Annotated in this window: 197 protein-coding genes and 1 riboswitch (1 of these 198 cut by a window edge); of the genes, 118 read left to right on the plus strand and 79 right to left on the minus strand. The window is 66.5% G+C overall.

Features of this window, described 5'->3' with window-relative positions; genetic code table 11:
- From dnaA to HUT07_RS00095, 19 genes are all read left to right on the plus strand, one after another.
- The coding region (gene dnaA, locus HUT07_RS00005) for a chromosomal replication initiator protein DnaA (RefSeq protein ID WP_176019166.1) at positions 1 to 1,332 on the plus strand (1,332 nt) is incomplete at its 5' end.
- Positions 1,333 to 1,368: 36 nt separating this feature from the next.
- The gene (locus tag HUT07_RS00010) at positions 1,369 to 1,593 is read left to right on the plus strand and encodes a hypothetical protein (protein ID WP_176019167.1); all 225 of its coding nucleotides are present in this window, start codon (positions 1,369 to 1,371) and stop codon (positions 1,591 to 1,593) included.
- A gap of 14 nt (positions 1,594 to 1,607) precedes the next feature.
- Entirely contained in the window at positions 1,608 to 2,708 is a 1,101-nt protein-coding gene (dnaN, locus tag HUT07_RS00015; protein WP_005411731.1) for a DNA polymerase III subunit beta, read from the plus strand.
- Positions 2,709 to 3,629: 921 nt separating this feature from the next.
- Complete coding sequence (gene recF, locus HUT07_RS00020; RefSeq protein WP_176019168.1) at positions 3,630 to 4,724, plus strand: DNA replication/repair protein RecF; 1,095 nt, start codon at positions 3,630 to 3,632, stop codon at positions 4,722 to 4,724.
- 112 nt (positions 4,725 to 4,836) lie between these two features.
- Entirely contained in the window at positions 4,837 to 7,296 is a 2,460-nt protein-coding gene (gyrB, locus tag HUT07_RS00025; RefSeq protein WP_176019169.1) for a DNA topoisomerase (ATP-hydrolyzing) subunit B, read from the plus strand.
- Between the two features lie 67 nt (positions 7,297 to 7,363).
- Positions 7,364 to 8,209, plus strand: a complete 846-nt coding sequence (locus HUT07_RS00030) for a CPBP family intramembrane glutamic endopeptidase (protein ID WP_176019170.1) — start codon at positions 7,364 to 7,366, stop codon at positions 8,207 to 8,209.
- 71 nt (positions 8,210 to 8,280) lie between these two features.
- Complete coding sequence (locus HUT07_RS00035) at positions 8,281 to 9,087, plus strand: M48 family metallopeptidase (protein ID WP_176019171.1); 807 nt, start codon at positions 8,281 to 8,283, stop codon at positions 9,085 to 9,087.
- 131 nt (positions 9,088 to 9,218) lie between these two features.
- A complete protein-coding gene (locus HUT07_RS00040) occupies positions 9,219 to 10,406 on the plus strand; it encodes a tetratricopeptide repeat protein (protein ID WP_176019172.1) in 1,188 nt (395 codons plus the stop codon).
- A gap of 254 nt (positions 10,407 to 10,660) precedes the next feature.
- Complete coding sequence (locus HUT07_RS00045; protein WP_176022442.1) at positions 10,661 to 11,218, plus strand: energy transducer TonB; 558 nt, start codon at positions 10,661 to 10,663, stop codon at positions 11,216 to 11,218.
- Positions 11,219 to 11,313: 95 nt separating this feature from the next.
- Positions 11,314 to 12,075 carry a TonB-system energizer ExbB gene (gene exbB / locus HUT07_RS00050; RefSeq protein ID WP_004132614.1) on the plus strand — a complete coding sequence of 254 codons (762 nt, stop codon included), beginning with the start codon at positions 11,314 to 11,316 and terminating at the stop codon, positions 12,073 to 12,075.
- Positions 12,076 to 12,132: 57 nt separating this feature from the next.
- A complete protein-coding gene (locus HUT07_RS00055; RefSeq protein ID WP_012509603.1) occupies positions 12,133 to 12,558 on the plus strand; it encodes a biopolymer transporter ExbD in 426 nt (141 codons plus the stop codon).
- Positions 12,559 to 12,561: 3 nt separating this feature from the next.
- A complete protein-coding gene (locus HUT07_RS00060) occupies positions 12,562 to 12,972 on the plus strand; it encodes a biopolymer transporter ExbD (protein WP_176019173.1) in 411 nt (136 codons plus the stop codon).
- Between the two features lie 161 nt (positions 12,973 to 13,133).
- On the plus strand, positions 13,134 to 14,594 hold the full coding sequence (cls, locus tag HUT07_RS00065; protein WP_176019174.1) for a cardiolipin synthase: 1,461 nt from the start codon (positions 13,134 to 13,136) through the stop codon (positions 14,592 to 14,594).
- Positions 14,595 to 14,634: 40 nt separating this feature from the next.
- The gene (locus HUT07_RS00070; RefSeq protein WP_176019175.1) at positions 14,635 to 14,895 is read left to right on the plus strand and encodes a hypothetical protein; all 261 of its coding nucleotides are present in this window, start codon (positions 14,635 to 14,637) and stop codon (positions 14,893 to 14,895) included.
- A gap of 9 nt (positions 14,896 to 14,904) precedes the next feature.
- Positions 14,905 to 15,648, plus strand: a complete 744-nt coding sequence (locus tag HUT07_RS00075; protein ID WP_176019176.1) for a pyridoxine 5'-phosphate synthase — start codon at positions 14,905 to 14,907, stop codon at positions 15,646 to 15,648.
- A gap of 80 nt (positions 15,649 to 15,728) precedes the next feature.
- The gene (locus tag HUT07_RS00080; protein WP_176019177.1) at positions 15,729 to 16,820 is read left to right on the plus strand and encodes a PA0069 family radical SAM protein; all 1,092 of its coding nucleotides are present in this window, start codon (positions 15,729 to 15,731) and stop codon (positions 16,818 to 16,820) included.
- A 144-nt stretch (positions 16,821 to 16,964) separates the two neighbouring features.
- On the plus strand, positions 16,965 to 20,177 hold the full coding sequence (locus HUT07_RS00085) for a DUF6531 domain-containing protein (RefSeq protein ID WP_254898783.1): 3,213 nt from the start codon (positions 16,965 to 16,967) through the stop codon (positions 20,175 to 20,177).
- Between the two features lie 194 nt (positions 20,178 to 20,371).
- Entirely contained in the window at positions 20,372 to 22,570 is a 2,199-nt protein-coding gene (locus HUT07_RS00090) for an RHS repeat-associated core domain-containing protein (RefSeq protein WP_176019178.1), read from the plus strand.
- Between the two features lie 7 nt (positions 22,571 to 22,577).
- Positions 22,578 to 23,000, plus strand: coding sequence for a hypothetical protein (locus HUT07_RS00095; RefSeq protein WP_164144998.1), 423 nt, complete (start codon positions 22,578 to 22,580; stop codon positions 22,998 to 23,000).
- 47 nt (positions 23,001 to 23,047) lie between these two features.
- Here HUT07_RS00095 and HUT07_RS00100 read toward each other — a convergent pair whose 3' ends face one another.
- The 3 genes from HUT07_RS00100 to HUT07_RS00110 all read right to left on the minus strand — a co-directional run bounded on the left by HUT07_RS00100 (position 23,048) and on the right by HUT07_RS00110 (position 26,421).
- Positions 23,048 to 23,758 carry a 2OG-Fe(II) oxygenase gene (locus HUT07_RS00100; protein WP_176019179.1) on the minus strand — a complete coding sequence of 237 codons (711 nt, stop codon included), beginning with the start codon at positions 23,756 to 23,758 and terminating at the stop codon, positions 23,048 to 23,050.
- Between the two features lie 108 nt (positions 23,759 to 23,866).
- Positions 23,867 to 24,883, minus strand: a complete 1,017-nt coding sequence (locus HUT07_RS00105) for a class 1 fructose-bisphosphatase (protein WP_176019180.1) — start codon at positions 24,881 to 24,883, stop codon at positions 23,867 to 23,869.
- 335 nt (positions 24,884 to 25,218) lie between these two features.
- The gene (locus HUT07_RS00110) at positions 25,219 to 26,421 is read right to left on the minus strand and encodes an amino acid aminotransferase (RefSeq protein ID WP_176019181.1); all 1,203 of its coding nucleotides are present in this window, start codon (positions 26,419 to 26,421) and stop codon (positions 25,219 to 25,221) included.
- Positions 26,422 to 26,591: 170 nt separating this feature from the next.
- Here HUT07_RS00110 and HUT07_RS00115 point away from each other — a divergent pair, with 170 nt between their 5' ends.
- On the plus strand, positions 26,592 to 28,706 hold the full coding sequence (locus HUT07_RS00115) for a TonB-dependent receptor (RefSeq protein WP_176019182.1): 2,115 nt from the start codon (positions 26,592 to 26,594) through the stop codon (positions 28,704 to 28,706).
- A 97-nt stretch (positions 28,707 to 28,803) separates the two neighbouring features.
- Here HUT07_RS00115 and HUT07_RS00120 read toward each other — a convergent pair whose 3' ends face one another.
- Entirely contained in the window at positions 28,804 to 29,130 is a 327-nt protein-coding gene (locus HUT07_RS00120) for a hypothetical protein (protein ID WP_176019183.1), read from the minus strand.
- Positions 29,131 to 29,271: 141 nt separating this feature from the next.
- Between HUT07_RS00120 and HUT07_RS00125 the strand changes: the two genes are divergently transcribed.
- From HUT07_RS00125 to ligD, 3 genes are all read left to right on the plus strand, one after another.
- On the plus strand, positions 29,272 to 29,670 hold the full coding sequence (locus HUT07_RS00125) for a hypothetical protein (protein ID WP_176019184.1): 399 nt from the start codon (positions 29,272 to 29,274) through the stop codon (positions 29,668 to 29,670).
- A 147-nt stretch (positions 29,671 to 29,817) separates the two neighbouring features.
- Complete coding sequence (locus tag HUT07_RS00130; protein ID WP_176019185.1) at positions 29,818 to 30,747, plus strand: Ku protein; 930 nt, start codon at positions 29,818 to 29,820, stop codon at positions 30,745 to 30,747.
- 3 nt (positions 30,748 to 30,750) lie between these two features.
- A complete protein-coding gene (gene ligD, locus HUT07_RS00135; protein ID WP_176019186.1) occupies positions 30,751 to 33,228 on the plus strand; it encodes a DNA ligase D in 2,478 nt (825 codons plus the stop codon).
- A gap of 71 nt (positions 33,229 to 33,299) precedes the next feature.
- Here the strand turns inward: ligD and HUT07_RS00140 are convergent, their stop codons facing one another.
- The 3 genes from HUT07_RS00140 to adh all read right to left on the minus strand — a co-directional run bounded on the left by HUT07_RS00140 (position 33,300) and on the right by adh (position 36,426).
- Positions 33,300 to 33,689 (minus strand): hypothetical protein, encoded by a 390-nt coding sequence (locus HUT07_RS00140; RefSeq protein ID WP_176019187.1) that lies wholly within the window; start codon positions 33,687 to 33,689, stop codon positions 33,300 to 33,302.
- Between the two features lie 104 nt (positions 33,690 to 33,793).
- The gene (adhP, locus tag HUT07_RS00145) at positions 33,794 to 34,822 is read right to left on the minus strand and encodes an alcohol dehydrogenase AdhP (protein ID WP_176019188.1); all 1,029 of its coding nucleotides are present in this window, start codon (positions 34,820 to 34,822) and stop codon (positions 33,794 to 33,796) included.
- A gap of 74 nt (positions 34,823 to 34,896) precedes the next feature.
- Positions 34,897 to 36,426, minus strand: a complete 1,530-nt coding sequence (gene adh, locus HUT07_RS00150) for an aldehyde dehydrogenase (RefSeq protein ID WP_176019189.1) — start codon at positions 36,424 to 36,426, stop codon at positions 34,897 to 34,899.
- A gap of 222 nt (positions 36,427 to 36,648) precedes the next feature.
- On the opposite strand from adh, the gene HUT07_RS00155 reads away from it, so the two are divergent.
- Entirely contained in the window at positions 36,649 to 38,499 is a 1,851-nt protein-coding gene (locus tag HUT07_RS00155) for a sigma-54-dependent Fis family transcriptional regulator (protein WP_254898784.1), read from the plus strand.
- Positions 38,500 to 38,547: 48 nt separating this feature from the next.
- Here the strand turns inward: HUT07_RS00155 and eda are convergent, their stop codons facing one another.
- Positions 38,548 to 39,186 carry a bifunctional 4-hydroxy-2-oxoglutarate aldolase/2-dehydro-3-deoxy-phosphogluconate aldolase gene (gene eda / locus HUT07_RS00160; RefSeq protein WP_176019191.1) on the minus strand — a complete coding sequence of 213 codons (639 nt, stop codon included), beginning with the start codon at positions 39,184 to 39,186 and terminating at the stop codon, positions 38,548 to 38,550.
- Positions 39,173 to 40,192: a sugar kinase gene (locus HUT07_RS00165; RefSeq protein ID WP_176019192.1), complete on the minus strand. Its 1,020-nt coding sequence runs from the start codon at positions 40,190 to 40,192 to the stop codon at positions 39,173 to 39,175. The genes eda and HUT07_RS00165 overlap by 14 nt, the downstream gene beginning before the upstream one ends.
- A gap of 285 nt (positions 40,193 to 40,477) precedes the next feature.
- Here HUT07_RS00165 and HUT07_RS00170 point away from each other — a divergent pair, with 285 nt between their 5' ends.
- Together HUT07_RS00170 and HUT07_RS00175 are read left to right on the plus strand one after the other, a co-directional pair.
- Positions 40,478 to 43,240 (plus strand): TonB-dependent receptor, encoded by a 2,763-nt coding sequence (locus HUT07_RS00170; RefSeq protein WP_176019193.1) that lies wholly within the window; start codon positions 40,478 to 40,480, stop codon positions 43,238 to 43,240.
- A gap of 136 nt (positions 43,241 to 43,376) precedes the next feature.
- Positions 43,377 to 47,180 (plus strand): LamG-like jellyroll fold domain-containing protein, encoded by a 3,804-nt coding sequence (locus HUT07_RS00175; protein ID WP_176019194.1) that lies wholly within the window; start codon positions 43,377 to 43,379, stop codon positions 47,178 to 47,180.
- A 52-nt stretch (positions 47,181 to 47,232) separates the two neighbouring features.
- On the opposite strand, the gene HUT07_RS00180 is transcribed toward HUT07_RS00175, so the two are convergent.
- The 3 genes from HUT07_RS00180 to HUT07_RS00190 form a co-directional block, all read right to left on the minus strand.
- On the minus strand, positions 47,233 to 47,820 hold the full coding sequence (locus tag HUT07_RS00180; protein ID WP_176019195.1) for a cysteine dioxygenase family protein: 588 nt from the start codon (positions 47,818 to 47,820) through the stop codon (positions 47,233 to 47,235).
- Positions 47,821 to 47,871: 51 nt separating this feature from the next.
- Positions 47,872 to 49,392 (minus strand): carboxylesterase family protein, encoded by a 1,521-nt coding sequence (locus tag HUT07_RS00185; protein WP_254898908.1) that lies wholly within the window; start codon positions 49,390 to 49,392, stop codon positions 47,872 to 47,874.
- A gap of 98 nt (positions 49,393 to 49,490) precedes the next feature.
- Entirely contained in the window at positions 49,491 to 50,474 is a 984-nt protein-coding gene (locus tag HUT07_RS00190; RefSeq protein WP_254898785.1) for an alpha/beta hydrolase, read from the minus strand.
- A gap of 174 nt (positions 50,475 to 50,648) precedes the next feature.
- Here HUT07_RS00190 and HUT07_RS00195 point away from each other — a divergent pair, with 174 nt between their 5' ends.
- From HUT07_RS00195 to HUT07_RS00235, 9 genes are all read left to right on the plus strand, one after another.
- Positions 50,649 to 51,458 carry a 2-keto-4-pentenoate hydratase gene (locus HUT07_RS00195; protein ID WP_176022445.1) on the plus strand — a complete coding sequence of 270 codons (810 nt, stop codon included), beginning with the start codon at positions 50,649 to 50,651 and terminating at the stop codon, positions 51,456 to 51,458.
- A gap of 39 nt (positions 51,459 to 51,497) precedes the next feature.
- A complete protein-coding gene (locus HUT07_RS00200; RefSeq protein WP_176019197.1) occupies positions 51,498 to 52,502 on the plus strand; it encodes a TRAP transporter substrate-binding protein in 1,005 nt (334 codons plus the stop codon).
- Between the two features lie 10 nt (positions 52,503 to 52,512).
- Positions 52,513 to 53,049 (plus strand): TRAP transporter small permease, encoded by a 537-nt coding sequence (locus HUT07_RS00205; RefSeq protein WP_176019198.1) that lies wholly within the window; start codon positions 52,513 to 52,515, stop codon positions 53,047 to 53,049.
- A 3-nt stretch (positions 53,050 to 53,052) separates the two neighbouring features.
- Positions 53,053 to 54,339, plus strand: coding sequence for a TRAP transporter large permease (locus HUT07_RS00210; RefSeq protein WP_176019199.1), 1,287 nt, complete (start codon positions 53,053 to 53,055; stop codon positions 54,337 to 54,339).
- Between the two features lie 14 nt (positions 54,340 to 54,353).
- Entirely contained in the window at positions 54,354 to 55,943 is a 1,590-nt protein-coding gene (locus tag HUT07_RS00215; RefSeq protein ID WP_176019200.1) for a family 43 glycosylhydrolase, read from the plus strand.
- A 38-nt stretch (positions 55,944 to 55,981) separates the two neighbouring features.
- The gene (locus HUT07_RS00220) at positions 55,982 to 57,040 is read left to right on the plus strand and encodes a LacI family DNA-binding transcriptional regulator (RefSeq protein ID WP_025875485.1); all 1,059 of its coding nucleotides are present in this window, start codon (positions 55,982 to 55,984) and stop codon (positions 57,038 to 57,040) included.
- Positions 57,041 to 57,243: 203 nt separating this feature from the next.
- On the plus strand, positions 57,244 to 58,092 hold the full coding sequence (kduI, locus tag HUT07_RS00225; protein WP_176019201.1) for a 5-dehydro-4-deoxy-D-glucuronate isomerase: 849 nt from the start codon (positions 57,244 to 57,246) through the stop codon (positions 58,090 to 58,092).
- A 53-nt stretch (positions 58,093 to 58,145) separates the two neighbouring features.
- Complete coding sequence (gene kduD / locus HUT07_RS00230; protein ID WP_176019202.1) at positions 58,146 to 58,901, plus strand: 2-dehydro-3-deoxy-D-gluconate 5-dehydrogenase KduD; 756 nt, start codon at positions 58,146 to 58,148, stop codon at positions 58,899 to 58,901.
- 92 nt (positions 58,902 to 58,993) lie between these two features.
- Positions 58,994 to 60,091, plus strand: a complete 1,098-nt coding sequence (locus HUT07_RS00235; protein WP_176019203.1) for a GDSL-type esterase/lipase family protein — start codon at positions 58,994 to 58,996, stop codon at positions 60,089 to 60,091.
- Positions 60,092 to 60,170: 79 nt separating this feature from the next.
- Here HUT07_RS00235 and HUT07_RS00240 read toward each other — a convergent pair whose 3' ends face one another.
- Positions 60,171 to 60,821 (minus strand): DUF4375 domain-containing protein, encoded by a 651-nt coding sequence (locus HUT07_RS00240; protein ID WP_176019204.1) that lies wholly within the window; start codon positions 60,819 to 60,821, stop codon positions 60,171 to 60,173.
- A 31-nt stretch (positions 60,822 to 60,852) separates the two neighbouring features.
- Entirely contained in the window at positions 60,853 to 61,746 is an 894-nt protein-coding gene (gene phhA / locus HUT07_RS00245; protein ID WP_176019205.1) for a phenylalanine 4-monooxygenase, read from the minus strand.
- 125 nt (positions 61,747 to 61,871) lie between these two features.
- On the opposite strand from phhA, the gene HUT07_RS00250 reads away from it, so the two are divergent.
- Positions 61,872 to 62,354 (plus strand): Lrp/AsnC family transcriptional regulator, encoded by a 483-nt coding sequence (locus HUT07_RS00250; RefSeq protein ID WP_176019206.1) that lies wholly within the window; start codon positions 61,872 to 61,874, stop codon positions 62,352 to 62,354.
- A gap of 104 nt (positions 62,355 to 62,458) precedes the next feature.
- Positions 62,459 to 64,465, plus strand: a complete 2,007-nt coding sequence (locus tag HUT07_RS00255; protein ID WP_176019207.1) for a hypothetical protein — start codon at positions 62,459 to 62,461, stop codon at positions 64,463 to 64,465.
- Between the two features lie 35 nt (positions 64,466 to 64,500).
- Here HUT07_RS00255 and HUT07_RS00260 read toward each other — a convergent pair whose 3' ends face one another.
- Together HUT07_RS00260 and HUT07_RS00265 are read right to left on the minus strand one after the other, a co-directional pair.
- Positions 64,501 to 65,493 (minus strand): patatin-like phospholipase family protein, encoded by a 993-nt coding sequence (locus tag HUT07_RS00260; protein ID WP_176019208.1) that lies wholly within the window; start codon positions 65,491 to 65,493, stop codon positions 64,501 to 64,503.
- A 211-nt stretch (positions 65,494 to 65,704) separates the two neighbouring features.
- Positions 65,705 to 66,709: a TIGR00266 family protein gene (locus HUT07_RS00265; protein ID WP_176019209.1), complete on the minus strand. Its 1,005-nt coding sequence runs from the start codon at positions 66,707 to 66,709 to the stop codon at positions 65,705 to 65,707.
- A 159-nt stretch (positions 66,710 to 66,868) separates the two neighbouring features.
- On the opposite strand from HUT07_RS00265, the gene HUT07_RS00270 reads away from it, so the two are divergent.
- On the plus strand, positions 66,869 to 69,139 hold the full coding sequence (locus HUT07_RS00270; RefSeq protein WP_176019210.1) for a TonB-dependent receptor: 2,271 nt from the start codon (positions 66,869 to 66,871) through the stop codon (positions 69,137 to 69,139).
- Between the two features lie 130 nt (positions 69,140 to 69,269).
- Here the strand turns inward: HUT07_RS00270 and HUT07_RS00275 are convergent, their stop codons facing one another.
- Positions 69,270 to 70,109, minus strand: coding sequence for a phosphatase PAP2 family protein (locus tag HUT07_RS00275; protein ID WP_176019211.1), 840 nt, complete (start codon positions 70,107 to 70,109; stop codon positions 69,270 to 69,272).
- Between the two features lie 233 nt (positions 70,110 to 70,342).
- On the opposite strand from HUT07_RS00275, the gene HUT07_RS00280 reads away from it, so the two are divergent.
- Both HUT07_RS00280 and HUT07_RS00285 read left to right on the plus strand, forming a co-directional pair.
- On the plus strand, positions 70,343 to 71,221 hold the full coding sequence (locus tag HUT07_RS00280) for a hypothetical protein (protein ID WP_176019212.1): 879 nt from the start codon (positions 70,343 to 70,345) through the stop codon (positions 71,219 to 71,221).
- An 11-nt stretch (positions 71,222 to 71,232) separates the two neighbouring features.
- Entirely contained in the window at positions 71,233 to 72,432 is a 1,200-nt protein-coding gene (locus HUT07_RS00285; RefSeq protein WP_176019213.1) for a DUF4785 domain-containing protein, read from the plus strand.
- 129 nt (positions 72,433 to 72,561) lie between these two features.
- On the opposite strand, the gene HUT07_RS00290 is transcribed toward HUT07_RS00285, so the two are convergent.
- Positions 72,562 to 73,320, minus strand: coding sequence for an ATP-binding cassette domain-containing protein (locus HUT07_RS00290; protein WP_254898909.1), 759 nt, complete (start codon positions 73,318 to 73,320; stop codon positions 72,562 to 72,564).
- A gap of 215 nt (positions 73,321 to 73,535) precedes the next feature.
- On the opposite strand from HUT07_RS00290, the gene HUT07_RS00295 reads away from it, so the two are divergent.
- The 6 genes from HUT07_RS00295 (at position 73,536) to HUT07_RS00320 (ending at position 80,674) form a co-directional block, all read left to right on the plus strand.
- Positions 73,536 to 74,738, plus strand: coding sequence for a fatty acid desaturase (locus tag HUT07_RS00295; RefSeq protein ID WP_176019215.1), 1,203 nt, complete (start codon positions 73,536 to 73,538; stop codon positions 74,736 to 74,738).
- The gene (locus HUT07_RS00300) at positions 74,735 to 75,070 is read left to right on the plus strand and encodes an EF-hand domain-containing protein (RefSeq protein WP_176019216.1); all 336 of its coding nucleotides are present in this window, start codon (positions 74,735 to 74,737) and stop codon (positions 75,068 to 75,070) included. The genes HUT07_RS00295 and HUT07_RS00300 overlap by 4 nt, the downstream gene beginning before the upstream one ends.
- Positions 75,071 to 75,089: 19 nt before the next feature.
- The gene (gene mutM, locus HUT07_RS00305; protein WP_176019217.1) at positions 75,090 to 75,902 is read left to right on the plus strand and encodes a bifunctional DNA-formamidopyrimidine glycosylase/DNA-(apurinic or apyrimidinic site) lyase; all 813 of its coding nucleotides are present in this window, start codon (positions 75,090 to 75,092) and stop codon (positions 75,900 to 75,902) included.
- Between the two features lie 68 nt (positions 75,903 to 75,970).
- Positions 75,971 to 76,537 carry an ECF-type sigma factor gene (locus HUT07_RS00310; protein WP_025875449.1) on the plus strand — a complete coding sequence of 189 codons (567 nt, stop codon included), beginning with the start codon at positions 75,971 to 75,973 and terminating at the stop codon, positions 76,535 to 76,537.
- An 18-nt stretch (positions 76,538 to 76,555) separates the two neighbouring features.
- Positions 76,556 to 79,021 carry a serine/threonine-protein kinase gene (locus HUT07_RS00315; protein WP_176019218.1) on the plus strand — a complete coding sequence of 822 codons (2,466 nt, stop codon included), beginning with the start codon at positions 76,556 to 76,558 and terminating at the stop codon, positions 79,019 to 79,021.
- Positions 79,022 to 79,069: 48 nt separating this feature from the next.
- Entirely contained in the window at positions 79,070 to 80,674 is a 1,605-nt protein-coding gene (locus HUT07_RS00320; RefSeq protein ID WP_176019219.1) for a glucan biosynthesis protein D, read from the plus strand.
- A 37-nt stretch (positions 80,675 to 80,711) separates the two neighbouring features.
- Here the strand turns inward: HUT07_RS00320 and HUT07_RS00325 are convergent, their stop codons facing one another.
- Both HUT07_RS00325 and HUT07_RS00330 read right to left on the minus strand, forming a co-directional pair.
- Complete coding sequence (locus HUT07_RS00325) at positions 80,712 to 81,416, minus strand: sel1 repeat family protein (RefSeq protein ID WP_176019220.1); 705 nt, start codon at positions 81,414 to 81,416, stop codon at positions 80,712 to 80,714.
- 98 nt (positions 81,417 to 81,514) lie between these two features.
- Positions 81,515 to 82,135 carry a thymidine kinase gene (locus HUT07_RS00330; RefSeq protein ID WP_176019221.1) on the minus strand — a complete coding sequence of 207 codons (621 nt, stop codon included), beginning with the start codon at positions 82,133 to 82,135 and terminating at the stop codon, positions 81,515 to 81,517.
- Positions 82,136 to 82,236: 101 nt separating this feature from the next.
- Between HUT07_RS00330 and HUT07_RS00335 the strand changes: the two genes are divergently transcribed.
- The 5 genes from HUT07_RS00335 (at position 82,237) to HUT07_RS00355 (ending at position 87,246) form a co-directional block, all read left to right on the plus strand.
- On the plus strand, positions 82,237 to 84,213 hold the full coding sequence (locus HUT07_RS00335) for a UvrD-helicase domain-containing protein (RefSeq protein WP_176019222.1): 1,977 nt from the start codon (positions 82,237 to 82,239) through the stop codon (positions 84,211 to 84,213).
- 107 nt (positions 84,214 to 84,320) lie between these two features.
- A complete protein-coding gene (locus tag HUT07_RS00340) occupies positions 84,321 to 85,058 on the plus strand; it encodes a DUF3592 domain-containing protein (RefSeq protein WP_176019223.1) in 738 nt (245 codons plus the stop codon).
- A 20-nt stretch (positions 85,059 to 85,078) separates the two neighbouring features.
- Positions 85,079 to 85,564 carry a DUF3592 domain-containing protein gene (locus HUT07_RS00345; RefSeq protein ID WP_106551157.1) on the plus strand — a complete coding sequence of 162 codons (486 nt, stop codon included), beginning with the start codon at positions 85,079 to 85,081 and terminating at the stop codon, positions 85,562 to 85,564.
- Positions 85,565 to 85,655: 91 nt separating this feature from the next.
- Positions 85,656 to 86,192, plus strand: a complete 537-nt coding sequence (locus HUT07_RS00350) for a GNAT family N-acetyltransferase (RefSeq protein WP_176019224.1) — start codon at positions 85,656 to 85,658, stop codon at positions 86,190 to 86,192.
- A gap of 46 nt (positions 86,193 to 86,238) precedes the next feature.
- Positions 86,239 to 87,246 (plus strand): DUF4272 domain-containing protein, encoded by a 1,008-nt coding sequence (locus HUT07_RS00355; protein ID WP_176019225.1) that lies wholly within the window; start codon positions 86,239 to 86,241, stop codon positions 87,244 to 87,246.
- 42 nt (positions 87,247 to 87,288) lie between these two features.
- Here HUT07_RS00355 and HUT07_RS00360 read toward each other — a convergent pair whose 3' ends face one another.
- On the minus strand, positions 87,289 to 87,945 hold the full coding sequence (locus HUT07_RS00360) for a DUF480 domain-containing protein (RefSeq protein WP_176019226.1): 657 nt from the start codon (positions 87,943 to 87,945) through the stop codon (positions 87,289 to 87,291).
- 100 nt (positions 87,946 to 88,045) lie between these two features.
- On the opposite strand from HUT07_RS00360, the gene HUT07_RS00365 reads away from it, so the two are divergent.
- The 5 genes from HUT07_RS00365 to HUT07_RS00385 all read left to right on the plus strand — a co-directional run bounded on the left by HUT07_RS00365 (position 88,046) and on the right by HUT07_RS00385 (position 94,151).
- Positions 88,046 to 88,966: a 5'-nucleotidase, lipoprotein e(P4) family gene (locus tag HUT07_RS00365; RefSeq protein WP_176019227.1), complete on the plus strand. Its 921-nt coding sequence runs from the start codon at positions 88,046 to 88,048 to the stop codon at positions 88,964 to 88,966.
- Positions 88,963 to 89,688: an orotidine-5'-phosphate decarboxylase gene (gene pyrF, locus HUT07_RS00370; protein ID WP_176019228.1), complete on the plus strand. Its 726-nt coding sequence runs from the start codon at positions 88,963 to 88,965 to the stop codon at positions 89,686 to 89,688. The genes HUT07_RS00365 and pyrF overlap by 4 nt, the downstream gene beginning before the upstream one ends.
- 520 nt (positions 89,689 to 90,208) lie before the next feature.
- Complete coding sequence (locus tag HUT07_RS00375) at positions 90,209 to 91,162, plus strand: hypothetical protein (RefSeq protein WP_176019229.1); 954 nt, start codon at positions 90,209 to 90,211, stop codon at positions 91,160 to 91,162.
- Positions 91,162 to 93,798 (plus strand): glycerol-3-phosphate 1-O-acyltransferase PlsB, encoded by a 2,637-nt coding sequence (gene plsB, locus HUT07_RS00380; protein WP_176019230.1) that lies wholly within the window; start codon positions 91,162 to 91,164, stop codon positions 93,796 to 93,798. The genes HUT07_RS00375 and plsB overlap by 1 nt, the downstream gene beginning before the upstream one ends.
- Positions 93,795 to 94,151 (plus strand): hypothetical protein, encoded by a 357-nt coding sequence (locus HUT07_RS00385; protein ID WP_176019231.1) that lies wholly within the window; start codon positions 93,795 to 93,797, stop codon positions 94,149 to 94,151. The genes plsB and HUT07_RS00385 overlap by 4 nt, the downstream gene beginning before the upstream one ends.
- Before the next feature lie 133 nt (positions 94,152 to 94,284).
- Here the strand turns inward: HUT07_RS00385 and HUT07_RS00390 are convergent, their stop codons facing one another.
- Positions 94,285 to 94,488, minus strand: coding sequence for a YdcH family protein (locus HUT07_RS00390; protein ID WP_176019232.1), 204 nt, complete (start codon positions 94,486 to 94,488; stop codon positions 94,285 to 94,287).
- A gap of 90 nt (positions 94,489 to 94,578) precedes the next feature.
- Between HUT07_RS00390 and ttcA the strand changes: the two genes are divergently transcribed.
- Genes ttcA through HUT07_RS00405 form a run of 3 tightly spaced genes read left to right on the plus strand, consistent with a single transcriptional unit; the run spans position 94,579 to position 97,256 of the window.
- A complete protein-coding gene (gene ttcA / locus HUT07_RS00395) occupies positions 94,579 to 95,475 on the plus strand; it encodes a tRNA 2-thiocytidine(32) synthetase TtcA (RefSeq protein ID WP_176019233.1) in 897 nt (298 codons plus the stop codon).
- Between the two features lie 36 nt (positions 95,476 to 95,511).
- Positions 95,512 to 96,417: a recombination-associated protein RdgC gene (locus HUT07_RS00400; RefSeq protein ID WP_108266007.1), complete on the plus strand. Its 906-nt coding sequence runs from the start codon at positions 95,512 to 95,514 to the stop codon at positions 96,415 to 96,417.
- 59 nt (positions 96,418 to 96,476) lie between these two features.
- Positions 96,477 to 97,256 (plus strand): SprT family zinc-dependent metalloprotease, encoded by a 780-nt coding sequence (locus HUT07_RS00405; RefSeq protein ID WP_176019234.1) that lies wholly within the window; start codon positions 96,477 to 96,479, stop codon positions 97,254 to 97,256.
- A 406-nt stretch (positions 97,257 to 97,662) separates the two neighbouring features.
- Here the strand turns inward: HUT07_RS00405 and HUT07_RS00410 are convergent, their stop codons facing one another.
- Complete coding sequence (locus tag HUT07_RS00410) at positions 97,663 to 98,532, minus strand: methylglyoxal synthase (protein WP_176019235.1); 870 nt, start codon at positions 98,530 to 98,532, stop codon at positions 97,663 to 97,665.
- A gap of 154 nt (positions 98,533 to 98,686) precedes the next feature.
- Here HUT07_RS00410 and HUT07_RS00415 point away from each other — a divergent pair, with 154 nt between their 5' ends.
- Positions 98,687 to 101,119: a response regulator gene (locus HUT07_RS00415; RefSeq protein ID WP_254898910.1), complete on the plus strand. Its 2,433-nt coding sequence runs from the start codon at positions 98,687 to 98,689 to the stop codon at positions 101,117 to 101,119.
- On the opposite strand, the gene HUT07_RS00420 is transcribed toward HUT07_RS00415, so the two are convergent.
- The 3 genes from HUT07_RS00420 to HUT07_RS00430 all read right to left on the minus strand — a co-directional run bounded on the left by HUT07_RS00420 (position 101,105) and on the right by HUT07_RS00430 (position 107,780).
- On the minus strand, positions 101,105 to 102,550 hold the full coding sequence (locus HUT07_RS00420) for an FAD-dependent oxidoreductase (RefSeq protein WP_176019237.1): 1,446 nt from the start codon (positions 102,548 to 102,550) through the stop codon (positions 101,105 to 101,107). The two genes, HUT07_RS00415 and HUT07_RS00420, sit on opposite strands and share 15 nt — an antisense overlap.
- Before the next feature lie 28 nt (positions 102,551 to 102,578).
- Positions 102,579 to 107,033 (minus strand): glutamate synthase large subunit, encoded by a 4,455-nt coding sequence (gene gltB, locus HUT07_RS00425; protein WP_176019238.1) that lies wholly within the window; start codon positions 107,031 to 107,033, stop codon positions 102,579 to 102,581.
- A 357-nt stretch (positions 107,034 to 107,390) separates the two neighbouring features.
- Positions 107,391 to 107,780, minus strand: a complete 390-nt coding sequence (locus tag HUT07_RS00430; protein WP_176019239.1) for an I78 family peptidase inhibitor — start codon at positions 107,778 to 107,780, stop codon at positions 107,391 to 107,393.
- 116 nt (positions 107,781 to 107,896) lie between these two features.
- Here HUT07_RS00430 and HUT07_RS00435 point away from each other — a divergent pair, with 116 nt between their 5' ends.
- The gene (locus tag HUT07_RS00435) at positions 107,897 to 108,958 is read left to right on the plus strand and encodes a DNA topoisomerase IB (protein ID WP_176019240.1); all 1,062 of its coding nucleotides are present in this window, start codon (positions 107,897 to 107,899) and stop codon (positions 108,956 to 108,958) included.
- On the opposite strand, the gene HUT07_RS00440 is transcribed toward HUT07_RS00435, so the two are convergent.
- Positions 108,946 to 109,254 carry a hypothetical protein gene (locus HUT07_RS00440; RefSeq protein WP_176019241.1) on the minus strand — a complete coding sequence of 103 codons (309 nt, stop codon included), beginning with the start codon at positions 109,252 to 109,254 and terminating at the stop codon, positions 108,946 to 108,948. The two genes, HUT07_RS00435 and HUT07_RS00440, sit on opposite strands and share 13 nt — an antisense overlap.
- 217 nt (positions 109,255 to 109,471) lie before the next feature.
- Between HUT07_RS00440 and HUT07_RS00445 the strand changes: the two genes are divergently transcribed.
- Positions 109,472 to 110,599 carry an SDR family oxidoreductase gene (locus HUT07_RS00445; protein WP_176019242.1) on the plus strand — a complete coding sequence of 376 codons (1,128 nt, stop codon included), beginning with the start codon at positions 109,472 to 109,474 and terminating at the stop codon, positions 110,597 to 110,599.
- Here the strand turns inward: HUT07_RS00445 and HUT07_RS00450 are convergent.
- Positions 110,596 to 111,654, minus strand: a complete 1,059-nt coding sequence (locus HUT07_RS00450) for a serine hydrolase domain-containing protein (protein WP_176019243.1) — start codon at positions 111,652 to 111,654, stop codon at positions 110,596 to 110,598. The two genes, HUT07_RS00445 and HUT07_RS00450, sit on opposite strands and share 4 nt — an antisense overlap.
- A 229-nt stretch (positions 111,655 to 111,883) precedes the next feature.
- On the opposite strand from HUT07_RS00450, the gene HUT07_RS00455 reads away from it, so the two are divergent.
- Positions 111,884 to 112,270: a BlaI/MecI/CopY family transcriptional regulator gene (locus HUT07_RS00455; RefSeq protein WP_025876036.1), complete on the plus strand. Its 387-nt coding sequence runs from the start codon at positions 111,884 to 111,886 to the stop codon at positions 112,268 to 112,270.
- Positions 112,271 to 112,273: 3 nt separating this feature from the next.
- The gene (locus tag HUT07_RS00460) at positions 112,274 to 114,208 is read left to right on the plus strand and encodes a M56 family metallopeptidase (RefSeq protein ID WP_176019244.1); all 1,935 of its coding nucleotides are present in this window, start codon (positions 112,274 to 112,276) and stop codon (positions 114,206 to 114,208) included.
- A gap of 96 nt (positions 114,209 to 114,304) precedes the next feature.
- Here HUT07_RS00460 and HUT07_RS00465 read toward each other — a convergent pair whose 3' ends face one another.
- The 4 genes from HUT07_RS00465 to HUT07_RS00480 all read right to left on the minus strand — a co-directional run bounded on the left by HUT07_RS00465 (position 114,305) and on the right by HUT07_RS00480 (position 119,651).
- Positions 114,305 to 114,628, minus strand: a complete 324-nt coding sequence (locus HUT07_RS00465; RefSeq protein ID WP_176019245.1) for an I78 family peptidase inhibitor — start codon at positions 114,626 to 114,628, stop codon at positions 114,305 to 114,307.
- Between the two features lie 89 nt (positions 114,629 to 114,717).
- Positions 114,718 to 115,737, minus strand: a complete 1,020-nt coding sequence (locus HUT07_RS00470; protein ID WP_176019246.1) for a ribonuclease H-like domain-containing protein — start codon at positions 115,735 to 115,737, stop codon at positions 114,718 to 114,720.
- A complete protein-coding gene (locus HUT07_RS00475) occupies positions 115,734 to 118,223 on the minus strand; it encodes a DEAD/DEAH box helicase (protein WP_176019247.1) in 2,490 nt (829 codons plus the stop codon). Before HUT07_RS00475 ends, HUT07_RS00470 begins: the two co-directional genes overlap by 4 nt.
- A gap of 93 nt (positions 118,224 to 118,316) precedes the next feature.
- Positions 118,317 to 119,651 carry a hypothetical protein gene (locus tag HUT07_RS00480; protein WP_254898788.1) on the minus strand — a complete coding sequence of 445 codons (1,335 nt, stop codon included), beginning with the start codon at positions 119,649 to 119,651 and terminating at the stop codon, positions 118,317 to 118,319.
- Positions 119,652 to 119,659: 8 nt separating this feature from the next.
- Between HUT07_RS00480 and HUT07_RS00485 the strand changes: the two genes are divergently transcribed.
- Both HUT07_RS00485 and HUT07_RS00490 read left to right on the plus strand, forming a co-directional pair.
- The gene (locus HUT07_RS00485; RefSeq protein ID WP_176019248.1) at positions 119,660 to 120,178 is read left to right on the plus strand and encodes a hypothetical protein; all 519 of its coding nucleotides are present in this window, start codon (positions 119,660 to 119,662) and stop codon (positions 120,176 to 120,178) included.
- 39 nt (positions 120,179 to 120,217) lie between these two features.
- Positions 120,218 to 120,892, plus strand: coding sequence for a hypothetical protein (locus tag HUT07_RS00490; protein ID WP_176019249.1), 675 nt, complete (start codon positions 120,218 to 120,220; stop codon positions 120,890 to 120,892).
- A 107-nt stretch (positions 120,893 to 120,999) separates the two neighbouring features.
- Here the strand turns inward: HUT07_RS00490 and HUT07_RS00495 are convergent, their stop codons facing one another.
- The 9 genes from HUT07_RS00495 to HUT07_RS00535 are packed head-to-tail and all read right to left on the minus strand — an operon-like array spanning position 121,000 to position 133,339.
- Entirely contained in the window at positions 121,000 to 122,808 is a 1,809-nt protein-coding gene (locus HUT07_RS00495) for a hypothetical protein (RefSeq protein WP_176019250.1), read from the minus strand.
- The gene (locus HUT07_RS00500; RefSeq protein ID WP_176019251.1) at positions 122,805 to 124,964 is read right to left on the minus strand and encodes a hypothetical protein; all 2,160 of its coding nucleotides are present in this window, start codon (positions 124,962 to 124,964) and stop codon (positions 122,805 to 122,807) included. The genes HUT07_RS00495 and HUT07_RS00500 overlap by 4 nt, the downstream gene beginning before the upstream one ends.
- Entirely contained in the window at positions 124,961 to 126,082 is a 1,122-nt protein-coding gene (locus tag HUT07_RS00505; RefSeq protein ID WP_176019252.1) for a BatA domain-containing protein, read from the minus strand. The genes HUT07_RS00500 and HUT07_RS00505 overlap by 4 nt, the downstream gene beginning before the upstream one ends.
- Entirely contained in the window at positions 126,079 to 126,975 is an 897-nt protein-coding gene (locus HUT07_RS00510) for a DUF58 domain-containing protein (RefSeq protein ID WP_176019253.1), read from the minus strand. The genes HUT07_RS00505 and HUT07_RS00510 overlap by 4 nt, the downstream gene beginning before the upstream one ends.
- Before the next feature lie 7 nt (positions 126,976 to 126,982).
- Positions 126,983 to 127,966 (minus strand): MoxR family ATPase, encoded by a 984-nt coding sequence (locus HUT07_RS00515; RefSeq protein ID WP_176019254.1) that lies wholly within the window; start codon positions 127,964 to 127,966, stop codon positions 126,983 to 126,985.
- A 16-nt stretch (positions 127,967 to 127,982) separates the two neighbouring features.
- Complete coding sequence (locus tag HUT07_RS00520; RefSeq protein WP_005421001.1) at positions 127,983 to 128,690, minus strand: DUF4159 domain-containing protein; 708 nt, start codon at positions 128,688 to 128,690, stop codon at positions 127,983 to 127,985.
- Positions 128,690 to 130,024, minus strand: coding sequence for a TldD/PmbA family protein (locus tag HUT07_RS00525; RefSeq protein ID WP_176019255.1), 1,335 nt, complete (start codon positions 130,022 to 130,024; stop codon positions 128,690 to 128,692). Before HUT07_RS00525 ends, HUT07_RS00520 begins: the two co-directional genes overlap by 1 nt.
- Before the next feature lie 21 nt (positions 130,025 to 130,045).
- Positions 130,046 to 131,680 (minus strand): TldD/PmbA family protein, encoded by a 1,635-nt coding sequence (locus HUT07_RS00530; protein WP_176019256.1) that lies wholly within the window; start codon positions 131,678 to 131,680, stop codon positions 130,046 to 130,048.
- A 27-nt stretch (positions 131,681 to 131,707) separates the two neighbouring features.
- Entirely contained in the window at positions 131,708 to 133,339 is a 1,632-nt protein-coding gene (locus HUT07_RS00535) for a TldD/PmbA family protein (RefSeq protein WP_176019257.1), read from the minus strand.
- Between the two features lie 764 nt (positions 133,340 to 134,103).
- Here HUT07_RS00535 and HUT07_RS00540 point away from each other — a divergent pair.
- Positions 134,104 to 134,718, plus strand: a complete 615-nt coding sequence (locus HUT07_RS00540) for a DUF938 domain-containing protein (RefSeq protein WP_176019258.1) — start codon at positions 134,104 to 134,106, stop codon at positions 134,716 to 134,718.
- Here the strand turns inward: HUT07_RS00540 and HUT07_RS00545 are convergent, their stop codons facing one another.
- The 3 genes from HUT07_RS00545 to HUT07_RS00555 all read right to left on the minus strand — a co-directional run bounded on the left by HUT07_RS00545 (position 134,719) and on the right by HUT07_RS00555 (position 140,150).
- On the minus strand, positions 134,719 to 136,041 hold the full coding sequence (locus HUT07_RS00545) for a type II toxin-antitoxin system HipA family toxin (protein ID WP_176019259.1): 1,323 nt from the start codon (positions 136,039 to 136,041) through the stop codon (positions 134,719 to 134,721). It abuts the gene before it with no gap.
- 3 nt (positions 136,042 to 136,044) lie between these two features.
- Complete coding sequence (locus HUT07_RS00550) at positions 136,045 to 136,302, minus strand: helix-turn-helix transcriptional regulator (RefSeq protein ID WP_176019260.1); 258 nt, start codon at positions 136,300 to 136,302, stop codon at positions 136,045 to 136,047.
- A 161-nt stretch (positions 136,303 to 136,463) separates the two neighbouring features.
- Entirely contained in the window at positions 136,464 to 140,150 is a 3,687-nt protein-coding gene (locus tag HUT07_RS00555) for an indolepyruvate ferredoxin oxidoreductase family protein (RefSeq protein ID WP_176019261.1), read from the minus strand.
- Positions 140,151 to 140,319: 169 nt separating this feature from the next.
- Here HUT07_RS00555 and HUT07_RS00560 point away from each other — a divergent pair, with 169 nt between their 5' ends.
- A complete protein-coding gene (locus HUT07_RS00560) occupies positions 140,320 to 140,955 on the plus strand; it encodes a tetratricopeptide repeat protein (RefSeq protein ID WP_176019262.1) in 636 nt (211 codons plus the stop codon).
- 582 nt (positions 140,956 to 141,537) lie between these two features.
- Here HUT07_RS00560 and HUT07_RS00565 read toward each other — a convergent pair.
- On the minus strand, positions 141,538 to 143,022 hold the full coding sequence (locus HUT07_RS00565; protein WP_176019263.1) for an AAA family ATPase: 1,485 nt from the start codon (positions 143,020 to 143,022) through the stop codon (positions 141,538 to 141,540).
- A gap of 123 nt (positions 143,023 to 143,145) precedes the next feature.
- On the opposite strand from HUT07_RS00565, the gene HUT07_RS00570 reads away from it, so the two are divergent.
- The 9 genes from HUT07_RS00570 to HUT07_RS00610 all read left to right on the plus strand — a co-directional run bounded on the left by HUT07_RS00570 (position 143,146) and on the right by HUT07_RS00610 (position 152,126).
- Complete coding sequence (locus HUT07_RS00570) at positions 143,146 to 143,775, plus strand: ParA family protein (RefSeq protein WP_176019264.1); 630 nt, start codon at positions 143,146 to 143,148, stop codon at positions 143,773 to 143,775.
- Positions 143,776 to 143,812: 37 nt separating this feature from the next.
- Positions 143,813 to 144,289: a histidine phosphatase family protein gene (locus HUT07_RS00575; RefSeq protein ID WP_032977995.1), complete on the plus strand. Its 477-nt coding sequence runs from the start codon at positions 143,813 to 143,815 to the stop codon at positions 144,287 to 144,289.
- Between the two features lie 4 nt (positions 144,290 to 144,293).
- Positions 144,294 to 144,911, plus strand: a complete 618-nt coding sequence (locus HUT07_RS00580; protein WP_176019265.1) for a YceI family protein — start codon at positions 144,294 to 144,296, stop codon at positions 144,909 to 144,911.
- On the plus strand, positions 144,908 to 146,971 hold the full coding sequence (locus HUT07_RS00585) for a phospholipase D family protein (RefSeq protein WP_176019266.1): 2,064 nt from the start codon (positions 144,908 to 144,910) through the stop codon (positions 146,969 to 146,971). The genes HUT07_RS00580 and HUT07_RS00585 overlap by 4 nt, the downstream gene beginning before the upstream one ends.
- 10 nt (positions 146,972 to 146,981) lie before the next feature.
- Complete coding sequence (locus HUT07_RS00590; protein WP_176019267.1) at positions 146,982 to 147,416, plus strand: hotdog fold thioesterase; 435 nt, start codon at positions 146,982 to 146,984, stop codon at positions 147,414 to 147,416.
- Between the two features lie 119 nt (positions 147,417 to 147,535).
- A complete protein-coding gene (locus tag HUT07_RS00595; RefSeq protein WP_176019268.1) occupies positions 147,536 to 148,327 on the plus strand; it encodes a lysophospholipid acyltransferase family protein in 792 nt (263 codons plus the stop codon).
- Positions 148,328 to 148,334: 7 nt separating this feature from the next.
- Positions 148,335 to 149,369 (plus strand): alpha/beta fold hydrolase, encoded by a 1,035-nt coding sequence (locus HUT07_RS00600; protein ID WP_176022447.1) that lies wholly within the window; start codon positions 148,335 to 148,337, stop codon positions 149,367 to 149,369.
- Positions 149,370 to 149,425: 56 nt separating this feature from the next.
- Entirely contained in the window at positions 149,426 to 151,504 is a 2,079-nt protein-coding gene (locus HUT07_RS00605; protein WP_176019269.1) for a tetratricopeptide repeat protein, read from the plus strand.
- A 10-nt stretch (positions 151,505 to 151,514) separates the two neighbouring features.
- Positions 151,515 to 152,126, plus strand: coding sequence for a YbhB/YbcL family Raf kinase inhibitor-like protein (locus HUT07_RS00610; protein ID WP_176019270.1), 612 nt, complete (start codon positions 151,515 to 151,517; stop codon positions 152,124 to 152,126).
- Positions 152,127 to 152,249: 123 nt separating this feature from the next.
- Here the strand turns inward: HUT07_RS00610 and HUT07_RS00615 are convergent, their stop codons facing one another.
- The 3 genes from HUT07_RS00615 to HUT07_RS00625 form a co-directional block, all read right to left on the minus strand.
- Positions 152,250 to 152,714: an META domain-containing protein gene (locus HUT07_RS00615; protein WP_176019271.1), complete on the minus strand. Its 465-nt coding sequence runs from the start codon at positions 152,712 to 152,714 to the stop codon at positions 152,250 to 152,252.
- Positions 152,715 to 152,881: 167 nt separating this feature from the next.
- Complete coding sequence (locus tag HUT07_RS00620; protein ID WP_176019272.1) at positions 152,882 to 153,706, minus strand: META and DUF4377 domain-containing protein; 825 nt, start codon at positions 153,704 to 153,706, stop codon at positions 152,882 to 152,884.
- A gap of 73 nt (positions 153,707 to 153,779) precedes the next feature.
- Positions 153,780 to 154,574, minus strand: a complete 795-nt coding sequence (locus HUT07_RS00625; RefSeq protein ID WP_176019273.1) for an undecaprenyl-diphosphate phosphatase — start codon at positions 154,572 to 154,574, stop codon at positions 153,780 to 153,782.
- A 219-nt stretch (positions 154,575 to 154,793) separates the two neighbouring features.
- Between HUT07_RS00625 and glnA the strand changes: the two genes are divergently transcribed.
- The 4 genes from glnA (at position 154,794) to HUT07_RS00645 (ending at position 159,299) form a co-directional block, all read left to right on the plus strand.
- Positions 154,794 to 156,203, plus strand: coding sequence for a type I glutamate--ammonia ligase (gene glnA, locus HUT07_RS00630; protein WP_176019274.1), 1,410 nt, complete (start codon positions 154,794 to 154,796; stop codon positions 156,201 to 156,203).
- A 347-nt stretch (positions 156,204 to 156,550) separates the two neighbouring features.
- A complete protein-coding gene (locus HUT07_RS00635) occupies positions 156,551 to 156,889 on the plus strand; it encodes a P-II family nitrogen regulator (RefSeq protein ID WP_004134334.1) in 339 nt (112 codons plus the stop codon).
- 22 nt (positions 156,890 to 156,911) lie between these two features.
- Complete coding sequence (gene amt / locus HUT07_RS00640) at positions 156,912 to 158,342, plus strand: ammonium transporter (RefSeq protein WP_176019275.1); 1,431 nt, start codon at positions 156,912 to 156,914, stop codon at positions 158,340 to 158,342.
- A gap of 210 nt (positions 158,343 to 158,552) precedes the next feature.
- Positions 158,553 to 159,299 carry an N-acetylmuramoyl-L-alanine amidase gene (locus HUT07_RS00645; RefSeq protein WP_176019276.1) on the plus strand — a complete coding sequence of 249 codons (747 nt, stop codon included), beginning with the start codon at positions 158,553 to 158,555 and terminating at the stop codon, positions 159,297 to 159,299.
- A gap of 73 nt (positions 159,300 to 159,372) precedes the next feature.
- On the opposite strand, the gene HUT07_RS00650 is transcribed toward HUT07_RS00645, so the two are convergent.
- Positions 159,373 to 160,080: a LytTR family DNA-binding domain-containing protein gene (locus HUT07_RS00650; protein WP_176019277.1), complete on the minus strand. Its 708-nt coding sequence runs from the start codon at positions 160,078 to 160,080 to the stop codon at positions 159,373 to 159,375.
- Entirely contained in the window at positions 160,068 to 161,666 is a 1,599-nt protein-coding gene (locus HUT07_RS00655; RefSeq protein ID WP_254898789.1) for a sensor histidine kinase, read from the minus strand. The genes HUT07_RS00650 and HUT07_RS00655 overlap by 13 nt, the downstream gene beginning before the upstream one ends.
- 238 nt (positions 161,667 to 161,904) lie before the next feature.
- On the opposite strand from HUT07_RS00655, the gene HUT07_RS00660 reads away from it, so the two are divergent.
- The 4 genes from HUT07_RS00660 (at position 161,905) to HUT07_RS00675 (ending at position 167,188) form a co-directional block, all read left to right on the plus strand.
- Positions 161,905 to 163,413, plus strand: coding sequence for an alpha/beta hydrolase (locus HUT07_RS00660; protein WP_176019279.1), 1,509 nt, complete (start codon positions 161,905 to 161,907; stop codon positions 163,411 to 163,413).
- A 67-nt stretch (positions 163,414 to 163,480) separates the two neighbouring features.
- Positions 163,481 to 164,647 carry an MltA domain-containing protein gene (locus HUT07_RS00665; protein WP_176019280.1) on the plus strand — a complete coding sequence of 389 codons (1,167 nt, stop codon included), beginning with the start codon at positions 163,481 to 163,483 and terminating at the stop codon, positions 164,645 to 164,647.
- 97 nt (positions 164,648 to 164,744) lie between these two features.
- Positions 164,745 to 165,059 carry a hypothetical protein gene (locus HUT07_RS00670; RefSeq protein WP_176019281.1) on the plus strand — a complete coding sequence of 105 codons (315 nt, stop codon included), beginning with the start codon at positions 164,745 to 164,747 and terminating at the stop codon, positions 165,057 to 165,059.
- A gap of 83 nt (positions 165,060 to 165,142) precedes the next feature.
- On the plus strand, positions 165,143 to 167,188 hold the full coding sequence (locus HUT07_RS00675; RefSeq protein WP_176019282.1) for a TonB-dependent receptor: 2,046 nt from the start codon (positions 165,143 to 165,145) through the stop codon (positions 167,186 to 167,188).
- 44 nt (positions 167,189 to 167,232) lie between these two features.
- On the opposite strand, the gene HUT07_RS00680 is transcribed toward HUT07_RS00675, so the two are convergent.
- A complete protein-coding gene (locus tag HUT07_RS00680) occupies positions 167,233 to 167,529 on the minus strand; it encodes a HigA family addiction module antitoxin (protein ID WP_176019283.1) in 297 nt (98 codons plus the stop codon).
- Positions 167,530 to 167,542: 13 nt separating this feature from the next.
- The gene (locus tag HUT07_RS00685) at positions 167,543 to 167,824 is read right to left on the minus strand and encodes a type II toxin-antitoxin system RelE/ParE family toxin (protein ID WP_176019284.1); all 282 of its coding nucleotides are present in this window, start codon (positions 167,822 to 167,824) and stop codon (positions 167,543 to 167,545) included.
- A gap of 139 nt (positions 167,825 to 167,963) precedes the next feature.
- On the opposite strand from HUT07_RS00685, the gene HUT07_RS00690 reads away from it, so the two are divergent.
- The 4 genes from HUT07_RS00690 (at position 167,964) to HUT07_RS00705 (ending at position 171,783) form a co-directional block, all read left to right on the plus strand.
- A complete protein-coding gene (locus HUT07_RS00690; RefSeq protein WP_176019285.1) occupies positions 167,964 to 169,025 on the plus strand; it encodes an ATP-binding protein in 1,062 nt (353 codons plus the stop codon).
- A complete protein-coding gene (gene ntrC, locus HUT07_RS00695) occupies positions 169,018 to 170,466 on the plus strand; it encodes a nitrogen regulation protein NR(I) (protein WP_176019286.1) in 1,449 nt (482 codons plus the stop codon). Before HUT07_RS00690 ends, ntrC begins: the two co-directional genes overlap by 8 nt.
- A 93-nt stretch (positions 170,467 to 170,559) precedes the next feature.
- Positions 170,560 to 171,129: a superoxide dismutase family protein gene (locus HUT07_RS00700; RefSeq protein WP_176019287.1), complete on the plus strand. Its 570-nt coding sequence runs from the start codon at positions 170,560 to 170,562 to the stop codon at positions 171,127 to 171,129.
- Between the two features lie 33 nt (positions 171,130 to 171,162).
- On the plus strand, positions 171,163 to 171,783 hold the full coding sequence (locus HUT07_RS00705; protein ID WP_176019288.1) for a superoxide dismutase family protein: 621 nt from the start codon (positions 171,163 to 171,165) through the stop codon (positions 171,781 to 171,783).
- Positions 171,784 to 171,922: 139 nt separating this feature from the next.
- Here the strand turns inward: HUT07_RS00705 and HUT07_RS00710 are convergent, their stop codons facing one another.
- Positions 171,923 to 172,810 (minus strand): hypothetical protein, encoded by an 888-nt coding sequence (locus HUT07_RS00710; protein ID WP_176019289.1) that lies wholly within the window; start codon positions 172,808 to 172,810, stop codon positions 171,923 to 171,925.
- Between the two features lie 93 nt (positions 172,811 to 172,903).
- Between HUT07_RS00710 and HUT07_RS00715 the strand changes: the two genes are divergently transcribed.
- Positions 172,904 to 174,199: an acetyl-CoA C-acetyltransferase gene (locus HUT07_RS00715; protein ID WP_100461806.1), complete on the plus strand. Its 1,296-nt coding sequence runs from the start codon at positions 172,904 to 172,906 to the stop codon at positions 174,197 to 174,199.
- Positions 174,200 to 174,320: 121 nt separating this feature from the next.
- Here HUT07_RS00715 and HUT07_RS00720 read toward each other — a convergent pair whose 3' ends face one another.
- From HUT07_RS00720 to HUT07_RS00730, 3 genes are all read right to left on the minus strand, one after another.
- Positions 174,321 to 175,628, minus strand: a complete 1,308-nt coding sequence (locus tag HUT07_RS00720) for a heme biosynthesis HemY N-terminal domain-containing protein (protein WP_176019290.1) — start codon at positions 175,626 to 175,628, stop codon at positions 174,321 to 174,323.
- Positions 175,629 to 175,634: 6 nt separating this feature from the next.
- The gene (locus HUT07_RS00725) at positions 175,635 to 176,615 is read right to left on the minus strand and encodes a uroporphyrinogen-III C-methyltransferase (protein WP_176019291.1); all 981 of its coding nucleotides are present in this window, start codon (positions 176,613 to 176,615) and stop codon (positions 175,635 to 175,637) included.
- Positions 176,616 to 176,719: 104 nt separating this feature from the next.
- On the minus strand, positions 176,720 to 177,508 hold the full coding sequence (locus HUT07_RS00730) for a uroporphyrinogen-III synthase (protein WP_176019292.1): 789 nt from the start codon (positions 177,506 to 177,508) through the stop codon (positions 176,720 to 176,722).
- Between the two features lie 35 nt (positions 177,509 to 177,543).
- Between HUT07_RS00730 and HUT07_RS00735 the strand changes: the two genes are divergently transcribed.
- The 5 genes from HUT07_RS00735 (at position 177,544) to HUT07_RS00755 (ending at position 180,634) form a co-directional block, all read left to right on the plus strand.
- Positions 177,544 to 178,011, plus strand: coding sequence for a YiiD C-terminal domain-containing protein (locus HUT07_RS00735; RefSeq protein ID WP_176019293.1), 468 nt, complete (start codon positions 177,544 to 177,546; stop codon positions 178,009 to 178,011).
- 32 nt (positions 178,012 to 178,043) lie between these two features.
- Positions 178,044 to 178,475 carry a hypothetical protein gene (locus HUT07_RS00740; RefSeq protein WP_176019294.1) on the plus strand — a complete coding sequence of 144 codons (432 nt, stop codon included), beginning with the start codon at positions 178,044 to 178,046 and terminating at the stop codon, positions 178,473 to 178,475.
- 57 nt (positions 178,476 to 178,532) lie between these two features.
- Complete coding sequence (locus tag HUT07_RS00745) at positions 178,533 to 178,970, plus strand: rhodanese-like domain-containing protein (protein WP_025875933.1); 438 nt, start codon at positions 178,533 to 178,535, stop codon at positions 178,968 to 178,970.
- A 99-nt stretch (positions 178,971 to 179,069) separates the two neighbouring features.
- A complete protein-coding gene (gene secB / locus HUT07_RS00750) occupies positions 179,070 to 179,588 on the plus strand; it encodes a protein-export chaperone SecB (protein WP_176019295.1) in 519 nt (172 codons plus the stop codon).
- 20 nt (positions 179,589 to 179,608) lie between these two features.
- Positions 179,609 to 180,634 (plus strand): NAD(P)H-dependent glycerol-3-phosphate dehydrogenase, encoded by a 1,026-nt coding sequence (locus HUT07_RS00755; protein WP_176019296.1) that lies wholly within the window; start codon positions 179,609 to 179,611, stop codon positions 180,632 to 180,634.
- A 94-nt stretch (positions 180,635 to 180,728) separates the two neighbouring features.
- Here HUT07_RS00755 and HUT07_RS00760 read toward each other — a convergent pair whose 3' ends face one another.
- Positions 180,729 to 181,184, minus strand: a complete 456-nt coding sequence (locus HUT07_RS00760) for a nuclear transport factor 2 family protein (protein ID WP_254898790.1) — start codon at positions 181,182 to 181,184, stop codon at positions 180,729 to 180,731.
- Positions 181,185 to 181,330: 146 nt separating this feature from the next.
- Between HUT07_RS00760 and HUT07_RS00765 the strand changes: the two genes are divergently transcribed.
- Positions 181,331 to 182,011 (plus strand): hypothetical protein, encoded by a 681-nt coding sequence (locus HUT07_RS00765; protein WP_176019298.1) that lies wholly within the window; start codon positions 181,331 to 181,333, stop codon positions 182,009 to 182,011.
- A gap of 30 nt (positions 182,012 to 182,041) precedes the next feature.
- On the opposite strand, the gene HUT07_RS00770 is transcribed toward HUT07_RS00765, so the two are convergent.
- Positions 182,042 to 182,410: a hypothetical protein gene (locus HUT07_RS00770; protein WP_176019299.1), complete on the minus strand. Its 369-nt coding sequence runs from the start codon at positions 182,408 to 182,410 to the stop codon at positions 182,042 to 182,044.
- Between the two features lie 515 nt (positions 182,411 to 182,925).
- On the opposite strand from HUT07_RS00770, the gene HUT07_RS00775 reads away from it, so the two are divergent.
- The 3 genes from HUT07_RS00775 to HUT07_RS00785 all read left to right on the plus strand — a co-directional run bounded on the left by HUT07_RS00775 (position 182,926) and on the right by HUT07_RS00785 (position 185,528).
- Positions 182,926 to 183,267 carry a hypothetical protein gene (locus HUT07_RS00775; protein WP_254898792.1) on the plus strand — a complete coding sequence of 114 codons (342 nt, stop codon included), beginning with the start codon at positions 182,926 to 182,928 and terminating at the stop codon, positions 183,265 to 183,267.
- A gap of 102 nt (positions 183,268 to 183,369) precedes the next feature.
- Positions 183,370 to 184,119 carry an EAL domain-containing protein gene (locus HUT07_RS00780; RefSeq protein WP_217706651.1) on the plus strand — a complete coding sequence of 250 codons (750 nt, stop codon included), beginning with the start codon at positions 183,370 to 183,372 and terminating at the stop codon, positions 184,117 to 184,119.
- Positions 184,120 to 184,331: 212 nt separating this feature from the next.
- Positions 184,332 to 185,528 (plus strand): ATP-binding protein, encoded by a 1,197-nt coding sequence (locus HUT07_RS00785; protein WP_176019301.1) that lies wholly within the window; start codon positions 184,332 to 184,334, stop codon positions 185,526 to 185,528.
- A gap of 58 nt (positions 185,529 to 185,586) precedes the next feature.
- On the opposite strand, the gene HUT07_RS00790 is transcribed toward HUT07_RS00785, so the two are convergent.
- Both HUT07_RS00790 and HUT07_RS00795 read right to left on the minus strand, forming a co-directional pair.
- Positions 185,587 to 186,288, minus strand: a complete 702-nt coding sequence (locus tag HUT07_RS00790) for a hypothetical protein (RefSeq protein WP_176022449.1) — start codon at positions 186,286 to 186,288, stop codon at positions 185,587 to 185,589.
- 156 nt (positions 186,289 to 186,444) lie between these two features.
- Positions 186,445 to 186,717, minus strand: a complete 273-nt coding sequence (locus tag HUT07_RS00795) for a hypothetical protein (RefSeq protein WP_176019302.1) — start codon at positions 186,715 to 186,717, stop codon at positions 186,445 to 186,447.
- A gap of 524 nt (positions 186,718 to 187,241) precedes the next feature.
- Here HUT07_RS00795 and HUT07_RS00800 point away from each other — a divergent pair.
- From HUT07_RS00800 to HUT07_RS00810, 3 genes are all read left to right on the plus strand, one after another.
- Complete coding sequence (locus tag HUT07_RS00800; RefSeq protein WP_176022450.1) at positions 187,242 to 187,814, plus strand: Ax21 family protein; 573 nt, start codon at positions 187,242 to 187,244, stop codon at positions 187,812 to 187,814.
- A 116-nt stretch (positions 187,815 to 187,930) separates the two neighbouring features.
- Complete coding sequence (locus tag HUT07_RS00805) at positions 187,931 to 188,698, plus strand: helix-turn-helix domain-containing protein (RefSeq protein ID WP_176019303.1); 768 nt, start codon at positions 187,931 to 187,933, stop codon at positions 188,696 to 188,698.
- A 69-nt stretch (positions 188,699 to 188,767) separates the two neighbouring features.
- The gene (locus HUT07_RS00810; protein ID WP_176019304.1) at positions 188,768 to 189,136 is read left to right on the plus strand and encodes a VOC family protein; all 369 of its coding nucleotides are present in this window, start codon (positions 188,768 to 188,770) and stop codon (positions 189,134 to 189,136) included.
- A gap of 18 nt (positions 189,137 to 189,154) precedes the next feature.
- Here the strand turns inward: HUT07_RS00810 and HUT07_RS00815 are convergent, their stop codons facing one another.
- Positions 189,155 to 190,084 carry a DUF6624 domain-containing protein gene (locus tag HUT07_RS00815; protein WP_176019305.1) on the minus strand — a complete coding sequence of 310 codons (930 nt, stop codon included), beginning with the start codon at positions 190,082 to 190,084 and terminating at the stop codon, positions 189,155 to 189,157.
- 276 nt (positions 190,085 to 190,360) lie between these two features.
- On the opposite strand from HUT07_RS00815, the gene HUT07_RS00820 reads away from it, so the two are divergent.
- Positions 190,361 to 191,335 carry a Dyp-type peroxidase gene (locus HUT07_RS00820; RefSeq protein ID WP_176019306.1) on the plus strand — a complete coding sequence of 325 codons (975 nt, stop codon included), beginning with the start codon at positions 190,361 to 190,363 and terminating at the stop codon, positions 191,333 to 191,335.
- 166 nt (positions 191,336 to 191,501) lie between these two features.
- Positions 191,502 to 191,918: a TonB C-terminal domain-containing protein gene (locus HUT07_RS00825; protein ID WP_176022451.1), complete on the plus strand. Its 417-nt coding sequence runs from the start codon at positions 191,502 to 191,504 to the stop codon at positions 191,916 to 191,918.
- A 184-nt stretch (positions 191,919 to 192,102) separates the two neighbouring features.
- Here HUT07_RS00825 and pnuC read toward each other — a convergent pair whose 3' ends face one another.
- From pnuC to HUT07_RS00860, 7 genes are all read right to left on the minus strand, one after another.
- Entirely contained in the window at positions 192,103 to 192,684 is a 582-nt protein-coding gene (pnuC, locus tag HUT07_RS00830; protein ID WP_176019307.1) for a nicotinamide riboside transporter PnuC, read from the minus strand.
- A complete protein-coding gene (locus HUT07_RS00835; protein ID WP_176019308.1) occupies positions 192,681 to 194,858 on the minus strand; it encodes a TonB-dependent siderophore receptor in 2,178 nt (725 codons plus the stop codon). The genes pnuC and HUT07_RS00835 overlap by 4 nt, the downstream gene beginning before the upstream one ends.
- 70 nt (positions 194,859 to 194,928) lie before the next feature.
- Positions 194,929 to 195,024: riboswitch (TPP riboswitch) on the minus strand.
- Between the two features lie 143 nt (positions 195,025 to 195,167).
- Positions 195,168 to 196,295 carry a phosphotransferase gene (locus tag HUT07_RS00840; RefSeq protein ID WP_176019309.1) on the minus strand — a complete coding sequence of 376 codons (1,128 nt, stop codon included), beginning with the start codon at positions 196,293 to 196,295 and terminating at the stop codon, positions 195,168 to 195,170.
- Between the two features lie 129 nt (positions 196,296 to 196,424).
- Positions 196,425 to 196,826: a glycine zipper 2TM domain-containing protein gene (locus HUT07_RS00845; protein WP_176019310.1), complete on the minus strand. Its 402-nt coding sequence runs from the start codon at positions 196,824 to 196,826 to the stop codon at positions 196,425 to 196,427.
- Positions 196,827 to 197,069: 243 nt separating this feature from the next.
- Positions 197,070 to 199,094, minus strand: a complete 2,025-nt coding sequence (locus tag HUT07_RS00850) for a peptidoglycan-binding protein (protein ID WP_176019311.1) — start codon at positions 199,092 to 199,094, stop codon at positions 197,070 to 197,072.
- 107 nt (positions 199,095 to 199,201) lie between these two features.
- A complete protein-coding gene (locus HUT07_RS00855; protein WP_176019312.1) occupies positions 199,202 to 200,137 on the minus strand; it encodes a hypothetical protein in 936 nt (311 codons plus the stop codon).
- 205 nt (positions 200,138 to 200,342) lie between these two features.
- Complete coding sequence (locus HUT07_RS00860; RefSeq protein WP_176019313.1) at positions 200,343 to 200,981, minus strand: response regulator transcription factor; 639 nt, start codon at positions 200,979 to 200,981, stop codon at positions 200,343 to 200,345.
- A gap of 75 nt (positions 200,982 to 201,056) precedes the next feature.
- Between HUT07_RS00860 and HUT07_RS00865 the strand changes: the two genes are divergently transcribed.
- The gene (locus HUT07_RS00865) at positions 201,057 to 204,665 is read left to right on the plus strand and encodes a transporter substrate-binding domain-containing protein (protein ID WP_176019314.1); all 3,609 of its coding nucleotides are present in this window, start codon (positions 201,057 to 201,059) and stop codon (positions 204,663 to 204,665) included.
- On the opposite strand, the gene HUT07_RS00870 is transcribed toward HUT07_RS00865, so the two are convergent.
- Together HUT07_RS00870 and HUT07_RS00875 are read right to left on the minus strand one after the other, a co-directional pair.
- Complete coding sequence (locus HUT07_RS00870; protein WP_176019315.1) at positions 204,659 to 205,060, minus strand: c-type cytochrome; 402 nt, start codon at positions 205,058 to 205,060, stop codon at positions 204,659 to 204,661. The two genes, HUT07_RS00865 and HUT07_RS00870, sit on opposite strands and share 7 nt — an antisense overlap.
- Positions 205,061 to 205,125: 65 nt before the next feature.
- Complete coding sequence (locus HUT07_RS00875) at positions 205,126 to 206,802, minus strand: electron transfer flavoprotein-ubiquinone oxidoreductase (protein ID WP_176019316.1); 1,677 nt, start codon at positions 206,800 to 206,802, stop codon at positions 205,126 to 205,128.
- Positions 206,803 to 207,061: 259 nt separating this feature from the next.
- Between HUT07_RS00875 and HUT07_RS00880 the strand changes: the two genes are divergently transcribed.
- Positions 207,062 to 208,225 (plus strand): acyl-CoA dehydrogenase family protein, encoded by a 1,164-nt coding sequence (locus tag HUT07_RS00880; RefSeq protein WP_176019317.1) that lies wholly within the window; start codon positions 207,062 to 207,064, stop codon positions 208,223 to 208,225.
- A gap of 169 nt (positions 208,226 to 208,394) precedes the next feature.
- Here the strand turns inward: HUT07_RS00880 and HUT07_RS00885 are convergent, their stop codons facing one another.
- Positions 208,395 to 208,874, minus strand: coding sequence for a tRNA (cytidine(34)-2'-O)-methyltransferase (locus HUT07_RS00885; protein WP_176019318.1), 480 nt, complete (start codon positions 208,872 to 208,874; stop codon positions 208,395 to 208,397).
- A 69-nt stretch (positions 208,875 to 208,943) separates the two neighbouring features.
- Positions 208,944 to 209,420, minus strand: coding sequence for a hypothetical protein (locus HUT07_RS00890; RefSeq protein WP_176019319.1), 477 nt, complete (start codon positions 209,418 to 209,420; stop codon positions 208,944 to 208,946).
- A gap of 403 nt (positions 209,421 to 209,823) precedes the next feature.
- Between HUT07_RS00890 and HUT07_RS00895 the strand changes: the two genes are divergently transcribed.
- The 4 genes from HUT07_RS00895 to HUT07_RS00910 all read left to right on the plus strand — a co-directional run bounded on the left by HUT07_RS00895 (position 209,824) and on the right by HUT07_RS00910 (position 215,269).
- Complete coding sequence (locus HUT07_RS00895; protein WP_176019320.1) at positions 209,824 to 212,673, plus strand: pitrilysin family protein; 2,850 nt, start codon at positions 209,824 to 209,826, stop codon at positions 212,671 to 212,673.
- A gap of 140 nt (positions 212,674 to 212,813) precedes the next feature.
- The gene (locus HUT07_RS00900) at positions 212,814 to 213,131 is read left to right on the plus strand and encodes a DUF4156 domain-containing protein (RefSeq protein ID WP_025875855.1); all 318 of its coding nucleotides are present in this window, start codon (positions 212,814 to 212,816) and stop codon (positions 213,129 to 213,131) included.
- 102 nt (positions 213,132 to 213,233) lie between these two features.
- Entirely contained in the window at positions 213,234 to 214,250 is a 1,017-nt protein-coding gene (locus HUT07_RS00905) for a 3-oxoacyl-ACP synthase III (protein WP_176019321.1), read from the plus strand.
- A 128-nt stretch (positions 214,251 to 214,378) separates the two neighbouring features.
- Entirely contained in the window at positions 214,379 to 215,269 is an 891-nt protein-coding gene (locus HUT07_RS00910; RefSeq protein WP_176019322.1) for an alpha/beta fold hydrolase, read from the plus strand.
- Between the two features lie 76 nt (positions 215,270 to 215,345).
- On the opposite strand, the gene HUT07_RS00915 is transcribed toward HUT07_RS00910, so the two are convergent.
- Positions 215,346 to 215,771: a YkgJ family cysteine cluster protein gene (locus tag HUT07_RS00915; RefSeq protein WP_004135417.1), complete on the minus strand. Its 426-nt coding sequence runs from the start codon at positions 215,769 to 215,771 to the stop codon at positions 215,346 to 215,348.
- A 102-nt stretch (positions 215,772 to 215,873) separates the two neighbouring features.
- Between HUT07_RS00915 and oleC the strand changes: the two genes are divergently transcribed.
- The 3 genes from oleC (at position 215,874) to HUT07_RS00930 (ending at position 218,792) form a co-directional block, all read left to right on the plus strand.
- A complete protein-coding gene (gene oleC, locus HUT07_RS00920; protein ID WP_176019323.1) occupies positions 215,874 to 217,532 on the plus strand; it encodes an olefin beta-lactone synthetase in 1,659 nt (552 codons plus the stop codon).
- The gene (gene oleD, locus HUT07_RS00925; RefSeq protein WP_176019324.1) at positions 217,529 to 218,515 is read left to right on the plus strand and encodes a 2-alkyl-3-oxoalkanoate reductase; all 987 of its coding nucleotides are present in this window, start codon (positions 217,529 to 217,531) and stop codon (positions 218,513 to 218,515) included. The genes oleC and oleD overlap by 4 nt, the downstream gene beginning before the upstream one ends.
- Before the next feature lie 121 nt (positions 218,516 to 218,636).
- Positions 218,637 to 218,792, plus strand: coding sequence for a DUF1328 domain-containing protein (locus HUT07_RS00930; RefSeq protein ID WP_025875842.1), 156 nt, complete (start codon positions 218,637 to 218,639; stop codon positions 218,790 to 218,792).
- An 84-nt stretch (positions 218,793 to 218,876) separates the two neighbouring features.
- On the opposite strand, the gene ddlA is transcribed toward HUT07_RS00930, so the two are convergent.
- A complete protein-coding gene (gene ddlA / locus HUT07_RS00935) occupies positions 218,877 to 219,974 on the minus strand; it encodes a D-alanine--D-alanine ligase (RefSeq protein ID WP_176019325.1) in 1,098 nt (365 codons plus the stop codon).
- Positions 219,975 to 220,382: 408 nt separating this feature from the next.
- Here ddlA and HUT07_RS00940 point away from each other — a divergent pair, with 408 nt between their 5' ends.
- Together HUT07_RS00940 and ubiB are read left to right on the plus strand one after the other, a co-directional pair.
- A complete protein-coding gene (locus HUT07_RS00940) occupies positions 220,383 to 221,018 on the plus strand; it encodes an SCP2 sterol-binding domain-containing protein (RefSeq protein WP_176019326.1) in 636 nt (211 codons plus the stop codon).
- Positions 221,015 to 222,670, plus strand: a complete 1,656-nt coding sequence (ubiB, locus tag HUT07_RS00945; RefSeq protein WP_176019327.1) for a ubiquinone biosynthesis regulatory protein kinase UbiB — start codon at positions 221,015 to 221,017, stop codon at positions 222,668 to 222,670. Before HUT07_RS00940 ends, ubiB begins: the two co-directional genes overlap by 4 nt.
- 50 nt (positions 222,671 to 222,720) lie before the next feature.
- Here the strand turns inward: ubiB and HUT07_RS00950 are convergent, their stop codons facing one another.
- The 4 genes from HUT07_RS00950 to HUT07_RS00965 are packed head-to-tail and all read right to left on the minus strand — an operon-like array spanning position 222,721 to position 225,854.
- Complete coding sequence (locus HUT07_RS00950; RefSeq protein WP_176019328.1) at positions 222,721 to 223,506, minus strand: YaiO family outer membrane beta-barrel protein; 786 nt, start codon at positions 223,504 to 223,506, stop codon at positions 222,721 to 222,723.
- Positions 223,507 to 223,511: 5 nt separating this feature from the next.
- Entirely contained in the window at positions 223,512 to 224,117 is a 606-nt protein-coding gene (locus HUT07_RS00955; RefSeq protein WP_176019329.1) for an acetyltransferase, read from the minus strand.
- Positions 224,104 to 225,243 carry a glycosyltransferase family 2 protein gene (locus HUT07_RS00960; RefSeq protein WP_176019330.1) on the minus strand — a complete coding sequence of 380 codons (1,140 nt, stop codon included), beginning with the start codon at positions 225,241 to 225,243 and terminating at the stop codon, positions 224,104 to 224,106. Before HUT07_RS00960 ends, HUT07_RS00955 begins: the two co-directional genes overlap by 14 nt.
- The gene (locus tag HUT07_RS00965; protein ID WP_176019331.1) at positions 225,243 to 225,854 is read right to left on the minus strand and encodes a PIG-L deacetylase family protein; all 612 of its coding nucleotides are present in this window, start codon (positions 225,852 to 225,854) and stop codon (positions 225,243 to 225,245) included. Before HUT07_RS00965 ends, HUT07_RS00960 begins: the two co-directional genes overlap by 1 nt.
- 308 nt (positions 225,855 to 226,162) lie before the next feature.
- On the opposite strand from HUT07_RS00965, the gene HUT07_RS00970 reads away from it, so the two are divergent.
- Positions 226,163 to 226,744, plus strand: coding sequence for a class I SAM-dependent methyltransferase (locus HUT07_RS00970; protein WP_176022452.1), 582 nt, complete (start codon positions 226,163 to 226,165; stop codon positions 226,742 to 226,744).
- Between the two features lie 71 nt (positions 226,745 to 226,815).
- Positions 226,816 to 227,556 carry a pseudouridine synthase gene (locus tag HUT07_RS00975; RefSeq protein ID WP_176019332.1) on the plus strand — a complete coding sequence of 247 codons (741 nt, stop codon included), beginning with the start codon at positions 226,816 to 226,818 and terminating at the stop codon, positions 227,554 to 227,556.
- Positions 227,557 to 227,662: 106 nt separating this feature from the next.
- On the opposite strand, the gene HUT07_RS00980 is transcribed toward HUT07_RS00975, so the two are convergent.
- On the minus strand, positions 227,663 to 228,181 hold the full coding sequence (locus HUT07_RS00980) for a DUF2059 domain-containing protein (RefSeq protein WP_176019333.1): 519 nt from the start codon (positions 228,179 to 228,181) through the stop codon (positions 227,663 to 227,665).
- Positions 228,182 to 228,315: 134 nt separating this feature from the next.
- Here HUT07_RS00980 and arfB point away from each other — a divergent pair, with 134 nt between their 5' ends.
- A protein-coding gene (gene arfB, locus HUT07_RS00985; protein ID WP_176019334.1) for an alternative ribosome rescue aminoacyl-tRNA hydrolase ArfB crosses the window boundary here: on the plus strand, positions 228,316 to 228,649 show its 5' portion. It continues 98 nt past the right edge of the window; only the first 334 of its 432 coding nucleotides appear in the window; its start codon is at positions 228,316 to 228,318; its stop codon lies off the right edge, out of view.

The raw sequence follows: 228,649 nt of genomic DNA on the forward strand, positions 1-228,649 counted from the left end.
ATGGATGCCTGGTCACGTAGTCTCGAACGGCTCGAGGCGGAGTTCCCGCCCGAGGATGTTCACACCTGGTTGAAGCCGCTGCAGGCCGATCTGCGCGCTGACAGCCTGGTGCTGTATGCACCGAATGCCTTCATTGTCGATCAGGTGCGCGAACTGTACCTGCCGCGGATCCGCGAGCTGGTCACCCACTTTGCTGGTTTCGGCGACGTTTTTCTTGAAATCGGCTCGCGCCCGCGTCCCGTGGACGCGCAGATCGCGCCGGTTTCCAGCCCTTCGGCGCAAGCGCCCGTGCAACCGCAGGTGCCGTTCGCCGGCAATCTGGACAACCACTACACCTTCGCCAACTTCGTCGAGGGCCGCAGCAACCAGCTGGGCCTGGCGGCGGCATTCCAGGCCGCGCAGAAGCCGGGCGATCGCGCGCACAATCCGCTGCTGTTGTACGGGGGCACCGGCCTGGGCAAAACCCACCTGATGTTCGCCGCCGGCAACGCAATGCGTCAGGCCAATCCGGGCGCGAAAGTGCTGTACCTGCGTTCGGAACAGTTCTTCAGCGCCATGATCCGGGCCTTGCAGGAAAAGACCATGGATCAGTTCAAGCGCCAGTTCCAGCAGGTGGACGCGCTGCTGATCGATGACATCCAGTTCTTCGCCGGCAAGGACCGCACCCAGGAAGAGTTCTTCCACACCTTCAACGCGTTGTTCGATGGCAAGCAGCAGATCATCCTGACCTGCGACCGCTATCCGCGCGAAGTCGAAGGCCTGGAAGCGCGCCTGAAGTCGCGGCTTGCCTGGGGCCTGTCGGTCGCGATCGAGCCGCCGGACTTCGAGACCCGCGCTGCGATCGTGCTGGCCAAGGCCCGCGAGCGTGGTGCCGAGATTCCCGATGACGTTGCGTTCCTGATTGCCAAGAAGATGCGCTCCAATGTGCGCGACCTCGAGGGCGCGCTGAATACCCTGACCGCCCGCGCCAATTTCACTGGCCGTGCGATCACCACCGAATTCGCCCAGGAAACCCTGCGCGACCTGCTGCGCGCCCAGCAGCAGGCGATCAGCATTCCCAACATCCAGAAAACCGTTGCCGACTACTACGGGCTGCAGATCAAGGATCTGCTGTCCAAGCGCCGGACGCGGTCACTGGCCCGTCCGCGCCAGGTTGCCATGGCGCTGACCAAGGAGCTGACCGAACACAGCCTGCCCGAAATCGGCGACGCCTTTGCCGGTCGCGATCACACCACGGTGCTGCATGCCTGCCGGCAGATCCGCACCCTGATGGAAGCCGACGGCAAGCTCCGCGAGGACTGGGACAAGCTGATCCGGAAGCTGAGCGAATGATGCACGTACGCCGATAAGGCGTCACCGCATAAAACGGTGCAGAATCCGGTAGCAAGCGCGGGACAGGGTGTGGATAAAAATGCCGTTGAATTTGGCGGAAGATTTATCCACAGCTTTCCCCACCCCTTGGGGGCTGGTAATGCAGAGGGTTTCGAAGCCTTAAACCCTTTTGTTTACAAAGACTTAGCTGTGTTTTCCAGCGATTCTGGCTCTACCAGCACCACCAAGCTTTTGATTTATTCCACATTTTTTAAAGCATAGGGGCACGGAACCACATGCGTTTCACACTGCAGCGCGAAGCCTTTCTCAAGCCGTTGGCACAGGTCGTCAACGTGGTCGAACGCCGCCAGACCCTTCCGGTTCTGGCCAATTTCCTGGTACAGGTGCAGAACGGCCAGCTGTCGCTGACCGGTACCGACCTGGAAGTGGAGATGGTGTCGCGGATCGCGGTTGAAGATGCCCAGGACGGCGAAACCACCATCCCCGCCCGCAAGCTGTTCGAGATCATCCGCGCCCTGCCTGACGGCAGCCGGATCACCGTCTCGCAGACCGGTGACAAGATCACCGTGCAGGCAGGACGAAGCCGCTTCACCTTGGCCACCCTGCCCTCCAACGACTTCCCGTCGGTGGACGAAGTGGAAGCCACCGAGCGCGTTGCGATCGGCGAAGCCACCCTGAAGGAACTGATCGAGCGCACGGCGTTCGCAATGGCCCAGCAGGACGTGCGCTATTACCTCAACGGCCTGCTGTTCGATCTGCGCGGCGATGCGCTGCGCACTGTCGCTACCGACGGTCATCGCCTGGCACTGTGCGAGACCGATCTGGCCAAGCCCAGCGGTTCCAAGCGCCAGATCATCGTGCCGCGCAAGGGCGTGACCGAGCTGCAGCGTCTGCTGGAAAGCGGCGATCGCGAGATCGAGCTGGAAGTCGGCCGCAGCCACGTTCGCGTGAAGCGCGACGATGTCACCTTCACCTCGAAGCTGATCGACGGTCGCTTCCCGGATTACGAGGCAGTGATTCCGATTGGTGCCGACCGCGAGGTGAAGGTTGACCGCGAAGCACTGCGCGCGTCGCTGCAGCGTGCCGCGATCCTGTCCAACGAGAAGTACCGCGGCATCCGCGTGGAAGTCTCGCCGGGCAACCTGAAGATCAGCGCGCACAACCCGGAGCAGGAAGAAGCCCAGGAAGAGATCGAAGCCGACACCACGGTCAGCGACCTGGCCATCGGCTTCAACGTGAACTACCTGCTGGATGCCCTCTCCGCGCTGCGCGACGAGGAAGTGATCATCCAGCTTCGCGATTCCAACTCCTCGGCGCTGGTGCGTGAATCGAGCAGCGAGAAGTCGCGTCATGTGGTGATGCCGTTGCGTCTCTGACGCTTCGCCGTTCCACGTGGAACACATGGACGCCCGGGGTTCTCCCGGGCGTTTTTTTTTTGTTCCACGTGGAGCATTGCGGCAGCTGTTCGGCTTCTGTCCCTTGGTGGGCGAATCTGGTCTCAGTCCTCGACCTCACCAATGAAGCATTGGACTCGGCATGCGTTGAAGTCGAGTGGCAACTCTCGGATGGACGCTGATCGGAGTTCAGAGGAGGTGAGCAGACAGCGAGCTCCGTCCGCTCCTTCCCTGCTCCTGCTGACAGCACTGTCCACAGCTCTCGTTCGCGGACTTGGCGGTCTTCCCTAGCTTCTAAATCTGGGTATAAATCAAAAGCTTGGTGGTGATGGTAGGCCCAGATTTTATGTAAAAGTAGGCTATGTTTTTGATCTTTAAGGGTTTTATGGGTCTGAAACCCTCTGTATATAGGGCATCAGGGCTGGGTGGGAACCTGTGGATAGATTTTCAAGCGAGCAAAACCCCCTTTTTTATCCACAGTTCGCCCACACCTTGTGTATAAGTCATACAGACCTGCTGTGGATGGCGTGGAACGGCGGCTTTGAATTTCTTGAAATCTGTGGAACCTGGCAGGGACTCTGCCCGCAGATTTCAAGGAATTTTCAGGCAAGTGCATACGAGATCGGTGTTGAGTCAGGCCCGCAGCCAGGAGACCGGCCGTGGATCTGGTGAAATCCACGTCCTTCGATCCCGCCAGCAAGCTGGATTGGAGCGTCATGGGCCTGCCGTTGCCCATCACCTGGTGGCCTGCAGGCTCCCCTCCACGTGGAACGTTCGTTCTCCAGGTCCGCCCCCTGTCGATGACGGTCCCGGTAGCCGGCACCATGGCTGGCTTGACCAATGCAGTAAGCTGGGTGATTCCCCGCCCCTCTACCGCCACGTGCGGATGGTCTGTCGCATCCCATGCAGATTCGTCGTCTTGCCCTTCACCAGTTGCGTCGTTTCGATGCCGTGGAGCTGTCGCCCCAGCCAGGGGTGAATCTGCTGACGGGTGACAATGGCGCCGGCAAGACCAGCGTCCTTGAAGCGCTGCACTTGATGGCCTACGGGCGGAGTTTCCGCGGTCGGGTACGCGATGGTCTGGTGCGTCAGGGCCACGAAGCGCTGGATGTCTTCGTGGAATGGGACGAGCAGCGCGGTGATCTGCCCGCGCAGCGACGGAAAGCGGGCCTGCGGCACAGCGGGCAGGAGTGGAAAGGACGTCTGGATGGCGAAGACGTCGCCCAACTTGGAAACCTGTGTGCCGCGCTGGCGGTGGTTACCTTTGAACCGGGCAGCCATGCCTTGGTGAGTGGTGGCGGCGAACCGCGTCGGCGGTTTCTCGATTGGGGCCTGTTCCACGTGGAACCAGACTTCCTTTCCCTGTGGCGACGCTATTCTCGGGCGTTGAAGCAGCGCAATGCATTGCTCAAGCAGGGCGGGCCGTCGCGGATGCTCGATACATGGGATCACGAGCTGGCTGAGGCAGGAGAGCCGCTCACCAGTCGTCGGCAGCACTACCTGGAGCGGCTTCAGTCCCGCACGATCGCATTGGCCGAGACATTGGCTCCGCAACTAGGGATAGTTGGCCTGAATCTGAGTCCCGGTTGGCGCCGGCACGAGGTTCCGCTGGCGGATGCGCTTCTGCTGGCGCGCGATCGAGACCGTCAGGCGGGTTACACCTCGCTTGGGCCGCACCGGGCAGACTGGAGTGTGGCGTTCCACAGCATTCCAGGTCGCGATGCGCTGTCACGCGGGCAGGCCAAGCTCACCGCCCTCGCCTGCCTGCTGGCCCAAGCGGAGGATTACGCGGAGCAGCGTGGCGAATGGCCTGTCATCGCGCTCGATGATCTGGCCTCGGAGCTGGATCGTACCCACCAGGCCCGGGTGCTGCACCGCCTGTTGGCCGCGCCTGCGCAGATATTCATCACCGCAACAGAGACGCCCGCTGCACTGGAGACGCTGAGCGACATCACCCGGTTCCACGTGGAACATGCACAGATCGTGGCTGTGCCATAGTGGGCACGGCAAGGCCGCTCAGCCCCGGCTGGTATAATTCAGGCTGCTATCCCTTCATTCTCGGCACATCGCTCAAAGCGGTGTCCGACCTGCGGAGCCTACGGCAAGCGCAATGACCGACGAACAGAACACCCCGGCAAACAACGGCAACTACGACGCCAACAGCATTACGGCCCTGGAAGGCCTGGAGGCTGTCCGCAAGCGCCCAGGCATGTACATCGGCGATGTCCATGACGGCACCGGCCTGCATCACATGGTGTTCGAGGTCGTCGACAACTCGATCGACGAAGCCCTCGCCGGCCATGCCGACCATGTATCGGTGACGATTCATGCCGACGGCTCGGTGTCGGTGTCGGACAACGGCCGCGGCATCCCCACCGGCAAGCACGAGCAGATGAGCGCCAAGCTCGGCCGCGAAGTGTCGGCCGCAGAGGTGGTCATGACCGTGCTGCACGCCGGCGGCAAGTTCGACGACAACAGCTACAAGGTGTCCGGTGGTCTGCATGGCGTGGGCGTCAGCGTGGTCAACGCGTTGTCGCAGAAGCTGCTGGTGGACGTGTTCCAGAATGGCTTCCATTACCAGCAGGAGTTCAGCGATGGCGCCGCGGTCACTGCGCTGAAGCAGCTGGGAACCACCACCAAGCGCGGTACCACCGTGCGCTTCTGGCCGTCGGTGGTGGCGTTCCACAACAACGTGGAATTCCACTACGACATCCTGGCCCGTCGTCTGCGCGAACTGTCGTTCCTCAATTCCGGCGTCAAGATCGTGCTGGCCGATGAGCGCGGCGAAGGCCGCCGCGACGATTTCCACTATGAAGGCGGCATCCGCAGCTTCGTGGAGCATCTGGCCCAGCTGAAGACCCCGTTGCACCCGAACGTCATCTCGGTCACCGGCGAACACAACAACATCGTGGTGGACGTGGCGCTGCAGTGGACCGACTCCTACCAGGAGACGATGTACTGCTTCACCAACAACATCCCGCAGAAGGATGGCGGTACCCACCTGGCCGGTTTCCGCGGCGCCCTCACTCGCGTGCTCAACAACTACATCGAGCAGAACGGCATCGCCAAGCAGGCCAAGATCAACCTGACCGGCGATGACATGCGCGAAGGCATGATCGCGGTACTGTCGGTGAAGGTGCCTGATCCCAGCTTCTCCAGCCAGACCAAGGAAAAGCTGGTCAGCTCCGACGTGCGTCCGGCCGTGGAAAACGCCTTCGGTGCGCGTCTGGAAGAGTTCCTGCAGGAAAACCCGAACGAAGCCAAGGCCATCGCTGGCAAGATCGTCGACGCTGCCCGTGCCCGCGAAGCCGCGCGCAAGGCGCGCGACCTGACCCGCCGCAAGGGCGCGCTGGATATCGCCGGCCTGCCGGGCAAGCTGGCCGACTGCCAGGAAAAGGATCCGGCGCTGTCCGAACTGTTCATCGTCGAGGGTGACTCGGCAGGTGGTTCGGCCAAGCAGGGCCGTAACCGCAAGAACCAGGCCGTGCTGCCGCTGCGCGGCAAGATCCTCAACGTGGAACGTGCACGCTTCGACCGCATGCTGGCGTCCGACCAGGTGGGTACGCTGATCACCGCGCTGGGCACCGGCATCGGTCGCGACGAGTACAACCCGGACAAGCTGCGTTACCACAAGATCATCATCATGACCGACGCCGACGTCGACGGCGCGCACATCCGCACCCTGCTGCTGACGTTCTTCTACCGTCAGATGCCGGAGCTGATCGAGCGCGGTTATGTCTATATCGGCCTGCCGCCGCTTTACAAGATCAAGCAGGGCAAGCAGGAGCTGTACCTGAAGGATGATCCGGCGCTGGACAGCTATCTGGCCAGCAGCGCGGTGGAAAACGCGGGGCTGGTACCTGCCGGCGGCGAGCCGCCGATCGACGGTGTGGCGCTGGAAAAGCTGCTGCTTGCCTACGCTGCCGCGCAGGACACGATCAACCGCAATACCCACCGTTACGACCGCAACCTGCTCGAAGCGCTGGTCGATTTCATGCCGCTGGAGCTGGAAAGCCTGCGCAATGCGGGTCCTGGCGAGGGCCTGGATGCGCTGGCCAAGCACCTCAACCAGGGCAACCTCGGCAGCGCTCGTTTCACCCTTGAGCTGCAGGAACCCAACGAGCAGCGACCGGCTGCGGTGCTGGTCACGCGCAGCCACATGGGCGAACAGCACATCCAGGTGCTGCCGCTGTCCGCACTTGAAGGCGGCGAGCTGCGCGGGATCCACCAGGCGGCGCAGCTGCTGCACGGTCTGGTCCGCGACGGCGCCGTCATCAGCCGTGGTGCCAAGTCGATCGAGATCGAATCGTTCGCGCAGGCCCGCAACTGGCTGCTGGACGAAGCCAAGCGCGGTCGTCAGATCCAGCGATTCAAGGGCCTGGGCGAAATGAATCCGGAACAGCTGTGGGATACCACCGTGAATCCCGATACCCGTCGCCTGCTGCAGGTGCGGATCGAAGATGCGGTCGCTGCCGACCAGATCTTCAGCACCCTGATGGGTGATGTGGTCGAGCCGCGCCGTGACTTCATCGAAGACAACGCGCTGAAGGTCGCCAACCTGGATATCTGACACAATCGGATCGTGGCCGGCGCGCGGGGAGGCGCGCCGGCTTTTGTCCCTTGATCGCAGGTAATCGATGTCCGCTTCCGCCCCGGTTTCCGCTCCGCCGCCGGTCCCGCCGGCAACCGCCGCCCCCCGTACCTCCTCACCGCTGGCAGGTTTTTTCATTGATCTCGGGATCGCTGCCGTCACCCTGTTCGGTTTGAGCCTGGTGAGTGGTCTGATCTGGGGGCTCTATCGCGGCATCGTGGTGGGTTATGCCAACGCCAAATCCAGCGGCGGCACGCCTGATACGGCAGCGGTTGCCCAGCAGCTCGGCCAACCCGGTGCGCTCGGGCAGATCCTGATGGCACTGGTCGCTACCGGCGGCGCAGCGCTGCTGGTGTATTTCTGGCGCCGCCCTGCCAACGCTGCCGAACGCCAGCGCTCGCGGGATGCACTGCGTCGCCCCTCCACCTGGGGGTGGACCCTGCTGGTTGCCAGCGCGATCGTGATCGGCAGCAACGGCATCGCCTTCGTGGCCAAGCAGATGGGCATCGAGCCGGTGCCGACAAACCTCGAACTGATGCAGAACGCGGTTGCCCGTTTTCCGCTGTTCCTGACGTTGTTTGCCGTGGTGCTTGCACCCGCCTACGAAGAACTGCTGTTCCGCCGGGTCCTGTTCGGACGCCTGTGGCAGGCCGGACGGCCGTGGCTGGGGATGATCCTGAGCAGCCTGGCCTTCGCGCTCATCCATGAAATTCCCGGTACGAGCGCCAATGGCCCGGCCGAGATCGCCCAGCTGTGGCTGGTTTACGGCGGCATGGGTGCTGCATTCTGCTGGCTGTACCGCCGCACCGGAACCTTGTGGGCGGCGATCGCCGCACATGCGCTGAACAATGCCGTGGCGCTTGCGGCTCTGGTGTTTTTCGGGGCAACGTAAGAGGCTGTCCGCTTGACGAAAGATTAAGCAGACCCGTTACACACTGGGCTTCTGAACACGGGGGTGGGTCCATGAAACAACTGCTGCTGGCCATCGTCATCACCACTCTGGTCAGCGCCTGCGCGACCACCACGTCACCCACCGGCCGTCGGCAGATGGTGGGCGGGGTGTCGCAGGCACAGCTGGACCAGCTGGGTGCGCAGGCGTTCGCCGAAACCAAGCAGAAAGAGAAGATCAGTAGCGATGGCCGCCAGAATGGCTACGTGCAATGCGTGGTCAATGCGCTCGTTGCACAGTTGCCGCCACAGTACCGTGGCGTACGGTGGGAGACGGCTGTGTTCGTCGACAAGGAACCGAACGCTTTCGCCCTGCCCGGCGGCAAGGTCGGGGTCAACACCGGCATCTTCAGCGTGGCCAGGAACCAGGATCAGCTGGCTGCCGTGATCGGCCATGAAATCGGCCATGTCATCGCCCGCCATCATGAGGAGCGCATCACCCGGCAGATGGGCGCGCAGACCGGATTGGCGGTGTTGGGGGCGCTGGCCGGCGCCTACGGCGGCGAAGGCGCGGCCAGCACGGTCAACCAACTGGGCGGGATGGGGGCGCAGACCGCGTTCCTGTTGCCCGGCTCACGTACCCAGGAGAGCGAGGCTGACGTGATCGGTCAACGGTTGATGGCCGAGGCCGGATTCAACCCTGCCCAAGCGGTCGATCTGTGGCAGAACATGATGGCCGCCAGTGGCGGTCGCAGCCCGCAATGGTTGTCCACCCATCCCGATCCGGCCAATCGGATCAGGGAGTTGCAGCGTGATGCACCGGCGCTCGGCCCCGTCTACCAGCAGGCCCAAGCGGCCGGACGCCGGCCAAAGTGTGGCTGAGTGCGCAGATTCATGCTGTATTGCAGCACATAAAACGATTTCTCACGCCATCTGTTTCTGATACGTTTGGCGGCTCAGATTTTTCTGACAGTCCGACTTTGCCGCTACCGGCGGTTCGATCGAGGTGAACGATGATTTTCCGTAACCACAAAGCTGTGCTTTCCGTCCTCATCGCCACTGCCCTGACCGGCGCCGTGGTCACCGACGCGTTCGCGCAGTCCTCGCGTTCGTCCGAGCGTGGCAACCGCGGCGGCAAGCAGGCCAAGGCCGAAGTGCTGTTCCCGAACGCGACCCGCCAGGAACCGGCAGCGAAGTCGTCGGCCAAGCTGGGCAGCAAGCTGCAGAAGATGATTGACAGCTACAACAAGGAAAAGTTCCCGGAGACCCGCACGCTGGCCGACGAGATCCTGGCCAACGAAGGCGCCAACGAGTACGACAAGTCGCTGGCCGCGCAGCTCGCCTCGCAGGCGGCCTACCAGACCGACGACACCGCCGCCGCCATCGCTTACCTGAAGCAGGTGCTGCAGTTCAACGGCCTGGACAACAACGGCCACTTCCAGTCGATGCTGATGCTGGGCCAGCTGCAGATCCAGGAAGACAAGACCGCTGAAGGCCTGGCGACCCTGGACAAGTACTTCGCCGAGAGCAAGTCGACCAAGCCGGAAGAGCTGATCATCAAGGGCCAGGCGCTGTACCAGCTGGAGCGCTACCAGGAAGCGATCCCGGTGCTGAAGCAGGCCATCGCCGGCGCTGCCGAGCCGAAGGACAACTGGAACCAGCTGCTGATGGCCGCACTGTCCGAAGCCGGCCAGACCGGTGAGGCCGTGCAGGCTGCCGAAGCACTGGCGGCCAAGAACCCGAATGACAAGAAAGCGCAGCTGAACCTGGCCAACATGTACATGCAGGCCGACCAGATGCCGAAGGCCGCCGCGGTGATGGACAAGCTGCGCAGCAGCGGCCAGCTCACCGAAGAGCGCGAGTACAAGCAGCTGTACTCGATCTATGCCAACACCGAGAACAAGGAAAAGGACGTCATCGCGGTCATCAACGAGGGGTTGCAGAAGGGCATCCTGAAGCCGGATTACCAGGTCTACCTGGCACTGGCCCAGTCCTACTACTACTCCGACCAGGTACCGCAGGCGATCGACGCGTGGCAGAAGGCCGCCCCGCTCTCCAAGGACGGTGAGACCTACCTGAATCTGGCACGCGTTTTGCACAGTGAAGGTCGTGTCCCGGAGGCCAAGCAGGCCGCCCAGCAGGCGCTGGCGAAGGGCGTGAAGAACCAGGCTGATGCCAAGAAAATCATCAACCTGAAGTAAGTAGGAATAACGCCTGAACGCCTGCTCAGTTGATGCGCAGGCGCTCAGGATTGGTATAAGCTTGGAGGTTCCTGCGGTGTCATGCACCGCTGATCAGGGATCCCGCCCCCGGGATTCCGGCCCCACTATTGAGCTCTTGGCGCATGACGGAACAACTAGTCGTTCACCGGTACGAACAACCCGATGACTCGGGGCTGAGCTGGCCTCGCATCGTCGGTATCGCGTTTGTAATCGCCCTGCATCTGGCGGCCTTCATGATGCTTCTGATTCCTGCCGTGGCTCCCAAGGCCGCGACGGAGAAGGAGCGCAACGTCATGGTGACCATCGTCGACGCACCGCCGCCGCCGCCGCCACCGCCGCCGCCGCCGCCGCCGCAGGACACCCCGCCGCCGCCGGTGAAGAATCTGTCGCCGCCGAAGCCGTCGCCCGTCCCGCCGCCGCCGCAGGCGCCGGTCGTCGACGTGCCGGAACCGCGCGCCAACGATATCGTCACCCCGCCGTCGCCGCCGTCGCCGCCGGCACCGCCGACCTCGATCGAGGCCAGCGTGGACATCTCGTCGAAGGCCATGAATCCGCCGCGCTACCCGCCGGCCGCCTTCCGCGCTGGTATCCAGGGCGAAGTGATCCTGATCATTGATGTCGATGCCCAGGGCAACGTCACCAATGTCACGGTGGAAAAGTCCAGCCGTAACCGCGATCTGGACCGTGCTGCGATGGAAGCTGCCCGGAAGTGGCGTTTCAACGCCGCCGAAGCTGGCGGTAAGAAGGCTGCTGGCCGCGTCCGCGTCCCGGTCAACTTTGCACTGAACTGATGTGGCCCGGGTGGCCGCCTGGCCACCCTCGCCCCTGGTTCGATTGTTTAGCTTAGCTACACCCTTTATCACCACACACAACAAAGGTAAGCGTCATGCTGCAGGAAATTTTCATCGCCGCTGCTGCCGGGGGCAATCCGTCCAACGCCCTGTCGCAGATGGGCTTCGAGCATCTGATCCACGAAATGACCACCAAGCCGGGTGATTTCGCGGTTTCCTGGGTCGTGCTGCTGACCCTGGTCGTCATGTCGGCCATGTCCTGGTACTGGACCGTCATCAACATCTTCCGTGCTACCCGCCTGAAGAGCGCCGCTGATCGCGTCGTCAGCCTGTTCTGGGATACCCCGAACGCGCAGGACGCCATCCGCGCAATGGAAGAGCAGCCGGCTTCGGAGCCGTTCTCGAAGATCGCACTGGACGCTGCCCAGGCTGCTGCGCACCACCAGCGTGCTGAAGGCGGCGCCACCGGTGGCGTGGGTGAGAACCTGAGCCGTTCGGAGTTCGTCGACCGCGCCCTGCGCCAGGCCGTGACCCGCGAAAGCAACAAGCTGCAGTCGGGCATGACCCTGCTGGCCACCGTCGGTGCAACCGCTCCGTTCGTCGGTCTGCTGGGTACCGTGTGGGGCATCTACGGCGCGCTGATCAAGATCGGTGCCACCGGCTCCGCTTCGATCGACGCCGTTGCCGGCCCGGTGGGTGAAGCACTGATCATGACCGCGATCGGTCTGTTCGTTGCTATCCCGGCCGTGTTCGCCTTCAACTTCTTCAGCAAGATCAACAGCGCGACCATCAGCAAGTTCGATACCTTCGCGCACGACCTGCACGACTTCTTCGCCACCGGTTCGCGCGTCCGCTAATTGCGACGCGCTGTACCCAGCGAGAACGTAGTCACCAAGATCTAGACGGAGCCCGTTATGGCTTTCAGTAGTGGTAACAGCGGCGGCCCCATGGCCGACATCAACGTTACGCCCCTCGTGGACGTGATGCTGGTGCTGCTGATCATCTTCATCATCACGGCGCCGCTGATGTCCCACAAGGTCAAGGTGGATCTGCCGGAGGCCAACCTGGTCCAGAAGCCGGACGACACCAACGACCGCAAGGGTCCCATCACCCTGGCAGTCAAGGAAGACGGTTCGATCTACTGGAACGACGAAGAGATCAACAAGCAGACTCTCGAGTCGCGCTTGGCGACCGCCGCCCAGCAGACCCCGCAGCCGCCGTTGAACCTGCGTGGTGACCGCACCACCAAGATGCGTGTCATCAACGAGATGACCAAGATCGCGCAGGAACAGGGCATGCTGGACGTCGGCTTCGTGGCGACCAAAGAGAAGGGGCAATAAGCCATGGCATTCAGTAGTGGTGGTGGCAAAGGCCCCATGGCAGACATCAACGTCACGCCCCTCGTGGACGTGATGCTGGTGCTGCTGATCATCTTCATCGTCACCGCGCCGATCATGACGTACCCGATCGCCGTGGACCTGCCGCAGCGCGTGCTCAACCCACCGCCGCAGCTGGTCGAACCGCCGCCGCCGATCGAGTTGAAGATCGACGCCAGCAACCAGGTCTCGTGGAACAACAGCCCGATCAACGCAAGCGAACTGCAGCAGCGGATGGAGCAGGAGGTCCAGCGTGACCCGACCAACCAGCCGGAACTGCGGATCGATGCAAGCCCGGATTCGGAGTACGACGTGATGGCCAAGGTTCTGGCCGCTGCGAAGAATGCTCAGATGAAGAAGATCGGCTTCGTGCAGTAGTAAATCGCTACACCGCAATACATCAGTCATGACGCGACTGCAGACGCCCCTGGAGACAGGGGCGTCTTTTTTGTGCGCGGTGGGGGTGCCTGCCGGGCTGCGCCCGCCGCTGTCGGGAACAAATGCCGCTGACCGGTGCGCGTCCCCGCTATGATCGGCGGATGCTCGCCCTCTTCGATTCCGTGCGCCATTGGCTTGATGGCATCGCCCACCTGGGAACGATCCTGGCCGTGGCCTACCTGCTGTACCTGCTGGCCCTGACCGGCTGGATCATGCTGCAGAAGCGCGAGCCGGTGGCCACGCTGAGCTGGATCCTGTCGCTGGCACTGTTGCCCTACCTCGGCCTCTTCATCTATTACCTGCTGGGGCCGCAGAAGGTGAAGCGGCAACGCCTGCGGCGCGGTCGCGCGCGCTCGGGCATGGAGCACTACAGCGATGTCTGCCCGCCCGATGCCGACTGCACCGAGCTGGCCAAGATCGCGCAGGCGACGACGGGACTGGCGCCAAGCACCGCCACCGAAGTGACCTGGCTGGTTGATGGCGCGACCACCTATGCCGCGCTGCTGGAAGCGGTGGCGCAGGCGCGTGACCACGTGCATCTGGAGTACTACATCTTCAATCCGGACCACGCCGGCACCGCGTTGCGCGACGCACTGGTGGAACGGGCCAGCGCCGGTGTGCAGGTACGACTGTTGCTGGACGCGGTAGGCTCGTCCGCCGTGCGCCAACGCTTCCTGCGACCGCTGCTCGATGCAGGCGCGGAAGTCGTCTGGTTCCATCCGCGGCAGCTGTTGAAGCCGTTCAAGCGCCCCTGGCTGAACCTGCGTACCCACCGCAAGCTGGTGATCATCGATGGCCGGCTGGCGTTCACCGGCGGCATCAACATCACCGACGACGAAGACGAAAGCCGCAACCCCAACGCCTACCGCGATCTGCACATGCGTCTACGCGGACACGTGGTGCGCAGCCTGCAGTTGGTGTTTGCCGAGGACTGGTTGTACGCCAGTGGCCAGGACCACTCGCGGTTCGATATCGCCCGGTTGTGGCCGAGCGACATGGCCCTGCGCGGCGACGGCGCGATCGACGCGCAGGTGCTGGTGTCCGGCCCGGATTCGGGCTGGGAGACCATCCACCGCCTGCACGTGGCCGCCATCCAGGAAGCACGTGAGCGGGTCTGGCTGGTAACCCCCTACTTCGTGCCCGGTGAGGCGGCGCGGATGGCGCTGACCTCGGCGGCGCTCGGCGGCCTGGACGTGCGCCTGCTGGTGCCGAAGATGAGTGATTCCTGGTTCGTCACCCAGGCCGCGCGCTCCTACTTCGACGAACTGTTGCACGCGGGCGTGAAGATCTACGAGTACGGGCCGCGCATGCTGCACACCAAGGCCTTCATCGCCGACGACGACGTCTGCATCGTCGGCAGCGCAAACTTCGACCACCGCAGCTTCCGCCTGAATTTCGAGCTGTCGATGATGATCAGCGACCGTGGCCGGGTAGCGGAGCTGTCTACGTTGCTGCAGTCCGAGTTCGAGCGTGCCAGCCGTGTACACGACCAGGCAGGACGCTCGCTGTGGCTGCATCGGCTGCCCGAAGCCTTCGCGCGATTGGCCTCGCCGCTGCTGTGAGGCAGCGCTACACTGCGGCGGTGGCCCGGGGAGACTGACAATGTACTGGCTGTACCTGCTGCTGGCGCTGGGCTGCTTCGCCTTTGCGCTGAAAACGCCGAACATGGGCGTGATGTCACTGGCCCTGCTGGGCGCCCTCGCCTTCCTGCTGGCGTGGGTGCGCGGTCGTTACGTCGCACGCTTTGGCGACCTTCAGCGTGATCCGGCGACACTGGTCGACAGCGATGAACTGCGGCGCCTGCGTGAGCACGCCAAGGTTCCCCCGGCCGACGGCAGCGAACCTCCCTCCCACTCCCCGTAGTCCCGTTCCATGACCCAGCTCAGCGTCAACGTCAACAAGATCGCCGTCCTGCGCAACTCGCGTGGCGGCGCCGAACCGGACGTGGTGCGTGCCGCCCAGGCCTGCCTGGATGCGGGCGCGCATGGCATTACCGTGCACCCCAGGCCGGACCGCCGCCACATCACCGCCGAGGACGTGCTGGCACTGTCGACGCTGACCCGCGCGCGTGGCGTCGAATTCAACATCGAAGGCAACCCGTTCGCGCCGCCGCGTGAGGGCTACCCCGGCCTGCTGCCACTGTGCGCGCAGACGCGCCCGGCACAGGTCACGCTGGTGCCCGATGGCGATGGCCAGATCACCTCCGACCATGGTTTCGACTTCGAGCGCGACGCACAACGATTGCGCCCGCTGGTGGCCGAACTGAAGGCGATGGGGTGCCGGGTAAGCCTGTTCGTGGATGCCGGCAACCCGCTGCTGGAACAGGCGGCCGAAGTCGGCGCCGACCGCATCGAGCTGTACACCGGCCCGTATGCCGAGGCCCATGCTGCCGGCGACGCCCGCGTCATGCTGGAGCTGTTCGCCACCGCTGCGCGGCGTGCACAGGCTGTCGGCCTGGGCGTGAACGCCGGGCATGACCTGTCGCAGGACAACCTGCGTGACTTCCTCGCCAATGTGCCGGAGGTGCTGGAAGTGTCGATTGGTCACGCGCTGATCGGCGAGGCGCTGTACGACGGTCTGGATGCCACGGTGAAGGGCTACCTGGCGCTGCTGTGAGGCTGCGCCGACGGGCATGACCGGGCGCTACCGATGTTGTTGTCGCAGCCATTGAGACGGCGCCGACGTAACCTGCTGCAATGGGTATTGCGATCAAGGGCCGAGGTTCCACGTCCCACCTGGCCGGGCGCTTCGAAAGCACCGTCAGCGAGGCGGTGGACGACGGCTGGGCGATGGACGAAAGCGAAGAGTTCCTCGCTCCGCGCCTGCGCACCGAAGTGCGCGCCGAGACCGCACGCAGCATCATCAGCCGCAACACCTCGCCGGACGTCGGCTTCAGCCAGTCGGTGAATCCGTATCGGGGCTGCGAGCACGGCTGCTCGTACTGCTTCGCACGCCCCTCTCACGCCTATCTGAACCTGTCGCCCGGGCTCGACTTCGAGACCAAGCTGTTTGCCAAGACCAACGCGCCGCAGCTGCTGCGCAAGGAACTGTCGAAGCCGGGCTACGTGCCGCAACCGATCGCGCTGGGCATCAACACCGACGCGTACCAGCCGATTGAACGCAAGTTCAAGCTGACCCGCCAGTTGATTGAAGTGATGCTGGAGACGAAGCATCCGTTCTCGCTGATCACCAAGAATGCGCTGGTCGAGCGCGACATCGATCTGCTCGCGCCGCTGGCGGCGGAGAACCTGGTCAGCGTGCATTTCTCGGTGACTTCGCTGGATCCGCACCTGTCGGCGAAACTGGAGCCGCGTGCCTCGGCACCACATGCGCGCCTGCGTGCGATGAAACGCCTGCATGAAGCGGGCATTCCCGTCGGTGTGATGGTGGCGCCGGTGATTCCCTGGATCAATGACAGCGAACTGGAAGCCGTGCTGGAGGCTGCGCATGATGCTGGCGCCAGCACCGCAGGCTACGTGCTGCTGCGCTTGCCGCTGGAAGTGGCACCGCTGTTCCGCGATTGGCTCGATACCCATCATCCGGATCGCGCCGCGCATGTGATGAGCACCATCCAGCAGCTGCGTGGCGGCAAGGATTACGACAGCCAGTTCGGCACGCGCATGCGTGGCCAGGGCGTCTATGCCGATCTGCTGAACAACCGTTTCAAGCTGGCGCGCAAGCGGCTGGGCTTCAATGCGCAGAACAGCCATTGGCCGAAGCTGGATTGCAGCCGGTTCGAGAAGCCGCTACCGCCGCGGAAGGATTCGCCGCAAGGGTCGTTGTTCTAGGAAGTTCCGAGGCGTACGGAGACGACACCGCACTGAGGCCCGTTGCAAAGCGTGAAAGAATCGTTACACCCGGCGAAAATGAACCTTATGTTAACGGTTCACGCGCTGTCTGGCCTGCAACGATTTCCAGGGAAATGGAAGAGCATGAAGCTCCTGAAGACACGTACGTCGCTGTCCCTTGTTCTGCTTGTTACCCCCTTGTCCCTGTTTGGTGCCGGCGCCAAGACGCCGCCGACGGATTTGGAGCGGATCACGGTCAAGCCGCCCGTCGAGGACTTTGAATACCCCCTGTGGTGGTCGATTGATGGAGGCATGCAAGGCGGCTTCGATGGCGGCATGGGCGGGGGCGGCGGTTCATTTCCGACCGAAACCGCGAAGGAGCAGCCGACCGATGACAAGGAGAAGGACTGCAATGGCCGTAAGGGCAATCCCGTCGTGCTCTACAGCGGCAACAAGGTTGAACCAGAACTTGATTTCGCCAGTCACGGTGAAATGGGCCTGTTTCTGCAGCGCAACTACAATCACTACTGGAGCGCAACCGGACTGTTCGGCAATCACTGGCTGAGCAACTTCGACTATTCGCTCGCATTCACCGATGCAAATCAGTTGGCGTGGGTGCAACGGCCCGACGGTCGCCGCATCAAGTACCTCAAGGATCCGACCAGCGGTCGCTGGTATGAGGACAAGGCCCAGCCCATCGCGTACCTTTCCGCGAACGGCGATGGCACGTTTACGCTTCGAAACGAAAAAAACGGTACGGAGACCTACAACGCTGAGGGCTATATCACCCGACTCAGCAATGAGCAGGGCGTGAGCTGGACGTTCTCCTATGCTGACCGCTATCTGCAGAAGGTGACCCACTCCTCGGGACGCAGCGTCAGCTTTGGCTGGGCCAATGGACAGGTTAGCCAGGTGACCGATCCGGCCGGCAACATCTATCGCTACACCTATACCCCCAACGTGTTCGGGAACGGACGTGGCCGGCTCGCCAGCACGTCGCTGCCAGGCACACCAGCAACGACGATCAGCTACCACTACGAAGATGCCCGCTTCCCGGGTGCCCTGACCGGCAAGTCCTTTGATGGCGTGCGCTATTCCACTTTTGCGTACGACGCGGAGCGGCGCGCCATCAGCACGGAGCACAATGGTGGCATTGAACGGTTCCGCTTCAGTTACGCCGTACGCAGCACCGAACCGGTGCTGCCGCCCCCCGCTCCGACTCGACCCGGGGGTCTCCGCGCCGATGAGGAGCGTGGATGGTGCGAACAGCGCACCGGAGGCACACGCATCTGCTATCAGCCGCGCTCACTGCCTGTTGGCTCGCTGCCGATGGAGAGCGCACTCGGTATGACGGCTGCCGCTGCGCCTAGCCTTACGCGGCCCGTCGATATTGATGTCACTGTGATCAACCCTCTTGGCCGTAGCACCACTTACACGTTCAAGGACGGAAAGATGGTATCGACCAAGGGTGATCCGTCGCCGAACTGCCCTGCCAGCTACAAGGAGCAGAGTTATGACGCCAGTGGATACCCGGATCTGTTCCATGACTTCCAGGACAATCTGACCAACTTCGACTACAGCGCTCAGGGTTACCTGTTGAAGCGGGTGGAAGCTGTCGGCAGCTCGGCCGAACGTACGACGTTGCAGGAGTGGGATACCACGCGGAACAGACTCCTCAAGACAACGGTAGTGGGTGACCTCGAGGTTGCCTACTCCTATGACGATCGCGGAAACGTGGCCAGCGCAACCGAGCGCAATCTGACGGCACGTGGCGTACCCAGCCAGACACGAGTGACCCGGAGCACGTATACCTATCACGCAAACGGATTGAAGGCCTCGATCAAGGTCGATGGACCGCTTGCGCAGGACGACGTCACCTCCGTCTTCAACAGCCAAGGCGATCTGACCAGCGTCACCAACGCACTCGGCCATACGATCAGCTATTCCAACTACAACGGATTGGGATTGCCTGGACGCATCGTCAATGCGAATGGTGGTGTGCGAGAGCTGACGTATGACGGCCGCGGCCGCGTTGTGTCCAACAGAACCAGTTCGGCAACCGGCTGGGCGACCACAGCCATTGGATACACTACTTCAGGTGACATCGCCTCGCTTACCCAGCCTGATGGCGTGACAGTGCGCTACGGCTACGATGCAGGGCGCCGCCTGACACAGGAAGTCCGTTCGATGGGAGACGGCAAGTGGGCATGGACCCGTCATAGCTACAACAACGCTTCCAATCGCACGCGCACCGAAGTTTCACAGACCGACTATCCGATGGATACGGTGGTGAGCGGAGTGATTGACGAAATCACCCATGATGCGCAGTGGAACTGGTTCGTCCGTGGCTGGGCCTGCTCCACTGGCTCGGCTGGGTCAATCCAGGTGGACGGTTACGCCGACGGCAACGTCTACCTGGGTAGCACTCAAGCGAACCTTGCCAGCGAGTCAGGTGTTGCTGCGGCCTGCCAAGCATCAGGGAGTGCCTATAGGTATCAGTTGCCGATATCGCTAGCCCAGAGGCAACAGTTGGGCGGTCGCAAGTTCTCCATCTACGGCCAATCTCCGCAGGGCCGCGGCCAGGACCGAGCGCTCGCGAACTCAGGCGTGTTTGCGATTCCAACGGCAAACATCGTTGGTGACATCGGCGGCGTGACCCAGGATGGCAACTGGAACTTCTTTATTGAAGGCTGGGCCTGCTCGATCGGCGTGGACGCTTCGATTGACGTCCACGTGTATGCAGGCAACACCGCATGGACGGGCGGCACATTCGTGGCCGGTGGCCGTGCAAATCTGGCAACGGATGGCAACGTGGCGAACGCGTGCCAGGCACGAGGTAATGCGTACTGGTTCAAAATTCCGCTGGATGCCAACGCACGATCGGCGCATGGCGGCAAAGCGTTGTACGTACATGGCCTCTCGCCTTGGGGCGGCGACCACCTGACCATCAATCGCTCGGGCACTTTCACTGTTCCAGCCGTTGTGCGGAGTGCGGAGTTCGTTTCCTTCAACGCCTATCCCACCAACATCACCAATGGAGGGCAAAGCACGTTGACCATACAGGTCCGCAACACAGGCAATGTCGTATGGGATGGAAACACCTACCTTGCATGGGGCCAGGACCAGCTGGATCAATCCCGAGCACTGGCCGGGCCGGTATCCCCTGGAGGGGTTGCATCGTTCAGCATTGACGTCGCGCCTTACCACGATGGCGTCGGCATCAGGAGCTTTGCATACATTGCCCAGATGGCCACCAGTGGTATCGCCTGGGGCCCCCGGCCCTACACCATGATCGCGGTAGAAAACGTGGATTGGTACTGCCCGCCAAACAGCACCACCTGCGAGGCGCCGATGTGATGACCACATTGACCCTACCCCTCATCGCATCGAATGCTGTTATGCACAGGGTGAACTACAGGTACGACGGGAGAACTGCGTCCGGTGGTACGGTCTGGGGCGCGGAAGCAAATGTCTTTCAGTCGGTCGAGAACAACAAGGGAAGTTGCGGTCGCATCGTCTGCGAACGCCCTCGGTAAGAAAGGACCAGCCATATGCCAGCACTGACGCTTGCCCTGATGGGGCTGAACGCTGTTGTCTCCGTCAACACATATGAGTACGACGAACTGGGTCGGGTGATCGTCGAGCGCGGCAACGGCGTACAGAACGTGCGCTATGCCTATGACGCGGAGGGACGCGTCACGCAGGTGACCGATTCGCAGAATCGCGTCACCCGTATGAGCTACGATCCGCGTGGACGCTTGATCAAATCAATCGACGCCGCCGGGGGCACGACCCAGATTGCCTACGATCTGGCAGATCGCCCGATCCGTGTGAGCGATCCCCGCAATCTCGTTACCACCTACGAATTCGATGGTTTCGGCCAGATGTGGAGACAGGTGAGTCCGGACACGGGAACGACCCAGCACCAGTACGATGCTGCAGGTCTGCGGACATCGACGGAGCGGGCCGATGGCAGTGTCGTCTCCTTTGGTTACGACGGTCTGGGGCGATTGACTTCTGCGAGCGCAGAAGGCCGAACAATGGGTTACAGCTACGATTGGTGCGGCAATGGTAAAGGTCAACTGTGCGGTACTTCAGGGCCCGGAACCGCCACCCATTTTGGCTATACACCGAACAGTGAGCTGCAGATACGACGTGACTTCACCGATCTGTCTGATCAGAAGACGGACTACAGCACAATCTATGGATACGACAGTATCAATCGCCTGAGCCAGATCACCTATCCCAACGGTGACAAGGCGACCTATACATATGGTTCCCAAGGAAAGCCAAGCTCGTTGTTGGCAACGGTCGACGGAACTCAGCGCTCGATCATTTCCCAAGCCAACTGGAAAGCAACGGGTGTCCGCGAATCGTTGGCATACGGTAATGGCCTCGTCAGAGGCTATAACCACGACCAAGAGGGGCGGCTTACCGCGATGTCGGTCTGGGGACCTAACAGCCAAAAAGTCAGCTATTTGGACTACCAATACAGCGGGGATGGTGAAATCAACGCCATCATCGATGCGGTCGATCCGAACATGACGCAGTTGATCGGCTACGACGCGTTGAGCCGTCTGACGCAGCTGACGCGCTTTGGTGTCACCAATCAGCTTTCCTACGATGCTGGCGGAAACCATGATCGCTACCAAGGGGGGAACCAGCTTACCCAGTACAGTATCGATCCAGGTAGCAACCGGGTGCTGGACTACACCAACCAGGATGGTAGCCGGCAGTACCAGTACGACGCGTTGGGAAATCGCATCAGTGAGACCGCGGGCAGTCGCATCAGTACCTACGAGTACGATGTCTTCAACCGCATGAGCCGCAGCAACATCGGAGGCGCAGCGACCGACTACGTGCTGAATGCCCAGGGACAGCGCGTGGCGAAGATCAACCTGAGTACGAACAGTCGATACTTCTACGCCGGCCAGAACCAGCTGATGACCGAGCTGAACAATGGCGTATGGACCAACTACTTCTGGTTCGAAGGTGAACTGGTTGGGCTCGCTCGCAGCGGGCAGCACAATTATGTGCATACCGATCATCTTGGTCGCCCGGAGTTCGTCACCAGCCCGAGCCAGCAGACCGTATGGAAGGCGTACAACTACGCCTACGGGCGTAGCGTCCAGAAGGATGAGATCGGAGGGTTGAACATTGGCTTCCCGGGCCAGTACTACGATGTGGAAAGCGGACTCTGGTACAACGGCTTCCGCGACTATGACGCGAGTATCGGACGATATGTGCAGAGTGATCCGATCGGGTTGGCGGGTGGGCTGAATACCTATGGCTATGTGGGTGGCAATCCCATCAACCGCACCGATCCCCTGGGGCTTCGTGCATTGCTTGATTGCGAGAAAGAAGCCTTGGCGCCGTATTACGGGGGATTGGTGGATATGGGTGATGTGGACTTCATCTCGAACGAACGGCTTGTTCCTAAGGGCTATTCAGCGATGACGCTTGGCAACAACATCTTTGTCAATCCGTCCGACGATATCCCGGGCTCCATCGAGACCATTGCACTGTTGGGGCACGAGCTAGCGCATACCTACCAGCAACAGGTCCTGGGACTGGGCTCGTTCCTGCTTAGATACAAGAATGATTACGAAACCGGAAGGATCATGAGGGGAGAGAATCACGATACCGCGTACAGGAACATCTCTTTCGAAAGGGATGCATACACCATGGGTAGCATGATCGAGCGTGAACTCAAAAAATCAGGAGTCAATCCCTGTGATTGTGTTAACTAGCAGGTGCATGTTCCTTGTCCTTCTATGCATCGCGTTCTCCGCGTGCGTGGCCACGCGAGATCCCGATGTCTCGGCATATTTGAAGTACAAGGCGGCCGATGCCGGCAACGGGAGTTTCACTTCACTTCCGGATGACGAGAAGACCAGGGTGTTCTTTGGCGCTATGAAGGTTCACCCCCCATCCCTTTCCATCGAAGACGAGTTGGCAAAGCAGGACCTGGCCTATCTCCTGGAGTTGAAGGCGGTCATTGAAGATCGGGGAGGTAGCTACGAGGCCTACTCGTTCATCGCCGCGATAGCGCAGAAGCAACGCAATGGCCAGCTGACCCAGCAGCAGGTCGATGCCATGCATCTGGACACGTTCTGCGTCCAGCGCGGGGATATGAACAATCTCTGTCGCAACCTGTTGATGGATTTGCCGGGGAGCTAGCCGGGCGGCGATCGCACGCTCGACGTCGACGATGCAGGTCGCGGCGATCAGCTGCCTCGGAATAATTGCTGCGCACTCTGGAACAGGATCCAGCTGGTGGCGATGAACTTGTCGCCGCCCTGCGGCCGGTTGCCACGATGCGTGTGGGTGAATGCCGTCGGTGCGATCAGCAGGCTGCCGGTGCGCGGCGCGATCTTGCGCCCCTGGAACAGGAACTCGGTTTCGCCTTCGTCGAAGTCGTCATTGAGATACAGCGTCCACAGCACATGCCGGTGCAGCGTGTCGGCCTGCGCGTCCTTCGGGTACAGCTCGCAGTGCCAGTACGGGTAGCCACCCTCGCCTGCCGCGTACCACTGCAGGTTGATCGCGCCCGGGCGCAGGCAGGTGCGCGCCAGATCCGCGAGCTGCTCCGGTGCCATGTCGGGAAAATCCTCGGCCGACAGACGCCGCGGCTGGCCGTTGCTGTCCTGGATCTGCAACATCAACGGCGCGATCAATGCCTGTGGATAACGGCGTAGATAAGTCTGCAGACCGGCAAAAACCGCCTGCTGCAGCTGCTGGTCCACATCCTGCCAACCCTCCAGGCCACTGATCCGCAGATCCTTGCTGTGCTTGAGTTCCGGGAACACACCGCTGCCCACTGCACCGGGTTTCAGGCCCTGGCTTGCACGCATGCGCGCGACGATTGCAGCGCACACGTCGCTGGGGACGGCGTTGTGGATGACCTCGATGAAATCGACAGGGCCCGACTGCTGCATGCGTGCATTCCTTGGACGGCAAGGACTTGATGGTGCCGTTTGCCGCCCCTGCTGTCACCCTGCGGTCATGTCATCGTTCTGCCATGACCGCTGTAGGGATGGCCGCTGTCAGACGCTCTTCGCGTCATGCTCCTGGTGATAACGCACGGCCTCGGCGACCTCTTCGCGCGAACCGAGGAACACCGGCACGCGCTGGTGCAGCTGGTCGGGTTGCAGGTCGATGATGCGTTCGCGACCGGTCCAGGCCGTACCGCCCGCCTGCTCCACCAGCAGGCCCATCGGGTTGGCTTCGTACATCAGGCGCAGCTTGCCGGCCTTGCCCGGTTCCTTCTTGTCCCACGGGTAGATGAAGATGCCGCCGCGGGTCAGGATGCGATGCACGTCGGCCACCATGCTGGCAATCCAGCGCATGTTGAAGTTCTTGCCGCGCGGGCCGTCCTTGCCGGCCAGCAGATCTTCGACATAGGCCTGCATCGGTGCTTCCCAGTGCCGCTGGTTGGACATGTTGATGGCGAACTCCTGGGTCGCCGCCGGGATCTGCATGTTCTCGGTGGTCAGCAGGAACTCACCGGTTTCGCGGTCGAGGGTGAAGGCGTGGGTACCGTGGCCGACAGTCAGCACCAGCTGCGTGCTGGGCCCGTAGATGCAGTAGCCGGCGGCGATCTGCTTGCTGCCCGGCTGCAGGAAGGCGTCATCGCCAGGCAGTTCGACGTTGGTCGGGCAACGCAGCACCGAGAAGATGGTGCCGACGGAGACGTTGACGTCGATGTTGGAGCTGCCATCGAGGGGATCGAACAGCAGCAGGAAATCGCCGCGTGGGTAGATGTCCGGCACCGGCTGGCTGTGGTCCATCTCCTCCGATGCGCAGGCGGCGAGGTGACCGCCCCAGGCGTTGGCTTCCAGCAGGATCTCGTTGCTGATGACATCCAGCTTCTTCTGCGCTTCGCCCTGCACGTTGCCGGTACCGGCTTCGCCGAGCACGCCACCGAGGGCGCCCTTGCTGACGGCGATGGAGATGCTGGTGCAGGCGCGGGCGACGACCGCGATCAGCTGGCGCAGGTCGGCGTTGATGCGGCCGGCGTGTTGCTGCTGGATCAGGAATCGGGTCAACGAGGTACGGGACATGGGCGGGCAGGTCTCGGCAACGGGAAAACGCCTATTGTCGCTGGTCTGACTTGCGCGTGGGTGAGCGGGGAAGGCGTAATCGTTTCCAGATGCGTTGCGCTGTGCGGCGCCTTCCTTTCGTAGAGGCGCGCGGGAGGGGGCGACAATGCAGGACACGCTGCAAGTACGTCCATGTAAGCTCGATGGCGCCATCCATGGCGCCAACGGTCCTGCATTGTCGCCCCCTCCCGCGCGCTTCAGGGTTGGCTGCGCGCGCGGAGGGTGTGGCAAGGCAGGAGCAAAAAACAAAGGCGCCTTTCGGCGCCTTTGTTTCCACAGCTTGCTGGAGCGGTCGATCAGCCCTTGGCGACGGTGGCCACGGCCTTGGCGACGTATTCCAGGTTGTTCTGGTTCAGCGCGGCCACGCAGATGCGGCCGGTGCCGACGGCGTAGATGCCGAACTCGTCACGCAGGCGCTCGACCTGTTCGCGGCTGAGGCCGGAGTACGAGAACATGCCCGCCTGCTCGTTGATGAAGCCGAACTGCGGGGCACCGGCGGCGGCCAGCTTCTCGACCAGGCCCTGGCGCAGGGCGTGGATGCGCTCGCGCATCTCGGTCAGTTCCTGCTCCCACATCGCGCGCAGGTCCGGGTTGGTCAGCACGCCGGCAACCAGTGCAGCACCGTGGGTGGACGGGCTGGAGTAGATCGTGCGGATCACGCGCTTGACCTGCGACTGCACGGCCTTGGCGTCAGCGGCGGTCGGCGCGACCATCGACAGCGCACCCACGCGCTCGCCATACAGCGAGAACGACTTGGAGTACGAGTTGGCGACGATGAAGCTGTCGATGCCGGCCTCGGCGATGATGCGCACCGCAGCGCCGTCCTGCTCGATGCCCTTGTCGAAGCCCTGGTAGGCCATGTCGATGAAGGGGAACAGCTGGCGGTCCTTCAGCAGCTGCGCGACCTGCTTCCACTGGCTGACGGTGAGGTCGGCGCCGGTGGGGTTGTGGCAGCAGGCGTGCAGCAGCACCACGGTGCCCGCTTCCAGCTTGCCCAGGTCGGCCAGCAGGCCGTCGAAGTTGACGCCATGGGTGGTCGGGTCGAAGTAGGTGTAGTCCACCACCTCGAAACCAGCGGCGCTGAACACCGCGCGGTGGTTTTCCCAGCTCGGGTTGCTCAGTGCGACGGTGGCGTGCGGCAGCAGCTTCTTCAGCACGTCGGCGCCGACGCGCAGCGCACCGCTGCCACCGACGGTCTGTGCGGTGGTGACGCGGCCAGCGGCCAGCAGCGGCGAATCCTTGCCGAACACCAGCTCACGGGTGGCCTGGGTGTACGCCGGCAGGCCATCGATCGGCAGGTAGCCGCGCGGTTTGGCTTCGTTGGCGAGCTGCTGCTCGATCTGCTTGACGGCGCGCAGCAGCGGAATGCGGCCGCTCTCGTCGTAGTAGATGCCCACACCCAGGTTGACCTTGGTCGGGCGGCTGTCGGCGTTGTACGCCTCGGTCAGGCCCAGGATCGGGTCGCCTGGGACCAGTTCCACGTTTGCAAAGAAGGACACGGCGGTACTCGTTCGGTAGACGGAAAGGGGGAGGAATTGCGCCACGCGGCTTGCGGCCTGTCGGCCGAAACCGACCCATCGTAACAAAGCCTGCCGGGGCTGGCCGCCGCCATCGTCATCGGCCTGCCCGTACCATGGCGTGCGTTACCGCCGATCCATCAACCTGAATCATGAATCCCGCCGCGCGACGTCGTTGCCTTCCCCTGTCCGCCCTGCTGCTATCGCCTTTGGCGGTGGGCGCCGCGCCCTCGCCGACGGTCCTGCCGACGGTGCAGGTGCAGGCCGCGCGGGTGCCTGGCGTGGATCCCTTCGCCCTGCCCGCCAGCCTGGATACGGTGTGGATCGATGCCGACCGTAGCGGCGCCAACGCGCAGCTGTCCGAGGCGCTGGGTGGGGTGCCGGGCCTGCTGGCCCGGGACCGGCAGAACTTCGCGCAGGACACCCAGCTGTCGATCCGTGGCTTCGGCGCACGCTCGACCTTCGGCGTGCGCGGGGTGCGGGTGCTGATTGATGGCGTACCGGCGACCATGCCCGATGGCCAGGGTCAGCTGTCGCACGCCAGCCTGCTCGGTGCGGAGCGCATCGAGGTGCTGCGGGGGCCGTTCTCGGCCCTGTACGGCAACTCGTCCGGTGGCGTGCTGCAGGTGTGGAGCGCACAGGGTCAAACCGGTGACCCCTGGCGGCTGCGGGTGAACGCGGGTGCCGACAACACGCTCAGCGTCGGTGCGCAGTTGCGCGGGGCGGGCAGGGGCATCGACTACAACGTGGCCGCCAACCATTTCAGCACCGACGGTTGGCGCGATCACAGCCGTGCACGTCGCGAATCGTTGAACGCGCGGCTGGGCACCGACCTCGCGGGCGGCCGCCTGGAACTGCTGCTCAACGCGCTGCACGCGCCGAACGCGCAGGACCCGCTGGGCCTGACCCGCGCGCAGGTAGCGGCCGACCCGCGTCAGGCCACGGCGTTGGCCGACCAGTACAACACCCGCAAATCAGTGCGCCAGCAGCAGGCCGGCCTGCGCTGGACCCGTGAAGCCGGTGCGCAGCGCTGGCAGCTGATGGGCTATGCCGGGCAGCGCGCGGTGAGCCAGTACCTGCCGATTCCGCCGGGACCGCAGGCCAACCCATTGCACGCCGGTGGCGTGATCGACCTGGATGGCGGCTACGGCGGGCTGGACGCGCGCTGGGGCTGGAACGGCGATCTGTGGGGCCGCCCGCTGGATCTGGTGGCGGGGGTGAATGCTGACCGCCAGCGCCAGCACCGCACTGGCTACGAGAACTTCATCGGCAGCACCGTGGGGGTACGCGGCCGCGTGCGCCGCGACCAGATCGACATCGTGCAGAACGTGGATCAGTTCGCCCAGGCGTGGTGGCAGTGGAGCCCGCGCTGGTCGTTGCTGGCCGGGGTGCGCCACAGCACGGTGCGCTTCGAATCGAATGATCGCTACATGGTCGGGCGCAACCCGGACGACAGTGGCCATCGCCGCTACCAGGCCACCACGCCGGTGGCCGGTGTCAGCGTCGAGGCAACCCCGCAGTGGCGCCTGCACGCGGCCCTGGGCCGTGGTTTTGAAACCCCGACCTTCAACGAGCTCGGCTACCGCGCTGATGGCCAGGCCAGGCTGGCGCTGGATCTGGCGGCTGCGCGCAGCCGCAGCCTGGAAGTGGGCAGCAAGTGGCATGCGCAGGATGGAAGGCAGCTCGATGTCAGCCTGTTCCGTGCAGATACCGACGATGAGCTGGCCGTTGCCAGCAACACCAATGGCCGCAGCACGTATCGCAACATCGGCAGCACCCGTCGCCAGGGTGTGGAGCTGCAGTACCGGCAGCCGCTGGCTGAGCAGCTGGAACTGCAGCTGGCCTGGACCTGGCTGCAGGCGCAGGTGCGCTCGCCCTACCTGGCCTGTGCGGCCAGCAACTGCGCAGTGCCCGACACCGTAGTTGCTGCCGGCAGCCGCCTGCCCGGCGTGCCCCGGCAGCAGGCGTATGCCCGCCTGCAGTGGTCGCCAGGGGACTGGCAGTGGGCGCTGGAAGCTGCCGCCAGCAGCGACGTGGTGGTGAACGACATCGCTACCGAGCGCGCACCGGGATACGCGCTGCTGAACCTGGAAGCCGGCCGCAGCTGGAGGCTGCAGGCCGGTGAACTGCGCGCCTTCGCGCGTATCGACAACGTGCTGGACCAGCGCTACATCGGCTCGGTGATCGTTAACGACGGTAATGGCCGGTTCTTTGAGCCCGGGCCGGACCGCCGCGCCAGCGTGGGGCTGCAGTGGTCATGGCGCTGAAGTGGTAGTGCCGGCCGCTGGCCGGCATCGCTCCGTGCAGGATCGCTGAGGTTGCCGGCCAGCGGCCGGCACTACCCGTCAAACGAAGGCCTTGCCGTCAATCCGGGGCCTTGGCCGGCACGAACGGCGAGGTCGGATCGCTGGCCGGGAAGGTTTCTTCCAGCGCCTCGTCCTGGTTGTCGCTGGCATGCTGCTTGCGCTCGCGTCGCTTCAGCGGGCTTTCCTGGCCACCCCGGTTGCGATCGCCACAGTCCTTGCGGTCCTGCGCGGCCTGCTCCGGCCGGCGTACGACGGGCAATGCGCCCTCGTCCGGCACCGACATGCCGGCGCCGCGGTCCTCGGCGTCGGCCAGATCATGCTTGCCGCGCTGCTCGCCCGGCTGGGGAGTGTGGTTCTCACGCAGGGGGTCACGGGTGCTGGTCATGGGGCATTCCTCCGGTAGGCCCCCACTACAGCGCGGACGAGGTAAAGCCGCTGCGAACCTGGCGTCATGAACATCTTTGTCACGACTGGATAACGGCAGCGCGCGTATTCCTGCCCACCCGCCCTGCTGCAGGAGCCGGCCATGCCCCGTCTTGAACGCCCCGCCCCATCCGTGTTCAACGCCCTGCTGGATCCGCTGGGCCAGCGCAGCGCGCAGCGCCGGACCCGCCGTCTCGAGGATCCGCAGGCGGTGGCGCAGGATTACCTGCAGTACATGCTGAGCGACTACGAAGAACGTCGCGCACAAGGGCACCGCAACTGGCGCGATCTGTGCCCGGTGTATGCCTTCGCGCTGACCACCCACGCCGCCGACTGGCCGCGTGGCGGCGGTGCCGATACCTGTGGCGAACTGGCCGAGCACTGGGAGCAGATGCGCGGACAGTCGCGCCTGAACTGGGCACAGGCGCAACCGGTGGTGGAAGATGCCTGGCGCGCGCTGGACCATATCCCGGCCGCTGCGGTGAGGACGCTGCTGCAGTAGTGCCGGCCGCTGGGCGGGATCTCCGGGTTCAGCACGCTGCCGGCCAGCGTGCCGGCACTACCCGCGCGGCGTGCACGTTGCCGACACGAGCGTTTCACGGTGGCCGGCTGAAGCTGGCCATCCCTGCTGAAACCCCAGGTGCGCATCATGGCCCGCCCGATCTGGACCGGCACACTTTCCTTCGGCCTGCTCAACGTACCGGTCTCGCTGATGTCCGGTGAACGCAAGGTCGACCTGCACTTCCGCATGCTGGATTCGCGCGACCGCAAGCCGATCCGCTTCGAGCGGGTCAACGCCGACACCGGCGAGGAAGTGCCGTGGAAGGACATCGTCAAAGCCTACGAGTACGACAAGGGCAGCTACGTCGTGCTGGAGGAAGACGATATCCGTTCGGCTGCGCCGGAGAGCCATGAAACGGTGGAGGTGGAGACCTTCGTCGACGCCACGCAGATCGATCCACGCTACTACGAAAAACCCTATCTGCTGGTGCCCGGGAAGAAGGCCGAGAAAGGCTACGTGCTGCTGCGGGAAACCCTGCGCAACACCGGCAAGGTCGGTATCGCACGGGTGGTGGTGCGCACGCGCGAGTACCTGTGCGCGGTGATGCCCAACGACGACGCACTGGTGCTGATGATCCTGCGCTATCCCCAGGAACTGGTTGAGCCTGACGACTACACGCTGCCCAGTGGAAAGCTCGCTGACTACCGCATCACCAGCAAGGAAACGGCGATGGCCGAGCAGCTGATCGAGTCGATGGCCGGTGACTGGGATCCTTCGCAGTACCACGATGAATTCCGCGAGCGCCTGCAGCAGGTGCTGAACAAGCGCATCAAGTCCAAGGGTGGCACCACCAAGGTGGAGGACGAGCCGGCACCGCGCGAGGACGCCAGCACCAACGTGGTGGACTTCATGGCATTGCTGCAGAAGAGCCTGGATGCCAACAAGCGCACGCCGGCGAAGAAGGTGGCCGTGCGCAAGGCATCGACCAGGAAGACAGCGGCGAAGAAGGCACCGGCAAAAAAGGCCCCTGCGAAGAAGGCTGCAAAGAAAACCGCCGCGCGACGCAAGGCAGGTTGAGCCATGTCGTTGCATCAGTACCGGCGCAAGCGTCGGCTGGGCGGAGGCAGCGGGCAGACCCCCGAGCCGGACGAAGTGCCCGCGCGGGGCAACCCGAAGCGGCGGCCGATCTTCGTGGTTCAACTGCACCACGCCAGCAGCCGACACTACGATTTCCGCCTGGAAATGGATGGCGTGTTGAAGAGCTGGGCGGTGCCGAAGGGGCCGTCGCTGCGGGTAGGCGAGAAGCGCCTGGCGGTGGAAGTGGAAGACCATCCGCTGTCCTATGCCGGCTTCGAAGGTGATATTCCGGAAGGACACTACGGCGCCGGCCACGTCGATGTGTTCGACCACGGCAGCTGGGCCTGCGAAGGTGATCCGCTGGAGGCACTGGCGGCTGGCAAGATCGACTTCGTGCTGCATGGACAGCGCCTGGCGGGTGGCTGGAAGCTGGTGCGCACGGCGATGAAGGGCCGCCAGGTGCAGTGGCTGCTGATCAAGCGCGACGACGAGCAGGCACGGGATGCTGAAGCGGATGATCTGCTGCATTCGCCAGCACCCAAATCTGCGAAGGCGCGCCGCGCCTCTGCGAAGAAGGCGGCGCCAGCGCCGCGTACCGCGCATCCACGCAAGGCTGATGCACGCTGGCATGCGCGTGCGCTGAAGCTGGATGGGGCGCGTGACAAGAGCTACCCGCGCCAGTTCAAACCCCAGCTCACCGATCATCGCGGCGCTGCGCCCGATGGTGAGCGTTGGCTGCACGAGATCAAGTGGGATGGCTACCGGCTGCTGGCGGACCTGCACGAGGGCGAGGTAAAGCTGCGCTCGCGCAATGGCCTGGACTGGACCGCGGATTTTCCCGAAGTGGTGCGGGCCGTACAGGCGCTACCGGTACGCGATGCACGCCTGGATGGGGAACTGGTGGTACTGGATGACAGCGGCCGCAGCGACTTCGCCGCGCTGCAGCGGGTGATCGACGGCAGCTCGAAACAACCGCTGCGCTACATCGTGTTCGATCTGCCGGGCGTGGCCGGCGTCGACATCAGCCGCGCGCCGCTGCTGGAACGCAAGGCACTGCTGAAGGAGCTGATCGGCGATACGCCGGGTACGCTGGCTTTCAGCGAGCACGTCATCGATCACGGCCCGGCGGTGTTCGAGGCCAGCGGCAAGGCGGGCTTCGAGGGCATCGTCAGCAAGCAGATCGATGCGCCCTACGTGAACGCCCGCGCGCGTAGCTGGGTGAAGGTGAAGCATGAGGACACCGATGAATTCCTGATCATCGGCCACACCGCGCCAAAGGGCTCGCGGGTGGGATTCGGTTCGCTGCTGCTGGCCACGCCGGACAAGGGCGGCCTGCGCTATGTCGGCCGGGTCGGTACCGGCTTCGACGACGAGAGCCTGCGCGCGCTGTCGGCCACGCTGGCGCCGCTGGCGGTGAAGGCAGCGGTGCTGGAGCTGCCGGCGCACGTGCCCTTCCGTGCGGCCAGCGTGCGCTGGGTGAAGCCGGTGACGGTGGCCGAGGTCGCGTTCCGTGGCTGGGGCAAGGAAGGATTGCTGCGCCAGGCCAGTTTCAAGCGACTGCGCAGTGACAAGCAGAAGGAGGACCTGGCGATGAGTGCAGCACCGGCCGATGACGGCGACGACGTTGCCATCACCCATCCCGAGCGCGTGGTGTTTGCGAAGAAGAAGCTCAGCAAGGGTGACGTCGCCGGCTACTACCGGCAGATGGCGCGCTGGATCCTGCCGGAAATCAGTGGACGGCCGCTTTCGCTGCTGCGCTGTCCCGATGGCGTGGGCAAGGCCTGTTTCTTCCAGAAGCACCACGGCCAAGGCCTGGGCGACGCCGTGCATGCAGTGCCGCTGCGGCAGAAGAGCGGGCGCGAGGACTACGTCTATATCGGTGACGAACGCGGGCTGCTGCAATTGGTGCAGATGAACACCCTGGAGCTGCATCCCTGGGGGGCGACGGTGGCCGATCCCGAGCATCCCGACCGGCTGGTGTTCGATCTTGATCCGGGTGAGGGCGTGAGCTGGGCCGACGTGAAGCGCGGCGCGCGTGATGTGCGCGATCGATTGCAGGAGACCGGGCTGCAGAGCTTCGTGCGGTTGTCGGGTGGCAAGGGCGTGCATGTGGTGGTGCCGCTGCTGCCGAAGGCGGACTGGGAGGACGCGAAAGCGTTCTGCGAGGCGTTCGCGCAGGCGATGGCCGAACAGGCGCCGGACCGCTACGTGGCGACGATGAGCAAGGCCAAGCGCAGCGGCGTGATCTTCATCGACTGGCTGCGCAATACACGCGGTGCGACCAGCGTGTGTTCGTGGTCGCTGCGTGCGCGCGAGAGCGCGGGCGTGGCGGTGCCGCTGCGCTGGGAAGAGCTGGCGCGTGTCGGCGCTGCCGATGCGTTTCCGATGGACAAGGCGTTGGCACGGGCGAAGCGATTGAAAGCGGATCCGTGGCAGGGCATCGAACGGGTGAAGCAGAAGCTGCCGACGCTGCAGCGGTAGTGCCGGCCGCTGGCCGGCAACTGCAGGATGGCCAAGGTTGCCGGCCAGCGGCCGGCACTACCCGTAGCCGGTCAGCGCGGATCGCGCGAGGCGCGGCGGCCGAACCACCAGCCGACCAGCAACTGCACCGGCAGCGAAACCAGCAGGCCGATGACGAACCACTGTGGGAAATCGCCCCCCATCCCCCACAGGCCATAGCCCGCGCCGAGCACCAGCAACGACCAGATCGAAGTGCCATGCGCGCGCGGCCAACACGGTGCGTAGTAGGTGGCAAAGGCGATGGCGGCGACACCGCCGAGCACGGTGAACGCCAGGTCCCAGCCGAGCTGCGCCTCACTTCCCGGTGTCATGCCCAGCAGCGAAGGCAACCAACCGGCAGTACTGCTGACCAGAGCCAGCGCGAGCAACGCGCCGATCAGGGCGAGCAACGAGAGAAAGAGGGTCTTGAGCGTGGCGGGCATGCGCGCATTGTACGGCGGCCAGGCCGCCCGGCGCTGCGGGCAGATCGGCATGGCCGCCGTGCCCGTGGGAGAGGGAAACGGGCACGGCAGCCATGCACAGGGGGTCAGGCAGCGAAGTCGATCACCACGCGGCCTTCGATGGTGCCGGCGTGCATGCGCGCGAACACCTCGTTGACGTTCTCCAGGCGGTCGGTGCTGACCGTCGCCGCAACCTTGCCTTCGGCGGCGAACTGCAGCGATTCCTGCAGGTCCAGGCGGGTGCCGACGATCGAACCGCGCACGGTGACGCCGTTGAGCACCATGCCGAAGATGTCCAGTGGGAAGTTGCCCGGTGGCAGACCGTTGAGCGAGACCGTGCCGCCGCGCCGCACCATCCCCAGCGCCTGTTCAAACGCCTTGGGCGAAACCGCGGTGACCAGTGCACCATGCGCACCGCCGATCTCCTTCTTCAGGAATGCGGCCGGATCGGTGGTGCGCGCGTTGACGGTGACCTGCGCGCCCAGGCGCCGTGCCAGCGCCAGCTTGGCGTCATCGACGTCCACCGCCGCCACGTTCAGGCCCATCGCGCGGGCGTACTGCACCGCCATGTGGCCGAGGCCGCCGATACCGGAAATGGCCACCCAGTCACCGGGCTTGGTGTCGGTGACCTTCAGGCCCTTGTACACGGTGACGCCGGCGCACAGCACCGGCGCGATCTCGACAAAGCCCACTTCCTTCGGAAGCAGGCCGACATAGTTGGCATCGGCCAGTGCGTACTCGGCGAAGCCGCCGTTGACCGAGTAGCCGGTATTGCGCTGCGTTTCGCACAGCGTTTCCCATCCACCCAGACAGTGTTCGCAATGGCCACACGCCGAGTACAACCAGGGGATGCCGACCCTGTCACCTTCCTTGATGTGCCCTACCCCGCCTCCCACGGCCACGACGTGCCCCACGCCCTCGTGGCCGGGGATGAACGGCGGGTTCGGTCTCACCGGCCAGTCGCCCTCGGCGGCGTGCAGGTCGGTGTGGCAGACGCCACAGGCCTCGATCTTGACCAGCACCTCGCCCGCCCCCGGGCGCGGTACCACGACTTCTTCGATGACCAGCGGCTTGCCGAACTCACGGACAACGGCGGCCTTCATGGTTCTATTCATGCGTGCTTCTCCGTAGTGCGCTTGCAGACAGGATGGCGCCGGCCCCATGCCCGCGCCTTGATCCCGATCAATCCTCAGAAGAAGCCGAGCTTCTTCGGTGCGTAGCTGACCAGCAGGTTCTTGGTCTGCTGGTAATGGTCGAGCATCATCCGGTGGTTCTCGCGGCCGATGCCCGACTGCTTGTAGCCGCCGAACGCGGCGTGTGCCGGGTAGGCGTGATAGCAGTTGGTCCATACCCGCCCGGCCTGGATCGCGCGGCCGACCCGGTACAGGCGCGCGGCATCGCGGCTCCAGACGCCGGCACCCAGCCCGTACAGCGTGTCGTTGGCGATCTGCAATGCTTCTTCCTCGGTCCTGAACGTGGTCACCGACACCACCGGCCCGAAGATCTCCTCCTGGAACACGCGCATGCCGTTGTGACCCTTGAAGATGGTGGGCTGCACATAGAAGCCGTCGGCCAGGTCACCACCCAGCGCGGCCTTGTCGCCACCGATCAGCACCTCGGCGCCTTCCTCGCGGCCGATGGCGATGTAGGAGAGGATCTTCTCCAGCTGTTCGCCGGATGCCTGCGCGCCCACCATGGTGTTCGGGTCCAGCGGATTGCCCTGCCGGATCGCTGCCACGCGTTCGAGCACGCGTTCCATGAAGCGTTCGTAGATCGATTCCTGCACCAACGCGCGCGACGGACAGGTGCAGACCTCGCCCTGGTTGAAGGCGAACATGACGAAGCCTTCCACGGCTTTGTCGAGGAAATCATCGTCTTCGGCCATCACGTCGGCGAAGAACAGGTTCGGCGATTTGCCGCCCAGTTCCAGCGTCACCGGGATCAGGTTCTGGCTGGCGTACTGCATGATCAGGCGGCCGGTGGAGGTCTCGCCGGTGAAGGCGATCTTGGCGATGCGCGGGCTGCTGGCCAGCGGCTTGCCCGCTTCCAGGCCGAAACCATTGACCACGTTGAGCACACCCGGCGGCAGCAGGTCACCGATCACTTCCATCAGCACCAGGATCGACGCTGGCGTCTGCTCGGCCGGCTTCAGTACCACGCAGTTGCCGGCGGCCAGTGCCGGTGCCAGCTTCCAGGCCGCCATCAGCAGCGGGAAGTTCCACGGGATGATCTGCCCGACCACGCCCAGCGGTTCGTGGAAATGGTAGGCCACGGTGTCGTCGTCGATCTGCGACAGGCTGCCTTCCTGCGCACGCAGGCAACCAGCGAAGTAGCGGAAGTGGTCGGCCATCAGCGGCACGTCGGCGTTGAGCGTCTCGCGGATCGGTTTGCCGTTGTCCCAGGTCTCGGCGTGGGCCAGCAGTTCCAGGTTCTGTTCGATGCGATCGGCGATGCGGTTGAGCAGCAATGCACGGTGTGCAGCCGATGTGCGGCCCCAGGCGTCCTTGGCGGCGTGCGCGGCATCGAGTGCGGCGTCGATGTCCTCGGCATTGGAGCGGGCGACCTCGGTAAATACCTGGCCGTTCACCGGCGAGATGTTGTCGAAGTACTGGCCGCTGCGCGGGGCGATCCATTCGCCACCGATGTAGTTGCCATAGCGCGGCTTGAACAGGGAACGCGGATCGGTGGCATGCGGGCGGGCGGACGGTACGGCGTTCATGGCGGCTCCTGTGGTGGGCATGGTGCCTGCACAGGCGCAAGGACGATGCCAACCCAGGCCTGCTGCGCTGCATCACGCCTTCATCGCCCGGCTGTCGGTCATGGTGTCGCGCAGGCTGCGGCAGTGCAGCAGGTGTGGCCGTTGCAGGCCGACGCGGGGTGTGCTGTTAATCGGGACAGGTCCCGCAACAACTGTCGCACTGTGCGACACAGGAGGCTGTCGGTGTCCCCGCTTGCTCCCGATCCCCGCCTGGGCAGTGCCCGGCGCAGTTTCTTCGAGCGTGGCGCTGCCCCGGTTGGCGCGGTGCCCGAGGCGATCCTGCATTCCTGGCAACGCTGCCAACGGCACGGCCTGCTGGTGGATGCGCAGCCGACCGCCGAACCGCTGACCGACCACCGCCTGCGCGAACTGCGCCAGCGCCGCGAGCGCCTGTGGCGACAGGCGCGCCCAGAGCTGGATGGATTGGCGGCGGAAATGACCCACAGCGGCAGCATCGTGCTGCTGACCGATGAAGACGGCTGGATCCTCGACGCCGAAGGCAGCACCGGTTTCCTCGACAAGGCCGGTCGTGTCGCGCTGATGCCGGGCATGCGCTGGGACGAAGGCACGGTCGGTACCAACGCGATCGGCACCGCGCTGGTGGACGGGCGCGCGCTGCAGGTGCGTGGCGGCGAACACTACTTCGCCCCGCACGGCATCCTCACCTGTTCGGCGGTGCCGATCCTCGATCCCTATGGGCAGTGCCTGGGTGTGCTCGACGTATCCGGTGATGCGCGGTTGCCGCACCTGCATGCACTGGCACTGGTGCGGCAGGCGGTTGCGCAGATCGAGCACCGCGGTTTCGCCGACGGCCTGTCCGACTGCGAGCTGCTGCGCCTGCATCATCAACCCGCGCTGCTAGGCAGTGCGCGCGAGGGCGTGCTCGGCTTCCGCGGCGGACGCTTGATCGCGGCCAATCGTGCCGGGCTGGCGCTGTTCGGGCTCGATCGGCAGGATATCGGCCGCACGCCGTACGAAGCTTTGTTCGAACAGCCGCTGTCGCGGCTGGCCGATGACGGCGTGCTGCTTGATCGCCAGGGTCGTCGTTTGTACGGCGTGCGCGAAGCACGCGCGTCGCGACGCAGTGTGGCCACGCCGGTGGCGACCGCGTCGTTGCCGGCGCGCGCGCAGGGGCCGCTGTTCGATATCGCGCAGCAACATCAGCTGGCCAATGCAGGACGTGTGCTGCAGGCCGGGTTGCCGGTGCTGCTGCAGGGCGAGACCGGCACCGGCAAGGAAGTCTTCGCGCGTGAACTGCACGCACGCAGCGTGCGTGCCGGAAAGCCCTTCGTCGCGGTGAACTGCGCGGCACTGCCGGAGGGCCTGATCGAAGCAGAGCTGTTCGGCTACGAGGATGGTGCCTTCACCGGTGCGCGCCGCCAGGGCAGCCCGGGCCTGCTGCGGCAGGCCGAGGGCGGCACGCTGTTCCTCGATGAGATCGGCGACATGCCGCTGGCGCTGCAACCGCGCCTGCTGCGCGTGCTGCAGGAGCGCGAGCTGTCACCGCTGGGCGGTGGCAAGCCGGTGAAACTCGATTTCGCGCTGGTCTGCGCCAGCCACTGCGAACTGCCGCAGGCGGTGGACGCAGGCCGCTTCCGTGCGGATCTGTATTACCGCATCGCCGACCACGTGGTGACCCTGGCACCGCTGCGGCAACATCCCGATCGCGGTGCAGTGGTGGATGCGCTGTGGCAGCAGCTGGGACACGGCCATGTGTTGTCTGCGCAGACGCGCGCGGCACTGGTGGCCCATGCCTGGCCCGGCAACCTGCGGCAGCTGAGTGCCTGCCTGCGCACGCTGGCAGCACTGGCTGAGCCCGGTCAGCCGGTGGATCCGCAGCTGCTGCCGGTGGACGTGCGTGCTGGCACGGTGGCCGCGCCAGCACTGCCTGCCAGCGGTGCGCTGGAGGAGATCGCCGAGGCGGCCATGCGCCAGGCGCTGGCCGAGTGCCAGGGCAACGTCAGCGCGGCCGCCAAGCGGCTGGGGATCAACCGCAGCACCCTGTACCGGCGCCTGGGTACGCCGCGTGGTTGAGGGAATCCGCTGGCGCCGGGTCTGTGCCCGGTACCAGCGGCCGAACGATCAACTGGCCAGCACCGCGGCCTCGCGCGCCAGGCGCTCGACGCTGTCCCAGTCGCGGGTCTGCATCAGCGCGGCGGTGGTCAGCCAGGAGCCGCCCACGCACAGCACGTTGGGCAGGTGCAGGAACTGGCTGGCAGTCTGCGCACTGATGCCACCGGTCGGGCAGAAGCGCACATCACCGAACGGGCCGTGCCACGCCGACAGCATCGCGGCACCGCCGGCCTGCACGGCGGGGAAGAACTTGAAGGTATCCAGGCCATGTTCCAGGCCGACGATCAGCTCCGAACCGGTGGCCACACCCGGCAGGTAGGGCAGATCGGCATCGCGTGCGGCAGCGTACAGCCGTGGCGTCGCCCCGGGCGACACCGCGAAGCGGCCACCGGCCTGCTTTACGGCCTGCATCTGTGCGGCATCGAGCACGGTGCCGGCGCCGATCACCGCATCCGGCACGGCTTCGACCATCGCCTTGATCGCTTCCAGCGCACGGGGCGTGCGCAGGGTCACCTCGATCACCGGCAGGCCACCACGGAACAGCGCCTGCGCGACCTGCACCGCATCGTCGATGTCATCGGGGGTGAACACCGGAATCACCGGTGCCAGTTTCAGTACCGCACGAACGCGTGGATCAGCGCCGGACATCGAATCTCTCCTCGCCCATCAGGGCCAACACATCAGCTTCGCTGACGGGATTGAAATCGCCGGGAATGGAGTGCTTCAGGCCCCCGGCGGCCAGGCCGAAGCGCACGGTGGCGTCGGCATCGAAGGCGGACAGGATGCCATGCAGGATGCCTGCCGCGAAGGCATCACCACCGCCGATGCGGTCGACGATGCCCTGCAGCTGGCGTACCGGCGCCTGTGCGCGGGTGCCATCGCGGCCAAGCAGCAATGCGCCCAGCGCATGGTGGTCCACGCTCAACGTCTGCCGTTGGGTGCAGGCCAGCCACTGCAGCTGCGGGAACGCTTCGAACGCCGCCGCTGCCGCCGCTTCCACGCGCGCGACCACGTCGGGCTGTTCGAAGCGCTGGCCGAGGATGACTTCGATATCGCGGTAATCGGCAAAGACGATGTCGGCCTGCGCGAACAGTTCATGCAGGATGGCCTGCGCATCGCCGCCCCAACGCTGCCACAGCTTCGGCCGGAAGTTGCCATCGAAAGACACGCGCACGCCCTGCGTACGGGCGGCACGCGCTGCGGCCAGCGTGGCCTGCGCCACGTCCGGGCCCAGCGCCGGGCTGACTCCCGACAGGTGCAGCCATTGCGCGCCCTGCAGCAGCGCCGGCCAGTCGTAGTCGGCGGCGGTGCTGTTGGCGAACGCGGAATCGGCACGGTCGTAGACCACTTCACTGGCCCGTTGCACTGCGCCGGTGGTCAGGAAATACAGGCCCATGCGGCCTTCGGCATCTTCGCGCACGCCGCGCGTATCGACGCCGTGCCGGCGCAGTTCGGCCAGCGCATGCGCACCGAGCGCGTTGCCGGCGACGGTGCTGACCATGGCCACGTCATGTCCAAAACGGGACAGCGAGACAGCCACGTTGGCCTCGGCGCCGCCGACGTGCACCTGCAGCTGCGGCGACTGCAGCAGCAGTTCGCGACCGGGCGCTCCCAAGCGCAGCAGCAATTCCCCGAAACACACGATACGACCCATTTCTGCTCCTTCACGCGTGCCGCCCGCATGTGACACTGGGCGGCGTGGTTGTGGACCACGCGTGGGGCGTGGATTTGGCTAGCGGTGTCATTTCAATCCCGCCCAGCCTTGCCCTAAGCCTACCAAACTGTTGGAAGCATTGTCCTGCAAGCGTCTTGGAGACATTTCAGATCTGTTGCGGTGCAAGATGCCGGATCGGGAACGTGCTGTTAACGTCCGGCCTGACCAGCGGTGTCATCACGCTGAAACAGCCGCGATACCAGACCTTTGGGAGAGGGGAAAGGCATGCATTCTCGGAACCATGAAAAAAAGACACCGGTTACCTTGCTCGCGTTGGCCGTAGCATTGGCCCTGGCAGGCAACGCCGGCGCGCAGCAGCAGAGCGCCAACCCGAACGCCACCGACCTGGACACGGTCACCGTCACCGGCTACCGCGCCAGCGTGGAGAAGGCGCTGGACATCAAGCGTGGCGAAGCCGGCGTGGTCGATGCCATCGTCGCCGAGGACATCGGCAAGTTCCCCGACCTGAACCTGGCCGAGTCGCTGCAGCGCATCCCGGGTGTAGTCATCACCCGCGAGGCCGGCGAAGGCCGCAACATCTCGGTGCGTGGCCTCGGCCCGGAATTCACCCGCGTGCGCATCAACGGCATGGAAGCGCTGACCACGGTCGGCGCCGGCGACCAGAGCGGCGGCACCAACCGCGGCCGTGGCTTCGACTTCAACGTGTTCGCCTCGGACCTGTTCTCGCAGCTGCTGGTGCGCAAGACCGCCTCGGCCGATGTAGAGGAAGGCTCGCTGGGCGCCACTGTCGATCTGCGCACCGCGCGTCCGTTCGACTACGACGGCTTCACCTTCGCCGCCAGCGGCCAGGCCAGCTACAACGCGATGGCCGAGAAGGCCGACCCGCGCATCGCCGCGCTGGTCTCCAACACCTTCGCCGAAGGCACCTTCGGCGCACTGCTGTCGGTGGCCTATTCCGAGCGCCAGGCGCTGGAAGAAGGTTCCAACACCGGCCGCTGGGCCAATGGCCCGAGCAACGGCAACTTCGCCGCGCCCTCGCCGTTTGCCGCCGCGCGTGGCGCCAACGTGTTCCATCCGCGCTTCCCGCGCTATGTGCAGATGGAACACGAACAGAAGCGGCTCGGCGTGACCGGTTCGCTGCAGTGGAAGCCGAACGACGCCACCGAAATCTCGCTGGATGCGCTGTACTCGAAGATCGATGCGACGCGCGACGAGCACTACATCGAAGCGATCTCCTTCAGCCGCGGCGCCAATGCGAGCGCACGCCTGTCGGGCAAGCCGACCACCATCGTCAGGAACGGCGAGATCCGCGACAACGCACTGCTCTACGGCGAATTCGACAACGTCGACATCCGCACCGAGAACCGCCACGACGAGTGGAGCACCGAGTTCAAGCAGATCGCGCTGAACGGCCAGCACCGCTTCGGCGATGACTTCACCCTGTCCGGCAAGCTCGGCATCTCGCGCTCCAAGCATGAGAACCCGGTGCAGACCACGGTCATCATGGACAAGTACGACGTCAAGGGTTACAGCTACGACTACCGCGGCGACAGCCGCGCGCCGGTGCTCAACTACGGCATCGACCCGACCAATCCCAACGGCTGGGAACTGGCCGAGATCCGCCTGCGCCCGCAGTACGTGGACAACGACTTCGACACCGGCCAGATCGACTTCAACTGGAACATCAGCCCCGGTTTCCGCCTGAAGGGCGGCGTGCTGGCCAAGGACTACACGTTCAAGACCGTCGAACTGCGCCGCGCCAGCGAGCTGGCCGTGCCCAACTTCGCCGGCGGCAGCAAGATCGTGCCGGCGGACCTGACCGAGCAGGCCGGGCTGAAGGGCATCAGCGGCAGTCCGTCGAACTGGGTCGTGCCGGACCTGGACGCGATCGCCGAACAGCTGGACATCTACAGCAACAGCGGTACCTTCGCCGTCGCCCCGCGCGCCAACAATGTGCGCAGCGTCGAAGAGAAGGACCGCGGCGGGTACCTGATGGGCGAGTTCTCCACCGAACTGGGCTCGCTGCCGCTGTCGGGCAACTTCGGCGTACGCTATGTGCGCACCAAGCAGTCGTCCACCGGCCAGTCGACGCTGGCCAACGGCACCGTCGAAACCACGGTCAGCCGCACCTACGACGACACCCTGCCCTCGTTCAACCTGGTGGCTGAAGTCACTCCGGACTTCCTGATCCGGCTGGGTGCGGCCAAAGTGATGAGCCGTCCGGGGCTGGGCAGCCTGACGCCTGGCGCGACGGTGGCGGTGGCCGGTGGCGCACGGACCATCTCGAGTGGCAACCCGGTGCTGGATCCGATCCGCGCAACCAATGTCGACCTCGGTTTCGAGTGGTACTTCGCCGAAGGCGCAATGGCGGGCATCGGTCTGTTCTACAAGGACATCGAGAGCTTCGTACAGACCACCCGCGAAGTGCGTCCGTACAGTGACAGCGGCCTGCCGGCCTCGCTGCTGGCCGGTACCGGCGCCTCGGCCAGCGATGACTTCACCTACAGCAGGCCGGTCAACACGCCGGGCGGTGAACTGCATGGCGTGGAAGCCAACTACACCCAGCCCTTCACTTTCCTGCCGGGCAAGTGGGCCAATCTGGGCGTGCAGTTGAACTACACCTGGGTGGAATCGAAGATCCAGTACATCAACTCGGCTGGGCAGCCGGTGATGAAGACCGACCTGACCGGCCTGTCGAAGTCGTCGTGGAATGCCACGCTCTTCTACGAAGGCGAGAAGTTCGCCGGGCGCATCTCGGCTACCAACCGCGATGACTACCTGACCCAGGCACCGGGCCAGGAGACCGGCTTCAACCTCGACGGTTACCACGGCATGACCGGGACCACGGTGTTCGATGCGTCCATCCGCTACAAGATCAGCGACCAGCTGGAACTGAGCCTGGAAGGCATCAACCTGACCAACGAGGCGTCCGACGAGTGGGTGTACTCGCCGCTGACCGGTCGCCTGCCGCTGCAGTACACCGAGACCGGCCGCCAGTACCTGCTGGGGCTGCGCTACAAGTTCTGAGCAACGCCGGCGACGTGCCACCCGGCATGCCGTCGTTCGCCACGACCGCTGCTGCGCCGCAAGGTGCCGTCGCGGCGTGGCCTTGCTACGGTCCGGCGGCCCTCGCCGGCCGTCGCCCGTTGAAAGGAAACGCCTGATGCCGCACCGCTCGACCCTGTCCCGCTGCCTGTTGCTGGTGGTGGCCCTGGTTGCTGGCCCCGCGATGGCCGCCACCGATGCACCCACGCTGCTGTTCCATGTCGATGCCGGCAAAGGCCTCGAGGCCGTGGTGGCGCAGGGTGAGGCGGTGCCGAACTTCCGCGACAAGGTCGACATCGTCGACGACGGAGCGCGCGGCAAGGCGATCCAGTGGCAGGACGACGGCGTGCTGGCCTGGGATGCACCCGGCAACATCCTCGCCCAGCGCGGCACCCTCGCCTTCGACTGGCGCGCGCGCTACGCGGTGGGCGAAGCACCGTTCGTGATTTTCCGCGTCGGCTATGCCGACCACAGCAGCTGGGACATGGCGTGGTTGCGCATCGACTGGAACGGGCACGGCTTCGATGCCTTCGTCACCGACGCCAACCTTGCCCGCACGCGCGTGTCGTTCCGCATGGACACGCCGCCACGCGCGGACCAGTGGCTGCACCTGGCCTTCGCCTGGGATGAAGACCAGGGCGTGCGCCTGTTCGTAGACGGCCGCGAGGTGGCGCGCGCTCAGGCGACCGGTGACTACGATGCAGCGTTGGACCAGCTCGGCCTGGCCGGACGGGTGATGGCGCCCTACCAGGTGCAGAGTCGCTACAACTTCCTGCGCGGCAGCGATTTCCAGCACATCCGCGTGTATGACCGCATGCTCGATGCCGCGGCCGTCAGCGCGCTCGCACGTGGCAAGGCCGTCACCAGCGCCGTTGCCAGCGCCAGCGATGACCGCGCCTGGCGCCATCGCTTTGGTTGGGACGGCGCAGCGCCACCGGCGTTGAGCGCCGCTGGCACGCGCATCCGCAAGATTGAATTCGCTGATACCCGTGACCTCAGAGCGTGGATGTGGAAGGCCACCGACGGCATCGCCGAGACCACCTGGCCCGGTGTCTACAATCGCTCGCGCCTGCCCGGCCGCAACGACTATTTCCAGTTGCCGGACTGGAACACCTACGTGGAAAGCGGCCAGCACCTGGACCTGACCGTGCCGGCCGGCGAGACCGTCAACCGCGTGGAGATCCGTGGCGCGGCGTTCGGCACGCTGGCCCATGGTCGCGATGCCGCGCACGCCACGCAGGTGCTGGCAACGCGTCCCCAAGGCGTGGTGCGCAGCGTCGATGACATTCCCGCGCAGAGCGGGGGCGTGCTGCGTTTCAGCAACGTTGAACAGGAAACGCCGATCCAGGAAATCTGGGCCTACAACGTGAGCGAGGGCGCCGAGCCCGATGGCACGGTCAAGCAAGCCTATGTCATCGATACCCAGGCGCTGCCGGACTACACCAACCTGGACACGCTGCGCCGCTACATCGACGGCCGCTACCCGCTGGCCGAACGCAGCACGGTGATGGCGCTGCCGAAGGGCGCAGGCTCGCGGCGTCGCAGCGCCGACACGCTGCCGGCCCAGCCGAAACCGATCGTGCACGTGCTGATTCCTTCCGGCGTGGGCGATGCGCCGGCCAACCAGCCGTTGATCCGCAGCTGGGCCTACAGCTGGGAAAACATGCATGACGGCCTGGATGGCGTGGCCATCGACATCCCCGCGCTGGACCTGCCGGCCACGCACGATGGGCTGATCCCGCTGAACATCCGCATCAAGGATCCGATCTGGCCGGCGCGCGACATGATCGATGTTTCCGTCTCGGTACAGCGCGGGCAGAAGCGCACGTTGTGGCTGGACCTGCGCGACCGCATCCTCACGCCCGACAGCCTGTGGTTGAGCATCGCCTCGGCCGCGCCCGGCTTCGACGCCAAGGCACTGGACGGTGCGCAGGTGCGTCTGGTGTTCAAGCCACGCGCCGATGCGATCAAGGAGCATGTGGCCGACCGCTTCAACCAGGTGCGCGACAACTGGGGCTTCCTGGTGGAGGAACACACCACCTCCAAGCGCCAGCGCCTGTACGCGCGCGTATACGCGGACCTGAGCGATCTGCTGCGGGTCGATCCGGACCACGAACTGGGCCGGTTGTACTGGAACTACATCAGCTACAACAGCCAGGGTCGACCGCCGTATACCGCGCCAGACGTGCCCAAAGGTGTGCCGGCGTGGGCGTTCCACCAGGTGCAGGATCTGGCCCAGGTACGGCAGTTCGTCGACTGGTGGATCGATCAGCGGCAGGTGGCCTACGGCGATTTCGGTGGCGGCATCTCCGACGATTCCGACCTGACCCAGCAATGGCCGGGGCTGGCCCTGATGGGTGTGCAGCCGGACCGCCTGAACGCCTCGCTGACGGCGTTGTCCGATGCGGTGTACCGCAATGGCATGTTCAGCAATGGCCTCAGCACCATCGAGACCGATGAGCTGCACGCCTACGAGGAAGGCATCAACACCAACAGCGCGATGCTGTACCTCAACTGGGGCGATCCGCTGACCCTGGAACGATTGATGGAAACGGTGAAGGCGTTCGACGAACGCATCATCCTGCGCAATCCACACGGCCATCTGCTGTTCTCCAGCAACTGGTTCGGTGGCAACAAGGTCTACCGCGAGCCGAACTGGCAGTGGCAGAAGCCGTACTCGTTCCCGGTGCTGCACCCGGCGTTCCTGCTGGGCCAGTACAACGCCGACCCGACCGGCCGGAAGCTGGTGATCGGCCTGGCCGATGGCTATCTGGCCCACGCCGGTACCGACGACAAGGGCCGCTTCATTCTGCCCAACGAGATCAACTGGGCGACGGGTGCGACCCGCGGCGGTGAGCTCAACAACGGCTCCGGCGGTGGCGACACCATGCACACGTTCTGGGCGGCATGGCGCTGGACCGGCGATGCGAAGTACCTGCAGGCGCTGGACTACCGCGTTGCGCGTGGGGGGCCGGGTGCGCTGGCCAACCTCGGCGAGAACTACGTGGAAGCACTGGGACGGCAGCAGGACTGGTACCCGCTGCTGACCGCCGAGGCCGACGCCGGCAAGACCGGCTTCGCCAGCCTGATGGCGTGGCAGGCCAGCGGCGATACGAAGTACATCGACGCGCTGCACGCCGATGGCCTGCAAGCCAAGGTGCAACGTGCGTACATGAACACCGAAGGCCATTGGTGGTCCGACCGGGTGGAAGCGCCCAGCGAGTTCCTGCAGCGTGCGCGGCTGGGTGGCATCGCCTTGAAGCGCAACCAGAGCTGGCCCGGCCACACGGTCAGCTGGTGCTTCGACCGCGACGGTGCCGCCGAGCAGGTTGCCCTGCTGGTGCACGCGCCCTCGCGCGAACGCTTCACCGTGACCAGCCATAACCTGGGCACGCGCACCATTGCGGCCGACATGACCGGCTGGAACGTGGCCAGTGGCACCTGGCGCATGCGCAGCGGTGTGGACGCCGATGGTGATGGCCGCATCGACGGCACCGCCGCCGAGCGCACCGTGCAGCTGGAAACCAGCGCCTCGGTGCCGATGCAGTTCCGCCCGGGCCGCACCGAGGTGTTCGAGTTCGAGCGCATGTCTGCGGGGACGCCGGTGGAAACACGCCCGGATCTGGGCGTGGGCCGTGGTGATGTGCGGATGGACGGGCGCCAGGTACACGTGACGGTGCACGGCCTTGGGCATGTGGCCAGCGGCGTGGGCGTGGCGGTGCTGGAAGATGCGCGCGGCCGCGAGATCGCACGCACCGAAGTACCGGCGATGGCCGCACCGACCGATCTGCTGCCGAAGACGACGGTGGTGTCGTTGCCGTTGCCGGCGGGCGATCACAGTGGCCTGCGCGTGCGCGTGGCGCTGGCCGATGGCGGCGAGGAAGTGACCCGGTTGAACAACGTGGCCGACGTGCCGCGTTGATGGGAAGCGGCGCCGCCGGGCATGGCCCGGCGCTACCTGGGGCCTGACGCGGTCAGGCCGCGTCGGTCTCCATCATCTTCACCCGGCGCTGGTACCAGCCATCGTCGAGCGGATCGAACACGGCACTGCGTTCCATCACGCCCTGGTACACATGCACCGACACCGCCACGTCGGTATCGCTGGCGTTGCGCAGCGTGTGGTACTCGTGCGGCGGGATCAGGCTGCCGGCGCTGCCGCGGTGTCCGTACAACGTGTCCTGCGCGGCGAAGCGGTGACGCTCGCCACGTTGTTCCAGCAACGCATATGGGGTCACGATCAGCTCGCCCTGCCAGACACCTTCCACACACCACATCGCATCGTGGTCATGCAGTGGCGTGCCCTGCCCCGGGCCCCAGCACATCGCGATCACGCTGTAGCCCAGGGTAGGGCTGCGGTGCAATTCGCGGCGTGCGTAATGGCCATCCACCGGACGGCGTACACAGGGTGGCAGCTCGATCAGCGGATCGACGATGGCCTCACGCAGCACGCGCTGCAGCGCATCGGTGATCGCCTGCGGATCAACGAGGCAGACGGCGCCGTCGATCCCTGCAATCAAGCGTTCGCGTCCGGCGAACGGCGGTGGCGTGAACATCGCTTCCATGAACCGACTCTAGCCGAGGCGGGTTAACAGAATGTTTGCATCGCGGTGTCATCACTGCGTGCCGCGCTGCACGAACGGCACTTTTGCATACAGCGCACGCTCTCCCGCGCGTGGATCGTCAACCATGCGGCTGCGCCGATCGAACAGCATCGTCTGTCGCTGTGGCAATGAATACGGGGCCCATTGCGACATTCCTGCGTGATTCGGGTCGCCGTTGCGCGCAAATGCAATCAGGGCATCGCTCATCGTCGCCGCCAGCATGTTGGCGTCTTCACCACCACCGGTGCGCGCACCGGGCAGGCCGGCGTTGTCGAACACCAGCGGAATATCCAGCGTGTGGAACGCACGAAGGCGTCCCTCTTCTACCGGTGATGGCCAATCAAGCTGGTAGGCCCAGGTCGGTGCGGCGCCGGTTGTCTGCCGGGCGCGTGCTTCCAGCTCTTCCACCGCACCGCGCCAGGAACGGCCGGCCGTGGTGGCGGCAAAGAACACTTCCGACGGCGTGTAGTGCGGATACAGGCGTCGATATTCTGCGATCACCACCGAAGGTAAAAGATCGACGAACTGCTGCTTCTCCAGTTGCGCTGGCAGGCTCCCCCAGGTCAGCGTGAAGTTGGCCGGGTCGTTGCCAAGAAACGCGCGCGTCTCATCGCGGGTGTTGCCGATCACCATCGGAATCGACACGGACTGCGCCGGTGCCTGTGGCCAGAACGGATGCACCGGCAGCACCACCTCATCCAGCACCGGGCCGAAGTACAGCGCGCTGCTTTCCACCCGTGAGGGATCGCGTGCATGCGTAGCGGCCAACAGGTCCGCCGCCGGCAGGCGCAGCAACGCCTGCAGGTCGTGCGCGCCCACCGCCTCCATGGCTATGGCCGTGCGTTGCGCCGCGGCGCGTGGTCCTGCTGCGGTCACCTGCTGCCCGCTCATCGTCCACGCACGCTGGAACAGGCCTTTGGCTGCAGGCATCGCCATCAGCGTGGCGATCTTGGCGCCGCCACCGGACTGCCCGAACACCGTGATGTTGCCGGCATCGCCGCCGAACGTCGCTGCGTGTTCGCGCACCCAGTGCAACGCCTGCACCAGATCAAGCTGACCGACGTTGCCGGAGGCCGCATAGCGCGGATCGCCCAGCGCGCCCAGGTACAGGTAGCCGAAGGTGTTCAGGCGATGATTGACGGTGACCACCACCACGTCGCCGCGCCGGCAGAGCGCACTGCCGTCGTACAGCGGGTCGCTGCCGGAGCCGTTGTTGAAGCCGCCGCCATGCAGGTACACCAGGATCGGCCGCTTGCCGCCGTCGCCCAGTGCTGGCGTCCAGACGTTGAGGAACAGGCAGTCTTCGCTGCCTGGACCGTCCGCCCCTGTCTGTGGCGCGGATGCGGCGTACTCCAGCGCATCGGCGATGCCACGCCAGCCCGTCTCGCGGCGCGGTGGCTGGAAACGGTAGGCCGCAGTGTCGGCGCCATAGCGCAGGCCACGGAACACGTGAACGCCGTGCTCGCGTTGGCCACGCACGCGGCCGCCGCGCAGGCGTGCCACCACCTGCGTGTCATCACGTGGTCCAGGCATTGCGGCTACAGGAAGTGCCGCGAGCGTGGCCGTGGCCAACGCCCAACGCGCGCTGTCGATCAGGAACCGGCGGCGCTGCAGGTTGGTTTTCCCTGCGTTCAAGGCGCGGCCTCCGTTGCCTGCAGCCAACGTTGTGCCAGCAGCGGCCACGCGGCCAGTGTCGAATCAGGTGGCATGCGCATGCCGAAGCCATGGTCGCCGTGTGCGAACAGATGCAGTTCGTGCTCGACGCCTGCCTTGGCCAGCGCCTGTGCCATCACCTCGCTGTTGTGCACGTTGACCACGCGGTCGTCGTTGGCATGGATCAGCAGCGTCGGCGGCATGCCTGCGCGTACGTGCTGCTGCATCGAATACTGCGCGGCCAGCGCCGCATCGGCCTGCTCGCCCAGCAGACGTCCGCGCGAACCGCTGTGTGCATGCGGGCCCATGTCGATCACCGGATACACCAGCACCGTGCGTGCGGGGCGCGCGCTGAGGCGGTCGATGGCATCGCGCGGCGGATAGACGGTCGTATCGAAGCCGGTCGCCAGCCGCGCGGCGACGTGGCCACCGGCGGAGAACCCCATCACCGACACGCCGTCGGCATCCAGCTTGCGTTTCACCGCCTGGTCGCGCACCACGCGCAGTGCGCGCTGCGCGTCTGCCAGCGCCGCCTGGCGGTCGCGGCCTGCCTGCGGAAGGCGGTAGCGCAGCACGAACAGGGTGTAGCCGGCACGGTCCACCCACTCCGGCACCAGCGCGCTGTCCTCCTTGTCGATCACCACGCGCTGGTAGCCGCCGCCGGGAATCACCAGCAGCGCGCGACCGTTGGCATGGGCCGGCGTGTGTACCAGCAGGTAGGGCGCATCGACCTGGTCGATGAAGCGATCGGGATGGGCAGGATCATGGCTGCGCTCGACCACGCGCGCCGGTCGCGCAGTGCCCGTCTCGCCGGGTACCTGCCCGGCAGGCCACAGCGGTACCTGCTCGCCAGCCAGTTCCATCCCCAGCCGTTCGCCTGCGCGCAGCGGCACATCAACCGCGAATACGGGGACGGCCAGCAGCAGGATGGTCAGCAACAACAGCACACGGGAAAAGCGCATGGCGGACAAGGCTCCGACGGGGTGTGACAGGGTGGCGGAGGTCACCGGAAAGCCCATGTGATGCACTGCGGCTTGCACGATGACACCGGTTTACCATATACACCTCCTGCAGACGCTGTCGATGGGCAGTGCAACAGCGCCAGAGGGAGACCGTTCTTGAGCAACGAACACGGCATTCATGGGCAGACACCGCCGCCGGACGATGCGGCCGCGATCGCCCACGCCTTCACCACCGCGCGCCGCGCCGGCCAGGCCCTGCCCGGCTTCCCGGGCCTTGTGCCGCATGATCTGGTGGCCGCCTACCAGGTGCAGGACCTGGCCATCGCCAGCTGGGATGACCACGTGGTGGGCTGGAAGGTCGGCTACATCGCCGCCGAGCGCCGCGATGCATCCGGCGACGACCGCCTGCTGGGCCCGGTTTTCTCACGTCAGCTGAAAAATGCTACCGGTGGAACAGTGGACATTCCGGTGTTCGTCGGCGGCTTCGGCGCGGTCGAGGCGGAGTACGTGCTGGAGCTGTTGGAGGACGCTCCGGCCGCGCAGCTGCACTGGTCCCCCGAGCAGGCTGAAGCGCTGCCTGCCCGCCTGTACATCGGCGTGGAAGTGGCCAGCAGCCCGCTGGCGACGATCAATGAGCTCGGCCCGCGCGTGGTGGTGTCCGACTTCGGCAACAACAACGGCCTGGTGCTCGGGCCGGAGGTCAGTGACTGGACGGCGCGCGACGAGACCGACCTGCGCGCCGAAACCCTGATCGAGGGCGAAGTGGTCGGCACCGGCGGAGCGACCCGCCTGCCCGGCGGGCTGCGTGCGGCGTATGCGTTCGCGCTGTCCCGTTCGGCGCTGCGCGGCCGGCCGTTGCGGCGGGGCGACCTGATCGCCACCGGTAACGCCACCGGCATCCATGACATCACCGTGGGGCAGACGGCGCTGGTGCGGTTTGCCGGCTTCGGCGAGATTGCCTGCAGGGCCGTGCCGGCCGGGTAACCGCCGCACGCTCCGGTGAACACGCGCGGGAGGGCGCAGATGATCACACGACGACACTTCCTGGCCGGTGGCGCTGCTGCGCTGGCCACCCCGATGCTCGCGGCCTGTGGCCGCGGGCCGGCCGACGCCATCGATGGTGGCCAGCTGCTGACCGCTACCGACGTGCACGTGGCTGACTACCCCACCGTGACGGCGGTGAAGTGGATCGGCGAAACGCTGCAGCGCGAAAGCAACGGTCGCCTGCGCCTGCGGCAATACCATTCCGGCCAACTCGGCCGCGAATCGGAAGCGATCGACATGGCCCGTTTCGGTGCCATCGACATCACCCGCGTGTATGCCGGTGCGCTGAACAACGCATTTCCGCTGACCCAGGCACTGTGCCTGCCGTACGTGTTCGAGTCGGTGGCGCACCAGCGCGCCGCACTCGATGGCGGCATTGCCGAGGCCGTGCTGCGGGGCTTCGAAAGCCGCGACCTGGTGGGCCTGGCGATCTACGATTCCGGCGCGCGCTGCTTCTACAACACCAAGCATCCCATCGTGCAGCCCCGCGATCTGCACGGGTTGAAACTGCGTGTGGCGTCATCGGACATCTTCATCCAGCTGATGCGCCTGCTCGGCGCCAACCCGACGCCGATGTCGCTGGGCGACACGTTCTCCGGCATGGAGACGCACATGATCGACGGCGCCGAGAACAACATGCGCAGCTTCCATTCCAGCCGCCACTTCGAGGCGGCGCACTACTGGTCGCAGAGCGATCACTCGTATGCGCCGGACGTGCTGCTGATGTCGCGTGCCAGCTTCGAGCGCCTGCAGCCGGCCGACCGCCAGCTGCTGCTGGAGACCGCACGCGCATCGGTGAAGGTAATGCGCGCGCAATGGGATGCGTCTGAAGATGCCGCGCGCCGTGCGGTGCTGGCCTCTGGCGTGAAAGCCAACGAGGTGGACCTTCCCGCGTTCCGCGCCGCCGCCCAGCCGCTGCTGCAGCAGTACCTGCGGCAACCCGAGCTGGCCGCGCTGGTCGCTCGCATCCGCGCTGCCGCCTGAGGACACTGTCATGACCGAGACGACGATTTCCGCCGTCGGCCCCGGCCAGCGCCTGCTGGACCGCATCGCCGACATCGCCATCCATTTCGCCGTGGCTGCACTGCTGGGCCTGGTGCTGGTGCAGGGCTGGCAGGTGTTCGCCCGCTATGTGATCAACGATTCGCCCAGCTGGACCGAGCCGGTGACCCTGCTGCTGCTGGCCACGGCGATGAGCCTTGGCGCAGCCTGCGGCGTGCACACCAACCGCCACTTCGGCTTCTTCCTGCTGCACGCCTACATGGGTGCCGGACTACGCCGGGCGGTGGATGTATTCACCCAGCTGGTGGTGGCCGTGCTGGGCGGCTTCATCGCCTTCTGGTCGGCCGACCTGCTGATCGATGGCATGGACATCAAGACCGCCGGCGCCAACCTGCCGCAAAGCATCAACTACCTGCCGCTGGCGGTGGGCGGGGCACTGATGCTGTTGTTCGCGCTTAACCGTGCGTGGAAGGCGCTGCAGGCAACGGCAGCCGATGCCGACGCCGTCGACGCTGAAGGAGATCGTTGATCCATGGGCATCACCATCCTGTTCTCTGTTTTCGCCGCGCTGCTGCTGCTGGGCGTGCCGGTGGCCTACGCATTGGCTGCCGCTGCGCTGGCCACCCTGCTCTACCTGGACATCCCCAGCATCGTGCTGGTCCAGCAGATCTCCGCTGGTACTGGTTCGGCCTCGCTGATCGCCATTCCACTGTTCATCTTCGCTGGCGAAATCATGATGCGCGGCGGCATCTCCGAACGCCTGATCGCCCTCGCGTCATCGCTGGTGGGGCGCATGCGTGGCGGCCTGGGCCAGGTCTCGATCCTGTCCTCGCTGTTCTTCGGCGGCGTGTCCGGCTCGGCCATCGCCGATGTCTCGGCCGTGGGTGGCACGATGATTCCGCAGATGGTCAAGCGTGGCTACGACCGCGATTTCGCGGTGAACGTCAGCATCACCGCCGCGCTGGTGGCGCTGCTGGTGCCGCCCTCGCACAACCTGATCCTGTTCTCGGCGGCTGCCGGTGGTGGCCTGTCGATTGCCGACCTGTTCGCCGCAGGCATCGTGCCGGCGCTGCTGATGACGCTGGCGCTGATGATCACCGGCTACGTGGTCGCGCGTCGTCGTGGCTATGGCGTTGAAGTGTTCCCGGGCTGGCGCGCGGTACTGCTGCGCATCGTCTCCGCCCTGCCCGGCCTGGGCCTGGTGGCACTGATCTTCGTCGGTATCCGCGCCGGCATCTTCACTGCGGTGGAAAGCGCGGCCATCGCCGTTGTCTACGCCCTGCTGGTCACCACCGTGCTGTACCGGCAGCTGCGCTGGCGCGAGTTCTTCGACACCGTCATCCATGCCGCGCGCAGCACCGGCGTGATCCTGTTCGTGATCGCCACCGCCGCCGTGTTCGGCTGGCTGCTGGCCTACCTGCAGGTGCCTGCAGCGGCGGTGGACTTCCTGCAGTCGTTCGCGCACAGCCAGTTCATGGTGCTGCTGATGATCGTGGTGATGCTGTTGCTGCTGGGCACATTCATGGACCTGGCACCGATGATCCTGATCTGCACGCCGATCTTCCTGCCGGTGGCCAAAGCCTATGGCATCGACCCGATCCACTTCGGCCTGGTGCTGGTGCTGACCGGTGGCCTTGGCCTGGTCACCCCACCGGTGGGCTCGGTGCTGTTCATCGGCACCGCCATTGGCAAGATCAGCGTCGGCCAGAGCATGCGCACGATCTGGCCGTTCTGGTTCGCCGCGCTGGGGGTGCTGCTGGTCGTGACTTTCTTCCCGTCGCTGTCGCTGTGGCTGCCCGCCGCACTGCGCGCCGGATGAGCGGAGGCGCTCCCATGACATCGATCCTGCACCGCGCCGCTGCAGCCGCCCTGCTCGGCCTGCTGCTGGCCGCGCTGCCCGCAGTGGCTGCCGATCCCGCGCCCGCGCAGTGGACGCGCGGCATCGAGCAGCAGCGTCAGGCTGACCTGGGCAATGGCACCTTCCTCAACCCGGTGCTGGCCGGCGACAGGCCTGATCCGTCGGTGCTGAAGGACGGCGACGACTACTATCTCACCCTGTCGTCGTTCGACGCCTACCCCGGCCTGCCGATCTGGCACTCGCGCGACCTGGTGAACTGGCAGCCGCTCGGTCATGCGATCACGCAGAACGTGGGTGCGATCTGGGCGCCGGACATCGTCAAACACCAGGGCCGCTACTTCATCTACTTCCCGGCGCGCACCGGTGAGCGCCGCAGCAACTTCGTGGTCTGGGCCGATGACATCACGGGCCCGTGGAGCGCGCCGATCGACATCGGCCTGGGCGGCTACATCGACCCCGGCCATGCCGTCGGTGAAGACGGCAAACGCTACCTGTTCCTCAGCGGCGGCGACTATGTGCAGCTGGCCGATGATGGCCTGAGCGTGGTGGGTACGCCGAAGCACGTGTACGACGGCTGGCGTTACCCGGAAAGCTGGGACGTGGAGGCCTACGCGCAGGAAGGGCCGAAGATCCACTTCCGCGACGGCTGGTACTACATGACCACCGCCGTGGGCGGCACCGCCGGCCCGCCGACCGGGCACATGGTGATCACCGCGCGCTCGCGCTCGATCCACGGCCCGTGGGTGAATGCGCCGAACAATCCGATCATGCGCACGCAGTCGGCCGCCGAACCGTGGTGGTCGCGCGGCCACGCCACGGTGATCGAAGGCACCGACGGCCGTTGGTGGATGATGTACCACGGCTACGAGAACGGCTTCTGGACGCTGGGCCGGCAGGCCCTGCTGGAACCGATCGAATGGACCGCCGATGGCTGGTTCGTGGCCAAGGGCGGTGATCTGGGACAGCCGCTGCGCAAGCCATCGGGCAGCGCGCTGACACCGCACGGGATGGCCCTGTCCGATGATTTCAACGGCCGCACGCTCGGCCCGCAGTGGGCATTCTTCAACCCGGCCGTTGATGAATACCGGCGCCTGCGCTTCAGTGGTGATGGCCTGGTGCTGCAGGGCAAGGGCAGCACGCCGCGCGATGCCTCACCGCTGACCACGATTGCTGGCGACCCGGCCTACCAGTTCGAGGTGCAGATGGAGATCGCCCCCGGTGCGGTCGGCGGCGCCCTGCTGTTCTACAGCGACCGCCTGTACGTGGGCGTGGGCAGCAATGGCGAGCAGTTCGTCATGCACCGCTACGGCGAGGAGCGCCCCACCCGGCTGGCGGCCAGCGCCAAGGGCGGCCGGCTCTGGCTGCGGGTGACCAACAACCGCCACATCGTCACCATTCACTCCAGTGTCGACGGCCAGACCTGGCAGAAGTATCCGGTTCAGATGGAAGTGTCCGGTTACCATCACAATGTGGCCGGCAAGTTCCTGGCACTGAAACCGGCCCTGTATGCGGCCGGCGACGGTGCGGTAACCTTCCGCAGCTTCCGCTATCGCGCGCTGGACTGAGCGCGCGCTGGAATCCCCAGGCTTATCGGGTTCACTACATGTCAGTGCGCAACAAGAACGATGCCGCTACGCCGGCATTGGCAAAGGGCAAGGCAGCCACGATCAACGACATCGCGCGACTGTCGGGTGTATCCAAGAAAACGGTTTCAAGGATCATCAACAACTCGCCGCTGGTGCGCAAGGACACGCGCGACAAGGTGGAAGCATTGATGCGCGAGGTCGGTTACACCCCCGACCCGCTGGCCCGTGGCCTGGCCTTCCGCCGCTCGTTCCTGATCGGCATGGTCTACGACAACCCCACCGCGCAGTACATCGTGGACATGCAGTACGGTGCGCTGGATGCGCTGCGTGGCTCCAGCTTCGAACTGGTGGTGCACCCCTGCGACAGTCGCAGTCCGGGTTACATCGACGGCGTGCGCCGCTTCGCCCAGCAGCAGAAGCTGCATGGGGTGATCCTGGTGCCGCGTGCGTCCGAAGACCAGGCACTGGCGGACATGCTGGATGAGATCGGCTGCCGCTTCACCCGCGTGGCGGCGCTGCCGCTGGATGAAACCTCGCAGATGGTGGTCACCCACGACCGCGACGGTGCTGCCGAAGCGGCCGACTATCTGCTTTCGCTGGGCCACCGCGATATTGCCCTGGTGACCGGCCCGAGTGCCTACCGCTCGGCGCACGAACGCACTGCTGGGTTCATCGAGGCGCTGTCGCAGCGTGGCATCGAGCTGCCGAAGGATCGCATCATCGAGGCGGGCTACACCTTCGAATCCGGTGTGGCCGCTGCCGAGAAACTGCTGCTGGGCAAGCGCCGGCCGACCGCCATCTTCACCGGCAACGATGAAATGGCGGCCGGTATCTACAAGGTCGCGCTGCGCGCCGGCATCAACATTCCGCGCCAGTTGTCGATCGTCGGCTACGACGACAGCCCGCTGGCCTCGCGCCTGTGGCCGTCGCTGACTTCGGTGCGCCGGCATACCCGTGACACCGGCCGCACCGCTGCGGCGATGCTGATCCAGCCCGAAGGCCAGCCCGCACTGCAGATCGCCAGCGTGCGCCCGCACCTGATCGTGCGCGATTCCTGCCAACCGCCCGAGGACTGATTCCGAAGGAATCAGTCCTGTAGGTCGGTGGGTCACGACCGTTGGTCGTGACACTTCGCCTGCCCCCCACCCGTCCCACCCCGCCGATGCCGTCTGACCGGTATCGTGCGGCGCAAAATGACACCGGTTTCCTGTCTAGCTAGAATCGACCGTGAACCGTGCCGGGGCCGAACCATCGGCCCGCCCCCTGCTCTGGAGAAGCCATGTACTGCAAGACCCATTACGCCACCCATCCCGATGCCATCAAGGGCGCCAGCAACGACCAGTTGCGCGAGCTGTACCTGCTCGATGGCCTGTTCAACGCCGATGCGGTGACCCTGAAATACACCCACTACGAGCGCTTCGTGCTGGGTGGCGCTGCGCCGGTCACCGGCCCGCTGGCCCTGCCCGCGCAGACCGAACCGGCTTCGGCCGCCGGCCATCCGTTCCTGGAGCGCCGCGAGCTGGGCATCATCAATGTCGGCAGCGGCACCGGTACGGTCACCGTCGATGGCACCGTGTACACGCTGGGGCCGAAGGATGGCCTGTACGCGGCGATGGGCAGCAAGGACGTCGTCTTCGCTTCGCAGGATGCCGCCAACCCGGCGCAGTTCTACCTGGCCTCGACCCCGGCCCATGCGCGTTTTGAAACCAAGCAGCTCTCGATCAAGGACGCGGTGGCACTGGATCGTGGCGCGCTGGAAACCAGCAACGAGCGCACCATCTACCAGTACATCGTGCCGGCTACCTGCCAGTCCTCACAGCTGCTGCTGGGCCTGACCGTGCTCAAGCCGGGCAGCGTGTGGAACACCATGCCGCCGCACCTGCACGACCGCCGCAGCGAGGTCTATTTCTACTTCGACCTGGGCGACAGCGACCGCGTCTACCACTTCATGGGTGAGCCGGACGCGCAGCGCCACATCGTGATCCAGAACAACGAAGCGGTGGTGTCGCCGCCGTGGTCGATCCACATGGGTGCCGGCACCAGCAACTACGCCTTCATCTGGGCGATGGGTGGCGAGAACCTGGACTACACCGACATGCACGTGCTCGACATCTGCCAGCTCAAGTAAGCACTGGCCACCTGCCCGCAACACGCACGCCTCTACCAAGGAACGCATACGCAATGACCAATCCCTTCAGCCTGGAAGGAAAAGTCGCTCTGGTAACCGGTGGCAATACCGGCCTGGGCCAGGGCATCGCGGTGGCACTGGCTGCCGCCGGCGCCGATGTCGCCGTGGCCGGCATCGCCCCGCCCACTGAAACCATCGCGAAGATCACCGCACTGGGCCGCCGCTGCCTGGCGGTGGAAGCCAACCTGATCAGCATCGAACCGGTCGAGCGTGTGGTGCGCGAAACCCTCGAAGGCCTCGGCAGGCTGGACATCCTGGTCAACAACGCCGGGCTGATCCGCCGCGCCGACGCAGTGGACTTCAGCGAGCAGGACTGGGACGACGTGATGAACGTGAACATCAAGTCGGCCTTCTTCATCTCGCAGGCTGCAGGCCGTCACTTCATCGAACAGGGCAGCGGCAAGATCATCAACATCGCCTCGATGCTGTCGTTCCAGGGGGGCGTGCGCGTGCCGTCGTACACCGCCAGCAAGAGTGGGATCGCCGGCATCACGCGTCTGCTGGCCAACGAATGGGCCGGCAAGGGTGTGAACATCAATGCCATTGCGCCGGGCTACATGGCCACCGACAACACCGCCGCGCTGCGCGCCGATGCAGACCGTAACAAGGCGATCCTCGAGCGGATTCCGGCCGGCCGCTGGGGCAACCCGGAAGACCTGGCCGGTGCGGCGGTGTTCCTGGCCTCGTCGGCGTCGGATTACATCAACGGCGCGGTGCTGCCGGTGGATGGGGGTTGGCTGGCGCGGTAACGCGGCAAGGCAATGAACGGTGGGTGCGGACCTTGGTTCGCACCGCTTTCCCACGGCAGCCGAGCATGGCTCGGCTCTACAAAGGGGCGGCCATGCGGAAGCTGTTGTTGCTGTTGCTGCTGTCATGCACCGCCGCGCACGGGGCGCCGGTGCGGGTGTTCATCGCCGGTGATTCCACCGCTGCCGAGTACGGGCCGGAACGCGCGCCACAGGCGGGCTGGGGCCAGATGCTGCAGAGCTACCTGGACCCGGCGCGCTTCGAAGTGCGCAACCATGCCAAAGGTGGACGCAGCACGCGCAGCTTCATCAACGAAGGGCACCTGGATGCGATTGCTGCTGAAATACGCCGTGGCGATGTGCTGTTGATCCAGTTCGGCCACAACGACGCCAAGTTTGAAGATCCCACGCGCTACACCGATCCGGACAGTGACTATCCACAGCTGCTGATGCGTTACGTGCAGGCCGCGCGTAACAAGGGCGCCACACCGGTGCTGGTCACGCCGGTGGCGCGGTTGCTGTACGACTTCGGCTCACTGCTGGATACCCACGCGCGTTACACGCTGGCGATGCAGCAGCTGGCCGCGCGCGAGCATGTTGCGCTGATCGACCTCAACGACCGCAGCACGCGCTGGATCCGCGCGCTGGGCGAGCAGGGTGCACGCCCGTACTTCCTGTTCGTGCCCGAGCAGAACAAGGCCGACGGCACTCATTTCAGCGTGGCCGGTGCCAATGCGGTGGCCTGCCTGGTGCTGCGCGAGGCGGTGCCGCTGCTGCCGGCGCTGCAACCGGCGCTGGTGCGTGACATCGACTGCGATGTGATGGGCGTAGGGCAGGGCGCCGATGCGCAGCGACCCTCGCAAGTGCTGCATGAAGGCACGGTTGCGCGCATGCAGCCCGGCCCGCATGGCGGCGCCGGGCCGACCACCGCGTATCCGTTCTTCGCCGACGCGACGGACCTGTCGTTCGTGCTGCGCAAGCGCGTGCTGCACAAGGGCGCGGGCATCGGCCTGCATCCGCAGCACAAGGATGAGATCTATTACATCGTGAGCGGGCAGGGCAGCTATGTGCTGGATGGAACGCAGTACGACGTGCGTGCGGGTCATGCGTTGTTGACGCGGGCAGGCAGTGCGCACGTGCTGCAACAGGTGGGCGAGGAGGATCTGGTGGTGCTGCTGGTGTATCCGCGGTGATCGAAACGCAGCCGAGCATGGGCTCGGCTCTACAGATCCGCGCCACCCTTGTAGAGCCGAGCCGATGCTCGGCTTGGTTTTACAGGGGTTCCGGCCCGAAGTGCTTCAGCCCCAACCTCGCCAGGTCTTCCGGGCGCTCGAAATAGGCTTCGTCGAAGGCGTGCAGGGCGGCCTGCTCGTCTTCGCTCATCGCACCGTACAGGTCGGTCAGTTCCTTGATTGCCGGGTCGTCTTCCAGCCGGTCCAGCAGCCCGCGCATGCCCGCCAGGATCGCGTGCGTCTGTGCTGCGCCCATCGCCTGCAATGCGCGCAGCGCCAGTTGGCAGGTGGGATCGCCCCAGTTGCACAGGAACTGCATGAAGCCGCCGTTGTTGATGTCCGCTTCCATCCGCCACAACGCGACCAGTTGCTGGTCTTCGTCGGACAGCGCATCCAACGACCATGCGGCGGCCTTCAAGCGCGCCAGCGCCGCCTCGTAACGGTCATCCCACACCTGGTTGGGGATATCGACCACGCCATCCTCGCGCGGCGCCAGCAGGGCCGGCCAGTTCACGCCCAGGCCATTGGCCGTCGCGACCCACTGCGCACGTTGTTCGGCCGTGGCTTCGAACAGGGCTGGCGCCCAGCGCAGCGGCTGGCGGGTCCGGCGGCCATCGGCCAGGGTCAGCAGGATGAAGTCGTCATCGAAGCTGACGTCGATGACACGCAGGGAAGCGAAAACGTTGGTCATGCGGGTCAGGATAGCGGGCCCGCATGTGGGCTCACACGTCGCCGCCGTCCGCCCAGCCTTCACCCGTACCGGCCTGGAACACGCGGTCGTCGGACTGCACGTCACCGGCAGGCAGATGCGCCTGGTCGGCCAGCGTGGCATAGATCGGGGTGAAGTCCGGCGATGTCGCCTGCATCAGCTGTTCGAAGCTGTCGATGACGAAGTAGGTCTTCTGGAAGGTGTCGATGCGGTAGCGCGTGCGCATGATCCGCTGCAGGTCGAAACCGATGCGGTTCGGTGCGGCCGACTCCAGCGAGTACAGCGATTCGCCCTTCGACGAGACGATGCCGGCACCGTAGATGCGCATGCCGTCGGGGGTATCGATCAGGCCGAATTCCACCGTGTACCAGTACAGGCGGGTCAGGTTCTGCAGCGCCTCCGGGCCGATCGCGTGCGCTTTGACGCCACCACGACCGTAGGCCTCCATGTAGTTGGCGAACACCGGGTTCATCAGCAGCGGCACGTGACCGAACAGGTCATGGAACAGGTCAGGTTCGGCGATGTAGTCGATCTGGTCAGGGCGACGGATCCACCAGGTCACCGGAAACCGACGGTTGGCCAGGTGGTCGAAGAAATCCAGTTCCGGCAGCAGCCCTTCAACGCCGACCAGCGTCCAGCCGGTGGCGGCGCCGAGCACCTCGTTGAGCTGGTCGAAGCGCGGGATCATGTGCGCGCTCATGCCCATCTCGTCCTGCGCATCCAGGAATTCCTGGCAGGCGCGGCCGACCAGCAGTTCGCGCTGGCGCTGGTACAGCGTGCTCCAGGTGGCGTGGTCGTCGGCGGTATAGGTGTCCCACGGCTGCTCGACGAGCGCGGTGGTGTACACCGGCACGTAGCCCTTGTCGGTCTGCTGGTGTTCGACGCGGCGGGGCTGGGCGAGGTCCATGGAAGACTCCTTGACGGGATACCCACGATGCTAGGGCAGGGCGCGCGCAACAGGGTTGCAAAAGTTGCGCGGATCAGCCCGCCTGGCGCAATATCATTGCGTACTCACCATGTTGCGGGGCAACAATGGCCGGAGAAGTCCAGTTCGATCGCACGGATATACGTCTGCTGGCTGAAATCCAGCGGGATGGTCGCGCCACCAACGCGGAGCTGGCCACACGGGTGAACCTGTCGCCGTCGGCCTGCCTGCGCCGCTTGCAGCGGCTGGAAAGCGAAGGCGTGATCGTCGGCTACGGCGCACGCCTGGAGCCGCGCCGGCTGGGGCTGGGGCTGCAGGCCTTCGTGCGTGTACAGCTGGAAAAACATGACCAGGCGGCGATCGGGCACTTTGTCGACAGCGTGCAGGCCTGGGATGAAGTGGTGGCCTGCCACGCCCTGACCGGTGACATGGACTACCTGTTGCATGTCTACGTGCGCGACCTGGAACATTTTTCGCGCTTCCTGCTGGACAAGCTGCTCAATGCCGGTGGCGTCGCCGACGCCAACTCCAGCTTCGTGCTGCGCACGGTCAAGGGATTCCAAGCGCTGCCGCTGTCGCAGCTGGAATGAACCGGCGGCCGCGTGATTTGACGGCGGCGGACGGGTAGCCGAGCATCGCTGCCTTGCGGCGCGTGCACGCGCAGGTGCCGCCGTGTTCTTCTTCGATTGCAGGCATGTCCGATACTCCACACCCGGTGCTTCACACCCTTTTCCTGCCGCTGCAGCGCAAGGCGCTTGCGCGTTTCATCGGCCATGGCACGGCACCGCAGACGGCCCTGGAACAGGCCGGCCTGATGGCCGCACTGCTGTGCCGCCAGCGCCTGCATTCGCCGGCGCAGGTCGAACGCCTGCTGCACGATGCCTGTGCGCTGTTCGCCGCCGACAGCAGCGCTGCGGTCACGCACCTCGCGGGGCAGGGCGGCGGCGCGCAACCGGAACTGGATGCCTGGTTGTCCGACCTTGCTGCAAACGGCGTGCTGCTGGCACCGGCGGAGATCGCCCAGGCCTTCCTCGCCAGCTCACCGCAGCACTACCCGGGATTGGCGCTGCAGCAGGCCTGCCAGGAGACCCTGAGCGAGCATTCCATTCGTTTTCCGGCGGCCTTTGGCAGCGAAGAGGACGACGCCGATGACACTGCCGAGGCTGCGCACGCCGATACGCACGCGGTCGAGCGCAACGGCCTGTACACCTCCGAACAGGCACGCGTGCTGCGCACGATCGCCGCCAATCCGGACGAGCTGATCGACCTCGACGGCTACGCCGGTACCGGCAAGGGACACCTGGTGCTGGCGCTGATGGATGCACGGCCGGGCCGCTATACCTACGTGGCACCCATGCGAGGGCAGGTGGAGGCGTTCCGTGCCCGCGTACGTGGCGAGACCGCCAAGCGGCTGCTGACCCAGATCGAGTTTGCCAACCTGCTTGCGCAGCACGCAGCCCGCAATGGCAGGACCGCCGGCTTCGTGGCGACCTACCGTATCAGTACCTTGTCGGCGCGCGAAATCGCGGCCCGCATCGGCCTGCAGGGTGTCGGCAGCAGAACGCCGGAACAGATGCTGAGGACCGCACTCGATGCCATCACCCTATGGTGTGCGTCGTCGGCCACCAGCCTGCAGCCCTGGCACTTCAAGCGCACGGTGCATTGGTCGATGATCAATGCCGAGCCCTACATTGCCGCTGCCGAGCATGTCTGGCGCTGCATGTTCGACAGTGCCACCCAGCGCGGCGGCTGCCTGAGCCTGACCACGGGCCACATTGGCAAGTGGTTGGCGCTGCGTGGCGTTGCCCCGCCAGTGGAAATGGGCATGCTGCTGATCGATGAAGCGCATGACCTCAGCCCGTCATGGCGGCAGCTGCTGGCCGCGCATGCGCCGGGCGTGGTCAGTCTGGGAGATCCGCACCAGCGCCTGAGCGGAAGCGTGCCACGCTGGAACGCGGCCAAGGTGGTGGAGATGCACCAGTCGGTGCGGCAGGGCAGCCAGGTCGATGGCCTGGTCAACCAGGCACTGGCGATGGACTACCTCGGGCGCGACAGCGGGCCGTTCATGGGTGCGACCGACCGCGCAACCGGCGTGCTGCACTATGCAGACTGGTCGCAGGTGCCCGACGGCGGCATCCGCATCTACGGTGACCTGCTGCGGTTGATGCAGGATGCGGCGCGGCTGCACGTACGTGGCGCGCGGCTGCACATCCATTCGTCCACGTATCGACTTCTGGACGCGGCCCTGCGCAAGCCGATCGAGGCGTGGAACAAGGTCCGCGAAGGCGGCTCCGTGCGCGATTGGGAACGCGTGGTCGAACAGTTTCAGGAGCGTGGAGAAGGCGCGCTGGCTGACCTGTTCAGTCGCAGCGACAGCCCGCAGACGATCATGCAGACGTTGCAGGCCCTGGTCCCCGCCGAGGAGAGCCAGCTGGTGCTGTGCCTGGCCGAACATGCGAAGAACCTGCAGTTTGAAGTGGTTTCGATGTCCGACTGCTGCTTCAGGGCGAAGCCGGCCGAGCGCTCGAAGCACAGTCCGGTGCGCGCCGCCTATGTCGCGATGACCCGCGCCAGTCGGCAGCTGTGGGTACCCGAAGGGGCGATGGAACACCTGCAGGCGAGCGCTGCCCAGCATGAATCGGCCAAGCAGGAACAGCAGCTCGAGCGCCAGCACGCCGCCGGCCATCGCCCACGGCGTTGACCATGGCGCCGCTCAGCGGCGGCGCCATGCAGCCCTCAGCACTTTTCCTTGCGGCCCATCAGCTTGCCCAGGCGCGAGGGTTCGTCGCACTTCGGCGCAGCCACCGGTGCCGGTGCCAATGCGGCGGCGCGGGCCTTCTGCATCTGTTGGATCTTGGCGCGGATCTGCGGCATCGCCGCCATCGCCGCCTTCTCGCCTTCCAGGATGGCGGTGCCGCGCTGGCTGAAGTCGGCAGCGCCGATGTCCAGCACCTTCGGTCGGATCACAATGTCCGCGCGTGCCAGTTCCTGCTCGCCCAGGCGCTGGCCCATGATCGAGATCGACTGGTTGACGATGCCGAGCATGCCGGTCGGGGCCTTGCCGCTGGCCTTGCTGGAGATGTCCACGGCGATCACGAATTCGGCACCGAGCTGGCGCGCAGCGTCCACCGGCACCGGGCTGACCACGCCGCCGTCGATGTAGTTGCGGCCACCGATCTTCACCGGCTCGAACACGCCGGGGATGCTGCTGGACGCGCGCACCGCCTGGCCGACGTTGCCGCGCACGAAGATCGAACGTTCGCCGGTTTCCAGCTGGGTGGCGACGGCGGCGAACGGCTTCTTCAGGCGCTCGGCCGGGCGGTTGGCCACCTGTTCGTTGACGTAGTCCTGCAGCTTCTGGCCCTGCACCAGGCCGCCGGAGAACAGGCGTACATCGCGGATGCTGGCTTCATCCAGCGCCACCGCCTTGCTCTGCATCTGGAAGGCATCCATGCCGCTGGCATACAGGGCGCCGACCACGCTGCCGGCACTGGTGCCGGACACCACCACCGGTTCGAAGCCATTGGCCTCGAGCATCTTGATCACGCCGATATGCGCAAAGCCCTTGGCCGCGCCGCCGCCGAGGGCGATGCCGATCTTCACCGGCTTGGCCTGCGGTACCACGGTGGGCTGTGCGGGCGGGGTGGGGCGGACCTCTTCACCACCGCAGCCGGCCAGCAGGCCGAACAGGGCGACGGACAGCAGCACACGGGGGCGGAACAGGCTCATCGGCAGTGCGCTCGCGGCGCCGGATACAGGAAAGGGCGCCAGCATACCGAAGGCGTGGCAGGCCGGGCAGGGTGGCTCTGCTCCCCATTCATGAAATCGCCCGGTAGATGCCAACCTCGGTCGGCGCTTGCGCAATCCAGTGCCGACCAAGGTCGGCATCTACCGATATCCTGCGGTCATGACCGGCGGCGACATCCAGCATCCGCCCCACTCAGCCGAGCAGCGAACTCTCGCCGCGGCTCTTGCCGCCGCCCTGTGGTGCGGCCATCCACATGCGCCCGGCCAGGCGCGAGAACGGCAGCGACTGCAGCCAGACCTTGCCTGGCCCGGTCAGGCTGGCCAGGAACACGCCTTCGCCACCGAACAGCACGCTTCGGATGCCTTTGACCCGGCGCACGTCCATGTCCACCGACGGGTGGTAGGCGACGATGCAGCCGGTATCGACGTCCAGGCGTTCGCCGGCGGCCAGCTCACGCTCGACCACGCAGCCGCCGGCATGGATGAACACCCAGCCGTCGCCTTCCAGCTTCTGCATGATGAAGCCCTCGCCGCCGAACAGGCCGGTCATGATCCTGCGCTGGAACTGCACGCCGATCTGCACGCCGCGCGCGCCGGCCAGGAAGCTGTCCTTCTGGCAGATCAGGCGCCCGCCGTGCTGGTCCAGCTTCATCGCCAGCACGGTGCCGGGGTAGGGCGCAGCGAAGGCGACCTTGCCGCGGCCGTGGCCGGTCTGCGTGTAGACGGTGGCAAACAGGCTTTCACCGGTCAGCACGCGCTTGCCGGCGGCCATCACCTTGTCCATGAAACCACTGCCCTGGCCGGCGCGTGCGCCGCCGCCGAGGACGGTGTCCATCTGCACCGAGGCGTCCTTGAACATGAGCGCGCCGGCCTCGGCCACCGCGCCTTCGCCGGGGTCCAGTTCGATTTCCACGAACTGCATTTCATGGCCGACGATGCGGAAGTCGATGCGGTCGGCACGGCTGCCGGTTGACGTTGTTGCGACGGCGGGCGTGACGGCGGGCATCGGCGGCGGAGCTGCCGTGGCGGCGCCGGCCTGCTGCAGGGCGACGATTTCGGACACCGCTGTCCACCCTGTCATGCCCTGGCACCAGGCCAGCGCGCGCGGATTGGCCTGTGCGAAGCGGCGCGCGGCCTCCTCATCAAACGGTCCGACACGGTCGGCCTGGCCGGGAGCATGGAAGTACCACTGGGTCATCGCAGCAGGTCCGTTGCGGGGGAAAACCCCGAGTCTAGCGGCAGCTTCCGGCGGCGCGCGAGGCGGCCATGAACGATCGGCATTTGCGGGGGAGGTGCTGTATTGCAACAATTATCTGGTAGCGCCGTTTTACCACCCCTCCAAACACAGCCTACCGCCATGTCTCCGACCCGTACTTCCCGTGGCCGCTCTCCGGTTGCGCGCCCGCTCGTTGTCGCTCTTTCCGCCCTGCTGCCGCTGGTAGCAGCCGCCCAGGAAACCCCCGCTGCCAAGGATCCGGTCGCCCTCGATGCGCTGCAGGTGACTGCACAGCGTCGCGTCGAGAACGCCAAGGACGTGCCGGTTGCGATCAGCGCGATCCAGGGCGAAAAGCTCGACGTGCTCGGTTCGGCGGGCGATGACATCCGTTTCCTTGCCGCGCGCGTGCCCAGCCTCAACATCGAATCGTCCTACGGCCGTGCCTTCCCGCGCTTCTACATCCGCGGCCTGGGCAACACCGATTTCGACCTCAATGCATCGCAGCCGGTCTCGCTGGTGTACGACGATGTGGTGCAGGAAAGCCCGCTGCTGAAGGGCTTCCCGCTGTTCGACCTGGCCGGTGTGGAAGTGCTGCGCGGTCCGCAGGGCACCCTGTTCGGGCGCAACACCCCGGCCGGCGTGGTCAAGTTCGATTCGGCGCGTCCGTCGCAGGATGCCGATGGTTACGTGCGCGTCGGCTACGGCAGCTACAACAGCTGGAACGTGCAGGGCGCCTATGGCGGCCCGCTGACCGACCGCTGGTCCGCACGCGTGTCGGCCATCTACCAGCGTCGTGACGACTGGGTCGACAACACCCACGCCGGTGCGCCCAACAGCGGTTTCGAAGGCTATGACGAAGCCGCCGGCCGCGTGCAGTTCCTGTACGAAGGCGATGATTTCGAAGCGCTGTTCAACCTGCACAAGCGCAAGCTCAACGGCACCGCACGCCTGTTCCGCGCCAACATCATCGAGAAGGGCGGCAATTCGCTGGTCGAGAACTTCGACCGCGACAAGGTGGCCAATGACGGCGTCAATTTCTCCGACCTGGAAACCTGGGGCGGCAGCGCGCGCCTGCAGTGGAACCTCGGTTCGGTGACCCTGCATTCGATCACCGGCTATGAGACCGCCGAATCGCTCAATCGCGGCGACATCGACGGTGGTTACGGCGCAGCATTCCTGGGCGCAGGCAACTCCGGCCCGGGCCTGATTCCGTTCTCGTCCGAATCCGCCGACGGCCTGCCGCACCACCGCCAGTGGACCCAGGAATTCCGCGTGGAATCCAACGAATGGGGTCGTTTCGACTGGCAGGCCGGCGTCTTCTATTTCGATGAAGACGTCACCATCAACAACTTCAACTACGACTCGCTGACCCCGGGCAACCCGCAGACCGGCCACGTCGTGCAGCAGCAGCGCAACAAGGCCTGGGCGGTGTTCGCGTCGGGCGACTTCGATGTCACCGACCGCTTCAAGCTGCGTGCCGGTGTGCGCTACACGCAGGACAAGAAGGACTTCAGCGCCAGCGTGCTGCAGGCCGTGCCGTTCGGTACCCCGGTCAGTGGCCCGTACCTGGCCAACACCGATGTCAACGACGTCAGCTGGGATGTCAGCGGCGTCTACAAGCTGACCGACAACGTCAATGCCTATGCACGCGTGGCCAAGGGCTTCCGTGCACCGTCGATCCAGGGTCGACTGGCGTTCGCGCCGGGCCTGTCGCAGGCCGATTCGGAGAAGGTGATCTCGTACGAAGCCGGCATCAAGGCTGACCTGTTCGAGCGTCGCGCGCGCCTGGGCTTCAGCGTGTTCCGCTACGACGTGGACGGCCAGCAGCTGATCGCCGTCGGCGGCACCAACAACACCGCCACCCTGCTCAACGCCGACAAGACCATCGGCCAGGGCGTCGAGCTGGACCTGGAAGCCTACCTGGCCGACAACGTCCTGCTGACCTTCGGCAGCAGCTACAACGACACCGAGATCAAGGACAAGAACCTGGCGGTGGCGATCTGTGGCGGTGGCTGCACCATCACTGACCCGACCACCATCATCAATGGTGGCACCTATGCGCTGGTCAACGGCAACCCGCTGCCGCAGGCGCCGAAGTGGATCCACAACGCGACCCTGCGCGTGGGCTTCCCGCTCAGCGATGGCAGTGAGCTGTATGCCTACACCGACTGGGCCTACCGCAGCGCGGTCAACTTCTTCATCTACGAGTCGCCGGAGTTCCGCGGCCGTAGTTCGCTGGAAGGCGGTCTGCGCCTGGGCTACAACTGGGATTACGGCCAGTACGACGTGGCCGTGTTCGGCCGCAACCTGACCAACCAGACCCGCGTGGTCGGTGCGATCGACTTCAACAACCTGACCGGCTTCCTCAACGAGCCGCGTACCTGGGGCGTGGAGTTCACCGCGAAGTTCTGATGCGGTGGCTGCGGTAATGCAATGAAGAAGGGCCGGCGCAATGCCGGCCCTTCTGTTTCCTGCTTCCTGTAGAGCCGAGCCTGCGCTCGGCTGCTCTGAGCTGAGCATGGCTCGGCTACAGACGCATGGCTTACAGCGCGCTCTGCGGGCGCACCTTCAGCACCGCGTTCTCGCTGGCGCAGTCGCGGCTGGAATGCAGGCCGGCCTTGCGCGCGGCAGCGATTTCCCTGCGTGCGGCCAGCAGATCCTTGTTGAACGCGGCGTTGTCGTGCAGGCGGGCGACGGCGGCCGCGCCCATGAAGCGGCCTTCGAGGATGTCGCTCTGCCAGTGCACGTTGCACACCAGGCGGCTCTCACCGTAGTTGCGGCCACGGGCCTGGATGGCATCGGCGCGGTCCGGTGCGATCTCCGACAGGATCAATGCCCATGCCCAGCCGATCGAGGTGTGGCCGGACGGGTAGGAACCGTTGCCGCGCAGCCCCTCCTCATCCTTGGGCGAGCAGGTTGGCTCGCCGTTGACCATGAACGGACGCGGGCGCTTGTAGGTGTTCTTGGCGGCCTTGGTGGCAGCACTGGCGTCGATGCGGCTGCGCTCCAGCAGGCGGTACAGGGCCGGGGTCTTCACTGCATCGACGTCGATGTCGGCGGCGCAGGAGAAGTGGTTGGCGCCTTCCGGGAAGCCGAGTTCGGCATCGACACCGGCCTGGACGAAGCGCGGGCTGCCGCGCAGCGCACGGGCTTCACGGCTGACCTGTTCGTCCAGCGCGAAGGCGGCCGAGCCGGCCGCCGGTGGTGCTGGTACCAGGTCGACGCTGGCCGGCACCGCGGTCTTGTCCAGGTAGCCCACGGCCTTGGTGGTGATGTTGGCTTCGACGGCGGTCGGCTTGCTGGCGGTGGCGGCACAGCCGGCCAGCGACAGCGCGATGGCCAGGCCGAGCAGTGGACGGGCAGGGGAGAGGATCGACGACATGGGCAGACTCGGGAAGGAAACTCGCCGGCCATGATCGCAGCCTCGATTGTCGGCCGCAGCGTCCATCGGTCATACGGCCAGACCCGGCATGGTCCGCCACTGGGCGATGAAAACCGTCATCAAGTGTCGGCAATCTCCTGAATCCGGGCGCAGCGCACGGACTTTCACGCGCTGCCGCCATGAGCATCAGCTCACAGCCGGGCCGGGGGGATCCGCTGAAAGGGAGAGAAGCGATGCGCAGCACCGCAACAGGAAGTACCGTCCTGGCCCTGGTTCTGGGGTTGGCGACTGCCCCGGCGCAGGCCGCCGACGTCTACGGCGTGGCCTTCGTACACGGCACCGGCGCGCAGACCAATGCCACCCAGGACTACTGGCAGCCGGCGATCATCGACACCGTCCGCCAGGGCCTGCCGAACAGCAGCAACTACGTGGTCATCAACTGCGACTTCACCCAGTACATGTGGAAGCCGGAAGCGGCCGGCTGCCTGGCCAGCCAGCTCACCGGCTTCATCGACAGCCGTGGCATCACCCAGCTGGTGGTGATCACCCATTCCAACGGCGGCAACGTGATGCGCTGGATCCTGTCCAACCCCACCTACGACAGCCGCTACCCGAAGATCATCAACCGGGTGCGCAAGGTCACGGCGCTGGCGCCCTCCTCGGCAGGCACGCCGCTGGCTGATGCCGTGCTCAACGGCAACACCTTCGAAACCTCTCTGGGCTGGCTGCTGGGCTACAAGAACGACGCCGTGCGCATGCAGCAGGTGGGACACATGGCCACCTACAACGCGCAGAACCTGTACGGCACCGCCGGCCGCCCGGCATTGCCCAAGCCGTTCCGCGCGGTGGTCGGCAGCGATGTCGAATCGGCGGTGTGGGACAGCAACAGCTACTGCGGTGGCTATGCCGCCAACGTCGGCCTGGAGTTCACCCAGAACTGGCTGTCGTCGTGCTCGGACGGTTTCCTGGAATGCAGCAGCCAGAAGGCGGCCGGCACCCTGTGGTTCACCGACAAGGCACGCACCCAGGGCGCCGAACCGCTCAGCCACAACCAGAGCCGCCGCGAGTGCTTCGGCCTCGGCAGCATCCTGCGCAACGACCTGACCCAGTGAGGGAGATGACCATGACGATCCATTCCACCCTGCTGGCTGCCGCGGTGCTGGCGGTCCTTTCCAGCGCATCGGCGCAGGCCGCGCAGCCGCTGCAGGTCGCCGCGGGCGACCAGATTCCTGCCGGCCTGGTTGCCGCACCGCTGCCGGCCGATGAAAGCGAGCACGCGCCGCTGGCCTTCGCCTGGGCGCTGGACCCGGCGCAGCCACTGCAGGCCCCCGGCCCGCAGGCCGCGATCAGCCGCAGCTACTGGCAGCAGGTCGATGGTGCCGAGCTGCAGCGCGGCCTGGAACTGCCGCTGAGCGCACCCGATGCGGTGATCCAGCTCAGCCCGGCGCCGGGCGCCCGCGCGCTGCCGGCCAGCGCGCTGCAGGTACGTGATCCGGCGGGGCGCAGCAGCGTCGCGCGCAGTGTCGATGCACGCCAACTGCAGGATGCGGGCATGCCGGTCAGCGATGGCAGCAGCATGCTGCGCACCGGTACCACCAGCGCAGCCGGTGCTTACCGTTTGCAGAGCGCACAGGCGCAGGGCCGCTACGTGGTGCAGGTGCTGGAGCCCAACAGTCCGCTGCGGTTGGAAGTGCAGGCCAGCCAGGCGCAGGTGCTGGCCGGTGGCACCGTGCAGCTGCAGGCGCGTCTACTGGAAGACGGTGCCAGCGTGGCGGCGTTGCGGGCACGGCGCGGCAGTCTCGGCGGTGAAGCGCTGCTGGTCGCACCCGATGGCCGCAGCTGGCCGCAGCGGCTGCTGCGCACCACCGATGGCAGCCTGCGCGCACAGGTGAGGATTCCGGCCGAGGCCAGCAACGCACAGGGACTGTGGGAGCTGCAGGTGTTCGCCCAGGCCGATGGCGTGCTGCGCGATGGCAAGGTCGCCTTCGCAGTGGCCAGGCCGACCGCCCGCTTCGTCGGCCAGGCCACGCCTGATCCGGCCAACCGCCAGGTCAGCCTGCCACTGCAGGTGGCCGCCGCCGGTCGCTACGAGGCGCGCGGCACGCTGTATGCCACCGCAGCCAACGGCCGGTTGCAGCCGGTGGCGCAGGCACACGCGGCGGCATGGTTCGATGGCCCGGGCCGCGGCGCGCTGGTGCTGCCCTTCGACCAGGCCGCGTTGCCTGCTGGCTTCGGCGCGCCCTATGAACTGCGCGACCTGCAGTTGCAGGACCAGAGCCGGATGGCACCGATCGAGTCGCGCGTGCTGGCGTTGCGGTTCTGAGGCAAGGTGTGGCGGGCCGGACTCCCGGCCCGCCACACCGTCTTCTGTAGAGCCGAACCTCTGCTCGGCTGCCGTTCCCGCGGCCAAGAGCAGCCGAGCATGGGCTTCGGCTCTACAGTGGCATGTCGATCATCCCGCGTACGCGGTCAGCCGCCCTTCCTGTTCCACCACCGTGATCGCGCCACCGAACACGGCAGACAAGGGTGCATCGCGCAGCAGCTCGGCGCGCGCACCATCGGCCAGCACGCGGCCGTCGCGCAGCAGCACCACCCGCTCGATCTCGGGAATCACTTCCTCGATGTGGTGGGTGACCAGCACCAGGGTGATGCCCTGCTGCGCAAGCACGCGCATGGTGGCGATCAACTGCTGGCGGGCCACCAGGTCCAGCCCGGTGGAGGGCTCATCCAGCAGCAGCGCCTGTGGCCGGTTGACCAGTGCGCGGGCGATCAGCACGCGGCGGGTTTCGCCTGCCGACAACTCGGCGTAGGCACGTTCGCGCAAGGCCGACGCGCCGGTCATCGCCAGGGTCTCGCCCACCCGGATGCGCATGTCGGTGGTGACCTCGCGGAAGGCCGGTACCACGTAACTGGCGAAGAACCCCGACAGCACCGCCTGCTCAACCGTCAGCCCCGGCATGTCGGCCAGGTTGCTGCTGAGGTCGCCGGTGACGATGCCCAGCTGCGAACGCAGCCGGTCGACCTGCCAGCGGTTCTGACCCAGCACCTTCACCGCCACCGTGCCGTCGGCCTGCGCCAGCGGGTACAGCTCGCGGGTGATCAGCTTGATGAAGGTGGACTTGCCACAGCCGTTGGGGCCGAGCAGGGCGGTGTGCTGGCCCTGCGCGATGCGCAGGCTCAGCGCGTGCAGGACCTTCACCTGGCCACGCATCACGCTGGCGCGGTCCAGTTCGATCAAGGGCGGCAGGTCCCCGGCGGACGGGGCAGGGTCTACGGCGCGCGTGCGCGGATCAAGGCTCGACAACACGGATCCCCAACTGTGAACGAAGCCACGGAATGGCGCTGCCAATCCCGTGGTGCGAGGTGCAGTTTGCAACGCAAGCGCCCATGATGTCTTCCATACCTGTGTCGCTCTGGAGAGCCGCCATGTCTGATGCCCTGATGTCCCTGCTGACCGGTGGCGTGCTGGGCCTGGGCTGGTGGCAGCTGGCCTTGGTGCTGCTGGTCTTCACCCAGCTCACGATCTTCTCGGTCACCCTCTATCTGCACCGCAGCCAGGCGCATCGGGGCGTGGACTTCCACCCGGTGGTCGCGCACTTCTTCCGCTTCTGGACCTGGCTGACCACGTCGATGATCACCAAGGAGTGGGTAGCGATCCACCGCAAGCACCACGCGAAAGTGGAAACCGAAGACGACCCGCACAGCCCGGTCACCCGTGGCATCGGCCAGGTGTTCTGGCGTGGTGTCGAGCTGTACCGCGAAGCGCGCGGCATGCGCGAGGACATCGAACAATACGGTCGCGGCACGCCGGATGACGCCATCGAGCGCCGCCTGTATACCCCGTATGCCACGTTCGGCCCGGTGCTGCTGTTTGCGGTCAACAGCGTGCTGTTCGGCCTGCCGGGCATCGCCTTGTGGGCGATCCAGATGGCGTGGATCCCGTTCTGGGCCGCTGGCGTGGTCAACGGCCTGGGCCACTGGTGGGGCTATCGCAACTACGAATCGGCCGACACCTCCACCAACCTGACGCCATGGGCGTTCTGGATTGGTGGTGAGGAACTGCACAACAACCACCATGCGTTCCCCAGCTCGGCGCGCTTTGCGATGCGGCGCTGGGAGTTCGACATCGGCTGGAGCGCGATCCGCCTGCTGCAGGCTTTGCGCCTGGCCAAGGTACTGCGGGTGGCCCCGGCCATGGACATACGCCCGAACATCGCCGTGCCCGACGCCGACACCCTGAAAGCCCTGTTGTCGCATCGCTTCCAGGCGATGACCGACTACCAGCGCAACGTGTTCATGCCGGCATTGCGCGAGGAAGCACGACACGCCGGTGCCAAGCTGCGCCGGTTGCTGCCGCGCAGGCTGCGTCGTGGCCTGGTCAACGACGGCCGCTGGTTGAAGCCGGACAGCCGCGCGCAGCTCAGCGAATGGGTCGCCCAGCGCCCGCGCATCGGCGTGCTGGTCGACTACCGCGCGCGCCTGGCAACGCTGCTGGAAGCGCGGGGCCACGATGCCGCCGAGCGCCTGCGCCAACTGCAGGCCTGGTGCCGCGAGGCCGAGGAAAGTGGCATCGCCGCACTGCAGGCCTATGCCGCGCGACTGAAGGGTTACACCCTGGTGGGCGGATGAGGGCTGTGCTGGCGGTACTGCTGCTGGTCGCATCGTGGGCGCCTGCCGTGCAGGCCCAGGTCAGCGATACCGCCAGCTACCTGCAGCGCATGGACAGCGACGGCGACGGCAAGGTCAGTGAAGCCGAGTACCTGCAATGGATGCTGTACGCCTTTGATCGCATGGACCGCAACGGCGATGGCGTGCTGAGCGCCGATGAACTGCCCGGCGGCAAGGGCAGGGCCATTACCCGCGATCAGCAGCGGCAGACGATCGTGCAGCGCTTCCATAAGCAGGACGCCAACGGCGATGGGTTCCTGGATGCGCGCGAACTGGCTGCACCACCGCGCTGAGCGGGCATAGAATCGTCCCATGCCTGAACTGCCCGAAGTAGAAACCACCCGCCGCGGCCTGGCGCCGCACCTGCAGGGGCGCCGCGTGCATGGGGTGATCCTGCGTCGTGCCGACCTGCGTTGGCCGATCCCGCCGGAGGTGGCCGAGCTGCTGCCCGGCCAGCGCATCGAAGACGTGCGCCGCCGCGCGAAGTACCTGCTGCTGGATACCGCCATCGGCAGCGCCGTGCTGCATCTGGGCATGTCCGGCAGCCTGCGCGTGCTGCCCGGCGACACCCCGCTGCGCGCCCACGACCATGTGGATATCAGTCTGGACAACGGCCGCCTGCTGCGCTTCAACGACCCGCGCCGCTTCGGCAGCCTGCTCTGGCAACCGGCCGGCGAGATCCATCCGTTGCTGCAGGGGCTGGGCCCGGAACCGCTGGATGAAGCCTTCGACGGCGACTATCTTTTTGCCCGCAGCCGCGGCCGCAGCGCGCCGGTGAAGACCTTCCTGATGGACCAGGCGGTGGTGGTCGGCGTGGGCAACATCTACGCGGCCGAAAGCCTGTTCAAGGCAGGGATCAGCCCGCTGCGCGAGGCCGGCAAGGTCTCGCGCGAGCGTTACCAGCGGCTGGCTACGGCGGTAAAGGAAACCCTGGACTACGCCATCACCCGGGGCGGCACCACCCTGCGCGATTTCATCAGTCCCGACGGCGCGCCCGGCTACTTCGAGCAGGAACTGCTGGTGTATGGCCGCGATGGCCTGCCGTGCCCGTCCTGCGGGCGGACACTGAAGCACGCGATGATCGGCCAGCGCGCCAGCGTCTGGTGCAGCCACTGCCAGCGCTGAGCGTCTTCATGCGCTGCACACGGGCAGCGCTATAGTCGCCACAACATCCGCTGCGGGGGACGTTGGCGATGGACGAAGGCCCGGATATCACCGTCTGGCTGGATGCCGCGCGCGGCGGGGATCGTGCCGCCCTCGACCGTGTGCTGACCACCCTGTACCAGGAACTGCACAGCATGGCCCGGCGGCAGCTCGCCGGGCAGCAGGGGCGCACCCTGGATGCGACCTCGCTGGTCCACGAGTCCTATCTGAAACTGCTGGGCAGCCGCGGTGCGGCACGCTTCGAGGACCGTGCGCACTTCTTCGCCTATGCGGCGTCGGCGATGCGCAGTGTGGTCGTCGATTACGCGCGCAACCGCTTGGCGCGCAAGCGCGGTGGCGACCTCAAGCGGGTGGCCGAGATTCCCGAAAACAGCAGCAGCGGCGTGCGCCTGGACGAGGATCTGCTGGCCCTCGATGTTGCGCTGGAACGCCTGCAGGCCGTCGATGCGCACCTGGCCAAGGTGGTGGAGCTGCGCTATTTCGCGGGCTTGTCCGAGCTGGAGATCGCCGAGCTGAGCCAGCGCTCGGAACGCAGCATCCGCCGTGACTGGCAGAAGGCGCGGCTGTTCCTGCTGGCCGCGATGCGCAGCGACTGAGTCGCCGCGACCCACATCATGGATACCGCCCGCTGGCAGCAACTGTCGTCCTGGCTGGATCAGCTGCTGGAGCTGGCGCCCGAGGCTCGCCAGCTGCGCCTGCAGCGGGTGAGCGCGCAGGACCCGACGCTGGGTCGCGAACTGGAACACCTGCTGCAGCAGGAGGCCGCCAGCCACGATTTCATGGCCCAGCCCTTGTGGACGGCCCCACCGCCGGGCCGCGCCGGAAGCGAGATCGGCCCTTATCGCCTGCTGCGGCCACTTGGTGAAGGCGGCATGGGCGAGGTCTGGCTGGCCGAACGCTGCGATGGCTTGTACCAGCGCCAGGTCGCACTGAAGCTGCTGCGCAGTGGCGTTGCCGACCCCGGCCTGCGCCAGCGCTTCGGCCGCGAGCGGCAGATCCTGGCCCGCCTGCAGCACCCGCATCTGGCACAACTGCTGGATGCCGGAGTGGACCGGCATGGACAGCCCTACCTGGCGCTTGACTACGTGGAAGGCGAGCCGATCAGTGACTACTGCCGGCGCCTGCAACCTCCGCTGGAAACGCGGCTGCAGCTGATGCTGCAGGTCTGCGCGGTGGTCAGCCACGCGCACGCGAACCTGGTGGTGCACCGTGATCTGAAGCCCTCCAACATCCTGGTACGCGCCGATGGCACGGTGAAACTGCTCGACTTCGGTATCGCCAAGCTGCTCGACCACGACGACTCGAACGCGGCTCATCCGGCCACCGAAATCCGCGCGTTCACCCTGCACTATGCCGCGCCGGAGCAGGTGCGTGGCGAGCCGGTGACAACCCTGACCGATGTCTATTCGCTGGGCGTGGTGCTGTTCGAGGTGGTCACCGGGCACAAGCCCTATCGCCTGCGCCGGCACAGCGATGCGGAATGGGAGCGCTCGATCCTGGAAGTGCAGGCACCGCGCGCCTCGGCGCTGCTGCAACGGTTGGTGGCCGAGCCGGGAGCGCCAAGACGGGCGCTGCAGCGGCAGGCGAAGCGGGTGCGGGGTGATCTGGACGTGCTGTTGGAAAAGGCTCTGCAGAAGGACCCGCAGCAGCGCTACAGCTCGGCCGAAGCCCTGGCCGGCGACCTGCGTCGCTACCTGCAGGGGCAGCCGATCCAGGCGCGACCGCCGGGCGTGGGTTACCGGGTGCGCAAGTACGTAGGCCGCCATCGCTGGGGCGTGGCCTTGGCAATGCTGTCGGTGCTGGCGCTGCTGCTGACCACGTCCATTGCGCTCTGGCAGGCGCGCCAGGCGCGGGTGGAAATGGCGCGCGCACAGGCCATGCAGGATTTCACCGTTGGCCTGTTCGACAAGGCGGCCAGCCAGCGCCACGGTCATTTCGACGTGCCGCAGCTGCTGGCCACCGGCCAGCAACGGGGCGAAGCGGAACTGGCCGACCAGCCGCTGGCGCTGGCCGAGCTGGAAGGGGTGATCGGCCGCCTGCGCATCGGCCTGGGCGATTATCAGCTGGCGCTGCAGACCCTGGACCAGCAACGTCGGCTGCTGCAGGAGGTGGGCGAGGTGCCGCCGGCGCTGCAGATCGAGGCGGTGACCCAGCGGGGGCGAGCGTTGCGCATGCTCGGCCGCGGGCGCGAGTGCCTGGCGCACCTGCAGCCGCTGCAACCGCTGGCGGCCAGCGAGGCAACGGCCATGCCGGCGGCCGTGGCCGAATTCCACAGCCAGCTCGGGCGGTGCCAGGCTCAGCTGGGGGACGCCGATGCGGCGCGCCGGTCGTTCCAGCAGGCGCTGGCGCTGCGCCATCAAGGGATGGTCGAGCGCTTCGGGCGTGCTGAATCGCTGGCCGATCTGGCCGCCCTGGACGCCACCGCCGGACGCCTGCCGGCCGCGCTGGCCGGGTACCGGCAGGCGCTGGCCCTGCTCGGCCAGCGCGTCGACGCCAGCAGCCCGCAGGTGATCAGCCTGCACCGCCAACTGGGCGATGTGCTGGCCCGGCAGGGCGACACGAAGGCGGCTGCGGCCGAGCTGGAGCTGGCCTGGCAGGCCGCACAGGATGCATGGGGGCCGCGCCACCCGGAGGCGCTGGTGGTACGCCGCGCACGCGCGCTGCTGGCCCTGCAGCGCGGCCAGCACGTGTTGGCTGGCCAGGAGCTGCGGCAGGTGCAGGCGCAGCTGCTCGGCGCGCTGGGCGCGGATCATCGTGAGATCGGCTACGGCGAGTTCGCCCTGGGCAAATGGGCCAGCGCCAGCGACGACCCCGCGGCAGCAGCGGCGCACTATGCCCGTGCGGCGGCGATCTGGCGCCAGCCCGACCACGTCGCCTTGCTGCCTCAGGCCCTGCTGGCACAGGGGCAGGCCCTGCAGGCGGCCGGCCAGACCGCACAGGCCCGCAGCGTGCTGGCCGAGGCGCGGCAGCTGCTGCTGGCCCAGCGCGGGCCACAGGCGCCGGACCTGCAGGAGCTTGACGCACGCATCGCGGCATTGGTGCTGGCTGAACAGCGCATCGATTCCACCGCTGCCCGTTAACGTTTGTCTGCCTATGATGGCCGACCTTCCCTTTGCTCCCGCGCTTGCATGCAACGACGCGACTTCATCCGCAATGCCTCCCTGGCCCTGGCCGCCTTCGGCCTGCCGTCACTGCCGGCCTGTGCGGCCAGCAAGAGCGGCCAGCTTGGGCTGCGCCGGCTTGGCCAGCCGCAGCCGTTCGATTTCGCCACCCTGAAGGGCCAGGCGCGCGCGCTGGCACAGGCGCCGTACCAGAGCCACAAGCGGGTGCTGCCGGGCAAGCTGGAAGCGCTGGACTGGGATCAGTACCAGTCGATCGGCTACCGCCAGGACCATGCCCTGTGGGCCGACCAGCCGGGAAAATTCCAGGCCAAGTTCTTCCATCTGGGCCTGTACTTCCATTCGCCGGTGCGCATGTACGACGTGGTCGACGGCAAGGCACAGGAGCTGGCGTACGACGGCGCCGCGTTCAACTACGGCAAGAGCGGGTTGAAGAACGGTGAGCTGCCGGCCGACCTCGGTTTTGCCGGGTTCCGGTTGAACACGCGCAAGGACACCGACCGCGATTTCGCCGCGTTCCTGGGGGCCAGCTACTTCCGCGCCGTCGGCAAGGAAGGCCAGTACGGCCAGTCCGCGCGTGGCCTGGCCATCGACACCGGCATGGGTAAGCCCGAGGAATTCCCGGACTTCATCGCCTATTACCTGGAACAGCCTGCGGCCGACTCGGACACGATCATCGTCTATGCGCTGCTGGATTCGCCCAGTGTATCCGGTGCCTACCGCTTTGCCGTCACCAACGGCGATGTGCTGTTGATGGACATCGACAGCGCGCTGTACCCGCGCAAGGCGATCGAGCGCCTGGGCATCGCGCCCTGCACCAGCATGTACCAGGTGGGTGAGAACGACCGACGCATGGGCTGGGACTGGCGCCCGGAGATCCACGATACCGATGGCCTGTCGCTATGGACCGGCGCTGGTGAATGGATCTGGCGGCCGCTGCTGAACCCGCGCAACCTGCGTTTCAACATGTTCGTGGATCGCAACCCGCGCGGCTTCGGCCTGCTGCAGCGTGACCGCAACTTCGACCACTACCAGGATGACGGCGTGTTCTACGAGAAGCGTCCGTGCCTGTGGGTGGAGCCGAAGGGTGACTGGGGCGAGGGCTCGGTGCAGCTGGTGGAGATTCCCACCGTTGATGAAACCTTCGACAACATCGTGGCCTTCTGGAACCCGAAGGAAAAGCCGCAGCCGGGCCAGGAACTGCTGGTCGGTTACCGGCTGTACTGGGGCGCACAGCCGCCGGCGCATACGCCGTTGGCGCACTGCGTGGCCAGCCGTACCGGCCTGGGCGGCATCATCGGCAAGAAGCGCGAGTACTTCAGCTGGCGTTTCGCGGTGGACTTCGAAGGCGGCGAACTGGCCAGCCTGATCGACAAGGCCGACGTTGAAGCGGTTGTTGAAACCAGCCGTGGCCGGGTGGAGATCGTCTCGGCGCGCCCGCTGCGCGAGATCAAGGGCTACCGGGCGATGTTCGACCTGGTGCCGCCGGAGGGCAGTACAGAGCAGATCGACATCCGCCTGTACCTGCGCAGTGGCGGCAAGACCCTGACCGAGACCTGGCTGTACCAGTACACCCCGCCGCCGGCGGGCGCGCCGGAGCGCACGCTGTACTGAAGTAGAGCGGTGCCGGCCAAGCGCCGGCACCCTTGATTCAGGGCTTGGCGTCGGTGGCGTGCGATTGCGTAGGTACACCCACTTCCACCGTGCCACGGCGGATCTTCATCCAGGTTTCGTCCTGCCAGCGCTCGTACTGCTTCGGATCCCAGTACTTGGGGTCATACAGGCGGTCGGCCTTGATGGTGCGTGAGATGCCGCCGTCCATGTACACGATGTCCACATTGTTGGACATCGAGCCTACGCGGCTGCCGGTCATCTCGCGTCGTCCCTTTCTCAGCACTTCGGCCATGCGCGGGCGCGCGACCTCGTCGCCATATTCGGCGCGCAGCGCGCTTGCCTGCGCCCGCGCGGCGTCGTGCTGTTCCAGCGGCAGGGTCGCCCAGTACTCGTTGCGCAGGTCCACGAACAGCGGGTAGCCACGTTCGGCGGCGACGTCCATCCACGCATAGGCCATGACCGGATCGCGTGGCTGTTCGACGCCATACCAGTACATCTCGCCCAGGTAGCCCTGCGCGGGCTTGTCGGCATAGCGTGCGGCCAGCCGGAAGTTGTCCATCGCGCCGTTGACATCGTTGCGGCGCAGGGCGTTGACGCCCCACTGCCGATACATCATGTCCGGATGGCTGTCCATGAAACCAGCACCGATCACGGCCGCGTCCTCTTCGCCGGATGGGCGCTCGGCCGCGGTGGCGAACAGGGGCAGGAACAACACGGGAAGCAACAGCAGGGCGGCGCGCATGACGGACATCCAGTTCGGCAGCAGGTAGTGCCGCAGCCTAGGTCCGACCACGCGGTCTTGTAAACCGCAGGACGTCATGGCCCGTGAAGGGCCATGCGCTACAACGGCAGCGGTGCCTGCGCCGGGTCGATACGGCCCTCGCCACGGGTGATCTTCTTGAACTCGGCGCGGCTGACCGACACGTAGCGTTCGTTGCCGCCGATCTCCACCTGCGGACCGTCCTGCACGGCATGGCCGTGTTCGTCCACGCGCACGGTCATGGTCGCCTTCTTGCCGCTGTGGCAGATCGTCTTGATCTCCTGCATCTCGTCGGCCCAGGCCAGCAGGTACTGGCTGCCCTCGAACAACTCGCCGCGGAAATCGGTGCGCAGGCCGTAACACAGCACCGGGATGCGCAGCTGGTCGACCACTTCGCTGAGCTGCCAGACCTGGCTGCGGCTGAGGAACTGCGCCTCGTCCACCAGCACGCAGCCGAGCCTGCCGCGGGCGTCCAGATCCGTGGCGATCAACTGCTGCAGGTCGGTGTCGCGGTCGAAGGCCACACCGTCGGCCTTCAGCCCGATCCGCGAGGCGACCACGCCGCGACCGGCACGGTCGTCCAGGCGCGGGGTCAGGATCGCCACCCGCATGCCGCGCTCACGGTAGTTGTGTGCGCTCTGCAACAGGGTGGTGGTCTTGCCGGCGTTCATCGCCGAATAGTAGAAATAGAGCTTGGCCATCGGCCGATTGTACGCCGCTGCCCCTGCCGGCCGAAGCCGTTCAGCAAGCCCGCCGGGCGGCGGCTGTGGCCGTCACCCGCGCCCGCTACAATCCCCTCCCAATGCACGGTCTCAATCCCCCCCAAGCTGCCGCCGTCCTCCACATCGAAGGCCCCCTGCTGGTGCTCGCCGGCGCCGGCAGTGGCAAGACACGCGTGATCGTGGAAAAGATCGCCCATCTGATCGGTTGCGGCCGCTACCCGGCCAAGCGCATCGCTGCGATCACCTTCACCAACAAGTCGGCCAAGGAAATGCGCGAGCGCGTGGCCAAGCGCCTGCGCGAGCAGGATGCCGACGAGGTGACCATCTGCACCTTCCATGCGCTGGGCCTGAAGTTCCTGCAGATCGAACATGCCGCCGTCGGCCTCAAGCGCGGATTCTCGATCTTCGATGCCGACGATGCCGCAGCGCAGATCAAGGACCTGATGTACGGCGCCAAGCCCGACGACATCGAGGACATGAAGAACCTGGTGTCGCGCGCCAAGAACGCCGGCCTGTCGCCGGAACAGGCGATGGCCGCTGCGCGCAGCAACCGCGAGAAGGAAGCCGCCGGCATCTACGAGCGCTACCAGTTGCGCCTGAGTGCTTTCAACGCAGTGGACTTCGACGACCTGATCCGCCTGCCGGTGCAGATCCTGGAAGAGAACCCGGACATCGCGCTGGCCTGGCGCGAGCGCATCGGCTACCTGCTGGTCGACGAATGCCAGGACACCAACGATGCGCAGTACCGCCTGCTCAAGCAACTGGCCGGTGACAAGGGCAACTTCACCTGCGTGGGTGATGACGACCAGTCGATCTACGCGTGGCGCGGCGCCAACCCGGAAAACCTGCAGCAGATGGGGCGCGATTACCCCGCACTGGAAATCATCAAGCTGGAGCAGAACTATCGCTGCTCCAACCGCGTGCTGCGCGCGGCCAACGCGCTGATCGCCAACAATCCGCACGAACACCTGAAGAAGCTGTGGAGCGATCAGGCTGATGGCGAGCGCATCCGCGTATGGGAGTGCCGCAACAGCGAACACGAGGCCGAAAAGGTTGCCGCCGAGATCGCGTTCGTGGCGCAGACGCGCAACGTGCCGTGGAGCGATTTCTGCATCCTGTTCCGCGGCAACTTCCAGTCGCGTCCGCTGGAAAAGGCGATGCAGCTGCTGCGCATCCCCTACCACCTGACCGGTGGCACGATGTTCCTGGAGCGCCAGGAAGTGAAGGACACGCTGGCGTGGCTGCGGTTGCTGGTGAACCCGGACGACGACACCGCATTCCTGCGTGCGGTGCAGTCGCCCAAGCGCGAGGTCGGCGCCGGCACGCTGGCCAAGCTGGCCGAACTGGCCCAGGAAAAGGACATGCCGATGGCGCAGGCGGCTGAGGCCATCGGCGCGCTGCAGCAGCTGCCACCGCGCGCGGCCAACAGCCTGGCGCGCTTCACCGACATCCTGCGTGACCTGCGCGCGCAGACGCGGCAGATCAGCTCCGGTGACATGATCCGCAAGGTCGCCAAGGAATCGGGCCTGCTCAGCGAACTGCGGCAGCAGGCCAAGGAAGAAGCCAGCTACCAGCGGCGTGCCAACAACATCGAAGAACTGGCGCAGTGGTTCGAGGGCGGCCCGCGTGGCGCCACCGCGGCCGATCTGGCCGGCCAGCTGGCGCTGTTGTCGCGCAGCGACAAGGACGAGGGTGGCAACCAGGTGCGGATGATGACCATGCACGCTTCCAAGGGCCTGGAATTTCCGTACGTGTTCATCGTTGGCTGCGAGGATGGCGTGCTCCCGCACCAGGTCAGCCTGGACGAGGGCAACCTGCAGGAAGAGCGGCGCCTGCTGTACGTGGGCATCACCCGCGCCAAGATCCAGCTGTGGATGAGCTACAGCAAGCTGACCCGCAAGTTCGGTGAGCATGTGCGGCTGAAACCGAGCCGGTTCTTCGAGGAGATACCGGCCGAGGAGATCCAGCGCGATGGCGCGGATCCGGTGGCCGATGCGGCGCGGAAGAAGGAGCGCGCGACGGCGGGGTTGGCGGCGATCGAGGCGCTGTTCGATTGAGGATCGAAAAGCCACTAAAGTGGTATTCCAATCCGTCCGATTGACGCTTCTGGCCTTGAGCCTGCATCGGGTTAAGGCCTAGTGTGAGCGCACCCGAAGTGCGCGCCGTGTCCTTCATCGTGTCCAACGACATCCCTCCTGTTCTCACCCGTACCTTCCTCGGGCTGGGCGTGGTCCTGCTTGTTTCAGCGCTTCTGGCCTACGTTGGTGCCAGGCGCTTCCTCGATGCGGCGGTCATTGCCGATGGCAGGATCACCCATGTGGCTGCCAGCGTTGATCGCGGTGGTTCGCGCACTTCAGGGGTGAAGTTCCTGTACTGGGTGGACTTCACTACCAGCAGCGGGCAAGTGATGCGGTTCTTCGCAGGTCGTACCAGCCGTCGTGCCTACATGACGGGCGATCATGTAGATGTGCTGTACCTGCCGGACCGCCCGGACAAGGCCCTGGTGCGTTCGCTCTCATCACCCTGGGGCCTGGGCGTCATACTGGGATTGGGCGGCGGCCTATTCCTGCTGGCGGTGGGACTTATGCACCTGCCGCAGGCGGCGAGGGCATGGCGGCGCAGGCAGCTCCTTCGCCACGGGACACGGGTGCAAGCCAAGGTCCGGGCGATCAAGCGCGATCGCGGAGTATTTTCGGGGGGAAGGCATCCGTTCGTCATCGTCTGCGCCTGGCGCGATCCTGAAACCACTCGATGGCATGTCTTCCACAGTGCGTATCTCTGGGCCGATCCTCGTGCACAGGTGAGTGGGCGTGAACTGGATGTCCATGTCATGCCGGGCAATCCGCGCTACTACCATGTCGATACCTCCTTCATTCGATCAGCGCCGGCACCTGCACGCTGATCGATCAACCCGGCAGCACCATGCCCACCCTCCTCAGATGTTTTTTGCTGTTTTTCTTTGCCGTGGGCCTGCTGATCCTTCTGGCCGCCGCCTGGCTGTTCGTGGACGTCCAGCGTTTCGCGCGCAAGGCCGTTTCCGTAACCGGAACGGTGGTGGCCGTCCAGGCAGAGGATGCCCGGTCGGAAATGGAGGGGATGCCCGCACGTGACATCACCCTGCATCGCCCGGTGGTGAGGTTCCAGACCGCACAGGGGCAGATGATTCAGTTCACCGCGTCCTTTGCTACCGGGGCACCACTGTACGTGGTCGGCGAACAGGTACAGGTGCTGTATCCCGGCGGCATGCCTTCCAAGGCTCGTATCCAGCACCCGGGATTGCGCTGGGGCGCACCGCTGCTGTTGGCGCTGATGGGCATGGGGTTCTGCCTGATCGCCGCATGCGTCCATCGCCTGTGCGTGCGCTACTGGCCGATCCTGTTCGGCCCGCGTGACGGGGCATGTGGCTAGGCTGAGCATCGTAGTGGCCCACTTGGCCTGAGCGTGCTGCACGGCGGGCGCTGGCGTTGCAGAATCGAGGTATTCCTTCCGGAGCCCACCCATGCATCCCATCGAAAGCGAACGCCTGCGGCTGCGCCGCCTGGAACCAGACCGGGATGCTGCGCCGATGCTGGCACTGCTCAACGATCCAGGCTTCCTGCGTTTCATCGGTGATCGCAACGTGCGCAGCGAGGAGCAGGCGCGGGACTACATCGCGCTGCGGGTGTTGCACAGTTATGCGTTGAATGGCTTCGGCATGTACGCGATCGAGCGCCTGGCCGATGGCGCGTGGCTGGGCAACGCCGGCCTGGTGCGGCGTGATGGCCTGCCGGGGCCGGATATCGGCTATGCGGTGCTGTCGGAGTTCGCGGGGCAGGGCTATGCCAGCGAGGCGGCGCGGGCGGTGTTCACGCATGCGCGCTCGCAGCTGGACATCGAGGATCTGTACGGCATCACCGATCTGGACAACGTGGCCTCCGGGCGCATCCTGCTGGGGCTGGGCATGCACGAACGCGGCGTGATCCAGTTGCCGAACGTGGACAGCGCGAGCCGGTTGTACGCCACGCCGGGGGCGGCGGCGGTTCAACAGCCAGCATGAGCCGGTGGGGTATGGTGCAGGTCTGTTTTCCTGCACGGATGCTTCGATGCTGATCAACGCGTATTCCACCCTCGGCCCGGTGCTGGCACCGCCACCACAGGCCGACAGTGCTTCCGTCCGTGGTCTTGATGACCCCGCACTGGCCCCGCACCTGGGCGGCTTCGTCAACTACGTGCTGGGCCATGGCGACGGGCAGATGACTGCCGCGCGCTATCACCTGATGCGGCACGTGCAGCGCGTGCGCCAGCACTATCTGTTCGAGCTGGCCGAGGCTGATCTGGAGGCGCTGCAGCCTTGGCTGCTGCAGGCCAATGCGGTGTGCTTCCTGGAAGATGGCAGCGTCCGCGATCCGGCCGGCAGGGTGCTGTTGGGTGAAGCGCCCAATCCGCAGGCGCAGGTGCCGTATCCCGCCGATGCCGGGCGGCGCCGTGCGCGCAGCCAACAGCAGCTGCAGGCCCACGAGCTGCGTGTCCCGCCGTCATTGCCACCTGTGCTGGGTGCGGCCGAGGCACAGCTGCGCGAGCCTGCCCAGGTCTGGGCCAGGGCACAGGCGCTGCTGGCCTGCGCGCTGCGCGCCGAGGCCCTGCAGTCCGGTGAACCACCGTTGAGCCTGGCCGAACTGGCCGAGCGTCTACCGGCGCTGCCGGAGGCCCTGAGCCCGGCCGAGGCCGCCTTCATCGAGCACGGCGACGCCGAGGCTGCCCTGCCGTTCGGCTGGCGCTACGAGAGTCTGGCCGTGCTGCTGTGGGCGCTGGGGCTGTCCGAGGCGCTGCCGTGGCCGCAGGCGACCTGCGCGGTGCCGGATGTGGTCGGCGCCCTGCTGCAGGCGGCTGACAGTGGCAGCGTCCCTGCGACCCTGCGCGATACCGCCGAGCTGCTGGATGCGCTGGATCTGCACTACCGCCTGCACTGGGCCGCACGTGAGGCCCAGCGCCAAGGTGCGCCGCTGCCGGGTGCGCTGGTGGGCGGCGTGATCTACGAGCGCCATTACGCGCTGAACTGGTTGTTCTGCTTTGAACAGGCCGACTGGGACGATGTCGATACGCCGACCTGAGTTCACATGGCATCGTGCCGGCCAGCGGCCGGCACCTACCCCTCAACCGCCGCGCAGTTCCGCCAGCTGCGCCTGCAGCTCGGCCACGGCCGCTTCCAGCTGGGCCACACGCTCGGCCAGGCCGGGGTCGGCCGCTTCGCTGCTGCCACCGCCACTGCTGGCGTACTTCGCCGCCAGCTCGGCACCGTCCACTTCACCGCACAGCAGGTGCATGTAGCGGTCTTCGCGCTGGCCGCTGGCGCGCGGCAGCACCACCAGCAGGGCACGCTGCTCCAGTCGCTCGATGGCGTGACGGGCTTCATCGGTATTGGCGAAGCGGTGCAGGCGCTCGGCACGGGTGACCAGTTCGCCAAGCGTCTGCGGCCCGCGCAGCAGCAGCAGGGCCAGCAGCACGGTCTGCTGCCGGGTCAGGTCCAGCGCGCTCTGCAGGCGGTGCTCGTAACGGTCGGCGCGCGAGGAGAAGTGCTGGCGGGCCAGGCCCAGCGTCTCCAGCTGGCGCAATGCATGCTCTACGCTGCCGGCGCTCACGTTCATCACCGGCTCGCGGGCGGTCTTCTGGTTGGCCGCCGATTGCGCTGCATTGACCGTCAGCGGGTAGGTGTCCGGGGTGGTGGCTTCCTTCTCCACCAGGCAGCCCAGCAGGCGCGCCTGTACGGCATCCAGCAGCGGAACGTCGGGGGTCTGGGCAGGGTCGGTCATGGCGGCTTCCGGAAGACAACGGGTCAACCGCCAAGCATAGCCGTCCCGGCGGCGCCTTTGCCGGTAAAATGGGCCGGTATATCTGATTGCCGGTGAATCCATGCGTCGTCCTGTGTCCCTGTCTTTGACCCTGCTCGCCACCGCGGCGCTGGGCCTGTCCGCCTGCAAGCGCGTGGAAGCGCCTGCCGAAGCCGCCTCCCCGCAAGCGCCGGCCGCTGCCGCCAAGGCCGACGGCGCCCTCGACGCTACCGCCAACGACAACCTCAATGCCGTGCTGTGGATGCAGCGGGCGCAGGAATACAAGGCGATCACCGAGCAGACCTACCGTGCCGCCGCCGACCACCTGGACGTCGCGCTGAAGGAAGCCCACTGGGATGCGCTGGTGCCGGAAGAGCGCGGCAACGAGGCCAAGGGCCTGAAGCCGGCCGTGGTGCTGGACGTGGATGAGACCGTGCTGGACAACTCGCCCTATCAGGCGCGCCTGGTGCGTGACGGCAAGGAATACGACGAACTCAGCTGGGACCAGTGGGTGGCCGAAAAGAAGGCCAAGGCCATTCCTGGCGTGGTCGATTTCGCCAAGGCGGCCAATGCCAAGGGCGTCACCCTGCTGTACATCTCCAACCGCGCCGTGCATCTGAAGGACGCGACCCTGGCCAACCTGCGCGAGCAGGGCCTGCCGGTGGCCGATGACAGCGTGTTCCTTGGCCTGGGCACCGTGGTTGAAGGGTGCGAGCAGGCCGGCAGCGAGAAGAACTGCCGCCGTCGTCTGGCCGGCCAGAAGTACCGCGTGCTGATGCAGTTCGGCGACCAGCTGGGTGACTTCGTGGAAGTGACCGCCAACACCAATGATGGCCGCGACGCGCTGCTGCAGCAGTACCACGACTGGTTCGGCGAGCGCTGGTGGATGCTGCCGAACCCGACCTACGGCGGCTTCGAGCCGGCGCAGTTCAACAACGATTACTCGCAGTCGCGCCAGGCCCGTCATGACGCCAAGCGTGCTGCGCTGGATTACGCACCGTGAGCCGCGCGCCGCTGCCGCTGCGCGATGACGAGCGTCTGATCTTCGCGCTGGACGTGCCTGACCGCGTGCAGGCACTGGAGTGGGTCGAGCGCCTTGGCGACAGCGTGGCGTTCTACAAGATCGGCATGGAACTGCTTGCCTCCGGTGAGTACTTCCAGGTGCTGGACGAGCTGGCACGCCGTGACAAGCGCGTGTTCGTCGACCTGAAGTTCTTCGACATTCCGGCCACCGCCGCAGCGGTGATCAAACGCCTGTCGCAGTGGCCGGTCAGCTACGCCACCATCCACGGTTGGCACCCGGCGATGATGGAGGCCTGCGCAGCGGCCAACAGCGGCGACATGCGGCTGCTGGCGGTGACCGTGCTGACCTCGATGGGCCGCGCGGACCTGGCGCAGATGGGCATCGACCGCGAACCGGTGGATGTGGTGGTCGAGCGCGCGCTGGCCGCCCAGGCCGCTGGCATCGACGGCGTGATCGCCTCCGGCCAGGAAGCGGGTCCGATCCGCGCCGCGACCGGCACCGGTTTCTCGATCGTATGCCCGGGCATCCGCCCCGGTGGCCCGGTCGGCGATGACCAGAAACGTACCGTGGGGGTGGCGCAGGCCTTTGCCGATGGCGCCGACGCCATCGTGGTCGGTCGTCCGATCCGCCTGGCATCGGATCCGCAGGCCGCCGCACGGGCGATCCAGCAGGAAATCGCGACGGCTCTGGCCGCGCGCTGAGCTCCGCTCCGACGGCGGCGACGCCGGCAGCGGTACCACGAACGCCATCCCGTCGAACGCGGGATGGCGTTCGCGTTTGTGTCTGTTGCCCTGACGCACCCGACCCAGCGGGAGAAATGGTGTGCCGGCGATCCAGGCGTTTATGCCCGAATCGCCGAAAAACATGCCGTAGATTTCATTGAAGGAGTCCTTTGGTGTGATGTATTCAATAAAATCAATGCGTTGAGTGATGTTTTGTCATGTGTTGCGTTAACTTTGCGGGCAGCGTAGGATCGCCGCCATCCGGTCTTCGGGCCGGACATGCGCCACAACACTGTCCACCGGCCTTGCGCCGGTTTGAAGAGTCTGCGATCCCTGTGATCCGGGCTCTTTTTTTTGTCCGCCCGGAACGGGGAGGCCCGTCGGCACGCGGCATGGATCCAGCGCGCAGCGCGGGCCATGGCAGAAACCGTGACGCCCCGGCTTGCCGCTGTCACGTCGCAGGCCGCAAGATGCGGACCGGTCCGGGGAGTCCGATTGCATGAGCGTTGTAGTGCGAGGAAGGTCTGCGCGGGGATGGGGGCTGGCGGCCATGCTGCTGCTGGCCATCACCGCATGCCGTGAATCCGGCAGCGATCCGGCCGCCGCGCCGGCCGAACCTGTCGCCGCGGTACAGGCGATGGCGCTACGGCTGGCCGAGGATGATCTGGTTGGCTACGCAAGGCTGTCGGTGCCGCCCAGCCAGTATCAGCGCCTGCAGCAGGCCTGGGCCGACGGCCACAGCCAGTGGCCGCTGACGGGGCTGCCGCTCAGCGACCAGTTGCTGCCGATGCTGGCGGCGCTGCGCGCGCCGGGCGCCAGCGTGCAGCTGCAGCGCAGTTTCGACCACCAGTTGGCCGGCCAGGCCAGTGCCGTGCGCCAGGCCGCGCAGTCGATGGGCAACTTCGGTGTGCAGTACCTGCGGCACCAGAAGGGCTACACGCCTGGCCAGCAGGCGCACTACATCCAGCTGGTGCAGACCCTGGCGGCGTGGGCCCAGGACGCGCCCATCAGCGACCGTGCCAGAGCCCGCAGCGGCATCGCCGCCCTTGTTGATGCCGCCACCAAGGTCGGTTTCCAGGACGAAGCCGGCCTGCAGGCCGCGGGCATGGAAGGCAGCCTGCAGCAGCTGTCACCGTTCATCCACACGGTGAAGGCTGTGCTGGCCAGCTATGGCCTGGGCGTGGATGAGGCCCTGCGCAGCGTGCATGGCGAACTGTTGTCGGTGGAAGGTGACAATGCCCTGGTGCGCCTGCAGTACGAGCTCGCCGGCCGCGCGATGACCGTGCAGGTGCCGCTGAGCCGGCGCGAGGGCCACTGGTACCTGACCCGCACCCTGGCCGATACCGACGCCCTGCTGCGCCAGGCCGATGCGGCGCGCGCCGCCGCCGCTACGGACCCTGTGGCCCCCCCGACAACCGATGGGGAAGCGGCAACGCCATCGGCTAAGCCATAATGACGTCGATGTCGAAACAGAACCCGCTGCCGTTCCCCGGCGAAGAATCCCAGCCGACGCCCGCCGACACGGCGCCGGCGTCCCCCTCGACCGACGCCGGCACGCCGCCGGCGGCGACGCCCGTGCACGCGCGTCCTGCCGGCCGCCGCCCCTTGTGGGCGCGCCTGCTGGGGCGCCTGGTGGAGCCCTGGCTGTCGCTGAAGATCGAGCCGGAAGACCCTGGCCAGTACAACGATGGCCGCCCGGTCATGTACGTGCTGGAAGACTACGGTCTGTCCAACGCGCTGATCCTGGACAAGGCCTGCCGCCAGGCCGGGCTGCCGTCGCCGCTGGTGCCGTTGGCCGGTGATCCCACCGGCCGCAAGCGCGCTTACCTGGCCCTGTCGCGCCGAAGCTCCAGCAATTCGCTGATTCCCGAGCAGCGCGGCGCCAAGACCCATTCCGACTCGCTGGCCAAGGTGCTGCAGGCCCATCGCGTGCGCGATGACCTGGATGTGCACCTGGTCCCGGTATCGATCTTCGTCGGCCGCGCGCCGGACAAGCAGAGTGGCTGGTTCGCCGTACTGTTCTCGGAAAACTGGGCACTGGTCGGCCGCTTCCGCCGCCTGCTGGGCCTGCTGTTGAACGGGCGCAGCACCATCGTGCGCTTCGCCCCGCCCATCTCGCTGCGCTCGACCATCGACGAGGGCCTGGAGCCCGAGCGCACGGTGCGCAAGCTGCAGCGCGTTCTGCGTACCCATTTCCGCCGCATCCGTGAGTCGGTGATTGGTCCTGACCTGTCGACCCGGCGCCTGCTGGTGGACCAGGTGCTGGCAGCCGAGACGGTGCGCGAGGCGATTGCCTCCCAAGCCAAACGCGACAACAGTAAAACCAGCGATGCCTGGAAGAAGGCGCATGCCTACGCCTGGGAAATCGCTGCGGACTATTCCAGTCCGGTGGTGCGTTCGGCCAGCTTCATGCTCAGCCACGTGTGGAACCGCATCTACGCCGGCGTGCTGGTGCACCACCTGGACAAGTTCAAGGCTGCCGCGCCGGGCCACGAAGTGGTGTACGTGCCCAGCCACCGCAGCCACATGGACTACCTGCTGCTGTCCTACCTGCTGTACGACCGTGGCATCGTGCCGCCGCACATCGTGGCCGGCATCAACCTGAACCTGCCGGTGGTCGGCACCTTGCTGCGCAAGGGCGGTGCGTTCTTCATCCGCCGCTCGATCCGGGGCAACGCGCTGTATTCGGCGGTGCTCAGCGAGTACGTCGCGCAGCTGGTGGCCGGCGGTTACTCCATCGAGTACTTCGTAGAGGGTGGGCGCTCGCGTACCGGCCGGCTGCTGCAGCCCAAGGGCGGCATGATCTCGATGACCCTGCGCGCGTTCCTGCGTCAGCCGCGCAAGCCGGTGCTGTTCCAGCCCATCTACATCGGCTACGAGAAGCTGATGGAAGGCGGCAGCTACCTGGATGAACTGTCCGGGCGGCCGAAGGAGAAGGAGTCGATCTGGCAGCTGCTGTGGGGCATCCCCAAGGTGCTCAAGCAGAACTACGGCCAGGTGGTGGTGAACTTTGGCGAACCGATCGCGCTGAACGACGTGCTGGCCGAGAAGGCCCCGGAGTGGGGTGGCGAGGCGGTGTCCGAGGACGAGAAGCCCTCGTGGCTGTCGACCACCGTCGACACCCTGGCCGAGCGCATCCAGGTGCGCATCAACGGCGCCGCCGACGTCAATCCGATCAACCTGCTGGCGCTGGCCCTGCTGTCTACGCCCAAGCATGCGATGGGCGAAGCGGACCTGATCGCGCAGATCGAGCTGTGCAAGACCCTGCTGGTGGAGATGCCGTACTCGGGCCGGGTGACGGTGACCCCGCACTCGCCGGAGCGCATCATCGCCCACGCTGAAGAGATCAACGTTCTTACCCGCATCAAGCACCCGCTGGGCGACGTGCTCAGTGTCAGCGGCGATACCGCGGTGCTGCTGAGCTACTTCCGCAACAACGTGGTGCACCTGTTCACCGCGTCGTCGTGGGTGGCCTGCTGCTTCCAGAACAACCGCCGCATGAGCCGCACCGGCCTGGTGCAGCTGGGCCGCACGGTGTACCCGTTCCTGCAGGCCGAGCTGTTCCTGCCGTGGACCGAGGACGAGTTCGCCCAGCGCATCGACCAGACCATCGACGTGTTCGTGCGTGAGGGCCTGCTGCAGAACGTCAACGAAGACGACGGCGGCATCCTCGCCCGCAACACCGGGCAGACCGACGAGGTGTTCCGCCTGCGCGCGATCGGTCATTCGCTGCAGCAGGCGTTCGAGCGGTATTACATCGCCATTTCGGTGCTGGTGAAGAATGGCCCGGGCACGCTGGGTACCGCCGAGCTGGAAAGCCTGTGCCAGCAGGCCGCGCAGCGCCTGAGCCTGCTCTACGCGCCCGCCGCGCCGGAGTTTTTCGACAAGTCGCTGTTCCGCGGGTTCATCCAGAAGCTGCGCGAGCTGCGCCTGGTGTGGCCGGATGAAAACAGCAAACTGGTGTTCGATGAGCGCCTGGATGCCTGGGCCAAGGATGCCAAGTTCATCCTTGGCCGCGAACTGCGCCACACCATCGAACGGGTCAGCCCGGAAGCGGCGCGCCCGGACGAACCGGCACCGCAGGATTGAACCTGCGGCGCCTGCCGGGCCTGGCCGCGTTGATCGCGGCCGCAGGCTTGGCGGTGGGTTCGGTGCAGGCTGCAGAAGCCTGCGTGGACGACACCCTGCCCGGGCGACTGGCCGATGCGCCGGTGCGCCTGTGCATCGAGGCAAAGGCTGGGCAACCGGCGCACTACCGCCTGTGGCTGGCCGGCGACGTGCGCATCAGCGGTGATGAACCCGCCGTTCTGCGGGGTCTTGCCGGTGACTGGTACGGTCATCCACTGGGGCTGTGCTGTACCGGTGCCGGCAATGTGCGCCGCTGCGACCTGAGCGTGGACGGCGAAGCGGCCTGGAGTGCGGAGCTGGTGCTGCCGCGTTGATGCGGGGCCCCATCCACGCATGGCGTGGATCTACTTGAGACGTCCCAGCTTGCCATCCACGCATGGCGTGGATCTACCGGGCGCCGGGCGTGGGGCTGCAGTAGATCCACGCCATGCGTGGATGGGCCACCGGTTACGCCGGCTCGTCCGGAATCTGCAGGCTTTCCAGCCGGGTGATGCAGTCCTTCAACTGCAACTTGCGCCTCTTCAGGCGCTTGAACTCCAGCTCATCCTCGCCATTGGCGGCCATGCGCGTGATCTGTTCATCCAGCGAGCGGTGCTCGGCGCGCAGGGCGACGAGGTGTTCGACGATTTCGGCGGGGCTGTAGGTGTCCACGGTCTCCGAGCATACACAGCGACGATGACTGCCGGGAGAGGGGAATCCCGACCCCGGGTCCGGGCTGCCGCAAGCCGGTAGAATGGACCCATGTCCGCCGTGATCTCCCTGTCCGATCCCCCGCAGCGCATTTCGCGCGATCTGCGCGTGGCCGGGCCCGGGGCGGACAAGCTGGGCAAGCGCCTGCGCCGCCAGGTCGGCCAGGCCATTGCCGACTTCGGCATGATCGAAGCGGGCGACAAGGTCATGGTCTGCCTGTCCGGTGGCAAGGACAGCTACACCCTGCTGGACCTGCTGCTGCAGCTGCAGAAAAAGGCGCCGGTACCGTTCGAACTGGTTGCGGTGAACCTGGACCAGAAACAGCCCGGTTTCCCCGAGCACGTCCTGCCGGAGTACCTGGCCAGGCTGGGAGTTCCGTACCAGATCATCGAGCAGGACACGTATTCGGTGGTCAGCCGGGTCATCCCGGAGGGCCGGACGATGTGTTCGCTGTGCTCGCGCCTGCGCCGTGGCGCGCTGTACAACCACGCCAAGGTGCACGGCTTCAGCAAGATTGCCCTGGGCCACCATTGCGATGACATGGTGGCTACGTTTTTCCTGAACCTGTTCCACCATGCCAAGCTGGCCGCCATGCCACCGAAGCTGCTCAGCGATGATGGCCAGCACGTGGTGATCCGCCCGCTGGCGTACGTGCGTGAGCACGACATCGCGCAGTACGCCCAGGCTCGCGATTTCCCGATCATTCCCTGCACTCTTTGTGGCAGCCAGGACAACCTGCAGCGTCGGCAGGTGGGCCTGATGCTCAAGCAGTGGGACCAGGACCACCCGGGGCGCATCGAACAGATCGCACGTGCGATGGCCGATGTGCGGCCTGCGCAGCTGGCCGATGCCACCCTGTTCGATTTCATGGCCCTGGGCGGCCGTGGCGATGCGGCGCATGCCGATGCCTGGCTGGCCGACGCAGTTCCCGAGACGCCTGCCGTTTAAGGTCGGGCGCCCTTCTTCTTCAGACACCGGAATTCCATGTTCTTTCGCAACCTGACGTTCTTCCGCTTCCCGACCACCACTGATTTTTCCGAAGTCGACACCCTGCTGCCGCACGCCCTGCTCAAGCCGGTTGGCGCGCTGGAAATGAACTCGCGTGGATTCATCTCGCCGTTCGGCCGCGAAGAGAAGGAAGCGCTCTCGCACCGCATTGCCGAACACCTGTGGCTGACCGTCGGTGGCGAGGACAAGATCCTGCCCGGTGCGGTGGTCAACGACCTGCTCGAGCGCAAGCTGGAAGAGATCGAGGAGAAGGAAGGCCGCCGCCCCGGTGGCCGCGAGCGCAAGCGCATGAAGGACGACCTGCTGCATGAGCTGCTACCGCGCGCCTTCGTGAAGTCCTCGCGCAACGACGCCTTCATCGACCAGCTGCACGGCTACGTGGTGGTGGATACCTCCAGCCGCAAGACCGGCGAATACTTCATGTCCGACATCCGTGGCCTGCTTGGCAGCTTCCCGGCCATGCCGCTGAACGCCGAAGTCGCGCCGCGCTCGATCCTGACCGGCTGGATCGCCGGCGAGCCCCTGCCCACCGGTTTCAGCCTGGGCGAAGAGTGCGAGATGAAGGACCCGGTGGAAGGCGGCGCGGTGGTCAAGTGCCAGCACCAGGAACTGCGCTGCGACGAGATCGACAAGCACCTCGATGCCGGCAAGCAGGTGACCAAGCTGGCCCTGGTGTTCGAGGACAACCTGTCCTTCGTGCTGGGCGACGACCTGATCGTGCGCAAGCTGAAGTTCCTGGACGGTGCGCTGGACCAGCTGGAGCACGCGGACGAAGACGGCCGCCGTGCCGAGTTCGACGCCCGCTTCGCCCTGCAGAGCGCGGAGATCCGCCGCCTGTTCCTGCTGCTTGAAGAAGCCTTCAAGCTCAGCAAGGCTGACTGAACAGGCATGCCGTCGGCCGCCGGTCATCCGGCGGCCCCGCACGGCGCTATGCTGGGACCATGAGCCGTCTGCTGCGCCGCCTGATCTCGCCGGTCCCTGCCGCCACCGTACAGCGCGACACCGTTCGCCTGCGGCTGGAGGATGTCGAGATCGAGGTGCTGCGCGTGCGTGATCCGCGTGCGCGCCGGATCAAGCTCAGCGTCGATGAGCGCGGCGCGCGGCTGACATTGCCACCGCGTGCCAGCCTGGTGATGGGCGAACGTTTCCTCGAACAGCACCGCGAGTGGCTGGGCCTGCAGCTGCGTCTTTACCAGGGGCATGGCCTGCCTGAAGCGTTGCAGCCCGGCGTCGACGGTATGCTGCCGCTGCGCGGCGAGCTGTTGCCGCTGCGCTGGCAGGAAGGCCGCTACGCACGGTTGGAAATCGACGAGCACGGCGCCTGCGTGCAATGGCCGAGCCGGGGCGGTGATGCGACGTTGCGCCGCCTGCTGCGCGAGTTCTACGAAGCACAGACCCGCGCCGATGTCGGCCGCTGGTTGCCGAAGTACCTGCCCGGCCTGCCGCGCGCACCCAGCCGCCTGCGACTGAAGGTGATGTCCTCGCAATGGGGCTCGCTGGCCCCGGACGGCAGCATGGCGCTGGACCTGGCCTTGGTGCTGGGCCGCCCCGCCGCCTTCGAATACGTGCTGGTGCACGAACTCTGCCACCTGATCCAGGCCAACCACTCGCCCGCCTTCTGGCACGAAGTGGAACAGCGCTTCCCCGACTGGCGCGAACAGCGCGACTACTTCCAGCTGGAAGGCCGCAGACTGAAGGCGATGCTGCGGCAGCTGTTGTAGAGCCGAGCCGATGCTCGGCCGACCCGCGCAGTGCGGATATTCATCCCTCGCGACCAAGAGCAGCCGAGCATGGTTCGGCTCTACAAAAGCGCGCGCAGCGCGCGACCCGCTCCTGCTCTTCTTTTTCTCTTCCGTGGTGGGCACATCGGAAACTGTCCGTGGCCGGGCGGGGTGGGTTGCGCAGGGGCGTGAGCCGCATGGGTCCGAGGCACGCCTCGGGCGGGTTGGGCAGGACGCCCAACCCCGGTCTTGCCGTGTGCGCAGGAAAGCGCACACGAGCAAGCGGCGACCGAGCTTACAGGGACGTACTTGCAGCGACCCCTGCGCAATCCACCCCGTCCGGCCAAGCACGGCATTGCCTTCGGATACTCCCCACCACGAGGGGCTCAGCCGTTGGCCGAAAACCTCATCGACCCACGCGCAATGCCGCCGCCTTCGCCCACCGCGCCGCCACCCGCGGAGCGGTGATGCACACCGCCTGATCGGTCACCGTCGTCACCGCCCGTTCCAGCAGCTGGATGTCCGCTTCGTGCTGGCGCGCCACATGCGGATCCTCGAAGAAGATCGCACGCTGGCAACGACCTTCCAGCACGCGGTCGGCAATCTGCGCATCGCCGCCCATCGGGCCGCTCTGGTAACGCGTCACCCACGCCGTATCCGCTGGCCAGCCGCGGCTCCAGGCCAACTCGTTCAAGCGCTGGCCGGTGGTGCCGGTGGCCACGCGTTCGCCGAAGCGCGCCAGTACGTCGAAGTGTTCGTCGGCGAACGCCAGCATCGCCGGCTTCATCGCATCGTGCGCGATCAACGCCAGCGTCTGCCCTTCGAACGCATGCAGGTCGTTGGCCCCCGCATCGGCAGTCAAGCCGGCATGGATGCGCTCCACCTCGATCCAGTCGCGGGCGGTGGCCACGGTGGAAATGAAGGGCTTGCCGTGGATCACGCACTGGCGTTTGAGCGCGGTCGCCTCGGGGAACACCGAGGAAGGATCCACCGGATCCATCAGATAGACCGCACCGTCCAGCGTGCGCTCGGCGCCCATGCCCACCACTTCGGCCACCAGCTTCATCAATCCGCCTTCGCGGCCGTACGGATAGCGCTGCAGACCGTCGTAACCGGCAAGGAATCCGTTGCGATGGATCGCGTCATGGGTACGGCCGACCGCGCACAGTGTCACGCCCAGTTCGCGCAGCCCGGGTTCGCTGGCGCGCAGCCAGCGGAACAGTGCCGCGCGCGCGTCGTTGTGATGGAGACGGTTGGCGGCCAGGCCGATGCGCATCGAAAGCTCCGGGATCGGTAGAAGCGGCAGTGTATGTCGCTATTGGCTGTTTCGGAGAGTTTTACAAATTTCCTCATTGTTGCTGGGAAGGGTGTCGCTAGCGTGGCAGGAGGCCGTATCGCGATGCGGCCAGGTCCCTGCCTGCGACATGAGGATGTCCACCGTGAATGTCGCTGGCCCCCTGGCCCGCATCGTCGCCCTGTCGCTGTTGTCGGCACCGGCTTGGGCCGGGCAGTGCGAAGGCCCCATCCTGCTTGCCTATCCCGGTGACCGTGCACCGTTGTCGTCCAGTCTGGACGGCAAGCCACAGGGCCTGGTGGCCGCGTACCTGGCGTTGCTGCAGGAGCAGTACCCCTCGCTGCGCGCCACGCCGGTCGCGGCGACGGCGCTGGCCGCTGCTGCGCTGCCTGCCGGTACCCACGCTGTGCTCGGCTGGCCGCGCGCGCAGACGCCGAAAGGCTGGGTGGCCAGCGTGCCCTACCTGCAGGTGCCGCAGGTGATCGTGCGCCGCCCCGATACGCGCTCGATCATCGGCCTGGACGGGCTGCATGGGCACGGCGTGGCCAGCCCTGACATGGTGCCGCTTGCCAGGGTGCTGGAGGAGTCGGGGGCGGACGTGCCGCTGGTGCAGGTGACGGCTCTGGACAAGGCACTGCAGCTGCTGATCAGCGGCCAGGTCGATGCGGTGGTGGGCAACCTGGTGGAAGTGGAATCCACCCTGCGCAATCAGCCTGGCGACGTGCTGGAGGTGGCAGCACCCGCCGGCTTCAGCGACGCACTGGTATTGGCTGCGTTGCCGGCGTGCGCGCATCTGGTGGGGCGCTTCGACCAGTTGCAGGCACGCATGACGCACGAGCAGCGCGAGGCATTGCAGGCACATTGGGTCGCGACATCGCCACGCCCCGGCCGCGCCCCGCTGTCGCCGCTGCGCGGGTCGATCGCGCTGCTGCTGGTGCTGCTGACAATGGGCCTGGTGTACGCGTTCGGTTACTGGCGGCTGCACCGCGAAGGCCTGCGCAGGCAGGCGCTGGAGCAACGCCTGCAGGAGGTCACCGCCAACCTGCCGGCGGTGGTGTATCGGGCGCGGCGCAGCAGTACCGGCGAGTACAGCGTTCCCCACATTGCCGGTGATGTGCATGCCCTGTTCGGGATCAGCGTGGATACCGCGCGGGTCGATCACGGAAGCCTGCTGGCAGCCGTCCATCCGCAGGACCGACGCTCGGTGCTGGCCTGCGTCGATGCCGCCGCGCTGGTGCGCGGGCCCATCGACATCATCTTCCGCACGCGCGGTCCCAACGGCTGGCGTTGGGTACGCTCACACGGGCACCCCATCGACTGCAGCGACAGTGGCGTGGAATGGAGCGGGTACTGGATGGACGTCACCGAGGCGCGTGAGCGTACGCAGGCACTGAATGATGCCCGGCGCGACGCGGAGCAGGACGCTGACGCAAAGACCCATTTCCTGGCCACCATGAGCCACGAGATCCGGACACCGATGAGCACCTTGCTGGGAACGCTGGAGCGCTTCGGCAGCAGCACACTGGATGCCCGCCAGCGCCAGGTACTGGCGACCGTCGATGATGCAGCGCAGATGCTGCGACAGATCCTCGATGACGTACTGCACAGCCAGCGCCTGCAGTCTGGCCCACAGCCACCGCAGAGCCTGCCCATCGACCTGGCCGAGCTGCTGCGGGCGGTGCAGCGACTGCTGGTGCCGGTGGCAGCAAGCAAGGGACTGCATCTGCGCTGTGACGTGGATCCTGCGCTGCAGCGGGGATCGTTGGCCGATGGTCTGCGCCTGCGCCAGATCCTGTTCAACCTGGCGGGCAACGCGCTGAAATTCACCGCGCAGGGAAGCGTGGATCTGCAGGTGCGGGTGCAGCAGCAGCGCGAGCATGGCCAGCTGGTGCGACTGCAGGTAACCGATACAGGTGTCGGCATCAGTCGAGAGCGCCAGCGGGCGGTGTTTGCAGCGTTTACCCAGGCCGATGCTTCCACCACCCGGCGCTTCGGTGGCAGCGGCCTGGGCCTGGCGATCTGCCGCGAACTTTCGGCGTCGATGGGCGCGCAACTGCAGCTGTGCAGTACGCCGGGCGCGGGTACCACGGTGTGGCTGGACCTGTACCTGCCGGCCTGCGAGGCGCCATCGACGGAGCCTCATGGTGATGCGGCGGGCCTGCCGACGCTGCCGCCGGTGCGGGTACTGGTGGCCGAAGACCATCCCACCAACCTGCAGCTGCTGGTCCAGCGCCTGCGGGAACTGGGCCTGCAGGTGCATGCCGTGGCCAATGGTGAGCAGGCGTGGCAGGCGTGGCAGACGCAACAGTTCGCGTTGGTCATCACCGACTGTCACATGCCGGGCATGGACGGGTTCGCCTTGGCCCGCGCGATCCGTGCCGATCCACGTGCCGATGCAGCACGGGTACCGATCATCGCGTTGACCGCCAGCGTGCTCGACAGTACCCGCCAGGCCTGTCGCGACGCGGGCATCGATCACTTCATCGCCAAGCCGGTCGACCGCCAGACACTGCACGCGACCCTCGCCGCAGTACTGATGCCGCCGGTCGTTCGGTCAGTGCGCCAGTAGCCGCGCGATGCTGGCAGCGGCGTCGCGACCTTCGGCCACCGCGGTCACCACCAGGTCGGCACCACGCACGGCGTCGCCGCCGGCGAACAGGCGGGGATGGGCGGTCTGGAAGGGCAGCCTGCCCTGGCCTCCGGCCAGGATGCGGCCATTGCCCTGGCCCTCCACGCCGTGCTCGGCCAGCCACGACGGCACGCTGGGCGAGAAGCCGAACGCGATGATCACCACGTCCGCTTCCAGCAGCGATTCGCTGCCATCGATCGGCACCGCGTTCTGGCGACCATTGGCATCGGGTTCGCCCAGGTGGGTCTCGACCACGGTCACGCCGATCACTTCATCGTCGGCACCGGCTTCGATCGACAGCGGCTGACGGTTGAACAGGAAGCGCACGCCTTCTTCGCGCGCATTGGCCACTTCGCGCGCGCTGCCCGGCATGTTCGCTTCATCTCGACGGTAGGCGCAGGTGACCTTGGCCGCGCCCAGGCGCACTGCACTGCGCACGCAGTCCATGCCGGTATCGCCGCCACCCAGCACGACCACGCGCTTGCCGTTCAGATCGGGCAGGGCAATGGTGTCTTCCCAGCCGGCGATCGGCCGGCCCTGCGGATCGTCGCCGCCGACGATGCGGCTGTTCTGCACCAGGAACGGCAGGGCCGGCAGCACGCCCTTCAGGTCCTGGCCGTCCAGGCCGCCATCGGTGTAGCGGTAGGCGCCGGTACCGACGAACACGGCATCATGGCTGTCCAGCAGCTGCTGCAGGCTGATGTCGCGGCCGATCTCCACGCCGAGGCGGAACTGCACGCCCATGCCTTCGAGCACATCGCGGCGGCGGCGGATCACGTCCTTGTCCAGCTTGAAACTGGGGATGCCGAACTGCAGCAGGCCACCGACCTGTTCGTAGCGGTCGTAGACCACGGCGGTGATGCCGGCATGCGCCAGGCGGTCAGCACAGGCCAGGCCTGCGGGGCCGGCACCGATCACCGCCACCGTGTGGCCGCTGGGCTGCACCGCGGTCATATCCGGCCGCCACCCGGTGGCCAGTGCCGTGTCGACGATGTACTTCTCCACGGCGCCGATGGTGACTGCACCAAACTCCTCCAACGTGCAGCTGCCTTCGCACAGACGGTCCTGCGGGCACACCCGGCCGCACACTTCCGGCAGCGGGTTGGTGCTGTGGCACAGCGTGGCCGCTTCATGGATGCGGTTTTCCTGCACCAGCTGCAGCCATTGCGGAATCGCGTTGTGCACCGGGCACTTCCAGCTGCAATACGGGTTGCCGCAGTCCAGGCACCGGCCGGCCTGGTACTGGGCGTCTTCCTTGCCGAATTTTCCGTACAGCTCACCCCAGTCGCCGGAGGTGCGCAGCTCCACGGGAATGCGCTGCGGCATGGTGCGGGGCAGGTCGAGGAACTGGAAAGCGTGCTTGCGGCTCATGATCGTCTCGGCAGTGCAGTGCGCGCGCTCAGGCGGCGCGACGCAGGGTTTCGGTCAGCGACTCGATGCTGGCGGCCTTGGGTTTGACCAGCCAGAACTTGCCGATGTAGTCGCGGAACTCGTCCATGATCTGCTGCGCCCAGATGCTGCCGGTCAGCTCGCGATGACGGCCGATCAGGCGGTGCAGATGCTGGCGGTAGTTCTCGAAGCCCTCGGCGGACACGCGGTGGATGTCGATCAGCTCGTGGTTGTAGCGATCAACGAAATCGCGGTCCACATCCAGCACATAGGCCAGGCCACCGGTGAAACCGGCACCGAAGTTGAGGCCGACCTTGCCCAGCACCAGCACCACGCCGTCGGTCATGTACTCGCAGCAGTGATCGCCTGCGCCTTCCACCACCGCCAGTGCACCGGAATTGCGCACAGCGAAGCGTTCACCGGCACGGCCGGCGGCAAACAGCTCGCCACCGGTGGCGCCATACAGGCATGTGTTGCCGATGATCGCAGTGCTGCGTGCCTCGAAGCGTGCACCACGCGGCGGACGCACCACCAAGCGGCCGCCGGCCATGCCCTTGCCGACGTAGTCGTTGGCTTCCCCTTCCACTTCCAGGTACAGGCCGCCCACGTTGAAGGCGCCAAAACTCTGCCCGGCACTGCCACGGAAGCGCAGCTCCAGTGGCGATTCGGCCATGCCCTGGTTGCCGTGTGCGCGGGCGACGGCGCCGGCCAGGCGGCTGCCGATGCTGCGGTCGGTGTTGTGGATCAGGAAGCGATGCTCGCCACCCCGCTTGTGTTCGATGGCCTCGGCCAGCAGGCCGTCCATCTGTGTGGCCAGGCTGTCCGGCGATTCATACAGGCGCTGCGCGGCGCAGTGGCTGCCCGGGTAACTGGCGTCGGCCAGCAGTCGCGACAGGTCAACGCGCACGCCCTCGCGCGGCGAGACCTCAAGCTGGCGCAGCAGGTCGGTACGACCGACGATCTCCTGCAGCGAGCGTGCACCCAGCACCGACAGCCAGCCACGTACTTCCTCGGCCAGCAGACGGAAGAAGTTCTCCACGCGCTCGGGTTGGCCGGTGAAGTGGTTCTCGCGCAGGCGCTCGTCCTGGGTGGCCACACCGGTGGCGCAGTTGTTGAGGTGGCAGATGCGCAGGTACTTGCAGCCCAGCACGATCATCGGCGCGGTGCCGAAGCCGAAGCTGTCCGCTCCCAGCAGCGCCGCCTTGACCACATCCAGCCCGGTCTTCAGGCCGCCGTCGGTCTGCAGCAGGGTACGCCCGCGCAGATCGTTGGCCACCAATGCCTGGTGGGCCTCTGCGATGCCCAGCTCCCACGGCACGCCGGCATAGCGGATCGAACTCACTGGTGACGCACCGGTACCGCCGTCGTGGCCGGAAATGGTGATGAGGTCAGCACCAGCCTTGACCACACCGGCAGCGATCGTACCCACGCCGGCATGGCTGACCAGCTTCACCGACACCAGCGCGGTCGGGTTGACCTGCTTGAGGTCGTAGATCAGCTGCGCCAGGTCTTCGATCGAATAGATATCGTGGTGCGGCGGCGGCGAGATCAGGCCGATGCCCGGCTTGGCATAGCGCAGCCGGGCGATCAGCTCATTGACCTTGTGACCCGGTAGCTGGCCGCCTTCGCCGGGCTTGGCGCCCTGCGCGACCTTGATCTGCAGCACTTCGGCGTTGACCAGGTACTCGGCGGTGACGCCGAAGCGGCCGGACGCCACCTGCTTGATCTTGCTGCGGCGCTGCGTGCCGTAACGCGCCGGGTCTTCGCCACCTTCGCCGGAATTGCTGCGGCCGCCGAGGCGGTTCATCGCAATCGCCAACGCTTCATGCGCCTCGGGCGAGAGCGCACCGAGGCTGATCGCTGCGGTATCGAAGCGCGGGAACAGTTCACTGGCCGGCGCCACGTCGTCCAATGGCGTTGGCGTCGCTGCCGGCACCAGCTGCAGTAGATCGCGCAGCGCTGACGGTGGCCGCGCATGCACGGCATCGCAGTACTGCTGCCACGCACGCGGGTCACCGCTGCGCGCGGCGCGCTGCAGGGTGGTCACCACGTCCGGGTTGTACATGTGGTATTCGCCGCCGTGCACGTACTTCAGCAGGCCGCCGACATCCACGCCCTGCTGCGCATCCCAGGCCTGCGCGCACAGTTCGCGGGCATCGGCATCCAGCCGCGCGAAGCCAGCGCCGCCGATGCGCGAGGCGGTATCGGGGAAGCACAGGTCGACGACCTCCGGCTCCAGGCCGATGATCTCGAACAGCTGCGCGCCGCGATAGCTGGCCACGGTGCAGATGCCCATCTTCGAGATGATCTTCGACAGGCCCTTGTAGATGCCCTTGCGGTAGCGGCGGCCGATCTGCGACTGCTCGCCGCCCTTGCTGAGCTTGAGGATGCCGCGACGACCGAGGTCGAACAGGGTCTGGTAGGCCAGATACGGGTACACCGCTGTGGCACCGAAGCCGAGCAGGCAGGCCATGTGGTGCGCATCGCGCGCGGTGCCGGTCTCGACGATCAGGTTGACGTCGCAGCGCAGGCCCAGTCGTGACAGGTGGTGATGCACCGCACTGGTGGCCAGCAGCGCATGCACCATCGGCCGCCCGGCCACCGGGTAACGGTCGGACAGCAGCAGCATCACCATGCCCTCGCGCGCGGCCTGTTCGGCTTCGGCGCAGATGCGTTCGATGCCTGCACGCAGGCCTTCCTCGTCGCTGTAGGACAGGTCGAGCAGGCGGTTGGCCTGCACGTACTGGTCCATCTTCAGCAGCTGTCGCAGCTTGCGCTGGCTCAGCACCGGCGAATTGAGGATGACGTGGTTCACCGTCTCTGGGCCGGCATGGAAGATGTTGGTCTCCTTGCCGAGCTGGGTGGACAGGGACATCGCACAGTCTTCGCGCAGCGGGTCGATCGGCGGGTTGGTGACCTGCGCGAAGGCCTGGCGGAAATAGTCGTACAGCGGGCGGCTGCGCTGGCTGAGCACGGCCATCGGCGTGTCGTCGCCCATCGAGCCGGTGGCTTCCTGCTCGGTCTCGGCCAGTGGCCGCAGCACCTGCTCCACTTCCTCGCTGCTGAGCTGGTACAGCTTGTGGTAACTGCGCAGGGTGCTTTCGTCGAACGGCTCTTCCACCAACGACGGGTCGATCAGTTCGGTCTGCAGGTAGGTGACGCCCTGCTGCAGCCACTGCTTGTACGGCGCACGGCCGCGGTTGATGCGGTCGATGGCATCGGAATCGAGCAGGTCGCCGCGCTTGAGGTCGATGGCGATCATCTCGCCCGGGCCGAGCTTGCCCTTGCGCACCACGCGCTCGGTCGGCACTTCCCACACGCCCGCTTCGGAGGCGACCAGGAAGTGGCGGTCAGCGGTCAGCATCCAGCGTGCCGGCCGCAGGCCGTTGCGGTCCAGCGTACACACCGCATAGCGGCTGTCGCAGGCGACGATGCCGGCCGGGCCGTCCCACGGCTCGCTGTTGAGGCCATGGAACTCGTAGAACGCGGCCAGGTCCGGGTCCTTGAATTCCAGCGACTGCGTTGCCGGCGGCACCAGGATGCGCAGGGCCTGGATCAGCTCCATGCCGGCGGACACCATCAGTTCCAGCATGTTGTCCAGGCTCTGCGAATCCGAGCCATGCATGGAGATGACCGGGTCGAACTCGCCGATATCGAAACGTGGCGTCTTCCACACCTTGCTGCGTGCCTGCGCCCAGCGCCGGTTGCCTTCGATGGTGTTGATCTCACCGTTGTGGGCGAGCATCCGGAACGGGTGCGCCAGCGGCCAGCGTGGCAACGTATTGGTGGAGAAGCGCTGGTGGAACACGATGGCGCTGGAGGCCAGCTCGCGGCGCTGCAGGTCCGGGAAGAAGCGGCTGAGCTTGTCCGGCAGCACCATGCCCTTGTAGCTGATCGCATTGGGGCTGAGCGTGGTGACGTAGTAGTCGGCATGCGCGCGCAGCAGCTGCTCGCTGCGGCGACGCGCCAGGAACAGGGCCAGGCCGAAGCCGGCGTCATCCTGGCCGACGCCTGCATCGACGAACACCTGCTCGATGCGCGGCAGGGTGTCGCGTGCCAGCTGACCGCAGACGCTGTCATCGGTCGGCACTTCGCGCCAGCCAGCCACCTTGCAGCCCACCGCCTCGATCTGCTGCAGCAGCTGTGCGCGGCAGGCCTGCGCGGCGTCGGCATCGTGCGGCAGGAACACCAGGCCGGCGGTGAAGCGTGCGCCGACGGCGATGCCGGCTTCGCTGGCCAGCAGTTTCAGGAAGGCATCGGGGCGACGCAGCAGCAGGCCGCAGCCATCGCCGGTCAGGCCGTCGGCGGCGACGCCACCACGGTGGGTCATGCGCGAAAGCGCGGCGATGGCGGTATCGACCAGCAGGCGCGAAGGCTGGTCGTCGAGCTGGGCGACCATGCCAAATCCACAGGCATCGCGCTCGGAGCGCGGGTCGTAAAGCCCTTGGCGGTTGCGGGGGGCCATCTCTACCTCGATGCAGATTGATATGAACGGGGACACTCCTGCCCGCTCTGTAGAGCACGCCCTGTACGTCATGGTGGAGTGTGCCGCGCATGGCGCGGCCCGTCGGGAAGCCGCTTGGCGCACGCCCATACGGCGTTACTCACCTTGCGCAGGCACTCGCCTGCGCTGCGGCGCGCGCCTTGTCTGGCCGCACGCCAAGGGTCTTCACACTCACCCTGACGCACACGCCGTGCTCTTCCTGGAGCGCATCGTGAGGCCACCGGATGCCTCGACTAGATCACAGGTTGCTGCAACGCCGCAATACACGGTTGCAGGCGCAACCAAAGCGCCGGCAAACGCTTGCCGGCGCGGGGTGGGTCAGCCGCAGCGGACGCCGCTGACCACGTCCTTTGCGTCCACTTCGATGTTCAGGCGGTCGCCCAGGAACTCCATCGTGGTGACGTCGTTGGGGTGCAGGACGCGGATCTGCTTGGCCGCCGCATCTTCCTGGGCCTGCTTGCCCAGCGCATCGGTGTAGGCCTGGCCGACCAGGCTCTGCACCTGGCTGGCGTCACAGTTGCCGACCGGCGGTGCTTCGGTGGCCTTGCCGGCTTCGTCGGCCGGGGCCTTGGCGGCCTCGGCGGCCTGCTGTGCGTGGGCGGTGGCCGAATCCTGCTCATCCAGCGACGGCGCCTGGCAGGCGGTCAGGGCCAGCACGGCCGGCAGCAGCAGGGCGGAGAGGGAACGGACGCGGATCGGGAACGACATCATGACTCCGGAATGGAAGGGACAGTGAAAGGCCGAGCATAGCGGCGAACCCACCCTCACGTGTTTGTCTTGCGTTATTGACGTGGCCACGCCGCGCCGATCGGCAGACTGCAGGCATGCCAGCACCCCCTACACCCGAACGCCAGGCCGCGCGCGCCGCCGGCCTGCGCTACGTCGATGACACCCAGCCCGGTTTCAGCCGTGTCCGCGCCGGTAAAGGCTTCTCCTATCGCGATGCCGACGGTCATGCCATACGCGATGCCGCCACCCTGCAACGCATCCGCGCGCTGGCCGTGCCTCCGGCCTACACCGCCGTGTGGATCTGCGCGCACGCCAACGGCCATCTGCAGGCGACCGGACGCGACGCACGGGGGCGCAAGCAGTACCGCTACCACGCCGACTGGGCGGCCGTTCGCGATGCGGGCAAGTTCGACCGCACCATCGCCTTCGGGGAAGCGTTGCCGGCGCTGCGACGGCGCCTCGGCCGCGATCTCAAACGCAGCGGTTTCCCGCGCGAGAAGGTGCTCGCGGTAGTGGTTGCGCTGCTGGCAGACACGCTGGTGCGCGTGGGTAACGAGACCTATGCGCAGGAGAACAAGTCGTACGGCCTGACCACGCTGCGCAACCGTCACCTGGACCTGCTGCGCGGTGGGCGCGTGCGGATGCGTTTCCGTGGCAAATCAGGACAACTGCATGAAGTGACCGTGGGCGACCGCAAGCTCGGTGCTCTGGTGCGTGGCGTGCAGCAGTTGCCAGGACAGGCGCTGTTCCAGTATCGCGACGACGACGGCGCCCTGCAGCCGGTGGATTCAGGGGCGGTGAACGATTACCTGCGCGAAGTGATGGGCGAAGATTTCACCGCCAAGGACTTCCGTACCTGGGGCGGAACGCTGGCCGCCGTGCAGACCTTCGCCGCCACCGAGTTGCCAGAGCCGGCCAGCCAACGCGCGCTGGCCAAGGCGCAGCGCGAAGTGGTGTGCCAGGTGGCCGCACGGCTGGGCAATACGCCAGCGGTATGCCGCAAGGCCTACATCGATCCCTGCGTGTTCGCCGGCTGGGAACGGGGTGAGCTGTCCGCGCTGGCGGGCCTGCGCGGCCCGCGGCAGTGGGAACAGGCGACACTGAAGGTCCTGCGCCGGGCCCGACGGGTCAGCCGCAAGGCAGGTCAGCCACAGTAGATCGCGGTGATGTTGTTGGTGCGGCCCTTTTCGATGGTCAGGCGCTCCCCGCCTTCGCTGGCCGGCGGCACACGCGGACCGTCGTGACGCAGCACCTGCACGTGCAGGCTGTCACTGTCGACGCGGGCGCGCTCGACGGTGGCATCCGATGCCGCCAGGCCGACCGCACCGCGCACCATGTCCGAATGGCACTGGCCGGAAATCACCCCATCGATGGGCTGGATCTGGGCGACGGGGGTGCTGCTGCAGGCGGCGAGAGCGAAGCAGACGGCGGCGGTGGCAATGGCATGTTTCATGGGGCAGGTTCCTCGTGTTGTGGCCTGCAGGGTGCGACGACAGGCGTGGTGGCGGAATGAATGCCGTGCACGCGATGGACACGGTGCGCTCACTGCCGCCAACAGCCTGCGTGGAGACACTGCACGAGCGGCGCACGCCGCCCCCGGTACTGCGGCGCACGCGCCCCGGTAGTGCTGGCCGCTGGCCGGCAACCCCAATCCCCCCGAGGAGACCTGCATGGCCACCACCAGGAAGACCCCCGCCCGCCGCAAGGCATCGCCGAAGGTGCGCAAAGGCACGCAGGCTGTGCCTGCCGCGGCCGGGACCGCCGCCGCCGAGCGCCCACGCGTGGTGAAGACCGCGACCCGCAAAGCCGCCGCGTCCGACCCGCGCGCGGCCCGCGTGGCAGCGCGCCAGCGTCGCCTGCAGGACCAGGAAAAATCGAAGGACCTGCGCGCAGCGAAGAAGGCGACAAAAAAGGCGACAGGCAAGACCGCCACCCAGGCTGGCCCACGCCGTCAGCCGGAGACGATGCCGGCGCAGCAACTGGCCAAGCCGGGCCATGAGCACGCGCTGGAACTGGCACCGCGCTTCCTCGCACCGGACTACGTCGGCAGCGGCAAGCTGCAGGGCATGCGTGCGATCGTCACCGGCGGTGATTCCGGCATCGGCCGCGCGGTAGCGGTGCTGTTCGCCCGCGAAGGCGCCGACGTTGCCGTGCTGCACCTGGACGAAGCCAAAGATGCTGAACTGACCCGCCAGCACGTGGAAAAAGAGGGCGGGCGTTGCGTGGTGATCGCCGGCGACGTGCGCGACCCGCGCTTCTGCAACAAGGCCGTCAAGCAGGTGGCCAAGGCGTTTGGCGGCATCGACATCCTGGTCAACAACGCGGCGTTCCAGCTGCATTGCGAGCGTCTGGAGGACCTGGAAGACGCGCATCTGCAGGAGACACTGCAGACCAACATCGGCGGCTACATCCAGATGGCGCGCGCGGTGCTGTCGCATCTGGGCGAGGGCGCCAGCATCATCAACACCGGTTCGGAAACCGGCCTGTTCGGCAGCAAGGCGTTGATCGATTACTCGGCCACCAAGGGCGCCATCCACGCGTTCACCAAGGCGCTGGCCAGCCAGCTGCTGCCGCGCGGCATCCGCGTCAACTGCGTGGCGCCGGGCCCGGTGTGGACGCCGCTGAATCCCGCCGACAAGCAGGCAAAGGACGTGGCCGAGTTCGGCAAGGACAGCGACATGGGCAGGCCGGCACAGCCGGAAGAACTGTCGCCAGCCTATGTGTTCCTGGCCTCACCGGCCTGCGCCAGCTACATCAGCGGGGTGATCCTGCCGGTGATGGGCGGGCCACGCGGTTAGCGCGTGGCGGAATAGAAGCCGGCGATGCGTGGGATGAACTGCTGCGGATTGGCGCCCACCAGATTGGTCAGCACGACAATGGCAAGGCCGCGCTCGGGATAGACGATGAAGGCCGAGCGCGCGCCCCCCATGCCACCCACCTGCAGGTCGGGGGCGGTGTTGAACACCGGCCAGCCTGCGGCCCAGTCACCGGCGCTGCCATCGTTGAGGCGCTCGGCCGTCCACATGCGCTGCATCGCGCGCTGCTCCAGCAGGCGCCCATCCTGCAAGGCCGCCAGCCAGCGCGCGGTGTCATCGGCGGTGGTGAGGATGCCGCCTCCGGCCCACAGGCTGGGTGGCATGTCGTAGAACCAGTGCGACAGCCGCGGCGCCGCATCCTTTGCATCGGTAGCGCGTGGCAGGTAGCTGTACATCGTTGCCGCATCCGGGACCAGGTCGTAGCTGTCGCCGAACATGGTGCGTGCCATGCGCGCGGTGGAGAACTGGCGAGTGGCCAGGAAACGTTCGTAGGCCATGCCGGATTGCTGCGCGATGATCCGCGCCAGCAGCACGTAATTGGTCTGGTTGTACTGGAAGCGCTCGCCCGCTGCGGCCTCTACCGGCAGCGCACTGACGGCCTGCCATGCCTGCTGTTCCGAACCACCGCCCAACAGTCCGTTTGCATCGAGGATGTCGGGCAGGCCGGAGGTGTGGGCAAGCAGCTGTCGCACGCGTACCGCGCGCCAGCTCACCGGCAGGTCGTCCAGATACTGCGAGACCTGTGCATCCAGATCCACCTGCCCGTCCTGTGCCAGCTGCGCCAGCGCAACGCCGGTGAAGGATTTGGTGGCCGAGTTGAGCGGGAACCGCGTGCTGCGGGTGGCGACCACACCGTTCTCGACGTTGGCCAGGCCGTAGGTTTCCGACAGCACCACCTGGCCATCCTTGACCACGGCGATCTGCAGGCCGGGGATGCGCTGTTCCTGCATGGTCTGGCGGATGAAACGGCGGGTCTGGTCGTTGGCCTGGTCCTGGTTGGCGGAAACGGCGGCGAAGGGCAGCAGGCTGATGATCATGAGCAGGGTTCGTAGCGTCTGGCGAGGCATGCGGGATCCCGGAGGGCAGGAAGATCGGCGGCGATGACGGCGACCGCAGGTGACAGGCCATGGGTCGGATGCGCGCCTGGCGTAAAAGGTTTAAGCCGGCCGCGCGCTCTACCGTTCGTCGGCCCATGACTTCCGGGGGGTTGACTACAGGTGTCGTCATGGCAACAGTAGCGACACGTGTAGTCAAGGGAGTGTTGTCATGCGTGGCAAGACCATCGGGGACCAGGAACTGGCCCTGCTGCAGTATGTGGATGAGCAGGCACCGGCCAGCGTCGGCGAGGTCGCCAGCGGCTATGGCGAACCGCGCGGACTGGCCCGGTCCACCGTGTTGACGATGATGGAACGCCTGCGCGCCAAGGGTTACCTGCAGCGCCGGCAGCAGCAGGGCGTCTATCGTTACCAGCCCACCCGCGGCCCGGAGAGCGTGCTGCAGGGCGCTGTCGCCCAGTTCGTCGACAACACCCTGCAGGGTTCGGTCTCGCCGTTCGTGGCGTACCTGTCGCAGCGGCAGAAGGTCAGCGACAACGAACTGGCCGAACTGGAAGCGCTGGTGGCCGAACTGCAATCGCGTCGCCAGGAGGACTGAGCCATGGATACCTCGATGTTGATTCCGATGCTGGAGCGGCTGGGCTGGACCAGCCTGCAGACCGTGCTGCTGGTGACGCTGGTGTACCTGCTGTGCCGCACGTTGCCGGCACTGTCGGCGGCCACCCGCTGCCGCTTGTGGTGGCTGGTGTCGCTGCAGGCGGTGGTCGGCCTGGTGTGGAGCCAGCCGCTGCAGCTGGCCTGGTTGCCCGCGCCCGATGCGGTGGCGATGACGACCGTGGATCTTGCCGCGGACGTGATCCATCCGATGGCACCGGAGGTATCGGCGCAGCTGCTGGCGAACACGCCGATGGGCGATGCCGGCGGCACGCCGGTGGCCTGGTGGGCACTGGCACTGGCCGCGCTGTGGATGTCCGGCGTACTGCTGATGGCGTTGCGTACCTTCAGCGAATGGCGCCGTTGCCGCGCGCTGCTGGCTGCGTCGTATCCGTGCGAGGACCAGGCGCTGGTGCAGGCGCTGCAGCTGGCCGCGGATGCGCACGGCCTGCGCCGCGCGCCGCGCCTGTGGATGAGCGACCAGGTTGATGCGCCGCAGCTGGTCGGGCCGTTCCGCCCGGTGCTGCTGCTGCCGGCGGGAATGAACGCGCTGCAGGGCGATGCGCTGGATCTGGCGCTGACCCACGAACTGCAGCATCTGCAGCGGCGTGACCTGCAGTGGGGATTGCTGCCGGCCCTGGCCCAGCACCTGTTCTTCTTCCATCCGTTGCTGCGCCTGGCCGTGCGCGAATATGCCCAGGCCCGCGAGGAAGCCGTGGATGCGGCCGTGGTCGGCCAGCATGGTGCCAGCCGCCATGCCTATGGCCGCCTGTTGCTGCAGCTGGGTGTGGCGCCGCAGCCGCACCTTGGCGTTGCCAGCGCAGCGCCCAGCACCACCAGCCTCAAGCGCCGCCTGCTCTCGCTGCAGTCGCACCGGGCGTGCCCGCGCCTGCTGGCCATCGGCCTGACCCTGGTTGTGTTGGCCGTGGCTGTGGCGCCGATGCGCCTGGTGGCCGCTCCGGTCCCGCCCGCGCCGCCGGCGCCGCCGCGCGCCATGCCTGCACCGCCGCTGCCGCCCGCAGCGCCCTCGGCACCGGCAGCGCCGCCTGCCGCACCGGTACCTGCAGAGCCTGCCGACTGGGCCGAGCCAGCGGAGCCCGAAGAACCTGCCGACGTTGACGAGTACGAGGAGCAGGACACGAGCACCCATTCGCACACCGGGACCACCATCGTGACTCACGGTCAGCTGGACCTGGGCACCCGGCCGCAGCAGGCCTTCGTGCTGGTCGATCATGGCCAGGCCTTCGCCAATGCCGGCATGGACGATGTAATGCAGGCCCGCAGTCGCATTGGCGACGGCCCGGCGCTGTGGTTCCGCCAAGGTGACAAGCGCTACGTGGTACGTGATCCGATGCTGATCCAGTCGTTGCAGCGTGCCTATGCCGGTGCGGCAGATCTTGGCCGCCAGCAGAGTGAACTGGGGCGCCAGCAGAGTGCGTTGGGGCGCCAGCAGGGCCAGCTCGGCCGCGAGCAGGGCGAGCTGGGCAGGCTGCAGGGTGAAGAGGCGCGTGAGATCGCCCTCGCCGCCGCACGCGCTGCACGCAGTGCCATCAATGATCGCGACATCAACCGTGAAGCGGCAGCCGAAGCGGCGCGGGCCACCCGTGGCGCGGTGGATGATGCGGCGATTGCACGGCAGGCGGCGGCTGAAGCGCAGCGGGCGTCACAGGTTGCCCGCAACCAGGCGCTGCAGTCCGCGCGCAGCCGCGAAATGAGCCGTCTCGCCAGTCAGCAGGCCGCGCTGGGAAGCCAGCAGGCCGTGCTGGGCAGCAAGCAGGCGGCACTGGGCGAGCGCCAGGCGCGGCTGCAGGTGCAGGCAGCGAAGCAGGCCGAGCAGGTGATCGCGCGTGCGCTGGCCAGCGGCAAGGCCGAGCGACTCTGATCGTGCGGTAGCGCCGGGCCACGCCCGGCGAGCGCAGCGGTGCAGTTGGCAAGGGAAGTCGCCGGGCATGGCCCGGCGCTACCCGAAGGGCCCGGATCAACCGCAGCTGGCGCGCTCGATACGGTTCTGCGCGTCCACCTGCACGGTCACGCGGTCCTGGCGGAAGTCCATGGTGACGGCCATGCCGGGCTTGACCACGCGTGCATTGCGCGCGCCGCTGTCAGCCACCAGCTTCTTGATCGTCGCTTCGTCGGCGGTCTTGCCGGTGAAGGCCTCCAGCTTTTCAGGCTTGCACTCCTGCGGGCCATCGGACACCTTGGCCGGCAGGCTGTCGGTAGCAGCGGTGCTGCTGCCGCCGGCATGGCTGCAGGCCGCCAGCGGCAGGATGGCCGCAAGCAGCAACAGGGAGGATCGACGCATGGGAATACTCCTGGGTGGCGTTCGGTAGCGGCAGTGTCGCCGGGACGTGTGTCAGCGATGTCAACGCGGCCTGAATCCGTCCTCGTAGGTCATCCGTTTACCAGCGCCAGCGTCTCCCGTTCGCGCTGCTCTTCCCGCACCAGCCGCTGCAGCAGCAGGGCCAGGGTCACCACGTCCTGGTGGTTGTGGTCGGCCACCCGGCGCAGATTCACCGCATCACCGCCGCGCAGGAAACGCAGCCACGCACCCGGGGCTTCAGAACCGGGTAGATCATCCTCGCGCACCACGCGCAGCAGTTGCCGCTCGATGGTGGACAGCTTGCAGTTCTCCCACGTACCGCGATAACGGCGGCGGGTGGGATACAGCAGGTCGACGTGGTCCAGCGCGGTGATGGGATCGGCCTGCCGGGCCAGCCGGTAGCGCGTCTTCAACAGTGGTGCGTCGTAGCTGCGGCCGTTGTAGCTGCAGAACACGGTATGCGGCTGCAGCCAGCCGGCGAAGGTGGCCAGCATGGCTTCTTCAGCGGCCATCGTGGAGATCAGCAACTGGCGGATGCGCAGGCCCTCGCCCCGCTTCGGGCACACGTGCCAGTCGGCCGCGCCGATCATGAAGGCACGGGTGCCGGTGCCGCCGGCCAGGCCGGTAGTCTCGGTATCGAAGAACAGCAGGTCGCGTGCGGCCACGTGCTGGTCTTCGCGCTTGGCGAACGCCAGCGACAGCGGTGCGGTGGGAATGGCCTGTGGCTGCAGTGACTCGATCAGGAACAGGCCGGGTGCGATCTCTTCGCCGGGCAGCTGCCGGTCCTGCGCACTGGCGCGTGCCGGTGCAGGACCGCCACGCGAGCGCATGCCGAGCAGGCGATGCAGGCTGCCGACCTCGGGCCGTCGCAGTGCTGGCGGCGCCGTGGCAGGTGCCGCTGCGCCGGTGGGCTTGTGGCGGATCTCCTGCTCGACCCAGGCGAACACCGAACGCTCGGCCGGCGGCTGCCGCGCATCGTTGGCGGCCACCGGTGCTGGTGGCGTCTCCTGCGCCGGCGCGGCAGGCGTTGCCGCTTTCGGGTCACCGGCCTGCTTCCGCAGCAGGCGCAGCTTGTCCAGGCTCAGGCTCACGGGGCGATCAGCTCCACCGGGTCACGCGTGCTCACCACCACGTCGGCGACATGCTGGCAGGCCTGCGCATCGAACAGGTCGAGCACGCGCAGCGCCAACGCACGCGGCGAGGTTTCATCTTCTTCCTGCGCGGCCAGCACCGGGCCGACGCAGGCCGGACAACCCGCCCTGCAGTCGCAGCGCTGTACCAGTTCGCGCGCGCGCTGCACCAGCTCGGCCTGGCGCTGCCACAGCGGCTCGCTCAGACCGACGCCACCGGGGAAGTTGTCGTACAGGTAGACGGTCGGCACGAATTCCTGCAGCAGTTCCACCGCGCCCGGCTCGCCATCGCTGCCACGCAGCTGGCCGCGGCCGCTCTGGTCGGCAATCGCGATCCAGGTGCCATCGCCGTTGCCCACCGACTTCTGCAGGTCGCGCGCATCGGCCATCACCGCCACCGTGGCAACGATATGCAGCGCATAGGCCGCGCCAAGGAAACCATCCAGCGCATCCTGCTTGCTGGCGAAGGCGCGCAGCAGCAGCGCCTGCGGCAGCTGCCACCAGACTGCGGTGGTGTGCAGTTCCTGGTCGGGCAGGTTCACCGGGCCGTAGCCGATGTTTTCGTGGGTGTAGTAACGGATCTTCTTGTAGCCGGCCACGCGACGTACCACGTGCACTTCGCCATGGTGTGAATCACCACGGCCTGCTACGCCTCCGTCGAAACGGTCCAGCACCTTGAGCTTGGTGAAGTCGATGCTGTCGGTGTAGTAATCCACATGCGTGCGGGTGACGTAGGCCTTGCGGCCTTCCCAATCCAGTGTTTCCACCTGGTAGGGGGTGGACTGCACCATGTGGATGGCGCCTTCGTACAGGGTCAGCGCGGCGGCGGAATAATCCACTTCGGCGATGATCTGCTGGCGGCCATCACTGCGGTCGACTACCACGAAGTTGCCATCGGCCACCGCGCGCAGGCTGACCGCGTTGGCCGGATAACTGTCGGCGATCCATTCCCAGCGTTCGCCTTCGCGGTGGATCACTTCTGTCTCTGCCAGCGCCTCCAGGAACACCTCCGGGTCGATCGGGCCGAAGCCATCACCGACCCGGAACGGCAGCTCGAAGGCCGCACAGCGGATGTGGTCGAACAGGATCAACGGCTGGTCGGGTGCGATGCGCGCGTGTTCCGGCGACGCCTCGGCGAAGAAGTCCGGATGGCGCACCACGTACTGGTCCAGCGGCTGCGAGCTGGCCACCATCACCCCGAGTGCGGGCTGCTGGCGGCGACCGGCGCGGCCGAAGCGCTGCCAGGTGGCGGCCACGCTGCCCGGGTAACCATTGAGGATCACCACGTCCAGGCTGCCGATATCCACGCCCAGTTCCAGCGCCGAGGTGCTGACGATGCCATCGATGTTGCCCGCGCGCATCGCACGCTCGGTCTCGCGGCGCTCGGTGGGCAGGTAGCCACCGCGGTAGGCACGGATGCGCGGCGGCTTGCGCGGGTCGTGGTCGAAGATGTCCTTCAGGTACTTGGTCAGCACTTCCACCATCAGCCGCGTCTGCGCGAACACCAGGGTCTTCAGCCCCGACTTGATCGCGATGCGGGCGATGCGGTTGCTCTGCGAACGCGCCGACGCGCGCAGGCCCAGGTCCGGGTTGATCACCGGCGGGTTCCACAGCAGCACCTGCTTCGGCCCGCTGGGCGCGCCGGATTCGGTGATGGCGGTGACCGGGGCTTCGATCAGCGCCTCGGCATGCGCCTGCGGGTTGCCGATGGTGGCCGAGCACAGGATGAACTGCGGTTGCACCCCGTAGAACGCGCAGATGCGCTTGAGCCGGCGCAGTACGTTGGTGACATGGCTGCCGAACACACCGCGATAGGTGTGCACTTCGTCGATGACGATGTAGCGCAGGTTCTCGAAGAACTGCGCCCACTTGGTGTGATGCGGCAGGATTGCCTGATGCAGCATGTCCGGATTGGACACCACGATGTCGCCGTGCAGGCGGATCGCCTGCCGCGCATCACCGGGAGTGTCGCCATCGAAGGTGAAGGCCTTCACCCCGAGGTCGCCGGCGCGGTTGAGCTCCAGCAGTTCGGCCACCTGGTCCTGCGCCAGTGCCTTGGTCGGGAACAGGTACAGCGCCTTGGCCTTGTCCTGCATGGCGGCGCTGACCACCGGCAGGGTGTAGCACAACGACTTGCCGCTGGCAGTGGGGGTGACGATGGCCACGTGCTCGCCACGCTGGCTGGCCTCCCAGGCCTCAGCCTGGTGGCTGTAGAGCTGTTCGATGCCACGCGCCTTCAGTGCCGCAGCCAGGGCCGGTGGCACGGAATCGGGAATCGGCGCATAGCGGCCTTCGCGGCCGGGAATGGCGAAACTGCCGGTGATGCGGTCCTGGTAGCGGCGCTGCAGGCGTGCACTGAGCAGGGCGCCATCGCGGGCGGGCAGGCCGTCGCGGGTGGCGAGCTGCTGCTCCGCATCGGCGGTGCGCTTGGCGAGTTCGTAGGCCATGGAAAGTGGAGCCGGGACGGATTGCGAGGGGTCACATGGCAGCACATCCATGTCTCAGGATGTGAGACATCGCGCGCGAAGGGCGTGAATCGTTCAGCGCCACGGGTCCGGACGCTGCGCGATATCCGCGTCAAGCGCCTCGTTGCGGCGGAGGAGCTGCACCATGCAGATCACAAACCGCACCGCGTGCCAGCCCAACGCCAGCAATGCCACCGCCTGCCAGCCAGACGCAAGCGGCCAGCCCAGCTCCAGGCGCTGCGACAACGGCATCCAGGCGGCGCCGAAGACCAGCACGCACAACAGCAGGCCCAGCCACGCCAGTTGCCAGAACCCTCCCGTGGGCGGATAGCGCCGTCGGTCACTGGCCAGGCACCATGCCGTGCCCGCGCCGAGTACCCATCCATCGCAGGTGCGCACTTCCAGCAGCATCGAGCGCCCGCGGGAGAATGCCGCAGCGTGCTCCCATTTCTCTGGAAGCTGCACACGCCGGTCATTGCCCAGCAACCACACCCGTGATGTCTGGGCAGTACGCTGGTACGCGCGCAGGCGCCCGCGGACCCGCAGCACGCGCTGCGCTGTCGCAGGGCCGTTGCGGCGAGGGAGGCCGAGCCAGGCCGCAAGACCGGCGATGGCGAGCAACGGCATGGCGGGCAGGCCCGGGACGCCGGCGGCCGCCCATAGCGCCAGTGCGGCAATCACCAGCGGGGAAGAGCGCAGGCCAGGACCCCGTCGCATCGAAACTTCTTCGGGTGTCTCCAGGCGTTCGCCACAGACGCGGCTGGTGGCTGCATCCGGCCGTGCAGCAGCGATACTGAAGCCGTTGAGACGCACCACCACCGCCACGCGTTTGTCCAGCACCACTTCGGCTTCATTGTCTTCCGAGAGGTAGGGCCATGCCTGCCTTGGGACTAGGACGGGAACTCCACCCAGCAGGCCGTCACCAACCGGGAAGTTGTTCCAGCATGCCCCCCCGGTGAACACCCCGCGCAGCCGTTTCACCTGGTTGTCGTGGTCGCAGCCGGTCAACGCGCGCACCGGTGCCAGTGCCATGTGTTCGTCCGCGCCCAGCGTCCGCAGCGTGCTGCTCCGGCGCAGCGAGGCGATGCCTGCGCGGACACGCGATGTCCGTTCGGCGGCAGTCGCGATGACCATCAGGCACACGACCGCCAGACCAACCAGTACTGCCGCGCGCGACATCAGCAGGCGACTGGCCGACGCGGCGGGCGTGTGGAGGGAGCTGTCATCAAGGAGGGCCTTACCGGGAAAACCGCAGGATGCCGCCCCCGCCTCCCGAGGGGAATGAAGTTCGTTGCAAACTTCGGCGCCCAGGCCGCGCAGCGATGATGCGTGACACACCCTGAATGCCCCCGCAGTTGCCAACGAAATCTGAAGCCCGCATCCGTATCCTTGTTCACTGGACGCAACCAACTGGGTGGATGGCTGTGGCACGACGTGGAACGCAGGGAGTACTGCTGGCCAGCCTGTTGCTGGCGGGCATCGCGCAGGCGCAGCAGGCAGCGTCGGTAGCGGTGTCCGATCCTGTGCCCGCTTCCCCTGCTGATGCCCCGGCAGCACCTACCGCGCCGATCTCCACCACCCTGCCGCAGGACAATGTCACCACCCTGGGCGAAGTGCGTGCGCTCAAGCCCGATGACGAACCGCTGGACCTGTACCGCTTCAAGAATCCTGTGAAGTTCGGCGACAACCGCTTCAGCCGCGACTGGAGCGAACCCCCCTCGCCGGAGCAGGTCAGCATGGGCGGTGGCTACATCATGATGGGCGTGGTCAAGGGGGTGATGGCGGCGGCCAAGGGGATCAACAAACTCACCGGCGGACCTGCGCAGATCCAGGCCGCCGTGGCGCGGCCACCGCCGGAGCTCAGTGCCGAACAGCAGCAGCGTGCGCTGCGGTTCTCCCAGGAGCAGGATGCCGGTGATGCACCGCCGGTGAAGTAGGCCGGTATATCCTGCCGGCTCCCCACCGGTAGGGCTGCCATGTTGCTGCGTTCGATCTGCCTGTTGGCCGCATTGCTGCCGATCTCCGCCTTCGCGGATGGCATTGCCGATGATGGCGCCTGCCGCAATGGCGCGTTTCCCTCCGGACAGAGCCGGTTCGCCCTGGCACGGGTGATCGATGCGCCCCGTCTGTACCTGCTGGGTGACATGGACGGCTGCCCGACGAAAGGCGAACCGGCCTGCCGCCAGCGCAGCTATGTGGTCAATGGCGATACCGTGGTGACCGGGCGTGATCTCGGCCACTACCGCTGCGCGTTCTTCCCGAACAAGGTGGGCGGCAGTGCCGGGTGGGTCGACCGCAGCAAGCTGCAGGCGTTGCCGGTGGTGGTGCCAGCGCTGCAGGATTGGGCGGGCGAGTGGAAGGATGGCGACAACGGCCTGAAGATCCGCGTGCAGGGCGGGCAACTTCATGTGGAGGGTGACGCCTACTGGCCCTCAGCCAACCCCACGCCGGAGCAGCGTCCCTACGGGCCGAACATGGGCCAGGTGGAAGCGCGCGCGGCGCCGCGTGGTGCCGATGTCGAGTTCGTCGAAGACGCTTGCAGAGTGCGTGCGCATTCGCTGGGTGAGGTGCTGATCGTGGCCGACAACAGCGAGTGCGGAGGCATGAACGTGTGCTTCAATGGTGTGTACCGGCGCGCGGGCAAGCGCTGAAGGGCGCATGAGGGGCCAGTAGATCCACGCCATGCGTGGATGCGGGCTCGCGATCCAATCGGTGGGGTCAGAGCCCTTTCGCCTGCGAAAGGGATCCGACCCCGAAATTACCGCCGCCGTTCCAGCCACCACAGCAGCGAGGCGCACAGCACGAAGGCCAGCCACCATGGCCAGCGCGAACCCGGTACCGGCTGCGCGACCTGCGCATTCGCGGGCGCGCTGCGGGCCAACGCCCGCGTGGTCGCATCGATCATCGCCTGCCGATACAGCGCGGGTGCGTCCTTCGAGTCGAACACATAGCGCCAGACAACGCTGTCACCATGCTGCAGGCGCTGCCAGCCTGCCTCACGGGGCCACCAGCCGGCGCAGCGCAGCGCCGATGTCGCGCCATCGACGATCAGGGGTACATCGTCACCACGTTTGTTGAAGACCTGCAGCGGCGCTCGCACGCCACACAGCGCCTGCCGTTCGCCTGCCCAGCTGATCGGCTGCGGTGACCACAGCGCATCATCGCTGCCCTGTGCGCGCGCCAGCGTGGCCACCACGCTGCTCCAGAGTTCGCCGTGGCGGTCGTCGCGCCCGGCCAGCACCCAGCGCCAGCTGTCGGTCAGCGGCAGCAGGCCGATGCGGCCCTTGCCGACCGCGCGCCAGCCGCCGATCACATTGCCGGCACGATCGTGCAGCAGTGCGCTGCTGCCGGGCACCTGCAGCGCCAGTGCTTCCAGCGCGGGCAGGGCAGCGCCGTGCGAGCTGCGGTCGGCCTCTTCGCCGTAGCCGGTCGGCAACGTGCCAGCGGCGAGTGGGCCACGTCGTGCGGCGAGGATCGCGCTCTCGCCATCGCCGGGAAGCTCGAGGGGGCGGCTGTTGCCATCGCCCTGCACGGGCAGGCCCAGGTCGCGGAGGCGTTGGCGCGCACTGGCCGAAGGTGCGCCCGCGCTGCGTACCAGCACGCCCAATCCATCGCGCAGCGCCTGGTGCACGGCGGCCAGCTGGCCCGCACTCAATGCTGCCAGGCTGCGTTCGTCCAGCAGCAGCAGATCGCTGCGCGTGAGTGATGCTGCATCGATCAACACCGGGCCATCGCCGACGCTGAGTCCGGCCCCGGTATCAGCCTGCACCTGCACACGGATGCCGGCATCGGCCGCCCAGCGGCGCAGGTACTTCAACTCTGGGCCCGGCGCACTGGCGCGTACCAAAAGGCGCGACGGTGCGGCCGGCAGGGTCTGCTGCGGCACCGGGACGCTGTCTACCACATGGCCGTCGGCATCGAGCAGGCGCAGCTTGAACACGCTCCGGCCTTCGGCGCGGGCGATGCCGCTCAGCTGCACGCGGCCGTCCCCGGCAACGTCCGTGCGATCGACCACGCTGTCGGCCGGGTCGAGCAGTTCTGCTTTCGCCTTTGCCGCGCCACGCGCCTGGGCCAGTACCTCGAAGCGTGCACCGGGGGCCACATCGGCCGGTGGTTGCAGCGCGATCCAGCCGCGCGGCTCCGCTACAGCCTGCCAACGTACATCCGGTGGCAGCACCGCGTCGCGGTCCCGTGTGGCCAGGCCCGCACCGACCAGCGTCAGCGTGGAGGCTGGATGCTGGCGCAGCGCGGTGGCCAGGTCGGGTACGCGCTGTGCGCCGGGCACATCGGCAGCTTCGGGCAACAGCAACAGTGGGCCTTCGCTGGCCGGGAGTGCGCCGGCCTTGCCAGCATCGATCCCAAGTACGACCAGCCCGCCGGCGGGCTGCTGGCGGGTAGGGGGGGCCAAGCAGAAATACAGCAGCATGGCAGCGGCGATCTGCAGCGCGATGCTGATCCAGCGGCGGCCTGGGTGCGTTGTGCTTCCACGCAACTGGCGCACGCTGGCGATGACCACGACCAGGGCAAGTGCCAGCGCAATCCACAGGTTCGGGCTGGAGGGGGTCATGGCTGCGCCTCCAGCGCATCGAGGTAGCGCTGGCCCATCGCATCGGCCGCACTGCGCCGCATCGCCTGCGGCAGTGGACGTTGCAGTGCCCGCCACAGCTGCGCGCGCAGGCGCTGGCGACAGTCGCCGCAACCGGGCTCGATGCGCAGCTGCTCGATGGCCGCGGCCAGATCCAGAGCATCGGGCAGGTAGGCCGCGTTGCGCTGCTGCCAGGCTGCGAGCGCATCGAGATCCGGTGCGCCGTTGTCATCACCGAGGCGTTGCCAGGCTTCAACGATGGCAGGATCCGGCGGAGTGCGCGCGGCCAACGGCAGCTCGCGACTGGCCAGTCCGGCGCGATCACCCCCGAGGCGACGGCCTTCATCGATCGGTGGCAGCTCTGGCCCGACCCGGGCCAGATAGATGCGTTCGGCCTGCTGTACCTGCTTGATGAAGCCCAATGCCTTGTAGGCGAAGGGCAATGCCTGTTCCGGACGGCCCTGGCGCAGCTCGCCTTCGGCCGACCACATCTGGTCCAGCGCGGCTTTCAACGTGGCGCGGGTCTGCGGATCGAGCAGGGTCGCCGCTTCGGCGTGGTCATGGGTGTGGCCATACTCGGAGAGCACGTCGGTGTCGCTGCCGAACACCGGTGGCGTATCGGCATTGGCCGGCTTGCCGCCGTGATCGTGGCCATGCGCGCCGGCATCGGCGCCATGGTCGTGATCGTGATCGTCGTCGTGGTCGCCTGCGGCCGGCGTATCGCTGGTGGGCAGGTCGCTGGTCGGCGGTGTCTTCGGCGCACCTTCGCTTTCCTCGCCCAGGAACTGGCCGTAGCGCAGGCGCAGGATGCGCTGGTCGACACCGATCGCATCGCTGCGCTTCACGAAGTCCCCGGCGGCCAGGCTGCGTCGCTGCCGGATCAGGGCTTCGGCATCGATGATGATCTGCCGCTGGCTGCGGAAGTACGCAGGCAGGGTCTTCTTGATGCGGCCTTCGAGCTCTGCACCGAGCGCAACTTCGGCGCTGGGCATGCGCAGGATCACGCTGCTGCTGCGCCCGGTCTGTGGCGTGGGTGCGTGATTGTCGCGCACCTCCAGCTGGGCGATCACATCGTTGCCGGGCTGCGCGCCCAGCGCAGCCAGATCAAGCGTGTGGGCGAAACGTCGCGCCGTGGCTTCACCGCTGCCGGCAAGCCTGACGCTGCGTTTCACGAAGGTGATGTTCTCCCCGCTGCCCTGGGTGGTGGTGATCGACAGCGTTGCCTGCGCCGCGACACCGTAATCGTCGCTGGCTTCGAAGCGTAGTGCCCACTGCCGTTGCCCCGGCGTACCCAGCTCCAGGCTGGCCGTGGGCTCCAGTACGCGCACGCTGGGTGCACGGTCGGCCACCACATCCAGCCGATGCAGGCGGGTTTCTGCCAGTGCCGGTTCGCTCACCACGCGGTACAGCACTGGCGTGCGTGCCACATCCTGCGCCTGCCACTGCCCTTCGTGCTCGCTGAGTGGCAACCGGCGACCATCGTGGAACTGCAGCCATGCCTTGTCCGGTGCGCGGTCGAAGCGCAGCGACCAGGACAGTCGGCTGTCGGCGGCGACCTTGGCGTCCAGCGCATTCTGGGTATGCGTGGCCTGGCCGGTATAGGCCGGCGCGTCGATACGCAGGCGGGTGGACTGCAGGCGCAGTGGGCCCGCGGCAGCAGCGCTGCCAGGCGCCGGCGTGCGGGCAGGCGCGGAACCGGGGTTCGAACGTGGCCAGCCCAGTGCCAGCACAACAATGGCCAGGCCTGCGATCCAGCACAGCGCCAGTGCTACACGCGGCCAGCGTGGACGTAGCTCCGGCATCGCGCGTTCCAGCGTGGCCAGCACATGCGCGCGCTGGCGCTGCTGCAGTGGATTGAGCGTTGCGACATCGGCGAACAGCAGGTCGGCACTGTCCTCGCTGGCACCGCTGCCATCGAGCTGGCGCCGCAACCACTGCGGGTCCAGCTGGCGGGCACGCGCTGTGGCGAGGGCCGCACACACGAGCAGGCTGACCGTGCCGACCACGCAGGCGATATCGAAGCCCGCCAGGCGCAGCGCGAGCACCGTCGCGGCCAGCGCCCACGGCAGGCCCAGCAGCAGGGTGGTGAGCGCTCGGCGGCGGCGTGCGCGTTGCCAGGCGTGCTGCAGTGTGTTCATGCGGCCACCCTGCGCTGGGCACTGCTCGCCATCCAGCGTTCCAGCGCGAACAGCAGCACGATGGCCAGCAACAGCCAAGGCGTCGGCTCACGCAGCGGTGGTGTTGCAGCAGGCAATACGGCCCTTTGCGGTGCCTGGTCACGTGCATCGCCCAGGCGCGGGGCCGTGGGCGGTTGCAGCGCCAGCAGCAGGGCACGCGGCAACTGCGGATCGCGCAGCGCGGCGTTGCTCGCGGTATTCCAGTCGCCCGGCAGCGCCAACAGATAGCCGTGGCCGATGCGTTGCTGCCACAGCAGCGGTACGCCCTCGGCGTCGCGCAGCACGACGCGGGCGCTGGCAGCGGGCTTGCCGGCAGTCATGACACGACCGCCGTCGCGCAGCCACGTCTGCCAGGCCACTGGCAGTGCATCGTTGCGGCTCCACACGCCGATCTCGCCGCGTTCTGGCACAGCATTCCCCGCCAAAGGCGAGGGCATTGCCTGCACGCCCCATGCAGTTTGCAGTGCATTCAACCAGTGCTCGGCAGTGGCGGGCGCCTGGCTGTGCACGCGTAGTCGAGGCAGTGCGGCTGCAATCTGCGGCGGTGTGACCGACATCGGCTGCGTGTGCCACTGCACCTTGCGCGACAACTGCAGGCGGGCGCCATCAAGGCCGGGCAAGGGATCGGGTATGTGTACGGTCAGCGCGGTGCCGGCCGGCAGCTGCGCATCCAGCTCGCGCAGCAGGCTGGGCAGGGAAGCAGCATCTACCGGCGTGGGCTGTTCGATGCTCGGAAAGCCCGGTGCCAGCCAATGCCAATCGCGTAAATCGGCGCTTCCGCGCAGTGCGGTCGCGTCCAGGCCCGGTGCCACCACCGTCCACGCGGCTGGCACCGGTGCAGGGCCGGTCAGCGCCGGGCGCGCCAGCAGCAGGGCCAGTGCTGCCAGCAACAGCAGGCGCACCAGCAGCAACGGCCAATCATCGAAGCGGATGCGCTGGCGCGGCCGTACCTGGGCGCGCAGCCAGCGCAGCGCGGCGAAATCCAGGGGCGTGTAGGGATGACGACGGGCGAGGTGGATCAGCAGTGGTAGCAGCCATGCGGTGAGCGCCGCCAGGCCCAGTGGGAACAGCAGGCTCATGCGCCGCCCCTGCGGCCGAACAGCGCCTGCAGCGGCTGGTCCAGCGGCTGGTCGAGCCAACCGGTGGCACTGGCGATGCCGCTGGCCTGCAGGCGCGCATGTAATGCGCTGCGCGCGTCAGCGAAGCGCTGCAGGTAGTCGGCGCGGATCGCCGTGCCATCGCCCAAGAGTTCCTCGCCGGTTTCCGGGTCGCGGAAGCGATGGCCTGCGTCAAAGGGGAAATCGCGCTCGTCGGCAGTCAGCACCTGCAGCAGCATCACCTCGCGACGCGAGCTGGCCAACTGCTCCAGCAGCGCGGTGCCCGCGTCATCGAAGCCATCGCCGATGGCCAGCAGCAGATCACCCGGGCGCACGCGTTCCCACAGAGGGCGCAGGCGCTCGGCGGCTGGCCATTCGCCACGCGCCTGAAGGGCGTGCAGCTGCAGATGCACACGGTCGCGCTGGCGCGCGCCATGTGCGGCTGGTACCAGTTGCAGGCCTTCGCCGTTGATGGTCAACAGGCCGAAACGGTCGCCCTGTTGCAGGGCCAGTTCGACCACGCAGGCTGCCAGTTGCCGCATGTGATCCAGGCGGCTGCGTGCCGGTGCCGCGCGGTCGGTCTGGCCCGCCGACGCGGTGGCATCGAGCAGCAACCAGACGGTGATCGGGCTTTCGCGTTCGGATTCGCGCACGAAGAAGCGATCCGAGCGTGCGTACAACTTCCAGTCGATCTGGCGCAGTTCGTCACCGGGCTCGTAGGCACGGTACTGGGCGAATTCGAGGCCGGCGCCACGACTGCGGCTGGCATGCTGGCCGATACCACTTGCACCGCTGGCCAGGCGCGGCCACAAGCGCAGCGTGCGCAGGCGTGCGCGCAGTTCCGGTGGCAATGTCAGCGGCGTACCGGCGTTCACGCGTGGCTCAACCCGGGAACGGCACGGCCTGCAGCAGCGCAGCGACCACGTCGTCGGCACGCTTCTGCTCGGCTTCGGCGGCGAACGACAGCAGCAGGCGATGGCGCATCACCGGTGCGGCCAGCGCCTGCACGTCCTCGCGGGTGGCGGCGAAACGGCCCTGCAGCAGTGCGCGTGCTTTCGCCGCCAGCACCAGCGACTGCCCGGCACGCGGGCCGGCGCCCCACTTCACCCATTGGTTGATGGCCGCCGGTGCGCTGTCGCCGGGACGGCTGGCGCGCACCAGGCGGGTGATCCAGGCCAGCACGTCGGGGCTGACATGTACCTGGCGCACGGCCGTCTGCAGCGCGATCACCGCGTCGGCATCCATCACCTTCGGCACGCCCTCGGTGGCACCGCCGGTGGTCTGTTCCAGGATCTGCCGCTCCTCGTCTTCGCTGGGGTAATCCACCAGCACGTGCAGCAGGAAGCGGTCCAGCTGCGCTTCCGGCAGCGGATAGGTGCCGGCCTGCTCGATCGGATTCTGCGTGGCCAGTACGAAGAACGGCGCCGGCAACGTGTAGGTCGTGCCGGCGTAGCTGACCGTGCGTTCCTGCATGGCTTCCAGCAGTGCGGCCTGGGTCTTGGGCGGGGTGCGGTTGAGTTCGTCGGCCAGCAGCAGATTGGTGAAGATCGGGCCCTGCTGGAAGCGGAAATGGCGATGGCCGGTGCCGTGGTCTTCCTCCAGCAGCTCGGTGCCGAGGATGTCGCTGGGCATCAGGTCCGGGGTGAACTGCACGCGCCGGAACTGCAGCTCCAGCGCCTGCCCCAGCGAGCGCACCAGCAGGGTCTTGCCGAGGCCAGGCGCACCTTCCAGCAGGCAGTGTCCACCGGCCAGCAGGCCGATCAGCAGCTGCTCGACCACGGTGTTCTGGCCAACCACCGCGCGTGCGAGCGCAGCGCGCAGATCGTGCAGGCGTGGCAGCAGCGAATCGAGGTCGGGGGAGGTCATGGGCGTGCAGGTCCTATCAGTTGTTCAACGCGTACATCACGATGTTGACGCCGAAGCGGGTGTTGTCTTCGGCCAGGAAACGCTTGTTGCGCCAGTCGTAGTCCCACTCGCAGCCGTAATCCTTGTTGCTGTAGAGCAGGCCCAGGCGGCCATCGACCTCGATGCCTTTCAGGTAGTCGTGCACCAGGTCATCGCCCCAGCCATTGAGTTCGAAGCTGGTGGCGGGCGGACCGTCTGGGAAACGGAAGAAACTGCGGTACAGCGCGTGACTGTTGGGCAGCTTCTGCAATGCCTTCGGGCCAAACAGCCGACCCATCTGTGCCTCGAACGAGGTGGCGAACAGGCCATCGATGTCATGGTTGCAGTCGTCGACGAAGACGAAGCCCCCATTACGCACATAGCGCACGAAGTTCTGCCGCTCGGCGGCGTTGAACTCCACCAGCGTGTGCCCGGCCAGGTAGCAGAACGGCGCTTCCAGCATGCGCGGGTCGGCCAGGGCCACCACGTGTTCCTGCGGGTCCACCCGCAGCGAGGTGTAATCGATCAACGAGGTGATCAGGTTGGACGGCATGCGCGCGTCCACGTCCCAGTCACCGGAGTCGTACTGCAGGCGGGTGAACCAGAAGTCGTAGCGCGAACTGCGCGGGCCTGCCTGGGCCCATGCCGGCAGCGCCGCCGCCGAAGCGGCAGCGGCCAACCAGCGCAGGCAGGCCCGGCGATCCATCAGACCGCGTCGGACAACGACGTAAAGGTGAAATCGCGCAACTTCATCGGCGGAATCATCATCACGAAGCTGGACTCGTCACCGGCCACGCGCACCGGCTTGCCCAGCTCTTCGATGTTGTTGAGCATGATCACCGGCGACTCGTTGAAGCGGAAGTTCTTCACCGGGTGCTTGATCTGCCCGTTCTCGATGTAGAAGGTGCCGTCACGGGTCAGACCGGTCAGCAGCACGGTCTGCGGATCGACCATGCGGATGTACCAGGTGCGGGTGACCAGGATGCCCTTCTGGGTGCCGCGCACCAGCTCGGCGGTGCTCTTCTCGCCACCACTCATCAGCAGGTTGCCGGGCGTGGCCTTGGCCGTCTTGCCCTGCTTCTGTGCCCAGAAGCGCGAATAGTCGAGGTTGGCGACCTTGCCGTTCTCGATGATGGCGATGCGATCGCGCGGCATGCCCTCGTTGTCCCACGGCAGCACCGGCGCTTCCGGATGCCACGGGTCGGCATGCATGTTCACCCGCGGATCGTAGACCTGCTCGCCCAGCTTGTTGCCGCCGCCCTTCTTCGACAGGAAGCTGCGGCCTTCATCGGCCGAGCGCGCGCTGAAGAAGTTCATCATGAAGCTGATCAGGCCCGCAGCCGCCGCCGGCTCCAGGATCACCGTGTACTTGCCCGGTTCCAGCGCCTTGGCTTCCTGCGACTCGGTGGCCTTGCGCATCGCGATGCGGATGTCCTGGTCGGCCTTGAAGTCGGCTGCATCCTTCAGGTTGCGGCCCACCCAGCCCGAACCACGACCGTCTTCGGTGCGCACGGTGCAGGTGTAATCGAAGTTGGTGCTGCGCTGGTAGCCGAAGTTGCCGTTGCTGTTGGCCGTGGCGTAGAAGCCCTGGCCGTCTTCCAGGAAGCCGGCGGCGATCAGTCCGTTGCCACGGCACGGCGCGATCGAATCGGCGGCGACCTTGGCGCGGAAGGCCGGATCGATGGCGGCGGTGGATTCGCTGAAGGTCGGGCTGGCGCGGTAGCTCTGCTTGCCGATGGCCGGCATGAACTCCGGGTTTTCCGGGGCCAGGCGGGCCAGGTCTTCGGCGCGGCGGACCACGCGCTGCAGCGCAGCGTCGTCGAACTCGTTGATCGAAGCAGTGCCCACGCGCTTGCCGAAGGCCACGGTAACGGCCAGTTCGGTGTTGTCGACAATGCCGCTGGTGGAAACATTGTTCAGGGCGAAACGGATGTTGCCGTTGATCGAACCCGCCAGGACGGCCGTGCACTCATCGGCCTTGGACAGGGCGATGACCTTGTCGAGGATGGCCTTGGCCTGGGCTTCGGTGAAGATACTCATGGTGTAAGGGCTCCTGACCGGTCAGCCGAGGCTGCGTGCGGTGTTGATGACGTTGATGCCGTTGAAGCGCGCGGTGGACGAACCGTGCGAGACCGCCGAGACCTGGCCGGGCTGGCCCTTGCCGTCGAAGAACGAACCGCCCAGGCGGTAATCGCGTTCGTCGGCCACGGCGCTGCAGGCATTCCAGAATTCCGGCGTGCGGATCTGGTACGCCACGTCTTCCAGCATGCGGGTGATCTTGCCGTTCTTGATTTCATAGAACAGCTGGCCGCCGAACTGCGCGTTGTAGCGCTGCTGGTCGATCGAGAACGAGCCATCGCCGATGATGTAGATGCCGTTCTCCACGTCCTTGATCATGTCCGACACGCTCAGCGGGGTCTTGCCCGGCGCCATCGACACGTTGGCCATGCGCTGGAACTGCACGCTGGACCACGAGTCGGCATAGCAGCAGCCATCGGACTCGGTCTTGCCGAGGATGTGCGCCTGGTCGCGGATGGTCTGGTAGTCCACCAGCTTGCCGTTGCTGATCAGGTCCCAGCGCTTGCACTTCACGCCTTCATCGTCGTACGCGACCGCACCGAGGCTGCCCGGCTGGGTCTTGTCGGCGAAGATGTTGACCTTGTCGCTGCCGTACTGGAAGTGCTGCTCGCGCTTGTCCAAAGTGGCGAAGCTGGTGCCGGCGTAGTTGGCTTCGTAGCCGAGCACGCGGTCCAGCTCCAGCGGATGGCCGATCGACTCGTGGATGGTCAGCCAGGTGTGCGACGGATCCAGGATCAGGTCGTACTTGCCCGGCTTCACCGACGGCGCCTTCAGCTTTTCCTGCGCCTGCTTGGCCGCCGCGATGGCGTCTTCCTTCATGTCGTAGGAAGAGCCGTAATTCACCACGCCATTGGGCGTCAGAACCTTGCCGGCAGCGGCCCCGTCCAGATACTCGTAGCCCAGGCCCATCGGTGCGGAAAGGCCTTCGCGGGTGCGGAACTTGCCGCTGGCCTTGTCGATGGCGGTGATCGTCATCGGTGCCCAGATGCGGTGCACGTCCTGGTCGATGTACGAGCCGTCGGTGGAAGCGAAGTACTTCTGCTCGTTGACCAGGAACAGCATCGAATTGACGAAGCTGGCGCCGGCACCCATCGCCGCAGCGTTGACGTCCAGCAGCAGGTCGACCTTCTCCTTGATCGGCACCTCCATCGCATTCTTGCGGATCGGCGTTTTCCAGCTGACCTCGCCGACGCCCGGCGCCTTGGCCAGCTGTACCGGCGCGGTCTGCACGCCCGCATTGGCCTTGGCGATGGCGGCGGCCTGCTGCGCGGCACGGGCCACGTCGGCGGTACTGAGCGCGTTGGTGGCGGCAAAGCCCCAGGCGCCGTTGACGATCACGCGGATGCCCACACCGGTGGACTCGGTGTTCACCACGTTCTGCACCTTGTCCTCGCGGGTGATCACGAACTGCCGCAGGTAGCGGCCGATGCGCACGTCGCAGTAGGTGGCGCCGGCGCTGCGTGCGGCCTGCAGGGCGGCATCGGCCAGGCGCTTCTTCAGCGCAGGGTCGAGGCTGGACTGCAGCTGCTCGGCGGCGATCGCCTTGCCGAAGAACGACGGCACGATCAGGCCGCCAGCGGTAAGCCCGGTCAGGGCCAGGAAGTCACGTCTGTGCAAGGCTGCTCTCCATGAAGGACGGGTGGCTCAGGCGCCAAGACTGCGCGCGGTGTTGATGATGTTGATGCCGTTGAAACGGGTGGTGGACGAACCGTGCGAGACCGCCGACACCTGGCCGGGCTGGCCCTTGCCGTCGAAGAACGAGCCGCCGAGGCGGAAGTCGCGTTCATCGCAGATGGCGGTGCAGGCGTTCCAGAATTCCGGCGTGCGGATCTGGTAGGCCGCATCCTCGACCATGCCGGTGATCTTTCCGTTCTTGATCTGGTAATAGAGCTGGCCGCCGAACTGCGCGTTGTAGCGCTGCTGGTCGATGGAGTAGGAGCCACGGCCGTGGATATAGATGCCGTTCTCCACGTCCTTGACCATCTCCTCGACGCTGAGCGCTGCCTTGCCCGGTGCCAGCGAGACGTTGGCCATGCGCTGGAACTGCACGCTGGACCAGGAATCGGCATAGCTGCAGCCATGCGACGCGTCGCGACCGAGGATATGGGCTTCATCGCGGGTGGCCTGGTAATCGACCAGTACGCCATCGCGCACCAGGTCCCAGCGCTGGGTCTTCACCCCTTCGTCGTCGTAGCCCACCGCGCCCAGGCTGCCCGGCTGGGTCTTGTCGGCGAAGACGGTAACGATGTCGCTGCCCCAGCGGAAGCCGGCATCGCGCTTGTCCAGCGTGGCGAAGCTGGTGCCGGCGTAGTTGGCTTCGTAGCCAAGCACGCGGTCCAGCTCCAGCGGGTGGCCGACATTCTCGTGGATGGTCAGGAACAGATTGGACGGATCCAGTACCAGGTCGTACTTGCCGGGCTTCACCGAGGGCGCCTTGAGCTTCTCGCGCGCGTGGCGGGCGGCGGCGATGGCGTCCTCGACCGGGTCGTAGGAATCGCGGTACGCAGTGATGCCGCCGGGCAGCTGCACCTTGCCGCTGGCATCGCCATCGAGGAACTCGTAGCCCATGCCCATCGGCGAGGAAAGCCCGGCGCGGGTGCGGAACTTGCCGCTGGCCTTGTCGATGGCCGTGGCGGTGAACGGCAGCCAGATGCGATGGATGTCCTGATCGATGAACGAGCCGTCGCTGGAGGCGAAGTACTTCTGCTCGTTGACCAGGAACAGGGTGGAATTGATGTAGTCGGCACCCGCATTCAGCGCGGCGGCATTGAGCGACAGCAGCAGCTCGACCTTGTCCTGGATCGGCACTTCCATCGCGTTGCGGCGGATCGGTGTCTGCCAACGCACTTCGCCCACCGACGGGGTGGGCGCCAGTTGCACCGGGCGGGTCTGGATGCTGGCATTGGCGCGGGCGATGGCCGTGGCTTGCTCGACGGCGGTACGCACCGCCGCTTCGGTCTGCTGGTGGGTGGCGGCGAAGCCCCAGGCACCGTTGACGATCACCCGGACGCCCACACCGGACGATTCGCGGTTGGTCACGTTGCCGACCTGGTGCTCGCGGGTGATGACCGACTGGTTGAGGTAGCGGCCGATGCGCACATCGCAGTAGCTGGCTTTGGCCGCGCGCGCGGCGGCAAGTGCGACCTCGGCCAGGCGTCGGCGCTGGGTCGGGTCGACCGGGGCCAGCAACTGCTCGGCGGCGATCAGCCGCGAATGCGGCAGGACCAGGCCCGCCAGGCCCAGACCGGAAAATGCCAGGAACTCACGTCGTTGCACTGCGTCTCTCTCTCACTTCCGTGCGGCCGGCAAAGGACCGATCCGATCACGTCAACTCCTCGACTTTCGCCAGCGCGGGGCGTGGGGGCAAGTGACTGCAGTCATGGTCGGGGAGGGTTTCGGCAGGGCTTGCAGCCCTGCACCTGCTTCAAGCCACGGCAACGTCAAATTCAAAAGCGGGCTATCCGTGGGATGGCGGGGCGGTGTGGGTGGGCAGGACACGCCGTAAACCCATCCATGGGGGCTCGATGGCGCCATCCATGGCGCCAACGGTCCTGCCCACCCACACCGCCCCGCCTCTGACAGATTCCGTGCGCTGTTGGTGGGTGCCGACCGTTGGTCGGCACATCTGTCAGATATCGAACGAATTCATCCACGCATGGCGTGGATCTACTAGGACGTGCAGCTGTTGGTAGGTGTCGACCTTGGTCGACACGATTTTTCTCTCAAATATCGATATTCAAGATGGGGTCAGAGCCCGTTGCGCAGCAACGGGATCCGACCCCGTGCTCCGACAGATCGCAGGAAACTGTCGAAGGCGGGGTGGGTCCGGTTGCGGGGGCGTGAGCGCCATGGATGGCGCGACCGAGCCTACAGGGACGTATTCACGGCGTCCCCCGCAACCGGACCCACCCCGCCAACCCAAGGAATGCCAGCTTTTGCCGTTGCTCTGGCTCCGGCTCCTGCGGGTGCAGGGCTGCAAGCCCTGCCGAGCAACACCCCCTCGTGCACAATGGGGCCGACCCTGCCTGGACCCCGTCCTGATGTCGAGCAAGCCGTATTCAGAAGCCTGCGAGCGCAACCGCGAACCCATCGCAGCTGCGCTCGACCCGTGGATGGGCGATCGCCACCGGGTGCTGGAAATCGGCAGCGGCACCGGTCAGCACGCGGCCTTCTTCGCCGAACGCTGGCCGTGGCTGCGCTGGCAGCCCAGCGACCATCCGGACCATCTGCCCGGCATCGAGGCCTGGCGTGCGGAGGCCGCGCTGCTGAACCTGCTGCTGCCGGTGGCGTTGCAGGTGGAACTGCCCCCGGCGCCGGGCCTGAGCCTGCCGGAAGGCAGCAGTTTTGATGCCGCATTCAGCGCCAACACGTTGCACATCATGGGCTGGGAGTACGTGCAGGCGCTGTTCGGCGCGCTGCCGCCACTGTTGCGTCACGGTGCGCTGTTGGCGGTCTACGGGCCGTTCAACTACGGTGGCCGCTACACCAGTGACAGCAATGCGCAGTTCGATGCCTGGCTGAAGGCGCGTGATCCGCGCAGCGGTATCCGCGATGTGGAAGCCGTGCAGGCGCTGGCCGAGGACAACGGCTTCACCCGCCTGCGCGACGTGGCGATGCCGGCCAACAACCGCCTGCTGCTGTGGCGGTTGGGGTGATCAGGCGTCCGGGGCCATGCTGGAAAGGCGTGCTGCTGCAGCGCGTAGCCCTTTGAAAATGGGTTCGGACACACTTGCAGGGAAGTCACGTGGGAGCTGACGCGTGACCTTTTCGATGGCCGGTTCGACGGCCGCGATCAACGCTTCGATCCACGGCTCTGCGCCATCGGCTACGCCACAGGCGCGTGCGGTTTCGTTCCAGTGCCGGCGTCGCACAAGATGCAGTTTTCGATGGGGGTTCTTGCCCTCTACCGCCATGGCAAGCTGAGCGTTGTGCGGATCGAGTTGATTGGGCCCCCGGCCGAGGATGGGATATACCGACAGCACGTCGTAGACAGGAGTCAGACGGAAGCGCCCACCCGCGTCGATGTGGACGCTGAAGTTCTTTGCGTGGCCGTCGGTCGCGGCAAGCATCCAGAACAGGATCTGCGTCTTGAAGAAGGTTGCTCGATCCTCAGGCTGCTCGGATTGCCGAAGCAGATCCATGATCGCCACGATGCCAGGGCCACCATCGGATTCATACTTCCTGGCAGCGGGGAGGCCAAAGACCTGGCACATATCTTCCTGCGGCAAGCGAAGCCACCACGTGCGATCCGCGGCCAGTCGCCGGTCGAAACGTTCGACGATCAGTGCACCTTGATCTTCAAAACGCCCCATCTGCGTATCCGCGACGGGAATACCAAAGGCTGCCAGCAGGTGCATGCACAGCCACTCGTTCTCCACGGACTGGTGCATGTCCGCACGCATGTTGCCGCCGATACCCAACGGCAGCTTGAAGATGTGCGTGGACGGCGTACTTCCGGTAGGAATGCACCATTGACCATCGTGCAGCAGCAGGCCGGTCTTTTCCTGCGCTCCAGCGATGGAAATGCGGAACGCATCGTCGCTGGAAGAAGTGCCAGGCAATGCACTTGTTGTGACCTGACGCAGGACTTCAGCGACGCCTGAGTCATTCAATGGTTCGAACGTTATCCGCTGGATGTCACCCGGTGTACGCGAAGGCGGCAATAGCTGCACCGCCCCCACACAATCCCTCCCGATGGCTTCAAGGAGATCGAACGTGTCGCTGCTGCGCGTGGCGAATCGGTCGCGGATCCGATTGCGGATGGCGATGTTGTCGGGAAGAAGATTATCGAAGTAGTCGTTGACGACAGTACCCCGATGGCTCTCGCCTTCTGGGAGCAGGGGCAGCGAAAGTGACAGCGGCCGGAACTGGGCCGAGCGGATCCACGGGTCCATGTACGAAAGTCGGGGCGATCCGCTCCGAACATCATCCCAGAGCGCGACCTCGACACCATTCATCCAGACCCGCAGCGTACCCATGGCTCACCACTCCAGCGTCGATGTGTTCTCCGGGGCACGTCGTTTTTGCAGGCTGACTTCCAGACCCAATACAGCCCAGACCCGCATCAGCCGTTCGAAGCTTGCCGATGCCGGGTCGCGCTCCAACGCCCCTACTGCCTGGCGGCTTATGCCGAGTTGCTTCGCCAGCTCAGCTTGGCTCAGGCCCGCCTGGCGCCTGAAGGCACGCATCAGCGGCGCCAGTTGTTGAGCTGTCCTCACGGTGTGCAGCGGCCTGTCCATACCGGCAGTCCCCAGGAAAAATGACCGTACTCGAACGCGTACGCAATGGATAGGTTGCTTTACGACAAGCAACCTATCGCTTTCCCATCCAGAAGGCAACCTATCGATTGCTATTCAAATATGCAATCAATAGGTTGCATGTGGCGTTCTCCGGTAGCGCCTCAAGCCACCTGCACGATATGCAGTGCCTTCGGGTTCCGCCACTGCGCCAGCAGCGCCGCTTCACGCGCCTTGGCCTGTTCGAAGTGCGCTTCCTTGACGTGGCCGAAGCCTCGGATGTGCTCGGGCACGCTGGCGATCTCCACCGCCAGTGCCAGGCGGTCGTCATCCAGGCCGTCCAGCAGCACCTGCACGGTCGCCTCGTAGTCGCCGATCAGCTGGCGCTCCATGCGGCGCTCTTCGGTGCGGCCGAACACATCAAAGCGCCCACCACGCAGGAACTTCAGCTTCGCCAGCAGGCCGAACGCCTTGAACATCCACGGGCCGTATTCCTTCTTCAGCAGGCGGCCCTGCTCATCCTTCTTCGCGAACAGCGGCGGGGCGAGATGGAAGCGCAGCTGGTAATCGCCCTCGAACTGCTGCTGCAGGCGGCGCTGGAAGTCGCCGCTGGTGTACAGGCGGGCCACTTCGTATTCGTCCTTGTACGCCATCAGCTTGAACAGATAGCGGGCCACGGTCTCGGTCAGCGCAGTGGAACCGCCGATACGCTCGGCTTCGGTCGCGCGTACACGCTCGACCAGCGTGCGGTAGCGGTTGGCATAGGCAGCGTCCTGATACTCGGTCAGGAATGCCGAACGGCGCTCGATCATTTCATCCAGCGAGCGCGACAGGCGCGCGTCGTCCAACGGCAGGAAGGCGACATCGCCACCATGCGTCGGCAGCCCACGCAGCTCGCGCTCATCACCGGTGTTGCGCGGTGCGGCGGTGGCGCCCCACTCGTTGCCTTCCCACTCGCCCGGCGGCAGTGCATGCAGCGGGCCAGGGGTGTTCTCTGTATCGGTATGGCGATTGCGCACCAGCCCAGCGGCCTGCTGCACGGCCTGCGGGTCGACCACGGCCAAGCGGCCCCAGGCAAAGGCCTGCTGGTTCATCGCCACCGCGGCGCCGTTGAGCTCGATGGCGCGCATCAGCGATTCGAACGACAGCGGCACCAGCCCCTGCTGCCACGCGTAGCCGAGGATGAACAGATTGGCGGCGATCGCATCACCGAGCAGCGCGGTCGCCAGCTGGGTCGCATCCAGCAGCAGCGGTTCTTCGCCACCCAGGGCCACGCGCACGCCGGCGATGATGTCGGCGGCGGGGAACTGCATGTCCGGGCGTGTGGTGAACGTGCCCGGCATTGCCTCATAGGTGTTGAGCACCACCTGCGAACGGCCCGCACGTACCTTCGACAGCGCCCAGTAGTCGTTCACCACCACCATGTCGCAGCCCAGCACCAGGTCGGCTTCGCCGGCGGCAATGCGCACGGCGTGGATATCCTCGGGGCGACGGGCGATGCGGATATGGGTGGTCACCGCGCCACCCTTCTGCGCCAGGCCGGTCTGGTCGAGCACCGAGGCGCCCTTGCCCTCCAGGTGACCGGCCATGCCCAGCAGGGCGCCGATGGTCACCACGCCGGTGCCGCCAACGCCGGTGATCAGGATGTTCCAGGGCTGCTCCAGGGTGCCGCGGATGGTCGGCGCCGGCAGGTTGTCCAGCAGCGTGGAGGCATCGCGCTTGCTGCCCTTGCGCGGCTGGCCACCGTGCACGGTGACGAAGCTCGGGCAGAAGCCGTTGACACAGGAATAGTCCTTGTTGCAGTTGGACTGGTCGATGTCGCGCTTGCGCCCGAACTCGGTTTCCTTCGGCAGTACCGACACGCAGAAACTCTTCTTGCCGCAGTCGCCGCAGCCTTCGCAGACCAGCGAATTGATCATCACCCGCTTCTGCGGATCTTCCAGCTTGCCGCGCTTGCGGCGGCGGCGCTTCTCGGTGGCGCAGGTCTGTTCGTAGATCAGGATCGAAACACCCTTCACTTCGCGCAGGCGCTTCTGCACCGCGTCCAGCTCGCTGCGGTCATGGAACTCCACATCGCTGGGGAAATGCTCGCGCTGGCGCGTCCATTTGGCGACGTTGTCCGACAGCACCATGATGGTGTGGATGCCCTCGGCCCGCATCTGCTTTGCGATGTCCGGCACGCTCAGCGGGCCGTCCACCGGCTGGCCGCCGGTCATCGCCACCGCATCGTTGTAGAGGATCTTGTAGGTGATGTTGACGCCGGCTGCGATCGCCTGGCGGATCGCCAGCGAACCGCTGTGGAAATAGGTGCCGTCGCCCAGGTTCTGGAACACGTGCTGGGTATCGGTGAACGCGGCCTGCCCGGCCCACGTCACGCCCTCGCCACCCATGTGGGTGAAGGTGTCGGTGCTGCGGTCCATCCAGGTCACCATGTAATGGCAACCGATGCCGGCCAGCGCACGCGAACCTTCCGGCACGGTGGTGGAGGTGTTGTGCGGGCAGCCCGAGCAGTAATGCGGCACGCGCGGGAAGCTGGCGCGTGGCAATGCAAGCTCGGCTTCCTTCTCCTGCATCCACTGCAGGCGCTGCTCGATTGACTCGTTGTTGAAGAACTTCTGGATGCGACGACCGATCACGCCGGCAATGGTGGCCGGGGTCAGTTCGCCGGTGGACGGCAGGATCCACTCGCCGCTCTCGTCGTACTTGCCGACGATGGACGGACGCTGGCCCCAGCTGGCCGGCCAGTTGAAGAACTGCTCCTTCATCTGGCGCTCGATGAAGGCACGCTTCTCCTCCACCACGATGATGTCTTCCAGGCCCTGCGCGAAGCGCGCGATGCCTTCCGGCTCCAGCGGCCAGGTCATGCCGACCTTGTACACGCGGATGCCGATGTCGGCGCAGGCCTGCTCATCCAGGCCCAGGTATTCCAACGCCTGCAGCACGTCCAGATAACTCTTGCCGGTGGTGACGATGCCCAGTCGCGCACGCGGAGCGTCCATCACCACCTTGTCGATGCCGTTGGCACGGGCGAACGCCTGCGCGGCTTTCACCGCGTAGCGGTGCAGCCGCATTTCCTGGTCCAGCGGCGGATCGGGCCAGCGGATGTTGAGGCCACCGACAGGCATGTCGAAGTCTTCCGGCAGCACGATGCGCCGGGCCAGCGGATCGACCTCCACCGAGGCCGACGATTCCACCGTCTCGGCGATGGTCTTGAAGCCGACCCAACGCCCGGTGTAACGGCTCATCGCCCAGCCGAGCAGGCCCATGTCGAGGATGTCCTGCACGCCGGCCGGGTTCAGCACCGGCATCATCGCGCTGACGAACTCGTCCTCGCTGCCATGCGGCAGGGTCGAGCTGCGGCAGGCATGGTCATCGGCGGCCAGCGCCAGTACACCACCATGGCGCGAGGTGCCGGCAGCGTTGGCGTGCTTGAACACGTCGCCGCAGCGGTCCACCCCCGGGCCCTTGCCGTACCACATGCCGAACACGCCCTGCACGTTGGCGCCGGGGAACAGGTTGGTCTGCTGGGTGCCCCACACCATGGTCGCGCCGAGGTCCTCGTTGAGGCCCGGGGTGAACTTCACCTTGGCCGCTTCCAGGTGCTTGCGCGCACGCCACAGTTCCAGGTCGAAGCCGCCCAGCGGACTGCCGCGGTAGCCGCTGATGAAGCCAGCGCTGTCGATGCCGGTGGCTTCGTCGCGCAGGCGCTGCATCAGCGGCAGCCGCACCAGCGCCTGCACGCCACTCAGGTAGATCCGTCCTTCGTTGCGGGTGTACTTGTGGTCGAGCGTGTAATCACGGTCGAGCAGGTCGGCGGAGGCGGGCGAGGTGAGTTGCGCGGTACTGGTCATGGCTGGCCTGGTCAGGATCGGCTGGCACCGGCCGCGCAGGTACGCGCGGCGGGAAAGGCGCGAATTGTAACAGTGGGGGGCAAGGGCCCCGGCACTCGCGCCAAGGCCGTGCTGGGGTTAGGATCGGGGAGAGAGAGGGAGGTTGGTGTTTCAACCTGGGGGAATTTGGATGTCAGTTGCAGGACAGTTCCTGGCCGGCGTGTTGCTGGTCTCGGGAGCGGCCACTGCGTGGGCCGCGCCGGCTTTGCCGGCACCGCAGGAGTTCTATTTCGACAGCGACGCCGCTGCCGCGCCGATCACGGTGGTGCAGGGTGAAGGCGAAGACTTGGTGGCACAGCTGCTGAAGCACCGCGAGCGTGGCCGCAAGGGGCTGGAAGCCACGGCGCAGCTGGCGTCGGTGGCCATCGCGCAGGGGCGCGCGGAACTGGGCGACAAGCTTTATCGCGAGGCACTGGCTGAAGCGCCGGTGCAGAGCGCGCTGGGCCGCAGCGTGCGCTGGAACTATGGCTGGGACCTGTTGCGGCAGGGCCAGGCGCTGGCCGCGCTGGAACAATGGCAGGCCGCTGCCAGCACCCTGCGCAGCAACCCCGGCTGGGTGCCACCCAGCTATGCGTTGGCGCTGTGGCGGGCTGGCCAGCAACAGGAAGCGGTGAAGTGGTATGCCGCCGCGGTACGGACCGAGCCGGGGCAATGGCGTGACAGCAGTCGGTACGCGCAGTTGCTGCCGGGCTGGCGCGATGACGAACGCGCGACGTTGGCCGAAGTGCAACAGGCCTGGGCGGCCGCGCCACCTGCCTGGCCCTGAGGGTGGGGGTTCGGCCGGGTTGCACCCGGCACCCGCAGAGGCCAGAGCTACAGCCAAAGCCAAAGCCAAAGCGGCTTGCTCGGGGATGGCGGGGCGGTGTGGACAGGCAGGACACGCCGTAAACCCATCCATGGGGGCTCGATGGCGCCATCCATGGCGCCAACGGTCCTGCCTGCCCACACCGCCCCACCTCTGACAGACTCCCGCTGCTGTTGGTAGGTGTCGACCTTGGTCGACACGTAGATCCACGCCATGCGTGGATGAATCTGCATCGGAATCGAGTGATCGATATCTGATCGAATGCAGCCGAGCGTAGGCTCGGCGCTACAAAAAAAACGGTCAGCCAACCGCTTTTGCTTTTGCTCTTCTTTTTTCTTTTCCGTGGCTGGCCGCCCCCGGAAACTGTCAGAGGCCGGGCGGGGTGGGTTCGCGGGGGTGTCCGCGGCATGGATGCCGCGGCCAAGCCCCCAGGGACGGGTTCACGGCGTCCCCCGCGAATCCACCCCGCCCGGCCAAGCGCGGCTTTTGATTCTTGCGGCCAACCGGCAGCCACGAGGGGCTGCGCCGTTCGCAGGAAATCCCTCAATCGTCCGCGGACACCGTGCGTCCCGACGCCCATTCCCGCAACGCCGCCACCTGTTCGGCCATCAACACCGACAACGGCCGCGTTGCCCGTATCTCGCCCATCAGCAGGTCGGTATCCAGCGGCCGGTCTTCGGCATGCGCCGAGTACAGCCCAGCTACGATGGCCTGCTCGATTTCCGCACCGGAAAAGCCGTTGGCCGCCGCGGCCAGTGCCGGCAGCGCGAAGTCGTCCGCATTGAGCTGGCGCCGTCCCAGGTGCAGCCGCAGCAGTTCCACCCGCACGTCGGCCGAGGGCAGGTCGACGAAGAAGATCTCGTCGAAGCGGCCCTTGCGCAGCAGCTCAGCGGGCAGCTCGTGCACCTGGTTGGCGGTGGCCACGATGAACACCGGTGCCTTGCGCTCGGCCATCCAGGTCAGCAGATAGCCGAGCACGCGGCGCGACACGCCGCCATCCTCGCCACCGCTGGCCAGGCCCTTTTCGATTTCATCCATCCACAGCACGCACGGCGCCAGCTGCTCGGCCGAGGCCAGCGCCTGGCGCAGGTTGGCTTCGGTCTCGCCGTGGTACTTGTTGTACAGCGCGCCCACGTCCAGGCGCAGCAGTGGCACGCCAAAGCCGGCAGCGGTGGCCTTGGCCAGCATCGATTTGCCGCAGCCCTGCACGCCCAGCAACAGCATGCCGCGCGGTGGGTCCAGCCCGGCCGGTGCCGAACCAGCGATGAAGGCGACGCGACGCTGGTTGATCCAGCGCTTCAGCCGGTTGGCCCCGGCCACGTCGCCAAAGCGCGCGCTGTCGTGTTCAAAGAACAGGTGGCCGCTGCGGTTGAGCAGCTCGAACTTCAGCCGCGCCAACTGTGGCAGGTCGTCGTCGCGCAGCGCGCCATCGGCATAGATCAGCTGGCGCGCGATGCGCCGCGCATCCACCAGGCTCAGGCCCTGCAGGTTCTTCAGGATCTTCTTGACCGCCTCGCTGTCCACTTCCACCCGCCGCCCGCCGTGTTCGCGTGCATAGGCATCGGCTTCCTCGCGCAGCATCTTCAACAGCGCATTGGCGTCGGGCAGGCGCGGATTGAAGCGCACCGCCAGGGCTTCCAGTTCAGCCGGCAGCTCCACCTTGGCGCCGATCAGCACCAGCACGTGCGGTTCGCTGTGGCGGCGTTGGATCAGGTCACGCAGGGCGCGCTGGTGGCTGGCATAGCCCAGGTAGGGGTGGAAATCGAGCAGCAGGTACACGCCGCGCTGCTCGGCCTGGCGGATCATCTGCAGTGCGGCGCTGGCGTCGGGTGGCCCGAACGGCTCGTCCTCGCGCTCCAGGTCGATGCGGCGCAGGCCTTCGGTGATCGACCAGCGGTGCAGGGCCCGCCACACATGCATCAGCGTCTGCCGGAACAGATCGACGATGCGACCCTCGTCCTGGGTCTCGATCACGATCAGGGGGGTGTTGGCGCGGATCAGTGCGCTCAGGTCCTGCAGTTCGCTCATGCCGGTTCGATCCTTCGGGGGCGCCACGATAGCAAAGGCGATGGCCGCAGGTTCAGCGCGGTGCTACCTCCCGTCACCATCGGCGGTGTACGCTCGGGGCACGTACCCGGAAGCGAGGCTGGCATGAAGACGATCCTGGTGGCCGGTTCCAAGGGCGGGGTGGGCAAGACCACCATCGCCACCCACCTGGCCGCGTACGCGGCATTGCAAGGCAAGGCCACGGTGATCGCCGATGCCGACCCGCAGGGCTCCAGCACCCGCTGGGCACAGCGCCGGGCCGGGCTGGAAAGCGCGGTGCTCCCCATCGACGTGTATCGGAAGAAGCAGTGGGCGCAGAAGCTGCCCGACGGTACCGATACCGTCGTGATCGATGCACCGGCCGGCGCACTGGCCGACGATATCCCGCATTTCCTCGACGCCGCCGATGCCGTGGTGGTGCCGGTGCTGCCCTCGGCACTGGACATCGAAGCCATCGTCGGCTTCCTCAACAGCCTGGCCCAGGTCCCCCGCGTGCACAGCCGCAAGCTGCCGGTGGGGCTGGTACTGAACCGCACCAAGCCCTGGACCCAGACCTCGCAGCAGGCCCTGCAGATGCTGGGTGACTGGCCCTATCCGGTGGTCGCCCAGCTGCGCGACAGCCAGAGCTATGTGGTCATGACCGGCCTGGGTCGCAGTCTTTTCGATTACCGCTCCGCCCAGGTGCGCGAGCACCAGGCCGACTGGGAACCCCTGTTGTCCTGGCTGAAGCTGTAAGTGCCGTAGATCTCCATCCCTTTATTGGAATCCCGCAATGCGCGAACTGATCCTGCTCCGCCACGCCCATGCCGAACCGGCCACCACCGGCCAAGCCGACCTCGACCGGCCGTTGTCGCCGGTGGGGCTCGCTGAAGCCGAAGCCGCCGGCAAGTGGCTGAAGGAAAACAACCTGCTGCCGGACTGCGTGCTGTGTTCACCGTCGCGGCGGACCCGCGAAACCCTGGAAGCAGTGATGGCGGCCATCGGCTATGTCGAAAAGCGCCTCGAAGACCGTATCTACGAGGCGACCCCCGGCACCCTGGCGGCGCTGGTGGACGAGCGCCGCGACCTGGATCGGGTGCTGATCGTCGGCCACAACCCCGGGCTGGAGCAGTTGGTGGCGCTGATGACTGATGGCACCAGCAGTGATTACCGCGGCATGCCGCCGGGCGGCGTGGCCGTGCTCGGCTTCGCCCGTGAGGCAACGATCGAGCCGGGCGTGGCCAGCCTGAACGCCTTCTGGTGGCCGTGAGCCGATGAGGGTGGCGTTGCCGGGCCGCTGCCTGCTGCCAGTCGTGCTGGCGATCGGCCCGGCCTGGGCCGCTGCACCGCCACCGACCGCGCTGCCGGCAGTCGTGGCCGAGTCGCCGCGTACGCTGCAGCTGGATATGGTGCGCTCGCAGATCGGTTTCGAAGTCCGTACCCGTTTCGGCCAACGCATCGAGGGGGTGTTCCCACGTTTCGAGGGGCGCATCGAGGTGCTGTCCGATGGACGTCACCAGGTCCACCTGAAGATGTTCACCCGCACTGTGGAGATCCCCGGCAAGGACCGCTATACCGGCTGGATGCGCGGCCCGGAGTTCTTCGACGCCGGCCGTTACCCCTTCGTGGAGTTCGACTCGCTGCCGTACTGGCCGGAGACCGTCACCGATGGTGGTGGCATCAACGGCCGGCTGACCCTGCGCGGCATCAGCCATCCGGAGACGCTCAAGGTCGAGAAAGCGGAATGTGCCCGACCCGGCTATGATTGCGACGTCGTCAGCCGCGGTACCGTGCAACGAGGCCGGTACGGCATGGACAGCTGGCAGCTTGCCTTGAGTGACCGAGTGACTTTCGTACTGCGTGCACGTCTCAGTGAGGCGTCGAAACCGTGAATCCATTGCTGCGTGTACTGGTGCTGGCAACGGTGTTGCTGGGCAGCGGCTGCGCGTCGCTGTCGCATGCCCAGCGGGATCGCGCCGAGGCGATCGCCGTACAGGCGCGCTCGACCCAGGTGGATTGCCAGCAGCCCGACCGCTGCGCGTTGGACTCGCCGCTGCGGGCCCTGGCCGGCCGGGCGTTCAGCGAATCGACCCCGGAACAGCCGCGGCACTACGCCACCTTGCTGGACGAAGGCGAAGGCGCGCTGGTCGCGCGCCTGAACCTGCTGCGCAGCGCGACCCGCAGCATCGACCTGCAGACCTACATCTTCGACAAGGATGACAGCGCCCGCCTGGTCATCGACGAGCTGCTGGCGGCGTCGCGTCGCGGGGTGAAGGTGCGGCTGCTGATCGACCAGCTTTCGGCGATCTCCGACCTGCAGATCCTCGGCGCACTGGCCGGTGCCCACGAGAACTTCCAGCTGCGGGTCTACAACCCTACCTTCGGCAAGGCCCGGCTGAACTACTTCGATTATGCCGGCAGCGTGCTGTGCTGCTTCCGCCGCTTCAACCAGCGCATGCACAACAAGCTGCTGGTGGTCGACGATGCGATCGGCGTGGTCGGTGGGCGCAACTACCAGGACGACTATTACGACTGGGATCGCGAGTACAACTTCCGCGACCGTGACGTGCTGATCGCCGGCCCGGAAGCGCGCGCGATGGCGGCCAACTTCGATGCGTTCTGGCGCGCGCAGCGCAGCGTCCCGGCCGAGCGCCTGAACGATGTCGGCCGGACCCTGCTCAAGCAGGGCGTGCCGGTGCTGCCGCCCGCACAGTTCCGCAGGCCGGAACGGGTGGAGCGGGTCAGCGAGGAAGCCAATGACGTCGACTTCGTCACCCGCTCGTTCGTGGACACCGCCTTGCCGGTCGCTTCGGTGCGCTATGTGGCCGACCTGCCGCGCAAGCACCGGCGCGAGCGCGCCGACGCACCGCTGGCCGGGCAGCACGTCACCGAGCCACAGCTGGATGCACTGATCTCCAGCGCGCAGCACGAAGTGATCCTGCAGACGCCCTACCTGGTGCTGTCCAAGCCGGCGCAGAAGCTGTTCCGCGAACTGCGCAAGCGCCCGCAGCCGCCGCGCGTGGTGGTGTCCAGCAACAGCCTGGCCGCTACCGACAACCCGATCGTGTATGCGCTGTCCTACAAGTACAAGCGGCGCAACATGCGCGAGCTGGGCTTCAACATCTTCGAGTTCAAGCCGTTCCCGCTGGATGCCCCGGTCGATTACCGAAACCTGCTGCCCGACCCGATCGCGGCACCGGGCAGCGATACCGGCCGCAATCCGTTGATAGGTGGCAGCGCAGCGGGCAGCAATGCCGGTGGCGGTGGCGGTGGCGGTGGTGATGTGGTGGCCGCTGCGGATGTGGACAGCCCGCCGGCGCGGGTGATCCATCCGCGTACCGGCAGCGCCTATGAGAATGGCCGTGCGCGTCGGCGTGCCGCTGGCAGCGAAGTCGAGACTCGCCTGCTGCGTACCGAAACGCGGCCCTCGTTCCTGGGCAGCAAGGCGGTCAACAAGCCGCTGCCGGTCACCCGCAAGGGCGCGCGCATGGGCCTGCACGCCAAGTCGCTGGTGGTCGACCGCCGCATCGGCGTGGTCGGTACCCACAACTTTGATCCGCGCAGCGAGAACTACAACACCGAAGGCGCTGTGATCATCGACGATCCGGCCTTCGCCGAGCAGCTGGCGCAGAGCATCCTGCGCGATACCCATCCGCAGAATTCCTGGACGGTGGCACCGCGTGCCAAGCCGCCGGTCCTGTCCGGCCTCAACTACAGTGTCGGCAAGGCCTCCGAGGCGCTGCCGATTCTCGACTTCTGGCCGTGGCGCTATGCCACCGACTACGAGTTCAAGCCGGGCCCGGACTGCCCACAGCCCCTGCCGCGGCAGAGCGCCGATTTTCACCGTTGCTATGTCGCGGTGGGCGACTTCCCCGAGGTCAACGTCGGGCCGAAGTGGCTGCTGGTACGCATGTTGACGGCATTCGGCGCCGGTCTCGTTCCCATCCTCTGAAGGTAGCTGCATGACCCAGGTATTCCGCGAAGCCGTTTCCGTCGAGCAGCTCAATGCTCTCAGCCACAACACCGCCATCAGCACCCTCGGCATCGTCTTCAGCGCCGCTGGCGAGGACTGGTTGCAGGCAACCATGCCGGTGGATGAACGCACCCGCCAGCCGTACGGCATCCTCCACGGTGGCGCCTCGGTGGTGCTGGCCGAAACCCTGGGCAGCAGCGCCGGCAATCTCTGCGTGGATACCGCCAAGCAGATCTGCGTGGGCCTGGAGATCAACGCCAACCACGTACGCGCCGTGCGTTCGGGGACGGTCACCGGCACCGCGCGCGCGGTGCACGTGGGCCGCAGCACCCAGCTGTGGGAAATCCGCATCGAGGACGAGCAGGGCCGGCTGGTCTGCATCTCGCGGCTGACCCTGGCCGTGGTGGCCGCCGGGCACGGTTGAGCCTTGGCGGCAGCAGTAACGGCGGCGGAACCCAGCGTTCCCCGCCGATGGCCGCTGTCAATGAGACTTATGGCCGAATTCGGCTGGCAGCGATGGCAGCCCTCCGGTATCGTGCGCGGATGACTTCCCCCACTCCGGCCCCCCGCGGCGGCGTGGCGCGTGTGTGCCGTTACCTGTACCGCGTACCGCTGCTGTTGGTCCACATCACCGTGTTCCTGCCGCTGATCCTGATCGGCATGCTTCCGCCATGGGGCGAGCTGCGCGTGGGCGACGATACCTTCGGCGCCAAGGTGGTGAACCTGTGGCAGGGCGGGCTGATGTGGATCTTCGGCTTCCGCCTGTCGCGTGTCGGCCAGCCGCTGCCAGGCGCGGTGCTGTTCGTCGCCAACCATGTCAGCTGGGTCGATATCTCCATCCTGCACAGCCAGCGCATGATGGGCTTTGTCGCCAAGCGTGAGATCGCCAGCTGGCCGGTGGTCGGTTGGCTTGCTGCGCGCGGCCAGACCATTTTCCACCAGCGTGGCAACACCGAATCGCTCGGTGGGGTGATGCAGGTGATGGCCGACCGACTGCGCGCCGGCAAGGCCGTGGGCGTGTTCCCGGAAGGGCGTACCCGCGGCGGCCACGACGTCGGCCCGTTCCATGCGCGCATCTTCCAGGCGGCAGTCGAAACCAGCGTGCCGGTGCAGCCGGTGGCGCTGGTCTATGGCCTGCACGGCGATGCACAGACCATCGTGGCCTTCGGCCCGGGCGAGAGTTTCTTCGCCAATTTCCTGCGCCTGCTGGGTGAACCGGCGCGGCATACCGAAGTGCATTTCCTGGAGCCGATCGGCACCCTGGACCTGGAAGGCCGTCGACGCATCGCGGAAACCTCGCGCGCGCGCATCGTGGCGGCCATGAGCGGGGATTGAGGGCATGGTGGCCGTGTTTCCGCCACCGACCCTCGACGCTGATGCGCCGATGCTCACTGCGTCCGACTACCAGCCGCCGCGCTGGCTGCGCAATCCGCACCTGCAGTCGATGCTCAGCTCCAGCCGCATGCGCCTGCAACGTGGCCTGCTGCTGCTGGCCGCCACCGGCGCGGTCAGCGAGGAGCTGATCCTCGATGGTGGCGAGGGCGTGCGGCTGCAGGGCTGGCACAGCCATGTCGAAGGGCGCGAACCGCGTGGCATCGCCCTGCTGCTGCACGGCTGGGAAGGCAGCGCCGAATCCAGCTACATGCGCATGGCCGCTGCCCGCATGCTGGAGCAGGGGTTCGACGTGGTGCGGCTGAACTTCCGCGACCACGGCAACACCCACCACCTCAATCCCGGCATCTTCCACTCCAACCTCATCGACGAAGTGGTGCATGCCGCGGGCGATGTCGCCCAGCGCTGGCCCGATCTGCCGCTGGTTGCGGCCGGCTACTCGCTGGGTGGCAACTTCGTGCTGCGGCTGGCCCAGCGCGCGCCGGCCGCGGGTGTGCCGCTGCAGCACGTGGCCGCAGTCTGCCCGGTGCTGGACCCGGGGCTGACCATGGAGAACATCGAGAACGGCCCGGCGATGTACGACTGGTACTTCCGGCGCAAGTGGGCCGGCTCACTGCGCCGCAAGCGCGATCTGTTCCCCGAACTGAGCGATTGCGACGACCGCGTGCTGAACCTGGACATCCGCTCGCTGACCGCCTGGCTGGTCGAACGGCACACCACGTTTGGCTCGTTGCAGGCCTACTTCGATGGCTACTCCATCGCCGGCGACCGCCTGTCCACGCTGCAGGTGCCCGCAGATATCCTGATGGCGCAGGACGACCCGGTGATCCCCTACGCGACGTTCCGCGATTGGCAGCTGCCGCAGCAGGCGCGGCTGGAAACCGCCTGCTGGGGCGGCCACTGTGGCTTCCTGGAAAACTGGCGCGGCGATGGATTCTCCGAACGCTGGGTCGCACAGCGTCTGCGGCGCGTCCTGCCGGGCTGAACCGGCACCGGTGCTCGGCCCGCTACAATGCGGGTTTGACCTTGAACCGGACGGCCATGCAAGACCAGATCCTCCAAGCGTTGCGCCAGAACGATGCCGGCCAGGCCGTGCAGCTGGCCCAGGCGTGGACCCGTGACGAACCCGGCAAGGCCGAGGCCCACCGCTGGCTGGCGCTTGCGCTGCAGCAGCAGGGCCAGGCCGAGGCCGCGATGGAGGCACTGCAGCAGGCGCTGCAGCTGGCTCCCGATGATGCGCAGCTGCACCTGCAGCACGCCGGCCTGTTGCTGGCGCTGCGCCAGTTCGAGGGCGCCGATGAAGCCCTGCTGCGTACCACCGGGCTGGACCCCAATGCGTTCCCGGCCTACCTGATGCAGGCGCACCTGGCCGTGGGCCGCAATGATTTCGACGAGGCCCAGCGGCTGTCGACCCTGGCCTCGCGGCTGGAGCCGGACCATCCGGAACTGCTGACCATCGATGGCATGGTCGCGCTGCGCCGTGGCGATGCAGACCGCGCGCTGGCGCTGTTGTCGGCGGCCAGCCAGGCGCTGCCGGACGATACCCGCGTGCTGTACGCACTGGGCTTTGCCTATCTGGGCAAGGACATGCTGGCGTTCGCCGAGCAGGCGTTCCGTCGCGTGCTGGCCTTGAACCCGAAGATGTCCTCGCTGCACGGCATGGTGGTGCAGTTGGCACTGCGCCAGGGCAACGTCGAGGCCGCCGCCGAGGCAATGCAGCAGGCGCTGCAGGAGCCGGAGCTGGACGTGCCGCCGATGCGCCGCCTGGCCGGCGAACTGGCACTGCGCAGTGGCCAGCCGCTGCAGGCGCTGGAGCACCTGCTGCCGCTGCTGGAATCGCTGCAGGGTGATCGTCAGGTGCTGCAGTTGCTGCTGATGTCCTGGCAGCGCCTGGGACGCGAAGATGAAGCGCGCGCGCGCCTGGATGGTGCACTGGAAAGCAACGACCAGCTGCATGACCTGTGGCTGGCGCGACTGGCCGTGGAAGACGTCGGCAGTGCCGGCGCGGTGGCCACCGTGGAACGTTGGATGGCAGCGATGCCTGGCCACCTGCCGGCGCTGGAAGCGCGCATGCGCCTGCATGACATGGCTGGCGAGCACGAGCAGGGCGAAGCCGTCGCCGAGCGCATCACCACCCTGGAACCAGGCCGCGTCAGCGGAGAAAGCCGTCGTGTCGAGGGGCTGCTGCAGCGTGACCCGGCCGCCGCCGTGGAGCGTGTGCAGGCCTTGATCGCACAGGCACCGGAGGGACACCGCGCCGACCTGCGGACCTGGCTGGGCGAGATCCAGGACCGCGCCGGGCAGCCGGAGGAAGCGCTGCGTACGTGGATGGCGCTGCAGACCGACCAGGCCTCGCAGCGGCTGCCGCTGCCGCCGCAGGCCAAGGCACCGCCGAGCTGGCCGGAGATGGCCAGCATCGACGAAGCGACGCGTGACAGCGGCTCGGCACCGATCTTCCTGTGGGGCGCCCCGGGTTCGGGCGTGGAGCGCGTAGCGACCGGCCTGGCGGCTGCCAGCCCGGTACTGCGCAGCGACCGTTACACCGCCACGCCACCCGACGATGCCTTCCAGAACTACAACACGCTGCAGGACCTGGCGTCGGGCGTGCTGAGCCCGGAACGCCTGGTCGAGCGCTGGCGCGAACACCTGCCGGCCCGCGGCCTGGAAAGCGACACCGTGATCGACTGGCTGCTGTGGTGGGACAACGCGCTGTTGTGGGCATTGCGCCCGCAGCTGCCGCAGGGCCGCCTGCTGCTGGTGCTGCGCGACCCGCGCGACATGCTGCTGGACTGGATCGCCTATGGTGCCGCTGCGCCGCTGGCGATGACCTCGATGGCCGAAGCCAGCCAGTGGCTGGTGCGTTCGCTGACCCAGATCGCCGCGCTGCACGAGGAGGATCTGTATCCGCACGTGCTGCTGCGCATCGACGACATCGGCAACGATGCACATGCGATGGCCGACCTGCTGGGCCGCGTGTTCGGGCGTCCGATGCCGCCGGCTGCACAGCTGGGCGCACCGCGCCTGCCTGCCGGCCACTGGCGCAGGTATCGCGACGTGATGGGCGCCGCGTTTGCCCAGCTCACCCCGGTCGCGGTGCGATTGGGTTACCCGGAAGAGTGAGGAGCATCCGATGCAACTGAGCAGTCACAGCCTGGTCAACGGCGCGCCGATCGACCGTGAGTTCGCCGCCGGCGATGCCGACGGCTTCGCCCCCGACCGCAACCCGCACCTGGCCTGGAGCGGCGTGCCCGACGGCACCCGCTCGTTCCTGCTGGTGTGCGTGGACCCGGACGTGCCGACAGTGCCGGAGACGGTCGGCCGCGATGACATGAGCGTGCCGCGTGACCAGCCGCGCGGCGATTTCGTGCACTGGGTGATGGCTGACATCCCGGCTTCGGTGCAGGAGATCGCCGCGGGCAGCTGCAGCGATGGCTTCGTAGTGAAGGGCAAGACCGCGCCGGCCGGCCCGGCCGGCAGCCGCCAGGGCCTGAACGATTTCACCGGCTGGTTCGCCGGCAATCCGGACATGGCCGGTGATTACCTCGGCTACGACGGCCCGTACCCGCCGTTCAACGACGAGCGCATGCACCGCTACTTCTTCCGCGTGTTCGCGCTGGACGTCGCCTCGCTGCCGCTGCCGGAGCGCTTCACCGCCGCGGATGCGTACCGCGCCATGCACGGCCACGTACTGGCCGAAGCGGCGCTGCACGGTACCTACACCTTGAACCCCGCATTGGCCTGAGCGGGCAATGTGCTTCTGTAGAGCCGAGCCCATGCTCGGCTGCTTTTCCCGATAGACAGCAGCCGAGCATGGGCTCGGCTCTACAACGCACAACGAAGAAGGGCGACCTCGCGGCCGCCCTTTTCATTTCGCAGGCAGCGGCGCGGGTTTGAACACCAGCACTTCGCCCTTGGCATTGCGCACAACCAATGCGCCGGTGTCGTCCAACGCGAGGGTCGGTGCGGTATCGCGACCGTGAAACAGCGTTTCGGCTCGCCGTTCCTGCGCATCCACCTTGGGATTGAGGCACAGCGCGGTGGTCTGGATGCCGTCTTCCAGGATCAGCCGGTCGTCCTGCAGGTGGTAATGACTGCTGGCCTCGTTGCACAGGTTCAACTCGCTCATGTAGCCGGGCTGGAAGCGCAGGGTGTACGGCTCCCGGCCCCTGACGAACAACGCGTCGATGCGCTTGCCCTGCGCGTCGGTGGCGCGTGCGAGCTGCCACAGATGGGCTTCAAGCTGGTCGGTGGTGGGTGTACTGGCGGCGTGTGCCCTGCTGCCACAACCGATGGTCAGCAACGCCAGTGCGAGCATGTACGTCCGTTTCATGCTGGTCTCCCTGATGCATGTGGGTAGTGCCCGCCGCTGGCCGGCATGTTCCGTAGGTCGCCGGAGCGGTGTGCAGCAGCCGGCCAGCGGCCGGCACTACCCACAATGAAGAAGGGCGACCTCGCGGCCGCCCTTCAAGAGCCAGCCGACTAACAGTCGGCTCTACATCACTTCTCGATGGCCGACTCGACGACCATGTCCAGCACATACGCCTGCGACGGCGCATCGGCCGGCGGGTTCTTCACTTCGTAGCGCTTCACGCGCACCACGTTGCGCACGCCGTCTTCGTGGGTGTAGCCCTCGATGCTGCCGTAGAAGTTCTCGAACGCGCCCGGCTCACCCTGCTTCAGGCCCTTGTCGTCGAACTTCACTTCGCGCACCTGCAGGCACTGGTAGTCCGGGATCATCGGGTGCGAGCACTTCTGGGTCTTCGCAGCCACTTCCAGGAACACGGTTTCGCCGGCGCCGCCATAGCGGGTTTCAGCGGTCGGTTCCGGGTTGAACACCAGCACGTCGCCCTTGGCGGTGGTCAGGGTCAGCACGCCGTTGGCGTCCTGCTCGGCCTTCAGCTCACCCTGCAGGCGGCTCGACACGGCTTCGTCCAGCGCCATCAGCGCCTTGTCGGTGCAGGCCATCATGGTCGAGGCCATCGCGCCCACGGTCAGCTTGCCATCGGCCAGGGTGTAGCCGCCGCCCATGCGGTTGCAGGTGTTGCTGACCGACAGGCGGCCATCAACGAAGTCCAGGGTGACCGGCTTGTCGTCGCGGGCGAACAGCGCATCGATGCGCTTGCCATCGGCCGCAGTGGCCTGCTGCAGCAGCCAGTGCTGGCTCTGCAGGCGCTGCGCATCCAGGTGGGCCAGCGCCTTCTGGTCGCCGGCCTTGGCCGCAGCCGGGGCCAGATCGTCACCACCGGTACCGGCCGGGGCGGGGGTCTGGCTGCAGGCGGCCAGCAGGGCCAGCGGGAGGAGCAGGGTGAGCTTGCGGTTCATGGTGATTCTCCTTGGGGAACCGAGAGGGAAACGGATCGGGGCCGGCAACGGGGTTACCGTGCCCCGGCGCTGTTCAGCTGCCGGAGGGCAACCACAGCAGCAACGCAGCGCCCAGGGCGATGCGGTAAAGGGCGAAGGCCGTGAAGCGATGCGACTTGATGTAGCCCATCAGCCACTTCACTACGACGAAGCCGGTGATGGCGGCGGCAAGGAACGCCACGCCGACATCGGTCCAGTTCTCGCTGGCCAGGTTTCCTTCCTTGGCCAGTTCCAGGAAGGTGTAGGCGCTGGCGGCGAACATGGTGGGAATGCCGACCAGGAACACGAACTCGGCGGCGGCCGCGCGGCGGCTCAAGCCCAGCAGCATGGCCAGGAAGATCGCCGAGGCCGAGCGCGAGGTACCCGGGAACACACCGGCCACCACCTGCGCCAGGCCAACGCCGATGGCCACTGTCCAGGTCACCTGGTCGCGGTCGGGCAGGCGCGCGGTATAGGCCTCCACCAGCAGCATCCAGACGCCGCCGATGATCAGCGCCCACGCCACCGGGCTGACGGTTTCCGGCAGCGACCAGCCGGCCTTGCGCACCACCAGGCCGACCACCGCGGTCACCAGGAAGGCCGCGCCGAGCTTGAACACGTACTCGCGGTTCTCGCGCTGGCCGAAGCCGGTGGCCAGCTGCAGCAGGCGTTGGCGGAACACCAGCACGACGGCCAGGATCGCACCGGCCTGGATGATGATGTTGAAGAAGTCCGAGCGCGCGCCCAGCCAGTGCTGGGCGATCAGCAGGTGGCCGGTGCTGGAGATCGGCAGGAATTCGGTCAAGCCTTCGAGAATGCCCAGCAGCAGGGCGGAGAGCAGATCGGACATGGGCGGTGCGGGCGCGGGCGGCGGAAGAAGCTCGAAAGAATAGACGATCCATGCCGCACCAAACGGGTGCGTCTGGTCATCGGTGCACCCGTTTGGTGCGCATGGTTCTGCACCCCGCTGGGGCAGCGGCTTTGAAATCAACGACTTGTGAAAGCCGAAAAGTTGGCACGGTCATTGCTGTACCTCAGCAGGCATTCATCCCCATCCGAGGTCGTACCGATGTCCGTGGAAACCGTAGAGAAGCTGATCAAGGACAACCAGATCGAGTTCGTCGATCTGCGCTTCGTCGACATGCGTGGTGTCGAACAGCATGTGACCTTCCCGGTCAGCATCGTCGAGCCGTCGCTGTTTGAAGAAGGCAAGATGTTCGATGGCAGCTCGATCGCCGGCTGGAAGGGCATCAACGAGTCGGACATGGTGCTGCTGCCGGACACCGCCAGCGCCTACGTCGACCCGTTCTATGCCGATCCGACCATCGTGATCAGCTGCGACATCCTCGACCCGGCCACCATGCAGCCGTATGGCCGTTGCCCGCGCGGCATCGCCAAGCGCGCCGAGTCCTACCTGAAGTCCTCCGGCATCGCCGAAACCGCGTTCTTCGGCCCGGAGCCGGAATTCTTCATCTTCGATTCGGTCCGTTTCGCCAATGAAATGGGCAACACCTTCTTCAAGGTCGACTCCGAAGAGGCCGCCTGGAACAGCGGCGCCAAGTACGACGGCGCCAACAGCGGCTACCGTCCGGGCGTGAAGGGCGGTTACTTCCCCGTTCCGCCGACCGACACCCTGCACGACCTGCGCGCCGAAATGTGCAAGACGCTGGAACAGGTCGGCATCGAAGTGGAAGTGCAGCACCACGAAGTGGCCACCGCCGGCCAGTGCGAGATCGGCACCAAGTTCAGCACCCTGGTGCAGAAGGCCGACGAACTGCTGCGGATGAAGTACGTCATCAAGAACGTGGCGCACCGCAACGGCAAGACTGTCACTTTCATGCCCAAGCCGATCGTCGGCGACAACGGCAGTGGCATGCACGTGCACCAGTCGCTGTCCAAGGGAGGCACCAACCTGTTCTCCGGCGACGGTTACGGCGGCCTGAGCCAGATGGCGCTGTGGTACATCGGCGGCATCTTCAAGCACGCCAAGGCCATCAACGCCTTCGCCAACTCGGGCACCAACAGCTACAAGCGCCTGGTGCCGGGCTACGAAGCGCCGGTGATGCTGGCTTATTCGGCGCGCAACCGTTCGGCCTCGTGCCGCATTCCGTGGGTGTCCAACCCGAAGGCGCGCCGCATTGAAATGCGCTTCCCCGATCCGATCCAGTCGGGCTACCTGACCTTCACCGCGCTGATGATGGCCGGCCTGGACGGCATCAAGAACCAGATCGACCCGGGCGCACCGAGCGACAAGGATCTGTATGACCTGCCGCCGGAAGAAGAGAAGCTGATCCCGCAGGTCTGCTCCTCGCTGGACCAGGCGCTGGAAGCGCTGGACAAGGACCGCGAGTTCCTCAAGGCCGGTGGCGTGATGAGCGATGACTTCATCGACGGCTACATCGCGCTGAAGATGCAGGAAGTGACCAAGTTCCGCGCGGCCACCCACCCGCTGGAATACCAGCTGTACTACGCCAGCTGACCGGTTGCGATGGCGGTGGGTACCCCCTCCCACCCGCCGCCATCGCCTCCGATCCTTGCGGCTGGGGAGCCGCAATGCGGGCCTTGTGCCCGCCGTGGTAGAGCGGGCCGTTGGCCCGCTGAACTGGCAGAGCGGACCGTGGGTCCGTCGATCCAGGGGCAAGAGAGACCGGATACGCGACATGGGCCGCCCTCCCTCCCGCGTCGGCCGTGCAAGGAGAGAGGCACGGCTGTCCCGGCCCGGTTCGTGTCCGGTGCAACAGCCACGGCCATCACCACGATGGCCCGTGGTTGCCTGATGCCATCGCGCGTTGGCGCGCTGGCCCCATCCACCATCGGGACATGCGCATGAAACTGATCTCCGCCATCATCCGACCGTTCAAGCTCGACGAGGTCCGCGAGGCCTTGTCCGATGCCGGCGTGTCGGGCATCACCGTGACCGAAGTGAAAGGCTTCGGCCGCCAGAAGGGCCACACCGAGCTGTATCGCGGTGCCGAGTACGTTGTCGACTTCCTGCCCAAGATCAAGATCGAAACCGTCGTCACCGACGAACGTGCCGACGCGGTGATCGAAGCGATCCAGTCGTCTGCCGGCACCGGCAAGATCGGTGACGGCAAGATCTTCGTCACCGCTGTCGAGCAGGTCATCCGCATCCGCACCGGCGAAATCGGCGCCGACGCGCTGTAAGCCCCCTTCCGGAGACTCCCCCATGAAGATGCGCCTTCTCACCGGGTGGCAAGCCCGGTTCCATCTGGTGTGCCTGCTGATGCTGTTCAGCGCGTTGGCCGCCGGTGTCTGGCCAGGCAATGCACATGCCCAGGCCCAGGTCACGCCGCTGCAGAGCGAGGCCGTGGCCGTCGAGCCCCTGCAGGACCCGACTGCCGCTGCGCCGGCGGCTGCCGAAGCGGTGGCTGCGCCCGCCTACGACCATGGCGACGTCGCCTGGATGCTCACCTCCACCCTGCTGGTGCTGCTGATGGTGGTGCCGGGCCTGGCCCTGTTCTACGGCGGCCTGGTGCGTTCGAAGAACGTGCTGTCGGTGCTCAGCCAGATCCTGGTGGTGTTCTCGCTGGTACTGCTGCTGTGGGTGGCCTATGGCTACAGCGCCGTGTTCAGCGCCGGCAATCCGTTCTTCGGCTCGTTCACCGAGTTCGCCTTCCTCAAGGGCTTCACCCCGGAGTCGGTCGGCAACACGCCGATCAAGGGCCTGCCGGATTACCTGTTCGTCGCCTTCCAGTCGACCTTCGCCGGCATCACCACCGCACTGATCGTCGGTGCCTTTGCCGAGCGCATCAAGTTCCGTGCGGTGCTGCTGTTCTCGGCGCTGTGGTTCACCCTCAGCTACATCCCGATGGCGCACATCGTCTGGGGCGGCGGTTACCTGGGTGAGCTGGGCGCGATCGATTTCGCCGGTGGCACCGTGGTCCACATCAATGCGGGCGTGGCTGGTCTGGTGGCCGCGTGGTTCGTCGGCAAGCGCTTGGGCTATGGCCAGACCGCGCTGAAGCCGCACAACGTGCCGTTCACCTACATCGGCGCGATGCTGCTGTGGGTCGGCTGGTTCGGCTTCAATGCCGGTTCTGCCGCTGCAGCCGACACCGTCGCCTCGCTGGCCTTCCTCAACACCGTGCTGGCCACGGCCGCAGCGGTGCTGGGCTGGACGCTGGTGGAAGCCATCAGCAAGGGCAAGCCGTCGGCACTGGGCGCGGCCTCGGGTGCGGTGGCGGGCCTGGTCGGCATCACCCCGGCCTGCGGCACCGTCGGTCCGCTCGGCGCGATCGTCATCGGCTTCGTCGCCGGCGTGGTCTGCGTCTGGGGCGTGACCGGCCTCAAGCGCCTGCTGAAGGTGGACGACACCGCCGACGTGTTCGGTGTGCATGGCGTGGGCGGTATCGTCGGCGCGATCCTCACTGGTGTGTTCAGCGCGCAGTCGCTGGGCGGCACCAAGGCCGATCTGGATATCGGCCACCAGGTGTGGGTGCAGGTGGTCAGCGTCGGCCTCACCGTGGTCTGGTCGGCGGTGGTGACCGCGGCCATCCTCCTGCTGGTCAAGGTGGTGGTCGGCCTGCGGGTGACCGAGGAAGCAGAGCGCACGGGTCTGGACGTGACCTCGCATGGTGAATCGGCCTACGAGGCCTGATGCATCTACATGGTGGGTGCCGACCGTTGGTCGGCACGGTCGGTGGCCCAGCCACGCATGGCGTGGCGCTACTGCTCTGGTAGGTGCCAAGCTTGCTTGGCACTGTTCCTGCTCAGGTGGGTGCCGACCGTTGGTCGGCACGGTCGGTGACCCAGCCACGCATGGCGTGGCTCTACTGCATCGTCCGGGCTTATCACGCACAATCAGGCCATGCACCCGATCCGCACGTCCCTGATGCTCTCGGCCTGCCTGCTGCTGGCCGCCTGTGCCTCCACGCCGCAGGAAACCCGCAATCCGCTCGCCACCTGGGTGCCGTCACCCAACCAGAACGCGCGCACGCCGGTCATCATCGTCATCCACCACACCGAGCAGAAATCGGTGCAGCAGAGCCTGCATACGCTGCGTACCGCCAACAGCGGCGGACGGGTCAGCGCGCATTATCTGATCGGTGCCGATGGCCATCGCTACCAGCTGGTGGCCGATGAGCGCCGCGCTTGGCACGCCGGTTCCGGGCGCTGGGGCACCATCACCGACCTCAACTCCGCGTCCATCGGTATCGAGCTGGACAATGACGGCCGTACACCCTTCAGTCCCGTGCAGATCGAATCGCTGATCCTGCTGCTGCGCGACCTCACTGATCGGCTGAACATCCCACCGCGGCAGGTGATCGGCCACGCCGACCTGGCGCCGACGCGCAAGGAAGATCCCAGCCGCTTCTTCCCGTGGCAACAGCTGGCCGACGCCGGTTTCGGGGTGTGGCCGCGCGCCGCCGACGGTGCTGCGCCGGAAGGCTTCGATGCATGGGCCGCGCTGGCGCGCTTCGGTTATCCGCTCGACAACCGCGAAGCAGCGGTTCGAGCATTCCACCGTCGCTTCCGTGGCAGCGACACACTACCGAAAACACTCGACGCCGAAGACGCGCGCATCCTGCATTCGCTGTTGCTGCAGACGCCATGACCAGTAGCGCCGGGCCACGCCCGGCGAGCGCGAAGCGCGGCCTCGGTTGGGAACCGCCGGGCATGGCCCGGCGCTACCCGCCTTCCATGCCCAACGCTTCGCGCAGTGCTACCACGTGCGCGCGGCCAACAGGCAACTCGCTGCCGTCGCTCAACACCAGCCAGTAGCGGCTGCCTGAGGCCGCGTGCAGGGTGCGGATCTGGCGCAGGTTGACCAGGTAGGAACGATGGCAGCGGACGAAATCCGCAGGCAGCACGCTGGCCAGCGCGGCCAGGGATTTGTCATGCAGTTCACTGCCACCGTCGCGCAAGCGCACCTGGCTGTAGTCGCCGTCGGCGCGGATCCACAGCACGTCCACCAGTTCGACGGTCGCTGTACCCTGCGCGCGCCAGATGCCCAGATACCGCGCGCGACCGGCGCGGACGCCCCCGGTGTCGAGCAGCCGTTCCAGCGCCTGGGCAAGGCGCTCGCGTGAGAAGGGCTTGGGTACGAAGTCGAGTACGCCGTGTTCGAACGCCTGCAATGCGCGCTCGCGGTGTGCCGACACCACCACGCACTGGTAGCGCCCGGCCACGGCGCGGCGCAGCAACTCGAAGCCATCGTCGCCGCCCAGGTTGAGGTCCAGCAGCAGGCCGTCGTAGACGCTGCGCTGCAAGCGGTCGCCGGCCGCTTCCAGATCGGCCACCGCATCGAAACGCGCGCGTGCACCGGCCACCTCGCTGCACAGGCGCAGCAGGCGCTGTCGCACCAGCGGCTCGTCCTCGACGATCAGGATGCGCATGTCAGCTCGATCCGGCCGCACCAGTGGTCACCGTCGATGCCCTGCACGAAGCTCCAGCCGGCGGGGCTGGCTGCCGCCAGACTGGCCTCGATGTAGCGCGTGCCGGTGCCACGTCCGCGATGCGGGGCCGAGCCTCGCGCACTGTGCAGTTCCAGTATCCAGCGCGCGTTGTCGCGCTGCACGCGCAGGCGGAACGGGTGCAGTGCACAGGCGACAGCACCGGCATGGGTCAGTGCATTTTCCACCTGCGCATGCAGGACGCCGGGCGGCAACGAAATCGCCGCATCCTCGCCCTCGACGTCCAGCATCATGCGCCGGTCCAGAGCAAGACCGACGATATCCAGATGGCTGCGGCACAACGCCAACTCGTCCTGCAGGGGCACGCTCTGGCGGCTGCTGCTGTCGCGCAGGCGATCGAACTGATCAGCCAATGACTCCACCAGGCGGCTGGCGCGCATCGGCGACTGCTCGATCAGCTCCTGCAGGCAGGTCAGCGTGTTCATCAGCCAATGCGGCTGGATACCCCGTTGCAACAACTGCAGCGAAAGCCGCGCGCGCTCTTCGCGCAGCCGGGCGTTGTGCCGGTCCAGCGCCTGCAACTGGGCAGCGTGGCGCAGTAGCAGGAACACCATCAGCACCGCCAGCAGCAGGAAGTAAGGGCCATCAAGGAAGGCACCGCGTGCGACCAGCAGCGCGAGCAGGCCGGCAGACAGCAGCGCCAGGATCGGCCATCGGTCTTCCTGCCCCGCAGGCGTGCGCAGCAGCACCCACACCGAGGCCAGCAGGCTCAACAGCAGCACCGCCGCTGAGCGAGTGTCGAAGCCGGGCAATGCGATGGCCGCGGCCATGATCAGCGCCAGATAGATGAAACCACCTGCCTTGGGCACGGCCACCTCGAAGCGACGCGCAAGATAGGCTGGCAGCAGCAACGCTGCGGCCACATGCAGGGCCAGCAGCGCGACCAGGCGAACGCCGTGCCACGGGTAGGTGTAGCCCAGCAGTGATCGCCACGCCTCGACCGCGGGCAGTGCAAGTCCCACCACCCCCAGCGCCAGCAGCAGGCGCGCGCCGGGCTTGTGCGCCTGGCCGCGCAGCACCGCCAGGAAGTACAGGCACGCTGCCGCCAGCGCACCGGTGGCGAAGGCGGCGATCAGCCACGGCAGGATCACCTGGCCGTACAGCACGGCGGCAGGCGCGATCAGTACCATCGCATCGGCACCATGTAGAGCAAAGCGTTGCCGTTTGCTGGACGCAAGCACCACCAGCTCATCGCTGGCGTTGGCCGAAGGAGGCGGCAGCACGCGGACGATGTCGATGCGTCCCGGCCGTTCTTCTTCGGCGGTACGGCCGACCACGCCATTGCTGATCCACGGCGTGCCATTCCAGTACAGCTGGCTGGCCGCGCGCAGCGACAGTCGCAGGGCGCGGCCGTGATCACCGGCGACAGCCGGCGCAGGCACATGCCAGCGCAGCCAGTACGGGCCGCGCCAGCGCGCCAGCGCGCGTTGGTCCAGTGGCTGCCAGGCCAGGTCCTGCGGCGGTCGCGTCGGCAGGGGGCCGGATGCTCCGAGGTTCGCAGGTGCCATCTCCGCCCCGCGCAGCTGCACCATTCCGGGCGGGGGCGCCGTCGCGATCAGCCACGCGGCGACGGCCGCAAGCAATACAACGAGGACAGCCAGGGTTCGTAGGATCTGCATGGCGGCCATCGTATCGGCAGCGCGGAGACATTGGGCTGCCGTCTGGAGACGTTCGGCAGACGGACGCGTCCGCAACGCGGCGAGGGAGCAGATGCTGGCGGCGCACATCCTTCCATCGGAGCCCAACATGACCCGCAGCGCCTGTACCTCCTCCAGCCGTTTCCAGGTTCGTCGCCCTGTCGTGGCCGCCACCCTCGCCGCGCTCAGCCTGGCCCTGGCCGCGGCCCTTCCCGCGCAGGCCAGTCCGGCGGCGCTGGCCTTCGAGCCCTACACACTGCAGACCAAGGGCCATGGCGATATTCCCGCCGAGATCGCCACGCTGGAGGTGCCGCGTCGGCACAGCGAGCCGGACGGTCCGCGCCTGCACCTGAAGGTGGTGCGCCTGCGCGCGACGGCCGGCAATGGCCGCGCGGCACCGGTGGTCTACCTGGCGGGTGGTCCGGGTGGTTCCGGTATCGACACTGCACGGGGTCCGCGCTGGCCGGTGTTCGACCAGGTGCGGCGCGAATCCGACGTGCTGCTGCTCGACCAGCGCGGCGCCGGCCAGTCCGAGCCGCCGCCGGAATGTCCCCACGAAAGCCGATTCGACGACGCGCAGCCGCTGCAGCGCGATGCGGCGTTGGCCGTGCTGCAGGCGACGACCGCCAAGTGCGTAGCGTTCTGGCGGCAGGCTGGCGTGGACCTGGGTGCCTACACCACGGCCGAGAGTGCCGGCGACCTTGACGATCTGCGGCGCGCGCTGGACGTGCCGAAGATCAGCCTGTGGGGCATGAGCTACGGCACCCATCTGGCCTTGGCCACGGTACGCCTGCATGGTGGCGGTCTGGAGCGCGTGGTGCTGATGGGGTCCGAAGGTCCCGACGATACGCTGAAGCTGCCGCTGAGCAGCGACGCGCTGCTGCAGGAGCTGGCGGTGCTTGCGCGCAAGGATGGCTTCGACGATCTCGCCGGATCGGTCACCCGCGTGCTGCAGGCGCTGCGCGAGCAACCGCGGCAGGGCCGCAGCCACATGCATGAGGGCAAGCAGGTCACCATCGGCCTGTACGACGCGCAGATCGTCATCGCCAACATGCTGGGGCAACGCGTCCCCCAGCAATGGCTGCCGTTGGTGCTGCGTGAGGCCGAGCGCGGCAACTACGACCCGCTGGCAGATATGGTGCTGATCGGGCGCGCCCAGTTCGCGAAGTTCCCGGCCATGGGTCTGGCGATGGACGTCGCCTCCGGGCAGAGTCCGCAGCGCCGGGCGCTGGCCGAAGCACAGGCACGCCAGAGCCTGTTCGGTGACGGGCTGAACTTCCCGTTCCCGGCCATCGGCGAAGGCCTCGGTCTGGCCGACCTGGGTGAGGGCTTCCGCAGCCCGCTGCACAGCGAGGTGCCGGTGCTGTTCATCAGCGGCACGCTGGATGGTCGTACGCCCCCGGCCAATGCCGCTGCACTGCTGCCGGGGTTCAGCAACGGCCACGCGCTGCTGGTGCGCAATGCAAGCCACCACAACGAGCTGTGGACCGGCAACCCCGCCATCGCCCGCAGCATCGTCGATTTCCTCGCCGGCCGCGTCGTGAACGACACCGTGCTGGACGTGCCGCCGCCGGTGTTCGCCACCCACAGCAGTGAGTTGCTGGGCGGCAAGCGATAAGGCCCGTCGTGTGGCGCAGGATGCGATCCCGGTCCTGCGCCACGCCCGATTGCACTACATTGGGGCAATGACTGACCTCATCGCCCCCTTCAACCGCACGTGCTGGAGCCTTCTTGCGCTTGCCGTGCTTGCTGGTTGTTCCACCACCGGCACCCGTCCCGAATTGCCTGCCGCCGCAAAGCCTGCGGCCACCTACGCCAAGGTCGCCTGGAGCACGTTGCCGGCCGTATCCGATAGCGACCTGCTGGCAGGTTTCGCCGCCTGGCGCAGCAGCTGCACCCGGCTGAAGAACGATGCGACCTGGGCCAGGCCCTGCGCGACCGCCGGCACCGTGTCCGACAAGGACGCCAGCGCGATCCGCGCATTCCTGCAGCGCGATCTCGATGTCTATTCCCTGCGCGCCGGTGGCCATCGCGCCGACGGCCTGATCACCGGTTACTACGAACCCATCTACCCGGGCAGCCTCACCCGTACCGCCACGGCGACCGTGCCGGTGTACGGCACCCCCGATGATCTGGTGGTCGTGCAGCTGGACAGTGTCTATCCCGAATTGAAGGGCAAGCGCCTGCGCGGTCGCGTGGAAGGCAAGGTACTCAAGCCCTACGACGACGCCGGCAGCATCGCCAGCAAGGGCGCCAAGGCACCGGTGCTGGCCTGGCTGACCGATCCGATGGACCTGCAGCTGCTGCAGATCCAGGGCTCGGGCCGCGTGCGCCTGGCCGATGGCAAGCAGGTGCGGCTGGCCTATGCCGAGCAGAACGGCCATCCCTATCGCGCGATCGGCCGCTGGCTGGTGGAGCAGGGCGAGCTGAAGAAGGAAGACGTCACCATGGATACGATCCGCGCATGGGCGAAGGCACATCCGGCGCGCGTACCGGAGCTGCTGCGCAGCAATCCCAGCTATGTGTTCTTCGTGCGCAGCCCGGACAGCCCGGAAGGCCCACGTGGTTCGTTGAACGTGCCGCTGACCGCCGGCTACAGCGTGGCGGTGGATCGCACCGTGGTGCCGCTGGGCAGCCTGCTGTGGCTGTCGACCACGCGCCCGGACGGCACGCCGGTGGTGCGCCCGGTGGCCGCGCAGGATACCGGTGGCGCCATTGCCGGCGAGGTGCGCGCCGACCTGTACTGGGGTAGCGGCGATGCCGCCGGCAAGCTGGCCGGCGACATGAAGCAGCAGGGCAACCTGTGGATGCTGTGGCCGAAGGGCGTGGCGTTGCCGGCCGCTGCCCACTGAGCCGTTGTGGAAGGCGGCCGCTTCGGCGACCGCTGGGCTGGGGGATAATGGCGCCCTTCCGATCTCTCCGGCCGCACCTGCGGCCAGGACAAATGCAATGACCTACGCAAAGAACAACCCAAAGAACACCGCAAAATCCAGCGCCAAGAAGTACTACAAGCACTGGGCCGAATCCGGCCTGGGCAAGGGCAACGTGCTGATGGAAGCCCGTGGCGAGAAGATCGTGCGCCAGGTGGAGATCTACGGGGCCAAGTTCGTGTGGGCCGATGAAACCGGCCAGAGCGATGACCGCTTCGTGCTGGCTGACCAGCCGGTGTCGTTCATGGATTTCGATGAAGATGACGAGATCACCGCGCGCGAGTTTGAAATCGCCTGGAAGAAGGCCCGGGAAGGCACCGGCTACCCCGTCTAAGGCCGAGGGGCCTGCAATCATCGGATGGCTGGCGAAATCGAAATGTTATAAAGTTTCATTTCTCGCCTTCCACCCGCCTCCCGATGAAGACTTCCACGCTGGTGGCCGCGCTCGCGGCCGCCCCGTTCGCCCCTGAAGCATTCGCCCAGTCCGCCGACGCCGCGCTCACCCTGGGCAAGGTCGATGTGCACCAGCACAGCGAGGGGCAGCTGAGCGCGCATCAGGTGCTGACCTCGGTGGACGTGCTGGGCGCGGACCAGATCGAAAGCCGCAATGTGTCGCACAGCTGGGAACTGCTCGGGCAGATGCCCGGCATCCAGCTGACTGAGACCCGGCAGGGTGCCGAGTCGGGCAAGGTCAGCTTCCGCGCCTTCAACGGCGAGGGTTACCTCAATGCCATCAAGACCCTGATCGACGGCATCCCCAGCAACGTCAACAGTGGCAACCAGCGCTTCATCGACATGCTGTTTCCGCTGGAAATCAGCTACATCGAAGTGGTGCGCGGTACCAACGACCCGCGCTACGGCCTGCACAACATCGGCGGCAACGTGAACTTCGGCACGCGCCAGGGCGGCACCTACACCGACGCGCGACTGGCCTATGGCAGCTACAACACCCGCGATGCGCAACTGGCAGTGGGCCGCGAAGCCGACGGATTCGCGCAGAACTACTTCGTCGGTACCCAGGCCAGTGACGGCTACCGCGATCACGACAGCTCGAAGAAGTACTCGCTGGGAGGCAAGTGGTTCTTCGGTTCGCTGGAAGACGGGTTGCGCATCGGCCTGACCGCACGCGCCTATCACCACGAGGCCGACGAGCCGGGTTTCATGACGGCAGAAGAATTGCATGCGGGGCGCCGCCGTAGCGACCTGCGCAACGCCAATGATGGTGATGACCGCGACATGCGCCAGTTCGCCGCGCACCTGGACATGAAGCTCAGCGACGCGCTCACCTTCGGCACGCGGCTGTACTACAACCGCTACGAAGACGACCGCCGGGTGACCTTCAGTGATCTGCCCACCGGTAGTCTGCCGCGCCAGCGCCGCCTGTGGGACGAGCGCCAAACGGGCCTGCTCGGCACGCTCACCTGGAAGGCCAGCGCCACCCTCACCGTCGAAGGTGGTGTGAACTACGAACAGCAGGACAACGGCTACATCCGCGAGCGCTACGCCTACGCCGAACCCACCGATTTCAGCCGTCCTCCGGCACGCGTGCAGAACAACGATCGTCACAGCTTCGACAACTGGGGTACCTACGTGCAGGCCATCTACCAGCCGGCCGACGCCTGGAAGATCGTGCCGGCCTACCGCGTGGACCGTTTCAGCGGCCACACCCGGCTGATGAACGGCATCACCGGCCGCCTGCAGGATTACGGCAGCATCGGCCAGCCCAAGCTGAGCGTCATCCACAGCCTGGGTGAGCACACTCACGTCTATGCCAACTGGGGCCGCACCTTCCAGGTGCTGACCGGTTCCACCGCGCCGGCCTACCTCACCGCGGGGCAGGCGCCGATGCAGCCGTCCACCAACACCGGCATGGAGCTGGGCCTGAAGTTCCAGCCTTTTGCCGGCAGCCAGGCCCGCCTGGCGGTGTGGCAGCAGGATGCAGAAAACGAAGTGTCCAACATGCCAGCCACCGGCACGACCGTCACGCTGGGCAAGACCCGCCGCCGCGGTGTGGATATGCAGATCAGCGCGCAGTTGGGAGACGCGTGGACGCTGTGGGCGTCGCATGCCTACCAGGAGGCGAAGATCACCCGCGACGACCGCGCCCCCGGCGTGTCCCTGCAGGGGCGCGAAGTCGCGGCCACGCCGCGTCACATCAGCAACCTCGGTCTGGACTACCAGGCCAGCGATGCCCTGCAGCTGGGCCTGCAGGCGCGTGCGCAGGGCGACTACTACCTGGAAGAGCGCAACGTGGCCGGCAAGTTCGGCGGCTTCGCCGTGCTGGACCTGAGCGCGAAGTACCAGATCACCCCGGCGTGGAGCGTGGACCTGCAGCTGAAGAACGTCACCGGCCGCGAGTACGCCTACGCCTGGTACGACAGCTTCTTCTGGGACAGCGCCCGGCCGATGTTCTCGCCCGCCCCGGGCCGCAGCGTGTTCGTCGGCCTGAACATGAAGCTGTAACCCGCAACGCCGGTAGCGGTCGAGCTTGCTCGACCCGCGCGGACTCACGCCACCGCGTTGTACGGTTCGATGCGGGCCAGCACGTCGGCCAGTCTCTCCTTGGTCATCGCAGCATCGAAATCGGCCTGCAGGCCGATCCAGAACTTGTCGGACACACCGAAGTAGCGGGACAGGCGCAGCCCGGTATCCGCCGTCACGGCACGATGGCCAGTGACGATCTCGCCGATACGGCGCTGCGACACGCCGATCGCCTTGGCCAGGCGGTACTGGGTGATGCCCAGGGGCTCCAGGAATTCGTGCATCAGGATCTCGCCGGGAGCGGGGTAGGGGACGGTTCGCATGAGCGCGGCTCCTTCAGTGGTAATCGATAATTTCAACTTCGGCGGGCCCCTCTCTGGTCCACACAAAGCACATCCGGAACTGATCATTGATGCGGATGCTGTACTGGCCCTGCCGGTCCCCCAGCAGCGATTCCAGCCTGTTGGCCGGCGGTATCCGTAGATCTCGCAGATCGACCGCCACATTGAGCATGGCCAGCTTGCGCAGGGCGACGGCTTCAATGCGATGCCATCTCGCTACGCGCTGGCCCTCGAACAGCGCCTGCGTACGCCTGCAGGCAAAAGACTGGATCGGCATGATGGTAACGCGAGTCGATAGTATCGTATGTCGTTAGTATCTGGGGAGCAACCCCGTTGGTGAAGTCCCGGGCGCGACGGCTGGCGACGCATTCGCTGTGATCCGATGCCGGACCCAATTTTTGCACTACATTGGTGCAATGTCCGACCCCACGCCCCCGCCGTCCCTCGATGCCCTCGGCACGCCGCTGGCCTGGTCCGGGCCCGATGGCCGAATTGCCGGCTGCAACCCGGCCTTCGCGCGCTGGCTGGGCGTCAGCGGCCGGCGCCTGCTGGGCCAGCCGTTGGCCGCGTTGGAAGTGCAGGGTGAGGCGCTGGCCCATTTCCTGGCCCGCGACGAGCGCGACAGCCTGCGCCTGAACCGGCTGGCGTTGGCCTTGCCCGGCGAGGGGGCGCGCTTTGCCGAAGGCTGGATGAGCCGCCGCGACGATGGCGGCTGGCTGCTGGAGGCGCATCCGGTCGATGAGTTTCCCGGGCTTGACCCGACCCAGGCCCTGCCCAGCGCGCTCAGCGCGGCGCTGAAGGGCCTGGCGCATGAGCTGCGTAATCCGCTGGCCGGGTTGAAGGGCGCCGCACAGCTGCTGGCCCGCCGCGCCGCGCAGCGCGATGCCAGCGAACGTGAGCTGATCGATCTGATCGGCTCGGAGATCGAGCGGCTCAATGGCCTGCTGGAGCAGCTGCTGTCACCGGCACCGGCCGCACCGCATGCGGCGCTGAACATCCACGCCGCGTTGGAGCGTGTGCTGCGTCTGGCCGAGAACGAGGCCGGCTGGGCGGTGCGCCTGCAGCGCGATTACGACCCCAGCATCCCCGAATTCGACGGCGACGCCGACCGCCTTACCCAGGCGGTCTGGAACCTGGTGCGCAATGCCATCCAGGCCGGCGCCGGCAACATCACCCTGCGCACCCGCGTTGAACACGGCGTGCGCATCGCCGAACAGCTGCACACCCTGGCATTGCGCCTGGAAATCGCTGACGACGGCCGTGGCGTGCCCGAGGAACTGGCCGAACACCTGTTCCTGCCCTTGGTCAGTGGTCGCGCCGAAGGCACTGGCCTGGGCCTGGCGCTGGCCCAGCAGGTCACGCGCGAACATCGCGGCACGCTGACCTACCGGTCGCGCCCGGGGCATACCGTTTTCACCCTGCTGCTGCCGATCGGCAACGGCACCGCCACCGCCGAGGAGGCCCCGCGCGATGTCTGAGTCTTCCTCGTCCCCGCCGTGCATCTGGGTGGTCGACGATGACCGCGCCGTACGCTTCGTGCTGTGCACCGCGCTGCGCGAGGCCGGCTACCAGGTGGTCGACTTCGACAGCGCTGCTCCTGCATTGAAAGCGCTGGCCGAAAGCCCGCCACCTGCGCTGCTGTTCACCGACGTGCGCATGCCCGGCGACGATGGCCTGGTGCTGCTGGACAAGCTGAAGGCCGCGCTGCCGCAGTTGCCGGTGGTGGTGATGTCGGCGTACACCGATGTGGCCAGTACCGCCGGCGCGTTCCGTGGCGGCGCGCATGAGTTCCTGTCCAAGCCGTTCGACCTGGACGATGCGGTGGCGCTGGCCCAGCGCGTGCTGCCTGCGGTAGCGCCGGCCATGGCCGCGCCCACTCCGGCTGCAGACGCATCCAGCGACCAGCCGCCGCAACTGGTGGGCGACACGCCACCGATGCGCGCGCTGTTCCGCGCCATCGGCCGCCTCGCGCAGGCGCCGCTGGCGGTGCTGATCATCGGCGAGACCGGCACTGGCAAGGAGCTGGTGGCCAATGCGCTGCACCGCGAGTCGCCGCGTGCACAGCAACCGTTCGTCGCGCTGAACACCGCCGCGATCCCCGCCGAGCTGCTGGAAAGCGAGCTGTTCGGCCACGAGGCGGGTGCGTTCACCGGCGCGCAGCGGCGCCACATCGGTCGCTTCGAGCAGGCCAACGGCGGCACCCTGTTCCTCGATGAAATCGGCGACATGCCGCTGCCGCTGCAGACGCGCCTGCTGCGCGTGCTCGCGCAGGGCGAATTCTTCCGTGTGGGTGGACGCGAACTGATCCGCGTCGATGTGCGCGTGGTCGCCGCCACCCACCAGGATCTGGAAGGCCTGGTCGCGCAGGGAAAATTCCGTGCCGACCTGCTGCACCGCCTGGACGTGGTGCGCCTGCAGCTGCCGCCGCTGCGTGAGCGCCGCGAGGACATCGCGCAGCTGGCCACCACCTTCCTGGCCGCTGCCGCACGCAAGCTCGATACGCCGCCCAAGCGCTTGACCGCGGCTGCATTGCAGGCGCTGCGCGAGCATGACTGGCCAGGCAACGTACGCGAGCTGGAAAACGTGTGCTGGCGCATGGCTGCACTGGCTGCCGCAGACACGATTGGCGTGGCCGATGTCGATACCGCGCTCAACCGCACCCGCAGCCGGCGCAGCAGCACGGCCGCCGGCGATCCGGGCCAATGGGAAGCGCTGCTGTCCGAATGGGCACGCCGGCAGCTGGCCGAAGGCACTGAAGGCCTGCATGCGCAGGTACGCGAACGGGTCGACCACGCCCTGCTGGAGGCCGCGCTGCAGATCACCCATGGTCGTCGCGCCGAAGCCGCCGCGCGGCTGGGCCTCGGCCGCAATACGCTTACCCGCAAGCTGGGCGCCGGGCGCCGTCGCGGCGGCCATTGAACGATGCCTGCACGCGATCCTCGCACCCACTTGCCGAACTGTTGATCCTCCATGGACGATGCCGTCCGTAGTGTTACCTGCAAGGAGTCCTCGATGCGCTTGTCCTTCGCCCTTCTGCCGCTGTCCGCCGCCGTGCTCCTGTCTGCCTGTGGCAGCGCGCCGAAGAAGCCGCAGCCCACACCGCCTCCGGCAACGGTGGTCAGCACCGCCAAGCAGGCCGAAGCCAATCTGGCGCCTGCCTCGGCCAGCATCGTCAGTGGCCGCCTGGCGTTGATGGTGGAACCTGGCGGCGTGCACCTCACCGGTCTGGTGGGCGGCCTGCAGCCGATGCAGCAGGCCGGTTTCCACATCCATGAGCGCGGCGACTGCAGCGCGGTGGACGCCAGCAGCGCCGGCAACCACTTCAATCCCGCCGGTGTCGCGCACGGTCGTGCCGGCAGCGGCAAGCACCACCTGGGCGACATCGACAACCTGCAGGCCGATGCGCAGGGCCGTGCCAACGTCGATGTGCATCTGAAGGGCGTTACTCTGGGCGGAGGCGCCGCCACGGATATCGCCGGACGTGCACTGGTGGTGCATGCCAAGGCCGACGACTATCGCAGCCAGCCCGCCGGCAATGCCGGCGTCCGCATCGCCTGCGGTGTGATCCGGGTAATCCGCTGATCACGCCACCGGCATTTTCCAAGGAGCGTTTCCATGCGTCTGATCCACACTTCGCTGTTCGCCGCCATCGCCGCACTGGGCCTGGCCGCCTGCAACCAGCAGTCGGCAGCACCGGCCACCGAAACTCCGGCGGCCACCCCGGCCGAAGGCACGGCCGCCCCGGCTGAGCCGGCTGCCGCCCCGACAGCTGCCACCGAAACCTCGGCCACTGCCGAACTGGCACCGACCCAGGGCAATGAAACCAAGGGTTCGATCACCTTCAAGCTGGTCGACGGCAAGGTCCACGCATCCGGCCAGATCACCGGCCTGAAGCCGGGCAGCGAGCACGGCTTCCACATCCACGAGAAGGGTGATTGCAGCGCACCGGACGGCATGAGCGCCGGCGGCCACTTCAACCCGGGCAAGCAGGACCACGGCAACGTGGCCACCGATCCGCACCACGGCGGCGACATGCCCAACATCAAGGCCGATGACAAGGGCGTAGCCACCATCGATGGCCCGGTGTCGAGCAACGTCAACATCGGCAAGGGTGACGATTTCGACATCATCGGCCGCGGCCTGATCGTCCACGCCGACGCGGACGACTACAAGACCCAGCCGACCGGCAACGCCGGTGCACGCCTGGCTTGTGCAGTGATCAACAAGGCCCCGTAAGAAACAGAAAACGCCGGCGCAAGCCGGCGTTTTTCTTTGCATCGCTTCCTGTAGAGCCGAGCCCACGCTCGGCTGCTCTTCCGGGGCCCTGAGCCGAGCATGGACGCGGCTCTACAACACGCCGCGGCCATCCTTCCCGTCAGCGCGCCAGCAGCTCGCGCGCGTCCTGCCCAGCCTCGCAATGCACGAACAGCACCGGCACGCCGTGTGCTTCCAGCACCGCAGCCATCTGCCGCTGGCGCATCAGGAACTGCTCGTAGATGCCTTGCAGTCGCTCGCAGTCGCCCTTGCCGTGGTTGTAATGCGCGCACCAGCCGGCCGGATCGAACAGCGCCATGCGCGCTTCGCCCTGCGTATAGCGCAGCAACGGCTCGGGCGCGTCAGTCAGCCACTCGTCCTGGCCCGGGGCCATGATCGCGGTTTCAATCAACGGCCACAGCGCGGCCAGGCCCTGGTTGTCGTACTGCATCGACATCATCGCGGCCAGATCGTTCACGGTGAAATAGCGCGCATGCTCGACGCGCGCACCGAACGTGTTCTGCGCCATCAGCGCGGTATCGGCGTGGGCCATGCCATTGGCCAGCAACACCTCTTCCAGTGCATTGGCCACGGCCGCCGTGGTTGCCACCTCGCTGCCGGTCAGCAGGAACGGCACCACCCGCAGGCCACCGCCAACCAGGGTGGCGTCGGCCTGGAACGGCAGCGGCACATCACCGCTGGCATCGGCGCCGAAGGCCAGCACGCGCGGGCCCTGGTTGCGGCCGGGCGCGCGCATCTGCAGTTCTTCCAGGCGGCGATGGATCGGCCAGCCCGGGCGCAGCACTTCGGCCGGATCGAAATGGGCGGCGGCGAACACCAGGTCCAGCTCGGCCACCTGTGGCACCAGCTTGGACAGGTCGCGGCCGACGCGTTCGGCCAGTTCACCGGCCTGTTCAGCGCTGAGCACGGCCTGGCGGGGGATTTCGCCGCCGGCCAGTTCCAGGGCCAGCACGCCAAGGGCATTCATCGCAGGGTCGGGTTTGCTCATGGTTCCACGGTTGGCCCATCACAGGGCGGCAGCTACACTTGGCCCCATTATGCCTGCTCTGTCGTGCAGGCCATGTTGCAGACACCCTCATCCATGCCAGGTATCTCCATGCCCAACGCTCGTCCCGTCGCCATCCTCGGTGGCGTCCGCATTCCGTTCTGCCGCCAGAACACCGCGTATTCGGATGTCGGCAACCTCGGCATGTCGGTGCGCACGCTGGGAGCGCTGGTCGAGCGCTTCGGCCTGCACGGCCAGCAGCTGGGCGAAGTGGCGATGGGTGCGGTCATCAAGCACTCCAGCGACTGGAACCTGGGCCGCGAAGCCACGCTGTCCTCGGGGCTGTCGCCGTTGACCCCCGGCATCACCCTGCAGCGCGCCTGCGGCACCTCGCTGGACAGCATCATCACCGTCGCCAACAAGATTGCCCTCGGCCAGATCGAGTCCGGCATCGGCGGCGGTTCGGATACCACCTCCGACGTGCCGATCGTGTACGGCAAGAAGCTGCGTGCGCGCCTGCTGGCCGCCAACCGCGCCAAGACCACCGGCGACAAGATCCGCGCGCTGACCTCCGGTTTCAAGTTCGCCGAGCTCAAGCCGGAGTTCCCCGGCGTGGCCGAGCCGCGTACCGGCAAGAGCATGGGCGACCACTGCGAGGACATGGCCAAGGAGTGGAACATCTCGCGTGACTCGCAGGACGAGTGGGCGGTGTCGTCGCACAAGAAGCTGGCCGCCGCCTATGAGCGCGGTTTCTTCAACGACCTGATCGCACCGTTCCGCGGCGTCGAGCGCGACAACATCCTGCGTGCCGACACCTCGCTGGAAAAGCTGGCGACGCTGAAGCCGGCGTTCGACAAGGTGTCCGGCCGCGGCACCCTGACCGCCGCCAATTCCACCCCGCTCACCGACGGCGCCGCCGCCGTGCTGCTGGCCAGCGAAGAGTGGGCTCGGGCGCATGGCCACGAGCCGCAGGCGTACCTGCGCGACGCACACGTGTCGGCCGTCGATTTCGTGCACGGCGAAGGCCTGTTGATGGCCCCGACCGTGGCGGTGCCGGAAATGCTCAAGCGCAACGGCCTGACCCTGCAGGACTTCGACATCTACGAGATCCACGAAGCCTTTGCCGCCCAGGTGCTGTGCACCCTGCGTGCGTGGGAGAGCGAGGATTACTGCCGCAACCGCCTGGGCCTGGATGCGCCGATGGGCCGCATCGACCCGGACAAGATCAACCTGCTGGGTTCGTCGCTGGCCACCGGTCACCCGTTCGCCGCCACCGGTGCGCGCGTGATTGCCACGGCCGCCAAGCAGCTGGCCGAGCGTGGCGGTGGCCGTGCGCTGGTGTCGATCTGCACCGCCGGCGGCATGGGCGTAGTGGCGATCGTCGAACGTTGAACACCACGGTAGTGCCGGCCGCTGGCCGGCAACGTTGGAATTGAAAACGCCGCCCGATGGGCGGCGTTTTCGTTGTTGCCTCGGTGGTTGCCGACCGTTGGTCGGCACGCCTCAACCGCAATCACGGCAACCGCGGGTTGCCGAATTCATCGCGCTCTTCGTTGGCGTCATACACCGGCGGCAGCGGTGCAATCGACTGCTCCTCGACGGTCGCATGCAGCGGCGCGTCGACCACCGCTGTCGGTGTGCGCACCAGTGCCACGCTGTCTTCGCCACGCTGCAGCCGCAGTGCGTTGGTCAGGCACTGCGCAGCCAGCACGTGCTCGCCCCGTTGTGCGAAGGCTTCGCCCAGCGCTTCCCACGCAGGGGCACCGGCGCCCGCGGCGATGGCTTCATGCAGGAATGCATCGGCGGCATCCCACTGCTGCTGCGCCAGCGCGATGCGGCCCTGGGCCAGGCGCAGGGCCGCCGAGTCATCGTGCACGTTGCGCCAGCGCTGCAGGTTGGCCTGGCGCGTAGCCAGACGTTCGGCCGGCAGACGGCCATACAGCGCCCCCAGTTCGTCATCCCAGCGGTGGTCCAGGGCCTGCTCAAGCGCCAGCAGTGCCGGTTCGTCCCAGTCCAGTGCAACCGCACGGGTGGCGTAGGCGGCAACCACGTCCGGGGTCGGTCGCAGCGCCTTCGGCGTGGCTTCCCATTGCGCAGCCAGGGCATTGACGTCGCCCGCCTCCAGCAGTGCCTGTGCGGCCAGGCGTGCTTCCAGTTCGCTGCTGGCCTCGGCCGGCAGCACCTTGGTCTGGCGCAGTGCGCCCAGCTGGCCGTACGCCTCGTGCGCGCGGCCAGCACGTGCCAGCGCTTCGGTGCGCAGCCACAGACCGCGCGGGGGCAGCGGCTGGATTGCCGCCACGTCCAGTACATTGATCGCATCCACCGGCAGATCGCTGGCGAGCAGCTGTTCGGCACGCAGCAGCGCCTGCAACGTCGCATCGCTTTCGCCCAAGCGCTGCAGCAGCGCCTCGGCAGCGGGTGCATCGGCGCGCACCTGTGCGCTGCGCACAGCATTGGCCAGTGCAACCCCGCTGACTTCCGGATCCTTGGCGGCACCGTCCAGCAGCTTCTCAGCGCGCTGCCACTGGCCATGCTCGTACGCCAGCAGGCCATCGATCAGGCGCACCCGGCCCTGCTTGCGGCGGTAGCGGCCCCAGGCACGGAACGGTGCGGCGATCAGGCTCCACAGCAGCCACAGCACCAGCACGCCGATCACCGACAGCAGCGCCACCTTCGGCAGGTTGCTGTGGTAGTCGTAGCCGGCGTAGCGCAGGGTCACTTCGCCGTAGCGGTTCAGGTCATCGGTGCCGAGCCATTGCGCGGCAACCACGCCAATGGCTACGGCCAGCAACAGCACGACCAGTGATTGCAGGGGTTTCATACGGGCTTACCTCCGGTCGGTCTGGGTACGCAGTTGTTGCAGGGTGCTGCCAAGCACGGTGTCATCGGCCTGCAGAGGCAGCGTGCGCAGGGCATGGAGTTCAGCACGTTGCGCGCGCAGGTCCGGTGAATCCGGCCAGCGCCGTTGTGCCCACAGATCGATTCTGTTCAGCGCGGCATCGCGGCCGCTGCCGTCGCCGCGTTCGATCGCTGCACGCGCCAGGGTCAGTTCCAGCTGCAGCGCCGTGTCGATGGTGGTGCGCTCGGCCGAGGTCAGCGGGCCGTTCAGACGACTCGGGGTGATGTCCACGAACGGTGCCAGAGCGGCCTGCCACCACGGTTTTGCGGTGGTGTCGGCCGGCGTCGGCGCGATCTGCGAAGGCAGGCCCTGCAGGGCCTTGCCCAGCGCGTCCAGGCGCTGCAGTGACTGCACGCGAGGGCCAGCGCCCAACGCATCCAGCGCGTTGCGTTCCTGCACCAGTGCCTGGCGCAGGTTGAGGCCGTCGCTGTCGGGAAGATCGGCCAATGCGGTGGCGGCAAGCGCATACAGTCGGCGCGATCCGTCAACGTCATCAGCGAAGGCCAGCCGCTGTGCGGCCTGGGTCAGCAGCAGTTCTGCCTCATCGCGCTGCACGGCTTGGCGCCCCTGGTTGGCGCTGTCGGCCAGCTTGGCCAGGTTCTCTTCAAGCAGGGCACTGCGCTGCGACAGGCCCAGCATTTCATCGCGCAGCACCCGATTGGTGGTGGCCGCATCCTGCAGGCGCTGGCTGGCGGCACGCTGGTCGCGGCGCAAGGCCTCCACCGTGTCCTCCAGCCCCTTCAGCTGCACGGCCGTGGTCTGCGCCTGCGCCAGCTGGTCGCTCTGCTGCTTCTGCCAATAGTGGTAACCGGCATAGCCGCCTGCGCCCAGCACCGCCAGCACGGCAAGCGGCAACAGCCAGCGCATGGGGCGATGGGGCGATGGAGCGGGCGGCAGAGTGTCGTTCATCGGGCTTCCTTGTCGGCGGCAACACCGGAACCGATCCGGCAGGCAGCGTTGTGCACAGCATCACTGTTGCCGACGACACCGGCAAGCCGCCGCCGGGTGCCTGTTCAGGTCGCTGCCGGCCCGGTGAGCGCAGCGTGTGCAGCGGCGATCAACTGAAGGTGCGTGGGACCTTCGCTGCGCACCACCCGCGTCAGCCCCAGCGCCAGCGCCTGCGCGCCCAGCCGGTCGCTGGCCACCAGACCGATGGCGTTCGCCTGCAGCCGATGCTGCCAGGGCGCAGGCAGCTGCTGCCAGACACGCTGCAATGCCTCGCCACTGCTGATCGCCAGCAGCCAGGGCGTCGGAGAACGGGCCAAACGCGCCAACATGCGTCGCGACAAGCGCAGTGGCAGCCGTCGATAGACATCGGCGCGGATGATGTGCGCGCCGGCGGCCTGCAGTTCGGCGGCAATCAGGCCGCGGCCTCCCGGTGCGGTCACCAGCCCGATCTGCATGCCGCGCACATCGCCCAGCACCGGCATCGCCAGCAGCCCCTCGCTGTCCATCCGCTGGGGCGCATGGACGTCGGTGACACCCTGTGCCAGCAGGGCACGCGCGGTGCCTTCGCCCACGGTCAGCCACGGGCTGCGTTGCGCCGTCGCCAGCGGCAGCAGGCTGGCCGCCGCCGCAACGGCCGCCGGGCTGGTGAACACCACCCGATCGCTGGTCAGCGCCCGTTTCAATTGCTGCAAAGCGGCAATGCCCTGCATACGTTGCAGCCGCCAGGGCGAAAGCGCGACAGTGCGGCCTCCCAGCGCAGCTGCGGCGTGGCGCAGCGTCGACTGTTGGCCCTGCGGGCGCAGCGAGATCAGGGTCCAGCCAGTGGGTATCGTATGGTTGGCCATTCCCGTCATTATGCGGGCCCTTTGTTGTCGTGGTCTCTGCTCCGATGTCCGTTGATGCTCTGACTTCCTCGCTGGCCGCCCTGCAGGACGTGCTGGACTGCATGCCGGCGGTCCGCGCCATGCAGATCCAACTCGATGGCTATGCCGACGGCGTGCTGCGCATCACCGCGCCGCTGGCCGCCAACGTCAACGACAAGGGCAACGCCTTCGGTGGCAGCCTGGCCTCGGTGCTGACCCTGTCCGGCTGGGCGCTGGTCAGCCTGCGCCTGCGCCTGGCCGGCCATGACGCCGAGGTCTACGTGGCCGACAGCAACCTGCGCTACCTGGCGCCGGTCTATGAAGACCTGCATGCCCATGCAGAAGCGGCCGAAGCAACCGGCTGGGATGCCTTCCTGAACACCTTCCGCCAGCGCCGCAAGGCCCGCATCAGCATCGTCGCGACCCAGCCCGGCGCCGATGGCAAGGCCGCGGCCGAATTCAGTGGTCGTTTCGTTGCCTTCGCCAAAGGGTAGGATGGCAGGCTGACGCCCTGCGGAATCCACCGATGCGCCGCCTCATCCAGATCCTCCTGTGTTCCCTGCTGCTGCTCAGCGCCGCCGCCGGTGCTGCCGCCGACGACCTCAGCCGCAAGCAGCGCAAGCTGCTGGAAGAGACCCAGATCGCCTACGGCGCCACCATCCGCTGGGGCAGCATGGACGACGCCATCAGCTACCTGGACCCGCAGCTGCGCAAGTCCAAGCCGCCCACTGAATTCGAACTCAACCGCTATGCCCAACTGCGCGTGTCGTCCTACCGCGAGCGCAGCACGGCAGCGCTGGACGGCGGTCTGGTCGAGCGCCGGGTCGAAATCGGGGTGATCAACCAGAACACCCAGGCCGAGCGCACCGTGGTGGTGACCGAGCGCTGGCGCTGGGATCCGGAAGCCAAGCGCTGGTGGCAAAGCGCGGGCCTGCCGGACCTCTGGCAGGGGCAGTGACGGGTCGCGTCCGGCTTGTGCGACAATCGGCGCCCGCTTAATCGACCCGTGACCTGAGTGAATTACGAAGAGTTGCTGGCCTTCGCAGGCCGAAACCCGATGCTGTCCGCGGCCCTGGTCGGCCTGACCGTGGCCCTCATCGTCACCGAAATCCGCCGCCTGTTCCGGGGCTTCAAGGGCATCAAGCCCGCCGAACTGACCCAGCTGATCAACGCGGGCGGCACGGTGGTAGTTGATCTGTCGCCCAGCGCTGATTTCGAAAAAGGCCACATCGCCGGCAGCCGCAGCGCCCAGGCCAGCGCGTTCGGCCCCGAACACAAGCTGGTGGCCAATGCCAAGCAGGCCCCGGTGGTTCTGGTGTGCCGCAGCGGCAACGCGTCCGAGACCGCTGCCAAGGCGCTGAAGAAGGCCGGCTTCGAGAAGGTCTTCGTGCTCGACGGCGGCATCCCCGCGTGGCAGCAGGCAGAACTGCCGCTGGTCAAGGGCCGCAACTGATCGCAGGCGGTGGCGGATGTGGCCTTGTTTGCGCCCTCCGCCGCCCCCATCGCAGTAATTCGACCATCGTTTTCATTGCATTCACTGGAGTTACTGGAAATGTCCGAAGAGACCACCAACGGCGCTGTCGCGCCGGTCGATGCCGCCACCGGCCCCGCGTTCACCGTCGAGAAGATCTACGTCAAGGACGTTTCCTTCGAGTCGCCGAATGCTCCGTCGATCTTCAACGACCAGGTGCAGCCGGAACTGCAGCTCAACCTGAACCAGCAGGTCCAGCGTCTGGGCGAGAATGCCTTTGAAGTCGTGCTGGCCGTGACCCTGTCCTGCAAGGCCGGCGAGCGCACCGCGTACGTGGCCGAAGTGAAGCAGGCCGGCGTGTTCGGCCTGGTCGGCCTGGACCCGCAGTCGATCGACGTGCTGCTCGGCACCCAGTGCCCGAACATCCTGTTCCCGTACGTGCGCCAGCTGGTCAGCGACCTGATCCAGGCCGGCGGGTTCCCGCCGTTCTTCCTGCAGCCGATCAACTTCGAAGGCCTGTACGCAGAAACCCTGCGCCAGCGCCAGGAGCAGGGCGACGCACCGTCGCTGGCTGACTCCGAGCCGGTCGGCAACGCCTGATCCCGGCCGCGACGTCACGGATGAGCACTACCGCTGACAAGATTGCCGTACTCGGCGCCGGTTCCTGGGGAACCGCGCTGGCTACGCTGCTCGCCCGGCACGGTCGCCAGACCGTGCTGTGGGGGCGCGATGCCGCCGTGGTTGAAGCCATCGACCAGCGCCACGAGAATCCGCGTTACCTGCCGGGCATTCCGTTGCCGGAATCGCTGCGCGCCACCACCGACCTGGCGTCGGCGGTGGAAGGTGCCGCGTGGATCCTGGTGGTGACCCCGTCGCATGCGTTCGGTGAAACCGTGCGTGCGCTGGCGCCGCTGCGTCCGGCCGGTGCCGGCGTGGCCTGGGCCACCAAGGGCTTCGAGCCCGGCTCCGGCCGCTTCCTGCATGAAGTGGCGCGCGACGTGCTGGGTGAGGACGTGCCGCTGGCCGTTGTCACCGGGCCGTCGTTCGCCAAGGAAGTGACCCTGGGCCTGCCGACCGCGATCACCGTGCACGGCGACGTGCCCGAGTTCGCGCAGACGGTGGCCGAGGCCATGCACGGCCCGGCGTTCCGCGCCTACACCGGCGACGACATGGTCGGTGCCGAACTGGGCGGTGCGATGAAGAACGTGCTGGCCGTGGCCACAGGTGTGGCCGATGGCATGCAGTTGGGCCTGAACGCCCGTGCCGGCCTGATCACCCGTGGCCTCAACGAGATGCTGCGCCTGGCCGCAGCAATCGGCGCCAAGCCGGAAACGCTGATGGGCCTGGCGGGTCTGGGCGATCTGGTGCTGACCTGCACCGGCGACCTGTCGCGCAACCGCCGCCTGGGCCTGGCCCTGGGCCGTGGGCAGACGCTGCAGGACGCCATCCGCGAGATCGGTCAGGTGGTCGAGTCGGTGCAGACCGCCGACGAAGTGATGCGACAGGCGCGCCGTCATGGCATCGACCTGCCCATCTCCGACCGTGTGCGCGCCGTGCTGCATGGCGAACAGACGCCGGAAGAAGGATTGCGTGCGTTGTTGGCACGCGAACAGAAACCGGAATATCCGGACACGCTGTTCAAGTGAATCGAAAACCCCGGCCCAGCGCCGGGGTTTTTTTGTGCGTGCGCGAAACCCATCCACGCATGGCGTGGATCTACTGTGGAACCCGTAACGCCCATCACCGCGACCGCGGCGGCGCGTTGGTGTTGTCCATGTCCGAAAAGATCATCCACGGCCCACCCGCCACCCGCTTCAACGTCAGCGTGAACTTCCCGGTATCGCCTACGTTGTTGCCGTAGGTGTAGGCACCGATGATGTAACCGGTGGTTTCCTCGGCGGCATAGGCCAGCGCGCGCAGCCGCAACGGGCTGCTTCCCTGGCCGGCATACGCTGCCTCGATTGCTGCGCGCCCGCGCACAGGCGGCTGGTTGCTCTGCAGGATGAAACCGTCCTCGGCGAACAACCTGGCCAATGCCTTCGCATCACCCGTGCGCCACGCCTGTTCGTAATCGCGCAGCACGCGATCCAGCGCGTCAGGCAGAGTGACATCGGCAGGGCGTGCGGCGGGCGAGTGTGCGGCCGATTGCTGCGCAATGACGGGCCCGGTCATCAGCAGGCCAGCAAGAAGAATCACGGCACATCTTGAGTGGCGCATGTGTTTGCATCCTCACGGTGATGGATGGCGTGACCGCCAGAGTATCAACCTGGCTGGCGGGTAGAATCACACGGTCGCCGGCTTGGCGAACGCGTCGCACATCACCTACGGAAACAGGACAGGGAATGAAGTCTCGAATGATTGGAATGGCAGGGATGCTCGCGTTGCTTGCCGCCTGCACGCAGGCACCGGCACCGGACGCAGGCACCACTGCCGCGCCTGCCGCTACCGCCACGCCGGCGACGGAAGCCCCGGCCGCCACCGCCACGGTGGTCGAGAACGCGCCGTCCATCGAAGACGGCGTGGACCCCTCGGTGTGGGACAACGAAGGCGAGCCGGAAGGTGAAACCCCCGGTGCGGAGCTCACCTGCAAGGACAATCCGCTGGCCACCCATTTCTTCACCCTGGTCGGCGGCAACAGCGTGGACGACTGCGGCCGCAAGGACCCGAAGGTGCTGGCCGCGTTCAATGCCGTGATGAAGAACACTGCGGCGGCCGAATCGCCCGATAAGGACATCCCCTCCCTGCGCGAACGCCTGTTGAGCGGTCCCAGCGGGCCTGGCGAACTGATGGTGCTGCAGGGCGAGCCGTGGTGGTTCTACACCGCCTGCCAGGCACACCAGTGCCCGACCACCGCGCTGGCGATGCTGTACTCGCCGACGCAATCGAAGATGGTCGGTCGCCTTACCGCGCGCTGCAAAGTGTGGTGGCTGGGCGAGCCGACCGCGGAGCAGCGCGCCCTGATCGAGCACGAGCGGCCGGTGGACGAGGCGATGCTGAAGGACGACGGCGATTCCTGCGGGTGACAGGCGGTAGCGCCGGAAGATTCTCCGGCGCTATTCCTCCGGTCGCATCCGCGCGCTGACCTGCGCGCTCAGCGCCAGGCACGCCATCATCAAACCCTCCATCACCCGATCGCCCACATACTCGTCGTGCGGGCCGCTCTGGCGGACGCGCTCGGCCGCCAACAGCATTTCCAGCGCTACGCGCAGGCCTGCCAGTGCGCAGTCCGCATCAGCCAGCGCCACGCGGCGGCCAGGCATCGGGTGAAGCTCAGGCCAGGGCTGGCCATCGGCGGCGGCGCCTTTTCCAATCCGCGTCAGGGTGGCGATGAAGGCTGTGGGATCGAGCGCAGGCGTTTGCTCTGGTACCTCATCGTCTGCAGCGCGATAGGGTTGGGGACGGGGGAATTCCGGTGTGGTCATGGCTGGGGCTCCGTGCAGGACAGACGGTAGCCGCCACACAAAGGTGGCGGGCGGAGACGTGGCTCGAAAACCGGGACAGTGCGTACAAGGCCGGCAGGCACAAGGCCTCCACGCTCCGCCCGCCATAGCCGGCAGACGGATTGCCGACCGGCGCCACGCGAGGTGACGCCGGCCAGCAAGCGTAAACAACGTACGCAGTGCCACGGGTTTTCGATGCCCGGCCATCCTTTTTCGATGGCCCGTCATCTGTACCGCTGTGGCTGCACAACGCCAATCAGACAAGTTGCATTCAACGCTTGGTGCAAGACGCTTTCAGCATTTTTGCACGCTGTTAAGCCGCCCCAGACACCGATGGCGCAAGGGCCCTAAGTGATTGAGGAATGTGCGACATGCGTCGTGGTTGCCAGCGTAGTGTGCTGTCACCTCAGCGAGGCAATGACGACAAAGCCGCCAAAAGGCGGGCGCAACTGGACTAAGCTCCTGTCGTGCTGCAGGAGCTCATTTTGGAAAAGCCCTTGATCGTCACCCTGGAAGCGGCCTTCGCAGGATTCACCTTCCTTCCCTGGTTCGCGTGGGCGAGCAACAGCCTCAACCCGAAGCTGATTCTCCATGCAGATCATGTGGAGTATCGCGTTCTGCGGACGCGCACCCGGCCCTACGGCGAGATCGCCAGGGTGGACTATCGGAAGGCCCCTGGAACCGAGAACGTGGTGCTGGAGTTCCACGGAGCGAAGACGACTTTCATCGCCAATACCGGCTTGGTTCGACGTGCCAGGGAAGCCATCACGCTGCTGCACCAGCAGGGCTGCCCGCTTTCAGAACGAGCGCAGGCATTGCTGTTGCCTTCTGGCCCGTAGGTTCGGCGCCGACCCCGATGGCCTCCACATGGCGCTGATGGGCGTCGGCTATTCTCGTGGCGTTAGCCCGAACATGGAATCAACCGCATGCCTCCCTCCGATATGCGCGCCGGATGTGCACAGTGCCGCGATGCGGATCCGCTGCAGTTCGAATTCAGTTACGCATTCCAGCCGATCGTCGATGTGCATGCACGCAAGGTGTTCGCGCATGAAGCGCTGGTCCGCGGTCCGGCCGGAGAGCCCGCAGGTTCGGTGCTGTCACGTATCACCGCGGAGAACCGTTATTCGTTCGACCAAGCCTGCCGTGAGAAGGCGATCCGGATCGCGGCGTCGTTGAATCTGCGCTCTCATCTTTCAATCAATTTTCTGCCCAATGCCATCTATCGGCCCGAGGTGTGCATCCGTTCCACGCTGCAAGCTGCGGATCGGCATGGTTTTCCTGTTGAGCGAATCATCTTTGAAACTGTGGAGGGAGAGCAGATCAGCGATGGAAAATGGTTGGCCGAGATCCTGAGCGAGTACAAACGTATCGGCTTCAAGACGGCCATTGATGATTTCGGTGCCGGTTTTGCCGGCCTGAATCTGCTGGCCGACTTCCAGCCGGACATGGTCAAGCTGGATATGGCGCTGATCCGGGGAATCGACCATAGCCCCTCGCGTCGCGCGATCGTAGCGGGCGTGGTGTCCATGTGCGAGCAACTGGCCATCAATGTCATTGCCGAGGGCATAGAAACCCGCGATGAGGCGCACTGCCTGTCTGATCTCGGCATCAGCCTGATGCAAGGCTACTGGTTCGGTCGGCCGCAGTTCGAGTCTGCTGCCCGCGAGGCTGATATCACCTGGGCAATGTGATCGGCACACGGCGCGTCCGATCCCGGTCAGGTGTGGCCGCCTGAGGCACGCCTGCCTTCCCCATGCCCGTGCCGACTCATGGGTTGGCCTGGCAGATCCGGGTATTCGACCCCGGGCCCGTCGCGGCTTGGCCTGAAAAGGCGGCAATCGCCCTCGCATCAACCTTCGCCCGGGTTCCATGGGATGATGCGCTGCCCACCGGACGACCGACCATGCAGAAGCTGACGGACCCCCATCTGCTGGACGACATCGCCGAGATTGGTCGCATCCAGGCCGTGCCGCGAATCCTGGAGACCGTAGCCCACATCACGGGCTCACGATTCACCGCCATTGCCCGCGTGACCCAGACCACCTGGACCGCGTGCGCCACGTTCGACACCCTGGGGTTTGGGCTTGTTCCGGGTGGCCAACTGGTGCTCGAGACGACCATCTGCGATGAGATCAGGCAGTCGGCGACGTCGGTGGTATTTGCGCATGCGAGCAAGCACCCGGTTTACGCCACGCATCACACGCCGCGGATCTACGGGCTTGAGAGCTATGCGTCCGTTCCCATCCATCGGCCGGACGGCAGCTTCTTCGGCACCCTCTGCGCAATTGATTCAGCACCGGCCAACTTCGACGTAGCCCATGTCCAACGATCCATGGAGCTGCTGGCCGACCTGGTAGGAAGTTACCTCGACAAGGAAGATCGCCTTGAGCGAGCGGAAACCGCGCTCTCCGACGCGCACCGCGTCGCCGACCTGCGCGACCAGTTCATTGCAGTGCTGGGTCATGACCTGCGCAGTCCTCTGCAGGCAATCAGCATGGCTGCGGATTCGCTGGCATGTGAGGCAGGTACTGAGCGTCAGCAGCGGATGCTCGCGCACATCGCCTCAGGCGTTGCCAGAATGGATGGACTGATCAACGACGTGCTTGATTTCGCCAGGGGGCGTCTGGGCGGCGGTATTCCCATCGCGCTGCAGCTGATCAGTACGCTGGAAGAAGATCTGAAAAGGGTCGCAGAAGAGGTGGCAATCGCCACCGGTCGCCAGGACATCAAGGTCTGCATGCAGATGGACGGCGGCGTGGTCTGTGATCCAAGCAGATTGGCGCAGCTCCTGGCCAACCTGCTCACCAATGCAGCCGAACACGGAGCGCGCTCGTCGCCAATTGCGCTGACCGTCAACGCCACGTCCGAAATGCTTACGCTCGACGTACACAACGACGGACACATTCCATCAGAGAGGATGGACGCCATATTCAGTCCGTTCTCTCGCGAGAAGAGTGAGCAGCCACGGCCCGGCCTCGGCCTCGGCATCTACATTGCGTCGGAGATTGCGCGCGCTCATGGCGGCACGCTGGAGGTGCAGTCCAGCGCGGCCACCGGCACCTTGTTCACGTTCAAGATGCCCAGGCTGGAGCTTCCGTAAAGAAGCACTCCTCGCTGCGGTCTGACGCGACTGCTTCCTCAGCCTTCACAGCCGCGCTTCATTTGCGGGCGTGGCGTGCGTCCTTCTCATCGTCGCCCTTCGCAGCCGCGCGACTCTGCGCGAACTCTGGGAACGTTTCCTCGATCGAGTCCTTGTCCGGCAGCACGTAGAACACGCCACCCTTCTCGAACGTGGACTGCACGATCTGCTCATAGAACGCGGGCGAGACGTTGATGCAGCCGTGGGTGACACGGTTGTCGTCCGGCGTGGCGGAGGCCAGTCGTTCGCTGCGCTTCTCTTTCGGGGTGCCCGGGGGGAGCGGGTGCATGGACACGGCGGAATCGTAATCCACCCACAGCACGCGTCCAGCGTCCTCGGACGGGCCATAGCCGCCAATGAAACGGCCGGCCGGGGTGGTGCGGTCGTGGCCTGGAATCGCGCTCAATGCGAGCTTGGCGACACCGGGGGCCGAGTGATCGCCGATGGCCGAACCAAACAGCGCAGGTGCCGCGCCGCGCAGCTTGCCGTCACCGCCGAAGACCAGGACCTGTGCTGCCGCCTTGTCCATGATCGCGAACGGATAGCCCTGGTTGTCTTTGCTGGCGACTACCCAGCCGGCCAGTGCAATCACGGTTTCGGATACTTCCTGGCCCTGCGGAAGTTCATCGGCGGCGTTCGCCGTTTCTGCGGCAGGTGCTTCTTTTGCTTCCTTGCCATTCTTGGCACTGGCCACGTTGGTACCTGCCAACGCCAGCGCGATGGTCAGCGCGGCCGACACGGCCCGGCGTGCAGGGAGTGAGTACGTACGAATGGGACGGCTCCTTCGGATGAAAACCGAGAGGCTGAAAGACACCAGTAGCCGGCGAAGGCCACTGGTGTCTGGTTCAAGCGTTCATCAATGTGGGTGGGAGAGCGGTTAACCGCGCGGCTTGCGGCCGGCGGGCGCCCTTTCGAGCTGCTGGACGCGGCCTTCAATCTGATCCAGACGCTGGTTGGCCTGCTGTGCGGACTGGTTGGCGGATTCGGCGCTCTGCGCCGCGCCCTGCACCTTCACGTCGAGCTGGTCGAGACGTGAGTTGATCGTTGCGAACTCGTCTTTGTAGGTGGCGCAAGCACCGAGGCTTACGGTAGCAACGATGGCTACGGTGACGGCACGTGCCGCGTTCAATTGCTGCTTGGTCAGGAACATTCCACTCCCTCCTTCGTCTGGGGAGTCTGGAATATAGCGGCGTTTGTTCCCGGCGCTGCGAAGTGCTTTCAGCTGCAGTTGGAAGACGTGGATGGGCTGTGAAGGTGCGGCAAGCAGCCAACCTTAACAAGCGGGAACACGCGAGCAGTGCTGCATCGGTGGATGCCCTTGCGCCGCTTCGATACAGCCAATTCATCAGGATGAAGCAGGCTCACGCTGTCCTAATGAATGGGCGCAGATGAGCATTGCGGAACATCGACGCGCGCATCGCACTGCCACATGTGCTGTCCTCATCGGCGATCAGTACGACCAAACAGTCACACGCGACTTCCTGCATCCCGCGGGCTACTACATACCGCATCGAGAGTTCCCTGAACAGGAACCTCATTCATGTACCGGTCAGTTCAATATTCAGGGCTGATTTCATCAGCAAACGGATAATTCACACCTGTCGAACGCCTCTCCTCCCTCCCCTCCCGAGGGGCGTTCGACGAAACCAAAATAATTAAAGGTGTATCCCGATGATCAAGAATTCGCTGCTTGCCCTGGGTCTGTTGGCCGCGCTGCCGTTCGCCGCATCGGCTGCCGATGGTCTGTCGTACAACTACGTTGAAGGCGGCTATGTGAACACCGATGCCAAGGGAGGCGACGCTGATGGCTGGGGCGTGAAGGGCTCGGTTGCCGTGCACCCGAACTTCCATGTCTTCGGTGACTACAGCAAGCAGGAAACCGACACCTTCAAGAACGATGTCGCCCAGTGGCGCATCGGTGCCGGCTACAACTACGGCATCGCACCGAACACCGACCTGGTGGCTCGTGTTGCGTACCAGAAGTTCGATATGAAGCACGGCCTGGACTTCAACGGCTACTCCACTGAAGTGGGCGTGCGCACCGCGTTCAACCCGTACCTGGAAGGCTATGCGCTGGCCGGTTACGAGGATTACAGCAAGAAGCACGGCATCAACCCGGACGGCGAGTTCTACGGCCGCGTCGGCGCCACCGCCAAGTTCAACCAGAACTGGGGCCTGAGTGGCGAAGTGAAGCTGGCCAAGGCCGGCGACCGCGAGTGGTTCGTGGGCCCGCGCTTCAGCTGGTAACAAACGCCTGTCGTTAGTGCGTGTAAGTGGCGTGTGACCTCTCTCCCATACGCCATCGGAAGCCCGGCCTCGTGCCGGGCTTCTTTTTTTCAGGCATTGGTTTGCCACAATGGGGCATGGGCGAATCCTCCTCTCTCGCTGGCACCGGCACGGCCTACCAGGAACACCTGGCCCCTGCACCGCTGCGTGGCCAGTTCGGCCAGCTCTGGCAGAGCCAGTTGTCAGCCGACGCCAGCGGCAGCATCACCGTGCTGCCTGACGGCTGCGTGGATATCCTCTGGCGTGATGGTGCGCTGTTCGTCGTGGGGCCCGATCGTACTGCCGCACACCCTCAGCTGGCGCCCGGTGCGCAGGTGCTGGGCGCGCGCTTCCGCCCAGGGCAGGCATCGGCTGCGCTCGGCATCGACTTGTCCGACATCGTCGGTCAGGCCGTGCCGCTGATCGAATTCAATGCCCACTGGGCGACGCAGGCGGCGGCCTCGGTCGGTGATGCCGCGCCCGAGCGGCGCCTGCAGCGGTTGGCCGACTGCCTGCAACAGAACATGCCTGCGGCCGTGACGGACGAACAGACGCGGCGTGCGCATGCACTGTTCGCGCACGCTTCCAAGGGCGACGCCAGCATCGACGCACTCGCCGCACATCTGGCGATGAGTCCGCGCACCCTGCGTCGCTTCAGCCAGGCGCAGTTCGGTTACGGCGCAAAGTCGCTGGAGCGGATCCTGCGCCTGCAGCGGTTCCTGCGCTGCAGCCAGGCGCAGCCCGCGCACAGTCTGGCGATGCTGGCCGCAGAGGCGGGCTATGCCGACCAGGCGCACCTCAGCCGCGAGGCACGCGAGCTGTCCGGCCTGACCGCCAGTGCGCTGCGCCAGGAGTGGGGGCGTTGATGGCCGTTTCGTTCAAGACCGTAGCCCACGCCTGACCGATGCTGGGCGCTCCAACCACGGAGCCGCACCATGAGCCACGCAGACACCACCGATGCCGAACGGCGCATCGACAACATCGAGTTCAACGTCGCCGACATTGCCCGCAGCAAGCAGTTCTATGGGCAGGTCTTCGGCTGGTCCTTCACCGATTACGGCCCGGCCTATACCGAGTTCGATGATGGCCGCCTCAAAGGGGGCTTCGTCGCTGACGAGGCGGTGACCGCCACGGGAGGCGCGCTGGTGATTCTCTACTGTTCGGATCTGGCCGCTGCACAGCAGCGTATCCTCGCCGCCGGCGGCGAAATCGTGCAGGCCGTATTCGCCTTCCCCGGTGGCCGTCGCTTCCACTTCCGCGATCTGGACGGTTACGTGCTGGCGGTATGGAGCGACCAAGGCTGAGCCTTGGTTGCCCCGGAGCTAGCGGACGGGCCTGCGGTACATCTCTGCGAGCGTGGCCTTGTACTGCGCCAGTGGCTGCAGCCCCATCGCCTCGCGGCGCGCATCCAAGCCTTCCATGTCTTCGGTGGGGCGAAGTTCCATCGCGCCATCATCGGCCTGTGTGAACTGGCTGCCATAGCGCTGCGGTTTGCCCTGCGCCAGCAGCACGCGATCAGTCAGCAGTGCCAGATCGGCGGGATCAGCTTCACCGGCTTTGGCGGCCTTCTCGATCAACGGCAACATATCGGCCTGGAACACGGGATCGTGATCGGCGTGCTGGACCAGCAGCCACGCGGCTTTGGCGCCATCATGTCCGGCCAGGGCATACGTCGGCCAACCCTTGTCGGCTACCACCGATTTCAGCCAATCGGCGTTGGCCTTGATCACTGGAGCTGTCGCTTTGAATGCCTCGCCACCGCCAGCGTCGACAGCCACATGCTGTGCCGCCTGATCGCGCTCGGCGCGCTCCAGCAGTTCCCTGCGCAGGGGCGCGTCCAGCAATGCGAGGCGCCGCTGCTCGGCGGCCAGCACCTGCTTGTGCATGTCCGGCCACGCCGGGTCGTCGCGCAGTGCATTCAATCCCGGCCGGTCCTTGTGCAGCAGGTCATCGAACGACAGCCTGCCGCTGGGGAGCAAGGTGGTTACGTAGTTCATCGCTTTTACCCGCTCGCCGGCCGCTGCCGTGCATTCAACCAGCAGCAGTTCGCCACCCTCGGGAAAACGGCCTCCACGTTGCAACAGATCATCCAGCAACTGCGCACATCCGCTGAAGTCATCGGCGCCATAGCGTTCGAGCGCGCTGAAGAAGGGGCCTTCGTTGGCGGCTCGAATCTGCATCGGGATGGCCAGCAGCAACGCCAGCGCTGCAGCAACGGGCGCATGCTTCCATTGCATCGGTGAGTGGACCATCGACTGCTTCCTCCGTGAAGTGCGTGGATGGCGAGCCCTTGCAGGCCGCATGTCTGCAGGCTAGCAGTGTCGTGGCGAGGCCTCAAATGGACAGGCGGCCAGAGCAGCCGGAGCATTCGATCACCGACACTGAACAACAGGCGCACGCGCTTGCCAGCGGATGGCTCACGCTCGCCGCGAACTGAGAACCGCTCCGTCGCCGGCAAGGCCGTTCCGCTATGATCGCCCGCACATCGCCCCATGCGATGTGCCCGCCTCAAGCCAGCAGGAACTGCCGTGAACGCCCAGCCCGCCCCCATCACCGCCCTCAACCACACGCTCGACAACGAGCCGCAGCAGATCACCGCGCCGCTGACCCATTCGGCCGCGTTCCTGGTGCTGGCGGTGAAGGACGATGAGGCATCGCTGGCGAAAGTGCGCGAGGTGCTGGCCAGCACCGATGATCTGATCAAGAACACTGCCATCCGCGAGATCGGGCGTACCTTCACCTGCAACGTGGCCATCGGCCACCGCGTGTGGGCGCCACTGGTGGGCAGCACGCCGCCGCGCGAGTTGAAGCAGTTCCAGGAAGTGAAGGGTGCTGTGCACACTGCGGTGTCCACGCCGGGCGATCTGCTGTACCACATCCGTGCACGCACGATGGACCTGATCGTAGCGTTCGAGAAGAACCTGCTGCTGGCCTTCGGTGATGCCGTGGAAGCGGTGGATGACGTGGCCGGTTTCCGTTACTTCGACGGCCGCGACCTGCTCGATTTCGTCGACGGTACCGCCAACCCCGAAGGCCTGTCGCTACCGGAGGCGACCATCGTCGGCGACGAAGATCCCGACCATGCCGGTGGCAGCTACGTGGTGGTGCAGAAATACCTGCACAACCTCGATGCCTGGCGTGCGCAGAAGACCGAGGCGCAGGAAGCGATCATCGGCCGCACCAAGCACGACAACATCGAGCTGGACGACGCGCCGGCCGACGCGCAGAAGTCGCACAAGACACTGTGCACCATCGAGGATGCCGACGGCGAGCACGAGATCCTGCGCGACAACATGCCCTTCGCCAACCCGGGGCGCGGCGAGTACGGCACCTACTTCATCGGCTACACGCGTCGGCTGTGGGTGATCGAGCAGATGCTGGAGCGGATGTTCATCGGCAATCCCGCGCCGTTGCACGACCGCATCCTCGATTTCTCCACCGCGACTACCGGCGTCACCTTCTTCGCCCCCTCGCGCAAAGTGCTGGCCGACCTGGGCGACTGATCATGCCGGGTGGGGCAGCCAGGTAGATCCACGCCATGCGTGGATGGATCAACCGGTTGCCCAGAACAGCCACGCATGGCGTGGCTCTACTGCGGCAGGGACCGCCATCTGCCTGTCATCTACAGCACCGACCATGATGCGTTGGACGGCAGTGGAGACGTGGGTGATGGTTTCTGCAGGCAACAGGCGCAGCACGCGCCGTGGCTGGCGCCCGTTGGCATGGTTGCTGGGCCTGCTGGCGCTGGGCAGCGCCAGCGTGTCCGCACAGGACGCGCCTGCGCATTGGATGGCCTATGCCGCCTCCGTCAGCGGCGAACTGCAGCAGCGCCTGCAGCAGGAACAGGATCCGCAGGCGCAGCGTGTGCTGGCCTGGCTGCAGGAGCATCCCGATACGCCGGCACCGCTGGTGGTGAGCGTGTGGATCGCCCGCGATGGCGCGATCTCCAAACTGGAATTCGACAGCCTGGGTCATGCCCAGGTGGATGCCGATCTGCGCGCGACGCTGCAGGCCACGCCGTTGCCGGCGGCACCGCCAAAGGACATGCGCCAGCCGCTGCGGTTGGGGCTGGTGCTGACCCAGTAGATCCACGCCATGCGTGGATGGTGCGCCGATCACCCGCAACAGCCACGCATGGCGTGGCTCTGCTGTGTTTCCGCAGGTGTGGTTGCGTTTGGCAGCTGCCAACCAAGGTTGGCGACTACCCGTAGATCCACGCCATGCGTGGATCGCGTGCCGATTGCCCACAACAGCCACGCATGGCGTGGCTCTACTGCATTGCCGCCTGCGGCTCGCGCGCGGCTGCGCTCCACGCGCGCAGACCGAACACGGCCAGGCCGAGGAAGAACACGTACAACGCGGCCGTCACGTGCAGCGACTTGAACAGGTACGCGCCCACGTAGACCACGTCCACCACGATCCACACCCACCAGCAGGCCGCGTGTCGGCGTGCCTGCCACCACTGTCCGACCAGGCTCAGCGCGGTCAGCATCGCATCCAGCCATGGCAGTGCCGCATCGGTGAAGGTGTGCATGCCGGCGCCAAGCGCGACGCCGCCACACAGGCCGATGGCGAGGTCGCGCAGCAGCGTCCCGCGCGCCAACGGCACGATGCGGATGCTGCCTTCATCGGCCGCGTGCTGGCGCCAGTTGATCCAGCCGTAGACCAGGAATCCACCGAAGGCGACCTGCAGCAGCGTATCCGAGTACAGCTTGGCCTCGGCGAACACCGCGCCGTACAGCGCGACCGACAGCAGGCCGACCGGCCACGCGGCCAGCCGACGCTTTGCCATCAACCACACCCCGAGGATGCTGAAGAAGGCGGCGGTCCACTCGAGCGCGACGCCGCTCACAGCGCGAACGTCACCGACAGGCGAGCCTGTCGCGGCGCACCCGGGAACAGGTAGTAGTCACCGCCGCTGCTGCCGGTGTCGCGCCAGTAGAAACGGTTGAACAGGTTGTCCACCGACAGGTTCCAGGTCACGGCACGCTCGTGCAGGCGGTGCTGGAAGCGCAGGCCGGCGTCGAACACCGAATAGTCCGGTGCACGTACAGCACCATCGGCGCGGGCGACGTTGGCGGCGGCATAGCGCCAGCCACCGGTCACATCCAGGCCTTCAACGAACGGCAGCGCGTAGGCCAGGTGCACGCTGGCGCGCACCTTCGGCACGTTCACCAGCTGATGGCCTTCATAGGCCGGGGTGCCGGTGTCGCGGGCGCGCGCCTGCAGCACGCTGGCGCTGGCGACGATCTGCAGCGCGTCAGTCAGTTGGCCGTTGGCGGTCAGCTCCAGCCCGGTATGGGTCTGCTGGCCTTCTTCGACGAAGGTGTAGCCGGCATCACTGCCGTCCGGCTTTGCGTACTGGTAGGGCTGAGTGGTGCGGAACACTGCGGCGCCCAGGGTGAGGGCGTCTACCGGCATGTACTTCACGCCCACTTCCAGCTGTCGCGACTGCATCGACGGCAGGAAGGTATCGGCGTTGGACGTCCAGAACGGTGCTTCCTGGCCCAGCGAGATGCCGCGCACGTAGCTGGCGTAGGCGTTGAGCTGATCGGTGGCCTTCCACACCAGCGCGGTCTGCGGCAGGAAGCGCGACAGGCGGCTGTGGCGCTGCGGCGTGCCGCGCTTGTCGTAGGCGCGCTCGTCCAGGCGCACGAAGCGGCCGCCGGCCAGCCACTGCCAGTCATCGCCGAAGCTCATCCGGTCCAGTGCGAAGAATGCGGTCTGGCGGCTGTCCAGGCGCCGTGCCGATGCACCCGGCATCTTCGGGGAGGGCTCGAACACCGGCACCTGCGCGTCGTGGATGTTGGCACTGCCGACGTACTCGTTGACGCTGGGGCGCTTGTCGACGGTGCGGCGGAAGTAGTCCGCGCCGATGCTCAGCTGGTGGCTGATGCTGCCGGTGTCGAAGCTGCCGCGCAGTTCGGCACGCGCCTGCTGGTTGCGGCGGGTGTCATCCGGGCTGCGGTAGTCGTAGATGTCGTAGTCGCCGTTGGGGGCGAAATAGTTGCCCGGTACGCTGCCGTCTGCGCACCCTGCGGTGTAGTAGCAGCCGTAGGCGAAGGCGACGTTGTCATCGATCACTGAGCGGCTGTGGCCGATCGACAGCCGCGACTGCCAGGCATCGTTGAAGTCGTAGGTATGCAGGGCGGTGATGTTGGTGCTGGCGATGTCCACCGGCCGCTGCCACGGCTGGTAGCCGAGCAGGCGCTCGCGGTCGACGCCGCGCGGAAGGTCGCGTGCGCCCAGCAGCTGGAAGCCGGACACCGAGCGCTGCGAGCTGGTCTGGTAGTTGGCGTCCACTTCCAGCTTGCCGTGTTCGCCGATCAGCCAGTCGGTGGCCAGCGAATAGAAGTTGCGGCGGCCGTCGGCATGCTCGACGTAGGAATCACTGGCATCCCACGCGGCATTGAAACGGACGCCAAAGCGCGGGGTCAGCCAGTGACCGACATCCACGGCGGCATAGCGCGAGCCCTCCGAATCGGTGCCCAGGGTGACCGTGCGCACTTCTGCCGGGCGCTTGCCCACGTAGTTGATGATGCCGCCGGGGGCCATCACGCCCGCCGCCAGGCCGGCTTCGCCCTTGAGGATCTGCACGTCCTGGATGTTCTCCAGCGCCAGGCGCTGTTCGCCGGCGATGGACATGCCGTTGAAGCGGTAGCCGGTGGCCGCATCCAGCGCGAAGCCGCGGATGGCGATGTTCTGGTAGTAGCCCACCGGTGCATAGGCATCGCCCAGCGAGGCATCGTTGCTGGCCAGCTCGGACAGCGAACGCACCTGGCGACGGTCGAGGTAGTCGCGCCCCAGCACGTTTACCGAGGCGGGCGTGTCCTTCCAGGAGCCGCCGCCGAATGCGCTGAGGCGCGAGGTGTCGGTGGCCGGCTTGCCGGCCTGCACGCGTACTGCCGCCAGTTCGGTGGGCGAAGAGGGCGCATCAACGGTGTCGGTGCCGGCCTCGCTGGCGTACAGCGGCAGGGCAGCACAGAGGGCAAGGGCGAGCAGGGTGGGGCGCAGGCAGCGGTTCATTCGATTCGTCTTCAGACAACAAGGGAGACGAAGCGACGGCGCGCAGGTGCACCGGCCCATGACGGGGGTGTGGCTGCGGCTCAAAGCTCCCTACGCCGGTGCAAACCGGATCAGGTTCCAAGGGACTCTCTCAGCCTGGCAGATCCAGGCACCCCCGCTTCAGGTCACCATTTCACTACAAATGGTACGGATTTGCGAGCCGCCACCCTTCAGGCGGGACCAGATCTCTTTCCAGCGGAAAGGCATCTGGCCACGGCCGAGCGCCTCATCGACGCATGGCGTCGATCTACCGAGTACCCAGCTCGTGGCTCACGCGGCGGCGTGCAGGGCCGCCAGCAGGGCCTGGCCGGGGGCCGTGGCGAACCACGCCGGATGCCCGAGCATGAAGGGCTGCCAGGCCACGTCTGCATTCGCGGTGGAGCCGGTGACACCCTCGAAGTACTCCACTTCGGACAGTGCGAAGTCGAAATGCACCATCGGCAGCAGGTCGGCCAGCAGGTGCACGCGCGTGGGCGACAGCGGCAGTTCCTGCCGATAGCCTTCCAGCAGGGCCAGGGCGATATCGATGTGCACAGCGTCGTCGCCACGCTCCAGTTGCAGCCAGGCCACCGCATTGCGTTCGATCGCGGTGGCCAGGTCGAACAGCGCGCTGGTCGGTGAGGCCAGGCCGAAATCGAGCACCGTGGCAATCGTGCCCTCGTCGTTCCACAGCAGATTGGAAACGTGCCAGTCGTTGTGCGCCCACAGCCGAGGTTCGCACTGCAGGCGCGTGGCCAGGCCCTGGTGCCAGGGCAGTACGTCGCGGCGCAGCTGTTCCTCCCACGCAATGCGTGCCAGGTAGCGGGCCAACCCGGGGCGGTTGCCGAGGTCGGCCTTCAGCGCGGCGATCGGGTCATCGGCGCGGATCAGGTCGTCACGTGCCACCAGCAGGTGGGTACTGCGTTGCGGGGCGTGGTAGCTGGCCGCCGCACGGTGCAGCGTGGCCAGCATGCGCCCTGCCTCGCGGGCCTGGGCGATGTCGGTCAGCGGTGACCATGACGGCAGCTCGCGATACAGGTCCTTGCCGGCGCCCACCGCATGCAGTTCGTAGGTCCACGGGCCGTGTTCGAGTGCGGTGCGGCCCCCGTTGCTGGCCAGCACCTGCACCACCGGCATGCCGGCAGTTGCCAGGTGCGCAATGAAGCGATGTTCTTCTTCCAGGCTTCCCGCGCTGCGCACGCTGTGGTGGTGGCGCTTGATGAAGACCGGACCGCGCGTGCCGTCGACGATGGCCGCGGCCGACAATGGACGCGGGCTGTGCCAGCGCAGCGTGCTGTCCGCGCCCAGCTGCGGAAAGTGGCCACCCAGCCAGGTGAGCTCCTGCGCGTCGATTGCTGGCCAGTCGGCGGCGACCTCGTCGTTGTTGAGGCCCTGCACGCGATGGGGGGAAGAAGTCATGCCACGGCCGCTGGTAAGTAAAGGAACATCCAAGGCTGCGCATTCAACGCCATGGGCGCCGCAGACGCAAACGGGCGGGTCATCGACCCGCCCGTCAGGGACGCCAACTGCGGCCTGCGGCCGGTGCGCTTACCAGCCGCGATGGCGGCCGCGGTCGTGGTAGTAACGGTTGTCGTGGCGCTCGCGCTGCCAGCGACGGTCGTCGCGGCGATCGTAGCCATAGCCGCGGTTGTAGCCCCGGTCATAACGGCGGTTGTCGTAGCGACGGTCATAGCGCCCGTCGTACCGGCGATCATGGCGGTCGGGCGTGGTCAGGTTGCCGATGGCGCCGCCGGCAACCGCGCCGCCGACCGTAGCGGCCGGGTCGCCGTTGGAGATCAGGTGACCCGCCACGCCGCCGACGACGGCACCGACCACGGTGCGCTTGTCCTTCCTCGACATCGCGCTGGCATCACTGACCACGGCCACACCGGCAAGAAGTGCCAGGGCCATCGCCAGACCACGGAAGCTGAGTGCGGAAGTGCTGAGCATGTTGGGTTCTCCTGTGAGGTGCATGCCACGGTGGGCAGGGAGGGCATTGGGCGCCCCGGCTGCCGTAGGGACCACGCTGATGCCCGGACATTGCCGGAACATTGCGCGCGATCCCCGTGCGGCTTGCGCATTCATCTAGCGTCAGGCGGCATGAAGCGAGGCTGAAAGCGCTGCGGCCGCTCAGCTGCCAGAAAGGAAAAGGGCCGCAGTACGCGGCCCTTCCCTTGGTCTTCCCGGCGTTGCTTAGTGGCCCATGGCGCGCTGGGCCTGCTTCACCTGCTCCTGCTGGGCGTCCTGTTGCTGCAGGACATCCGGTGCACCGCGCACCGCACCGCTGCTGAGCGCCATGCTCTGCTCGCTGGCAGCGCGGGTGTCCACCGCCGCGCGGCATGCGGCCGGGTCACCGGCGGTGCCCTGTACGGCAAACATGCGCTCGCCGTTGGTGCTGGGCACCACCGAGTCGATGCGCTGCATGCCGCTGGCCTGCGCCTCCCTGGTCAGTGCAGCGGCGGCGGCTTCCAGTGCATGGCGGTCCTTGAAGGTGCCTGCCGGCAGGCCTTCCATACCCTTCACCGCCTGGTTGTACATCGGGTTCTGCGGATGGCGCTCGTCATTGAGCAGCGGGCGCTCGCGCGCGTCCTTGATCGCATCCAGCGTCTTCGGGCCGATGATGCCGTCCACTGCCAGACCGTTGTCCTTCTGCAGCTGGCGCACGGCCGCCTCGGTGTTGCGACCGAACTTCCCGTCTTCAACCAGCGGCTTGCCATCGGCACCGGCGTAACCCAGGTGACCCAGCTGCTCCTGCACCCTGCGCACCCCTTCACCGTGCGCGCCCTGCTTATGCACTTCGTTGCTGGTCGGCGGCTTCTCCTGTGCTGCCGGCTTCGGCTCGGCTGCGCCCTTGGCCTGCACCTGCTCGTGCGCCTGGTTGCGGTCCTGCAGCAGCTCGCGCGCCTGGTGCAGCGGATCGGAGGCGAACAGCTTCCAGTTCGGGTGGTCCTTCACCTGCTTGAGGTAGTCCTCCACCGGCATCGTGTGCACGCCCAGCTTGCCGGTGGACTGGCTGATCAGCAGCGTGTCGGTGTTCGGGTCACGCACCACCATCACGATGTGGTCGATGCCTTTCCAGTACTCGTGCTGGGTACTGGCCGTATCCAGGCCGATCACCATGCCTTCCTTCAGCGCGCCCGGCTTGAGGATATCGTCGCGCTTGAGCAGCACGCCCGAGTCCTTGTAGGCCTGCTCGACGATGCTGCCCGAACCGGCGAAGCCCAGCTTGATCTTGTCGGCATCGGCGAACACCGCGTGGCCGGCCTTCTGGTTGATCTCATCCTGGGTCTTGTTGAGCAGCGTACCGACCCAGCCGGAGCAATCGATGTAACCCTGGGCAACGTTCTTGCCGGATACACCGGGGACATGCAGGCGATGCCCCTCGATGTTGATCGCGTACTTGACGTTGTCGTACTTCACGCCCGCGTTGTAGGCCGCATCCAGCGAAATACCGGGTGCATCCGGCTTGGCGGCGGCAGCCGTGGCGGTGGCGGCGATGGCTGCGGCACCGGCGGCAACAGCTGCCTGCGCGATCGGGGTCACGGTCTGGGTCGGTGCGGCCTGCACCGGCGCCGGACGCGCCTGCGCCTCGGTGATCGGTGCGATGTGCTTTTCCGGGATGCTGATCGCGTCGTACTTGCGGTCGTAGTACTGGGCGAAGGTGCTGGCCAGGTCACGATTATTCATCGTGCGCATCTCGGCGCGCGTATGCCCGGTCAACGCTTCCACGTCACCGCCGATCTGGCCCATGATGCGCGGCCGCATGTCGATCAGATCGCCGCGGCCGTCGCGCACGACGCCGAACGTACCGGTGGCGATCGCGGTCTGGATCGAACCGTAGCCGGCCGCGCCCTGCTGGTGTGCCAGATACAGGTCCAGGCCGCTCGGCTTCTCGTCACCGGACAGGTACGGGTGGCCGGTGCGGTCATGGCGCTTTTCCATGTCCACCAGGTTGCGCTTGAACATCTCCGCTGCCGCTTCGGTGTTGCGGGTCGGGTCGTACTCGTGGCCGCTCAGGCCGTACTGCTTGGCCGACGACGGCAGGAACTGGAACAGGCCCTTGGCATCGGTCTTGTCGTTGTGCGCGCGTTCGTTGAAGCGGCCACCGGTCTCGATGTGGGCAAAGCGCAGGAAGTCCTCGCTGGCGATGCCCTTGCGCTGTGCAACCTGCTCGATGATGTCGAGAACTTCCTTTCTGCTGTAGTCACGTTGTGCCATGACACTTCCTCTGGGGTTGATGGAGCGGCCTTTGCCGCGATACGCCAACCGGACTCATCCGTGAGTCTTCAACATGTCGGTCAACAGGTGCTGCGAGGTGGTGCGTCTTACTGTTCGACGTAGGCCTTGCGGGCGGTGTCGTAGTGGTACTGGCGTGCATCGGCCGCACCCAGCGCACGGGTCTGGCCCGGGCCGGAAATGGTGGTGCCGGTGGCGGCGACACTGAGGGTGGGCAGGTCGCTGCCGGCGACGGCGTTGAAGGCCAGAACGCCCTGGTTGCTGACGCACGGCATCACCTGGCCGTCGTCGCAGGCGGCCGAATTGTCCTCGCCGGTGATCACCGTGCCCAGGCTGGCCCAGACCTGGCCGTCCTCGGACTTCTCGTAGTCCGGGTTGAACAGCAGTACGGCATAGCTTTCGATGCTGGTACCGGTGGCGAAGGTGCTGGTCGGCACCGCCAGCACCAGCTTGCCGGCCGGGGTGCGGTACTCCAGCGGCTTGCGCTTGCTGTCGATGTCCGGCGCGGTGCCGTTGGCGCCAACGGTGCCGATCCAGGGTTCGGCACCCTTGAATACCCACGGCCGATCCGGCTTGTCGCCGGTCAGAGTGAAGGTGGCCTCGGTCAGCGTGACCTGGCTGTCCGGACCGACATCGTCTTCGCCGGGCTTGCCGTACTTCTGCGGTGTGTTCCAGGCAAAGCCGGTGTAATAGCGGGTGCCGGCCAGTTCGAAGGCGTGGCCGAACCAGAAGGTGGCAACACTGCCATTGGCGACTTCATACGAAACGGCGCCATCGCCGTCGACGTCGTAGATGAAATACAGCACGCTGCCGGCATCGGGCGGCGTGGCGATGGCCGTGGTGGCGGGTGTGGCGGAGCTCAGCATCGGGGCAACATCCTGTCGTGGCGCGTTGGCGCCCTGTGGTGACGCGGTCGAAGTCGAGGGGGTGCAGGCGCTGGCAAGCAGCGCAACGAGCAGGCCGGCGAATGACGCACACAGACGTGGGCGGGCACGGGCCAAGCGGGATTCCGGAAGGATCTTCATGCACCTCTCCATGGTTTGCGGGCGTCGGGCAGGAAGGCCAACGCAGAACACGCCCCGCCCTCGATGAGGGGGAACGTCGTGATGAGCCGGTCGATTCCTTCGACCTCGCATAGGAGAGCCCATCGCGGCGGATGATGGCACAGATGCGACGGCGATCACAGGGGGCAGGGGGAAGGGGCCTCCCCACGGCGCCGTGAGCGGCGTCTCAGATCTTTCCGTCGCGCAGGTAGTCGAACAGCTCCGCGTCGCCCTTCAGCCCCAGCTTGAGCATGGCATCGCCCTTCTGCCGGCTGATCGTGCTGACGCTCTTGTGCAGCTGCAGCGAGATTTCCTTCACCGTCATGCCGGTGCCGAGCAGGCGCAGCACCTCTACTTCACGCGGCGACAACGGTTTGCCATCGCCCTCGCGCATGCGCCAGCTGCCGGCTTCCTCCACACGCTCGCGCAGGCTGCGGCTGATGTAGGACTGGCCCCGATAGACGGCCTGGATCGCCTGCGGCAGTTCATCCATCGACGAACTCTTGTCGACCAGGCCGAGCACGCCGCTGTCGAGCACCATGCGCAGGATCGCCAGGTTGTTGGAGACACTGAGCATGAGCACCGGCAGGTCGGGATGGCGGCGGCGGATCATGCCGATCATGGCGAAGCCATCGGCCTGGGGGCTGCCGGGCATCGAATAGTCGGTGACCAACAGGTCGCAGGGCTGGGTGGCCAGCAGGGTCATCAGCGCCTGGGCGTTGTCTGCCTCGCCCACGACCCGGCCAACGCCGCTGGACTCGATGACGGCGCGGGTACCGATGCGGACCACGGGGTGATCGTCTGCGATGATGATGCGCAAGGTCATGCTCTAGTATGGCCACCGGCACGCCGGACCGCGACTGTCGCGGTCCCTGGCAGGACTTCCAGGAGATCGTTGCAGATGCGCAGCTGGGCGGCTCGTGGACTGATCCTGTTGACGGCCCTGTTGGCCCCGCCGGTGCAGGCCCAGCCTGCGCCCCTGCCCGGGCCGTTGCCGTTGAGTCCCCTGCAGCGCGAGTACCTGGCCGCACATCCTGTTGTCGTTGTCGGGCAGTATGACAGTGGCTGGCCTCCTTTTGAGTCGATCCAGGACGGGAAGCAGGTGGGCCTCGGCCCGGACTACCTGACGCTTCTGGCTCGGCAGCTTGGCCTGAAGGTGGAGACGCGCCGTTTTCCGGACTGGCCCTCGGTGCTGGATGCGGCATGCCGCGGCGAGATCGACGTGGTGATGAACATCGCGCTCAGTGCCGAGCGGACCCGTTGCATGGTCTACACCGCCGCCTATGCCGAGGCACCGCTGGCCATGGTCGGGCGGCCCCAGGACCTGCGTGCCTCGGAGGGCCCCGATCTGGATGGGTTGCGTGTTGTGGTCGAGCAGGACTTCCTGACCGGGCCGCAGGTGCGTGCGCGGTTCCCCAGTGCACGGCAACTTGTCGCAAACAACACGCTGACCGCCTTGCATATGGTCAGAGACGACAAGGCCGACATCTTCATCGGCAACGCCTACGTGGCCACGGAACTGATTGCCGCCGCTGGACTGAAGGGTGTGGTGTTGCTGCGGCCCAGCGACCTGCCCCCGGAGCAGTTGCATTTCGGCGTGCCAAACAGCAAACAGCCGTTGTCGGAAGCACTGGATCTGGCGCTTGCCGCCGTCAGCGAGGCGCAGCGCGACACCCTCGCGCAGCGCTGGTTGCCGCCTCCGCAATGGTCCGCGTCGGCGCAGCTGGCGTTGAGCCAGGCCGAAAAACGCGTGCTGCAGCAGCCGTTGAAGATTGGCTTCGCACCCAACGCCGCTCCCCTGTCGTTCGCCGACAGGAATGGCAAGCCCAGCGGCCTGACCAATGAATACCTGCAGCGCCTGCTGCAGGCCGGCGCCAACCTGCAGGTTGAAAACAGCCATGACTGGTACGAGGTGCGCGAAAAGGCGCGTCGCGGGGAACTGCAGGCAGTGATCGGCATTCCAGCCGATTCGCGCTATCTGGGGCCGGAATGGGTGTTCAGCCAGCCCTTCATCACCGTGCCCAATGTGATCGTCACCCGCACTGACAGTCCTTCGATGCTGGGCTTGTCGGACCTGAACGGCAAACGCGTGCTGCTGTCCGATCCGGAGCGCGTCCGCGGCTATGTGCAGCAGCAGGCGCCGGAGGTGAAGATCGTCGCCGCGCGCAGCGCCGAGCAGGCCCTGGAGCGCCTCGCCGATGGTGAGGCCGATGCCTACGTGGGCAACCTGGCGCTGGTCGACCAGCTGCTGCGCACCCGCTTTCCGGGACGCTTGCAGCTGGCTGCACCCGCCGGGTTCAACGATCAGCTGACACTGGCGGTGGAGCGCCGCCATGCGGCCTTGGCCACCACCTTCGACCGCTTGCTGCTGCAGATGGGCCCACGCCAGCGCGAGGCCCTGCGCGGCGATTGGCTGGCGGTGGAATATCGCGATGGCGTGGACTGGCGCACGCTGCTGCGCTGGGGCCTTCCGCTGCTGCTGGTGCTGGCCACCGCGGCGGCGATGCACGGGCTGGGGCACTGGCGGTTGCGCCGCGAAGTCGCCGGTCGCCGTGAGCTGGAGCAGCGCCTGGCCGAGGTGACCGACAACCTGCCTGCCATCGTCTACCAGGCCCGCCGCGAAGCCGATGGCACGTTGAGCTTTCCCTTCATTGCCGGCGATGTGCAGTCGATGTTCGGGATCAGCCGGCAGCAGGCGGAGGCGGATGGACAGGCGTTGCTGGCGTGCATCGATGCCGATGACCGCGAAAAAGTGCTGCGCGCGATGGAGCTGGCGGCGCGCAACTTTGCACCGCTTTCCTTCGAGTTCTGTATCCATCGCGACGGAAGCGCGCCCTGCTGGGTGCGCAGCCAGGCACATCCGTACTCCACGGAAGCGGGCGCGGTGACCTGGAGTGGCTACTGGGTCGACGTGAGCCAGGCACGCGCGCAGGCCGATGCGCTGGCCGCGGCGATGGTCGAGGCCGAGCAGGCCGCGGCGGCCAAATCACGCTTCCTGGCCACCATGAGCCATGAAATCCGCACGCCGATGAGTGGTGTGCTGGGCATGCTGGAGGTGCTGGCGCATTCGCCGCTGGACGCAGAACAGCAGCGCATCCTCGGCGTGATCGAAGACTCGGCGCAGATGCTGCGGCAGATCCTGGACGACATCCTCGACTATTCGCGGATGGAAGCGGGCGCGCTGCGCCTGGAGCCGGTGCCACTGCCGGTGCGGCCCCTGCTGGAGGGCGTCCACCGGTTGTTGTTGCCGCAGGCCACGGCGCGCGGCCTGGATCTGCAGCTGGACATCGACGAACACCTGGCCCAGGCCCATGAAGTGGATGGCGTGCGCCTGCGCCAGGTCGTGTTCAACCTGCTCAGCAATGCCATCAAGTTCACCGTGAAGGGGTCGGTACGGTTGCAGCTGGAGGTGCTGGGGCCTACTGCGGAGGATGGCAGCCAGCCGCTGCGCCTGAGCGTTACCGATACCGGCATCGGCATTGCGCCGGAGCAGTTGCCGACCCTGTTCGAACCCTTCACCCAGGCCGGCGCGTACATCCAGCGCGACCATGGGGGCACCGGGCTGGGCCTGAGCATCTGCCGGCGCCTGGTGCAGAAGATGGACGGCGAACTGAAGCTGGACAGCACGCTGGGCGAAGGGACGCGGGTCGAGGTGCTGCTGTCGCTGGTGGAGGCGCGCAGCGAGGATGTGATCGCACTGCAGGCCGAGCATCAGCAGATCGCGCTGCTGCCCGCTGATCTGCGCCAGGCACGGGTGATGGTCATTGAAGATCATCCCACCAACCAGGCGATGATGGCCTGGCGCCTGCAGCAGCTGGGCGTGCCGCATGTGCTGGTCGATGACGGGCAGCAGGCACTGGACCGCCTGGCAGAGGAATCCTTCGATCTGGTCATCACCGATTGCCGCATGCCGGTACTGGATGGATTCAGCTTCACCCGCCTGTTGCGCGAACGCGAGGGCCGTAACGGCCAGCCGCGGATGCCGGTGCTGGCGCTGACCGCCAGTGTGCTTGACGACGATGCACGACGCTGCCGTGAAGCCGGCATGGACGATGTACTGGCCAAGCCATTGTCGTTGGGGACGCTACGGCACGCGCTGCTGCGCTGGCTGCCGCGCGCCGCCGGTGCCGAGGATGAGCAGAGCGCCGTGGACAGCGACGATGAGCCGGATGATGGCGAGGAGCTGCCCGATCTGGCGACCCTGCAGCAGCGCTTTGGCTCGCGCGAGATCGCCCAGCAGTTGCGCGACAGCCTGCTGAAGGCCAGTGAGGAAGACATCGCGGCCCTGCAGCGCGCGCTGCACGGAGGCGACCGGGCGACGGCCGCGCTGCACCTGCACCGACAGGCCGGCGCGCTGGGTGCGGTGGGTGCGCGAGGCCTGGCCGATCGCGCCAACGCGCTGGTGGAACGGTTGCAGGCCGCAGGCGATGCGGAGATCGCTTCGGCAGTCGCCGACGCGGGGCAGTTCGTCGCACATCTCCAGCAACAACTGCAGCGCCTGGCTCACTGAGCCGCGTGTTCCTGCAGGTAGGCGATCACCAGCGCGCGACGCTCGGCGCTGGGGAACGCGTTGTACATGCGCGTGCCGGGTACCACATGGGTGGGCGACTGCAGGAAGGTGTCCAGCGTCTGCGCACTCCACACGAAGTCGGCGCGGCGCATGCCCTGCGAGTATCCGTAATCGGGCAGGCTGCCCGCCCGGCGGCCGATCACCCCGTGTAGGTTGGGACCGAAGCGGTGGATGCCGCCCGCCTTGATGGTGTGGCAGCCCGCGCACAGTTCGAATGCACGCTGCATCGCCTGCTGGCGTGCCTGTTCCGGTGTGCTGGGCGCAGCCGGCGGGCGCTGGCACGCACTGGCGACCAGGATCGTGGCAACAGCGGGAAGCAGACGAAGGGCACGCATGGCGGGCAGGATAGCGGGCGTACGTGCTGCGGGGCTGCGACCGGCCGTCGCAGCCCCACCGCCGGTCACATGCCGGAGTAGTTCGGTCCGCCGCCGCCCTGCGGGGTCACCCAGACGATGTTCTGGGTCGGATCCTTGATGTCGCAGGTCTTGCAGTGCACGCAGTTCTGCGCGTTGATCTGCAGCCGCGCATCGTTGCCGTCACCGACGAACTCGTACACACCTGCGGGGCAGTAGCGTGCTTCCGGACCGGCGTACTCGGCCAGGTTCACCTTCACCGGAATGCTCGCATCCTTCAGTGTCAGGTGGCTGGGCTGGTCTTCGGCGTGGTTGGTGCTGCTGAGGAACACCGAGCTGAGGCGGTCGAACGTCAGCACGCCATCGGGCTTGGGATAGGCAATGCGCGTGTGCTTCGATGCCGGCTCCAGGCAGGCATGGTCCGGGATGCTGTGGCGCAGGGTCCACGGCGGATTGCGCACGCCCAGCTTCGGCAGCAGCCACTGCTCGATGCCGGTCATCAGCGTGGCCACGGTCTGGCCCTTCTTGAACCACTGCTTGAAGTTCTTCGACAGCTTCAGTTCGTCGTGCAGCCAGCTGGCTTCAAAGGCGGCCGGGTAGGCGCTGAGCTCATCGTGCTGGCGATCGGCTGCCAGCGCGTCGAAGGCCGCATCGGCGCACAGCATGCCGGTCTTGATTGCAGCGTGGCTGCCTTTGATGCGGCTGACGTTGAGGTAGCCGGCTTCGCAGCCGACCAGCGCGCCGCCGGGGAACACCGTCTTGGGCAGCGACATCAGGCCGCCGGCGGTGATCGCGCGCGCGCCGTAGCCGATGCGGGTGCCGCCTTCCAGATGCTTGCGGATCGACGGATGGGTCTTGAAGCGCTGGAATTCCTCGAACGGGCTCAGCCACGGGTTCTTGTAATCCAGGCCGACCACGTAGCCGATGGCGACCTTGCCACCGTCGGCGTGGTACAGGAACGCACCGCCGTAGGTATCGCTGTCCAGCGGCCAGCCGGCGGCGTGCACCACCAGGCCTGGCTCATGCTTGGCCGGGTCGATCTGCCACAGTTCCTTGATGCCGATGCCGTAGGCCTGCGGATCCTTGCCTTCATCCAGCTTGAAGCGGCTGATCAGCTGGCGGCCGAGATGCCCGCGCGCGCCTTCGGCGAACACCGTGTACTTCGCCTGCAGTGCCATGCCGCGTTCGAACGCCGGGCCAATCGTGCCGTCCTTTTCGATGCCCATGTCGCCGGTGGCAACGCCGATCACCGCGCCGTCATCGCCGTACAGCACTTCGGCCGCGGCGAAGCCGGGGAAGATCGCCACTTCCAGCGCTTCGGCCTGCTGCGCCAGCCAGCGGGTGACCTCGCCCAGGCTGATGATGTAGTTGCCTTCGTTGTGGAAGCACTCGGGCAGCAGCGCGTGCGGGGTGGTGCGCGCACCGGTCTCGCTGAGGAACAGGAACTCGTCGCGGGTGACCTTCTGCTTCAGCGGCGCACCGCGCTCGGCCCAGTCCGGGAACAGTTCGGTCAGCGCGCGCGGGTCCATGACCGCACCGGACAGCACGTGCGCGCCGGGCTCGGAGCCCTTCTCCAGCACACAGACCGACAGTTCACGACCGGCTTCGATCGCGCGTTGGCGCAGGCGGATCGCGGTGGCCAGGCCGGCCGGGCCGGCACCGACGATGACCACGTCGAATTCCATGACTTCACGCGGGGGCAGGGCGTTGGCTTCAGCACTCATCGATTGCATGACTCGTGGGTAGTGCCGGCATCGGGGCCACCGGCGGTTGCCTGGGAATCGCGCGTGCAGCCACGGGCGAAACGGTTGTTTGAATGTTGTCAGGGTACCGGGCTGCGCGTGATCGAGCTAGATCGGCGATGTTCACACCGCGATTGCTGCAATGCAGCGTAGTGCTGCAGCTCTGGTGGGTGCCGACCCTGGTCGGCACGCTCTGCCCGGATGACCGACAATGGCCGGGTCCCGACTGCGTGTGAGTGCCATGGCTTTGGATCCGTACGACCTGTTCGATGTCCGTTCCCTGCTCAGCGAGGAAGAGCGCGCGGTACAGGAAAGCGTGGCCCGCTTCACCAACGAGCGCGTGCTGCCGATCATCGGCGATGCCTTCGACCAAGCGCGGTTCCCCTCGGAACTGGTGCCGGAGATCGCCTCGCTGGGCCTGCTCGGCGCCACGCTGCCGGCCGAGTACGGCGGCGGCGACCTCGGCGCGGTCAGCTACGGCCTGATCTGCCAGGAGCTGGAGCGCGGCGATTCGGGGCTGCGCAGCTTCGTGTCGGTGCAGAGCTCGTTGTGCATGTACCCCATCTATGCCTACGGCAGTGAAGAACAGCGTCGGCAGTGGCTGCCGGCAATGGCGCGCGGCGAACTGATCGGCTGCTTTGGGCTGACCGAGGCGCATGGCGGTTCCGACCCGGCCAGCATGAAGACCCGTGCCGTGCGCGACGGCGACGACTGGCGCATCAACGGCAGCAAGATGTGGATCACCAGCGGCCCGGTGGCCGACCTGGCCATCGTCTGGGCGCAGACCGAGGACGGCATCCAGGGGTTCGTGCTGGAGAAGGGCATGCCCGGCTTCACCACGCAGGAAATCAAGCACAAGATGAGCCTGCGTGCGTCGCTGACCGGCGCGCTGTTCTTCGACGATGTGCGCGTGCCTGACAGTCATCGCCTGCCGAACGTGAAGGGGCTGAAGGGGCCGCTGGGCTGCCTGACCCAGGCCCGTTTCGGCATCAGCTGGGGCCCGATCGGCTCGGCCATCGCCTGCCTGGACGAAGCACTGGGTTACGCCAAGGAGCGCGTGCTGTTCGGCCGTCCGCTGGCCGCCACGCAGAGCGCGCAGATCAAGCTGGCCGAGATGGCCCGTCGCATCACCATGGCGCAGCTGCTGGCGCTGCAGCTGGGCCGCCTGAAGGAGGCCGGCCAGGTGCAACCGCAGCAGGTCAGCCTGGCCAAGTGGAACAACTGCCGCATGGCGATCGATATCGCCCGCGAGTGTCGCGATCTGCTGGGCGGCGCCGGCATCACCACCGAGCACGTGGCGATCCGCCATGCGCTGAACCTGGAATCGGTGATCACCTATGAAGGCACCGAGACCGTGCACCAGCTGGTGATCGGCCGCGAGCTGACCGGCATCAACGCGTTCTGAGCGAGGCGGGGAACAACCATCCACGCATGGCGTGGATCTACTGGGTGGGTGCCAACCTTGGTTGGCACATTCCTTCAGCGCGCGACCCAACATCTGTGCGGACCAAGGTCCGCACCCACCATGAGCGGTTCACCCCCATCAGAAGCGCTTCGCCGCCACCTGAAGCGGCCTACGCCCCGCCGGCAAACCCGTGCTGGCGCCACGCCTCGTACATCACCACCGCAACGGTGTTGGAAAGATTGAGGCTGCGGTTGTCCGGCCGCATCGGCAGGCGCAGGCGGCGACCATCGGGCAGGGCATCAAGCACGTCCTGCGGCAGGCCACGACTTTCCGGGCCGAACAGGAAGGCATCACCGTCTTCGAACGACACGCTGTCATAGCGGACGCTGGCACGGGTGCTCAGGGCGAACAACCGCTTCGGTGCGATCCGCGCCAGCGCAGTATCCAGGTCGGGGTGCACCTGCAGGCGCGAGTACTCGTGGTAGTCCAGGCCGGCGCGCTTGAGCTGCTTGTCTTCCAGTGCGAAGCCGAGCGGCTCGACCAGGTGCAGCTGCGCGCCGGTGTTGGCGCAGAGCCGGATCACATTGCCCGTGTTGGGCGGGATTTCCGGTTGGAACAGGATCACGTGGAACTGGGGCGCGGCATTCATCGGCGCAGTTTACCTGCGAAGGCCGCCGCCTTTACGGCGCACGCCCTGCTCGGGGCAGGGCGGCACCGCTTACGGGCGCAGCAGGACCTGGGCGGTTTCGGCAGCGAAGGCCTGCAGCTGGGCGGCGCTCGGACGCACCTGCAGGGCCGGCAGGTTGACGATCACCTGGTTGGCGACGCTGGTGGCGGCAGCGGCCAGGGTGGCGGCGTAGCGCTGGGCTTCCTGCTCGGCAGCCAGGGCAACACGCTGCTCCAGGCTCGGGCGCACCTCAACCGAGGCCAGGGTGGTGATCGGCAGCGCGGCGGCGACCGGGGCGGCGATGAAGCCGTCGCGCTCGCTCAGCTGGTCTGCGCTCGGGCGCACTTCGACAGTGGCGAGGGTCGGGATGCCGCTGGCCTGTTCCCAGGCCTGCTGGACCAGTTGGTCGGCGGCCGGGCGGACCTGCACGGTGGACAGGGTCTTGATGGATTCGGAGGCCTGCACCGACGAAACAACCGCGGTGCCGGCGATCAGGGCGATGGCGATGGCAATGGTCTTGGCGTTCATGACGGGGCCTGTTTAGTGTTGGTGAGCAGTGGTGTGGTAGTAAGGTAGAACACCAGTTCTGGGGATGCAAGCGGAATTTTCGATTTCCTGCTTTTGTTCAGTCTTCAGTCAGCTTTCGTCTGAAGCCCTTCCTGGCGCAGGAAGTACAAAGCAATCCGCGTGCCAACTTTTAGTCATTGATTCATAAGGTTTTTATGGCGACTCAGAAGTGTCCGCTGGGCGGACACCTGTCCATTCGCGTGCCGCGGACACTGTCCGGACGTGGATCGCCGCCGTTCGTGACGCTGGAAAAGGGGGCGCGATGGCCGATGTGGCCGATCACCCCCAGTGACTGGTGGCCGATACCGGTGGCGGCACGCCCGCGCTAGGATCGGGATTCACCTATGTGACCAAGGACCCGGATATGTCGCTCACCCTGCGCCCGCGCGCTGCGCTGCTCGCTGTTGCCCTCAGTACTGCTCTCGGCACGCTCGCGCCCACCTACGCGTTGGCGGCCAAGCCGGCCGCGACCAGCAAGGTCGATATCCCGTTCGAGCAGTTCACCCTGCCCAACGGCCTGCGGGTGGTGGTGCATACCGATCGCAAGGCACCGATCGTTGCGGTCAACATCTGGTACCACGTCGGCAGCAAGGACGAGCCCGCTGGCCGTACCGGCTTCGCGCATCTGTTTGAACACCTGATGTTCCAGAGCAGCGAGAACCACGACGGCGAGTACTTCGAGCCCTTCAAGCAGGTCGGTGCCACCGGCCAGAACGGCACCACCAATACCGACCGCACCAATTACTTCGAGAACGTGCCGACCACCGCGCTGGACATGGCGCTGTGGATGGAATCGGATCGCATGGGCCATCTGGTCGGTGCGATCGACCAGGCTGCGCTGGACGAGCAGCGTGGCGTGGTGCAGAACGAGAAGCGCCAGGGCGAGAACCAGCCCTATGGCCAGGTGTGGGAACAGCTCAACCGCGCGCTGTATCCGGTGGGCCACCCGTACCACCACAGCGTGATCGGCTCGATGAACGATCTCAACGCCGCCTCGCTGGATGACGTCAAGACCTGGTTCCGCACCTGGTATGGCCCGAACAACGCGGTGCTGGTGCTGGCCGGCGACATCGACCTGGCCACCGCCAAGGAAAAGGCCGCCAAGTACTTCGGCAGCATCCCGGCCGGCCCGACCATGGCGCAGCCGAAGGTGGACGTGGCCAAGCGCCCGGCCGACACCCGCGAGGTAATGACCGACAAGGTGCCGCAGGCCCGCATTTACCGCGCCTGGAACGTGGCCCAGGTCGGCACCACCGACATCGACCAGCTGCAGCTGCTCGCCTATGTGCTCGGCGGCGCCAAGTCCTCGCGCCTGAGCCAGCGCCTGCAGCACCAGGACAAGCTGGTGGACAACATCAGCGCCGGTGCCTTCGCCTCGCAGCTGGGCTCCAACTTCATGGTGATGGCCACCGTGAAGCAGGGCCAGGATCCGGCCAAGGTCGAAAAGATCATCGATGAGGAAATCGAGCGCCTGCTCAAGGACGGTCCGACCGCCGAAGAGCTGGCGCGCGCCAAGACCGGCTCGCGTGCCGGGTTCATCCGCGGCATCGAACGTATCGGCGGCTTCGGCGGCAAGGCCGACGCACTGGCCGAATGCACGGTGTATACCGGCGACCCGGGCTGCTTCCGCACCTCGCTGGCCAACATCGACAAGGCCACCGCTGCTGACCTGAAGCGCGTGGGCGCGCAGTGGCTGGACAAGGGCAGCCACACCCTGGTGGTCGAACCGGGCGCACGCGTGGCGCTGAAGGAAGACCCCTCGCAGGCGCCGAAGCCGTTCAACGTGCCGGCGGTGGACAGCAAGTACAGCACCCTGCCCGAGCAGGTGGATCGCAAGGCGGGCGTGCCGCAGACCCGTGAGTTCCCGCAGTTGAAGTTCCCGGCACTGCAACGCGCCACGCTGAAGAACGGCACCCAGGTGGTGCTCGCCGAGCGCCATGAAATTCCGGTGGTGCAGTTCAGTTACCAGTTCCCGGGCGGCTTCACCGCCGACCAGGGCCGCAAGCCGGGCACCGCCAACTTCACCATGAGCCTGATGACCGAAGGTGCCGGCAAGCTGGGTTCGCTGGCCTTCGCCGATGCGGCCGATGCGCTGGGTGCGGACCTTGATGCGTCTGCCGGACTGGATTCGGTGGACGTGGAACTGTCCGCGCTGAAGGAGAACCTGGTGCCGTCGCTGGCGCTGTACGCCAGCCTGCTGCGCGAGCCGCGCTTCGAGCAGAGCGAGATCGATCGGGTCAAGGCGACCTGGATCGCCGGCATCCAGCAGGAGAAGGTCAACCCGAACGCTGTAGCGATGCGCGTGCTGCCGCCGCTGCTGTACGGCAAGGGCCACCCCTACGCGATCCCGTTCACCGGCAGCGGTGACGAAGCGGCGATCAGCAGCCTGGGCCGCGAGGACCTGGTCGACTTCCACCGCGACTGGCTGCGTCCGCAGGACGGCACCCTGATCGTGGTCGGCGATACCACCCTGGCCGAGATCGTACCGCTGCTGGACAAGCAGCTGGGCGACTGGAAGGCCACCGGTGATGCGCCGACGGTCAAGGCCACTACTGCCGTGGCGCTGCCGAAGAGCCCGCGCGTGTTCCTGATCGACCAGCCGGGCGCGGTGCAGGCCAACCTGTTCGCCGGCCAGGTCGTGCCGCCGTCCAGCGATGCCGGCTCGACCCGCTTCGACATCGCCAACGGCGTGATCGGTGGCGACTTCACCTCGCGCCTGAACATGAACCTGCGCGAGGACAAGCACTGGTCCTACGGCGCCCGCACCAGTGCCAGCAACACCGTGGGCCAGCGCCCGTGGATGGCGATGGCGCCGGTGCAGATCGACAAGACCGGCCCGGCCATGGCGGAAATGCGCAAGGAGATCGCCGAGTTCGCCAACGGCAGCAAGCCGGCAACCGACGCGGAAGTAGCGCGCATCCGCAACATCCAGACCCTGAGCCTGCCTGGTGCCTACGAGACCGCCAGCGCGGTGGCCGCGACCATCGGCACGATCGTGCAGTTCAAGCGCCCGGACGACTACGTGCTGCGCCGCAAGGCCGAGATCGAAGCGATGACCCCGGCGCAGGTGCAGCAGGCGGCGGCGGAGATCAAGCCGCAGGCGCTGACCTGGGTGGTGGTGGGTGACCTCAAGCAGACCGAAGCGGCGGTGCGCGCCTTGAACCTGGGCGAAGTGACCGTGATCGACGCCGAAGGCAACCCGGTGAAGAAATAAGGGACAGGCCTGCCCGCTTCGGCGGGCAGGCCTGCCGCGGTAGTGCCGGCCGCTGGCCGGCAACCCCGTGATCCCGCCCCGGCTATCCCTGATTCAGATGGTTCAGGCACACTCCTGACATTCCCTTCCAGGTTCTGCCCATGCGCGTTCTGCTGCTGTCGTCCCTGTTGCTCACCGTCACCGCCTGCACCTGGGTGCCGATCGAACCGGCCGGCAAGGCGACCCGCGTGCTGCCGGCAGGCCCGGTACCGGCCGGGTGCATCTCCAAGGGCGAGGTGGTGGTGACCGTGAAGAGCAAGGTCGGCTTCTACAACCGCAACCCGCTGCGCGTGCAGGAAGAACTGGAAACCCTGGCCCGCAACGAGGCCCCGACCACCGGCGCCAATGCCGTGCAGGCCGCTGCGGCCCCCGCCGATGGCAGCCAGCGCTTCGCTGCCTTCCAGTGCCCGCCGCGCTGAATCCTTCACCATACGGCCAAGGCTGAATTCGTAAAGATGCGGTGAAGGCCCGGGGGGTTATAGAATAGCGCCCCCTTTGCCTGAGCCTTGGCGCTAACCTCGATGCTCTTCAAGAATGTCTCGATTGCCGGCCTGGCTCACGTTGATGCGCCGCACACGCTGACGACCAAGGAAATCAACGAACGCCTGCAGCCGACGTTGGATCGCCTGGGTATCCGTACCGACGTGCTTGGCGACATTGCCGGCATCCATGCGCGCCGCCTGTGGGACAACGGCGTGCTGGCGTCCGATGCCGCGACCATGGCAGGCCGCAAGGCACTGGAAGACGCAGGCATCAACGCGACGCAGGTCGGCCTGCTGGTCAATACCTCAGTCAGCCGCGACTACCTGGAGCCGTCCACCGCGTCCATCGTGTCGGGGAACCTGGGCGTCAGCGACGAGTGCATGACCTTCGACGTCGCCAATGCCTGCCTGGCCTTCATCAACGGCATGGACATCGCCGCGCGCATGCTTGAGCGCGGTGACATCGACTACGCGCTGGTGGTGGACGGTGAGACCGCCAACCTGGTGTACGAAAAGACCCTGGAGCGCATGACCGCACCGGACGTCACCGCCGACGACTTCCGCAATGAGCTGGCGGCGCTGACCACCGGTTCCGGTGCGGCCGCGATGGTGATGGCCCGTTCGGAGCTGGTCCCGGATGCGCCGCGTTACAAAGGTGGCGTGACCCGTTCGGCCACCGAGTGGAACCAGCTGTGCCTGGGCAACCTGGACCGCATGGTCACCGACACCCGCATGCTGCTGATCGAGGGCATCAAGCTGGCACAGAAGACCTTCAGCGCCGCCAAGATCGCACTGGGCTGGGCGGTGGAAGAGCTGGACCAGTTCGTCATCCACCAGGTCAGCCAGCCGCACACCGCTGCGTTCATCAAGAATTTCGGCATCGACCCGAAAAAGGTCATGACCATCTTCGGCGAGCACGGCAACATCGGTCCGGCCTCGGTGCCGATCGTGCTGAGCAAGCTCAAGCAGCTGGGCAAGCTGAAGAAGGGCGATCGGATCGCGCTTCTGGGCATTGGTTCGGGCCTGAACTGCTCGATGGCCGAAGTGGTCTGGTAAGACCCCCTGTAGAGCCGAGCCCATGCTCGGCTCACGCGCACAGCGCGGTTCCACCGCGGCCTGACCGGAGAGCAGCCGAGCATCGGCTCGGCTCTACACCGCGCCGCGATTCTCACTAGGTGCTCCGCATGCGCGATCTTCCCGGTTACCCCGCCCACCCGCAGCGCTTCGAGGTACGCCCGGGCCTGTCGATGAACTATCTCGACGAAGGCCCGCGCGACGGCGAGGTGGTGGTGATGGTCCACGGCAACCCGTCGTGGAGCTATTACTGGCGCACGCTGGTGGCCGGCCTGTCGGACAGATACCGCTGCATCGTGCCGGACCACATCGGCATGGGCCTGTCGGACAAGCCCGATGACAGCCGCTACGAGTACACGCTGCAGTCGCGCGTGGATGATCTGGACGCGTTGCTGAAGCACCTGGGCATCACCGGCCCGGTGACCCTGGCCGTGCATGACTGGGGCGGCATGATCGGCTTCGGCTGGGCGCTGTCGCATCACGACCAGGTCAAGCGCCTGGTGGTGCTCAACACCGCTGCGTTCCCGATGCCGACGGCGAAGAAGATGCCGTGGCAGATCGCGCTGGGGCGGCACTGGAAGATTGGCGAGTGGATCATCCGCACCTTCAATGCGTTCTCGTCCGGTGCGTCGTGGCTGGGCGTGGAGCGGAAGATGCCGGCCGACGTGCGCCGCGCCTATGTGTCGCCGTACAACAGCTACGCCAACCGCATCAGCACCATCCGCTTCATGCAGGACATCCCGCTGTCGCCGGCCGACAAGGCGTGGTCGCTGCTGGAGCGTGCCGGCAAGGCGCTGCCGTCGTTCGCCGATCGCCCGGCCTTCCTTGGCTGGGGCCTGCGCGACTTCGTGTTCGACCACCACTTCCTGAAGGGCTTCCAGGCCGCATTGCCGAAGGCGCAGGTGCATGCCTTCGAAGATGCCGGGCACTACGTGCTGGAAGACAAGCACGAGGTGCTGGTGCCGGAGATCCGGGCGTTCCTGGACAAGAACCCGATCTGAGAGGTGTGCCGACCAACGGTCGGCACCCACCGGGAGAAGGGTTGGGTAGGTGCCGACCGTTGGTCGGCACACCGGACTACGCCGCGATCGGGGCCTGTGGCGACGGGCTGTTGCCGTTGTCATCCGGGTGGTCGTCGTCGTTGCCGGCTTCATCGCGCCAGCGCCAGTCGGCCAGCGTCAGCGGATCCAGACCATAGGCGATGCGGGCCTTGTCGCACTGCGGGCTGGCCTTGCCGTACTCCCACGATGCGTCCACCTCGCGGCACACGCTGGGCCGGTTGGGGTGGATGGTGCAGCGCGAATACACGCCGATCTGCGCATCCAGCGCCACGCAGCGCACCGGCTTGGAGTGGGTGCCGCGCATGCACAGGCGATGCGGGTCGAGGACCTCGGTGAGCTGGTGCGGTACGCCACCGGGGGTGACCTCGTCCGATTCCATCCAGTGGAAGGCCACGCGGTACTGGGTGCAGCAGGCGCCGCAGGTCATGCAGGGATGTTGCATGGGCAAGCCGCCTCGGGCGGCATCGGGGAAGGGACGAAGATGCGGATTTTCCACGCTGGCGGCCGCCGCGCAAGAAATTCCGTAAGCGGCGACAATGAACGGATGAACCGATCCTGCAATATTGCGGCCCGATTGCCTGAACTGGCGCGTGAACGCCCCGACCAGATTGCCATCCGCTGCCCTGGCCGTCGTGGCGCCGGCAACGGCATGGCCGCCTACGACGTCACCCTGGACTACCGCCAACTGGACGCCCGCAGCGACGCCATGGCGGCCGGCCTGGCCGGTTACGGCATCGGACGTGGGGTGCGCACGGTGGTGATGGTGCGGCCGTCGCCGGAGTTCTTCCTGCTGATGTTCGCCCTGTTCAAGCTGGGCGCGGTGCCGGTGCTGGTCGATCCGGGCATCGACAAGCGCGCGCTGAAGCAGTGCCTGGACGAGGCGCAGCCGCAGGCCTTCATCGGCATCCCGTTGGCCCACGTGGCGCGGCTCGCGCTGCGGTGGGCGCCTTCGGCGACCCGTCTGGTCACCGTCGGCCGTCGCCTGGGCTGGGGCGGTACCACCCTGGCCGCGCTGGAGCGTGCTGGCGCCAACCGTGGTGCGATGCTGGCCGACACCGATGGCGAGGACACCGCGGCGATCCTGTTCACCAGCGGCTCCACCGGCGTGCCCAAGGGCGTGGTCTACCGCCATCGCCACTTCGTCGGCCAGATCCAGCTGCTGGGCAGCGCCTTCGGCATGGAGGCGGGCGGGGTGGACCTGCCGACCTTCCCGCCCTTCGCGTTGTTCGATCCCGCGCTGGGCCTGACCTCGGTGATTCCGGACATGGACCCGACCCGGCCGGCCCAGGCCGACCCGGGGCGCCTGCATGACGCCATCCAGCGTTTCGGCGTGACCCAGCTGTTCGGCTCGCCTGCGCTGATGCGGGTGCTGGCCAAGCATGGTCGACCGCTGCCGACGGTGACCCGGGTGACCTCGGCCGGTGCGCCGGTGCCGCCGGACGTGGTCGCCACCATCCGCAGCCTGCTGCCGGCCGACGCGCAGTTCTGGACCCCATATGGCGCCACCGAGTGCCTGCCGGTGGCAGTGGTCGAGGGGCGCGAGCTGGAGCGTACGCGCGCGGCCACCGAGGGCGGTGCCGGCACCTGCGTCGGCAGCGTGGTCGCACCGAACGAGGTACGCATCATCGCCATCGACGACGCGCCGTTGCCGGACTGGTCACAGGTGCGGGTGCTTGCGGTGGGCGAGGTCGGCGAGATCACCGTGGCCGGGCCGACCGCCACCGACAGCTACTTCAACCGCCCGCAGGCGACGGCGGCGGCGAAGATCAGCGAAACCCTGGACGATGGCAGTGTCCGTATCGTGCACCGCATGGGCGATGTCGGTTACTTCGATGCGCAGGGGCGGCTGTGGTTCTGTGGCCGCAAGACCCATCGCGTCGAAACCGCGCACGGACCGCTGTACACCGAACAGGTCGAGCCGGTGTTCAACACCGTGCCCGGGGTGGCACGCACGGCGTTGGTCGGCGTCGGCGCAGCCGGTGCGCAGGTGCCGGTGCTGTGCGTGGAGCTGCAGCGTGGCCAGTCCGACAGCCCTGCCTTGCGCGAGGCGCTGCATGCCACGGCCGCCGCGCGACTGCCCGAGCTGAAGCTGCAACACGTGCTGATGCATCCGTCGTTCCCCGTCGATATCCGTCACAACGCCAAGATCGGCCGCGAGAAGCTCGCCGTCTGGGCACGCGCCGAACTGGAGAAGCGCGCATGAAGATCCTGGTCACTGGTGGTGGTGGTTTCCTTGGCCAGGCGCTGTGCCGTGGGCTGATCGAACGTGGTCACCAGGTGCTGGCGTTCAACCGCAGCCATTACCCGGAGCTGCAGGCGCTGGGCGTGGGCCAGATCCGTGGCGACCTGGCCGACCCGCAGGCGGTGCTGCATGCGGTGGCCGGCGTCGATGCGGTGTTCCACAACGGCGCCAAGGCCGGTGCCTGGGGCAGCTACGACAGCTACCACCAGGCCAACGTGGTCGGCACCGACAACGTCATCGCGGCCTGCCGCGCCCATGGCATCGGCAAGCTGGTCTACACCTCCACGCCCAGCGTGACCCATCGCGCCACCCACCCGGTGGAAGGGCTGGGTGCGGACGAGGTGCCGTATGGCGAGGACTTCCAGGCGCCGTATGCGGCGACCAAGGCCATTGCCGAACAACGCGTGCTGGCCGCCAACGACGAGACCCTGGCGACGGTGGCGTTGCGCCCGCGGCTGATCTGGGGCCCGGGCGACCAGCAGCTGGTGCCGCGCCTGGCTGATCGTGCACGTGCCGGCCGCCTGCGCCTGGTGGGCGATGGCAACAACAAGGTCGACACCACCTACATCGACAACGCCGCGCTGGCGCACTTCCTCGCCTTCGAGGCGCTGGCACCGGGCGCAGCCTGCGCCGGCAAGGCGTACTTCATCTCCAATGGCGAGCCGCTGCCGATGCGCGAGCTGGTCAACAAGCTGCTGCAGGCAGTGGGTGCGCCCACCGTGGACAAGGCGATCAGCTTCAGGACGGCGTATCGCATCGGTGCGATCTGCGAGCGGCTGTGGCCGCTGCTGCGCCTGCGTGGCGAGCCGCCGCTGACGCGTTTCCTGGCCGAGCAGCTGTGCACGCCGCATTGGTACAGCATGGAGCCAGCACGTCGTGATTTCGGCTACGTGCCGCAGGTCAGCATCGAAGAAGGGCTGCGACGGCTGAAGGCGGCATCATGACGGCGGCATCACCGCGCTGAAGCCTTCATTACGCGCAGAGATCGCCATCACCGGTTGCACACCGGCAGATGCGCAGGATGGACACAACGCCACCCACGGCCGACCACCTGCGAGGAGCACCATGCTGCATTACGCCGTCATTTTCTTTGTCATCGCCATCATCGCCGCCGTGCTCGGCTTTTCCGGTATTGCCGGTGCCGCCAGCAACATCGCCTGGATCCTGTTCGTGGTGTTCCTGGTTCTGGCTGTGATCTCGATGTTCCGCAAGCGCACATGACCGCTTGAATGGTAGTGCCGGCCGCTGGCCGGCAACCTCGATAGTTGCGGGGTTGCCAGCCAGCGGCCGGCTCCACCAGCGCCGTTACCGCACGGCGCTGTGCAATCGGCGATCAGCTTCGTGGCGCGCCAACGCCAGTTCGATCAACCGCGTGATCAATGCGGTGTAGCCCACGCCACTGGCCCCCCACAACTTCGGATACATGCTGATGCGGGTGAAGCCCGGCAGTGTGTTGACCTCGTTGATGACGATCTCGCCGTCTGCGGTGAGGAACACGTCGACCCGCGCCATCCCGGCGCACTCCAGTGCCTGATAGGCCTGCAATGCAATCTGCTGGATGCGCGCCTGGGTTGCCGCATCGATTGCCGCCGGCACCACCACTTCAGCACCCTCTTCATTGATGTACTTGGTGTCGTAGGCGTAGAACTCGTCGTGCAGTACGACCTCGCCACAGATGCTGGCCTGCGGCCGCTCGTTGCCAAGCACCGCACACTCGATCTCGCGGCCGACCACGGCCGATTCCACCAGTACCTTGTGGTCGTAGCGCAGCGCCAATGCCATTGCCTCGGCGAAACCACCTGCATCCTTTACCTTGCTCACACCCACCGACGAACCCTGGTTGGCCGGCTTCACGAACAGCGGCAGGCCAAGTGCAGCGATCAGCGCTGTGACATCGACCGTATCGGCTTCATGGCGACGGATGCACACCCACGGCGCCACCTGCAGGCCCGCATCACGCAGCAGGCGTTTGGTCACATCCTTGTCCATGGCTACCGCCGAGCCCAGCACGGGCGAGCCGACGAAGGGCAGGTTGGCCATGCGCAGCAGCCCCTGCAGCGCCCCGTCCTCACCCAGTGGACCGTGCATGATCGGCAGCACCACATCGATCTGGCCCAGCGCGCTGCCCGCATCGGTCGGCTGCAGCTGCGCCTGCTCGGTACCGGGCAGCACCGCCAGCGCGGTACCGGAAGCATGCAGGGCGATACGTGCCGGATCGTCCGCATTGAGCAGGAAGGTATCCGGTTGGCTCAGGTGCCACTGGCCCTGCTTGTCGATGCCGATCAGCACCGGTTCGAAGCGCTCCCGATCCAGCGCATCGAGAATGTTCTTCGCCGACTGCAGTGAAACCTCGTGTTCGGAAGACCTGCCACCGAAGATGATGCCAACCCGGGTCCGTGCCATGGCGTTGCGATGTCCTGTGCGTTGCGTGGCTCCATAGCATGAACCTTCATCGGCCCTCCGCGTGAGGCACAGATGAACCAGAAATCCAGCCGCGCGTGTCATCCACGCATGGCGTGGATCTACCGTGTCGACCAAGGTCGACACCCACCAACGGCAGCAGCCGACCCCGTGCCGTTCCGACAGATCACGGGAACCTGTCGAAGGCGGGGTGGGTCCGGTTGCGGGGGCGTGAGCCGCATGGATGCGGCGACCGAGCTTACAGGGACGTACTTGCAGCGGCCCCCGCAACCGGACCCACCCCGCCTCCCCACAGGAAGCCAGCTTTTGATGTTGCCCTGGCTGTTGCATCTGCGGGTGCCGGGCGGCAGCCCGGCCCAAGCCCGCCACCCACGCAGGTAGAATGCGCACATGGCTCTTTCCCTGCTCAAGTCCCTCAAGCCGGTCGCTGGCCGCGCACTGCAGATCGCCCTGAACCGCGCGCTGGCGCTGGATCCGGATACCCGCCATGCACTGGCCAGCCTCGACGGTCGTCATATCGACCTGACCCTGGACGCGCCGCCCCTGGCGATGCGCATCAGCGTCGACGGCAACCAGTTGCGGGTTGGCCCAGTGGATCCGCAGGAAGCCGACCTGGCCGTGCGCAGCAGCCTGGCCGGTGTGCTGGCCCAGCTGCCGCTGCTGGCGCGTGCCCGCCAAGGCGCTGACAACGGCAAGGGCCGCGTACGCGTGGCCGGCGATGCCGAACTGGCGCGCCGCCTGCAGCAGCTGGCCAAGGGCTTCGATCCGGACTGGCAGCAGCCGTTCGTCAGCGTGTTCGGAGACGTGCTGGGCGTGCAGGTGGCCAACACCCTGCGCAGCGCCCTGCAGCATGCGCGCCAGGGCGCGATCGATCTGGCCCACAGCGCCGCTGAATTCATCACCGAGGAATCGCGCGACGTGGTGCCACGTGCCGAACTGGATGCATTCCACGACGACGTGGACGTGCTGCGCGATGATGTCGAGCGCCTTGGCGCACGCGTGCAGCGCCTGCGGGGTGCCGCATGAAGGCGCTGCTGCGGGCCAGCCGCATCGGCCGGGTGATCCTGCGTTACCGCCTCGACGACCTGCTGCAGGGCACGCCTGCCGAGCGCTGGCTGCGCCTGGCCAAGCCGTTCGTACCGCGCGCTTCAGCCGATATCGCCGCACAGTCGCGCGGCGCGCGCCTGCGCCTGGCGCTGCAGGACCTGGGGCCGATCTTCGTCAAGTTCGGGCAGATCCTGTCGACCCGCCGCGACCTGGTGCCGCCGGATGTGGCCAATGAGCTGACCCTGCTGCAGGACCGGGTCAAGCCCTTCGACGGCGATGCGGCGCGTCGCATCGTCGAAGAAGCACTCGGCCTGCCGGTCAGCGAAGCCTTCGCCAGTTTCGATACCGAACCGCTGGCCTCGGCGTCGATCGCGCAGGTGCACGCGGCCACGCTGGCCGACGGCCGCCAGGTGGTGGTCAAGGTGCTGCGCCCGGGCATCGAGAAGCAGATCGACGCCGACATCGCCCTGCTCAACTCATTGGCAGCGCTGGTCGAGCGCACCCATCCGCGCGCCGACAAGATCCGCCCGCGCGAAGTGGTGGCCGAGGTCGAGAACACCCTGGCCGCTGAGCTGGACCTGCAGCGCGAAGGCGCCAATGCCAGCGTGCTGCGCCGCTTCTGGGAGAACTCCGACGACCTGTATGTGCCGGAAGTGATCTGGAGCCATACCGCCGAGCGTGCACTGACGCTTGAGCGCGTGTGGGGCATTCCCTCCGATGACATCGCGGCGCTGGACAAGGCGGGCATCGACCGCAAGGCGCTGGCCGCCAAGGGGGTGCGGGTGTTCTACACCCAGGTGTTCCGCGACAATTTCTTCCATGCCGACGCACACGCCGGCAACATCTGGGTCGACATCGATCCGGCACGCCGCGACAACCCGCGCTTCATCGCGCTGGACTTCGGCATCATGGGCCAGCTTTCGCAGGAAGATCAGTACTACCTGGCCGAGAATTTCATGGCCATCTTCAACCGCGACTACCGCCGCATCGCCGAACTGCACGTGCAGGCGCGCTGGATGCCTGACAACGTGCGCATCGATGATCTTGAAGCAGCGGTGCGCTCGGTCTGCGAGCCGTACTTCACCCGTCCGCTGTCGCAGATTTCGCTGGCCGAAGTGCTGATGAAGCTGTTCCGCGTGGCCCAACGCTACCAGCTGACCTTGCAGCCGCAGTTGATCCTGCTGCAGAAGACCCTGCTCAACATCGAAGGTGTCGGTCGCCAGCTCGATCCGCAGATCGATATCTGGGCCGTGGCCAAGCCGGTGCTGGCGAAAATCCTGCGCGAGCGCTACAGCCCGCGCAGGGTGGTACGCGAGATCGGCAAGCGCCTGCCGGAAATCATGACCCACGCGCCGGACATGCCGCGCCTGGTGCACGCCTGGCTGACCCAGCAGGTGGAAGGCCGCCACGAACTGGCGATGCGTTCGCGCGACCTGGTCGCCCTCGATGCCAGCCTGCAGCGGCTGCAGAAGCGCGCGGTCGGGGCGATCACCGGCGTCGGCCTGCTGGCGATTGCCGCATTGATGTACGTGCTGCAGCCGCCGGGTTGGTACTGGGGCGATGTGCCGGCGTGGAGCTGGCTCTCCGGTGCGGTTGGCGTGTTCGCGCTGGCGCGCGCGTGGTGGCGATGACCGCCGCCTGCTGAAACGGCGACGACAGCGGACCGTCGTCGCCGACCGTACTACCAGCGGTAGCCCAGGCCCACCTGCGAATGCACGCTCTGGAAACGATCCAGGCGCGTCTTGTGCCAGGTCTTGCCCAGCCCGACGTCGAGTACCAGATGCTCGCCCAGCGGCTGGCTGCGGCGCAGGAACACGCGTTTGGCATCATGCTCGCGCAGCAGCAGCGGGTCGTACTCGGCGGTGTAACCCGACGTGCCACTGCCCAGCCACAGTTGGGTAGAGCCGTGGCCCTGGCTGTCCTTCAGGCGAAGCGATACGGTGCTGCCGTGGCCATCGGGACCGTTGGACTGGCGGTGGCGCTCATGCTTGAGCGATGCCGTCAGCCGCGGGAAGTAATGGGAAGCACCGACCGACCAGCCGCTGACGTAGCCGCTGCCGTGGTACTCGGCGTACTTGCCACCCAGGCTCAACACCGTCTGCCCGCCCACTTTCCACAGAATGTCCTGGTTGATCTGGCGGTTGACGAAGACCGGATCGTCGTTGGAAGCAACCAGCGCGGTTCGCGTTGCGATCGTGGCTGACCAGTCGTGGTGCAGCGAACCCTGCACGCGGTTCCCGCTGTAGCGCGAGGTACCGTAGTCGCGCTCGCCGTGGGCCAGGCCCAGGTGCCAGCGACTGGCGTCGGTACGACCTGCAACTTCCACGGTCTGCACGTCGCGCTTGCCGAAGCCTTCGTTGTAGTCGGTGTGGTCCAGTTGCAGGGAAACACGGTCGACACCGGCATGGGCGCTGGCCGCAGCCAGCAGCAGGGCGCACGACAGTGCACCACGATTGATGAATCGCATGGTGATTACTCCAGGGGTTGGGATTGCAGGTGTTGCAGCAGGCGATAGCGGCCTGATGGCAGGTTTCGTTCCACGACGATCCGTGGGCCGAACTGGCTGCCCGGTGCGACGATGCGGCCGGGCAGGATGATCACGCCGACGCCCAGCGCTGCGCCTGCACCGATCCAGGCGCCCAGCTTGTCGCGCTGGCTGTCGATGATCTGGTCATCGACATGCACGGCGATCGAGGTGCCGTCGAGACGGTGGTTGCTGGTGCGTACAAGGGCGCCAAGATAGGCATCGTCGTCGATGCGGCTGTCACCGATGAAGCACTGCGGACCGATGCTGACCCGCTGGCCGACCACGGTGTTCTTCAGCTCGCTGCAGAAGCCGATGCGGGTGCCTTCACCGATGTGCAGCGGACCACGCAGCAGCGCATGGTTGCCGATCAGGCAGTCGCGTCCGATCGACACCGGCCCCTGGATGTGGGCGCCATTGCAGATGCGGCTGCCGGCGCCGACATGGACGGCGCCGCGCAGCGTCGCCTGTGGCGATATGTCCGCGCGTGGGTCGAGCTGGGGTTGCAGTGATGCCAGTTCGCGAGCCATCGCTTCCAGTTCACTCCACCACATGCGGATACCTCGTCGGCTTGTCGCGTGCAGGCTCGCGGCCGGTGAACAGCCCCTTCAGTCCATGGATCAGCCAGACCGCATAGGCCAGCAGCACATACAGAACGGAGAACGCTGCCGCTGGCACCAGCCATGCACGCCGGTGGTGCACGGCACTGACCAGGCCCAGCGTCATCACGATGCCGATCCAGACCAGCGGCACCACCGCCACCACCAGGCCAGCAGGGCCATGCACCGTAGCGGCGCCGAATCCCACCTGCAGCCCAGCGGCGATGCCCAGCAGCGCCAGCAGGATCATCGGCAGGATGCTGAAGAGGCCGAAGCGGGTCAGCAGCAACCGCCGATGCAGGCGCATGCACACCGCGTAGCCGACGATCCAGCGCCGCCAGCGTCGCCATTCCTCCACCAACGTGCTGCATTCCTGCGGATAGACCACGCAGCGGATGCTCTGCCGTACACGATAGCCCTGGGCCACCAGCGACCAGGACATGTCCAGATCTTCGACCCGGGTACGGTCGGAAAACCCCACCTTGCGCAGCACGCTGGTGCGGAACAGCCCGCAGGAGCCGGAGACGATGAACGGTGCTCCGCCCAGCCACTGCTGGAAGCTGCGCTTGATGACGATCATCGGCAGCTTCAGGCTGGCCCGCACGTGCGGAAGAAAGCCGGCGCCCTGCAGGCATGACGATGGCACACCCCCCACCGCATCGGCACCGCGTTCGATTTCCGCCAGCAGGTGGCCCAGGCCGGCACTGCGCGGATCGACGCGGGTGTCAGCATCGGTCAGGAACACCTGGGCGGTGGTCACATGCTGCAGCCCATGCATCAGTGCCCCGCCCTTGCCGGTGTTGGCCTGGTGCACGGCGAGCAGACGACCCGGCCACTCCAGTTGCAGCGCGTCCAGCACCTGCGCAGTGGTATCGGTGGAGCCATCGTTCACGCAGATCACCCGCGCGATGTATGGGTTGTGCAGTAGATCGGTGAGCGAGCGTTGCAGGCAGGGTGCTTCGTTGTAGGCCGGCACGATCGCATCGATGCTGCGCAGCTGCCCGCTGGGCCTGCGCGTTGCGTGGACCAGCAGACGCACGACGATGAAGGCACACATCGCCACGAACAGCAGGGTCTTCATCACAGCACCAGCCGATGAGGCAGGAAACCCTCGCTGGGACCGATGCCCACCTGCTGGCCGCGGAACTGGGCATGGCAGCGCAGATGGCTTTCCTGCATGTAATGGCGACCGCCCTGGCTGGCGTGCTCGCGTAGTGCGCGGATCTTCAGTTCCAACTGCACGCTGATGTCTTCAAACACCTGCGGTGCGAACTGCGGCAGCGTGCTTGGGCTTTCGTAGCACAGGATCTGCGGAACGCTGCGACAGGCGACGATCGAGGCTTCATGGACGGTGCGATGATCCTGGTGATGGTCTTCGCCGCACATCATGTAGACGCGTCGCGGTTGGATGGCTTCGCACGCCTGTTCCAGCGCGCTGATGATGGCGTTGCGGCAGGACGGAAAACAGGTGTCCGGGAAATCATGCTGCAGCACCTGCCGGGCGCCGAGTTGCCGCAGCGCGCGATGCGATTCGTCGCTGCGATCAGCGCCATCGTGGCAGCCGCGGCCACCGCGGCTGAGTACCAGGGCGTGGATGCGGGCGCCGGCGAAGGCGAGTTTGGCCAAGCTGCCGCCACAGCCCAGTTCGATGTCATCAGGGTGGGCGCCGATTGCCAGGATGTCGTGGGCCATGGCCATGTCCTTGCGGGATTCCAGGGGGAATGCGACAGATGCGTTGAGCGCACTGCTGCGGGCGCGGACTATGGCAATGGCCAGGTGAAACAGGGCCTAGGAACATTACGAAAATGGGTCGAAGCCCGGCGCAGGCCTTGCCGCGCAACAAGAAGAGTAGGTGTGGCATCCGCCACCGGTGGTTGACGAAAGTGTCCAGGGAGGTGGATGACGTCAATGCGCAGATGCGGACACGTGCTGTGGAAGCAGCGAGAATGGTGGTGGTGCATCGCCATCCGGTGTTTGCCCGTACCGCGGAGATCGCGTTGATGGACCTGGCTGCACTGAAAGATGAACTGGCCCGCTTCGGCACCCACAACGACGCGAACGAAACCGAGCGCGGCCGGCGCATGCTCAACATCACCGCCGACACCGGGGAACTGCTGTCGGTGCTGGTGCGTTTCGGCAACGCGCGGCGCGTGCTGGAGATCGGCACGTCCAATGGCTACTCCACGCTGTGGCTGGCCGAGTCCGCTGCTGCCATCGACGGCCACGTAACCACGCTGGAGTTCGCCGCCGACAAGGTGGCGATGGCCCGCGCGACGTTCGCCCGCAGTGGGTTGGGGGAGTGCATCGAGCTGGTTCACGGTGATGCCGGGCAGTGGCTGGCGCAGGCAGTGGATGGCTGTATCGACCTGCTGTTCCTGGATTCGGATCGCGGGCAGTACGCAGGCTGGTGGCCGCAGCTGCGTCGGGTGCTGCGTCCCGGGGGCTTGCTGGTGGTCGACAACGCCACCTCGCATGCCAGTGAGATGGAGCCGCTGCGCGCCCTGTTGGCCGCCGAGGCTGGGTTCACCACCAGTCTGGTGCCGGTGGGCAATGGCGAGCTGCTGGCGGTGCGCAACGCCTGATTGCTCTACAGATAGCAGAGCAGCCGAGCGTGGGCTCGGCTCTACAGAAGGCAGGCCCGTATAATCGCGCGGTGAGTACCGAACCTGACACCCTCGCTGCGGTCGAGATTGAAACCGCGCCCCTGCAGCTGCTGCATCTGGATGAACGCCTGGCGGTGGTCAACAAGCCGGCCGGGCTGATGGTCCACGACAGCAAGCTGGCCCGTGGCGAAGATGATTTCCTTGCTGACCGCCTGCGCGAGCAGCTGGGTCGGCCGATCTTTCTGGTCCACCGCTTGGATCGCGCCACCAGTGGCTGCCTGCTGTTGGCGTTCGACCGCGACGCCGCCAGCTTGCTGGGCAAGGCGCTGATGGGCGGCGAGGTGAGCAAGGACTACCTGGCGATCTGCCGCGGTTGGCCGGCCGAGGCGGCCTGGCGGGTCGACCACGACCTGGACGGCGGCCCGGGCAAGCCGGTGAAGAAGCCGGCCGTCACCGATTTCCAGCGTCTGGCGGCCGGCGAACTGTCGGTGCCGGTGGGTGAGTTCGCCAGTTCGCGCTACGCGCTGTTGCGCTGCCAGCCGCAGACGGGACGCTTCCGGCAGATCCGCCGGCATCTGAAGCACCTGTCACATCACCTGATCGGCGATACCAGCCATGGTGATGGCCGGCACAACCGCAACTTCCGCATGCAGGGTGTGCACCGCATGCTGCTGCACGCCGAGCGGCTGCGCTTTCCGCATCCGGATGGCGGTACGGTGGACGTGCGCGCCCCGGTCGACGGTGAATTCCAGAAGGCGCTGGACCTGTTCGGCTGGAGCCAGGACCTGTAGAGCCGAGCCCACGCTCGGCTGCGCTTCCCGGCGCTGCGCGCCGCCGCCCGAGCATGGGCTCGGGCGCTACGGAAATCCGGGTTGCCGGCCAGCGGCCGGCATCACCTCACTTCTTTTCCGGCTCGTTGACGATTGCTTCCAGATCCTTCTGCAGGTCGGCGAACAGCGGCTGCATGCGGGTCTGGATCGCCACCATCACGTTCTGCATCAGTGCCGGGGTCTTGTCGAGCAGGCTCTGGCCGGCCGGGCTCTCGTAGAACTCGGCCATGGCCAGCACGTCTTCCTTGCTGAAGGTCTTCTTGTACAGGTCCACGTACATCGGCCGCAGCTGCTGCCACGACAGTGCCTGACGCAGGGTCTGGCTGGTACGGGCCTGGATGCGCTGCAGCTGTTCCTGCTGCTGGCCATTGAGCTGGCGCTGTGCGGCGACCTGCTGGAACTGCTGCTGCTGCATCGCTTCGATCTGCGGCAGCATGGTGTCGATCATGCTCTGCGCACGCGAGGCCGACAGCAGGCGGTTGATGTCGCCATCGGTGGGGGCTGCGGCCAGCACCGGCGCGCTTGCTGCGGCCAGTACCAGCAGCAGGGTTGCGCGGCGTAACACGAAGGGGACCAAGCGGATCATGCGGAGCGTCCTGCAGTACACGGGACAGCAAGCATACCCTCGGTAAAGGCGAAGGCGGCGTGTTCGATGCCTGATCGGCGGCATACGGCGCGCGATGGCGGCCACGGCGGCGCTGGTGCCGCTACAATGCGCGGATGGGCAGTGGACCGGTCACCATCAGCGCGCAGCTTGAAATCCCCGACGGCGAGATCGTCGAGCGTTTCGTGCGTGCCAGTGGTGCCGGCGGGCAGAACGTCAACAAGGTCTCCACCGCGGTGGAACTGCGTTTCGACGTGGCCGGCTCGCCCTCGTTGCCCGAACCGTTGCGCGAGCGCCTGTTGGCGCGGCGCGACCGGCGCATGACCGGCGAAGGCGTGCTGGTCATCGACGCGCAACGTTTCCGGACCCAGGATCGCAATCGCGAGGATGCGCGCGAGCGGCTGGCGGCCTTCATCCAGGCCGGGCTGAGCGTACCCAAACCGCGCAAGG

Source organism: Stenotrophomonas sp. NA06056, assembly GCF_013364355.1.
GTDB lineage: Bacteria > Pseudomonadota > Gammaproteobacteria > Xanthomonadales > Xanthomonadaceae > Stenotrophomonas.

Excerpts from the sequence above, each read along its gene's own strand:
- dnaN (WP_005411731.1), top strand. The coding sequence starts at position 1,608 with ATGCGTTTCACACTGCAGCGCGAAGCCTTTCTCAAGCCGTTGGCACAG.
- recF (WP_176019168.1), top strand. The coding sequence starts at position 3,630 with ATGCAGATTCGTCGTCTTGCCCTTCACCAGTTGCGTCGTTTCGATGCC.
- gyrB (WP_176019169.1), top strand. The coding sequence starts at position 4,837 with ATGACCGACGAACAGAACACCCCGGCAAACAACGGCAACTACGACGCC.
- HUT07_RS00030 (WP_176019170.1), top strand. The coding sequence starts at position 7,364 with ATGTCCGCTTCCGCCCCGGTTTCCGCTCCGCCGCCGGTCCCGCCGGCA.
- HUT07_RS00035 (WP_176019171.1), top strand. The coding sequence starts at position 8,281 with ATGAAACAACTGCTGCTGGCCATCGTCATCACCACTCTGGTCAGCGCC.
- HUT07_RS00040 (WP_176019172.1), top strand. The coding sequence starts at position 9,219 with ATGATTTTCCGTAACCACAAAGCTGTGCTTTCCGTCCTCATCGCCACT.
- HUT07_RS00045 (WP_176022442.1), top strand. The coding sequence starts at position 10,661 with ATGATGCTTCTGATTCCTGCCGTGGCTCCCAAGGCCGCGACGGAGAAG.
- exbB (WP_004132614.1), top strand. The coding sequence starts at position 11,314 with ATGCTGCAGGAAATTTTCATCGCCGCTGCTGCCGGGGGCAATCCGTCC.
- HUT07_RS00055 (WP_012509603.1), top strand. The coding sequence starts at position 12,133 with ATGGCTTTCAGTAGTGGTAACAGCGGCGGCCCCATGGCCGACATCAAC.
- HUT07_RS00060 (WP_176019173.1), top strand. The coding sequence starts at position 12,562 with ATGGCATTCAGTAGTGGTGGTGGCAAAGGCCCCATGGCAGACATCAAC.
- cls (WP_176019174.1), top strand. The coding sequence starts at position 13,134 with ATGCTCGCCCTCTTCGATTCCGTGCGCCATTGGCTTGATGGCATCGCC.
- HUT07_RS00070 (WP_176019175.1), top strand. The coding sequence starts at position 14,635 with ATGTACTGGCTGTACCTGCTGCTGGCGCTGGGCTGCTTCGCCTTTGCG.
- HUT07_RS00075 (WP_176019176.1), top strand. The coding sequence starts at position 14,905 with ATGACCCAGCTCAGCGTCAACGTCAACAAGATCGCCGTCCTGCGCAAC.
- HUT07_RS00080 (WP_176019177.1), top strand. The coding sequence starts at position 15,729 with ATGGGTATTGCGATCAAGGGCCGAGGTTCCACGTCCCACCTGGCCGGG.
- HUT07_RS00085 (WP_254898783.1), top strand. The coding sequence starts at position 16,965 with ATGAAGCTCCTGAAGACACGTACGTCGCTGTCCCTTGTTCTGCTTGTT.
- HUT07_RS00090 (WP_176019178.1), top strand. The coding sequence starts at position 20,372 with ATGCCAGCACTGACGCTTGCCCTGATGGGGCTGAACGCTGTTGTCTCC.
- HUT07_RS00095 (WP_164144998.1), top strand. The coding sequence starts at position 22,578 with ATGTTCCTTGTCCTTCTATGCATCGCGTTCTCCGCGTGCGTGGCCACG.
- HUT07_RS00100 (WP_176019179.1), bottom strand. The coding sequence starts at position 23,758 with ATGCAGCAGTCGGGCCCTGTCGATTTCATCGAGGTCATCCACAACGCC.
- HUT07_RS00105 (WP_176019180.1), bottom strand. The coding sequence starts at position 24,883 with ATGTCCCGTACCTCGTTGACCCGATTCCTGATCCAGCAGCAACACGCC.
- HUT07_RS00115 (WP_176019182.1), top strand. The coding sequence starts at position 26,592 with ATGAATCCCGCCGCGCGACGTCGTTGCCTTCCCCTGTCCGCCCTGCTG.
- HUT07_RS00120 (WP_176019183.1), bottom strand. The coding sequence starts at position 29,130 with ATGACCAGCACCCGTGACCCCCTGCGTGAGAACCACACTCCCCAGCCG.
- HUT07_RS00125 (WP_176019184.1), top strand. The coding sequence starts at position 29,272 with ATGCCCCGTCTTGAACGCCCCGCCCCATCCGTGTTCAACGCCCTGCTG.
- HUT07_RS00130 (WP_176019185.1), top strand. The coding sequence starts at position 29,818 with ATGGCCCGCCCGATCTGGACCGGCACACTTTCCTTCGGCCTGCTCAAC.
- ligD (WP_176019186.1), top strand. The coding sequence starts at position 30,751 with ATGTCGTTGCATCAGTACCGGCGCAAGCGTCGGCTGGGCGGAGGCAGC.
- HUT07_RS00140 (WP_176019187.1), bottom strand. The coding sequence starts at position 33,689 with ATGCCCGCCACGCTCAAGACCCTCTTTCTCTCGTTGCTCGCCCTGATC.
- adhP (WP_176019188.1), bottom strand. The coding sequence starts at position 34,822 with ATGAATAGAACCATGAAGGCCGCCGTTGTCCGTGAGTTCGGCAAGCCG.
- adh (WP_176019189.1), bottom strand. The coding sequence starts at position 36,426 with ATGAACGCCGTACCGTCCGCCCGCCCGCATGCCACCGATCCGCGTTCC.
- eda (WP_176019191.1), bottom strand. The coding sequence starts at position 39,186 with ATGTCCGGCGCTGATCCACGCGTTCGTGCGGTACTGAAACTGGCACCG.
- HUT07_RS00165 (WP_176019192.1), bottom strand. The coding sequence starts at position 40,192 with ATGGGTCGTATCGTGTGTTTCGGGGAATTGCTGCTGCGCTTGGGAGCG.
- HUT07_RS00170 (WP_176019193.1), top strand. The coding sequence starts at position 40,478 with ATGCATTCTCGGAACCATGAAAAAAAGACACCGGTTACCTTGCTCGCG.
- HUT07_RS00175 (WP_176019194.1), top strand. The coding sequence starts at position 43,377 with ATGCCGCACCGCTCGACCCTGTCCCGCTGCCTGTTGCTGGTGGTGGCC.
- HUT07_RS00180 (WP_176019195.1), bottom strand. The coding sequence starts at position 47,820 with ATGGAAGCGATGTTCACGCCACCGCCGTTCGCCGGACGCGAACGCTTG.
- HUT07_RS00185 (WP_254898908.1), bottom strand. The coding sequence starts at position 49,392 with ATGCCTGGACCACGTGATGACACGCAGGTGGTGGCACGCCTGCGCGGC.
- HUT07_RS00190 (WP_254898785.1), bottom strand. The coding sequence starts at position 50,474 with ATGCGCTTTTCCCGTGTGCTGTTGTTGCTGACCATCCTGCTGCTGGCC.
- HUT07_RS00200 (WP_176019197.1), top strand. The coding sequence starts at position 51,498 with ATGATCACACGACGACACTTCCTGGCCGGTGGCGCTGCTGCGCTGGCC.
- HUT07_RS00205 (WP_176019198.1), top strand. The coding sequence starts at position 52,513 with ATGACCGAGACGACGATTTCCGCCGTCGGCCCCGGCCAGCGCCTGCTG.
- HUT07_RS00210 (WP_176019199.1), top strand. The coding sequence starts at position 53,053 with ATGGGCATCACCATCCTGTTCTCTGTTTTCGCCGCGCTGCTGCTGCTG.
- HUT07_RS00215 (WP_176019200.1), top strand. The coding sequence starts at position 54,354 with ATGACATCGATCCTGCACCGCGCCGCTGCAGCCGCCCTGCTCGGCCTG.
- HUT07_RS00220 (WP_025875485.1), top strand. The coding sequence starts at position 55,982 with ATGTCAGTGCGCAACAAGAACGATGCCGCTACGCCGGCATTGGCAAAG.
- kduI (WP_176019201.1), top strand. The coding sequence starts at position 57,244 with ATGTACTGCAAGACCCATTACGCCACCCATCCCGATGCCATCAAGGGC.
- kduD (WP_176019202.1), top strand. The coding sequence starts at position 58,146 with ATGACCAATCCCTTCAGCCTGGAAGGAAAAGTCGCTCTGGTAACCGGT.
- HUT07_RS00235 (WP_176019203.1), top strand. The coding sequence starts at position 58,994 with ATGCGGAAGCTGTTGTTGCTGTTGCTGCTGTCATGCACCGCCGCGCAC.
- HUT07_RS00240 (WP_176019204.1), bottom strand. The coding sequence starts at position 60,821 with ATGACCAACGTTTTCGCTTCCCTGCGTGTCATCGACGTCAGCTTCGAT.
- phhA (WP_176019205.1), bottom strand. The coding sequence starts at position 61,746 with ATGGACCTCGCCCAGCCCCGCCGCGTCGAACACCAGCAGACCGACAAG.
- HUT07_RS00250 (WP_176019206.1), top strand. The coding sequence starts at position 61,872 with ATGGCCGGAGAAGTCCAGTTCGATCGCACGGATATACGTCTGCTGGCT.
- HUT07_RS00255 (WP_176019207.1), top strand. The coding sequence starts at position 62,459 with ATGTCCGATACTCCACACCCGGTGCTTCACACCCTTTTCCTGCCGCTG.
- HUT07_RS00260 (WP_176019208.1), bottom strand. The coding sequence starts at position 65,493 with ATGAGCCTGTTCCGCCCCCGTGTGCTGCTGTCCGTCGCCCTGTTCGGC.
- HUT07_RS00265 (WP_176019209.1), bottom strand. The coding sequence starts at position 66,709 with ATGACCCAGTGGTACTTCCATGCTCCCGGCCAGGCCGACCGTGTCGGA.
- HUT07_RS00270 (WP_176019210.1), top strand. The coding sequence starts at position 66,869 with ATGTCTCCGACCCGTACTTCCCGTGGCCGCTCTCCGGTTGCGCGCCCG.
- HUT07_RS00275 (WP_176019211.1), bottom strand. The coding sequence starts at position 70,109 with ATGTCGTCGATCCTCTCCCCTGCCCGTCCACTGCTCGGCCTGGCCATC.
- HUT07_RS00280 (WP_176019212.1), top strand. The coding sequence starts at position 70,343 with ATGCGCAGCACCGCAACAGGAAGTACCGTCCTGGCCCTGGTTCTGGGG.
- HUT07_RS00285 (WP_176019213.1), top strand. The coding sequence starts at position 71,233 with ATGACGATCCATTCCACCCTGCTGGCTGCCGCGGTGCTGGCGGTCCTT.
- HUT07_RS00290 (WP_254898909.1), bottom strand. The coding sequence starts at position 73,320 with ATGCGTGGCCAGGTGAAGGTCCTGCACGCGCTGAGCCTGCGCATCGCG.
- HUT07_RS00295 (WP_176019215.1), top strand. The coding sequence starts at position 73,536 with ATGTCTGATGCCCTGATGTCCCTGCTGACCGGTGGCGTGCTGGGCCTG.
- HUT07_RS00300 (WP_176019216.1), top strand. The coding sequence starts at position 74,735 with ATGAGGGCTGTGCTGGCGGTACTGCTGCTGGTCGCATCGTGGGCGCCT.
- mutM (WP_176019217.1), top strand. The coding sequence starts at position 75,090 with ATGCCTGAACTGCCCGAAGTAGAAACCACCCGCCGCGGCCTGGCGCCG.
- HUT07_RS00310 (WP_025875449.1), top strand. The coding sequence starts at position 75,971 with ATGGACGAAGGCCCGGATATCACCGTCTGGCTGGATGCCGCGCGCGGC.
- HUT07_RS00315 (WP_176019218.1), top strand. The coding sequence starts at position 76,556 with ATGGATACCGCCCGCTGGCAGCAACTGTCGTCCTGGCTGGATCAGCTG.
- HUT07_RS00320 (WP_176019219.1), top strand. The coding sequence starts at position 79,070 with ATGCAACGACGCGACTTCATCCGCAATGCCTCCCTGGCCCTGGCCGCC.
- HUT07_RS00325 (WP_176019220.1), bottom strand. The coding sequence starts at position 81,416 with ATGCGCGCCGCCCTGCTGTTGCTTCCCGTGTTGTTCCTGCCCCTGTTC.
- HUT07_RS00330 (WP_176019221.1), bottom strand. The coding sequence starts at position 82,135 with ATGGCCAAGCTCTATTTCTACTATTCGGCGATGAACGCCGGCAAGACC.
- HUT07_RS00335 (WP_176019222.1), top strand. The coding sequence starts at position 82,237 with ATGCACGGTCTCAATCCCCCCCAAGCTGCCGCCGTCCTCCACATCGAA.
- HUT07_RS00345 (WP_106551157.1), top strand. The coding sequence starts at position 85,079 with ATGCCCACCCTCCTCAGATGTTTTTTGCTGTTTTTCTTTGCCGTGGGC.
- HUT07_RS00350 (WP_176019224.1), top strand. The coding sequence starts at position 85,656 with ATGCATCCCATCGAAAGCGAACGCCTGCGGCTGCGCCGCCTGGAACCA.
- HUT07_RS00355 (WP_176019225.1), top strand. The coding sequence starts at position 86,239 with ATGCTGATCAACGCGTATTCCACCCTCGGCCCGGTGCTGGCACCGCCA.
- HUT07_RS00360 (WP_176019226.1), bottom strand. The coding sequence starts at position 87,945 with ATGACCGACCCTGCCCAGACCCCCGACGTTCCGCTGCTGGATGCCGTA.
- HUT07_RS00365 (WP_176019227.1), top strand. The coding sequence starts at position 88,046 with ATGCGTCGTCCTGTGTCCCTGTCTTTGACCCTGCTCGCCACCGCGGCG.
- HUT07_RS00375 (WP_176019229.1), top strand. The coding sequence starts at position 90,209 with ATGAGCGTTGTAGTGCGAGGAAGGTCTGCGCGGGGATGGGGGCTGGCG.
- plsB (WP_176019230.1), top strand. The coding sequence starts at position 91,162 with ATGACGTCGATGTCGAAACAGAACCCGCTGCCGTTCCCCGGCGAAGAA.
- ttcA (WP_176019233.1), top strand. The coding sequence starts at position 94,579 with ATGTCCGCCGTGATCTCCCTGTCCGATCCCCCGCAGCGCATTTCGCGC.
- HUT07_RS00400 (WP_108266007.1), top strand. The coding sequence starts at position 95,512 with ATGTTCTTTCGCAACCTGACGTTCTTCCGCTTCCCGACCACCACTGAT.
- HUT07_RS00405 (WP_176019234.1), top strand. The coding sequence starts at position 96,477 with ATGAGCCGTCTGCTGCGCCGCCTGATCTCGCCGGTCCCTGCCGCCACC.
- HUT07_RS00410 (WP_176019235.1), bottom strand. The coding sequence starts at position 98,532 with ATGCGCATCGGCCTGGCCGCCAACCGTCTCCATCACAACGACGCGCGC.
- HUT07_RS00415 (WP_254898910.1), top strand. The coding sequence starts at position 98,687 with ATGTCCACCGTGAATGTCGCTGGCCCCCTGGCCCGCATCGTCGCCCTG.
- HUT07_RS00420 (WP_176019237.1), bottom strand. The coding sequence starts at position 102,550 with ATGAGCCGCAAGCACGCTTTCCAGTTCCTCGACCTGCCCCGCACCATG.
- gltB (WP_176019238.1), bottom strand. The coding sequence starts at position 107,033 with ATGGCCCCCCGCAACCGCCAAGGGCTTTACGACCCGCGCTCCGAGCGC.
- HUT07_RS00430 (WP_176019239.1), bottom strand. The coding sequence starts at position 107,780 with ATGTCGTTCCCGATCCGCGTCCGTTCCCTCTCCGCCCTGCTGCTGCCG.
- HUT07_RS00435 (WP_176019240.1), top strand. The coding sequence starts at position 107,897 with ATGCCAGCACCCCCTACACCCGAACGCCAGGCCGCGCGCGCCGCCGGC.
- HUT07_RS00440 (WP_176019241.1), bottom strand. The coding sequence starts at position 109,254 with ATGAAACATGCCATTGCCACCGCCGCCGTCTGCTTCGCTCTCGCCGCC.
- HUT07_RS00445 (WP_176019242.1), top strand. The coding sequence starts at position 109,472 with ATGGCCACCACCAGGAAGACCCCCGCCCGCCGCAAGGCATCGCCGAAG.
- HUT07_RS00450 (WP_176019243.1), bottom strand. The coding sequence starts at position 111,654 with ATGATCATCAGCCTGCTGCCCTTCGCCGCCGTTTCCGCCAACCAGGAC.
- HUT07_RS00455 (WP_025876036.1), top strand. The coding sequence starts at position 111,884 with ATGCGTGGCAAGACCATCGGGGACCAGGAACTGGCCCTGCTGCAGTAT.
- HUT07_RS00460 (WP_176019244.1), top strand. The coding sequence starts at position 112,274 with ATGGATACCTCGATGTTGATTCCGATGCTGGAGCGGCTGGGCTGGACC.
- HUT07_RS00465 (WP_176019245.1), bottom strand. The coding sequence starts at position 114,628 with ATGCGTCGATCCTCCCTGTTGCTGCTTGCGGCCATCCTGCCGCTGGCG.
- HUT07_RS00475 (WP_176019247.1), bottom strand. The coding sequence starts at position 118,223 with ATGGCCTACGAACTCGCCAAGCGCACCGCCGATGCGGAGCAGCAGCTC.
- HUT07_RS00485 (WP_176019248.1), top strand. The coding sequence starts at position 119,660 with ATGGCTGTGGCACGACGTGGAACGCAGGGAGTACTGCTGGCCAGCCTG.
- HUT07_RS00490 (WP_176019249.1), top strand. The coding sequence starts at position 120,218 with ATGTTGCTGCGTTCGATCTGCCTGTTGGCCGCATTGCTGCCGATCTCC.
- HUT07_RS00495 (WP_176019250.1), bottom strand. The coding sequence starts at position 122,808 with ATGACCCCCTCCAGCCCGAACCTGTGGATTGCGCTGGCACTTGCCCTG.
- HUT07_RS00500 (WP_176019251.1), bottom strand. The coding sequence starts at position 124,964 with ATGAACACACTGCAGCACGCCTGGCAACGCGCACGCCGCCGCCGAGCG.
- HUT07_RS00505 (WP_176019252.1), bottom strand. The coding sequence starts at position 126,082 with ATGAGCCTGCTGTTCCCACTGGGCCTGGCGGCGCTCACCGCATGGCTG.
- HUT07_RS00515 (WP_176019254.1), bottom strand. The coding sequence starts at position 127,966 with ATGACCTCCCCCGACCTCGATTCGCTGCTGCCACGCCTGCACGATCTG.
- HUT07_RS00520 (WP_005421001.1), bottom strand. The coding sequence starts at position 128,690 with ATGGATCGCCGGGCCTGCCTGCGCTGGTTGGCCGCTGCCGCTTCGGCG.
- HUT07_RS00525 (WP_176019255.1), bottom strand. The coding sequence starts at position 130,024 with ATGAGTATCTTCACCGAAGCCCAGGCCAAGGCCATCCTCGACAAGGTC.
- HUT07_RS00540 (WP_176019258.1), top strand. The coding sequence starts at position 134,104 with ATGTCGAGCAAGCCGTATTCAGAAGCCTGCGAGCGCAACCGCGAACCC.
- HUT07_RS00545 (WP_176019259.1), bottom strand. The coding sequence starts at position 136,041 with ATGGGTACGCTGCGGGTCTGGATGAATGGTGTCGAGGTCGCGCTCTGG.
- HUT07_RS00550 (WP_176019260.1), bottom strand. The coding sequence starts at position 136,302 with ATGGACAGGCCGCTGCACACCGTGAGGACAGCTCAACAACTGGCGCCG.
- HUT07_RS00555 (WP_176019261.1), bottom strand. The coding sequence starts at position 140,150 with ATGACCAGTACCGCGCAACTCACCTCGCCCGCCTCCGCCGACCTGCTC.
- HUT07_RS00560 (WP_176019262.1), top strand. The coding sequence starts at position 140,320 with ATGTCAGTTGCAGGACAGTTCCTGGCCGGCGTGTTGCTGGTCTCGGGA.
- HUT07_RS00565 (WP_176019263.1), bottom strand. The coding sequence starts at position 143,022 with ATGAGCGAACTGCAGGACCTGAGCGCACTGATCCGCGCCAACACCCCC.
- HUT07_RS00570 (WP_176019264.1), top strand. The coding sequence starts at position 143,146 with ATGAAGACGATCCTGGTGGCCGGTTCCAAGGGCGGGGTGGGCAAGACC.
- HUT07_RS00575 (WP_032977995.1), top strand. The coding sequence starts at position 143,813 with ATGCGCGAACTGATCCTGCTCCGCCACGCCCATGCCGAACCGGCCACC.
- HUT07_RS00580 (WP_176019265.1), top strand. The coding sequence starts at position 144,294 with ATGAGGGTGGCGTTGCCGGGCCGCTGCCTGCTGCCAGTCGTGCTGGCG.
- HUT07_RS00590 (WP_176019267.1), top strand. The coding sequence starts at position 146,982 with ATGACCCAGGTATTCCGCGAAGCCGTTTCCGTCGAGCAGCTCAATGCT.
- HUT07_RS00595 (WP_176019268.1), top strand. The coding sequence starts at position 147,536 with ATGACTTCCCCCACTCCGGCCCCCCGCGGCGGCGTGGCGCGTGTGTGC.
- HUT07_RS00605 (WP_176019269.1), top strand. The coding sequence starts at position 149,426 with ATGCAAGACCAGATCCTCCAAGCGTTGCGCCAGAACGATGCCGGCCAG.
- HUT07_RS00610 (WP_176019270.1), top strand. The coding sequence starts at position 151,515 with ATGCAACTGAGCAGTCACAGCCTGGTCAACGGCGCGCCGATCGACCGT.
- HUT07_RS00615 (WP_176019271.1), bottom strand. The coding sequence starts at position 152,714 with ATGAAACGGACGTACATGCTCGCACTGGCGTTGCTGACCATCGGTTGT.
- HUT07_RS00620 (WP_176019272.1), bottom strand. The coding sequence starts at position 153,706 with ATGAACCGCAAGCTCACCCTGCTCCTCCCGCTGGCCCTGCTGGCCGCC.
- HUT07_RS00625 (WP_176019273.1), bottom strand. The coding sequence starts at position 154,574 with ATGTCCGATCTGCTCTCCGCCCTGCTGCTGGGCATTCTCGAAGGCTTG.
- glnA (WP_176019274.1), top strand. The coding sequence starts at position 154,794 with ATGTCCGTGGAAACCGTAGAGAAGCTGATCAAGGACAACCAGATCGAG.
- HUT07_RS00635 (WP_004134334.1), top strand. The coding sequence starts at position 156,551 with ATGAAACTGATCTCCGCCATCATCCGACCGTTCAAGCTCGACGAGGTC.
- amt (WP_176019275.1), top strand. The coding sequence starts at position 156,912 with ATGAAGATGCGCCTTCTCACCGGGTGGCAAGCCCGGTTCCATCTGGTG.
- HUT07_RS00645 (WP_176019276.1), top strand. The coding sequence starts at position 158,553 with ATGCACCCGATCCGCACGTCCCTGATGCTCTCGGCCTGCCTGCTGCTG.
- HUT07_RS00650 (WP_176019277.1), bottom strand. The coding sequence starts at position 160,080 with ATGCGCATCCTGATCGTCGAGGACGAGCCGCTGGTGCGACAGCGCCTG.
- HUT07_RS00655 (WP_254898789.1), bottom strand. The coding sequence starts at position 161,666 with ATGGCACCTGCGAACCTCGGAGCATCCGGCCCCCTGCCGACGCGACCG.
- HUT07_RS00660 (WP_176019279.1), top strand. The coding sequence starts at position 161,905 with ATGACCCGCAGCGCCTGTACCTCCTCCAGCCGTTTCCAGGTTCGTCGC.
- HUT07_RS00665 (WP_176019280.1), top strand. The coding sequence starts at position 163,481 with ATGACTGACCTCATCGCCCCCTTCAACCGCACGTGCTGGAGCCTTCTT.
- HUT07_RS00670 (WP_176019281.1), top strand. The coding sequence starts at position 164,745 with ATGACCTACGCAAAGAACAACCCAAAGAACACCGCAAAATCCAGCGCC.
- HUT07_RS00675 (WP_176019282.1), top strand. The coding sequence starts at position 165,143 with ATGAAGACTTCCACGCTGGTGGCCGCGCTCGCGGCCGCCCCGTTCGCC.
- HUT07_RS00680 (WP_176019283.1), bottom strand. The coding sequence starts at position 167,529 with ATGCGAACCGTCCCCTACCCCGCTCCCGGCGAGATCCTGATGCACGAA.
- HUT07_RS00685 (WP_176019284.1), bottom strand. The coding sequence starts at position 167,824 with ATGCCGATCCAGTCTTTTGCCTGCAGGCGTACGCAGGCGCTGTTCGAG.
- HUT07_RS00690 (WP_176019285.1), top strand. The coding sequence starts at position 167,964 with ATGTCCGACCCCACGCCCCCGCCGTCCCTCGATGCCCTCGGCACGCCG.
- ntrC (WP_176019286.1), top strand. The coding sequence starts at position 169,018 with ATGTCTGAGTCTTCCTCGTCCCCGCCGTGCATCTGGGTGGTCGACGAT.
- HUT07_RS00700 (WP_176019287.1), top strand. The coding sequence starts at position 170,560 with ATGCGCTTGTCCTTCGCCCTTCTGCCGCTGTCCGCCGCCGTGCTCCTG.
- HUT07_RS00705 (WP_176019288.1), top strand. The coding sequence starts at position 171,163 with ATGCGTCTGATCCACACTTCGCTGTTCGCCGCCATCGCCGCACTGGGC.
- HUT07_RS00710 (WP_176019289.1), bottom strand. The coding sequence starts at position 172,810 with ATGAGCAAACCCGACCCTGCGATGAATGCCCTTGGCGTGCTGGCCCTG.
- HUT07_RS00715 (WP_100461806.1), top strand. The coding sequence starts at position 172,904 with ATGCCAGGTATCTCCATGCCCAACGCTCGTCCCGTCGCCATCCTCGGT.
- HUT07_RS00720 (WP_176019290.1), bottom strand. The coding sequence starts at position 175,628 with ATGAAACCCCTGCAATCACTGGTCGTGCTGTTGCTGGCCGTAGCCATT.
- HUT07_RS00725 (WP_176019291.1), bottom strand. The coding sequence starts at position 176,615 with ATGAACGACACTCTGCCGCCCGCTCCATCGCCCCATCGCCCCATGCGC.
- HUT07_RS00730 (WP_176019292.1), bottom strand. The coding sequence starts at position 177,508 with ATGACGGGAATGGCCAACCATACGATACCCACTGGCTGGACCCTGATC.
- HUT07_RS00735 (WP_176019293.1), top strand. The coding sequence starts at position 177,544 with ATGTCCGTTGATGCTCTGACTTCCTCGCTGGCCGCCCTGCAGGACGTG.
- HUT07_RS00740 (WP_176019294.1), top strand. The coding sequence starts at position 178,044 with ATGCGCCGCCTCATCCAGATCCTCCTGTGTTCCCTGCTGCTGCTCAGC.
- secB (WP_176019295.1), top strand. The coding sequence starts at position 179,070 with ATGTCCGAAGAGACCACCAACGGCGCTGTCGCGCCGGTCGATGCCGCC.
- HUT07_RS00755 (WP_176019296.1), top strand. The coding sequence starts at position 179,609 with ATGAGCACTACCGCTGACAAGATTGCCGTACTCGGCGCCGGTTCCTGG.
- HUT07_RS00765 (WP_176019298.1), top strand. The coding sequence starts at position 181,331 with ATGAAGTCTCGAATGATTGGAATGGCAGGGATGCTCGCGTTGCTTGCC.
- HUT07_RS00770 (WP_176019299.1), bottom strand. The coding sequence starts at position 182,410 with ATGACCACACCGGAATTCCCCCGTCCCCAACCCTATCGCGCTGCAGAC.
- HUT07_RS00780 (WP_217706651.1), top strand. The coding sequence starts at position 183,370 with ATGCGCGCCGGATGTGCACAGTGCCGCGATGCGGATCCGCTGCAGTTC.
- HUT07_RS00785 (WP_176019301.1), top strand. The coding sequence starts at position 184,332 with ATGCAGAAGCTGACGGACCCCCATCTGCTGGACGACATCGCCGAGATT.
- HUT07_RS00795 (WP_176019302.1), bottom strand. The coding sequence starts at position 186,717 with ATGTTCCTGACCAAGCAGCAATTGAACGCGGCACGTGCCGTCACCGTA.
- HUT07_RS00805 (WP_176019303.1), top strand. The coding sequence starts at position 187,931 with ATGGGCGAATCCTCCTCTCTCGCTGGCACCGGCACGGCCTACCAGGAA.
- HUT07_RS00810 (WP_176019304.1), top strand. The coding sequence starts at position 188,768 with ATGAGCCACGCAGACACCACCGATGCCGAACGGCGCATCGACAACATC.
- HUT07_RS00815 (WP_176019305.1), bottom strand. The coding sequence starts at position 190,084 with ATGGTCCACTCACCGATGCAATGGAAGCATGCGCCCGTTGCTGCAGCG.
- HUT07_RS00825 (WP_176022451.1), top strand. The coding sequence starts at position 191,502 with ATGGTTTCTGCAGGCAACAGGCGCAGCACGCGCCGTGGCTGGCGCCCG.
- HUT07_RS00835 (WP_176019308.1), bottom strand. The coding sequence starts at position 194,858 with ATGAACCGCTGCCTGCGCCCCACCCTGCTCGCCCTTGCCCTCTGTGCT.
- HUT07_RS00840 (WP_176019309.1), bottom strand. The coding sequence starts at position 196,295 with ATGACTTCTTCCCCCCATCGCGTGCAGGGCCTCAACAACGACGAGGTC.
- HUT07_RS00845 (WP_176019310.1), bottom strand. The coding sequence starts at position 196,826 with ATGCTCAGCACTTCCGCACTCAGCTTCCGTGGTCTGGCGATGGCCCTG.
- HUT07_RS00850 (WP_176019311.1), bottom strand. The coding sequence starts at position 199,094 with ATGGCACAACGTGACTACAGCAGAAAGGAAGTTCTCGACATCATCGAG.
- HUT07_RS00855 (WP_176019312.1), bottom strand. The coding sequence starts at position 200,137 with ATGAAGATCCTTCCGGAATCCCGCTTGGCCCGTGCCCGCCCACGTCTG.
- HUT07_RS00860 (WP_176019313.1), bottom strand. The coding sequence starts at position 200,981 with ATGACCTTGCGCATCATCATCGCAGACGATCACCCCGTGGTCCGCATC.
- HUT07_RS00865 (WP_176019314.1), top strand. The coding sequence starts at position 201,057 with ATGCGCAGCTGGGCGGCTCGTGGACTGATCCTGTTGACGGCCCTGTTG.
- HUT07_RS00870 (WP_176019315.1), bottom strand. The coding sequence starts at position 205,060 with ATGCGTGCCCTTCGTCTGCTTCCCGCTGTTGCCACGATCCTGGTCGCC.
- HUT07_RS00875 (WP_176019316.1), bottom strand. The coding sequence starts at position 206,802 with ATGAGTGCTGAAGCCAACGCCCTGCCCCCGCGTGAAGTCATGGAATTC.
- HUT07_RS00880 (WP_176019317.1), top strand. The coding sequence starts at position 207,062 with ATGGCTTTGGATCCGTACGACCTGTTCGATGTCCGTTCCCTGCTCAGC.
- HUT07_RS00885 (WP_176019318.1), bottom strand. The coding sequence starts at position 208,874 with ATGAATGCCGCGCCCCAGTTCCACGTGATCCTGTTCCAACCGGAAATC.
- HUT07_RS00890 (WP_176019319.1), bottom strand. The coding sequence starts at position 209,420 with ATGAACGCCAAGACCATTGCCATCGCCATCGCCCTGATCGCCGGCACC.
- HUT07_RS00895 (WP_176019320.1), top strand. The coding sequence starts at position 209,824 with ATGTCGCTCACCCTGCGCCCGCGCGCTGCGCTGCTCGCTGTTGCCCTC.
- HUT07_RS00900 (WP_025875855.1), top strand. The coding sequence starts at position 212,814 with ATGCGCGTTCTGCTGCTGTCGTCCCTGTTGCTCACCGTCACCGCCTGC.
- HUT07_RS00905 (WP_176019321.1), top strand. The coding sequence starts at position 213,234 with ATGCTCTTCAAGAATGTCTCGATTGCCGGCCTGGCTCACGTTGATGCG.
- HUT07_RS00910 (WP_176019322.1), top strand. The coding sequence starts at position 214,379 with ATGCGCGATCTTCCCGGTTACCCCGCCCACCCGCAGCGCTTCGAGGTA.
- HUT07_RS00915 (WP_004135417.1), bottom strand. The coding sequence starts at position 215,771 with ATGCAACATCCCTGCATGACCTGCGGCGCCTGCTGCACCCAGTACCGC.
- oleC (WP_176019323.1), top strand. The coding sequence starts at position 215,874 with ATGAACCGATCCTGCAATATTGCGGCCCGATTGCCTGAACTGGCGCGT.
- oleD (WP_176019324.1), top strand. The coding sequence starts at position 217,529 with ATGAAGATCCTGGTCACTGGTGGTGGTGGTTTCCTTGGCCAGGCGCTG.
- HUT07_RS00930 (WP_025875842.1), top strand. The coding sequence starts at position 218,637 with ATGCTGCATTACGCCGTCATTTTCTTTGTCATCGCCATCATCGCCGCC.
- ddlA (WP_176019325.1), bottom strand. The coding sequence starts at position 219,974 with ATGGCACGGACCCGGGTTGGCATCATCTTCGGTGGCAGGTCTTCCGAA.
- HUT07_RS00940 (WP_176019326.1), top strand. The coding sequence starts at position 220,383 with ATGGCTCTTTCCCTGCTCAAGTCCCTCAAGCCGGTCGCTGGCCGCGCA.
- ubiB (WP_176019327.1), top strand. The coding sequence starts at position 221,015 with ATGAAGGCGCTGCTGCGGGCCAGCCGCATCGGCCGGGTGATCCTGCGT.
- HUT07_RS00950 (WP_176019328.1), bottom strand. The coding sequence starts at position 223,506 with ATGCGATTCATCAATCGTGGTGCACTGTCGTGCGCCCTGCTGCTGGCT.
- HUT07_RS00955 (WP_176019329.1), bottom strand. The coding sequence starts at position 224,117 with ATGTGGTGGAGTGAACTGGAAGCGATGGCTCGCGAACTGGCATCACTG.
- HUT07_RS00960 (WP_176019330.1), bottom strand. The coding sequence starts at position 225,243 with ATGAAGACCCTGCTGTTCGTGGCGATGTGTGCCTTCATCGTCGTGCGT.
- HUT07_RS00965 (WP_176019331.1), bottom strand. The coding sequence starts at position 225,854 with ATGGCCCACGACATCCTGGCAATCGGCGCCCACCCTGATGACATCGAA.
- HUT07_RS00970 (WP_176022452.1), top strand. The coding sequence starts at position 226,163 with ATGGACCTGGCTGCACTGAAAGATGAACTGGCCCGCTTCGGCACCCAC.
- HUT07_RS00980 (WP_176019333.1), bottom strand. The coding sequence starts at position 228,181 with ATGATCCGCTTGGTCCCCTTCGTGTTACGCCGCGCAACCCTGCTGCTG.